The sequence below is a fragment of the Ensifer sp. D2-11 genome (assembly GCF_054161295.1).
In genome coordinates, this window is record NZ_CP096433.1 from 1,776,260 (window position 1) to 2,001,189 (window position 224,930).

A 224,930-nucleotide genomic window follows, 5' to 3' on the forward strand; every position below is an offset into this window, starting at 1 on the left:
AAAAACTCAAACGGACCCTCAGGTGCCGACACCGATTTCGGCAAGACGCGTGAGGCAGGCCTCTTCGACATTGTCGAGTTCGCTAAGTGTGTCTTCGATGTCCTTGCGCTTCTGCCGCAAGTCCTCGCGCTTCTCCTCGACGCGTTTGATCAAGAGCTGCAACTGGCCCATTTCACCCGGCGGATCCTTGTAGACCTGAATGATCTCGCGAATTTCGGCAATGGTGAAGCCAATGCGCCGGCCACGCAGGATCTCCTTTATGAGGTGCCTGTCGGCGGGGCGGAACAGACGCGTGCGGCCACGACGCTCCGGATGAATCAGTCCCTCATCCTCATAGAAGCGCAGTGTCCGGGTCGAGATGCCGAATTCCCGGGTCAGCTCGGTAATGCTATAATATTTGTTCACGCAGCCATTCCATCAAAGACGCGCCCTAACTATTGTTGACTTTGACGTAAAAGTCAAACACGGCGCGCCCGCTTGCGTCGCAACTCAGCTGATACTGAACCACCATGTCGCGATGCCGAGAAAGCTGAAGAAGCCGGTTATGTCGGTGACGGTCGTCACGAAGACGGCGGAGGAGACCGCCGGGTCGGCACCGTATCTTTCGAGCAGAATCGGGATCAGGATGCCGGCGAGTGCGGCGGCCATCATGTTGATCAGCATCGCGGTCGCGATGATGCCGCCGAGGTCGGGATTCTGGAACCAAAGTCCCGCAACAAGACCGATGAACCCACCGAAGATCACGCCGTTCAGGAGTCCGACGCCCGCCTCGCGGCGGATGATTCTCGGCGCGTTGTGAATATCGAGCCCCCGGGTCGCGAGCGCACGCACCGTTACGGTCATGGTTTGCGATCCGGCATTGCCGCCCATTCCTGCGACGATCGGCATCAGGACCGCAAGTGCGACGATCTGCTGGATCGTGGCGTCGAACAGGCCGATGACCGAAGCAGAAACGCAAGCCGTCATCGAGTTGATGAAAAGCCAGGGAACGCGTGAGCGTGCGGCTTCCGCGACCGAGTCCGACAGTTCTTCGTCACCGACGCCGCTCAGGCGCAGGAAATCCTCTTCCGCCTCTTCCTGGATCACGTCGACCACGTCGTCGATCGTCAACACGCCGACGAGCCGGCCGTTTTCATCGACGACGGCGGCCGAGAGAAGGTCGTACTGTTCAAAAAGCTGCGCCGCCTCCTCCTGGTCCATTTCCGCCGGCACGGAATGGCTGGTATCACGCATGATCGCATCGATCTTTACCGAGCGCTTCGCGCGCAGCACCCGGTCCAGATCGACTGCCCCGAGCAGCTTGAAAGTCGGATCGATGACGAAGATCTGCGTGAAGCTTTCGGGAAGGTCGTCGTCCTCGCGCATGTAATCGATCGTCTGGCCGACGGTCCAGAAAGGCGGCACCGCGACGAACTCGGTCTGCATGCGCCGCCCGGCGGTGCTCTCCGGATAGTCGAGCGAGCGGCGTAGGCGGACGCGCTCGGTAAAGGGAAGCTTGGCGAGGATCTCTTCCTGATCCTCCTCGTCGAGATCCTCGAGAATGTAGACCGCGTCATCGGAATCCATCTCGCCGATCGCCTCGGCAATCTGCTCGTTCGGCAGATGTTCGACGATGTCGAGACGGATTCCTTCATCGACCTCGGTCAGCGCAGCCAGGTCGAAGTCCTTGCCGAGCAGCAGAACCAGAGCGATACGCTGCTCCGGCTGGATCGCCTCGATAAGGTCACCGAGTTCCGAGGCATGGAGGCCGGCGACATGCTGGCGAAGATAGATGGTATCGCGATCCGCGATCGCGGCGCCGACATGCATCAGGAAATCGGAGCGTACCGACCCGTCTTCGGCGTAGATGTCCGAGCCGTCGTGGACAGCGATTTCGTCGGAACCGCGGTCGTCGTCGCCGGTGCTGCTCATGGACCCGCCCCTCCAGAGATTACCGCCGTCCGAGCCCGCGCCGGAAACGGCTCCTCTGCCCTGCTAGCGCAAAGCTCCGCCTGCGTCCACAGTCGAGACGAGATCGGCGATCCGCCTCGGAACATTTATCCAAGCTGTTGCAAAAACATATGAAATGATGAAACGAATGTGAGGATCCTAACGGGCGCCGGCCCGACCACTGACCCGAGCAGAGACATTCCTCATGGCCGTCCGACCGATCATACGCTTTCCAAGCCCGCTGCTGACGACGTCAGCCGAACGGATCGGCCGGTTCGATGGCACACTTCGCCAGCTATCAGACGATCTCGTCGACACGATGCGCGCCGCCCCCGGCATAGGCATCACCGCGTCCCACGTCGGCATCCTGCAGCGGCTGACGGCCATCGAAGTCGATCCGCAAATGGGACCGCGCAGCTTCGTCAACCCGGAAATCGTCTGGCAATCGAGCGAGATGGAGCGGCACAGCGAGGGCAGCGTCTCAATGCCGGGTGTCGCCGAAGAAGTGGAGCGGCCGGTGCGCGTGCGCGTCAGCTTCCAAACTCTGGACGGCGAGACACGCGAGGAAGAAGCCGAGGGACTGATGGCGGTCTGCCTGCAGCATGAGATCGACCAGCTCAACGGTATCTTCTGGATTCGGCGGCTTTCCAGGCTAAAGCGCGAACGCGCCGTCAAGCGGTTCGAAAAATTTAACCGAGCCGAAGCTTTTCCCGGCACGCAATGATTGCGGCACCCCTTCGATCTGCCGTAAACCGTTTTCCGGTCGGCCACCGGCTCCAAAATAGCAAGGCGAAGGACAATCGATGAAGAAAATAGCCCTGATGCTTCTCTGCGTGGTTGCGCTTGCAGCCTGCACCGCAACCCCTCGCGACCTGGAGCCGCTTCCCGGAAGCCTCATCTATGGAGAAACTGCCTCCTCTCGGAAGACCCGTGCCGCCCCGGGGACCATGATCCAGAACCGGTTCCTCCATAAGGGCACCATGGTCTTCGAGACCTATGAGGTTCAACCCGACCATACATATAAGCTCGTTCGCCGCAGCGTGGCCGACTCCTGGCCGCCCGGCGACTGATCACGGAACATTGTCGGCCTCCGCTCCGTTCCCTACTGCATGTATCCTCGGATCCTAGCCGGTCCAAGGACAAAAAATGCAGCAATTCAAGGTGCTACACCGACCTTTCGCCTCCTTGAGGCGCGGCGCTGTAGATAGCCAGTGGAGTCAAAGCGATGGCCAAATATCTTGACGAACGCGGCGATCCGGCCTCGGCAACGCACGGAGCGGATCGAGAGAATTTCACCGGTGAGGAAGCCAAGCAGGGACGCACGGGCGTTCCGGTGCTTGGGGTCCTCGTCGGCGGACTGTTCCTAGCCCTCCTCGCCTGGGGCGCCGTCGAAATCTGGGGTGAAAGCACCGACAACGACCGCCTCACGGAAACGGAACAGGTTCAGCCGGCGCCCTCTCCGGAGCAGACAGGCAGCGTCGGCACCGGGCAGCCCGTCCCGACCGACCGGGATCCCACGGCACAGACCGGGACCGGCGGCGAGTCGCAGCAGGTTTCCCCGGAGGGGACCGAGAAATAATTGCCGGGTCGACCTGAAATCATGAGACGCGGGATGCGAGCGGAATACTTGTCCCGCCCCAAAGCGCATATCGGAGGACTGCAATCTCTCCTCTCCTCATCTCTGTGCTTGTCACAGAGATCCAGCAGCGTCGCGTCTGCGGCGCGGGAAGCGTTCTTTCAGCCCAAGGACTTGGTCTGGCTGGATCCCTGTGACAAGCACAGGGATGAGGTGATCAAACAAGCCGCGGCGGTAATCCCGAGTCTCATCAGGCCTTAGCTAGTCCGACAGTTCCTCAGTCGAGCACTCGTAGAGCGTCTCGCCGCTCTCCATGTCGACGCTGGCGAGGCTCACCTCGTAGCCCCACAGACGGCGGACGTGGCGCAGAGTGGCATCGCGGCTGTTCTCCTCTAGGAGCACCCCATTCTTCACATTGTGCTGCAATCGCAGGTGCCGGTCGCCCAGCAAATCGACATCCATGACCTGGATATCCGGCTGGCTGCTTCCGATGTCGTAGCTGCGGGCGAGAGCGCCGCGTATCGTTTCGTAGCCGCGCTCGTTATGGATGGATGCCACTTCGCAGAAATTGTCGTCCGCCTCGTCCGTCAGCAGAAACAGCCGAAACTTGCGAATCAGCGCAGGGCTCAGGAACTGCAGGATGAACGACTCGTCGCGGTGGTTCGCCCAGGCATCGAGAAGCGTCTCGCGCCAAAGGCCGGTGCCGGCGATTTCGGGAAACCAATCGCGATCCTCCGCCGTCGGCGCGACGCAGATGCGCTCGATGTCCTGCATCATGGCAAATCCCAGCGCATAGGGGTTGATCCCCGGAAAGCGGGGATCGTCGAAGCCCGGCTGAAAGACGACATTGGTATGACTCTGGAGAATCTCCAGCATTGCGCCTTCGCTTATTTTACCCTGGTCGAACAGATTGTTCATGATGGTGTAGTGGACGAAGGTGGCGCATCCCTCGTTCATGACCTTCGTCTGCCGCTGCGGATAGAAGTACTGAGCGATCACGCGAACGATTCGCAGTATCTCCCGCTGCCAGGGCTCAAGGATGAGGCTGGTCTTCTCCAGGAAATAGAGCAGGTTCTCTTCCGGGAGGTTCAGTGATTTTTTCCGCTCCGAGAGCTCCCGTTCCAACTGCGTCGGATCGTTGTTCTCCCCCGCGGGCGGAAGCGTTCTCCACAGGTCGCTGAAGGTCTGCTCTTCATATTCCAGCCTCTCGCGCATCCGCTCCTGCTCTTTTTCGGTCGACAGGCGCGGCGGCCGTCGGTAGCGGAAGACGCCCTGCTCCATGAGTGCATGGGCAGAGTCGAGGATCGCCTCGACTGCCGGCGTTCCGTGCCGCTCTTCGCATTTGCTGATGTATTTCTTCGCGAAGTCCATATAGCTGAGGATTGCGCTGGCGTCGGTCCACTGCCGGAAGAGGTAGTTGTTCTTGAAAAAATGATTATGGCCGAAGGCTGCATGTGCGGTCACCAGGGCCTGCATGGCCATGGTGTTCTCCTCCATCAAGTAGGTGATGCAGGGATTGGAGTTGATCACCAGCTCATAGGCGAGGCCGCGCCGGCCCCTGCGATAGAGATGATCCTCGAAAACGAAGCGCTTCCCGAAGGACCAATGCTGGTACATGAGCGGCATGCCCACCGACGAATAGGCATCCAGCATCTGCTCGGAGGAGATGATCTCGAGCTGATTGGGGTATACGTCGAGACCGAGATCTTCGAGCGCGATCTCCTCGATGGCATCGTAGGTGCGCGCCAGTGTCTCGAAATTCCAGTCGGAACTCTGGAACAGAAGGTTTGAGGCGGCGCCTTTTGACATCCCGGTCCCTTTTCACTTGCGCAATTGCATTTCCGGCTGCTTGCCGAAGAGTTTTCGGAAAACGGGGTAGATATCCGCCGGTTTCGCGATGCGGGTCATCTGGAAATTCGGCCATTCGCCGTCGACGGTGCGATAGGCCCGCCAGAGCGAAGTCCCGTTATCGGTAGTGCCGAAAATCTCCGTCTCTCGCTCATCGATAATCTCGACATAGGCGTAATATTGGCAAAGTCCCATCAGTTCGTCGTGAAGAAGGGAAGCGCAGCGTTCGGAGTCGCCTGAAATATTCTCGCCGTCCGACGCCTGCGCGGCATAGATGTTCCATTCGTGGGCAGGATAGCGCTCCCGGATGACGCGCAGCATCTCCTCCAGCGCGGTGGAAACGACCGTGCCGCCGCTCTGCTTGCTGTAGAAGAAGGTATTCTCGTCGACCTCGCCGGCCTCGTCGGTGTGCCGGATGAACACGATGTCGATCCGCTCATAGCGGCGCTTGAGGAAGAGGTGCAGCAGCACGAAAAAACGCTTGGCGAGGTCCTTCTCCCGCTCCCCCATCGAAGCCGAGACATCCATGAGGCAGAACATGACCGCACTCGCATTGGGCAGCGGCTGCGGCTCGAAACGATTGAAGCGAATGTCCACGGGATCGACATAGGGAATCCGCCGGCGCCGGCGCTCGAGCCTGTCGAGCTTCTGGCGCAGCTCCTCTAGGCGCTGCCGGTGCTTGATGCGGCCACGCGGCTCCGTCTCGAGCTCTGCAATCTCGTCGGCTAACGCCTCGATTTCCCGGCGCGACGGCCGCCGCAATGCGATGCGGCGTCCGTAGCTGTTGCGCATGGTGCGGCCGACATTGATGTTCGTCGGCGAGCCGCTTGCGCTGAAACCGGCGCGCCGTCGCTTGAAGGTAACCGATTCCTTCAGATTGAGCTTCACCATGTCGGGGAGCTCGAGGTCCTCGAAGAAGAGATCGAGCACCTCCTCGCGTGAAAGGACGAACTGAAACTCGTCTTCGCTTTGGCCGGTGCCGGCACCGGCATTGCCCGCACCGCCACCTGACCCCCTTTTGGGAATACGGTCTCCCGCCGCGAACTCCCGGTTTCCCGGTAGGACGTGGCGCCGCTCGCCGCTGTTGGAGTCCGGCTGGAAAGCGGGCTCGTTGACGCCACGTGCGGGCATGGACACGTTCTGTTCGGCATCGACATCCGCGATCTTGCCCGACTTGACCCGCTCTTTGATGGTTCGCTTCAGTTCCTCTCGTGCCCGTTTCAGGAAGCGTTGCCTGTTACCGAGACTTTTGTCCTTCGGATTGAGGCGACGGTCGATGAAATTCGGCATTAGCTAACCCCCGCATCCGCAGCCTCAACCCGCCTTGTTTACACGCATGTACCAGTCGACGAGACGCCGCACCTGCCGTTCGGTGTACCCGCGCTCCTTCATGCGCTGTACGAATTCAACATGCTGCTTCTCCGTGGAGCTGTCCTTCTTCGACCCGAAGCTGATGACCGGCAACAGGTCCTCGACCTGGCCGAACATGCGTTTCTCGATGACCTCGCGAAGTTTTTCATAGCTCGTCCAGGACGGGTTCTTGCCATGGTTCTTGGCCCGCGCCCGCAAGGTGAACTTGACGACCTCGTTGCGGAAGTCCTTCGGGTTGGCGATGCCCGCCGGTTTTTCGATCTGAGACAGTTCGCTGTCGAGGATCTTGCGGTTGAGGATCTGGCCGGTGTCGGGATCCTTGAAGTCCTGGTCCTCGAGCCAGGCATCGGCATAGGCGATATAGCGGTCGAACAGGTTCTGGCCGTATTCGCTGTAGGACTCCAGATAGGCCTTCTGGATCTCGTGACCGATGAATTCCGCATAACGGGTGGCGAGTTCCGACTTGATGAAGTCGAGATAGGCTGCCTCCGTTTCCTTCGCAAACTGCTCGCGCTTGATTGCCTGCTCCAGTATGTACATCAGATGTACGGGATCGGCCGCGACCTCCTTGGTGTCGTAATTGAAGGCCTCGGACAGGACCTTGAAGGCGAAGCGGGTGCTGACGCCGGTCATGCCCTCGTCGACGCCGGCAGCGTCCCGATATTCCTGCACCGATCGCGCCTTCGGGTCGACATCCTTGAGGTTCTCGCCGTCATAGACGCGCATCTTGGTGTAGAGAGACGAGTTCTCGTGAGGAACGAGCCGGGTGGAGACGGTGAAGCGGCTCAGTATCTCCAACACCTCGGGTGCGCAGGGATTGCTGACCAGTTCGCTCTCGCGAAGAAGCTTTTCGTAGATCTGCTTCTCCTCGGTGACGCGCAGGCAATAGGGCACCTTGACCACCAGGATGCGGTCCAGGAATGCCTCGTTGTTGCGGTTGTTCTTGAACTGCAGCCATTCCGATTCGTTGGAGTGGGCCAGAATGGTGCCCTGAAACGGGAATGCGCCGAAGTTTTCCGTACCGTTGTAGCTGCCTTCCTGGGTCGCCGTCAAAAGAGGATGCAGGACCTTGATCGGCGCCTTGAACATCTCGACGAATTCGAGCAGCCCCTGCGTCGTGCGATTCAGGCCGCCGCTGTAGGAGTAGGCGTCCGGGTCGGCCTGGCTGTAGTTCTCGAGCTGGCGGATATCGACCTTGCCGACAAGCGAGGAGACGTCCTGATTGTTCTCGTCGCCCGGCTCGGTCTTGGCGATGCCGATCTGACGCAGGCGCGACGGCATCAGCTTGACGACGCTGAACTTGGATATGTCGCCACCGACCTCGTCCAGCCGCTTGGAGGCCCAGGGAGAGATCAGGCCTGTCAGCCTCCTACGGGCGATGCCGTATTTGTCTTCCAGGAGATCGGCCATGCGTTCGGGATGGAACAGGCCGAGCGGCGATTCGAAAACCGGGCTGATCTTGCCGTCGACCATCAGCGTGTAGATCGGTCGCAGTTCCATCAGCTTCTTCAACCTTTCGGCGAGCGAGGACTTACCGCCGCCGACCGGCCCCAGAAGATAAAGGATCTGCTTGCGCTCCTCGAGACCCTGGGCGGCATAGCGGAAGTAGCCGACGATCCGCTCGATCGTGTCTTCCATGCCGAAGAAGTCGGAGAAGGCCGGGTAAATTTTGATCGTTCGGTTTGCGAAGATCCGACCTAAACGCTCGTCAGCGCTGGTATCGACGAGAATCGGGTCTCCAATTGCGTCCACCATTCTTTCCTGAGCGGTGGCGTACATGCTTTTGTCATCGCGACATGCGAGGAGATATTCCTGTAGACTTATCTCTTCTTGCGCTGCACTCGTATAAATCTCCGAAAAGAGATCGAAGACGTCAGATTCACTCCTTTGCATCGTGCTCTCCCGCGGCGGGCCGCTTGGTTGAAACGGGCTCGCTGCCTTTCGGCATCTGCTTCAGGTGAACGGTTTTCCTAGCTTCAAAGTTCCTTCACATAACCGACACTGAAACGGATACCGAAGCAGCAGCCAGCGACGAACATCCGCTTATCAGTTCGGGACCGACCGATCGGCGCCTCGTGAAAGTTGTGAGGCGCACTCCGCAAGACTCGTCGCTCTGTCACCCCATCATGCCGGCGCTTCTCGCGAATCCGTCATGACAAGCGAATCATAACTTGTCCCTGCTCATTCGCCGACTTTTTTTTTGCGATTCCACGAATTTAGCCATCAACAACATCATGCAGGACGGTGATTTCGTGATCGGGCACCGCCATATCGATGCGTTGGCGGGCGCTCCGCATCGGCACGGAGCAGAGACCTGGACGACGCTGCGGCCCGAGGCATGACGCCGAGCCATTATGCGCCGTAGTTCAGAGGATAGTCCTCGCGTCCTACCGCGTCCAGCAACAACGTCGTGAAGGAGGATTAAAAATAAAAAAACCCGCGGAACCATCTGGTTACGGGGGCTTCTTCATCTTAGATGGTGCGGTCGAGAAGACTCGAACTTCCACGGGTTGCCCCACAGCGACCTCAACGCTGCGCGTCTACCAATTCCGCCACGACCGCATCGTGGTAGGTGCCGATTGCGTCGGCGGGGCTGCATGTAGCAAAAGGATTCCGGGTGCACAAGTGCATGACGACAGAAATTTGACGAGAAACAAAACTATTTCGATCGGCTCCCCGCGAACCACTGGAAACGCTGGACTCTTGCCGTCGGCGACCCCATGTACAGGCCGGAAAAATCAGCATTCGCAAGGTTCCCATGCAACGCGAAGACCTTATCCAGAGCATGTTCGCTCCGCCGGATGCACCGCCGGTGCGGTGGCGCATTGCGCCTTCCCTCGTCGATTATCCGGAGGCCGTCGAGACGATGGAACGCGAGGCTGCTGCGATCGCGGACGGCACCGCCGACGAGCTGGTCTGGCTGGTCGAGCACCCGCCGCTTTACACCGCGGGAACCAGCGCCAACGCCGCCGACCTCGTGATGCCGGATCTGCTCCCGGTTTTCGCAACCGGAAGAGGCGGCGAATACACCTATCACGGTCCCGGGCAGCGGGTCGTCTACGTCATGCTCGACTTGAAGCGCAGACGCCAGGACGTCCGCGGATTTGTCGCCGCACTCGAGAGCGTCATCATCGCCACGCTCGATTCCATGAACGTCAAGGGCGAACGCCGTGAAGATCGTGTCGGCGTCTGGGTGCGCCGCCCGGAGAAGCCGCCGCTCATGGACGGTTCGATGGCAGAGGACAAGATAGCGGCCATCGGCATTCGCTTGCGCAAATGGGTGAGCTTTCACGGGTTGTCGTTGAACGTCGATCCGGACCTCGAGCATTTCGGGGGCATCGTGCCTTGCGGAATTCGCGGCTATGGTGTCACCAGCCTCGTCGATCTCGGTCTGCCCGTCATGATGGCCGACGTCGATATCAGGCTGAGGGAAGCCTTCGAAAGGGTCTTCGGCCCGACCCGCACCGAGAACGAATAGCAGGGTTCCACGGCACGTTGCTCGGTCCGGAAATGGCGGCAAAGCCGCTTTTAGCCGTCTTTTTGCCGCTTCACATTGCCCCATCCGCAAGGAAAAGCCTATAAGCTCCCTTCACCTTCGCCCCACCGCGGGCAGTCAGGGTGCCTCGGCACCCGACAACGACAACAGGCGAAAGGAGCTACCATGCTGTTATCAACCGAGAATGCGATTGCACGTCTGCGCGAGACAGGAGACGGCGATACGCTGGGCGGTCGTATCTGGAGAGCCCGTGACGCGACGGGGCTCTCTACGAAGGAGCTGGCCAGCAAGCTCGGTGTCCGCAACGACACCATTTCTTCCTGGGAACGCGATCGCGCCGAGCCACGGGCCAATCGCCTGTTCATGCTGGCCGGCGTGCTTGGCGTGACGCCCGCCTGGCTGATGGCCGGTATCGGACGCGCACCGGATGATAGCACTGGAGATGCTTCGGGGGACGAACTTCGCAAGCAGCTAGATCTCGTAAAGAAGCTGCATGAGCAAACCGCCGAGGCCATTGCGGCGCTCGAGATGGAATTCGAACGCCTCGACCAGGACGTTCGGTGATCGGATAGGATTTTTCCTCTTGCCGGTGGCGGCCGGCGCGATATGACGGTCGCCCCGCCTCGTTGTTCTTAGTTTGATGGAGTAGAGAAATGGACGTACGCGCCGCCGTGGCCTTGGAAGCCGGCAAGCCGCTGGAGGTCATGACCGTGCAGCTCGAAGGCCCGCGGGCCGGCGAGGTGCTGGTCGAGGTGAAGGCGACCGGCATTTGCCATACCGACGATTTCACGCTGTCGGGCGCGGATCCGGAGGGGCTGTTCCCGGCGATCCTCGGTCATGAGGGCGCCGGCATCGTCGTCGATGTCGGCCCCGGCGTCACCTCGGTGAAGAAGGGCGACCACGTCATCCCGCTCTATACGCCGGAATGCCGCTCCTGCCCCTCCTGCCTCAGCCGCAAGACCAATCTGTGCACCGCCATCCGCGCCACCCAGGGGCAAGGGCTGATGCCGGACGGCAGCTCGCGGTTCTCGATCAACGGCGACAAGATCCACCATTATATGGGCTGCTCGACCTTTTCGAACTTCACCGTGCTGCCGGAGATCGCGCTCGCCAAGGTCAATCCGGACGCCCCCTTCGACAAGATCTGCTATATCGGCTGCGGCGTCACCACCGGCATCGGCGCGGTGATCAACACCGCCAAGGTCGAGATCGGCGCCACCGCCATCGTCTTCGGTCTCGGCGGCATCGGCCTCAACGTCATCCAGGGGCTTCGCCTTGCCGGCGCCGACATGATCATCGGCGTCGACCTCAACAACGACAAGAAGCCCTGGGGCGAAAAGTTCGGCATGACCCACTTCGTCAACCCGAAGGAGGTCGGCGACGACATCGTCCCCTATCTCGTCAACCTGACGAAGCGCGGTGCCGACCAGATCGGCGGCGCCGACTACACCTTCGACTGCACCGGCAACACCAAGGTCATGCGCCAGGCGCTCGAAGCCTCGCATCGCGGCTGGGGCAAGTCGGTGATCATCGGCGTCGCCGGCGCCGGCCAGGAGATTTCGACCAGGCCGTTCCAGCTCGTCACCGGCCGCACCTGGATGGGCACCGCGTTTGGCGGCGCGCGCGGCCGCACCGATGTGCCGAAGATCGTCGACTGGTACATGGAGGGCAAGATCGAGATCGATCCGATGATCACCCACACCATGCCGCTCGAGGACATCAACAAGGGTTTCGAGCTCATGCATTCCGGCGAGAGCATTCGCTCTGTCGTCGTCTACTGAGTTCGCAATCTCACTCAGGAAAGCGCCGGAGATCATTGAATCCGGCGCTTTTTCTCCCGCCGGAAACTACTCGATGATCTATGTCGATGCCGATGCATGCCCGGTAAAGCCGGAAATCCTGAAGGTGGCCGAGCGCCATGGTCTCGAGGTGACCTTCGTCGCCAATTCCGGCCTGCGTCCCTCGCGTGATCCGATGGTTCGCAACGTCATCGTGTCGGCCGGTTTCGACGCAGCGGATGATTGGATCGCCGAACGCGCCAAGGACGGCGATATCGTCGTCACTGCCGACGTGCCGCTTGCCGTGCGCTGCGTCGGCGCCGGGGCACTCGTCACCGGTCCGACCGGGCGCGTCTTCGACGAGACCAACATCGGCATGGCATCCGCGATGCGCGATCTCTCGGCCCATCTCAGGGAGACCGGGGAAAGCAAAGGCTACAACGCCGCCCTCACCTCCCGCGACCGCTCCGCCTTTCTCGAAACGCTTGACCGACTCTGCCGACGGGTAAAAAGGTAGAACCGGCGAACGGAGGCGACGAATGGATCGGAAGGCAGGCCTGCGGCACTGGCCGTTCTATCTCGCCCTGACGGGCGGGTTGCTCAGCCTGCCGATCGGTTTTGCATTCTTCCGCGCAGAAGCAATCGAGGTCGCCGCCATCCTCTTTTTCCTTATCTATCTGTCGATCACGGCTTTGCGGCTTCCCAAACTGACTGGCAGCTATCTCGAGGCCAATGCGCGCGACACGGGCGAGCCGGAGCCGATCATCTTTCTCGTGACGCTCGTTGCCGCGGCAACTTCGCTGGTGGCCCTGTTCCTCGCGCTGAACCGCGCCGGGGGCGGCGGCACTGTGGGGCTGTCCATCGCCTTCGCAGCGGTTGCGCTCGGCTGGGCGACGATCCACACCATGGCGGCGCTGCATTATGCTCATCTTTACTGGCTTGCCGGCCGCAATGATCCCGCCAGCATTCCCGCAGCGCGCGGTCTTGCATTCCCGGAGACCGACAGCCCCGGCGGATACGATTTCCTCTATTTCGCCTTCGTCATCGGGATGACGGCGCAGACTTCGGACGTCGCCATCACGACAACGGCGATGCGCCGCGTCAACCTGATGCACGCGATCGTCTCGTTCTTCTTCAACACGGTGCTCGTCGCCGCCGCCGTCAATGCCGCGGTTCAGCTTGCAGGCGCCACCCCATGAAATTCAGGAGCCAAGAATGAAAGTAATCTCGCAAAACACGGCCTTCGGCGGCATGCAGGGCGTCTACGCTCATGATTCCACGGCCTGCAAGGGCGAAATGACCTTCGCCGTCTTCGTCCCGCCGCAGGCGATCACGGAGCCTCGCCCCGTTCTCTGGTATCTCTCCGGCCTCACCTGCACCCACGCCAATGTCATGGAGAAAGGCGAGTACCGGCGTATGGCCTCGGAGCTGGGGCTCATCATCGTCTGCCCGGATACGAGCCCAAGAGGAGCGGATGTTCCCGATGAGCTCACCAACTGGCAGATGGGCAAGGGCGCCGGCTTCTATCTCGATGCAACGGAGAAGCCCTGGGCCGAGCACTATCGGATGTACAGCTATATCACAGAAGAACTCCCGGCCCTCGTCGGCCAGCATTTCCGCGTGGATATGGGCCGCCAGGGTATCTTCGGCCACTCGATGGGCGGGCATGGCGCCATGACGGTCGCTCTCAAGCACCCCGAGCGTTTCAAGAGTTGCTCCGCCTTCGCGCCGATCGTCGCGCCGTCTTCCGCCGACTGGTCGGTCGGTGCCTTCGAGAAGTATCTCGGCCCCGATAAGGCCGCCTGGCGGGAATACGATGCCTGCGCCCTCGTCGAGGACGGCGCCCGCTTCCCGGAATTCCTGATCGACCAGGGCAAGGCGGATAGCTTCCTCGAAAACGGTCTGCGCCCCTGGCTGTTCGAAGAAGCCGTCAAAGGAACGGACATCGGGCTTACGCTCCGGATGCACGAGCGTTACGACCATTCCTATTATTTCATCTCGACCTTCATGGACGACCATCTCAGGTGGCACGCCGAGAGGCTCGGCTGACATGATGCAGCCTTCTCGGATCGGAACGATTTGATGAACCATATCCTCCTCGTCGGTGCCGGCGGCGCCCTCGGCTCCGTCCTGCGCTACCTCGTCGGCCTCTGGATGCTGCAGCGCGCCGGTCCCGCCTTTCCCTGGGGGACGCTGTTCGTGAACGTCACTGGCTCCTTTCTGATCGGTTTTCTGGCGGAGTTCATCATGCACAAGATGGGTGCCTCGCCGGAAATGCGCGTGTTCCTGATCACCGGCGTGTTGGGGGGCTACACGACGTTCTCGGCCTTTTCGCTCGACGCGATCGCCCTTCTGGAACACGGGCAGACGATGAGTGGCCTCGCCTATATCGTGGCGAGCGTCGGTCTTTCGATACTTGCCGTGTTCGCCGGGCTGGCCCTGATGCGCGCAATGGTCTAAAGCCAGCCTTTAAGGAAAAGAAGGCGGATTTCTGCAAGATGGCGGGCATAGAACACAGGCAGGTTGACAGCGACGAAGCGGGAATGCGTCTCGACCGCTGGTTCAAGGTGCATTTCCCCGGACTGGGCTTCGGTCCGCTGCAGAAGCTGCTGCGTTCCGGACAGATCCGCGTGGATGGGGCGCGGGCAAAATCCGACACGCGCATACAACCCGGTCAGACGATCCGCATCCCACCGCTGGGCGTCGATCCGAAGGAAGCGAAATCCGGGCCGATCGGAGGCCGTGACCTGCGCCAATCGCCGGACGGCGAGCTTCTGTCGCGCATGGTGCTGCATGAGGATGCCAAGGTCATCGTGCTCAACAAACCGGCCGGCCTTGCCGTTCAGGGCGGCTCGGGCGTCAACCGGCATATAGACAAGATGCTCGAGGTCTGGACCAGCCAGAAGGGCGAAAAACCGCGCCTCGTCCATCGTCTCGACCGTGATACGTCGGGCGTACTTGTCGTCGCCCGCACGCGCGGGGCTGCGCAGCAGCTGACCGCGGCGTTTCGCGAGCGCGACACCAAGAAGACATACTGGGCCCTGGTCAGGGGCGTGCCGCGCAAGCGGGAAGACAAGATTTCCACCTGGCTCGTAAAGGAGCCCACGCCCGATGGCGACCGCGTGCGGATTGCCAAGCACGGCGAGGATGGCGCCGACCACGCCATCTCCTATTACCGGATCGTCGAGCAAGCCGGTCAGAACCTCGCCTGGCTGGAAATGGAACCCTACACCGGCCGCACGCACCAGCTGCGCGTCCACGCCGCCCATATCGGCCATCCGATCATCGGCGATCCGAAATACTTCGAAGCCGACGTCAACTGGACCTTCCCCGGCGGCATGCAGAACCGGCTGCATCTTCACGCGCGGCACATAGACATTCCGCATCCGAACGGCGGGCGGCTGAAGATCACCGCTCCCCTGCCCCAGCACATGGTGCAGAGCTGGAACCTGCTCGGCTTCGACGAGAACGCCGCCGGCGAGGAAGAGTGATGAAGCTCGTCCTTTTCGATTGCGACGGGACGCTCGTCGACAGCGCGGGACTGATCCATGAGGTAATGGCCCGCACCTTCGAGGCGTTCGATCTGGATCGCCCGACATCGGACGCGACCAAGGCGATCATCGGCCTCACCCTCGATATCGCGATTGCCCGGCTCATGGGGCAGGAACACGTCGACCAGCGGGCGACCGCAATGACGGCGCATTACAAGTCTATATTCGCTTCGGTACGAGGCGAGCCCGGCTGCAGCGAAGCGCTGTTTCCGGGCATTGCGGAGATGATGCAGACTCTGGCCGGACGCGACGAACTGCTGATCGGTGCCGTCACCGGCAAATCGCGGCGAGGTCTGACGCATATCGCGGCGACGCATGGATTCGACAAGATTTTCTTCGTCTCCCGCACTGCGGACGACTGCCCCTCGAAGCCGCATCCCGCCATGGTGATGGAGTGCTGCGCGGAAGCCGGAGTCGATCCCCGCGACACGATCGTGATCGGGGACGCGATCTATGACATGCAGATGGCGAAGGCCGCCGGCGCCGATGCCCTGGGCGTCGCCTGGGGCTACGCCAGTGTGCCGGAGCTGATGGTATCCGGCGCGGATCACATCGCCCGCGAGCCGGCAGACATAATCGAATGGATGGACCGCAACCATGCCTGATATTCGCGACGAACTGAGTGGTACGCTGAGCCACGACGATCCCGTGCGCCGGGCCCAGATCCAGATGCAGAAACCGCTGCCGAAACGCTTCTACAAGCAGGCGAGCGCCGCACCGGCGGATGACGGCGGATACGCCGTGCTTCTCGACGGAAGGTCGGTGCGCACACCGGCCAAACGGGCGTTCACCGTTCCTACCGAAAAGCTCGCGGGGCTGCTGGCAGCCGAGTGGGACGCCCAGACCGAAGTCATCGATCCATCGGCGATGCCGCTCACGCGGATCGTCAACACCGCGATCGACGGGGTTGCGCTCGACGATCGTGCGGTCTTCGACGACATTCTCCATTTTGTCGGCAGCGATCTCCTCTGCTATCGGGCCGATAGCCCGAAGGAACTCGTCGCTCGGCAGAACGAACACTGGAATCCGATAATCGACTGGGCCGCCCGGACGCTCGGCGCCCGGTTCATTCTCGTCGAAGGCGTCATCCATCAGGAACAACCGGCGGAGGCGGTCTCGGCCTTTGCCGAAGGCCTGCGCGGCTTTGCGACACCCCTCGGCCTCGCCTGCCTGCACACCGTCACCAGCCTGACAGGATCCGCGCTGCTCGCCCTTGCCCTCGCCATGGGCAGGCTCTCCGCCGAACAGGCATGGGCTGCCGCTCATGTCGACGAGGATTGGCAGATCGAACAGTGGGGAACAGACGAAGAGGCGTTCAGACGCCGCGAAAACCGCTGGCGGGAAATGCTGGCTGCCGCGGTCGTGCTCGACGCGCTGAAGTGACGATGAGGGTGGCTCGCCCCTCATCCGCCTGCCGGCACCTTCTCTCCGCCAGCGGGGCGAAGGGGACTCGTTGCGCCAACGGCTTGTCCCTTCTCCCCGTCTATAACGGGGAGAAGGTGCCGGCAGGCGGATGAGGGGCAAAATTTCAGCAGTCGAACCCGTCAGCCGACGAGCTTCAGACCGGCGATGCCCGCGACGATGAGGCCGATGCAGCCGAGGCGCATCGCCGTTGCGGGCTCTGCGAACAAAATGATGCCGAGAATGACCGTACCCACGGTGCCGATCCCCGTCCAGACGGCATAGGCCGTGCCGAGCGGCAGCGAACGCACCGCTATTCCGAGCAGAACGACGCTCAGGATCATCGACCCGACCGTCAGCACAGTCGGCGTGAACCGCGTAAATCCATCCGTGTATTTGAGACCGATCGCCCAACCGATTTCGAGAATTCCGGCGAGCAACAGCGTGAACCAGGCCATTTCGAACTCCTTCATGTGGAGCGAGGCCGTCCCCGCGGAAGTTCGGATCCATTCGATCCGTGCAGCCGTCTGCGATGTGATCCTTCTATGCCACGGGCTCATCCGGACAGCAAGGCATCCTCTGGCACGGCAGCCCTGCTGGCGTGACAGAGCTGGATCGGCCCTCACGAATTCCGGTCGCGCCGAAGCTTGTTCCACCACTCCAGCCGCTTGCGGATCTCGCGTTCGAAGCCGCGCTCCGGAGGGTCGTAAAAGGTCTTTCTGCCCATCTTCTCGGGGAAATAATCCTGGCCGGAAAATGCGTCGGGCTCGTCATGATCGTAGCGATAGCCCTCGCCGTAGCCTTCCCCCTTCATGAGCTTCGTCGGAGCGTTGAGAATGTGCTTCGGCGGCAGCAGAGATCCGTTCTCCTTGGCCGCGCGCATCGCCGCCTTGTAGGCGGTATAGACCGCGTTGGACTTCGGCGCCGTGGCGAGATAGACGCAGGCCTCTGCAAGAGCCAGTTCCCCTTCGGGGGACCCGAGATAATCATAGGCATCCTTGGCGGCATTGCAGATCGCCAGTGCCTGCGGATCGGCGAGGCCGATATCCTCGACCGCCATCCGCACGAGCCGTCTACCTATATAGAGCGGATCCTCCCCGGCATCGAACATGCGGCAGAGATAATAGAGCGCCGCGTCCGGATCGGACCCCCGAACGGACTTATGAAGCGCCGAGATCAGGTTGTAATGACCGTCCTGGCCCTTGTCGTATACCGGCGCGCGGCGCTGGACGATCTCCTGAAGCCCGGCGGAATCGAATATCTCGTCCCGGCGCGCCGCCCGCCATACCTCTTCCGCGAGCGTCAGCACCGCGCGGCCGTCCCCGTCCGCCATGCGGATCAGGCTGGCGCGAGCCTCGTCATCCAGCGGCAGCGGTTTGCCCTCGGCCGCCTCCGCCCGCTTCAGGAGTTCCTCGAGGCTGGCTTCGTCATGCGGCTTGAACGTCAAGACGCGGGCCCGCGACAAAAGCGCGGCGTTAAGCTCGAAAGACGGGTTCTCGGTGGTGGCGCCGACCAGGATGACGGTGCCATCCTCCATGACCGGCAGGAAGCTGTCCTGCTGCGCCCGGTTGAACCGGTGGATCTCGTCGACGAAAAGCAGCGTCTGGCGCCCCGACATGCGCCGGGCGCGGGCTGATTCGAACACCTTCTTGAGGTCCGCAACGCCGGAGAAGATTGCCGAAATCTGCTCGAATGCGAGACCTGCCTCGCCTGAAAGCAGGCGGGCAACCGTTGTCTTGCCGGTTCCCGGTGGGCCCCAGAAGATCATCGATCCGAGGGATCCGGAAGCGATCATCCGTGTGAGCACGCCGTCCGGGCCGGTCAGATGCTCCTGGCCCGTCACCTCCGCCAGCGTGCGCGGGCGCAGGCGATCCGCAAGCGGCCTTGCCGAGGCCATTTCCGGAGGCTCATGGGGGGCGAAGAGGTCGCTCATCGGAAGAACTGACGGATGATCTGACCGTTGCGCTCGATCTCGACACGCCAGAAGGAGGCATCCTCGGCGACGACGCTTTCCAGCGTCTTCGAACTGTCGATTGCCGTCCCATTGACCGAACGAACGATGTCCTTCGGTTCCAGGCCGATACGCGCAGCCGGCGAGCCGCGATTGATCTCCGTGATGACCACGCCCTGCAGCGACGTGGGCATGCGCAACTCGTCCGCAAGCCGGGGCGAGAGATTTGCCACGACAGCGCCGGCGAAGGGATTGCGCCCCTCGATCAGCCGTTCGTCTCGTGGCTGCGTTTCCGGCGCCCGCTCAAGCTTGAGGGTGATTTCGCGCGAACCGCCGTTTTCCGAAATCGTCACACGCGCCTCGTGACCGATCCCCACGGTGGTCAGACGATAGCCGAGCGCATCGGGGTGTTCGACCGGTATGCCGTTGACGGCGGTGACCACCTGTCCGGGGCGCATGCCGGCGCTCTCGGCCGGACCGCCTGCGACGACCGCCGTCACCAGCGCCCCGCGCGCCCGCTCAAGCCCAAGCGCCTCGGCCACGTCGGAGGTCACCGGCTCGAAGGTCGCGCCGACGAAGGGACGGATGAACGAGCCGTTGCCTCCTTCAGCGGAGGCAACGAAAACCTTGACCAGGTTGGCGGGGATCGCAAAGCCCACACCGTTGGAACCGCCGCCTCTCGAAAAAATCGCAGTATTGATGCCGATCAACTCGCCCTTCATGTTGATCAGGCCGCCGCCGGAATTGCCCGGATTGATCGCCGCATCCGTCTGGATGAAAAAGCCGAAATCGCCGTTGGAGATCTGGTTGCGGGCGAGCGCCGACACGATGCCGCTCGTCACCGTCTGCCCGACGCCGAAAGGATTGCCCATCGCCAGCACCAGGTCGCCGACCTCCACCGCGTCGGAATCACCGATCGGGACGATGTCGAACGGACCGTCCGACTGGATTTTCAGGACCGCCAGATCGAGGCGATCATCCTTCAGGATGATCTTGCAGGGAAACTCACGCCCGTCGGCCAGCGCCACCTTGATATCGTCGGCCCCCTCGATGACATGGTTGTTGGTCACGACCAGGCCATGGCGGCCGACGATGACGCCCGACCCCAGAGACGACTGCTTCTCGGTGCGATTCGGCATCCGCTGCCCGAAGAATTCCTCGAAGAAAGGGTCCCCGGCAAAGATCGAGCGGCGCTCCACCACGCGCTCGGCATAGACGTTCACGACTGCATTCGCAGTCTGTTTGACGAGTGGCGCGAAAGAGAGCTGCATCTCCGACCGCGACTGCGGCACGGTCCGGGCATCCTGGGCCATCGCAGGTGTCGAAATGGCAACAGCAAGCGCGAGAGCCGCGAGAGCTCGATGGCCGAAGATCATGAAGCATTCTCCCTTTCGTTGCTGCTACGTTCAGATAGGATTTCGCACGGAAAAAGGCAAACCTGCCGCCCGACAATTCAGCGTAACGGAGCCGCAAGGACGGATCGTTTCATCAGGGAATTCATGGGAGTACACACTGCGCTCCGATGCTCGGCCTACTGCATGTCTCCTTAAATCGACCTCGATTTAAGGACGAAGACATGCAGCACTTCAAAGTGCTACAGCGACCTTTGCGCGTCTGATAAGACGCGCGGCGCTGTAGGCCTCCCAAGGACGCAGGCAACGTTCACGAGTCATGCACGAAAACGTGGTCTCGCCAGCCTTTTCCGGTGAACGAAACTCTGCTCATTTGCGTATTAGAAAAAGCCGAATGACACCGAGGAGACCCCATGCCCAGCTATCGCGCGCCGAAGATTGCCGCTGCCGAAATCACACCGGAGCGCTTCTTCCTGGATCGGCGGACTTTCATCGCCGCCGCGGCCGGAAGCCTGGCCCTCAGCGTACCCAAGCCAAGCCGCGCGGCCGCACTCGAGGCGTCCAAGAGCACGTACAGGGCCGATGACCCCGCAACGCCGGAAAAGGACGCCACCACCTACAACAACTTCTATGAATTCGGGACGGGCAAAGGCGATCCGGCTGCCAACTCGGCAAACTTCAAGCCGGCGCCCTGGACGGTGAAGGTCGACGGATTGGTCGGCAAGCCGCGGGAATTCGGCCTGGAGGAACTCCTGGCCTTCCCTCTCGAAGAGAGAATTTACCGGATGCGCTGCGTCGAAGCGTGGTCAATGGTCATTCCCTGGATCGGCTTTCCATTGGCCGCGCTCCTCGACAGGGTCGAGCCGCTCGGAAGCGCGAAATATGTCGCCTTCGAGACCGTGGTCCGGCCCGAGGAAATGCCGGGCCAGTCCGGTTATTTCCAGCCCCTGGAATGGCCCTACCGGGAAGGCTTGAGGCTCGACGAAGCGCGCCACCCGCTGACGATCCTCTCCGTCGGGCTCTATGGCAAGACGCTGCCGAACCAGAACGGCGCACCGATCCGCCTGGTGGTCCCGTGGAAATACGGCTTCAAGGGGATCAAGTCGATCGTGCGCATCTCGCTCACCGAAACGCCGCCGCCGTGCACCTGGAATCTCGCCGGGCCGAGTGAATACGGCTTCTATGCCAATGTGAATCCGGCCGTCGATCACCCCCGCTGGAGCCAGGCGACCGAAAACCGTATCGGTGAAGGCGGCTTCTTCGGCGCCAACCGCCGCGATACGCTCCCTTTCAACGGCTACGCAGAGGACGTCGCGAGCCTCTACGCCGGCATGGACCTCAGCGTGAATTTCTGAGGATGCGGAGCCTTCCTGCCCTGCCGAAGCGATTGCACGGCCCTTCGATCTGGGCGCTCTATATACTCGGCTTCCTACCGGCAGTCTGGGGGTTCTATCTGGGAGCCACCGGTCGGCTGCCCGGAAATGCGGTCAAGGAATTCGAGCACCTGCTCGGCATCTGGGCCCTGCGCTTTCTGATTGCCACGCTGGCGATCACGCCGATTCGCGACCTGTTCGGCGTCAACTGGCTCAGATACCGCCGCGCCCTGGGCCTCCTCGCCTTTTATTATGTGATGATGCATTTCCTCACATATATAGTGCTGGACCAGACGCTCCTTCTCCCGGCGATTGTCGCCGACATCGCCCGTCGTCCCTTCATCACCATCGGCATGGCGGCCCTCGTGCTGCTCATCCCGCTGGCGGTTACATCGAACAACTGGTCGATAAGGCGCCTCGGGCAACGATGGAACAAGCTTCACAGGCTCGTCTACGTGATCGCCGCGGCCGGAGCGCTGCATTTCGCCATGTCGGTCAAGGTCGTCGGCCCCGAGCAAATGCTGTATCTCTTCCTTGTGGCGGTCCTCGTCGCCTGGCGCGCCGTTAGAAAGCGGTTTCTGCGGTGGCGGCGACAGGGCACCGCACCCATGCGGTCGCAAGCCAGAGCGGGATAAAGGCACAACGGGCCAGTGGGGAAGAGCACCGGCCAAGGTCTCGCAAGCCAGGCCACGTCCTTGGGCTCAAAGGGATCTCCCGCCCCGCAGACGCGGCGCTGCTGGATCCCTGTGACGAGCACAGGGATGAGGGGGGCGGAGAGGCACAGTCCACTTCTCATAGCCGGTGTGGAAAGTCCGGAGTTGGCGTGCATATTCGCAAGCGAAAGTTTCCGTTGCGCCCTCGCACTCCCTCTCCCTCATTCCTGTGCCTGTCACAGGAATCCAGCCAGCCCAAGTCTTTGGGCTGAAAGGACTTCAGCGCCGCAGACGCAGCGCTCTTCCCTGCGACAAGCACAAGGGATGAAGACCTACTTCCACTTTCAAATAGAACGAGAAAAAGCGGCCGGGTGAAATTATCACCCGGCCGCTTTCATTCTTTGGTCAGCTCTGACGAAATCAGGCCGCTTCGGCTGCTTCAGCTTCGGCAGAAACGCGGGCGCGGTCCTTCGAACCCTTGGCGTCGACGTCGCGGTCGACGAATTCGATGACGGCGAGCGGGGCATTGTCGCCCTGGCGGAAGCCTGCCTTCATGATGCGCAGATAGCCGCCGTTGCGGGTGGCGTAGCGCGAGGCAATCGCGTCGAACAGCTTCGAGACGACGGCAACGTCGCGGATCTGCGAGATCGCCTGGCGGCGGGCATGCAGATCGCCGCGCTTGCCGAGCGTGACGAGCTTTTCCACGATCGGGCGGATTTCCTTGGCCTTCGGCAGGGTCGTGACGATCTGCTCGTGCTCGATCAGCGAAGCTGCCATGTTGGCAAACATCGCCTTGCGGTGGCTGGCGGTTCTATTCAGCTTGCGGCCGGCTTTACCGTGGCGCATGGCTATTCTCCTTTACTTGCAGGCATCCGCCCGCAGTCTAATAGGTTAGTACTGGTCTTCGTAACGCTTGGCGAGGTCTTCGATGTTCTCCGGCGGCCAGGACGGCACTTCCATGCCGAGGTGCAGGCCCATGGAAGCGAGAACTTCCTTGATCTCGTTGAGCGACTTGCGACCAAAATTCGGCGTACGGAGCATTTCTGCTTCGGTCTTCTGAATGAGGTCGCCGATATAGACGATGTTGTCGTTCTTCAGGCAGTTGGCCGAACGGACGGAAAGCTCCAGTTCGTCGACCTTCTTGAGAAGCGCGGGGTTGAAGGCGAGTTCGGTGACCGCCTCTTCCTCGGTTTCCTTCTGCGGCTCGTCGAAGTTGACGAAGACCGACAGCTGGTCCTGAAGGATGCGGGCCGCGAAAGCGATCGCATCTTCACCGGTGACGGAGCCATCGGTTTCGATGGACATCGTCAGCTTGTCGTAGTCGAGAACCTGGCCTTCACGGGTGTTTTCCACCTTGTAGGAGACCTTCTTGACCGGAGAGTACAGGCTGTCGACCGGAATGAGGCCGATCGGCGCATCTTCCGAGCGGTTGCGGTCAGCCGGTACGTAGCCCTTGCCGTTGTTGACGGTGAACTCCATGCGGATTTCCGCGCCCTCGTCGAGGGTGCAGATCACGTGGTTCGGGTTGAGGATCTCGATGTCGCCAACCGTCTGAATGTCACCGGCGGTCACGACGCCTGGACCCTGCTTGCGCACGACCATGCGCTTTGCGTCGTCGCCATCCATCTTGATGGCGATTTCCTTGATGTTGAGCACGATGTCGGTCACGTCTTCCCGGACGCCCGGGATAGAAGAGAACTCATGCAATACGCCGTCGATCTGAACCGCGGTTACGGCAGCACCGCGCAGCGACGACAATAGGACGCGGCGAAGCGCGTTGCCGAGCGTCAGGCCAAAGCCGCGCTCAAGCGGCTCCGCGACCAACGTTGCCTTGGTGCGGCCGGAGGAGGCGAACTCCACCTTGTTCGGCTTGATCAATTCCTGCCAATTTTTCTGGATCATGTTTTCTGCCTTCCGTTCGTTGCCACCATCCAATCGTGACAACCGAGCCCCGAAGACCGGGAGGACACCGGAAAGTCCTCACCGGAATGTTGAATACAGATGATCAGACGCGGCGCTTCTTGCGCGGACGGCAGCCATTGTGCGGGATCGGGGTCACGTCACGGATCGACGTGATCATGAAACCTGCAGCCTGGAGCGCGCGAAGAGCGGATTCACGGCCGGAACCCGGACCGCAAACTTCCACTTCCAGCGACTTCATGCCGTGTTCCTGGGCCTTCTTGGCGCAATCTTCAGCGGCGATCTGCGCGGCGAACGGGGTCGACTTGCGCGAACCCTTGAAACCCTTCGCACCGGCGGACGACCAGGCAATAGCATTGCCCTGCGCGTCGGTAATGGTGATCATCGTGTTGTTGAACGACGAATTGACGTGTGCAACGCCCGACGTAATGTTCTTGCGCTCGCGACGGCGAACGCGGGTGGCTTCCTTGGCCATAGGATCCCTTTCTTAGATCTCTGCACCGCCGTAATTCCAGCGGCTCCACCGGGAAAAGGATTTGTCGTCCCCTGCCCTGCATCTTACGAATCGCAACAGCCGGCGCACCGGCCTCGCGAGCATTCCGAGGAACCGGTAACGGTCCTCGCGTTGGTCGGACACTTGCCCTTCCCAAACTGCAAAAGGAGGCCGGCGCGTGCGCCAGCCTCCCGTTTTCCCTTTTCGGGAAATTACTTCTTCTTGCCGGCGATCGCCTTTGCCGGACCCTTGCGGGTGCGGGCATTGGTGTGCGTGCGCTGACCGCGCACCGGCAGGCCGCGACGATGGCGAAGACCGCGATAGCAGCCGAGATCCATCAGACGCTTGATGTTCATCGAGGTCTCGCGACGCAGGTCACCTTCGACCTGATAGTCGCGGTCGATCGTTTCACGGATCTGAAGGACCTCAGCGTCCGTCAACTGGTGAACGCGACGTTCGGCCGGAATACCGACCTTCTCGATGATTTCCTGTGCGAATTTCGTGCCGATCCCGTGAATATACGTCAGCGCGATGACGACGCGCTTTGCGGTCGGGATGTTGACGCCAGCGATACGTGCCACGTCTATTCTCCTTGCGTTCCAGTTGCCTACCGGCAATAGGTGCTTCGTTACGCGACCTTAAGAGCCGCACTTTGATTGAGGTTCGAGACACGTCAAAAACGACCGTACCCGGACTTCATTTCGTTGAAGACCGCGCCGATCGCTTCTCTTGTCGCGAGTTGACGCAGTCTTTGGAGGAATCGGCCGGAAAAGTCAACTCCCCGGCGCTCCCATTTTGGCAAAGGCAGCGCCTATGCCAGAATCTTCTCGATCTCGGCGGTAACCGTATGCACATCCGCCATGCCGTCCACGGTCTTCAACCGACCGGTTCGGGCGTAGTGTTCCGAAAGCGGAGCGGTCTTTTCCCGATATTCCTGCAGACGACGCCGGAATGCTTCCGGATTGTCGTCGGAGCGTACGGTGCCGCCGGCCGCGACGGTTTCGGTTACGCGATTCTCCATGCGCCGCACAAGGGCTGCCTCATCGACCTTCAGCTCGATGACCGCATCGAGTTTCAGGCCTTTTTCCTCAAGCATCCGGTCGAGCGCTACGGCCTGCGGGACCGTGCGCGGATAGCCGTCGAGAATGAAGCCCCTTGCGCAATCCGCAGAATCGATGCGGTCGGAGACGATCTCGTTGACGATTTCGTCGGAGACGAGCTGGCCGGCATCCATCACGGCTTTCGCGCGCTTGCCGACCTCGGTCGCCTGAGCTACCGCCGTCCGAAGCATATCCCCCGTGGAAAGCTGCGGAATGCCGTATCTCTCCGTCAGAAGCTTGGCCTGAGTACCCTTGCCAGCGCCCGGCGGTCCCAAAAAAATTAGCCTCATCGTCCCCTCTTTCCTCCGCGCAGCTTCGACTTCTTGATCAGTCCCTCATATTGCTGGGCAATGAGGTGACCCTGGATCTGTGCTACCGTATCGAGGGTCACGCTGACAACAATCAAAAGCGACGTACCACCAAGGTAGAACGGCACGCCTGTCTGCGAGATGAGTATCTCGGGCAGGATGCAGACGAAGACCAGGTAGATCGCGCCGATGACGGTGATGCGCGTCAATACGTAATCGATGTATTCGGCCGTGCGTTCACCGGGGCGGATGCCTGGAACGAACCCGCCATGCTTCTTCAGATTGTCGGCCGTATCCTTCGGATTGAAGACGATGGCCGTATAGAAGAAGGCGAAAAAGGCGATCATCGCACCGTAAAGGATCATATAGAGCGGCTGACCGTGAGCGAGCGCACCGACGATCGCGGTTGCCCAGCCGGGCATGGTCGCGGTGTTGGCAAAGCCGGCAAGCGTGGCCGGCAGCAGGAGAAGCGACGACGCGAAGATCGCCGGGATCACACCCGAGGTGTTGAGCTTCAGCGGCAGGTGCGACGTGTCGCCCTGGAACATGCGGTTGCCGACCTGGCGCTTCGGATACTGTATCAGCAGGCGGCGCTGCGCGCGCTCGACGAAGACGATCAACGCGATCACGCCGACGACCATGACGATGATCGCAAGGATGAGAGGCGTCGACAGAGCACCGGTACGGCCGAGCTCAAGGGTCCCGGCAAGCGCCGAGGGCAGAGCGGCGACGATGCCGGCGAAGATGATCAGCGAAATACCGTTGCCGATGCCGCGGGACGTGATCTGCTCACCGAGCCACATCAGGAACATCGTGCCGCCGAGCAGCGAAATAACGGTGGAAATCCGGAAGAACCAGCCCGGATCGTTGACGAGGCCGCTGCCGCTTTCCAGACCGACAGCGATACCGTAGGCCTGCATCGCACCCAGCAGCACCGTGCCGTAGCGGGTGTACTGGTTGATGACCTTGCGGCCCTGCTCGCCTTCTTTCTTCAGCTGCTCGAGCGCCGGAACGACCGACGTCATGAGCTGCACGATGATCGATGCGGAAATGTAAGGCATGATGCCGAGGGCGAAGATCGCCATGCGCTCGACCGCGCCGCCCGAGAACATGTTGAAGAGGCCGAGGATGCCCCCCGACTGTCCCTGGAATGCCTGCGCGAATGCGTCCGGGTTAAGGCCCGGCAACGGAATGTAGGTGCCAAGTCGATAGACCAGAAGCGCACCGAGAGTGAACCAGAGGCGTTTCTTCAGATCTTCCGCCTTGGCGAAAGTCGAAAAATTCAGGTTCGAGGCGAGCTGTTCCGCTGCAGAAGCCATGCAATTCTCCGCGTACCAAGTCTCGGAAACACGGGAAAACCCGGTCGTTCCGGATGGAATCAGTTTTCGTCGTTGAAAACCAGGCGCGAGGCGATTGTCGCTGCAATCGGATGCCTCACCGTGGTTTCCGTTATGTCCCGTCGCGGCAGGCGATTCGCTGCGCTTGGACGTGAGGCTCACATATGGGAGCAAAACCGCCCGGCGTGAAGCACCCCGGGCGGTTCATCAGTCATATTTATTCAGCGGCTGCGGAGAGCAGCTTGATGGAACCGCCAGCCTTCTCGATCTTCTCGATCGCGGGCTTGGAGGCGCCGGCAACTTCGAGCGAAACCTTCGCCTTCAGTTCGCCGTCGGCGAGAACGCGCACACCATCCTTGACGCGGCGGATAACGCCGGCCGCCTTGAGAGCAGCGGCATCGACGGTCTTGGATGCGTCCAGCTTCTTGGCATCGACTGCGGCCTGAATCCGGCCGAGCGACACGACAACGAACTCCGAAGCGAAGATGTTGTTGAAGCCGCGCTTCGGCAGGCGACGGTAGATGGGCATCTGACCGCCTTCGAAGCCGTTGATCGCGACGCCCGAACGCGCCTTCTGACCCTTTACACCGCGACCGGCCGTCTTGCCGGAACCGGAGCCGATACCGCGGCCCAGGCGCTTGCGGTTCTTGGTCGCGCCTTCGTTGTCCTTGATTTCATTCAGTTTCATATCTCGATCCCCCTCACTTCTCGTCGACGACGCGAACGAGGTGCTGGACGGCCCGGATCATGCCGCGAACGGCCGGAGTGTCTTCCAGCGTGCGTACCCGGTGCATCTTGTTGAGGCCCAGGCCGACGAGCGTCTGACGCTGCACGGCCGGACGGCGAATGGGGCTACCGATCTGCTCGACGGTAACCGTCTTCTTGGCAACTTCCTTCTTAGCCATCTGTCAGCTCCCTTATTCTTCGGAAGCAACGCCGGCGGAAACGCGACGGGACTGGAGCGTGGCGTACTTCATGCCGCGCTGTGCCGCGATATCCTTCGGGTGCATCTGGTTCTTGAGCGCGTCGAAGGTTGCGCGAACCATGTTGTAGGGGTTCGACGAACCGGTCGACTTGGCTACGACGTCGTGAACGCCGAGCGTCTCGAAGACGGCGCGCATCGGGCCACCGGCGATGATACCGGTACCGGGCTTGGCCGAGCGCAGCAGCACCTTGCCGGCGCCATGACGACCGTGCACGTCGTGGTGCAGAGTGCGGCCACCGCGCAGCGGTACGAAGATCAGGTCACGCTTGGCGGCTTCCGTTGCCTTGCGGATGGCTTCCGGCACTTCGCGTGCCTTGCCATGGCCGAAGCCGACGCGGCCCTTCTGGTCGCCCACAACGACGAGAGCGGCGAAACCGAAACGACGACCGCCCTTCACCACCTTGGCGACGCGGTTGATAGCGACGAGCTTATCGACAAACTCGCTGTCGCGCTCTTCGCGGTTCTGGCGATCTTCGCGAGAACCTCTTCTTTCTTGTGCCATTGTCCTCTTCCTTTTTCTTTTCCGGGTGCAATCGGCAGATTGACGAAAGCCGCCTCGCTTCCTTGGAAATCGAAGCGGCCGGGGATTTGCGAAGCCGGGTTACGCCCGGGCATTGCTGCCCGGGCGACGAACCTTAGAAGTTCAGGCCGCCTTCGCGAGCTGCCTCGGCCAGCGCCTTGATGCGGCCGTGGTAGATGAAGGCGCCACGGTCAAAGACAACGTCCTTGATGCCCGCCTTGGAAGCACGTTCTGCCAGGAGCTTGCCGACAGCCGTAGCGGCTTCGGTATCCGCTCCGGTCTTCAGCGAAGACCGCAGATCCGTGTCGAGGGTCGATGCCGAGGCAATCGTCTTGCCGGCAACATCGTCAATGATCTGCGCATAGATGTTCTTCGACGAGCGATGAACCGACAGGCGCGGGCGGCCATTGGCAACCGCCTTGATTTGACGGCGCACGCGGCTGGCGCGACGCACAAGAGTATCTTTCCTGCTAGCCATTTCGCGTGATCCTTACTTCTTCTTGCCTTCTTTGCGGACGATCCGCTCTTCGGCATACTTGACGCCCTTGCCCTTGTAGGGCTCGGGGCCGCGGTATTCGCGGATTTCCGCGGCAACCTGGCCGACCTGCTGCTTGTTGATTCCGGATACGACGATTTCCGTCGGCTTCGGCACAGCGATCGTGATGCCTTCCGGCGTCTGGTAGACGACGTCGTGGCTGAAACCGAGCGCGAGCTGCAGGTTCTTGCCCTGCATGGATGCGCGGTAACCGACGCCGTTGATTTCGAGCTTGCGCTCGTAACCGTCCTTCACGCCCTTGAGGATGTTCTCGATCATCGTGCGGGACATGCCCCACTTTGCGCGAGCATCCTTGCTCTCGTTGAGCGGCTGAACGACAACCGTGTTGTTTTCGAGCTTCACCGAAACTTCGTCATTTGCGACGAAGAACAGTTCGCCCTTCGGGCCCTTTGCCGTTACCTTCTGGCCATCCACGTTAGCCGTGACGCCTGCCGGAACTTGAACGGGCTTCTTACCGATACGAGACATTTTTATACCTGTCTGTTCGCTATGGAGATTCTGCTCGATCTTAGAAGATCGAGCAAAGAACCTCACCACCAACATTCTGTTCGCGTGCCTGGTGATCGGCCATCACGCCCTTCGGAGTCGAAAGGATGGTGATGCCGAGGCCGTTCGCGACCTGCGGAATGGACTTGACCGAGACATAGACCCGGCGGCCCGGCTTGGAGACGCGCGCGATCTCACGGATCACGGAGGCGCCTTCGTAGTACTTCAATTCGATGTTCAGCTCGGCCTTGCCGTTGCCGAATTCGACTTCTGAGTATCCGCGGATGTAGCCTTCAGCCTGAAGGACATCCAGCACGCGTGCGCGAAGCTTGGAAGCCGGCGTCGAAACGCTCGACTTGCGGCGAGCAGCGCCGTTGCGGATACGGGTGAGCATATCGCCCAAAGGATCAGTCATTGCCATGTACCCGTCTCCTTACCAGCTCGACTTGACCACGCCCGGCACCTTGCCGAGATTGCCCAGTTCGCGAAGTGCAATACGCGACATGCGCAGCTTGCGATAATAGGCACGCGGACGACCGGTGACTTCGCAACGATTGCGGATGCGGGTCTTGGACCCATCGCGGGGCAGTTCAGCCAGCTTGAGGGTGGCCTTGAACCGCTCTTCGATCGGCAAAGACTGGTTCATGATGATTGCCTTCAGGACCGCGCGCTTGGCGGCGTGATTGGCAACCAGTTTGCGGCGGCGCTTGTTCTTTTCAACTGCGCTCGTTTTCGCCATAACAGTTATCCTTCTTTACGCTTGCCGTTACGGATTACTGACGGAACGGGAAGTTGAACTCTTTGAGAAGAGCGCGTGCTTCGTCGTCGTTAGTTGCCGTCGTGCAAACGATGATGTCCATGCCCCACATCTGATCAACCTTGTCGTAGTTGATCTCAGGGAACACAATGTGCTCCTTGATGCCCATGGCAAAGTTGCCACGACCATCGAAGGACTTCGGATTGAGGCCGCGGAAGTCTCGAACACGCGGAAGAGCGATGTTGATGAGACGATCCAGGAACTCATACATCCGAACGCCGCGCAGGGTAACCTTGGCACCAATCGGCATGCCTTCGCGAAGCTTGAAGCCCGCGATGGAGTTGCGAGCGCGGGTGATGACCGGCTTCTGGCCGGCAATCGCAGCGAGGTCGGCAGCAGCAACCGTCGGCTTCTTGGAATCGCCGGTCGCTTCGCCAACACCCATGTTGATGACGATCTTGTCGAGGCGCGGGATCTGCATTTCGTTGGCGTAGGAGAACTGCTCCTGCATCGCCTTGCGGATGCGCTCTACATATTCCTTCTTGAGCCGCGACTCATAAGCGGACTTAGCCATCGATCACATCTCCCGAACGCTTGGCCACGCGGACCTTCTTGTCACCATCGATCTTGAAACCGACACGGGTCGGCTTGCCGTCCTTCGGATCGGCGATCGCGATGTTCGAAAGGTGGATCGAGGCTTCCTTTGTGATAATGCCGGCTTCCTGGTTCTGAGTCTGGCGCTGGTGACGCTTCACCACGTTGACGCCGCGCACGAGAGCCCGGTCTTCCTTCGGCATGACCTGAATGACTTCGCCGGTACGGCCCTTGTCCTTACCGGTCAGAACGACGACCTTGTCGCCTTTGCGAATCTTTTGCATCTCTGATCGCTCCCTTAGAGTACTTCCGGAGCCAGCGAGATGATCTTCATGTGGTTCTTGGCGCGGAGTTCGCGCGGAACCGGTCCGAAGATACGGGTGCCGATCGGCTCTTTCTTGTTGTCGATGAGAACGGCTGCGTTGGTGTCGAAACGGATGACGCTGCCATCCGCACGGCGGATGTCTTTCGCGGTGCGAACGACAACAGCCTTCATGACATCACCCTTCTTCACGCGGCCGCGCGGAATGGCTTCCTTGATCGAAACGACGATGATGTCGCCGATCGACGCGTATTTGCGCTTGGAGCCGCCCAGCACCTTGATGCACATGACACGACGTGCGCCGGAATTATCCGCCACGTCGAGGTTTGTTTGCATCTGAATCATGTCAGGTCGCCTTCTTGTTGTTACCAGGCCGGTTGGGTCGAAACCCCCTCGCCCGGCTTATTGTGCTCATCTCAAAGCAAAAGAACGCTCGAACTCGAGCGTTCCTCGGCTTTAATTGCGTGCTTCATACAGATATTTGCCCGAGACGCAAGGGTCCGGCGGACAAAACCTGCAGAAATCAAGACTGGGCGGAAACGACCGTCCAGCGCTTGTCCTTGGAAATCGGCGCGCATTCCTCGATGGAAACGAGGTCGCCGACCTTGAACTGATTGTTCTCGTCGTGAGCCTTGTACTTCTTGGAACGACGAACGGTCTTCTGAAGGATCGGGTGCGCAAAGCGGCGCTCGACCCGGACGACGACGGTCTTGTCGTTCTTGTCGCTGACGACGGTGCCCTGCAGAATGCGTTTCGGCATATTGTTCTGGTCCTTAGGCCTTGGCTTCTGCCGCCTTCTGGCGGGCAATGGTTTTGATGCGTGCGATGTCCTTGCGGACCTCGTTGATACGCGAAGACTTCTCGAGCTGGCCAGTCGCCTTCTGGAAGCGCAGGTTGAACTGCTCCTTCTTCAGCTTGGCAAGCTCTTCCTTGAGTTGGTCGGCGCTCAGAGCGCGAACATCTGCGGCTTTCATGAGCTTCACTCCTTACTCTGCGATACGCTGCACGAAGCGCGTCTTGACAGAGAGCTTGGCAGCGCCGAGGCGAAGTGCCTCGCGGGCGAGCTCCTCGTTGACACCGTCGATCTCGAACATCATGCGGCCGGGCTTGACCTTGCATGCCCAGTATTCGACCGAACCCTTGCCCTTACCCATGCGGACTTCGGTCGGCTTTGCCGTGACCGGAACGTCGGGGAATACCCGGATCCAGACGCGGCCGGCGCGCTTCATATGACGGGTGATCGCACGGCGGGCCGCTTCGATCTCGCGAGCATTGACGCGGTTGGGCTCCTGGGCCTTCAGACCGAATTCGCCGAAGGCGAGGTCAGAGCCGCCCTTCGCGACGCCCTTGATGCGCCCCTTGAACTGCTTGCGATACTTCGTACGCTTTGGCTGCAACATTTTTTTACTTCTCCGATATTGGCTGCCACGCGCGAATGTTACGCGTTCTCGCGGCGACGCTCTCTGCCGCTACCGCCCTGGTTGTCACTCTCGGTCGCGCGGCGCTCGGAAGCCATCGGATCGTGCTCAAGGATTTCGCCCTTGAAGATCCAGACCTTGACACCGCAGATTCCGAAAGCGGTTTCGGCTTCGGCCGTACCGTAGTCGATGTCGGCGCGCAGCGTATGCAGCGGAACGCGGCCTTCACGATACCATTCGGTACGGGCGATTTCCGCACCGCCGAGACGGCCGGCGCAAGTGATCTTGATGCCTTCGGCGCCGAGGCGCATCGCCGATTGAACGGCACGCTTCATCGCACGACGAAACGCTACGCGGCGCTCGAGCTGCTGAGCGATCGACTGCGCAACGAGCGTTGCGTCGACTTCCGGCTTGCGCACTTCGACGATGTTGAGGTGCGTTTCCGAATTGGTCATCTCGGAAAGCTTCTTGCGAAGCTTTTCGATGTCGGCGCCCTTCTTGCCGATGATCAGGCCCGGGCGAGCCGAGTGGATCGTCACGCGGCACTTCTTGTGCGGACGCTCGATCACGACCTTGGCGATACCGGCCGACTTCAGCTCTTCCATCAGATAGGCGCGGATCTTCAGGTCTTCGTGAAGAAGCTGGCCGTATTCCGCGTTATCCGCGAACCAACGGCTATCCCAGGTCCGGTTGATGCCGAGACGGAAACCGATCGGATTAATCTTCTGGCCCATTATGCGGCCTCCCCTTTGGCTTCCACTTCACGAACAACGATCGTCAAGTGCGCGAACGGCTTTTCGACGCGCGATGCACGGCCGCGACCACGGGCGTGGAAGCGCTTCATCACGATCGACTTGCCAACAAAAGCTTCTGCGACGATGAGCGAATCAACGTCGAGATCATGGTTGTTCTCTGCGTTGGCGATCGCAGATTCAAGCGTCTTCTTGACCGTGCCTGCGATGCGCTTGCGCGAGAACTCGAGTTCGGCCAGAGCCCGGTCGACCTTCTTGCCGCGGATCAGCGCGGCAACGAGGTTGAGCTTCTGGGGGCTGACGCGGATCGTGCGCGCAACTGCCTGCGCCTCATTATCCTTCAGCCGGCGTTCGGCTTTTGCCTTGCCCATCGTTACTTCCTCTTCGCTTTCTTGTCCGCGCCATGACCATAATAGGTCCGGGTCGGAGCGAATTCACCGAACTTGTGACCGACCATTTCTTCGGACACCGAGACGGGAACATGCTTGTTGCCGTTGTAGACGCCGAAGGTCAGACCGACGAACTGCGGAAGGATCGTGGAGCGACGGCTCCACATCTTGATCACTTCGTTGCGGCCGCCTTCGCGGACCTTCTCAGCCTTCTTGAGAAGATAACCGTCAACAAACGGACCTTTCCATACTGAACGAGCCACTTGAGACTTCCTCTCTTACTTCTTGCGCTGGTGACGCGAGCGCATAATGAACTTGTCGGTCGACTTGTTGGAGCGCGTGCGCTTGCCCTTTGTGGGCTTGCCCCATGGCGTGACCGGATGGCGACCACCGGAGGTGCGGCCTTCACCGCCGCCGTGCGGATGGTCAACCGGGTTCATGACGACGCCGCGTACGTGCGGACGCTTTCCGCGCCAACGCGAACGGCCGGCCTTACCATCATTGATGTTGCCGTGATCGGGGTTCGATACAGCACCGATCGATGCGAGGCAAGAGCCGTGCACCAGACGCTGCTCGCCCGAGTTCAGGCGCAGGATCGCCATGCCCTGGTCACGGCCGACGAGCTGAGCGTAAGTTCCGGCGGAGCGGGCGATCTGACCGCCCTTGCCCGGCTTCATCTCCACATTGTGGATGATGGAGCCGACCGGAATGAACTGCAGCGGCATCGCATTGCCGGGCTTGACGTCGACGGCCTTTTCCGAGGCAATCACCTTGTCGCCGACAGCCAGGCGCTGCGGCGCCAGGATATAGGCCTGCTCACCGTCCGCGTAGTTGACGAGCGCGATGAACGCCGTGCGGTTCGGGTCATATTCCAGACGCTCGACCGTGCCTTCGACGTCGAACTTGCGACGCTTGAAGTCGACCAGACGGTAGGTCCGCTTGTGACCACCGCCCTGGAAACGAACGGTGATGCGACCCAGGTTGTTGCGACCGCCCTTGGAGGACAGGCCCTCGGTCAGCGTCTTGACCGGCTTGCCCTTGTAGAGGCCAGCCCGGCTGACGATGACCAGTTGACGCTGGCTCGGCGTCGTCGGATTGAAACTTTTCAATGCCATTTTCTTGTTCCCTTTTGGGTTTTTACCCTAATGGGCCTATCCGTTAGAGACCGGTGGAAACGTCGATGGACTGACCGTCGGCGAGCGTTACGATCGCCTTCTTCACGTCCTTCTGCTTTCCGGCGAAGCCGCGGAAGCGCTTCAGCTTGCCCTTGCGGACGAGCGTGTTCACGGCCGTAACCTTCACGCCGAACAGCGCTTCGACGGCAGCCTTGATCTCAGGCTTCGAAGCACCCTTGGCGACATTGAAGACGACCTGGTTCTGTTCGGAGACCAGCGTCGACTTTTCGGTGATCGAGGGAGACACGATCACGTCGTAGTGGCGAAGATCCGTCATTTGAACCGCTCCTCCAGAGCTTCCACAGCAGCCTTGGAAAGCACGAGCTTGCCACGGCGCAGAATGTCGTAAACGTTGATGCCCTGAACCGGCAGAACGTCCACATTCGGGATGTTCTGGGCGGCGAGCTTGAAGTTGCCTTCGATCTCGGCTCCGCCGATGATCAGGGCGTTGGTGAGGCCGAGCGAGGCGAATGCACCGGCGAGCGCCTTCGTCTTTGCTTCGTTGGCTACGAGATCGTCGATGACGATGATGTCCTCGGCCTTCAGCTTGGCCGACAGCGCATGGCGCAGGCCCAGCGCGCGGATCTTCTTCGGAAGATCGTGCGCATGGCTGCGGACCACCGGACCGTGAGCCTTGCCGCCGCCGCGGAACTGCGGAGCACGAGCCGAATGGTGGCGGGCGCGGCCCGTACCCTTCTGCTTGTACATCTTGGCGCCGGTGCGGGAGACTTCCGCACGGCCCTTGGACTTGTGCGTACCCTGCTGGCGCTTTGCGAGCTGCCAGCGAACGACGCGGGCAATGATGTCTTCACGAGGCTCGAGACCGAAAATGGCGTCGGAAAGGGAAACCTTTCCCGCGTCCTTGCCCTCGAGGGTTTTGACGGTGAGATCCATTATTCGGCTCCCTTACTTCGATTCTGCGGCGCGCACTGCGGCAGGGCGCGGTGCGCCTTCCGGAGTACCCGACTTGATGGCGTCACGGACGACGATCCAGGAACCCTTGGAGCCGGGAACTGCACCCTTGACCAGGATCAGACCGCGGTCTTCATCGGTCGATACGACTTCGAGGTTCTGCGTGGTGACGCGCGTCTGGCCCATGTGACCAGCCATGCGCTTGCCCTTCCAGACGCGGCCCGGGTCCTGGTTGGAACCTGTCGAACCATGCGAACGGTGCGATACGGACACGCCGTGCGTTGCACGCAGGCCGCCGAAGTTGTGGCGCTTGATCGCGCCGGCAAAACCCTTACCGATGGTGGTGCCGGTAACGTCCACGAGCTGCCCGGCGACGAAATGGCCCGCCGTAAGCTCGGCGCCAATGTCGATCAGGTTGTCGGCGCTCACGCGGAACTCGACCAGCTTTGCCTTCGGCTCAACGCTGGCAGCGGCAAAATGGCCGCGCATGGCCTTCGGCGTATTCTTGACCTTCGAACGGCCGGCACCCAGCTGAACTGCGGTATAACCGTTCTTCTCTTCGGTGCGGTGGGAAACTACCTGGCAGTTCTCCAGCCGCAATACTGTTACCGGGATATGCTCGCCGGCGTCGTTGTAGACGCGGGTCATTCCCACCTTCTGTGCAATCACACCTGAACGCATCGGTTCACGCCTCTTGTTTAGGGTTCCCGTCCGGTGCTTCACACACCTTCCGGTTTCCTGTTCCTGGAAGCCGTTGGAGAAACTCCACGTACCTTCCTTGTTATTTCGGCTTGCGCCGGGTCTTACAGCTTGATCTCGACGTCTACGCCGGCGGCCAGATCGAGCTTCATCAGCGCGTCCACCGTCTGCGGGGTCGGATCAACGATATCGAGAAGGCGCTTGTGCGTGCGCATCTCGAACTGTTCGCGGCTCTTCTTGTCGACGTGGGGCGACCGGTTGACCGTGAATTTCTCAATCCGGGTCGGAAGCGGCACGGGCCCGCGCACACTCGCACCGGTGCGCTTGGCCGTCGACACGATTTCGCGCGTGGAGGCATCGAGGATCCGGTGATCAAACGCCTTGAGGCGGATGCGGATATTCTGGCCGTTCATTCGACTTGTCCTTGCTCGTGTTTTCCGGTGTGCTCACGAAGCACACACTTGAAGTATTCGTTTCGCTTAGCCGCTTCTTTTCAAAAATCGCAGGGACATGGCGGACCATGTCCCTGCCGAAACGGCTCAAGCCGTTTTCTTGTTACTCGACGATGGAGGCGACGATGCCTGCGCCGACGGTGCGGCCGCCTTCGCGGATAGCGAAGCGCAGCTTTTCTTCCATCGCGATCGGCACGATCAGCTCGACGTCAACCGTGACGTTGTCGCCCGGCATGACCATTTCCGTGCCTTCCGGAAGCGTCACGATGCCGGTCACGTCCGTCGTGCGGAAGTAGAACTGCGGACGGTAGTTGGTGAAGAACGGCGTGTGACGGCCACCCTCTTCCTTCGTCAGGATGTAGGCTTCAGCCTTGAACTTGCGGTGCGGCTTGACCGAACCCGGCTTGCACAGAATCTGACCGCGCTCGACGCCGTTGCGGTCGACACCGCGAAGCAGCGCGCCGATGTTGTCGCCGGCCTGGCCCTGGTCGAGCAGCTTGCGGAACATTTCAACGCCCGTGCAGGTCGTCTTCGTCGTCGGACGGATGCCGACGATCTCGATTTCCTCACCGACCTTGACGATGCCGCGCTCGACGCGACCGGTCACGACCGTACCGCGGCCCGAGATCGAGAACACGTCTTCGATCGGCATCAGGAACGGCTGGTCGATCGGACGCTCAGGCGTCGGGATGTAGGCGTCGACCGCAGCCATCAGCTCGCGGATCGCGTCTTCGCCGATCTTCTTGTCCGAATCTTCAAGCGCGGCCAGAGCCGAACCCTTGACGATCGGAATGTCGTCGCCCGGGAATTCGTAGGACGACAGCAGTTCGCGCACTTCCAGCTCGACGAGCTCGAGCAGTTCCGCGTCGTCGACCTGGTCGACCTTGTTCAGGAACACGACGATCGCCGGAACGCCGACCTGGCGGGCCAGCAGGATGTGTTCGCGCGTCTGCGGCATCGGGCCGTCAGCGGCCGAAACAACCAGGATCGCGCCGTCCATCTGCGCCGCACCGGTGATCATGTTCTTGACGTAGTCGGCGTGGCCGGGGCAGTCGACATGCGCATAGTGACGGTTCGGCGTCTCGTATTCGACGTGCGCCGTCGAAATGGTGATGCCGCGGGCCTTTTCTTCCGGCGCAGCGTCAATCTGGTCATACGCCTTGAACTCGCCGAAATACTTCGTGATCGCTGCCGTCAGCGACGTCTTGCCATGGTCAACGTGGCCAATCGTGCCAATGTTGACGTGCGGCTTATTGCGCTCAAATTTGCTCTTTGCCATTTCCGGCTCTCCGTTTCCTGTCCCCTAGAGGGGAAATCTTTTCATTCTGTTTCAGCGCGAGGCTATTCCGGTCACTTCTGACCGGAATACTTCGCCTGGATTTCCTGCGCGACGTTCGACGGAACCGGCGCGTAGTGATCGAACAGCATCGTGTACTGAGCGCGGCCCTGCGACATCGAGCGCAGGTTGTCCACGTACTTGAACATGTTCGCGAGCGGCACGTGGGCATTGATCACAACGGCGACGCCGCGCGCTTCCTGACCCTGGATCTGGCCACGGCGAGAGTTCAGGTCACCGATAACGTCACCGACGTAATCTTCCGGCGTCACGACCTCGACCTTCATGATCGGCTCGAGGAGCTGAGCTCCAGCCTTCTTCGCGGCTTCACGGAAGCATGCACGGGAAGCGATTTCGAAGGCCAGGACCGACGAGTCGACGTCGTGGAATGCACCGTCGATCAGCGTCGCCTTGACGCCGAGCATCGGGAAGCCCGCGAGCGGACCCGAGGACAGGACGCTTTCGATACCCTTCTGAACGCCGGGGATATATTCCTTCGGAACAGCACCACCGACAATCTTCGATTCGAATGCGAAGTCTTCGCCTTCCGGGTTCGGTTCGAAGACGATCTTGACGCGCGCGAACTGGCCGGTACCACCGGACTGCTTCTTGTGCGTGTAATCTTCCTCGTGCTTGCGCGTAATGGTCTCGCGGTAGGCAACCTGCGGAGCACCGACCGAAGCTTCGACCTTGAACTCGCGACGCATGCGGTCGACGATGATGTCCAGGTGAAGTTCGCCCATGCCGGCGATGATCGTCTGGCCGGACTCCTCGTCGGTCTTGACGCGGAAGGACGGATCCTCGGCAGCCAGGCGGTTGAGCGCGAGGCCCATCTTTTCCTGGTCGCCCTTGGTCTTCGGCTCGATCGCGATCTGGATGACCGGCTCCGGGAATTCCATGCGCTCGAGGATAACCGGCTTCAGCGGATCGCAAAGCGTATCGCCAGTGGTGGTTTCCTTGAGGCCGGCCAGAGCAACGATGTCGCCAGCGAAGGCTTCTTCGATGTCTTCACGCGAGTTGGAGTGCATCTGCAGCATGCGGCCGACGCGCTCGCGCTTTTCCTTGACCGTGTTCATCACCGACGTGCCCTTTTCGAGCTTGCCGGAATAGATGCGTGCGAAGGTCAGCGAACCGACGAAGGGGTCGTTCATGATCTTGAACGCGAGCATCGAAAGCGGCTCGTTGTCGTCGGCCTTACGGGTGATCTCGCCTTCGGTCTTGACGTCGATGCCCTTGATCGCCGGAATGTCGATCGGCGACGGCAGGTAATCGACGACGGCGTCGAGCAGAGGCTGAACGCCCTTGTTCTTGAAGGCGGTGCCGCAGAACATGGGGTGGAACTTGACGTCGATCGTACCGCGGCGGACCAGTTCCCGGATCTTGTCGTTATCCGGGTAGCTACCTTCCAGGTAGGCTTCCATTGCCGCTTCGTCGATCTCGACAACCGTCTCGATCAGCTTCTCGCGGTATTCTTCCGCCTTTTCCTTCATGTCGGCCGGGATTTCGACGACATCCCACTGGGCGCCGAGCGATTCGTCGCGCCATACGAGAGCATTCATCTCGATCAGGTCGATAACACCCTTGAAGTCGCTTTCAGCGCCGATCGGCAGCTGCATGACGACGGCCGTCGCGCCGAGGCGCGTCTTGATCATCTCGACCGAGCGGTAGAAGTCCGCACCGGTCTTGTCCATCTTGTTGCAGAAGATCATGCGCGGAACATGATACTTCTCGGCCTGGCGCCAGACGGTTTCCGTCTGCGGCTCGACACCGGCATTGGCGTCGAGAAGCGCGATCGCACCGTCGAGAACGCGCAGCGAACGCTCGACTTCGATGGTGAAGTCGACGTGGCCGGGAGTGTCGATGATGTTGAAGCGGCGCGTCTTGCCGTCGCGGCCCTTCCAGAAGGTCGTCGTCGCAGCAGACGTGATCGTGATGCCGCGCTCCTGCTCCTGCTCCATCCAGTCCATGGTCGCGGCGCCGTCATGGACTTCGCCGATCTTGTGGGACTTGCCGGTGTAGTAGAGGATACGCTCGGTCGTCGTCGTCTTGCCGGCGTCGATGTGCGCCATGATACCGAAGTTTCGGTAGTCTTCGATTTTATATTCGCGAGCCATGAGAGACTGCCTTTCGGAACCTGTTCTGATTACCAGCGGTAGTGCGAGAACGCACGGTTGGCATCAGCCATCTTGTGGGTGTCTTCGCGCTTCTTCACTGCGCTGCCGCGGTTGTTCGCTGCGTCCATGAGTTCGCCACACAGGCGATCGACCATGGTCGTTTCATTGCGCTTACGGGCAGCTGCGATCAGCCAGCGGATAGCGAGAGCCTGACGGCGCTCCGGACGAACGTCGACCGGAACCTGGTAGGTAGCACCACCGACGCGGCGCGAACGCACTTCGACATGCGGAGCGATGTTGTCGAGCGCGGAGTGGAACACGGCGACCGGCTCCTGCTTCAGCTTCGACTGGACCGCATCGAACGCACCGTAGACGATGCTTTCCGCAACGGACTTCTTGCCGTGCAGCATGATTGCGTTCATGAACTTCGTGACGACCAGATCACCGAACTTCGGATCCGGGTTGATCTCACGCTTTTCTGCTCTGTGACGTCGGGACATACTTCTCGTCTCTCAACTTTAAATCTTGTGACCAGCGAAATGGCGCCGGTTGCGATGTTATTTCGGACGCTTCGCGCCGTACTTGGAGCGGCGCTGCTTACGGTTCTTCACACCCTGCGTATCGAGAACGCCGCGGATGATGTGGTAACGAACACCCGGAAGGTCCTTCACGCGGCCGCCGCGGATCATGACCACGGAGTGCTCCTGAAGGTTGTGGCCTTCACCCGGAATGTAGCCGATCACTTCGAAGCCGTTCGTCAGGCGGATCTTGGCGACCTTACGCAGAGCCGAGTTCGGCTTCTTCGGGGTCGTCGTGTAGACGCGGGTGCAAACGCCGCGCTTCTGCGGGTTCTCCTGCAGTGCAGGAACCTTGTTGCGCTTTACCTGTGCCTGACGTGGCTTGCGGATCAGCTGGTTTACGGTAGGCATCTAACCATCCCTTACAAAAACTTGTCTCGTTACCCTTTCGGGCGGATCGCTTGCCGTCGCCGGCAACAACGAACGCCTATGAAATGCGCAAAACGAGGGCCGATCCGCTTTTCCGCAGATGGCCCCACAAAAAGCAGAGGACGCACTATCTCGCGCGTCTTGCGTGCAGCATTATGTCGTCAGCGTACGTTTTGAACCTTGTTTGAGGCGAACTCCAGAACGCGTCGTTCCGAACCAGCCAGCCTCACATGGGCTCTGATGCGGCGGGGTGTACTGATTTCGGGGCGATCCGTCAAGGGCAATTAGGAAATAATCTGGGCGTTGCAGCCCTGATATGCCCGAGAAACAAGGCTTTGCGCGCTCGCTATGCCCACGGGCTGGCGCGACGTCGGTTCGTGCCGCCGCATATTCCTTCGCACTTAAGGAATCAGCAACCTCTTTCTGTCGTTTTCCACGACCGCGAGTCGCGCCGCGCCGATGACCGAAAATGTTCAAGCGATCTGGCTGATTCTGGAACGGGTTTCGATCTGGCGCAATATGCAGTAGAGCAGGATGAAGGCAAAGTGTATCCGGTTTCCCCGCATCCCGCGTCTCAACGCTTGAGAATCGATCGCGACGGTTTCGGCCTCTTTCGACCTAAAATGAACGCGATCGCCCGTTACTATTCTTCAAAGAGGATGTTTCCATGTCTGTCACACCGGATAACGACAACGCACCCGACGAACCGCTGATCTTCATCGTTATCGGCAAAGCCTACGAGACCGACGGCGATGCCGAGGGCGTCGACATCCATGTGATGCTGCGGGCGCCGGATGACGATACGGCTGTGCGCGAAGCGCTGAATGCACTGGCCGAGGAGGGCTTCCTTGAAGCCGATCTCGACCAGATCGGCACCTTGGACGGCATACCGGACGAGGAGCCGCACGCTTCCGCCTATCAGGGCGCACTCGAGGGCGAAGTCGCCATCATTCGCTTCGGTTGAGCGATCCGGCGGCATCTGGTGCCGCCTTGGATCACGATGTTTTTAGGTCGGGTCGACCTAAAAACATGAACGTGATCGATTCCAAGAAGTTGAGACCCGGGATGCGGGCGGAAAACCGCACACACTTTTCCTCATCCCGCTCTACTGCATCTTTCCTTTAATCGTATCCGATCTAAGGACAAAAACATGCAGCAGATAAAAGTGTTACAGCGACCTTTGCGCGTCTGATAAGACGCGCGGCGCTGTAGCGCATCGACGCCAAACACATCGACCTGAAAAAGCCGCCCGGATCGCTCCAGGCGGCTTTACTGTTTCACCAGGGAGGGCAGATACCCTCCCCTTTCCGCTTATTCCGCCGCGGCGGGATCGTTCGCCATGTCGGCGAGCATCGGCGTGGCGCTTTCCGCACCGGTGCCCTTGCGTCGCTCTTCAAGGATCAACTCGTCGCGGGCCGTAGCGATGCGGCGGATCTGTGTCATCGTGCCGCCCGTACCGGCCGGGATGAGACGACCGACAATGACGTTCTCCTTCAGGCCCTGCAGATTGTCCGTCTTGCCTGCGACCGCAGCTTCGGTGAGGACCTTGGTGGTCTCCTGGAACGAAGCGGCCGAGATGAAGGACGGGGTCTGCAGCGATGCCTTGGTGATGCCGAGCAGCACCGGCTCGCCAAAGGCGGGCTTCTTGCCTTCGGCAAGCAGAGAGTCGTTGACGTCCTCGAGCTCGATGCGATCGACGTTGTCGCCGACGATATAGGTCGAGTCACCGGCGTCGGTGATTTCGACCTTCTGGAGCATCTGCCGGACGATCACCTCGATGTGCTTGTCGTTGATGACAACGCCCTGCAGTCGGTAGACTTCCTGGATCTCGTTCACGAGATAGGAAGCAAGTGCTTCCACGCCCTTGATCGCCAGGATGTCATGCGGCGCCGGATTGCCGTCGAGGATGTAGTCGCCCTTCTCGATGTAGTCGCCATCCTGAAGATGGAAGGGCTTGCCCTTCGGGATCAGGTATTCGACCGGCTCGACACCGTCTTCCGCCGGCTCGATCATCACGCGACGCTTGTTCTTGTAATCGCGGCCGAAACGGATCGTGCCATCGATCTCAGCGATGATGGCGTGATCCTTCGGACGACGCGCCTCGAACAGTTCGGCAACGCGCGGCAGACCACCGGTGATGTCCTTGGTCTTGGCGCTTTCGAGCGGCGAACGGGCAAGAACGTCGCCCTGGCTGACCTTCTGTCCCGGCTCGACGGAAAGGATCGCGTCGACCGAGAGCATGAAGCGGGCTTCGCCGCCGCGGGCAAGCTTGGCGATGTTGCCGTTCTTGTCCTTGATGACGATCGCCGGCTTCAGGTCGGTACCGCGTGGCGTCGAACGCCAGTCGATGACCTGGCGCTTGGTGATGCCGGTCGACTCGTCGGTCGATTCCAGAACCGAGATGCCGTCGACCACGTCTTCGAAGTGAACGGTACCTTCCACTTCCGTCATCATCGGACGGGTGTAGGGGTCCCACTCGGCGAAACGCTGGCCGCGCTTCACCTTGTCGCCATCGTCGACGAAGATCTTCGAACCGTAGGCAACGCGCTGCGAGGAGCGCTCGACACCGCGTTCGTCGAGGATCTGGATCGCCATGTTGCGGCCCATGGCGACGAGTACGCCATCGGAATTGCGCAGCATGTTGCGGTTCTTGATCTGAACCGTGCCCTCATAAGAGGCTTCCAGGAACGACTGGTCGACCACCGTTGCCGTACCACCAAGGTGGAACGTACGCATGGTCAGCTGCGTGCCCGGCTCGCCGATCGACTGAGCCGCGATGACGCCGACGGCTTCGCCCATGTTGACAGGCGTACCGCGAGCGAGGTCACGGCCGTAGCAAACGCCGCAGACGCCGGTCTGGATCTCGCAGGTCAGAGCCGAGCGAATCCGGACGGACTGGATACCGGCCTTCTCGATCGCGACGACGTCCGGCTCGAGAATCATCTTGCCGGCATCGACGATACGCTCTCCGGTGACCGGGTTGTCGATGTTGTCGAGCGCCGTACGGCCGAGGATACGCTGGCCGATCGAGGCCACGACCTGACCGGCATCGACGATCGCAGTCATGGTGAGGCCCTTGTCAGTGCCGCAATCCGTATGCGTGACGATGCAGTCCTGCGCCACATCGACGAGACGACGGGTCAGGTAACCGGAGTTCGCAGTCTTCAAGGCGGTGTCGGCGAGACCCTTACGGGCACCGTGCGTCGAGTTGAAGTACTCGTTCACGGTTAGGCCTTCCTTGAAGTTCGAGATGATCGGCGTTTCGATGATCTCGCCCGAAGGCTTTGCCATGAGGCCGCGCATGCCGCCAAGCTGACGCATCTGGTTCGGCGAACCGCGGGCGCCCGAGTGCGACATCATGTAGATCGAGTTCATCGGCTTCTGGCGGCCGCTGTCGTCGAACTCGACGGCCTTGATGCGCGCCATCATCTCTTCGGCGACCTTCTCGGTCGCCTTGCCCCAGGCGTCGACGACCTTGTTGTACTTTTCGCCCTGGGTGATGAGGCCGTCATTGTACTGCTGCTCGTATTCCTTCACGAGCGCTTCGGTGTCGCCGACGATCTTCACCTTCGTGTCCGGAATCACCATGTCGTCCTTGCCGAACGAAATGCCGGCGCGGCAGGCATGCGAGAAGCCGAGCTGCATGATCCGGTCGCAGAAGATGACCGTGTCCTTCTGACCGCAATGGCGATAGACCGTGTCGATCATCTTGGAGATGTTCTTCTTGGTCATTTCCTGGTTGCAGGTTTCGAAGGGGACGTTCGGGTTCTTCGGCAGGAGTTCGCCGATGATCATGCGGCCAGGCGTCGTTTCATAGATCTTCGAAACCGGGTTGCCCTCGGCATCGACGGTCTTGTAACGGCCACGGATCTTGGCGTGCAGGGTGACGGCCTTGGTCTCCAGCGCATGGTGCAATTCGCCCATGTCGGAGAAGGCCATGCCTTCGCCCGGCTCGTTCTGGTTCATGATCGAGAGATAGTACAGGCCGAGAACCATGTCCTGCGACGGCACGATGATCGGGGCACCGTTTGCCGGATGCAGGATGTTGTTCGTCGACATCATCAGCACGCGTGCTTCGAGCTGCGCTTCGAGCGACAGCGGCACGTGAACGGCCATCTGGTCGCCGTCGAAGTCGGCGTTGAAGGCCGTGCAGACGAGCGGGTGCAGCTGGATCGCCTTGCCTTCGACCAGGATCGGCTCGAAGGCCTGGATTCCCAGGCGGTGCAGGGTCGGCGCGCGGTTCAGAAGAACCGGGTGCTCGCGGATGACCTCGTCGAGGATATCCCAGACTTCCGGCTTTTCCTTCTCGACCAGCTTCTTCGCCTGCTTGACGGTCGAGGAGTAACCCTTGGCGTCGAGGCGGGCGTAGATGAACGGCTTGAAGAGCTCGAGCGCCATCTTCTTCGGCAGGCCGCACTGGTGCAGCTTGAGTTCCGGACCGGTCACGATGACCGAACGGCCGGAATAGTCGACGCGCTTGCCGAGCAGGTTCTGACGGAAGCGGCCCTGCTTGCCCTTGAGCATGTCGGAGAGCGACTTCAGCGGACGCTTGTTCGCACCCGTGATGACGCGGCCGCGGCGGCCGTTGTCGAACAGCGCGTCCACGGATTCCTGCAGCATCCGCTTTTCGTTGCGGATGATGATGCCGGGCGCACGCAGTTCGATCAGCCGCTTCAGGCGGTTGTTGCGGTTGATGACGCGGCGATAGAGATCGTTGAGGTCCGACGTTGCGAAACGGCCGCCGTCAAGCGGCACGAGCGGACGCAGGTCCGGCGGGATCACCGGAACGACCTTCATGATCATCCATTCCGGACGATTGCCGGATTCCATGAAGTTCTCGACGATCTTCAGCCGCTTCATCAGCTTCTTCTGCTTCAGATCGGACGTCGTCTCGGCCATCTCCGAACGCAGATCGCCCGCGATCTTCTCGAGATTCATCGATGCGAGCATCTCGTAGATCGCTTCGGCGCCGATCATCGCGGTGAACTGGTCCTCACCGAACTCGTCGACCGCGATCATGTATTCTTCTTCGCTCAGGAGCTGGTTTTCCTTGAGCGACGTCAGACCCGGCTCGGTGACGATGTAGTTCTCGAAGTAGAGGACGCGCTCGATATCCTTGAGCGTCATGTCGAGCAGCGTTGCGATGCGGCTCGGCAGCGACTTCAGGAACCAGATGTGAGCAACGGGCGCGGCGAGCTCGATATGGCCCATGCGCTCGCGGCGAACGCGCGAAAGCGTGACTTCGACGCCGCACTTTTCGCAGATGATGCCCTTGTACTTCATGCGCTTGTACTTGCCGCACAGGCACTCGTAGTCCTTGATCGGACCAAAGATGCGGGCGCAGAAAAGACCGTCGCGTTCCGGCTTGAAGGTACGGTAGTTAATCGTCTCCGGCTTCTTGATCTCACCGTAAGACCAGGAAAGAATCTTCTCCGGGGACGCTATCGAAATCCGGATGGAATCGAAGGTCTGCGCAGGCACCTGCGGATTGAAAAGATTCATGACCTCTTGGTTCATGCCTGTCTCCTTTGCGGGCATTTAAGCCCTGAGCTTGGCGAGAGTGCCGGCAAATCCCGGGCGCCGGCCCCTGCCCCATAAACAGCTAAAACCGCATCGGGTGCGGCCCTGTTCCTGCCGCGGACAATCAGGTGCCCGACGGCGGAAACGGTGCGCGCCGCTTAGCGGCACGCACCTGATGACTCTTATTCGGCCGCGTCCGGCAGCTGCGCCGTGCTACCGACGTCGTCGACCTTGGAGTTCTCCAGCTCGACCGAAAGGCCCAACGAGCGCATTTCCTTGACGAGAACGTTGAAGCTCTCCGGAATACCCGCTTCGAAGGTATCGTCGCCGCGGACGATCGCCTCGTAGACCTTGGTGCGGCCGGCCACGTCGTCCGACTTGACCGTCAGCATTTCCTGCAGCGTATAGGCGGCACCGTAGGCTTCCAGAGCCCAGACCTCCATTTCGCCGAAGCGCTGACCGCCGAACTGCGCCTTGCCGCCCAGCGGCTGCTGGGTAACGAGCGAGTAAGGACCGATCGAACGGGCGTGGATCTTGTCGTCGACCAGGTGGTTGAGCTTCAGCATGTAGATGTAGCCCACGGTCACCTGACGGTCGAAAGTCTCGCCGGTACGGCCGTCATAGAGCGTCGACTGACCGGTTACCTTCAGGCCAGCCTGCTCCAGCATCTCGTTGACGTCCGCTTCGACGGCACCGTCGAAGACCGGTGTCGCGATCGAAACGCCGCGGCGGGTCTGCTCGGCAAGCCGGACGATCGATTCATCGTCGTACTGCTTGATCGGCTCGCCCTTCGGGCCAGATCCGATGACGCTGTCGATGGTATCGCGCAGCGGCTGGATATCAGCGCCCGCCTTGTATGCATCGAGCATCGCTCCGATCTTCTTGCCCATGCCGGCACAAGCCCAACCGAGATGGGTCTCGAGGATCTGACCGACATTCATGCGCGACGGCACGCCGAGCGGGTTCAGAACCACGTCGACATGCGTGCCGTCTTCCAGGAACGGCATGTCTTCGATCGGCACGATCCGCGACACGACACCCTTGTTGCCGTGACGGCCGGCCATCTTGTCGCCCGGCTGGATCTTGCGCTTCACGGCGACGAAGACCTTGACCATCTTCATGACGCCCGGAGGCATCTCATCGCCGCGCTGAACCTTTTCGACCTTGTCCATGAAGCGCTGTTCAAGGCGCGACTTGGATTCGTCGTACTGTGCGCGAAGCGCTTCGATCTCGCCCTGCGCCTTCTCGTCCTCGATAGCGAACATCCACCACTGCGAGCGGGGATATTCACTGATGACGACGTTGGAGAGCTCGGTGCCCTTCTTGAAGCCCTTCGGACCGGCAACGGCGACGTGGCCGCGAAGCATGTCGACCAGACGCGCATAGACGTTGCGGTCGAGGATCGCCTGTTCGTCGTCGCGGTCCTTCGCGAGACGCTCGATTTCCTCGCGCTCGATCGCCATCGCGCGCTCGTCCTTCTCGACGCCATGGCGGTTGAAGACGCGCACTTCGACGACCGTGCCGAAGGTGCCCGGGGGCATGCGCATCGACGTGTCGCGAACGTCCGACGCCTTCTCGCCGAAGATGGCGCGCAGAAGCTTTTCTTCCGGCGTCATCGGGCTCTCGCCCTTCGGCGTGATCTTGCCGACGAGGATGTCGCCCGGCTGAACTTCGGCGCCGATGTACACGATACCGGCTTCGTCCAGGTTTTTCAGCGCTTCTTCCGAAACGTTCGGAATGTCGCGGGTGATTTCTTCCGGACCAAGCTTGGTGTCGCGCGCCATCACTTCGAATTCCTCGATGTGGATCGAGGTGAAGACGTCGTCACGCACGATCCGCTCGGAGAGCAGGATCGAGTCTTCGTAGTTGTAGCCGTTCCAGGGCATGAACGCGACGAGGGCGTTGCGGCCGAGCGCCAGATCGCCGAGGTCGGTCGACGGACCGTCCGCGATGATATCGCCCTTGTTGATCACGTCACCGACGGTGACCAGCGGGCGCTGGTTGACGCAGGTGTTCTGGTTGGAGCGCTGGAACTTCTGCAGCCGGTAGATATCGACGCCCGACTTGGACGGATCCAGGTCTTCGGTGGCGCGGATAACGATACGGGTCGCGTCCACCTGGTCGACGATACCGCCGCGGCGGGCAGCGATCGCAGCACCGGAGTCACGCGCGACGACCGGCTCCATGCCGGTGCCGACGAAGGGCGCTTCCGCACGCAGCAGCGGCACGGCCTGACGCTGCATGTTCGAGCCCATCAGCGCGCGGTTGGCGTCATCGTTCTCGAGGAACGGAATGAGCGCGGCCGCGACCGAGACGAGCTGCTTCGGCGAAACGTCCATCAGGTTGATGTTGTCGCGCGGCGCCAGCATGACTTCGCCGGCGTGGCGGCAAACGACGAATTCTTCAGAGAAGGAGCCGTCGTCATCCAGCACCGAGTTTGCCTGTGCAACGTGATACTTCGCTTCTTCCATCGCCGACAGATAGACGACGTCGTTCGTCACCTTGCCGTCGACGATCTTGCGGTACGGGCTCTCGATGAAGCCGTACTTGTTGACGCGGGCGAAGGTCGCAAGCGAGTTGATCAGACCGATGTTGGGGCCTTCCGGCGTTTCGATCGGGCAGATACGGCCGTAATGCGTCGGATGCACGTCGCGCACTTCGAAGCCGGCACGTTCGCGGGTCAGACCGCCCGGACCCAGTGCCGAAAGGCGGCGCTTGTGGGTGATTTCCGAAAGCGGGTTCACCTGGTCCATGAACTGCGAGAGCTGCGAGGAACCGAAGAATTCGCGAACGGCTGCGGCAGCCGGCTTCGCGTTGATCAGGTCCTGCGGCATCACGGTGTCGATCTCGATCGAGGACATGCGCTCCTTGATCGCACGTTCCATACGCAGGAGACCCAGACGGTACTGGTTCTCCATCAACTCGCCGACCGAGCGGACGCGGCGGTTGCCGAGGTTGTCGATGTCGTCGATCTCGCCCTTGCCGTCACGCAGTTCCACGAGCATCTTGACCACGGCCAGGATGTCTTCCTTGCGCAGCGTGCGAACCGTGTCCGGAACGTCCAGATCGAGGCGCATGTTCATCTTCACGCGGCCGACGGCCGAGAGATCGTAGCGCTCGGCATCGAAGAAGAGCGCATTGAACATGGCTTCGGCCGAATCCATGGTCGGCGGCTCACCCGGACGCATGACGCGGTAGATATCGAACAGCGCGTCCTGACGGTTCTCGTTCTTGTCGGCCGAAAGCGTGTTGCGGATATAGGCGCCGATATTGATGTGATCGATGTCGAGCACCGGGATCTCATCGAAGCCGGCGGAAAGGATGACCGGAAGCGTCTTCTCGTCGATCTCGTCACCGGCCTCGAGATAGATCTCGCCGGTCTCGAAGTTGACGACGTCCTCGGCGAGATAGTTGCCGTAGAGATCGTCGTCGGTCGCCTTGAGCGCCTTCAGGCCCTTTTCCTGCAACTGCCGGAGCAGGCGCGGCGTCAGCTTCTTGCCGCTCTCGACAACGACCTCGCCGGTGTCGGCGTCGATCATGTCTGCCAGTGTCTTCTGGCCCTTCAGCGCATCCGGCTGGAACGGCACGCGCCAGCCCTCGCCGTCGCGCTGGTAGAGCGACTTCGTGTAGAAGGTGTCGAGGATTTCTTCGCCGTCCATTCCGAGCGCCATCAGAAGCGACGTCACCGGAATCTTGCGGCGCCGGTCGATACGCGCATGGACGATGTCCTTCGCGTCGAACTCGATGTCGAGCCACGAACCGCGATAGGGGATTACGCGCGCGGCGAAGAGCAGCTTGCCGGACGAGTGGCTCTTGCCCTTGTCATGGTCGAAGAAGACACCCGGCGACCGGTGCATCTGCGAGACGATGACGCGCTCCGTGCCGTTGACGATGAAGGTACCGTTGTCCGTCATGAGCGGCATGTCGCCCATGTAGACGTTCTGTTCCTTGATATCCTTGATGGACTTGGCGCCGGTGTCCTCGTCGATATCGAACACGATCAGCCGCAGCGTCACCTTGAGCGGCGCCGCATAGGTCAGGTCGCGCTGACGGCACTCCTCGACGTCGAACTTCGGTGCCTCGAATTCGTAGGAAACGAACTCGAGCATCGAAGCGCCGGAGAAATCCTTGATCGGAAATACCGATTTGAAAACGGCTTGAAGCCCCTCATCCGGCCGTCCGCCTTGGGGCTCGTCCACCATGAGGAACTGGTCGTAAGACGCCTTCTGAACCTCGATGAGGTTCGGCATCTCCGCGACTTCGGGAATTTTACCAAAAAACTTGCGTACGCGCCTACGACCGTTAAACGAAAGGGTCTGAGCCATCGTCGCTCCTTGTCAATCTTGCATCCGGGCCTGCAACGGACGGGAACCGATGGCCAGTCGACCCCGTCAATCAATGGGTAGTTCAATCTCGTCCAGCATTCGAAAGACGCCAGCGCGGAATGCTGTGCTGTCCTTCGATCGGGACCATCCTCTTGAAGAACCCATTACCCAAAAGCCGTTTTCGACAGGCTTTTGGGTAATATGTTCTAAAAACGGTCAAAGAGAGGCGGCCACGAGGGCCACCTCCCTTTCGCATTTCGTCGAATTACTTGACGTCGACCTTCGCGCCAGCGTCTTCGAGCTTCTTCTTGAGGTCAGCAGCTTCAGCCTTGGAAACGGCTTCCTTGACGGCCTTCGGAGCGCCTTCGACGAGGTCCTTGGCTTCCTTGAGGCCGAGACCGGTGATGGCGCGGACTTCCTTGATGACGTTGATCTTGTTCGCGCCGGCATCCGTCAGGATGACGTCGAACTCGGTCTTTTCTTCTTCGACCGGAGCAGCAGCGCCAGCAGCACCACCGGCAGCAGCAACGGCTACCGGAGCAGCGGCGGAAACGCCCCACTTTTCTTCGAGAAGCTTGGAAAGCTCAGCAGCTTCCAGGACGGTCAGCGAGGAGAGGTCTTCAACGATCTTTGCGAGATCAGCCATTTTACTTTTCCTTTTGTTCGGTTCGAACTGGTTTTAAATACAACAGCGAAATTCCGCCTCAGGCGGCTTCGTCCTTCTTGGCATAGGCCGAGAACACGCGGGCAAGCTGGCTTGCCGGTGCTGCGACAACCGTCGCGACGCGGGTTGCCGGGGCGTTGATGAGGCCCAGCAGCTTCGCGCGCAGCTCGTCGAGCGAAGGCAGGGTCGCAAGCGACTTGACACCTTCGGCGTTGAGCGTGGTTGCCCCCATGGCGCCGCCCAGAACAACGAGCTTGTCGTTGGTCTTTGCGAAATCCATGACGACCTTCGGAGCCGTTACGGGGTCTTCGCTGAAAGCGATCAGCGTCTGCCCCTTGAAGAGATCGGTCATCCCTTCAGACTCCGTGCCCTGAAGAGCGATCTTGGCCAGGCGGTTTTTCGCGACTCTGACGGTGCCGCCAGCAGCGCGCATCTTCGAACGGAAGTCGTTCATCTGCGCAACTGTGACACCAGCATAGTGGGCCACGACAACCGAACCGGAAGCCTTGAAGACTTCGTTCAGCTCCGTGACGAATTCGCGTTTTTCCGCTCTTTCCACTGTCTGTCTCCAGTTGGCAGGGTTGCTCATCGCAGCCCTGCCGGGTTTGCCTTTGTCACCCGGGATCATTCTCGATCCCAAGCAACGCTTGAGGATCCTGTCCCTTGGCGTTCCCGGGGAGCCGGGTCTGACACAAGGCAAGCGAGGTTCGAACCGAATTCCGACGCGTCCGCGTCTTCGTGAAATTCAGATCTTACCCGTCTCATGCGGGCCAGGTGATTAAGGTAAAACCACCCGCAATCTCGGACAGGAGTTCCGGGCGGTAGGCCCGGAATTTCCGGCCCCGAAAGGCCGGAAATCTGGTTACGGGCCGAAGCCCGTCAAACTATCTATCAGGCAGCGCTGATCGTTGCCGGGTCGACCTTGAGGCCGGGGCCCATCGTCGAAGAAACAGCTACGCGCTTGACGTAATTGCCCTTGGCGCCGGTCGGCTTTGCCTTGATCACGGCATCTGCGAAGGCCCGGATGTTCTCTTCGAGCGCCTTGGCATCGAAGGAAGCCTTGCCGATGCCGGCGTGAACGATACCTGCCTTCTCCACGCGGAACTCGACCGCGCCGCCCTTCGAAGCCTTCACGGCTCCGGTGACGTCCATGGTGACGGTGCCGACCTTCGGGTTCGGCATCATGCCACGGGGGCCGAGAACCTTACCGAGACGGCCGACGAGCGGCATCATGTCGGGGGTCGCAATGCAGCGATCGAAGTCGATCTTGCCGCCCTGGACGATTTCGACGAGCTCTTCCGCACCGACGACGTCGGCGCCGGCAGCCTTGGCTTCGTCAGCCTTCGCGCCACGGGCGAAAACGGCGACGCGAACCGACCGGCCGGTGCCGTTCGGCAGATTGACCACGCCGCGGACCATCTGGTCGGCATGGCGCGGATCGACGCCGAGATTCATCGCGACTTCGATCGTTTCGTCGAACTTGGCCGTCGCACGCTCCTTGACCAGCGTCACGGCTTCGGTGAGGCCATAGAGCTTCGTCGGATCGACGCCCTCGCGGGACTTCTGTACACGCTTTGCAATCTTCGCCATGGTCTTAGCCCGTCACTTCCAGGCCCATGGAGCGGGCCGAGCCCTCAACCATCGCCATTGCGCCATCGATATCGGCCGCGTTGAGGTCCTTCATCTTGGCCTCTGCGATCGTGCGGATCTGAGCCTTGGAGATCGAGCCGGCCTTGGCCTTGCCCGGGGTCTTGGAGCCCGCCTGGACCTTCGCTTCGCGCTTCAGGAAGTAGCTGACCGGCGGCTGCTTCATGACGAATGTGAAGGACTTGTCCTGGTAATAGGTGATGACGACCGGGATCGGCATACCCTTTTCCATTTCCTGCGTGGCGGCGTTGAACGCCTTGCAGAATTCCATGATGTTAATGCCACGCTGACCAAGCGCAGGACCGATCGGCGGCGACGGATTCGCCGAGCCGGCCTTTACCTGCAGCTTGAGCTGGCCTGCAACTTTCTTAGCCATTTCTCTCTGCCTTTCACTGCTCCTTTGCGGCGAGGCCGAAAAGGGAGCTCATCAGCCGGTTGCCCGGCCATTTGCCGATCGATCGATCGGCGGCTGCGGTTGCGTGGTGCGGATGAACCGACCCGGCTTAAGGTCGGAAACCTCCCACGCGATGCGGATCGCTCCGCCGAACAGGCCGATGAATCGACCTGCCCATTCCTATTGGCTTACGCTCTATCAGACCTTTTCGACCTGGCCGTATTCCAGCTCGACAGGCGTCGCGCGGCCAAAGATCGACACCTCGACCTTCAAGCGCGACCGCTCTTCATCGACATCCTGAACGGTGCCGTTGAACGATGCGAAGGGGCCGTCGGAAACGCGGACCTGCTCGCCGATCTCGAACGAGACCGAAGGCTTCGGGCGCTCGACGCCGTCCTGCACCTGACCGAGAATGCGATCGGCCTCATGATCAGGAATCGGCACCGGCTTGCTGTCCGTACCAAGGAAACCCGTCACTTTCGGCGTGTTCTTGATAAGGTGATAGGCCTCGTCGGTCAGATCGGCGCGAACGAGAACATAACCCGGAAAGAACTTCCGCTCCGCATCGACTTTTCGTCCGCGACGGACCTCGACCACCTTCTCGGTCGGCACGAGAATCTTCTCGAACAGATGTGTGAGGCCCTTCTGCTTGGCCTTCTCCTCGATCGATTCGGCGACCTTCTTTTCAAAATTCGAATAGGCGTGAACAATATACCAGCGCGCAGCCATGCTACTCTCCACCCAATCAAGCGCCAACGTTGAGGATCAGGCTCATCACCCAACCCAGCAACTGGTCCGCACCAAAGAAAAAGGCGGCGGCAAAAGAGACCATGACGAAAACCATCAGCGTCGAGATCGTCGTCTCGCGCCGTGAAGGCCAAGTCACTTTCGACGTTTCAGCGCGCACCTGCTGCAGAAACGCAAATGGATTTGTTTTGGATGCCATATAATGCTCACGCCATTACGGCGCGTAAAGCCGACGTGTCAGCCCCACGCACCGCGTGTCTGTTTGGACCCTACATAAAGACCGATTGCGAAAACCACAAGAGCCAATCAGCCTTTTTTGTGAATATACAAAGACGGCCGTGCCGCCTTCCCACGCATCCCAACACGGCAGGATCGGGAGAATGGCAGGGGCAGAGGGGCTCGAACCCCCGACCTGCGGTTTTGGAGACCGCCGCTCTACCAACTGAGCTATACCCCTACGGTGCCGCGACGCAACCCGAACCGGCTGCGTCCCAAGTCAGCGGCTTAATATTCAGTTTGCCGGACGCTTTCAAGCGCATTCGCAGCAAAAGCCAAAAAAGAATCGACAAAATTTCAGCGGACGCTCGATCGGCGGCTGCGACGCAGAGTGTGTGCGGTTTTCCGCTGCATCCCGCGTCTCAACGTACGCCATTATCCATCTCGCAGCAGCCGTCATAAACTCAAGACGAATCTCAACATACCCTAGTCGTTCAGCCGCACATATTTACGCCAGTCATGCTCTTCCTTGAAACCAAGGACCTCGCGGATCTTGCGATTGGAAAGCAGCCCTTCGAATTCGCCGATCTCGCGCGTGAAGGGAACATTCGGATAGAACTGCCTGGCCAATTCGCGCGAAGGCGTGTTGGCCGAGACCGTGTCGTTCGCGGCGTTGAATATCGCGAAGCCCAGGCCATCCTTCTCAACGCAGAGCTTCACGATCTGGCCGAGGTCGCGGGCATCGATATAGCTCCAGGCGATCCTTTTGCGGATCTCCGGATGGGCGAAATAATGCGGGAAGTCTGCATATTCATGCGGCTCGATCACGTTACCGATGCGCAAGGCGTAAATATCGAACCCGGAGCGCTCCGCGAAGGCCCTCGCCGTCTTCTCGTTCACCACCTTGGAGAGCCCGTAGGAATCCATCGGATCGACGTCGTAATCCTCTTCGAGAGGAAAATGATGGAAGTCACGGTGCCCCTCCGCAAAGCAGACGCCATAGGTCGTCTCGCTGGAAGCGACGATGATCTTTCGGATGCCGAGCTTCACCGCCGCCTCGATGACGTTGTAGGTCCCCATCACGTTGACCCGGAAGGTTTCGTTGTCGGGCTTGATGAGGATGCGCGGAATGGCCGCGAAATGCACGACGGCATCGAAGGGCTGCGTGCCGCGGTCGAGATCGGGGAAGTCCCGGTGCATCGACAGCGCATTGAACATCTGGCCGCTGTCGGTGATGTCGGCGATCAGATTGGTGACGCCGGGGCTGTCGAGCGGCACGAGATCGACATTGTGCACGTCATAGCCGGCCTCGACGAGATAGGGCACGGCGTGCCGCCCGGCCTTCCCCGAGCCGCCGGTAAACAGAATTCGCTTTTTCATGATATATCCCCACGCAGAAGAAGACGTGCTGCAGCGACTGTACTGTATGCGCCGCTCCGTAGGTTAGGTACTTTGCGCCTTTGCGCAAGATCGATCGTGCGTGCCACCGGGTGTTCCTGCCGGATTCACCACTTCAGACTATAGCGGACATCGACCACGCTCCGCGGCGCCAGCAACGGATCGGCGACCGCCGCGCCGAGGCGCAGATTTCCGAAATTCTGTTCCACCCCAATCCGGCTCACACCACTGATGCCGTCACGCGAAACCTGGCTCTGCACGGTGAGCGACGTTCGGCTTGCGGGAGACACGAGCTTGGCGGATTGCGTCAGCCTCGGTTCGCTGCACCGGTTCTCATAGGCGTTGCATTGGAGAGCGATGCTCCTGTGGACCTCCGCATCGAGCGTGGGCGTGACGATCCAGCTGCGCGCGGTACCGGCGCCGAAGTTGCCGGTCCCTCGCAAGGCATTGTAATCCACGCTGACCTGAGAGGAACGCGTGACCGCCCCTCGCCCGCTCCCGCGCGAAACCGTTCCCCAGAGGCGGACCGGCGCGCCGGGCGGATTGATCTTGCCCGAGCGTGTCGCGTCCATCGAGACTTCGGCGCCGGCGGACGTGTTCCACCGCCCCGTCCGGCGAACGCCGAACCGGAATTTGTAGGCGTTGGCGCCGGTCTTGGAAGGCGACCAGATAAGCGGGCGGTCATCGGCGGCCGAGGCGAATTGCGGGGACTTCCCGACGCAGATCAAAACGATGCCAGCCGCGGCAAGCCGCGTGGAAATACGTCTTCTCATTGGATTCCGATCCTGCTGCATATGTCCTTTGACCGGAACCGATCGAAGGACAAGACATGCACCAATTTCAACGCGCTACGGTGAAACCTTTGCGCGTTTGGCAAAGACGCGCGGCGCTGTAGGCCGCAACCGTTGCCATTCGCAAGTCGTCAGGACCGGAAGGTAACACGGACCGGCGGCAAGGTCCCGTGATAATCGGACGTCGCGTGTGGGACTATGCAAACACTGTTGCAGACATCACACGCGAAAGAGATCGCCCCACCGCTTCAAAAAGCGTTGATTTGGTAATCCGCCATAAAAAAACCCCGCGGTTGCCCGCGGGGGTTGGAAGTCCGATCCGAACCGGAATTACTCGACGATGGAGGCGACGATGCCTGCGCCGACGGTGCGGCCGCCTTCGCGGATAGCGAAGCGCAGCTTTTCTTCCATCGCGATCGGCACGATCAGCTCGACGTCAACCGTGACGTTGTCGCCCGGCATGACCATTTCCGTGCCTTCCGGAAGCGTCACGATGCCGGTCACGTCCGTCGTGCGGAAGTAGAACTGCGGACGGTAGTTGGTGAAGAACGGCGTGTGACGGCCACCCTCTTCCTTCGTCAGGATGTAGGCTTCAGCCTTGAACTTGCGGTGCGGCTTGACCGAACCCGGCTTGCACAGAATCTGACCGCGCTCGACGCCGTTGCGGTCGACACCGCGAAGCAGCGCGCCGATGTTGTCGCCGGCCTGGCCCTGGTCGAGCAGCTTGCGGAACATTTCAACGCCCGTGCAGGTCGTCTTCGTCGTCGGACGGATGCCGACGATCTCGATTTCCTCACCGACCTTGACGATGCCGCGCTCGACGCGACCGGTCACGACCGTACCGCGGCCCGAGATCGAGAACACGTCTTCGATCGGCATCAGGAACGGCTGGTCGATCGGACGCTCAGGCGTCGGGATGTAGGCGTCGACCGCAGCCATCAGCTCGCGGATCGCGTCTTCGCCGATCTTCTTGTCCGAATCTTCAAGCGCGGCCAGAGCCGAACCCTTGACGATCGGAATGTCGTCGCCCGGGAATTCGTAGGACGACAGCAGTTCGCGCACTTCCAGCTCGACGAGCTCGAGCAGTTCCGCGTCGTCGACCTGGTCGACCTTGTTCAGGAACACGACGATCGCCGGAACGCCGACCTGGCGGGCCAGCAGGATGTGTTCGCGCGTCTGCGGCATCGGGCCGTCAGCGGCCGAAACAACCAGGATCGCGCCGTCCATCTGCGCCGCACCGGTGATCATGTTCTTGACGTAGTCGGCGTGGCCGGGGCAGTCGACATGCGCATAGTGACGGTTCGGCGTCTCGTATTCGACGTGCGCCGTCGAAATGGTGATGCCGCGGGCCTTTTCTTCCGGCGCAGCGTCAATCTGGTCATACGCCTTGAACTCGCCGAAATACTTCGTGATCGCTGCCGTCAGCGACGTCTTGCCATGGTCAACGTGGCCAATCGTGCCAATGTTGACGTGCGGCTTATTGCGCTCAAATTTGCTCTTTGCCATGGGTACGCTTCCTGTGGTCAAATCGGATGGATCAGCCGGCGGGGCCGGTTTGTCGAGCCGTTTAAGGGTTTCGTCGGATTTGCGCAAGACTTAATTGCGTGCGCCGGAACGGCAAGGTCTCGCCTCCTTAGAAAGGCAGCGGCAAGCGGCGGCAGAAGCACCCAAAGCGCAACGCCTCAGGCCGGAAAACAGAACGTAAACAGGCGCATGCGGCACAAACCTAAAGTGCAGCGGAATTTTTGTTATGCTTTGAAAAAGAAGCTGGAGCGGGTAGCGGGAATCGAACCCGCGTATTCAGCTTGGAAGGCTGCTGCTCTACCATTGAGCTATACCCGCGGGCCTTCGATCCTGAAGCAGAATGGTGGAGGGAGTTGGATTTGAACCAACGTAGGCTGAGCCAACGGATTTACAGTCCGTCCCCTTTAACCACTCGGGCATCCCTCCATTTTTCTGTCGGGATCAATCGACCAAGCATTTGAGATCGCGTAAGAACCGGCGCCGTTTGTCGCCGCCCCTCGATCTGCGCCGGGTATATGACCGCCTGCATTCGTCCTGTCAACACGGCGAAATGCAAATTTTCAGAATTTCTCCACAGCCGGCCGCAGCGGCGATTTTCCGAAATCAGTTTCAACCCGGGGCGAAGCTCACTATAAGACCGGCATGAGCAAGGACAAGACCGGCGACAAGAGCGCCAGAGACACCCATTATGCAAATCTCCGCCGTGCGCACCGGGACGCAAGGCGCGAACGCGGGGAGATTCCAACCCCGCGTCAGGACAAGCGCGCAAAGCTGTCCGCCGACTGGAAGCCGCCGGCACTCGCCCCGGACCAGGTGCTCCTCTACGGCCTGCACACGGTCCGCGCAGCCCTCGACAATCCGGAACGCCGCATCATCCGCCTCTCGGTCACGCAGAACGCCGCCGCACGCCTGGATCTCGGAGATCTCACGGCGCTCCCCTTCCCGACCGAGACTGTAACGCCGCAGGAACTCGACCGGATACTCGGGCCCGATGCCATTCACCAGGGCGTGATGCTGGAGACGCAGCCTCTGCCGCACCGCAAGCTCGAGGCTCTTCGCGACTGCCCCTTGATTCTCGTTCTCGATCAGGTGACCGACCCCCACAATGTCGGAGCGATCATGCGCTCGGCGGTCGCCTTCGACGCAGGCGCACTCATTACGACGATGCGCCACAGTCCGACCGAATCGGGTGTTTTGGCGAAATCGGCCTCGGGTGCGCTGGAACTCATTCCTTATATCCAGATCACCAATCTCGCCGACACCCTCGAAGAGCTCCACGAACTCGGCTTCATGACGATCGGCCTCGATTCCGAGGGGCCGCAGCCGCTCGAAGGCACATTCGCCGGCGACAAGATCGCGCTCGTGCTCGGATCGGAGGGCAAGGGCCTGCGCCAGAAGACGCGGCAGACGGTCAAGGCGCTCGCCCGGCTCGACATGCCCGGCGCGATCAAGTCGCTGAACGTGTCGAATGCCGCCGCCATCGCGATGTACGCGGCGAGACATCATCTTAAGGGATAGGAGCCGACGGGACGATCGTCACGGCGAGCCCCGCCGTCGGGCAGCCGTCCTGCAATCTTTTCCATGTCGTGACGTTGAGGTTCATTTCGCAGCGCGCGAGATAGGAGATATCGCCGATGCGGATGCAGGCAGTCTGCCCGAGTTCGTATTTCGCTCCGTCGCGGTGTCGGCAGGTGCAACGCCCGCCCGGCGCAGACGCGGAAACACTTCCGGCCACCAGGGCGACGGCCGCGAGCGACAACGCCAGAAACCGCAGGGCGCGCACGCATTTCATGCCCGACAGAATAGCGCAGTTTCGACCCGATCAGAAACGGAGAATGCCGGCTGATCGCTCGGCCGGCATCCTCCGCAACGAACCGGCGCCACAGCGCCGGCCGAATGGTTAGCTCGCGAGCTTCAGAACGTTGCCCTCGGCAATCGTCTTTTCGGCTTCGGCGATGGCGAACTGCTTCTGGTCGGGGCCGAGATTCAGGCCCTCTGCGCGGATGAACTCGATGTCCGTTATGCCGAAGAAACCGAAGACCGACCGCAGATAGGTTTCCTGGTGGTCCATGGCGGAAGCCGGGGCGACCGAATAATGACCGCCACGGGTGGAGGCGACGATCAGCTTCTTGCCCTTGGCGAGGCCTTCCGGTCCTGCTTCGGTGTAGCGGAAGGTTTTGCCGGCAACGGCCAAGCGGTCGATCCACGCCTTGAGCTGGCTCGGGATCGAGAAGTTGTACATCGGCGCACCGACGACGACCGTGTCCGCAGCCAGGAATTCCTCGAGCATCTGGCGGCCGATGCGAACATCAGCGGCCAAAAGGGCGTCGACACCTTCGAGATCTGCAGGCGCCATGATCTGTGCGCCGGTCAGGTGCGGAACGCGTTCGGATGCGAGATCCCGATAGGTGATCTCCGCATCGGGCCGGTCGGCCTTGAGCTGCGAGACGATTGCCGATGTCAGGCGGCGGGAGACGGAGTGTTCGCCGAGAATGCCGGAGTCGATGTGAAGGATTTTCATGGGAAGCACCTTTGCTTACGTTGCGGTGCATCACATATGATCTGCAAACAATCCTTCGATAAGTCAGCGAATATTTGACATTCCGTTTCCCCAGGGAAACAATTCGGCATATATCGCGAACAGGTGGCCGCCTGGGCTCCAATCGTCGCCCTCCAATGGACGACGAGCTGCACCGATCGTCGATACCGCCTTTGATGGGAGGCACTCATGCAGGATCTCAACGATATCGCGCTCTTCGCCGCAGTCGTCAAACACAACGGCTTCAGCGCCGCCGCGCGCGACCTGAACGTGCCGAAATCCAAGCTCAGCAAACATGTCGCACGCCTGGAGGAGCAATTGGGCGTGCGCCTGCTCGAGCGCTCGACGCGCAAGCTTCGGATGACCGAGGTCGGCCGCATCTTCTACGAGCACGCCCAGGGGTTGCTCGACGGCGTGGCCGCAGCCGAAGCCGAGATCGCCGCAGTGCGCGCCGAGCCGACGGGCGTCGTCCGGCTCGCCTGTCCTATCGGCTTCACACCGATGCTCGCCGACATCCTGCCCGCCTTCCACCGCCGATATCCGGGCGTCCGCCTGCTGATCACCGCCTCCAACCGGCGGATCGATCTCATCGAGGAAAGGATCGACGTGGCCTTGCGCGCGCGCGACCAGCTCGACACCGACAGCCAGCTGATCGTCCGCAAATTCGGCGAGGTGCGCCAACGCCTCGCCGCCAGCCCGACGCTTCTCGCGCGCCTCGGCGAGATCACGACCGACAATCTTTCGCAAATGCCGACGCTGTCGATGAACGAGCAGCACCCCAATGATGTCTGGCGGCTCGTACACGCAACCGGGGGAGCGATCGAGATCGCTCACCGGCCCGTCGTCGGCTGCAGCGATTTTCTCATCCTCGAGCGCGCGGCCATCGAAGGCATGGGCATAGCGCTGCTGCCCGACCATATTTGCGAGCGCGCCTTCCGAACCGGCGCCCTGGTTCCGGTCCTGCCGGAGTGGACCTCCGGCAACGTCATGGTCCACCTCGTCTTCCCCTCGCGCCACGGCCTGCTGCCCGCGACCCGCGCCCTCATCGACTTTCTGGCGGAAAATCTGATCAAGGCGCTGGAGCGCTGCCGCGAGGTCGATCCGAGGCCAGCGGCATCGTTCGAGATTTGATGCGACGGGTCAGGCGGCTACAGCCACTTCGGGCCGATGGAATTCTGCCGGAGCCCCAGGGTTCAATCGGATGAAGCTTGTACGGGCGTGTTTATTTTTGGGATTATGGTGCCCCCAGAGAGACTCGAACTCCCGACCTACTGATTACAAATCAGCCGCTCTACCAACTGAGCTATAAGGGCATATTAGCGCTGGGAGTTACCATATTCTCCCCCGGTGTAAAGCAAAAATGCAGCTTCTCCCAATTTTTCGGATGCGTTCGCGCCGAGGCCGTGCCAGAAAAAGCGACCGTGGCGTCTACAGCGCCGCCCGCCTAAATTGATGTGAAAACAAGCGGAAGCGCCCCTGCCCCCGCGATGACAGACGGACTGAGTTCATGGCCCGCAAGTTCAACTCCCTTGCCTTCATCGCATCGCCGGCGGAGGAAGCGCAGAAGGCGGCCGAGGATCTCCGGGCCGTCTATGGGGATCATGATCCGGACAAGGCCGACGTGATCGTTGCGCTGGGCGGCGACGGCTTCATGCTGCACACGCTGCACAGGACGATGAATACCGGCAAGCTCGTCTACGGGATGAACCGCGGCTCGGTCGGGTTCCTGATGAACCGCTACAGCACCGAGAACCTGCATCAGCGCATCGCCAATGCCGACGAGAACGCATTTCATCCGCTCGAGATGCGCACAACGGACGTCAACGGCGATAAGTTCGCCGCGCTTGCCATCAACGAGGTTTACCTTTTTCGCCAGTCCTACCAGGCCGCGAAGCTGAAGGTCATGGTGGACGGAAAGACGCGGCTCGACGAATTGACCTGCGACGGGCTGCTTCTGGCAACGCCTGCGGGCTCCACCGCCTATAATCTGTCTGCGCACGGGCCGATCCTGCCGTTGGAAGCGCCGCTTCTGGCGCTGACGCCCGTCAGCCCCTTCCGGCCGCGGCGCTGGCGCGGGGCGCTGTTGCCGAATCACGTAACAGTGGACATCGAAATCCTCGAGGCCGACAAGCGACCGGTCAACGCCGTGGCCGATCACCAGGAAGTCAAGTCCGTCGTGCATGTCCGCATCGCCGAATCGGAGAAGCTCACTGCGCGGATCCTTTCGGATCCGGACCATTCCTGGTCCGATCGAATCCTGGCCGAGCAGTTCTCCAATTGAAATCACACGTTGCACGAGCGATATGGTATGATCACGGGCGGTAGCGTGCCTCGCGGTCCCGGCGTTCGGTTGCGAAGGATATCCACATGCACAAGGCCCTGCTGATAACGCTCTGCCTGACCCTGCCCCGCAGGCGGGCTATGCGCCCAGGAAAGCGACCTCCTGCCCCCGAATGTCATCTTCGTGACGAGCACGGGCTTTTGGGAGGAGAGCGGCGGCGCGCTGCAGCCGGACGAAAACAGCGACGGCGACAAGAGTGCGAAGTCTGCTGCGCCCGGGGGACGGCGCGGCTATTATAAACTGATTGCCATTCGACAGGAGGACGGCACCGCGCAGGTCCATCTGCAACAGATCGCCTCAACTCCGACCGGCCCCGAGGTGGTTTCCTCCGCGGAACTCGAGGAATTCACGGCGCTGAAACCCTATGTCACCGATATTCGCCCCGAAACCTCGACGGGGATCACGCCGCAGCCGGGCATGTTCGCGACGGTTTATCTGAAGACCGACGCTGGCGCGACCGAGCCCGAGTCCTGGACGGTCCTCATCGATGAGCTCGGCGACATCAAAGTCGAGCGGGCGACGAATTGAGGGTTAGATGTGAGCACCGAACTTCGCCCCTCATCCGCCTGCCGGCACCTTCTCCCCGCAAGCGGGGCGAAGGGACAAGCCGCAAAATCCCAGCCCCCTCTCCATCGTAGAAGGAGCATAGGACGGGCGTAGAACGAGCACAGGGAGGAACCCGCATGTCCCTTCTCCCCGTCAGAACGCTACGGCATGCACATATCTCTTGCGCGCCGGTGCGGCGGATACTGCTCATGAAAGGGATCCCTCGCGAACCCAACCGCCTCAACCCCGCTCGGTCGGGATTGCCCCTCAACCGAGGGGCGGCTTTCAGCGTAGGCCGCACGCCGCGCATGCCCCCTCAACACCGGAGCACTGGCAATCAGCTCAGGTCGTCGACGGCCGCATCCGCGCCGCCGCTGACGCGATGCGCAAGGGCTGCCTCCATGAATTCATTCAGTTCACCGTCGAGCACGTCGCCCGGGCTGCTGCTTTCGACTCCCGTCCTCAAATCCTTCACCAGCTGGTAGGGCTGCAGGACGTAGGAGCGGATCTGGTGACCCCAGCCGATATCGGTCTTCGATGCCGCCTCGGCGTTGGCCGCCTCCTCGCGCTTCTTCAGTTCGGCCTCGTAGAGCCGCGCGCGAAGCATGTCCCATGCCTTGGCGCGGTTCTTGTGCTGCGAGCGTTCCTGCTGGCACTGCACCACGATGCCGCTCGGCATATGCGTGATGCGCACGGCCGAATCGGTCGTATTGACGTGCTGACCGCCGGCGCCCGAGGAGCGGTAGGTATCGATCCGGCAATCGCTTTCGTTGATGTCGATCTGGATCGATTCGTCCACGACGGGATAGACCCAGATGGACGAAAAGGACGTATGACGGCGAGCGTTGCTGTCATACGGAGAAATGCGGACGAGGCGATGCACGCCCGATTCCGTCTTCAGCCAGCCATAGGCATTGTGCCCCTTGACGAGGAGCGTGGCCGATTTGATGCCCGCTTCTTCCCCGTCCTGGATTTCCATGAGCTCGACCTTGTAGCCCTGGCGTTCGGCCCATCGGGTATACATGCGAAGCAGCATGTTCGCCCAGTCCTGGCTTTCCGTGCCGCCGGCGCCCGAATGGACTTCGAGATATGTGTCGTTCTGGTCGGCCTCGCCCGAAAGCATGGCCTCGACCTGCTTTTTCGCCGCCTCGCCGCGCAGTTGGCGAAGCGCTTCCTCGGCCTCCGCGACGATCGCCGAATCGCCCTCCTCTTCACCGAGTTCGATGAGCTCGATGTTGTCGTTGAGCTGCTGCTCGAAGCGGCGCAGGCCATTGATGCCGTCATCGAGCTGCTGGCGCTCCCGCATCAGCTTCTGCGCCTCGGCCGCGTCGTTCCAGAGCGACGGGTCTTCCGCCTTGTTGTTCAACCAGTCCAGTCGTCTTACCGCCTGGTCCCAGTCAAAGATGCCTCCTCAGCAGGCTTATGGCCTGCTTGATTTCGTCGACGATGTTCTCGATTTCGCTGCGCATGATCCTGCTTCTTCAGGTGATTTTTCGAACGTGACGGTCAAATAGCGATGCCCGCCGCCGATGTAAAGGCGACGGGCATTGCGTGCAATGGAAAGGGGTCAGAACAGTCCGTTGGAGCCGGAGGTTACCGCCTGGTTGGCCTGCGGAGAGGTTCTCAATATCTCTTCCGGCGGCGCATATTCGTCGAGGTCGCCGATGACCGAGAAGGTGTCCGCAGGGCCGGTTCCCGGCTTGAAGGCTTCGATGATCGTGTCCGGCTCGCCCTCGACGGCCGCCATGCCGGTCTTGCGGTTGACGGGAATGAGGCTCATGCCTTCCGGCACCACGAACTTGCCGGGACGAGTACCCTCCACGGCCTTCTGCATGAAGGCGTTGAAGATCGGCGCCGACAGGCCGCCGCCGGTCGCCCCGCGCCCGAGCGGTGCCGGATCGTCGAAGCCGAGATAGAGCCCCGCGACGAGGTCGGGAGTGTAACCCACGAACCAGGCGTCCTTCTCGTCATTGGTCGTGCCGGTCTTGCCGGCGACAGGGCGATCGAGCTTGATCTTGCCTGCCGCGGTCCCCCGCGCGACGACGCCTTCCATCATGGAGGTGATCTGATAGGAGGTCATCGGATCGAGGACCCGCTCACGATTGTCGATCAGCACCGGCTCTTCCTGCGCTTCCCAATCGTCGGCATTGCAATTCTCGCAGGCCCGGTCCTCGTGGCGGAAGATGGTCTTGCCGTAACGGTCCTGGATCCGGTCGATCAGCGACGGCTTGATCTGCTTGCCGCCATTGGCGATGACGGCATAGGCGGAAACGAGACGCAGCACCGTCGTTTCGCCGGAACCGAGCGACATCGCAAGAAGCGGTGCCATCTTGTCGTAGATCCCGAAACGTTCGGCATATTCGGCGACGATGTTCATGCCCAGGTCGTTGGCAAGCCGGACCGTCATCAGGTTGCGCGATTTTTCGATGCCGAGGCGGAGCGTCGACGGTCCGGCAGAGCCGCCGCCGTAGTTTTCGGGGCGCCAGACCTGACCGCCCGCGACGATCTCGATGGGCGCATCCAGAATGACCGATGCCGGCGTATAGCCGTTGTCGAGGGCGGCCGCGTAGACGAAGGGCTTGAAGGCGGAACCGGGCTGACGCATCGCCTGCGTCGCGCGGTTGAACTCGGACTGTCCGTAGGAGAACCCGCCGACCATCGCCAGCACGCGGCCGGTATGCGGGTCCATCGCGACCAATCCGCCCTGAACCTTCGGCGGCTGGCGCAGCCGATATTCGCCGGCCTCCTCCAACGGCTCGACATAGACGACGTCGCCCGGGCCGAAGACCTCTTCCGGCGACTTGGCGCTCTTGCGCTTGCCGCCGGCGGAGCGGTGGGCCCACTGCATGTTCTTGGCGGCAATGCGCCCGGTCACCCGTTCAGGAACGATCTTGCCCGAGACTTCCTTGTCCGGCTGGATGCCGATTTCGGCGCCTTCGCTGTCTACCGAGAGCACGACCGCCAGTTTCCATTCCGGCACGTCGCTGAGCATGGGGATCTTGCTCAGCGGCTCGCCCCAGTCGCCGCCGATCTCGATCGTTTTCACCGGTCCGTGGAAGCCCCGCCGCTCGTCGTAGCTCAAAAGCCCGTCCTGAAGCGCCTTGCGCGCCGCAATCTGCAGCCGCGGATCCAGCGAGGTACGCACGGAAAGCCCGCCCTCGTAAAGGGCCTTGTCGCCGTATTTCTGGATGATCTGGCGGCGCACTTCCTCGGCGAAGAAGTCGGAGGCGAAGAGGTGCGCGCCGCCGCGGCGCGGCTTGACGCCGAGCGGTTGCTGCTTTGCCTCCTCGCCGTCAGCCTTGGTGACGTAACCATTTTCGACCATCCGATCGATCACCCAGTTGCGGCGCTCGATCGCAGCCTCGACCTTGCGGAACGGGTGATAATTGGCCGGCCCCTTGGGCAGGGCCGCAAGATAGGCGGTCTCGGCAATCGTCAGTTCCGTCACCGACTTGTCGAAATAGGTCAGCGCCGCGCCGGCGATTCCGTAGGAATTCAGCCCGAAGAAAATCTCGTTGAGATAGAGCTCGAGAATGCGGTCCTTGCTGTAGGCCTGTTCGATGCGGAAGGAGAGGATCGCTTCCTTGATCTTGCGATCGAGCGTCTGGTCGGAGCTCAGAAGGAAGTTCTTGGCGACCTGCTGGGTGATCGTCGAGGCGCCGACGGGGCGCCGACCGGAGCCGAAATTCTGCAGGTTGACGGCGATGGCGCGCGCGAGGCCCGTCACGTCGATGCCCGGATGTTGGTAGAAGTTCTTGTCTTCCGCCGAGATGAATGCGGCCTTTACGCGATCGGGTATTGCCTGAATGGGCAGATATAGCCGGCGCTCGCGCGCATATTCGGCCATCAGCGCGCCGTTACCCGCATGGAAGCGTGTCGTCACCGGCGGAGCATAATTGGCCAGAACCTCGTAATCGGGGAGGTCCTTCGTGATGGCGCCGAGATAGATCGCGACGGCCGCGGCTGTGCCAAGCAGCAGAAACGCACCAATGCCGAAAAAATATCCAATCAGTCTGATCATCAGTCAGGTACCGGTATCTAATTATCGTCCCATTGCGAGGTCGCCGAATGCCCGAACGCTCGTTTTCCGCGAAGGAAGCCGACCTCGCCAAACTCTTCCAAAGAAATCGTCTGGCATTTGCAGTTATACGCGTTTGGGCTCCCTCATATGGCCAGGAACCTGAAGCATCAACACCGTTTCCCAACAAATCGGGACGCCCTCCCCCTAAGGGGCCCGGATTGTGAGTAAAATAGGGCTGTTATCGGATTATACGGTGCGCATCTGCTGAAAAGCATATCGCTGTTACCGGGTCGACACAAATCACATCCCCACTCAGTGGCGTCGGGCAGGCGCGAAATCAAGGATCCCGGAACGCCCTGCGCATTCAACCGCCGTTTGCAACCGCGGAGTTCCGGTAGCGCTGCACGGCGTCCGCAAGCAGCGTGGATACCTTCTTCCTCCATTCCGCATCGAGCAGTTGCTTCTCATCTTCCTTGTTCGACAGGAAACCGAGCTCGAGCAGCACCGAGGGCACGTCCGGCGCCTGCAGGACGCGGAACCCCGCATGACGGTGGGGATTGTTGATCAGCTTGATCTGCCCTTCGAACGAGGAAATGACGCTTCGGGCGAGATTGACCGAGAAAGCCTGCGTTTCGCGGCGGGTGAGATCGATGAGGATATCCGCGACTTCGGCCGGCTCGCTTTCGAGCGGAATCCCGGCAATCTCGTCGGAGAGATTCTCGCGTGCGGCAAGATCGGCCGCGAGGTGGTCGGACGCCTTGTCGGAGATCGTGTAGACCGTGGCGCCCCGAATTTCCTTTTGCCGCAACGTGTCGGCGTGAACCGAAATGAACAGGTTGGAGCCTCGCTGGCGTGCGATCTGCACGCGTTGAGGCAGGGAGAGAAATTCGTCGCGCTCCCGCGTCAGAAACGCCTCGATGCCGGGTTCGTGATTGAGCCGTTCCACCAGCTCCTTCGCGAAGGCAAGGGTCACATGTTTCTCTTCGGTTTTCGTGACGCCGCCGATCGCACCGGTATCGATTCCGCCATGCCCGGCATCTATCGCAACCACGAAAACGCCGGCCTTCGGGGGCGGCGCGGCGGCCGGCCGGTCGGTCTTGGCGGAGGGCACCGTGCCCGTCCACTGCTGCTCGGCCAGGAGCTTGTCGAAGCGGTCCTGGCCGATCCTCTCAGCATCGAGCACGAGGCGAAAGCCCTTCCCGTCCTCCACCGGCTTCACTTCCGCATGGGTCACCTCCGTCGGCCCGTTGGCGGAGAGCACGAGCCGCGAGGCCCCTGCCCCCATTCCGCCATAGCGGATGGCGTCGAACAACCCGCGAGGCTGCAGGCTCTCCGGCTTCAGTCCGAACGACGTTTCCGGCAGGTCGACGATGACGCGAACGGGATTGGCGACGTAGTGGATGGAGAAGGCCGGCTCGCGATCGAACTCGATGACCAGGCGCGTGCGGGCATCGTCGCCGGCAATCCGCGCGGCATAGGCGAGGAGAGGCACCGGCTCGCCGGCGCGCACGACCGCCACGGGTGACAAGAGAAGCAAAACGGCACCAAAGGCAGCGACGAACATGCGCATGCCGCGATGACGCCCGATCGCCTCCATTGAACACAGCCTAGTCGCCGAACGCTTCACCTGAAACCCCGCATCCATCCAATCAATATACCGGCGAAGGTCTCCCCGGCTGCCCTTATCCGCCCCTCAACCAATGAACCCTCAGGGTTAACCAAAGCTTGACACGGGGGCCGCGGCACCGCCCCTCAGCCGGCGCAGTCTTCTCCTGAAGGTCCGGTTACACCCGCGCAAGCGAATCGATCAATATTGTGGCGGCAAAGGCTTTTCCCTTGCCAATGTGACATGGAAAACATAAAAGCGTCACAAGGAGAAAGTGTTGACGGGATAGAATCGTCGGCCGGGCAGCCGGAGCTTTTAGACGAGCTTGGCGCCAGGGAGTGATCGAGCCGGAACAACCGGTTGCAACCGTATCAAGCTTCCGCGGCCGCAGGAATTCATCCGCCGTCGCCGCATTTCCTCCTCCGTATACTGGTTCGCAAATTTCCGGCGGTGGCCGGAGTTCTTGATGGTGAATTTCACCGGATGCCCGCAAGCGGGCGCATTCATCGGGCCTCTTCCAGAGGTCCAGGACATTGGCATTCTTGTTTGGTCTTTGATGTGACTCAGCAGTATCGGTCAGAAGTAGAGCGGCCCCGGGACCTTAGCGTTCCGGCTGCCGTCTGGCTGCTGCACCATCGCTTGCGCCAAACAGGACCTTTTATATCCGGCGCAGCCTCCGACGTCTTCGACAGCCTTCTTGAAAAAGGCACTCTGTCTGTCGTCCCGCCGCGCCGAGGAGCACAGCTTAGATGGCAGAGAAAATGCTTATCGATGCGTCTCACTCAGAGGAGACGCGCGTCGTTGTCGTACGCGGAAACCGCATAGAAGAATTCGATTTCGAATCGGAACATAAGAAGCAGATCCGCGGCAATATCTACCTGGCGAAGGTAACCAGAGTGGAGCCGTCGCTCCAGGCGGCCTTCGTCGATTACGGCGGCAATCGCCACGGGTTTCTGGCCTTCGCCGAAATCCATCCCGACTACTACCAGATTCCCCTCGCCGATCGTCAGGCCCTGTTGAAGGCGGAAGCCGAAGAGGCTCGCCGCGACGATGACGAGCCGAACGAGACCGTGGCGGAACAGAAATTCGCGCCGGCTGGCGATACGGTTGCCGAAGTCGTGGCACAGGCCGAAGCCGCCGAGGCAGCCGGAGAAGCCGCTGAGGCCGCTGCGGAGAAGCCCAAGGCCAAGGCCAAGCCGAAGCGTACCCGCCGCGCGAAGCCGAAGGCCGGCGAAGAGGCCGTGGCGCCTGAAAGCGGCCCGTCGGAAGACGGCGAAGGCGACAAGAACGAAATGGCCGCGGTGGTCGATACCGACTCGATCTCCGAGGATATCGACGCGCGCCGTCAGCGTGACGACGACGATGACGACGACAATCACGACGGCGAAAAGGAAATCATCGAATCCGTCGGCGCCGAAGATGCCATGGAAGAGGTGGCGGATCGTCATATCCGCAAGCCGCGCAAGCAGTACCGCATCCAGGAAGTGATCAAGCGCCGGCAGATCCTGCTGGTGCAGGTCGCAAAGGAAGAGCGCGGCAACAAGGGTGCGGCACTCACGACCTATCTTTCGCTCGCCGGCCGCTACTCCGTTCTCATGCCGAACACGGCGCGCGGCGGCGGTATTTCGCGCAAGATCACCAACCTGCAGGACCGCAAGCGTCTGAAGGAGATCGCCCGCGGTCTCGACGTGCCGCAGGGGATGGGTGTGATCCTGCGCACCGCCGGAGCCAATCGCACGAAAGTCGAGATCAAGCGCGACTTCGAATATCTCATGCGCCTGTGGGAGAACGTCCGCACGCTGACGCTGAACTCGACTGCCCCCTGCCTCGTCTACGAGGAGGGCAGCCTTATCAAGCGATCGATCCGCGACCTCTACAACAAGGACATCAGCGAGATCGTCGTTTCGGGCGAGGAAGGCTACAAGGAAGCCAAGGGCTTCATGAAGATGCTGATGCCGAGCCACGCAAAGGTCGTGCAGCCCTATCGCGACGTGCATCCGATCTTCTCCCGCTCCGGCATCGAAGCACAGCTCGATCGCATGCTGCAGCCGCAGGTGACGCTGAAGTCGGGCGGCTACATCATCATCAACCAGACCGAAGCTCTGGTTTCCATCGATGTGAACTCCGGTCGTTCGACGCGCGAGCACTCGATCGAGGATACGGCTCTCCAGACGAATCTCGAGGCAGCCGAGGAAGTAGCGCGGCAATTGCGCCTTCGCGACCTTGCCGGCCTGATCGTCATCGACTTCATCGACATGGAAGAGAAGCGGAACAACCGCTCCGTCGAGAAGAAGCTAAAGGATTGCCTGAAGAACGATCGTGCCCGTATCCAGGTCGGCCGCATCTCGCATTTCGGCCTGCTCGAAATGTCTCGCCAGCGCATCCGCGCCTCGGTGCTGGAAAGCACAATGCAGACCTGCCCGCACTGCAACGGCACGGGCCACATTCGCTCGCAATCCTCCGTTGCCCTGCATGTCCTGCGCGGCATCGAGGAACATCTGCTCAAGAACACCACGCACGACATCAGCGTGCGGACGACACCCGATATCGCGCTCTACCTGCTCAATCAGAAGCGCAGTTCGATCACGGACTACGAGCAGCGCTTCGGTGTCTCCATCTTCATCGAAGCGGACGCCCATGTCGGTGCGCAGCACTTCGCGATCGATCGCGGTGAACCGGTCGAAAATCCGGTGAGGATCGACCAGATCCTGCAGTTCGAGCCGGAGCCGGAAGACGAAGAAGAGGTCCTCATCGAGGAGGAATCCGACGAAGAGGAAGTGGAAGAGATTGCTGCCGAGCGTCAGGACCCGAAAAAGGGGCAGACCGACGAACAAGGCGGCCGCAAGCGCAAGCGTCGTCGCCGCCGGCGCGGCAAGGGTGCGGGTCAGGGGGCGGACGAAGCCTTCGCTGACGCCGCCGACGCGGCTGAGGACGAGACCGGCGACGAAGCCGCCGTGGACGATGCCGAGGATGAAGGCGAAGCTACGGATGCCCTGAATGGCGATAGCGAGCAGAAGCGCAAGCGTCGCCGCCGCGGCAAGCGTGGCGGCCGCCGCAGTCGTCAGGACGAACTGGCCGAAGCCGAGGGCGAGACCGGCATGGCTGCAGACGCCGGCGAAGGAGCCGGCGACGACGCAGAGGCGGAAGTCGCCCCAGCCGCGGCAGCCGAGGAGACGTCACCGGATATCGCGGCAGCCGCTGCCGTCGAGGCAGCAGCGGAGGAGCCGAAACCGGCAAAACCCCGGCGCAGCCGCAAGAAAGCAGTCAAGGCCGAGGAGCCGGCCGAGAGTGTCGATGAAGTAGCCGAGAAGACCGTCGAGGCCCAACCCGAAGCAACCGAAGCCGCCCCCGAGGCCGTGGAGGAAGCTGTTGCCGATCTGGAAGGCGCAAAGCCCGCGCGCGCAAACCGGGATCTGTCGGCGATCGCTACCGAGCCGGTCGTGACGTCCAGCAAGGGCGAGGGCGAAGAGGAGCCGACAAAACCCAAAAAGGGCGGCTGGTGGCAGCGCCGCGGCTTCTTCTAAGAAGAATAGGAAAAAGCCCGGAGCGATCCGGGCTTTTTCATGGCTGGGGCCGCGTGGCGGCTCAGTTGTGACCTGCCTCTTTGAAAACTCCGCACTTTCGGGACGGAAAGCGGCACACGCTTTTCCTTATCCCGCTCTATACTTTCCCGCAGGGAGGACGAGGCCATGCGCAAGTTCACAGTCATCGTTACGGAAGAGTTCGAAGCCGACACTGCCGAGGAGGCCGCCTTGCTCATGTATCAGCAACTGACCAACGGGCCGGCACCTCTGCATTATTCGGTCACGGATGAAACGAAGATTGCAACCAGCCTGACACTGGACCGGAAAAAGGCAGATGAATTTGCCAGTGTCGATCACACTGCAGACCCCGGCAATTGGTAAGCCACGCGTAACCGGCCGATGTGCGGATACCCATGTCTGGAGCAGAGCACTTCCACGCAAAGCATGACAGCTCTCCGTCCGGAGGTGCTTGGTCCAACGACCGAAAGCGTTTCGCCGTCCAGTGAAACGTGAAGCGCTCTAAAGGCCTGTTGAGATCCGGGATACCCGGGGCGGCTTGTTTGATTACCTCATCCCTGTGCTCGTCACAGGGATGAGGTGAGGAGAGATTGCAGTCCTCCGATAGGTTTCACAGGCCGGTTAGAGCCAGGCCATGCGCGCCGACAAAACAGCCCAGAGCTCCAACGCCATCACCCATCTCGCAGCAGCCGTCATAAACTCCGGATGAATCTCAACAGGCCTTAGAGCGGGATGATGAAAAGTGTGTGCGGTTTTCCGCCCGCATCCCGCTCTAACCTATTGGAATCGATCACGTTCATGTTTTTAGGTCGACCCGACCTAAAAACATCGTGATCTAGGCCAGCCAGCGCGCGATGCGGTTCATCGCCTCCTCCATCTCGGTAGCCGCGCCCGCATAGGAAAAGCGCATGGTGCGATGCCCTTCGAGGGGATCGAAGTCGAAGCCGGGCGTTGCCGCAACGTCGATCTCGGCCAGCATCCGACGGGCGAAGGCCATGCTGTCATTGGTGAAGCGGCTGACATCCGCATAGGCGTAAAATGCGCCGTCCATCGGCGAGGCGATCGAAAAGCCGATCTGCGGCAGCCGTTCGAGCAGCAATGCGCGGTTCGCGGCATAGGCGCGCTTGTAGCCGTCGAGCTCCTCATGCGCGCCGAGAGCCGCCTCTGCGGCAATCTGTGATAGCTCCGGCGGCGAAATATAGAGGCTCTGCGCGATGCGCTCGAAGGCACGCACCCGCGCCTCGGGCAGAACCATCCAGCCGATGCGCCATCCGGTCATACAATAATATTTGGAGAAGGAGTTGATCACGACGGCGTCGTCGGCGACTTCAAGCGCCGTCGTCTCCTCCCCGGCGAAAGTAAGGCCGTGATAGATCTCATCGGAAATGAAGGCGATCGAGTGGTCCCGGCAATAGTCGGCGAGCGCCTTCAGCTGCGCCTTGCCGGTCACCGTTCCCGTCGGGTTCGCGGGGCTTGCGAGAAGCACACCCTTCAGCGGTTTTCCGGCACGTGCCGCGGCGCGCTCGAGGCTGTCCGGGGTCAAAGTGAAGCCGGCCTCGGCATTGGCTTCGATCTCGACCACTTCGAGGCCGAGCGCGGCCATGATGTTGCGATAGGCGGGATAGCCCGGCCGGGCGATGGCCACGCGATCGCCCGGATCGAACAGGGCGAGAAAAGCGAGATTGAACCCGGCCGACGATCCGGTCGTCACCGCAATCCGCTGCGGATCGAGCGTGATGCCGTGCCGGCTGTGATAATGAGCGGCAATCGCCCTCTTCAGGGAGAGTGTGCCAAGAGCGTCCGTATAGCCGAGCCGACCGTGATCGAGCGCCCGCTTTGCAGCATCGAGTGCCGCTTTCGGCGCCGGATGCGCGGGCTGACCGACCGCCATGGATATTACCGGGTGGCCGCAATCGCGCCGCCGCGTGGCTTCGGCCAGCACGTCCATGGCGTGGAACGGCTCGACTGCGCTGCGTTTCGACATCTGTGCCAAATGACTGGTCCTCACGAGTTTCCCTATGCCCTTTGCCCCATCGCTTACGGCTTCACAAGTCCGCGAACGCCGCAATTCGGCCCATTTTGCCGTTTCGTTTGCCCGCGCCAGGTCCTATGGTTCAACCAATCGGCGCAAGCCGGGACTTGTCGTCGTCTTCAAACTGGCGCATTGACGCAAGCGTGCGGACTCTACGACCGACATAGAACAGCAGACCACGAGGAAAGAATGACGCTCAAGATGAAGATGATTGCCGCAGCATCCCTGATCGCGCTTGCTGCCGGCGTCGCCCTGCCCGGGCCGGCGGCGGCGCTCGATGCCAAGCAGAAGGAGGAATTCGGCGCCTTCATCAAGGAGTACCTGCTCGCTAATCCGGAGATCATGCTGGAAGTGCAGGAAGCGCTCACCTCCAAGCAGCGGGCCAAGCAGCAGGAAACCGCCCAGGCGGCAATCGCCGACAACAAGAAGGCGATCTTCAACTCTGACTACGACATAGCCCTCGGCAATCCGGATGGCGATGTGACGATCGTCGAATTCTTCGATTACAACTGCGGCTATTGCAAACGGGCCATGTCCGACATGGACGACATCCTCGCCAAGGACAAGAATGTCCGATTCGTTCTCAAGGAGCTCCCAATTCTCGGACCGGATTCGCTCGCGGCCCACAAGGTCAGCGCCGCCTTCCGCGTGATCGCACCGGAGAAATACGGCGATTTCCATCGCGCCCTGCTCGGGGCAGAGGAACGGGCGACGGAGGAAACCGCGATCGCCGTTGCGGCCAAGCTCGGGGTGACGGAAGCGCAGTTGCGCGAAAAGATGGATGACGGGCCGTATGATGCCTCGGTGCGCGAAGCCTATACGCTCGCCAACGAGCTCGGCATCACGGGAACGCCTTCCTATGTCGTCGGCAACGAGGCGGTCTTCGGCGCTGTCGGGGCGCCTGAGATCGAACAGAAAGTCGCCAACATGCGTGCGTGCGGCAAGACGGTCTGCTGACGGCCGGCCGGCACGCCGGCGGCTTTCGCCCTATCGGAACAGCACGACTTGTGGACAAATCCCGCGGGAACCCAGGGGGCTTTTCCTCGGGGAACCATCAGTCTATAGGTAACCCTCCATCACCGGACCGGAATCCCTTATGCCTTCGACTATCTTTGTGCTGAACGGCCCAAACCTGAACGCGCTCGGCAAACGCGAACCGGGTATCTATGGCGGCAAGACGCTTGCCGACATCGAAGCCATGTGCAAGGAGGAGGCCAAACTCCTGGGCTTCGACGTCGACTTCCGGCAGTCAAACCATGAGGGCACCTTGGTCGACTGGTTGCACGAGGCTGGCGAAAAGGCAGTCGGCATCGCCATCAATCCCGCCGCCTACGGACACACCTCCATCGCCATGCACGATGCCATTCGGGCGATCACCGTCCCCGTGGTGGAGCTGCATCTTTCCAATATTCATGCGCGCGAAGAATTCCGGCACAAGTCGATGATCGCGCCGGCCGTCAAAGGCGTTATCTGCGGTTTCGGCGCACAGAGTTACATTCTGGCGCTGCATGCGCTAAAGAACCTGACGGAAAAATCCAAATAAGAAGAACACGAGGCTCATATCCCATGGCTGAAAAGAAACCGGGTATCGATCAGGCGCTGATCCGTGATCTCGCCAATATCCTCAACGATACCGACCTGACCGAGATCGAAGTGGAACAGGACGATCTGCGCATCCGCGTTTCGCGGAACGGCACGCCTGTTGCCATGTCCATGCCGGCGATGCCCGCCTACCAGGTGCCGCCCGCCATCGCCGCCGGCCAGCCGGCTGGTGCGCCCCAGGGTGCCGCCGAAGGCGGTCACAATGCCAAGAACGCAGTGACGGCCCCCATGGTCGGCACCGCCTATCTCGCCCCGGCTCCGGGTTCCCGCCCCTTCATCGAAGTCGGTGCGGTGGTAAAGGAAGGTCAGACGATCCTGATCATCGAGGCAATGAAGACGATGAACCAGATTCCCGCCCCCCGCTCCGGCAAGGTGACGGAAATTCTCGTGCAGGACGCCGCTCCGGTCGAATATGGCGAACCCCTGATCGTGATCGAGTAGGGCACGGTGGCGATGATCTCGAAAATCCTCATTGCTAATCGCGGCGAAATTGCTCTGCGCGTTCTGCGCGCCTGCAAGGAGCTCGGCATCGCGACCGTAGCCGTGCACTCGACGGCGGACAGCGACGCCATGCATGTCCGGCTCGCCGACGAGAGCGTCTGCATCGGCCCGCCGCCTTCGCGCGAGAGCTATCTGAACATCCATCAGATCGTTGCCGCCTGTGAGATCACCGGTGCGGATGCGGTGCATCCGGGTTACGGCTTCCTCTCGGAGAACGCCAAGTTCGCCGATATCCTCGATGCGCACGGCATCACTTTCATCGGACCGACTGCCGAGCACATCCGCCTCATGGGCGACAAGATCACCGCCAAGAAGACGGCGGAAGAACTCGGCATTCCGGTCGTTCCGGGCTCCGATGGCGAAGTGAGGCCGGAGAATGCCCTGGAGATCGCCCGCCAGATCGGATTCCCCGTGCTGATCAAGGCGACGGCGGGTGGCGGTGGCCGCGGCATGAAGGTCGCCCGCACCGAGGAGGAACTCGAAAATGCGGTTGCGACGGCACGTTCCGAAGCCGCGGCCGCATTCGGCAACGACGCGGTCTACATGGAGAAGTTTCTCGGCAAGCCGCGCCATATCGAAATACAGGTCGTCGGGGACGGCGAAGGCAATGCGATCCATCTCGGTGAACGCGACTGCTCGCTGCAGCGCCGCCATCAGAAGGTATGGGAAGAAGCCAACTCCCCGGCCCTGAACGTCGAACAGCGCATGAAGATCGGTCAGGTCTGCGCCGACGCGATGAAGAAGTTGAAGTATCGCGGCGCCGGCACGATCGAATTCCTCTACGAGAACGGCGAGTTCTACTTCATCGAGATGAACACGCGCCTGCAGGTCGAACACCCGATTACCGAAGCGATCACCGGGATCGACCTCGTGCACGAGCAGATTCGCGTGGCGTCCGGAGCCGGCCTCTCCGCCAAGCAGGAGGATATCGTCTTCTCCGGTCACGCCATCGAATGCCGCATCAACGCCGAAGATCCGCGCACCTTCGTCCCTTCCCCGGGCACGATCACGCATTTCCACGCCCCGGGCGGCCTCGGTGTGCGCGTCGACAGCGGCGCCTATCAGGGTTACCGCATACCCCCCTACTATGACAGCCTGATCGGTAAGCTGATCGTCCACGGCCGGACGCGCGTCGAGTGCATGATGCGGCTGCGCCGCGTGCTTGACGAATTTGTCATCGACGGCATCAAGACGACTCTTCCCCTTTTTCAGGACCTGATCAACAATCAGGATATCGCAAACGGCGATTATGATATCCATTGGCTGGAGCACCATCTGGCCACAACATCCGCATAGGATACGACATTGAAGGAGACGCGCAGCAAACAACCGGATATCACGCCGGACATGTTGTTGCGCGCCTACTCGATCGGCCTCTTCCCCATGGCCGACTCGGCCGACGATCCGGAACTTTTCTGGGTCGAGCCCGAGATTCGCGGCATCATTCCGCTGGACCGGTTTCACGTCTCGCGCAGCCTCGCCAAAGCGATCCGCAGGCGCCCCTTCGACATTCGCTTCGATACGGCCTTCGCTGAAGTCATGGAGGGGTGCGCGCAGCCCGCACCGGACAGGCCGACGACGTGGATCAACGACACGATCCGCTCCCTCTATGCGGCCCTGCACAATATGGGCCATGCGCACAGCGTCGAGGCCTGGGAGGGAGATGCGCTCGTCGGCGGCCTCTACGGCGTTTCACTCGGCGCAGCCTTTTTCGGCGAGAGCATGTTCTCGCGCCGCACCGGCGCATCCAAGATCTGCCTCGTCCATCTGGTCGAGCGATTGAGGTCGAAGGGGTTTCAGCTCCTCGACACGCAGTTCACGACCGAACACCTGAAGTCCTTCGGCGCAGTCGACGTGCCGAAGGCTCAGTACGAAGTTCTGCTCGCGAAAGCGATCGCCTCGCCAAATCTCGAATTTTGAGGATTATGCCTTCTCAAGGGAAGGCTTACGCTTTGCGTCGCTCCAGTGACAGGCAAAGGGCGAAGGATCGCAGGAGGCGCCCTGTCAAGTGCTCTATTGCTTTGCCGCAGTGTCGGGCGGCGGAACTTCGGAGGTGGACTTGCAGGACTGCAGCCAAACGTCATAGACGGGGTGCTCGACGGCGTTGAGCCCCGGGCTGTCGGCAAACATCCAGCCGGTAAAGATGCGGCGGATCTTCCGGTCGAGCGTGATTTCGTCCACCTCCACAAAGGTGGTCGTCTTCGGCGCTTCCGTTTCGTCGCGGCTGTGGCAAACGCGCGGAGTTACCTGCAGCGCACCGAATTGCACCGTTTCGCCGATATAGACGTCAAAGCTGGTGATGCGGCCGGTGATCTTGTCGATGCCGGAGAAGACCGCCACGGCGTTGGAAAGGCGTGCCGCCTGCGCGGTTTCGACGGCAGACGTCACCGGAGCGGCAAGGAGAAGGGCAATGGCCGCAAACCGCCCTCCCCGGCCAATCAAATCCCGCAGACAGAAACCCGCCATTACCGCCAATCCCCCGCACATTGCTGTTAGTCCCGGATGGACTTCAGGCGCTAAACCCGAAATGTGGCTGCGCCGTGATCGTCCCGCAAGTCGCGGGACGATGCCCGAGAAGCCCGGCTCAGGAGCGCGGCGTCCAGGCGTCGTAGTCGCCGGTCACACGCGGGCGCTTGCCGGCACCGGCAATCGACCCCTTCGGCCGGTAGGCATTGGGCGTACCGGTCGGGTTGGCGCGGTGCGGCTTCTGCCATTCGCGGACCGCATATTTCTCGTCGGCGGGGGAGACGTCGGTGCGATGATGCATCCAGCCATGCCAGCCCGGCGGGATCGCAGACGCCTCGGCGGGACCGTTGTAGATCACCCAACGCCGCGTCCGTCCCTCGGAGTCCGTGCCGCCCTGATAGTAGACGTTGCCGAATTCGTCTTCCCCGACGCGCTGGCCATGGCGCCAGGTGTGAAACCGGGTACCGATCGTCTGTCCATTCCACCAGGTGAAAATCTGCAGCAGGAGCTTCATATGCATCGTCCTTTACCGGCCGGTGGGAGCCGGCCGGATATCAAAATCTCGCCCCCGCTTATGCCGCGCCGCTTTCGCGTTGTCCAGTGATTCCGCTCCCGGCTCGGGTCTTTCACCCGCATCTCGAGGCCGAAGCGCCTGTGTTCGCATCGATGCGGCGTGGAAGGTCAGGAAAGGCGCTTTTCCAGGATGAGCGCCGGTATGCCGGACTGCTCGTCGCCGCAACTGGATGTTTTTGCGACTTCCACAAATCCGTGCGCGCGATAAAAGGCGAGCGCGTGCAGGTTCTGCGACTCCACCTCCACCCGCATGCGTTCCGCATCCGGGAAGCAGGTCTCGAGCTCCGCGAACATGTCGCGGCCGACGCCATGGCGTTGATGCTTCGGCAGCACATAGAGCTGGTGCAGCACGGCTGTCTTTTCCAGCGACTCGGACATGGCGGCATAACCCATGCCGGCAAGCTCGCTGCCGTTGTCGGCGACGACAAACTCGGAATGCTTGCGCTGCAGGCGCGCGCGAAGGGCCTCGATCGAATGCCACTTCGCCGTCAGTTCATTGACCTTTTCGGCACCGTAGAACGTATCGTAGGTCGCGTGCCACGTCTCGGCGAGCAGAGCGCGAACCTTCTCGAGGTCACGCTCGCTCGCGGTTCGGACGAAGAACATCGTCACTCCTCGATGCCGAGTTTGGATTTTACCAGGGCCTGCACCGCCTGCGGATTGGCCTTGCCGCCGGTCGCCTTCATCACCTGCCCGACGAACCAGCCGGCGAGCGACGGCTTCGCCTTGGCCTTTTCCACCTGGTCGGGATTGGCGGCGATGATCTCGTCGACCGCCTTCTCGATCGCACCGGTGTCGGTGACCTGCTTCATACCGCGGCTCTCGACGATTTCGGCCGGGTCGCCTCCCTCGTTCCAAAGGATTTCGAAGAGGTCCTTTGCGAGCTTGCCGGAAATGGTGCCATCCTTGATGAGATCGATGATGCCGCCGAGCTGCGCCGGCGAGACCGGCGTTTCCTCGATGGTCTTGCCGGCCTTGTTCAGCGCGCCGAGAAGATCGTTGATCACCCAGTTCGCCGCCGCCTTGCCGTCACGGCCTTCGGCCACGGCTTCGAAGTAATCGGCAATCGCCTTTTCCGAGACGAGAACGGACGCATCGTAAACGGACAGGCCGAGATCGCGAACGAAGCGTTCCTTCTTGTCGTCCGGCAATTCGGGAAGGTCGGCCTTGAGCGCTTCCACGAAGGCATCGTCAAACTCGAGCGGCAGGAGATCCGGATCGGGGAAGTAGCGGTAGTCGTGCGCCTCTTCCTTCGAACGCATGGAGCGGGTCTCGCCCTTATTGGCATCGAAGAGCCGGGTCTCCTGGTCGATCGCGCCGCCGTCTTCAAGGATGGCGATCTGGCGACGGGCCTCGTACTCGATCGACTGGCCGACGAAGCGGATCGAGTTGACGTTCTTGATTTCGCAGCGCGTGCCGAAAGCTTCGCCCGGACGGCGAACCGAGACGTTGACGTCCGCGCGCATCGAGCCCTCGTCCATATTGCCGTCGCAGGTGCCGAGATAACGCAGGATCGAGCGAAGCTTGGTGAGATAGGCTTTCGCCTCGTCCGACGAACGCAGGTCCGGCTTCGAGACGATCTCCATCAGCGCGACGCCCGACCGGTTGAGGTCGACGTAGGACATGGCGGGATGCTGGTCGTGCATCGACTTGCCGGCATCCTGCTCCAGGTGCAGGCGCTCGATGCCGATCTCGACGTCTTCGAACTGCCCCTGGCGGTCCGGACCGACGGAAATGATGATCTTGCCCTCGCCGACGATCGGGTCCTTGTATTGCGAGATCTGGTAGCCCTGCGGCAGGTCCGGATAGAAATAGTTCTTCCGGTCGAAGATCGAGCGATTGTTGATCTTTGCCTTCAAGCCCAGGCCGGTGCGCACGGCCTGCTTGACGCATTCCTCGTTGATGACCGGAAGCATGCCCGGCATTGCGGCATCGACGAGCGAAACATTGGCATTCGGCTCCGATCCGAACTCCGTCGACGCACTGGAGAACAGCTTCGAATTGCTCAGCACCTGCGCATGGACCTCCATGCCGATGATGACCTCCCAGTCGCCGGTGGCGCCTGGAATGAAGCGTTTCGGATCAGGAGTGCGGACGTCGACGATGCTCATGTCATGCTCTTCTTTGAAGCCTGAATTCGTGGTTTCTCGGTAGAGCAATTGATCCCACGGTGCAAGCTTTCAAGGCGCGGCCGCACACATGGGGCACTGGACAATGCCGGCTCTGGCAGCCGGTCTTTGCAACCTTGACGATTGCGGGGCGATCTCCTAGAAAGCGCGAGATCCGACAGGAGTCTTTATGTTCCATCAGTCTGAGTCCCGGTAAGGGCCCTGCCCGCTTCCACTGAAAAGCGTGCATGGGCCGGAAACGTAAACCCCGCTCTTCTCACGAAGAACGGAACGTTTTCCTGCGTTCTGATGAACGCTATTCCGGAATACTCTAACGATGGACATTTCGCGCGCCGAACAGCGCATTCTTCACCATTTGGCCCAGGGCGGCCGCATTGAAATCACCCGCGAAGGCAAGGCGATCGCGGAAATTCGCTGCTTTACGAGAGACGGCTGGGTCTATCCCGGCGTCGATCTCGAGCTTTTCCGTAAGCTGAAACGGAAGAGAGCGATCAAGTCATCCGCCGGTAAGCCGTATCGCATTACCGAACGCGGACTGCATCTGGTCAGATCGGAGCTCAACAACCGCTGAGCGCCGGCGATCCGCATCGCATCGATACCGGAGATATCGTCTCCGGTGTTCGATGCGGTCGGTATTGCAGCGATTTCCGGCACCTTGCGGTCTCTTTACGCCGTCACCACCATTTGGACGGCGTGAAGCGGCCGGCTGCCTGTTCGATGACATGGGCCGTCTTGAACAGCGTTTCTTCCTCGAAGGGTTTGCCGATGAGCTGCAGACCGAGCGGCAGCCCCTTGCGGTCGAGCCCGCCCGGCACCGCAATGCCCGGAAGGCCGGCCATGTTCACCGTCACGGTGAAGATGTCGTTCAGGTACATCTTCACCGGATCGGATGCGAGGTCCTCGTCGGCAATGCCGAAGGCGGAGGACGGCGTGGCCGGCGTCAGGATCGCATCGACGCCCGCCTGAAATGCGAGCTCGAAGTCGCGCTTGATCAAAGTCCGGACCTTCTGCGCGCGCAGGTAATAGGCATCGTAATAGCCGGCGGAAAGCACATAGGTGCCGATCATGATGCGACGCTTGACCTCCTGGCCGAAGCCGGCGGCGCGCGTCTTTTCATACATGTCGATGATGTCCTTGCCGTCGACACGCAGGCCGTAGCGAACGCCGTCGTAACGCGCGAGGTTGGACGACGCTTCGGCCGGAGCGACGATGTAGTAAGCGGGCAGCGCGTATTTCGTATGCGGCAGCGAGATATCGACGATTTCGGCGCCGGCGTCCCTAAGCCAGGCGATACCCTGCTGCCAGAGCGCCTCGATATCCTCCGGCATGCCGTCGACGCGGTATTCCTTGGGAATGCCGATCCGCATGCCCTTGATCGACTGGCCGATCGCGGCTTCGTAGTCCGGCACCGGCAGATCGACGGACGTCGTGTCCTTCGGATCGATGCTCGCCATCGACTTCAACAGGATCGCGGCATCGCGCACGTCGCGGGCGATAGGGCCCGCCTGGTCGAGCGACGAGGCGAAGGCGACGACGCCCCAGCGCGAGCAGCGGCCATAGGTCGGCTTGATGCCGACGGTGCCGGTGAACGCCGCCGGCTGGCGGATCGAGCCGCCGGTATCGGTCGCGGTGGCGCCGGCGCAAAGACGCGCCGCGACCGCGGCCGCCGATCCGCCGGAAGAGCCGCCCGGAACCAGGTCCAGATTCGAGCCCTTAGCGCGCCACGGGTTCTTGACCGGTCCGTAATAGGAGGTCTCGTTAGACGAGCCCATGGCGAACTCGTCCATGTTAAGCTTGCCGAGCATGACGGCGCCGTCGTTCCAGAGGTTCTGGGTCACGGTCGACTCGTAGCGCGGCTCGAATCCGTCGAGTATGTGGCTGCATGCCTGCGTGTGGATGCCCTCCGTGCCGAAGAGATCCTTGATACCGAGCGGGATGCCCTCGAGCGCGCCGGCCTTGCCGGCTGCGATGCGGGCGTCCGAGGCCTTCGCCATCTCGCGCGCCTTTTCCGGCGTAACGGCGACATAGGCGTTGATCGTCTCGTTGGCTGCCTCGATCGCGCCAAGATAGGCGTCGGTCAATTCGACCGCGGTGATTTCCTTGGCGGAAAGCTTCGCGCGGGCTTCGGCGATCGTGAGGCTCGTAAGGTCGGTCATGGTGCAATCGGACTTTCGCATTCGGAACGGCGGGACGGGCGGCGGGTGGTTACTCGACCACCTTCGGAACGAGGAAGAAGTTGCGATCCGAATTCGGCGCATTGGCGACAATGTCGTCCGCCTTGTCACCATCCGCGACGATGTCGTCGCGCTTCTTCATCTTCATCGGCATCACCGACGTCATCGGCTCGACTCCGTCGACATCCACTTCGGAGAGCTGCTCGACGAAGCCCAGGATACCGTTGAGTTCGCCGGTCATCCGCTCGGCTTCCTCATCGCTGACGGCGATGCGGGCAAGGCGCGCGACGCGCTTCACGGTGGCAAGGTCTACGGACATGATCGTCTCCGGTATCGCAAAGTTTCCCCCGCTATAAAGGCGAGTTGCACAACGTGCAACTCGCGAATGGCGCCGACCGGCTTCGGGCGGGGCTGCGCCCTTCTTTATAGGGTTACCGCGCCACCGACCTCGGGGGTGGCGACCAATGTCGAGGCGCCGTCCATGCCGGCAATGAAGGTCTCCGGCGTCTGGTCGATGATCGGGAAGGAGCCATAGTGGCAAGGGATCGCCGTGTTGAACTTGAAGTAACGCTGGCACGCGAGCGCGGCCACGGCACCGCCCATGGTGAAACGGTCGCCGATCGGCACGATGCCGATTTCCGGCTCGTGCAGTTCCTGCACGAGCGCCATGTCGGAGAAGATGTCCGTGTCGCCCATGTGATAGAGCGTCGGCTCGTCGTCGAAATGAAGAACGAGGCCATTGGCATTGCCGAGCGAATGCGAAACGCCGTCGTCGGTGATCTGCGCCGATGAATGCAGCGCGTTGACGAATGTGGCGGTGAAGCTCCCGAGCTGGATGGTTCCGCCCGTATTGCCCGGCTCCAGCTTCGAAATGCCCTGCCGGCCGAGCCACATGCAGAGGTCGAAATTGGCAAGGACCGTCGCGCCGGTTTCCCTGGCTATGGCAACGGTGTCGCCGACATGGTCGCCGTGGCCGTGGGTCAGCAGAATGTGGGTCAGTCCCGCCGTTGCGGCCTTGCGCTCCTCGTCCCGAAAGGCCGGATTGCCGGTGAAGAACGGATCTATCAGGATTTTGGCTTTCGCCGTTTCGATATGGAAGGCGGAATGTCCCAGCCATTTGATGTTCATGATGTTCTCCTCAGATCGCGCGCGGCACCCCAGGCGAGTCGGGCGATAAAATTGATCGATTTATGTCTAGGACAAGCATATGGATCAGACCAGCGCACTGGAAAGATCGAATCGGTAAATCCCATGGCAATTCTCACGATGGAGGAACTCGCGGAGCGGCTGCCGCCCTATCAGTCGGTGGCAGGCCTGGACCTCGGGACGAAAACGATCGGCATTTCGGTTTCCGATCTGGGGCGGCGCTTTGCGACGCCGCGCGAGGTGATCCGCCGCGTCAAGTTCGGCGCCGACGCGCAGGCGCTCCTGTCTTTTGCGGAGAAGGAAAAAATCGCCGCCTTCATCATCGGCTTGCCGGTGAATATGGACGGATCGGAAGGGCCGCGCTGCCAGGCGACGCGGGCCTTCGTGCGCAATATGGGAGAAAAGACCGATATCCCCTTCGTCCTCTGGGACGAACGCCTGTCCACGGTGGCAGCCGAGCGGGTACTGATCGAAATGGACGTATCGCGGAAAAAGCGGGCCGAACGCATCGATTCGGCCGCCGCTTCCTTCATCCTTCAGGGAGCGCTGGATAGATTGGCATCGCTGGCGAGAGGCGCTTCCGGCGATCGGGACGCGCCGTAACGGCGCCGATACCAGGCCGCGATCTGCCTCCGCTTCCTGAGCGCGACAAGGCCGAACACGATCAGGCTGTCGACGATCATGGCCCGGGCGACGAGCGGCGGAATGGTTTCCGGCGGGATTCCCAGGATACTCCCGTAAACCCGGAAGACGAGCTCATGCGCCTCTCGTGTCAGCATGAAGACGCCGAAGCTCATGTCATAGTAGGAGAGCCCGTACCAGCCCGTAAGCAGCATCACGGGACCGCCCCAGAAGATCAGCAACCACTTCATGAAGCGCCCCTCTCCGGCTGGTGACCGCTAAGAAGCGGAAAGATTGCACGATCAAGCAGGACGAACGTGGTCAGGACGGCCGCGAGGCTCGCTATGTCGAGCGCCAAGCCGGCGAAAAAGATCACCATGATGATCAGCAAGGCAGCTCTCACCGGCCGCTCCGTTCCATCCTTAAAAAATCACACCGCCAGTATCTCCGCCTCGGAGGCAGAAGCGCAACGTAAACCATTTGTTAAGGTTAATATTCACAGTGAAAGCCGGCTTGCGGCCGCCTGTCCAGCGCTCTACAGCGAGTTCTGCGCACCTCATAGGGCGCGCGGCGCTGCGTGCGTGAACCTCCGTCTGCCTGGAGCCCTGATGACCATCGTCTTCGAAAGCATTCTGCCGGTCTTCCTGCTCGTGATCCTTGGTGTCGCGCTCCGGCGCTCGACGCTTGTCGACCAGGGGCTATGGATCGGGCTCGAGCAGTTCGGCTATTATTTTCTCTTTCCCGCTCTGCTCTTCTCGACGCTGGCGAAGGCGGACCTGGCCGGCCTCGAGGCTGATGCGACGGCCGTCGCTACGGTCGGCAGCGTCACATTGATGTCGGCCGCCCTCCTCTCGGCCTGGCCTCTGCTGCGCCGAGGCGGCATTTCCGGCCCCACCTTTACATCGGTGTTCCAGACGGCCACGCGATGGAATGCCTTCATTGCACTGGCGGTCGCTGAAAAACTATTCGGCACGGCTGGACTCAGCCTGACGGCTCTCGTCATGGCACTGCTCATCATCCCGATCAATTTCTACAATATCGCCGTTCTGACCTGGTTCGGCGGCGGCAGCCGTGGCATCGGTTTTTTCTTTTTGAAGATCATCACCAATCCGCTGATCATCTCGTCGGCGCTCGGGATATTGTTCAACTTGACGGGCATCGAACTGTATGAGCCCGTGATGACGGCGGTCGACATGCTGGCGAGCGCTTCGCTCGGGCTTGGGCTGATCCTGGTCGGGGCCGGCCTCAAGATCGCCGACGCCTTGAACCCGAGCATCCCGGTCCTGTTCGCGGTCGTGCTCAAGCTGATCGTCATGCCGGTGTTCATGGTGGGCAGCAGCGCGCTTCTCGGCATCCGGGGGGATGCCCTGCTCGTCATCGCCGTGGGTGCGGCCGTCCCGACCGCCATGAACGGCTATCTTCTGGCCAAGCAGATGGGGGGTGACGCGGAGCTTTACGCGTCCGTCGCCACGATCCAGACGGCGGCCTCGTTCCTGACGATACCGCTCGTGCTCTTCGTTACGGGCTATGTTGCGGCCGGGTAGAGCAAATCGAGGACATAGGCCGAATCGAAGCGCGAATCGAGCATGCCGTAAGTCGAGCGCCAGCCGGCGGCCAGGCGCGATTCCAGGAACGCATCGGCGATGCGCCCGGCCCCGAGCCTGTAGAGTTCGGCAGCAGCCGCCGCCAGCGCCAGTTGCTCGACCAGCATGCGTGCCGCGCCCTCGTCGCGCTCGCAGAGCGACATGGCGGCACGCAGAACCTCGATCGTCTTGCGCCCGGCGGGGCCGAGATCGCGGCCGATCGTTGCGAAGAGCTGTTCGAACAGTTCCTTCCGGCGCCCGAGCACCCGCAGGACGTCGAGCGCCATAACGTTGCCGGAGCCTTCCCAGATCGCATTGACCGGGGCTTCGCGGTAGTGGCGCGCAAGCGCCCGCTCCTCGACATAGCCGTTGCCGCCCATGCACTCCATCGCCTCATAGATCAGCGCGGGGGCGATCTTGCAGCACCAGTATTTCGCGACCGGCGTCATGATACGGGCGTAGGCGGCATCCTCCGCGCTGCTATGGGCATTATCGAAGGCTTCGGCCAGGCGGAACGACAGTGCGCTTGCGGCCGCGACATCCAGGGCCATATCGGCGAGCACCCTGGTCATCATCGGCTGGCTGACAAGCGCCTTGCCGAAGACCTTGCGGCCGCGGGTATGATGCACGGCTTCGGCGAGCGATGCGCGCATCATCCCGGCCGAGGCCAGCGCGCAGTCGAGCCGGGTCAGCGTCACCATGTCCAGGATCGTGCGGATACCGGCATCCGGCGTACCGAGCAGGAAACCGAAAGTGTCGGAAAACTCGACCTCGGAGGAAGCATTGGAACGGTTGCCCAGCTTGTCCTTCAGGCGCTGGAAACGCAGACCGTTGGCCCCGCCGTCCTCCAGCAGCCGCGGGACCAGGAAGCAGCCGAGCCCCTCCCGGGTCTGTGCCAGCATGACGAAAGCGTCGCTCATCGGCGCGGACATGAACCATTTGTGTCCGGTGAGGCGATAAATGCCCTCCCCCACCCGTTCGGCCGTGGAGGTATTGGCGCGCACGTCGGTGCCGCCCTGCTTCTCGGTCATGCCCATGCCGATGGTGACCGCGGATTTCTGCATCCACGGCCGATTGGACGAATCATATTTGCGCGAGAGGATCTTCGGCGCCCATTCCTTCTGGACGGCGGGGGAAGCGGTAATCGCCGCGACCGAGGCACTGGTCATCGTCAGCGGGCAGAGATGGCCGCATTCGAGCTGCGCGGTCAGATAGAAGCGGATCGCCCTTACCTTGTGCGAGCGGCCGCGCTCATCGGGCAGGTTCTCCCAGGCAGAAGAATGCAGACCGGTCGTCATGGAGCGGCGCATCAGCGCATGCCAGGCGGGATGGAACTCGACGACGTCGAGGCGCTCGCCGCGCGGCCCGTGCGTCTTCAGCTTCGGCACGCCTTCATTGGCCATCCGGGCCAGTTCCTGTGCCTCGGGCGAAGTCACATAGCGCCCAAGCCCATCGAACTCGTCGCGCAGCGTCTTCGGCATGCTGGACGTGATGTCGACCACCAGCGGGTCGGAGCGAAAGGCGTTGACACCGGACCAGGGCTTGGGCTGGTTCAGTTCTGCAAGTTTTTGTTCTGTCCGGTTCATCTGATTCATGGGCCGGTTTTAGAGCCTTTCCTGTCCAAATGGAAACAATTCTGTTGGCCCAAGTTTTCTTCGGAACGGGCGGCGCGCCGCTTGCCGCGCCGGGGTCCACGTTCTATAGAGCGACCGAATTCCAGAAATGCAAGGGCGGCTCATGATCACCTTCCCGCATCGCCACCTGCTCGGCATCAAGGGGCTGACGGAACAGGATATCACGCTCCTGCTCGATCGCGCCGACGAGGCCGTCAAGATCTCTCGACAGAGGGAAAAGAAGACCTCCTCGCTGCGCGGGCTCACGCAGATCAATCTGTTCTTTGAAGCCTCGACCCGTACCCAGTCCTCATTCGAGCTCGCCGGAAAGCGGCTCGGCGCCGACGTCATGAACATGTCCGTCGGCAATTCCTCGGTGAAGAAAGGCGAGACGCTGATCGATACGGCGATGACGCTGAACGCCATGCACCCGGACGTGCTGGTCGTTCGCCACTCGTCGGCGGGGGCTGCCTCGCTGCTTGCCCAGAAGGTCTCCTGCTCGGTCGTCAACGCCGGCGACGGCCAGCACGAGCACCCGACGCAGGCGCTGCTCGACGCGCTGACGATCCGGCGCGCCAAGGGCAAGCTCTCGCGGATCATCGTGGCGATCTGCGGCGACGTTCTCCACTCGCGCGTCGCCCGCTCCAATATCCTGCTTTTGAACCAGATGGGCGCCCGTGTGCGGGTCGTCGCGCCGGCGACGCTGCTTCCCGCCGGCATCGCCGAGATGGGCGCCGAGGTCTACCACTCCATGGCCGAGGGCCTCAAGGATGCGGACGTGGTGATGATGCTGAGACTCCAGCGCGAGCGCATGGCCGGCTCCTTCGTGCCTTCGGTGCGCGAGTACTTCCATTACTACGGCCTGGATGCCGAGAAGCTCAAGGTCGCGAAGGACGACGCGCTCGTCATGCATCCGGGGCCGATGAACCGCGGCGTCGAGATCGCCTCGGAGATCGCCGACGGGCCGCAAAGCGTGATCGAACAGCAGGTCGAGATGGGCGTCGCCGTGCGCATGGCGGTGATGGAAACATTGCTTCTCTCCCAGAACCAGGGGCCGCGCCTATGACCAGACCACTCGTTCTGCAGAACCTCCGCATCGTCGATCCCTCGCGGAAACTGGACGAAATCGGCACCATCATCGTCGGGGACGACGGCCGTATCCTCGCGGCCGGGAAGGATGCGCAGAACCAGGGCGTACCTGCGGACGCCTTCGTCAAGGACTGCGCCGGCCTCACCGCCGTCCCGGGATTGGTCGATGCGCGCGTCTTCGTCGGCGAACCGGGCAGCGAACATCGCGAGACCATCGAGTCGGCCTCGCGTGCAGCGGCAACCGGCGGCGTCACTTCTTTCATCGCCATGCCGGACACCGATCCGGTGATCGACGATATCGCGCTTGTCGAATTCGTGCAGAAGACCGCGCGCGACAAGGCGCTCGTCAACGTCCATCCGGCGGCGGCCCTGACCAAGGGACTGCTCGGCCAAGAGATGACCGAGATCGGGCTGCTTCGCGATGCGGGCGCCGTCTGCTTCACCAACGGGCGACAGCCGGTGCACGATACGCTCGTGCTTCGCCGCGCGATGACCTACGCGCGCGAGTTCGGTGCCGTCGTCGCGCTCGGGACGCGCGACAAGTATCTCGGCGCCAACGGCGTCATGAATGAAGGGCTGCTTGCGAGTTGGCTCGGCCTTCCCGGCGTGCCGCGCGAAGCCGAGATCATTCCGCTCGAACGCGACCTGCGCATCGCCGGCCTGACGCGTGCGGCCTATCACGCGGCTGAAATTTCCGTTCCCGAATCGGCCGAGACCATTCGCATCGCCCGCGAGCGCGGCACCAACGTCACCTGCGGCATCTCGATCAACCACTTGACCCTGAACGAGAACGACATCGGCGAGTACAGGACTTTCTTCAAACTCTCGCCGCCCTTGCGCACCGAGGGCGATCGCGTCGCGATGGTCGAGGCGCTGGCCGACGGAACGATCGATATCATTGTCTCGTCTCATGATCCGCAGGACGTCGACACCAAGCGCCTGCCCTTCGCGGATGCCGCGGACGGGGCGATCGGCCTCGAAACACTGGCGGCAGCGGCGCTGCGGCTCTATCACAGCGGCGAAGTGCCGCTGATGCGGCTGATCGATGCTCTGTCCACCCGCCCGTCCGCGATCTTCGGCCTGGATGCCGGCACGCTGAAGCCCGGCGCCCGAGCCGACATCGCCGTCATCGACCTTGACGAGCCTTGGGTTCTCCACAAGGAGACGCTCGTCTCACGCTCCAAGAACACGCCTTTCGAAAATGCACGCTTTACCGGACGGGTCGTCCAAACCTATGTTGCTGGCGAACTCGTGCATTCGGCATAACCGGCGCGGGTCAGCGGAAGGGGGGACCGGTGGACATGTTTTCCTGGCAGTTGGGGCTGCCTTCGACTCTCGCATGCCTTGTTTTCGGTTATCTGCTGGGCTCGATCCCGTTCGGCCTCATTCTGACGCGGATGGCCGGCCTCGGTGACGTACGCAAGATCGGCTCCGGCAATATCGGCGCGACGAATGTGCTCAGAACCGGCAACAGGAAGCTTGCCGCCGCCACGCTGCTGCTCGATGCCCTGAAGGGCACGGCTGCCGCAGCGATCGCATCCTACTGGGGTGTCGAAGCGGGCATTGCCGCCGGTTTTGCCGCCTTTCTCGGGCACCTTTTTCCCGTCTGGCTTTCCTTCAGGGGCGGCAAGGGCGTTGCGACCTATATCGGCGTACTGCTCGGCCTCGTGCCGGTAATGGTGCTCCTTTTCGCAGCCATCTGGCTGGCGATGGCAAAGATCACCCGCTACTCCTCTCTTTCGGCACTCGTCGCGACCGCCGCCGTCCCCATCGCGCTCTATGCAGCCGGCAACGGCAAGGTGGCCGGGCTCTTTGCGGTCATGACGGCCATCGCCTGGATCAAGCACCGCGCCAACATCCAGCGCCTCCTGAGCGGCACCGAAAGCCGGATCGGAGAAAAGGGCTGATGCCGCCGGCCGGCGCTCGACGGACCGGGACCGCGCTCAGCGAACGGCAGAAGATCGCATGGTTGCGGCTCATCCGAAGCGACAATGTCGGCCCCGCAACCTTCCGCGATCTGATCAGCCATTTCGGCAACGCAGAGGCGGCGCTCGAGGCGCTGCCGGAACTTTCGCGTCGTGGCGGGGCGGACCGGTCCTTCCGCGTCGCCACGGTGGACGACGCCGAGCGCGAACTCGAGGCCGCACACCGGTTCGGTGCCGTGTTCGTGGGCATCGGCGAACCCGATTATCCGGACGCGCTCAGACAGATCGACGGCGCCCCGCCGCTTCTCGCGACGAAGGGCAATTTGAACGCGACGGCCCGTCCCTCGCTTGGGATCGTCGGCTCACGCAATGCCTCGGTCAGCGGCGCGAAGTTCGCGGCGATGATCGCCCGCGACGCCGGAGCTGCCGGCTATGTCATCACATCAGGGCTCGCCCGCGGCATCGACACCGCCGCGCACCGCGCCAGTCTGCGGACAGGCACGATCGCCGTGCTCGCCGGTGGCCTCGACCGCCCCTACCCGCCGGAGAATCTCGGCCTCCTGCAGGAAATCGTCTCCGGCGAGGGGCTGGCGGTCAGCGAGATGCCCTTTGGCTGGGAACCGCGCGCCCGGGATTTCCCGAGACGAAACCGGCTCGTCGCGGGCATCAGCCTCGGTGTTGCGATCGTCGAAGCCGCGAACCGTTCAGGGTCACTGATCACTGCGCGCTATGCCGCCGATTTCGGCCGGCTGGTCTTTGCCGTTCCCGGGTCGCCTCTCGATCCGCGCTGTCATGGCACGAACGATCTCCTGAAACAGGGGGCGACCGTCACGACCTCTTCGGCGGACGTGATCGAGGCGCTGGCGCCTCTCAGCCGCGACGACCTTTTCTCGCGGCTGGAAGCCAACGAGCCAAGCGCCGAGGAGCCGCGGCCGATGCCGCAGCCGCCGGACGACACAGATCGCTCGCGCGTCGTCGAGGCTCTCGGGCCGACGCCGGTCGAGATCGACGATCTCATCCGACATACCGGCCTTGCCGCACCGCAGATCCATATGGTGCTCGTCGAACTGGATCTTGCCGGCCAGCTCTGCCGTCACGGAGGCAATCTCGTATCCCTCGCGACGGCCGAATGACGGCCAGGACCTGTCGCTCCGCCGCGTCGAAGACAACGGCAAGAATGACGACCACTGGTTGAGCCGATTCGAATGTTGCCGCTTGGTTGCGGTCGAGCGTGATATAGCTATTTTCGATCAAACCCCTTGACCGCGCCCGAATCCCTGTCCATGTCGTGGCGTCGGATTGGCGCGCAGGGTCGCCAAACAAGTTGTTTCAGAGAATGTCGATGAATGTTGTAGTGGTGGAATCGCCTTCCAAGGCCAAGACGATCAACAAGTACCTGGGCCCAGGCTACAAGGTGCTTGCCTCGTTCGGCCACGTGCGTGACCTGCCTGCCAAGGACGGATCGGTTCGCCCCGACGAAGACTTCGAGATGTCCTGGGAGGTCGACGGCGCTTCCGCCAAGCGGATGAAGGACATCGCCGATGCGGTAAAATCGTCCGACGGTCTCATTCTCGCGACCGACCCCGACCGCGAGGGCGAGGCGATCTCCTGGCATGTGCTCGACCTTCTCAGGAAGAAGAAGGTCATCGGCGACAAGCCGGTCAAGCGCGTCGTCTTCAATGCGATCACCAAGAAGGCCGTGCTCGATGCGATGGCCGAACCCCGCGACATCGATGCCTCGCTGGTCGACGCATATCTCGCACGCCGCGCTCTCGACTACCTCGTCGGCTTCAATCTTTCGCCCGTGCTCTGGCGCAAGCTGCCGGGCGCACGCTCGGCGGGCCGCGTGCAATCGGTGGCGCTGCGCCTCGTCTGCGACCGCGAGGCGGAGATCGAGCGCTTCGTCACCGAAGAATACTGGAACATCTCGGCGCTTCTGAAGACACCGCGCGGCGACGAATTCGAAGCGCGCCTCGTTTCGGCCGACGGCAAGCGGCTGCCGCCGAAGGCGATCGGCAATGGCGAGGAAGCCAACCGGTTGAAGTCCCTGCTCGACGGCGCGAGCTACGTCGTCGAGAGCGTCGAGGCCAAGCCGGTCAAACGCAATCCCTCCCCGCCCTTCACCACTTCGACGCTGCAGCAGGCCGCCTCCTCGAAGCTCGGCTTCTCGGCATCGCGCACCATGCAGGTGGCGCAGAAGCTCTATGAAGGCGTCGATATCGGCGGAGAAACCGTAGGTCTCATCACCTATATGCGAACGGACGGCGTGCAGATGGCGCCGGAAGCGATCGAGGCCGCGCGCCAGGCCATCGGCAGCCAGTTCGGAGAGCGTTATCTTCCGGAAAAGCCGCGCTTCTATTCCACCAAGGCAAAGAATGCCCAGGAAGCGCACGAGGCCATTCGCCCGACCGATTTCGACCGCACGCCCGACCAGGTCCGGCGCTTCCTCGACGGCGACATGCTGAGACTGTACGATCTTGTCTGGAAGCGCGGTATCGCGAGCCAGATGGCGTCTGCGGAGATCGAGCGCACCACCGCCGAGATCGTCGCCGACAATGCCGGCAAGAAGGCGGGTCTCAGGGCAACCGGCTCGGTCATCCGCTTCGACGGCTTCATCGCTGCCTATACCGACATGAAGGAAGACGGCGAGCAGGCGGATGACGGCGACGAGGACGGCCGCCTTCCGGAAATCAACGCACGCGAAAATCTTGCCAAGCAGAAGATCAACGCCAGCCAGCACTTCACCGAGCCGCCGCCGCGCTATTCGGAAGCGACGCTCATCAAGAAGATGGAAGAGCTCGGTATCGGCCGCCCGTCAACCTATGCGGCGACCGTCACGACCCTCATCGACCGTGACTATGTGGAGATCGACAAGCGCAAGCTGGTGCCGCAGGCGAAAGGCCGTCTGGTCACGGCGTTCCTCGAAAGCTTCTTCACCCGCTATGTCGAATATGATTTCACCGCGTCGCTCGAGGAGAAACTCGACCAGATTTCGGCAGGCGAACTCAATTGGAAGGACGTGCTGCGCGACTTCTGGAAGGACTTCTTCTCCCAGATCGAGGACACCAAGGAACTGCGCGTCACAAACGTGCTCGATGCGCTCAACGAGGAACTGGCTCCGCTCGTCTTCCCGAAGCGGGAAGATGGCGGCGACCCGCGCATTTGTCAGGTCTGCGGCACCGGCAAACTGTCCCTGAAACTCGGAAAGTACGGTGCTTTCGTCGGATGCTCCAACTACCCGGAGTGCAACTACACGCGCCAACTCTCCTCCGACAGCAACGGTGACGCCGAAGCAGCCGCAACGAACGAGCCGCAAAGCCTCGGCAAGGATCCGCATACCGGCGAGGAAATCACGCTGCGCAACGGCCGCTTCGGCCCCTATGTCCAGCGCGGCGACGGCAAGGAGGCGAAACGCGCCAGCCTGCCGAAGGGTTGGACGCCGGCGGCGATCGATCACGAGAAGGCCCTCGCCCTGCTCTCCCTGCCGCGCGACATCGGGCCGCATCCGGAAAGCGGAAAGATGATCTCCACCGGCATCGGCCGCTATGGCCCCTTCGTGCTTCACAACGGCACCTATGCCAATCTGGAATCGGTCGAAGACGTCTTCTCTATCGGTCTGAACCGCGCGATTTCCGTCCTTGCCGACAAGCAGTCAAAGGGCGCCGGCGGCGGTCGGACCGCCGCGGCGGCCCTCAAGGAGCTCGGGGAACATCCGGACGGCGGCGCGATTACTGTTCGCGACGGACGCTTCGGGCCCTACGTCAACTGGGGCAAGGTGAATGCCACGCTGCCGAGGGGTAAGGACCCGCAATCGGTCACGGTCGAGGAAGCGCTTGCGCTCATCGCCGAGCGCGAAGCGAAAGGCGGCGTGACCAAGGGCAAGGCGGCAAAGGGAAAATCGGCCGGCGGAAAATCGGCCGGAACGAAGTCTTCCAAGGCTGCATCGGCCGGAACTGCGAAAGCGGAGAAGCCGAAATCAGCAGCGAAGACGAAAACGAAAGCGGCCGCGAAGGCCAAGAAGGACTGACCTTGACCAGGATTCCGCGCGACCCGACCGAAACGCCCGCAAAGGGCGCAGGCAAGAAGAACGGCCGCGCGGCCAGGACGGCACCCGCCGGAGAAAAGGAGACGATCGTTCATGGCGTCGTTCCTTCCCGCGAGGTGCTGATGCGCTTCATCGCCGAGAACCCGCAACACGCCTCGAAGCGCGAGATCGCCAAGGCGTTCGGCCTGAAGGGCGAGGCACGGGTAGAACTCAAGGGACTGCTGCGATCGCTCGAGGAGGACGGACTCGTCGAGAAGAAGCGCAAGTCGCTCGTTCGCCCCGGCGGGCTCCCGCCCGTCACCGTTCTTGACATTACCATTCGCGACGTCGATGGCGACCTGATCGGCCGGCCGGCCGAGTGGCTCGACGACGACGGCGTCGCGCCCGCAGTCCTGATCAAGCAATCAAGCGTCGCCAGGGCCAAGGGCAAGACGCCGGTAGGCGGTCTCGGCGACCGGGTGCTCGCGAAGATTTTCCCGGCCAAGGAACGCGGCGGCCCTGCCTATACCGCGCGTATCATCAAGGTGCTCGACAAGCGCAAGGACGCGGTCCTCGGCGTCTTCCGCGCCACGCCCGGCGGCGGCGGCCGGCTGATGCCGATCGACAAGCGCGGCGAGGAGCTCCTCATCGATCCGGAGTTCATCGGCGACGCCAAGGAAGGCGATCTCGTCGAAGCGCATCTTTCGCGGATCGGCCGCTACGGCCTGCCGCGGGCGCAGGTGCAGAACGTCATCGGCTCGGTCGCGTCCGAAAAGGCGATCTCGATGATCGCCATCCATGCCCATGGTATCCCGCACGTCTTTCCGGAGAGGGTGCTGCAGGAGGCGGAAGCCGCGCGTCCTGCAACCATGGCGCATCGCGAGGACTGGCGCACCCTGCCGCTCATCACCATAGACCCGGCGGACGCCAAGGATCACGACGACGCCGTCTACGCGGAGCCGGATTCGTCGCCGGACAATCCGGGCGGCGTCATCGTCACCGTCGCGATCGCCGACGTCTCCTGGTACGTCAGGGCACGCTCGGCACTCGATCTTGAGGCGTTGAAACGCGGCAATTCCGTCTATTTTCCCGACCGGGTCGTACCGATGCTGCCCGAGCGCATATCCAACGACCTCTGCTCCCTGAAGGAAGGCGTCGACCGCCCGGCGCTTGCGGTCCGGATGCGCTTTTCCAAGGAAGGCCGCAAGGCCGGGCATACGTTTCACCGCATCATGATGCGAAGCGCCGCCAAGCTCTCGTACCAACAGGCGCAGACCGCGATCGACGGTGCTCCCGACGACAAGACCGGCCCCATACTGGATACGATCCTCAAGCCGCTCTGGGAAGCCTATCGTACCCTCACCCGCGGAAGGGAGCGCCGTCAGCCGCTCGAACTCGACGTGCCGGAGCGCAAGATCATCCTGAAGCCGGACGGCACGGTCGATCGGGTCTTCGTGCCGGAACGCCTCGATGCGCACAAGCTCATCGAAGAGATGATGATCCAGGCGAATGTCGCCGCTGCCGAGACGCTGGAACAGAAACGTCAGGTTCTGATCTATCGTGTCCACGACCAACCCTCGCTCGCCAAGCAGGAGAGCCTTCGCGAATTCCTGGCGACGCTCGACATCGCGCTCGCCAAAGGCGGCAACATGCGGGCGAACCATTTCAACGGCATTCTCGCCAAGGCCGACGGAAAGCCTTACGAGACGATCGTGAACCAGATGGTGCTTCGTTCGCAAAGCCAGGCGATCTACAGCCCGGAAAATATCGGTCATTTCGGCCTGAACCTGTTGCGCTACGCCCACTTCACCTCGCCGATCCGGCGCTATGCGGATCTGATCGTGCACCGCGCGCTCGTTTCCGCGCTCGGGCTCGGCGAAGGCGGCATAATGCCCGAGGAAGAAGCAGCGCTCGACGATATCGCCGCCGAAATCTCGACCTTCGAGCGGCGCGCCATGGCGGCTGAACGCGATACGATCGATCGGCTGATCGCCCACCATCTGAACGGCCGCGTCGGCGAAGAGTTCGACGGACGGGTTTCCGGCGTCACCAAGGCGGGACTTTTTGTCACCCTCCCCGCCTATGGCGCCGACGGCTTCATCCCTATATCTACGCTCGGGCGCGACTATTTCATCTATGATGAGGCGCATCAGGCCCTTTCCGGCGAGAAATCCGGACTGGGTTACCGTCTCGGGGACCCGGTTCAGGTCAAGCTTGTAGAAGCGGTGCCGTTGGCCGGTGCACTCCGTTTCGAAATGCTGAGCGAGGGACGAAAGATGCCGACGGCAATGCGCTCCTTCCACAAGGCCGGCCGCCGCGACCGGACGGGTGCGCGCAAACGCCCGGGAACGCGACCGCCCCGCGGCAGGCACTGACAGCCGGACGCGCGACGTCCGGCACGAGGATTGGACATGAAGGCAACGGCGACGGACATGCTTCAGCTCGGCGGAGCGGAGGGCGACAAAAGGCCTGTCGGCCGCTCGATCAAGCGTGGCCTTTTCGGGACCTGTCCGGCCTGCGGCCGCGGCCGGTTGTTCCGCGCCTTCCTCAAATCGGTGGACGCCTGCGACGCCTGCGGCGAACGCATGGATCACCACCGCGCCGACGACTTCCCGCCCTATATCGTCGTCACGATCGTCGGCCATGTCGTGCTCGGCGGTTATATGATGACCGATCTCGTGCTGCCGCTTACGACATGGCAGCATCTCGCGGTCTGGGCGCCGGTTACGCTTGCCAGTTCGCTCGCCCTGATGCAGCCGGTCAAGGGCGCGGTCATCGGCCTGCAATGGGCGTTGAGAATGCACGGCTTCGGCGGTCACGACGATCTGCCTGAAGACGTCCTCCCGCCGCGAGATCCTTCGGCATGACCCCGGAGCCGCTTGGCGGCCGCGCTTTCGCACTCGAGGCCGAAGCGGCGAGTTCTCCGACGGTCAGGACGCGCGACGCGGCCTCCATCATGCTTCTCGACAGATCCGGCAAGGACATTCGCGTGTTGATGGGCAAACGCCACAGCGCCCACGTCTTCATGCCGGACCTTTACGTCTTTCCGGGTGGCCGCCGCGATCCCGGCGACCATCGCCTGAGATTTGACGGCGATCTTCATCCGGCGGTTCTGCGATCTCTCAGGGCAGGCGACGGGCGGGCGATCACCGAGGCTCGCGCACGGGCGCTAGCACTTGCGGCCGCGAGGGAACTTTACGAAGAAGCCGGGGTAAGCCTCGGCCGGACGCGCGAGCGCCAAGGCGCGGTGCTTCCGTTTCTTCCCGATCTTTCGAACTTGCGCTATATGGCGCGGGCCATTACTCCTCCGGGACTGCCGAGGCGATTTGACACGCGGTTCTTTGCCGTTTTCGCGGACGAGGCCGAGATCGATCCCTCACTGGTGGCGGAAAGCCGGGAGCTTCAGGATTTGCAGTGGATCGATGTCGACGACTTTTCCGCGCTTCGCGTGCCGGAGATCACCGCAATCATCCTCTCGGATCTGAGAAACGATCTCATGTCGGATCCTTCGCTTCCGCCTGAAAGAACCGTTCCATTTTATTTTACGCGCCATGGGCGCTTTCACCGCACGCTTCTCTGAGGGCCCTATCGCATGTCGAAGCCGCCGCCCGGTACGTCAGGACCGGTTGACGAAATCCACTGGCCTTCATTGATCGCCGCGCTCGCGTCGATCACTGCCGTCGGCATCGCGATCGGCCTGGGGCTCCCGCTGCTCAGCGTCATCATGGAAAAGCGCGGCATCGCGCCCACGCTGAACGGGCTGAATGCGGCAATGGCCGGCCTCGCATCGATGGCCGCCGCCCCGTTCACGATGAAATTCGCCCATCGTCACGGCGTCGCTCCGACCATGCTGCTGGCAATAATGTTTGCGGCCGCGAGCTCGCTCGGTTTCTACTATCTCACGAATTTCTGGCTCTGGTTTCCCCTGCGCATCGTCTTTCACGGCGCAATCACCGTCCTCTTCATCCTTTCGGAGTTCTGGATCAACGCCACCGCGCCTCCCAACAGGCGCGGCTTCGTGCTCGGGATCTACGGCACGGTACTCTCGCTCGGCTTCGCGAGCGGTCCCCTGCTCTTCTCCATCCTGGGCAGCGAAGGCTTCCTGCCCTTCGCCGTCGGCGCGGGCGTCATCCTGCTTTCCGCGATTCCCATCTTCCTCGCGCGCAATGAAAGCCCGGTTCTGGACGAAAAGCCGAAACGCCATTTCATGCGTTATGTCTTCCTGGTGCCGACCGCGACGGCCGCCGTCTTTATCTTCGGCGCAGTGGAATATGGCGGGCTTTCCCTGTTTCCAATCTTCGGGACCCGCGCGGGTTTCAGCGAATCGCAGGCAGCGCTGCTGCTGACGGTCATGGGCGTCGGCAATTTCATCTTCCAGATCCCCCTCGGCATGCTTTCCGACCGCGTGAAGGACCGCCGTACGATCCTGTCGGCGCTGACCCTGATCGGGCTCGTAGGCGCCCTGTTCCTGCCTATGCTGGTTGAAAACTGGTTCCTGATGGCGCTTGTTCTTCTGTTCTGGGGCGGATGCGTCTCCGGTCTCTATACGGTCGGCCTCAGCCACCTCGGTTCCCGTCTTCAGGGAGCGGATCTTGCGGCCGCCAACGCCGCCTTCGTGTTCTCCTACGCCGTCGGCACGGTAGCGGGTCCGCAGGTGATCGGGGCGGCCATGGACGTGACCGGCAATGACGGCTTTGCCTGGGCAATCGCCGGCTTCTTCGGGCTTTATGTCGTACTTTCCCTGGTCCGCATCGTTTTGAAACCAAAACGGCCTTGACTTTTCGGTCGTGATTTGTAGTTTCGCGGCAACTTGACCGTGGCCCGCAATCGGTTGTCCACGGCTTTCAATTTTTCATAAAGGCAGGACGACCATGGCGAAAGCTACCACCATCAAGATCAAGCTGCTGTCGACGGCCGACACCGGTTACTTCTACGTCACCACCAAGAACAGCCGCACGATGACGGACAAGATGACGAAGACGAAATACGATCCGGTCGCGAAGAAGCACGTCGAATTCAAGGAAGCCAAGATCAAGTAAGATCGCCGCTTTCTTCGATCGAGGAGCGCCGCCCGCAGGGCCGGCGCTTTTTCTTTGCGCTTTTCCGTTCTTTGCGCTTTTCCGGCGCTTGAACCCGAAACGGACGGACAAGACGAAAACGCCGCCTCTTTCGAAGCGGCGTTTCGAATGGGGGTCGACTGGTCCGGTTGCAGCACGAGGAATCCGCAAATCCGAGGCCAGCCGACCGACCCCACGACCCAGGAGATGCGGCGGACCTGAGCATCATGGGGTAACCGAATGCTGTGGAAGTTTCCTTCCTCGCTTATCAGCATTGCCTGAAACTAAAAAAAAATCAATGCATTCTTAATCGCCGAAGAGGGGTTGCTCGGCGTTTGGTTAATTCTGTTTCAGAATCGGACAGTGTCGCCTGCGGATGTGCTTACCCCGGCACGAGCCACTTGAAGAAGAACGCAACCTGGAAGAACCCGGGCGCGAGGCCCTGAAAAGCTCAGCATGTGCGGCGGATCACGCAGCGGCAGCGACAACCCGGTTCCGTCCGCCGTTCTTCGCCTGATAGAGCGCCATGTCGGCCCGCTTCAGCAAAGCCTCGGCCGTATCGCCATGCGGCCTCAGGGTTGCAATGCCGAGCGACGCCGTTACGTTCAGGACCGTCGCGGCCTGCGGAATGTCGAAGCCACGGCTCTCGACCGCCAGTCGAAGCCTCTCCGCAACGATTGCAGCCATTTCGGGCGTCGTATCCGGCATGACGATCACGAACTCCTCCCCGCCGAAACGGCAGGCAAGATCCGCGCCGCGCACCGTGGCGCGAACACGGTTGGCAAATTCGCGCAGTACATCGTCACCGGCATCATGGCCGTGAGTGTCGTTCACACGCTTGAAGCGATCGATATCCGTGATGCAGATCGACAGCGGACGCCCCCTTGTGGTCGCGCGATCGATCAGCAGCTTCAGGTGGTTTTCCAGATAACGCCTGTTGTGGAGGCCGGTGAGATCATCGGTCACGGCCAATTCGATCGTCTGCTGGACACTTGCGCGCAGGCGATCGTTGCAATGCTTGCGCCGGATCTGCGTGAGGGAGCGGGCGACAAGTTCGTTCGGATCGACGGGTCGCATGATGTAGTCCGTCACGCCCAGTTCGAGTGCGCGGACGATTCTCTCATCGTTTCCTTGCTCGGTTACCAGCAGGATCGGAATGAAGCGGGTCCGCTCGAGCGAGCGCAATTGCGAACACAGACGCAAGGGATCGTAATCGTCGAAATTCGCGTTGACGATGATCAGGTCGAAACTGCTTTCGGCGGCCTCGAACAGAGCGGCCTGCGGGTCCGATATGACGGCGACATCGGCGATCGGCTTCAGGGCACGGGTGAGCCGTTCCTGTGAAGAAGCGCGGCCATCGACCAGTAGCACGCTGCCGGGCTCGTCCGGCCGATCGACACGGGCCAGTTCCTGCAGCCCGATCGTTTGCGCCGTCTGGGCTCTGAGACGCAGCTCGTCGCTGACGTTCTTCAGGCGTACGAGGCTTTTCACGCGCGACATGAGCTGCAGATCGTTCACGGGCTTGGTCAGGAAGTCGTCGGCGCCGGCCTTCAGCCCGCGCACACGATCGGACGGCTGATCGAGCGCCGTTATCATCACGACCGGAATATGCGCGGTCCGGCTGTTCGCCTTCAGTCTTTCGCAGACCTCGAAACCGTCCATCCCCGGCATCATGATATCGAGCAGGACGAGATCCACCGGCGTCTTTTCGCATGTCGCCAATGCGGCGTGCCCGTCCCCGGCCGTAAGCACGTCGAAATATTCGGCCACGAGCCGCGCTTCCAGGAGCTTCACATTGGCTGGTACGTCATCAACGACGAGGATGCGCGCAGTCATATCGATCTTTCCGGCAGTCAGGCATCGCCCAGGTATGTTTTGATCGTCTCAATGAATTTTGGAACGGAAATCGGCTTGGAGACATAGGCCTCGCATCCCCCTTGGCGGATGCGTTCCTCGTCGCCCTTCATGGCAAAAGCGGTTACGGCAATGACCGGAATCACGTGAAGCTCATCATCTTCCTTGAGCCATTTCGTGACCTCGAGGCCGGAGACCTCCGGCAATTGGATGTCCATCAGAATCAGGTCGGGACGATGCTTGCGCGCGAGTTCCAGGGCTTCCATGCCGTTGCGCGTCTGGATCGTCGCGTAGCCCGAAGCCTCAATCAGGTCGCGGAAGAGCTTCATATTCAGCTCGTTATCCTCAACAATCATTACCTGTTTGGGCATGTCGATCCCTTGCTGTCTGCCGCCGCCTTGCAAGTCTCCGGGAGAGATTTAAGTTGCAACAACGGCGACTCGACCCATTTCGTCGATCGCCAGGCTAGCGCGATTTGGTTGAAAAATAGGTAATTGCGGCCGCCAAACGAGAAGAGAGCGCATATCATGAAGAACGCTGACGATACGGCGATCGCCATCCTCACCTGGCTCGCGAACGAGCCTGAGCTGATGTCGCGCTTTCTGGCGCTTACCGGCACCGATCCCGCCTCCCTGCGCAGCGCCATCGGCGAGCCGGGCTTCATGGGCGGACTCGTTGCGTTCCTGATGGAGCACGAACCGACGCTGATGGCCTTCTGCAACGAAACGCAAACCTCGCCGGAAGAGGTCGTCCGGGCGCACCATGTCCTCTCCGGCCCACGTGACTTCGAGGACTGAATGGTGCCGATACGCGATGTGCGCGGCGCGGTACACCGCCCGACGCCGAATGCGCCCTGACGACCAAACAGTGCCCCGAAGTCCGGCCGGCGATCGGCCGGCACCATCTCAAACTTAACAGCGATATCCAAAACAGCCTCCAGCCGCCGCCTTGAGACTCAGCAGCGTAGAGCGTAAAGTCGCCGCGTTCAACATTTGTTCCGGATATGATCGACAGCGCCGCCCCACCCTCCGGCTTCTGCCGTGATTGCCTCAAGGAGCAAGCCGCCCATTCACGGCGGTGTCTCGCCTGCGGCAGTCCGCGGCTCCTCCGGCACTCCGAACTCTACCGGTTGACCCTCGCGCATATCGACTGCGATGCCTTCTATGCCTCGGTCGAGAAGCGCGACAATCCGGAGCTCGCCGACAAGCCCGTGATCATCGGCGGCGGTAAGCGTGGCGTCGTCTCCACGGCCTGTTACATTGCCCGCATCCATGGCGTGCGCTCCGCCATGCCTATGTTCAAAGCCCTCGAAGCCTGCCCGCAGGCCGTGGTGATCAAGCCCGACATGGAGAAATATGTGCGCGTCGGGCGCGAGGTCAGAGCGATGATGCAGGAGCTGACGCCTCTCGTGCAGCCGCTGTCGATAGACGAGGCCTTTCTCGATCTGAGCGGCACCGAGCGGCTTCACCACGATCCGCCCGCCCGAACGCTTGCCCGCTTCGCCAAGCGTGTAGAGCAGGAAATCGGCATCACCGTTTCCGTCGGGCTTTCCTACTGCAAATTCCTGGCCAAGGTCGCCTCGGACCTTCAGAAGCCCCGCGGCTTTTCGGTCATCGGCCAGGCCGAAGCCGTCGACTTCCTGAAAGCCAAGCCCGTTACCCTCATCTGGGGCGTCGGCAAGGCCTTCGCCGCCACGCTCGAAAGGGACGGAATCCGCGCGATCGGGCAGCTCCAGACGATGGAAGAGGCGGACCTCATGCGCCGCTACGGCACGATGGGCCGGCGGCTCTACCGGCTTTCGCGCGGCCTGGACGAAAGGTCCGTGGAGATCGACGGAGAAGCGAAGAGCGTCTCCTCCGAGACGACCTTCAACGACGACCTGGCGCGCCAGGAGGACCTCGTAGCGCATCTGAGGGGCCTCAGCGAACAAGTGGCATTCCGATTGCGAAAATCCGCGCTGGCAGGGCAGACGGTGGTGCTGAAGCTCAAGACCGCGGACTTCAAGACCCGAACGCGCAACCGCCGGTTGGAAAGCCCCACCCGCCTGGCCGACCGCATCTTCCGCACCGGCCTGCAGCTGCTCGAGAAGGAGGTAGACGGGACGAAATACCGGCTGATCGGCATCGGTGTCAGTGATCTGGTCGATCCCGATCTCGCCGATCCGCCGGATCTTGTCGATCCGCAGGCCTCCCGGCGTGCCGCCGCCGAGGACGCGATCAACAGGCTGCGCGATAAGTTCGGAAAGACAAGCGTCGAGACCGGCTACACATTCGGCAAGGGGCGGCGCTGACAATAGCCGTCACGGTTGTACGACCGGACGGCTCCCGCATCGTATGGGGCAATTCCTTAAAGATTGAACGGTAGCCTGCTTCCACGGCTCCGCCTTGCGGTGCCGCCACTGTCTGAACGAGGGTAGGTGTTGCGTTTCGCTCTCCGGATGGGATTCGCGGTTTTCGTCATGGCGTCGCCGCCCGCGCTTGCGGCCGGCGCCAAGACGCCGTTGCAGGTCGTCGTATCGAGGGATCAGCAGTCCCTCGTCGTCTATGACGGCGACACTGTGGTCGCCACGTCGAAAGTGTCCACAGGAAAGGCCGGGCACGCAACGCCGACGGGCATTTTCTCGATCCTGGAGAAGCGCCGACGTCACGAGTCGAACATCTATTCGAATGCGCCGATGCCGTTCATGCAGCGGCTTACCTGGTCCGGCATTGCGCTGCACGGCTCAAACCATGTACCGGATTATCCGGCTTCGCACGGTTGCGTGCGGCTGCCGAGCAAATTCGCGGCGAGCCTGTTCAAGATGACGGGCTACGGCATGCATGTGGTCATATCGGATCGGCAGATCGCCCCTGTCGAGGTCGCGAGCGAAATGCTTTTCCAGCCAAGCGAGTCGCGACCGCAGGGACCTGCCCTGTCGGACGTCCCCCTGCGGCCGGCGATCGGGGAGTTCAACCAGAGCGCAGTTGAAGTCGCCATGACCGACAAACGCCCCTCGCCCGTCGCATCCGACGAGGAGAAGGTCCCGATACGCATTCTGATTACCCGGCGCGGTACGCAAGAGAGCGTGCGCGACCTCCAGACGCTCCTCAATACGCTCGGCTACGATGCAGGCCTGCCGGATGGCTTCAGCGGTCCGGCGACGGCCGCCGCAATCGAAGCGTTCCAGAGGGCCGAAGCTCTGCCCGTCGAAGGCAAGGTAACGCCGGAGCTGATCGAAGCCGTCTTTCGCAAGGCGGGCCGCAGCGCACCGCTGAATGGCGTATTGCGGGTGCGCCGGCAATTCCAGCCGCTTTTCGAGACCGAGGTCGCCATCGCAGAACCGGAAACGGCGCTCGGAACACATTTACTGCAGTTCCAGGATCTCGACACGAACACCGGACAGGGCAAGTGGTTCGGCATGTCGCTCGAGAACAAGCTGCCGAAAACGACCAAGAAGCGACTTGGCATCACAGCGGAAGGCGAGCCCGGCACGCTGGAGCGAACGCTGAGCCGCATCACCGTACCCAAAGACGTTCGCGAGCGCCTCGCCGGCCTCCTTGCAAACGGCTCGTCCCTCTCGATCACCGATACCGAATCGGGGCTAGAGACCGGCAAGGGAACGGATTTCATCACCGTGACGAGGGAGCGGCGCGGGTGAGGAATGGGGTGATTTCCGCACCCTGGTTTGCCCCTCATCCCCCTGCCGGGACCTTCTCCCCGCAAGCGGGGCGAAGGGACAAGCGGCAAGCGCCCGCTTTTCGACGGAGTGATTTAAGGGCTGTTGAGATTCGGGATACCCGCCGCGGCTTATTTGATCTCCTCATTCCTGTGCTCGTCACAGGAATCCAGCCAGACCAAGTCCTTGGGCTGGAAGAACTCTTCCCCGCGCCGCAGACGCGACGCTGCTGCATCTCTGTGACAAGCACAGAGAACAGACCTTAAACCAGCTCGACGTCCACCACCCCGGGAGCGGAGCGAAGGGCGGCGGCGATCTCGGGTGAGATCCGGTATTTCTCGTTGAGCTCGACTTCGATCTCCCGCTGTCCGTTGTCCTTGATGACGATAAAGGAAACCAGGCCGTCCCCCCTGGCGTTCAGATGCGAGGCGATGGAGCGCAGCGGTCCGCAGTCGCGCACATAGACGCGCAAGGCCTTCTGCATCTGCAGCGATTCCTCCTCGAGCGAACGCAGGGTTCGGATACGAAGGCCGATCCCTTCCGGCCGCTCCTCCGCATCGACCGTCATCACCAGCGATTTGCCGGGCTCCAGAAGATCGCGATACTGGTTCAGCATTTCGGAGAAGAGCACGGCCTCGAACTGGCCTGACGCGTCCGAGAAGGCGACGATCCCCATCTTGTTGCCGGTGCGCGTCTTGCGTTCCTGCTTCGACGTCACCGTACCGGCGAGGCGGCCCGCCGCCGCTCCCTTTTTCACGGCTGCCGAGAAATCCGTAAATGTCTGCACGCGCATCTTCGCGAGCAGATTATTGTAGGTGTCGAGCGGATGGGCGGAGAGATAGAAGCCCAAGACCTGGAACTCGCGATGCAGCTTCTCCGAGGCGAGCCACGGCGTATAGGGCGGGAGCGCTATCTTCTCGGGCCCCGTCGCGGCCCCCGCGCCGAACATGTCGCTCTGGCCGCTCACCTTGTTTTCCTGGGCGCGCTGCGCGAAACCGAGGATGCGATCGAGCCCGCCGATGAGCTCCGCCCGGTCGTAGCCGAAGCAGTCGAAAGCACCGGCGGCGATCAGACTTTCGAAAACACGTCGGTTCAAGAGCTTCGGATCGATCCTCAGGCAGAAGTCTTCGAGACTTGCGAAGGGTCGATCGCCACGCACGGCGACGATGTGGTCGACGGCAGACTCGCCGACGCCCTTTAGGGCGGCGAGCGAGTAATAGATGCGGTTGTCGCCGGTTTCGAAGTGGCGGTGGGAGGTCTGCACGGACGGCGCGACCACCTGAATGCCGAGGCGCATCGCGTCCTGACGGAAATCGTTGATCTTGTCCGTGTTCGACATGTCGAGCGTCATCGACGCTGCGAGGAACTCGACCGGATAATGCGCCTTCATGTAGGCGGTCTGGTAGGAGACGATGGCGTAGGCGGCGGCATGCGACTTGTTGAAGCCGTAATTGGCGAACTTGGCGAGAAGGTCGAAGATCAGGTCGGCCTGCGGCTTCGAGACGCCATTCTTGACGGCGCCATCGACGAAGCGGGCGCGTTGCTTGTCCATCTCCGCCTTGATCTTCTTGCCCATGGCGCGGCGCAGGAGGTCGGCCTCGCCGAGCGAATAGCCCGAGAGCACCTGAGCGATCTGCATCACCTGCTCCTGGTATACGATGACGCCCTGCGTCTCCTTGAGCAGGTAATCGATCTTCGGATGGATCGATTCGATCTCCTCCTCGCCGTGCTTGCGGGCGTTGTAGACCGGGATGTTCTCCATCGGACCCGGGCGATAGAGCGCCACAAGCGCGATGATGTCCTCGATGCAGTCCGGGCGCATGCCGATCAGCGCCTTGCGCATGCCGGCGCTTTCCACCTGGAACACGCCGACCGTCTCGCCGCGCGAAAGGGTCTCGTAGGTCTTCGGATCGTCGAGCGGAATGCTTGCAAGGTCGATATGGATGCCGCGCTTGCCGACGAAGTCGACGGCGGTCTTCAGAACGGTCAGCGTCTTCAGGCCAAGGAAGTCGAACTTCACGAGACCCGCCTGCTCGACCCATTTCATGTTGAACTGGGTGACCGGCATGTCGGAGCGCGGATCGCGGTACATCGGCACGAGCTGCGAGAGCGGCCTGTCGCCGATGACGATGCCGGCCGCGTGCGTCGAGGCGTGGCGGTAAAGCCCCTCGATCTTCTGGGCAATGTCGAGGAGACGGGCAACGACCGGCTCCTTCTCCGCCTCTTCCTGCAGGCGCGGTTCCTCCTCGATCGCCTTGGAAAGCGGCGTCGGGTTGGCGGGATTGTTCGGCACCAGCTTGCAGATCTTGTCGACCTGGCCATAGGGCATTTCCAGCACGCGGCCGACGTCGCGCAGTGCTGCACGCGCCTGCAGCGATCCGAAGGTGATGATCTGCGCCACCTGCTCGCGGCCGTATTTCTGCTGCACGTAGCGGATGACCTCCTCGCGCCGGTCCTGGCAGAAATCGATATCGAAGTCGGGCATCGACACGCGCTCGGGATTGAGGAAGCGCTCAAAAAGCAGCGAGAAGCGCATCGGATCGACATCGGTGATCGTCAGGGCATAGGCGACCAGCGAGCCGGCACCCGAGCCGCGGCCCGGCCCGACCGGAATGTCATGCTGCTTGGCCCATTTGATGAAGTCCGCAACGATGAGGAAGTAGCCCGGAAACTTCATCCGCTGGATGACGCCGAGTTCGAAGGCCAGCCGCTCCCGATAGTCCTCTTCCTTGTAGCCGGGCGCCATGCCGAGCTTGGCAAGGCGTTCCTCCAGCCCCTCCTCCGCCTGCCGGCGCAGTTCCGCTACCTCCGCGCGTTCAGCCTCCTCCGGATCATCCGAAGCGCCGGTAAAGCGCGGCAGGATCGGTCCGCGGGTCTTCAACATGAAGGAGCACCGCCGCGCCACCTCGATCGTGTTCTCCAAGGCCTCGGGCAGATCCGCAAAGAGCGCCGCCATCTCCTTGCGGCTCTTCAAATAATGGTCCGGGGTCAGACGGAAGCGGCTGTCGTCGGACACCATCGCATTGTGGGCGACGGCCATCAGCGCATCGTGGGCATCATAGTCGGACGGCGACGGGAAAAACGCCTCGTTGGTGGCGACGAGCGGAACGTCGAGCCGATAGGCGAGATCGATCATGCGGTTCTCGTGACGCCGGTCGTAATTCCCGTGCCGCTGCAGTTCGACATAGAGGCGATCGCCGAAAAGCTCGATCAAGGCTTGCAGGCGTGCCTCGGCCAGAGCCGGCGAACCCGACTTCAGCGCCATGTCGACCGGGCCGGCTCCCGCACCGGTGAGCGCGATCAGGCCGGTCGTGCCGCCAGCCGCAAGCCAGGAGCGGCTTATTCGCGTTTGCTGGTGACCCTCGCCTTCGAGATAGGCGCGGCTCACGAGCTCGACGAGGCGGGCGTAACCGTCCTCGGTCGCCGCGATCAGCACGATCGCGGGAAGTTTGACGAACTGATGGGCGTGTCCGCGCCGCTCGCCTTCCGCCTCGTCTTCCATATCGATCGAGAGCTGGCAGCCGATGATCGGCTGCAATCCGTCGTCGGCCGCCTTCTGCGAGAATTCGAGTGCCGCGAAGAGATTATTGGTGTCGGCGATGCCGATCGCCGGCTGATCGTCGGCGACCGCCTTGCCGATGATCTTCTTCAGCGGCAAGGCGCCTTCCAGCAACGAATAGGCGGAATGCACCCGCAGGTGAACGAACTGCGGATCGGCCGCAGCCCCTGTGCCGTGCCCGATACCCTGCCCGATACCCTGGTTGCCTGTCATCGCCGCACTCCGATTCTTGTCCGGCGTCGAGGATATCCTGTTTCCCGTCCCAACTGTCCAGTCTCAAGGACGGGCCGCCGGGGTTTTTGCCCGGCGTATGGTGTTTACTGCGCGTTCGACAGGACGCGGAGCACGCTGGATAAATCCCGGTCACAGGCCGAGAGCGATTACCGAGATGCTCACGATGAAAAGGCTCATCGAGGCGAAGGCAGCAAGATCACGTACGAAATCAGCCATAACTTGTCTCCTTTCCGCTAGTGTTCCCTTTTTGTTCTATTTCTGTTCGATAGTCAAGGAAGTCTGCATGGAAGACCCCGCTATTCAGTGGCTATGGTTAATGTGCACCGACGGCCCCCATTCGCGCATGCGTTCCGAGGAGCGACACGCCTCGAACGGAACATGCAAGGAGCGCCAAGCGGTGACCGCGCCTCGAGCGAGGTCGGAGCTGAATACGCGCGGCGGCGGCCGGACTATTTCAGTTCGACCACCTTGCCGTCCTCGATCGTCACGCGGCGATCCATGAGCGAAGCGAGTTCGTGATTGTGGGTGGCGATCAGCGCCGCGAGCCCGGACTGGCGCGCCAGGGCTTCCAGCGCCTCGAATACATAGCCGGCCGTCTCGGGGTCGAGGTTGCCGGTCGGCTCGTCCGCCAAAAGGATGAGCGGCGCATTGGCGACCGCCCTGGCGATGGCGACGCGCTGCTGCTCGCCGCCGGAAAGCTCGGTCGGGCGGTGGCTGCCGCGATGGCCGATGCGCATATAGTCCAGAAGGGCCGATGCCCGCTCCGCCGCCTCGGCCTTGGGCAATCCGGCGATCAGTTGCGGCATCATGATGTTCTCCAGCGCCGAGAATTCCGGCAGGAGATGGTGGAACTGATAGACGAAGCCGATCTCGTTGCGGCGGATTGCCGTTCGCCGGTCGTCGCTGAGGCCGTTGCATGAGGTGCCGTTCACGAGCACCTCGCCCTCATCCGGGTGTTCGAGCAGCCCGGCGATATGAAGCAATGTCGACTTTCCGGTACCGGACGGTGCCACGAGGGCGACTGTCTCGCCGCTTCGCAACGTCAGGTCGGCTCCCTTGAGGATCGGCAGAAACGTGTCGCCCTCGCCATAATGCCGCTCGATGCCGGAGAGCTGCAGTGCCACGCGCGCATTCATTTAAGCTGTTGTCCTTGTTATTCGTACCGCAGGGCCTGCACCGGATCGAGGCGCGAGGCGCGCCAGGCCGGGAAGATCGTGGCAAGGAAGGAAAGCGCAAGCGCCATGACGACGACGGTGACGGTCTCGTCGGCATTCATGTCGGCCGGAAGCTGGCTGAGGAAATAGAGCTCCGGATCGAAGAGCGTGGCGCCGGACACCCAGGAGAAGAACTGGCGGATCGACTCGATGTTGAGGCAGACGACCACCCCGAGGGCGACGCCGGCGATGGTTCCCGTAACGCCGATTGCGGCGCCGGTCATGAAGAAGATGCGCATCACCGAACCGGAGGTCGCGCCCATCGTCCTGAGGATCGCGATATCGCTGCCCTTGTCCTTCACCAGCATGATCAGCCCGGAGATGATGTTCAGCGCCGCGACCAGCACGATCAGCGTCAGGATCATGAACATTACGTTCCGTTCCACCTCGAGCGCGGAAAAGAATGTCCTGTTGCGTTCGCGCCAGTCGGTAATGAATATCTGCCGGCCGGCGGCGTCCTCCACCGGCTTGCGAAGCTCGTCGACCGCGTCCGGATGCTCGGCGAATATCTCGATCGACTGAACGAGGCCTTCGGCGTTGAAATAGAGCTGCGCTTCCTCGAGCGGCATGAAGATGATGGTCGCGTCGTATTCCGACATGCCCATCTCGAAGATGGCCGAGACGGTATAGGCCTTGACCCTCGGATTCATGCCCATCGGCGTCACGTCGCCGTTCGGCGAGGTGAGCGTGATCGTCCCGCCGACCCGGATGCCCAGTTGCTCGGCCATGCGCGAGCCGATGGCGACCCCGCTGCCCGACGCGAAGCCGACGAGGTCGCCGGACTGAATATGCTCGGAGATCGACTTCAGCTTGGTGAGGTCGTCGGCGCGTATCCCGCGAACGAGCGCACCCGTCGACGCATCGCCCAGGCCTTGCGCGAGAACCTGGCCCTCGACGATCGGAATGGCCATGGTCACGCCCGGAACGGCGGAGAATCTGGTGGCAAGATCGGCATAATTGGTGAGCGGGCCGTCCAGGGGCTGGACGATCATATGGCCGTTCATGCCGAGAATGCGTGAAATGAGCTCGGTTCGGAAGCCGTTCATCACCGCCATGACGATGATCAGCGTTCCCACCCCAAGCATGATCCCGATGAAGGAGAAGCCGGCGATGACCGAGATGAACGCTTCCTTCCGCCGCGAACGCAGGTAGCGCCAGGCGACCATACGCTCGAAGGCGGAGAAGGGACGGCTGGAAGATATGCTGGATGGAGCGGCAGCTTGCACTTGCTCATCCGTCGCCGCGGTCATCATCGATCCCTTCGTCTCTGTTATCTCGCCGCGACCAGTTTGTTGATCGCCGCTTCGACGGTCATCGTCTCCCGCGCGCCGGTCTTGCGGTCCTTCACTTCGACTTCGCCGTTCGCGATCGAACGCGGTCCGACGATCACCTGCACCGGCACGCCGATGAGGTCGGCGGTCGCGAACTTCCCGCCGGCGCGCTCGTCGGTGTCGTCAAGAAGAACATCGAATCCAGCCTTGCCGAGATCGGAGTAGACCCTGCCGCAAGCCGCATCGCAAGCGTCATCGCCCGTTTTCATGTTGATGACGACGACGTCGAACGGGGCGATGCCCTTCGGCCAGATGATGCCGTTGTCGTCATGCGAAGCTTCGATGATCGCCGGCACCAGGCGGGTCGGACCGATGCCGTAGGAGCCCATATGCACGGTGTGTTCCTTGCCGTCCGGCCCGAGCACCTTCGCACCCATCGCCTCGGAATATTTGGTGCCGAAATAGAAGATGTGACCCACCTCGATACCGCGCGCGGACAGGCGCTCGCCTTCGGCGATGGCGCCGAAGGCGGCCTCGTCATGCATTTCCGAGGTCGCCGCATAACGCGACGTCCATTTGTCGAAGATCGTCTTCAGGCCGGCGACGTCGTCGAAATTCGTATCCTCGCCCGGAATGTCGAAGCCGAGAAAGTCCTTGTGGCAGAACACCTCGGACTCGCCGGTGTCGGCAAGGATGATGAACTCATGGCTCAGGTTTCCGCCAATGGGACCCGTGTCGGCACGCATCGGTATGGCGCGCAGCCCCATCCGGTCGAAGGTGCGCAGATAGGCGGCGAACATCTTGTTATAGGCGTGCTCCGCCCCTGCCCGGTCGAGATCGAACGAATAGGCGTCCTTCATCAGAAACTCGCGCGAGCGCATGGTGCCGAAGCGCGGGCGGATTTCGTCGCGGAACTTCAGCTGGATATGATAGAGGTTCAGCGGCAGATTGCGGTAGGACTTGACGTAGGAGCGGAAGATGTCGGTGATCATCTCCTCGTTCGTCGGCCCGTAGAGCATCGGCCGGTCCTGCCGGTCCTTGATGCGCAGCATCTCCTTGCCATAGGCGTCATAGCGCCCGCTCTCCTGCCAGAGCTCCGCCGATTGCAGCGTCGGCATCAGCAGTTCGATGGCGCCGGAACGGTTCTGCTCCTCGCGAATGATCGCATTGACCTTGTCCAGCACGCGCTTGCCGAGCGGCAGCCATGTGTAGATGCCGGCGGACTGCTGGCGGACCATGCCCGTCCTCAGCATCAGTCGATGGGAAACGATTTCCGCTTCCTTCGGATTTTCCTTCAAGATGGGCATGAAAAAGCGGGACAGGCGCATGACAGGTTCCAGAACTGGTGAATTCGCACTATCGACGGATTCAGGCAAAATGACGTTGTGCTTCGGCCGCCCCTTCGCCTGAGATCAGGGTAGGCAGCTGTTGCCATTCTAACAGGGCTCTTGATTTTCCCGGCGACGCATCGACGGGAACCTTCGAGTTCAGCGTTCATAGCCGCTTCGCGCACGGAAGGGAACCCTGCCGTAGGGGGTGGCGGGACGCTGCATCGACACATATCCCGGATAAGAAACACCAGGCCCGCCCTGCGGCAAAAGAGCACGCTAGTAACAGGACGAAGACAGTTGGTGTCAACGGAAAAATTTTACCCGACTGTAGCAAAAATGCAAAAAAAGCAGATGACAGCGCCCAAGGTTTGAGCTAATTTCGGCTCACAAAACAGGCAGGAAGACCAAATTCTTGCCGAAATTCGCGGTCAAGTCTTGGGAGGATAAGATCTTAGGCGCGCTTGTTCGCTGCCGCCGGAAACGGATTAAAGATCACGCGACACTTAAAAACAAGGCTTTGGCCTTGTTTTTTTTTGGTTTTTTCAACTCACAGATTACGGCGAAGCAGCTGAACAGTGTCTTTTTGTTGGCTGTCAAGGGCTGGGCCCGCCCGGTCGGCGCCCCGGAACCCCTCGAACGAAATGCCTCGGCAGCCCCGCCACCCCTCTTTCGCCGTCATGCTTGGGCTTGACGCAGACTTGACCCCAGAATCCACACTCAAGCCCCCACCAAAGTTCAAAATACAGCACTCTAAGGCCTGTTGAGATCGGGATTCCGCCGCGGCTTGTTTGATCTCCTCATCCCTGTGCTTGTCACAGGGATCCAGCCAGACCAAGTCCTTGGGCTGAAAGAACATTCCCCGCGCCGCAGACGCGGCGCTGCTGGATCTCTGTGACAAGCACAGAGATGAGGAAGAGGAGAAATTGCAGTCCTCCGAGGTTCCCACAGCGCGCCGCGCGTCTTATCAGTCTAGCCCACGAGATCAGCCGGAGCATGCCGCGGATTAGGGCCGAGGCCGCGGTGGCGGCGCCCGCTCTCAATCTGAGGCTTTGCCCGGTGTCATGCTGCTTGCTCGCGATGCCGGTTCCGTCGCCACCGCAATCGCTCAGTAGAATTTCGGCGCGAAGCGCGGAATGGCGTCGATGTCGTAGCCGAGCTTCACGGAAAGGACGTACCAGCCGAGATGGATGACCGCGGCGATCACCGTCGTGAGCAGCACGACCCTCAAGGCGCGGAAGCGTGCAGGAGCACTCTCGACGGTTCCGGGGACGACATCGTTCTCCTCGGCCTGCGTGCGCACCCCCAGCGGCAGCACGACGAAGAGCGTGATCCACCAGATGATGAAATAGATTGCGAAGGTCGAAAAGACGGACATCGAAAATCTCTGGAGCACTTCCACGAAAAGCGGGTAGCGGATTTCCGTGCGGAAGTGCACAGCTTCAGGAGTTGGAGCGTTCGCCTGCCTTATAACGCCGAGCGGCCGATGCCGCAAACCTCTTCCCCGCGCCCGACTGTCACACCTCTTCGAGCTCGATCAAGGTGCCCTGAAAGTCCTTGGGGTGAAGAAACAGGACCGGCTTGCCATGCGCGCCGATCTTCGGATTGCCGTCGCCGAGGATACGGGCACCTGCCTGCCTCAGCCGGTCGCGCGCGGCGATGATGTCTTCCACCTCATAGCAGATGTGGTGCATGCCGCCGGCCGGGTTTTTCTCGAGGAAGGCGGAGATCGGCGATCCCTCGCCGAGCGGCTCGAGCAATTCGACCTTGGTGTTGGGCAGCGTCACGAAGACGACGGTCACGCCGTGTTCAGGCAGGGCCTGCGGTTCCGTGACCGATGCACCGAGGGTGGAGCGATAGCTTTCGACTGCGGCCGAAAGGTCCGGGACCGCAATCGCCACATGGTTCACTTTTCCCAGCATCGAACACTCCACTCCTTGCCCTGCAGCTGACGCCCACGGCGGGCGTCGCGCACGGAAGTCAGACCTTCGTGATAAAAACCGTCACGACCGGCTTCTTGCCCCAGACCTGGTTCGTGGTGCTGCGCACGGCGCGGCGAACGGCTTCCTGCAGCATCGCGAGGTCCTTCCGCTTTGCCCGCGGGATGCTTTCCACGGCGCCGAGCACCGCATCATAGAGCGTGTCCTCCATCGCCTCGCCTTCGTCGTCGAATTCCGGAAGGCCGATCGGCACGACGTCCGGGTCACCCAGAAAGTCGTAGCGGCTGTCGAGTACGACACTGACGGAGACGTGGCCGGCAAAGGACAGCTTGCGGCGTTCACCGATCCCCATCTCTTCGAAATCGCCGATGAGGGTGCCGTCCTTGTAGATGCGGCCGTGCGGCGCCTCGTCGATGACTTCCGCGGGGCCCGGCGCAAGCCGTAGCATTTCGCCATTGCGCAGCCGCGGCACGCTCGGGATGCCCGATTGCAGCCCGAGCTCCGCATGTGCCGTCAGATGCGCCGCCTCGCCATGCACCGGCACGAGGATCTGCGGCTTCACCCATTGGTACATCTGCTGGAGCTCGGTGCGCCGCGGATGGCCGGAAACATGCACCAGCGCCTCGCTATCCGTGATGATGTGGATGCCTTGCTCGATAAGCCCGTTCTTGATGTCGTTGATCGCTTTTTCGTTGCCGGGGATGGTGCGCGAAGAAAATACGATCGTGTCGCCGGACGAAAACGCCACGTTGCGCATCTCGTCGCGAGCGATCTTGGCAAGGGCCGCGCGCGGCTCGCCCTGGCTGCCCGTCAGGATGACGACGACCTTGTCGCGCGGAATGTAACCGAACTCGTCCTCTGCGAGGAACGGCTTCACGCCTTCCATGAGCCCGACATCGCGCGCAACGTCGACGACGCGCTTCATCGAACTGCCGAGTAGAAGCACCTCCCGCCCCGCAGCCTCTGCCGCTTCCGCAACAGAGCGGATGCGCCCGACATTGGAGGAGAAGGTGGTGATCCCGACGCGGCCCTCGGCATCGGCAATGATCTTGGCGAGACTTTCGGAGACTTGCCGTTCGGACGGCGACACGCCTTCGCGCAAGGCATTGGTCGAATCGCAGACGAGCGCGAGGACGCCTTCCTCCCCGATATGGCGGAACCGCGACTCGTCGGTCAGGGGCCCCAGCGAAGGCTCGAGATCGATCTTCCAGTCGCCCGTGTGCACGACGGTGCCGAGTTGCGTGCGGATGACGAGCGCCATCGGCTCGGGGATCGAATGATTGACCCCCACGGCTTCGACGCTGAAAGGCCCGACATTGATGCGGTCGCCCTGCTTGAAGATCGTGATCGGGATCTCACTGCGGGACTTTTCGAATGCGCGCTTGGCCTCCAGCATGCCCGCGGTAAAGGGCGAGGCGTAGACGGGAACGTTCAGGCCCGGCCACAGATCGTTCAGAGCCCCGTAATGGTCCTCATGCGCATGCGTGATGATGATCGCCTTCAGGTTGCGGCGCTGTTCGGCCAGAAAGGCGATATCGGGCAGAACCAGATCTACGCCGGGCAATTCCGGGCCGGGGAAGGTCACGCCGCAATCGACCATGATCCATTGGCGGTGACCTGGCCTTCCATAGCCGTAAAGGCCGAGATTCATGCCTATTTCGCCGACGCCGCCGAGCGGCAAGAACACCAGTTCTTCATCTTGCGCCATGTCGTGATGCGCCTTTGCTTTTTTTAATCATCCAAAAAATACGTCGCCCGCCGCAATGGTTTGCGGCGGGCCGGAACCCGTGTCGAGTAGAAGCCGGCCGTCCCGATCGATACCTGCAAAGCGGCCGGAAAGCGAGCGGTCCGGCAGGTTGACCGTGATCGCCTCGCCGATGCCCTTGGCCGCGGCGCGCCACTGATCGATGATTGCGGCGACGCCGGCGCCACGGTCCCAAATGGCGAGCGTCTCGGCCATGGTTACGAAAAGATGCGCGAACAGCTCCTCGGGAGAGATTGTCGCGCCCTCGCGCCGAAGCGATGTGACGGGGTAAAGTGCATCTTCAGGCATGACGGCGACATTGATGCCGCAGCCGATCACCAGGGCCCGCCGCCCGTCGGCCAGAACCTCGCCTTCGAGAAGAATGCCGCAGGTCTTCCGCCCGTCGATAAGAATGTCGTTCGGCCACTTGATCGCGGCCTCGGCTCCGCCCGGCGGCATCACCCGGCGGATGGCCCGATGAACCGCAACCGCTGCCGCAAGCGGCAGCGCATGCAGCCTGTCCACCGGCGCCGGATCGATGAGCAGCAGGGATGCGTAGAGGTTCCCCGGCTCCGAGAACCAGGCGCGGCCACGCCTGCCCCTGCCTCCGGTCTGGCGCACCGCGGTGATCCAGAGATTGCCCGGATCACCCTCGCGCGCCCGCAGAAGGCACTCGCTGTTGGTCGAGACCGTTTCGGCGAGCGCGACGTGCCGGAAATCTTCAGGCGAACTCCGGCCGCCGCTTCGTCCGCCGGTCAAAAGAATGTCCGCGCCGCGGCTTCGGCGGCGGTTCCGAGCGGACCGCCGATGAGCACGTAGCCGAGCACGAAGAGGCCGGACAGGCCGAACACCAGCCTAAGCTCGCCCGCCGTCCGGGCAAACTCGCCTCTCGGCTCCTCGAACCACATCACCTTGATGACCCGCAGATAGTAGTAGGCGCCGACGACGGAAGCGAGCACGCCGATGATTGCCAAGCCATAGAGCTGCGCCTCGATTGCCGCGACGAAGACGAAGTACTTGGCGAAGAAACCTGCCAGCGGCGGGATGCCGGCGAGCGAGAACATGAGGATCGTCAGCACCGTCGCCATGAAGGGGTTGGTCTGCGAAAGACCGGCAAGATCGTCGATGCCTTCGACATGCTCGCCTTCCCTGCGGCGCATGGCGAGGATGCAGGCGAATGTGCCCAGCGTCATGACCATGTAGATCAGCATGTAGAGGATCACGCCGCGCACGCCGGCCATGGAGCCGGCCGCGAGGCCGACGAGCGCATAGCCCATGTGACCGATCGAGGAATAGGCCATCAGCCGCTTGATGTTGCGCTGGCCGATCGCGGCGAAGGAGCCGAGCAGCATCGATGCGATCGAGATGAAGACGACGATCTGCTGCCAATCGGCGACCACCGGCTCGAAGGCATTGATGACGATGCGAACGAGGATCGAAATGGCCGCGACCTTCGGTCCGGCGGCGAAGAATGCCGTCACCGGCGTCGGGGCGCCTTCATAGACGTCCGGCGTCCACATATGGAAGGGAACGGCGGAGATCTTGAAGGCGAGGCCTGCAAGAATGAACACCAGACCGAAGACGAGGCCCAGCGACCGGCCCTCGGCCGTGAGCGCCGCCGCGATCTCGTCGAAGCCGGTATGCCCGGTGAAGCCGTAGACGAGCGACATGCCGTAAAGCATCATCCCCGAAGACAACGCACCGAGAACGAAATATTTCAGGCCCGCTTCCGTCGAGCGGACGCTGTCGCGGTTGATTGCCGCCACGACGTAAAGGGCGAGCGACTGCAGTTCCAACGACAGGTAGAGCGAGATGAGATCGTTGGCCGAGATCATCAGCAGCATGCCGAGGGTGGCCAGAACCAGAAGCACGGGGAACTCGAACCGGTCGATCTGAGCCGAACGCGCGTGGCCGACGGTCATCACCATCACGGTGATCGAGCCGATCAGGGCCAGCACCTTCATGAATTTGGCGAAAGGATCCGACAGGAAGGCGCCGCCATAGGCCTCCCCCTCGCCCGTCTTCAGCACGAGCCAGAGCCCGGCGATGATGAGCACCGCGACCGCAAGGCCGGTTACCGTCGGTGTGGCTCGTTCGCCCGAGAAGACGCCGATCATCAGGAGTGCCATCGCGCCGACCGCAAGGATCAGCTCGGGCATCGAAAGTTGCAGGCTGGCGATAAGGGTTTCAGCAGTCATGTCACATCACGTCCCTTGATCATTGCACCGAAAGCGCAACGTCTTGCGCTGCCTGCAGGGCGGCGGCGTAGTTGTTGACGAGCAAGTCCACGGAGGCCGCGGTCGCGTCGAAGACCGGTGCCGGATAGACACCGAAGAAGATGGTCAGGATCACCAGCGGATAGAGAATGAGCTTCTCGCGCGCCGACAGATCGAGCAACGCCTTCAAGCTTTCCTTTTCCAGCGCACCGAAAATGACCCGGCGGTAGAGCCAGAGAGCGTAGGCGGCCGACAGAATGACGCCGGTCGTCGCGAACAGAGCGACCCAGGTGTTGGCGCGGAAGGCGCCCACCAGCGTCAGCACTTCGCCGACGAAACCCGACGTTCCCGGAAGGCCCACATTGGCCATGGTGAAGACCATGAAGGCGACGGCATATTTCGGCATGTTGTTGACGAGGCCGCCATAGGCCGCGATCTCGCGCGTATGCAGCCGGTCATAGACGACGCCGACGCAAAGGAAGAGCGCGCCCGAGACGATGCCGTGCGACAGCATCTGGAAGATCGCACCCTGGACGCCCTGAACATTCGCCGCGAAGGTTCCCATCGTCACATAGCCCATATGCGCAACCGAGGAATAGGCGATGAGCTTCTTGATGTCGGTCTGCATCATCGCCACCAGCGAGGTGTAGATGATCGCAATGATCGACAGCGTGAAGACGAACGGCGCGAAGAAGTCGGACGCCAGCGGGAACATCGGCAGGGAGAAGCGCAGGAAGCCGTAGCCGCCGAGCTTCAGGAGGATGCCGGCCAGGATGACCGAGCCTGCCGTCGGCGCCTGCACGTGCGCATCGGGAAGCCAGGTGTGCACCGGCCACATGGGCATCTTCACCGCGAAGGAAGCGAAGAAGGCAAGCCAGAGCCAGGTCTGCATTTCACGCGGGAACTGATAGGCCAGCAATTGCGTGATGTCGGTGGTGCCCGCCTGCCAGTACATCGCCATCATGGCGAGCAGCATCAGAACGGAACCGAGCAGCGTGTAGAGGAAGAACTTGTAGCTCGCGTAGACGCGCTCCTTGCCGCCCCAGACGCCGATGATGATGAACATCGGGATGAGGCCCGCCTCGAAGAAGACGTAGAAAAGGATGATGTCGAGAGACGCGAAGACACCGAGCATCAGCGTTTCCAGGATCAGAAACGCGATCATGTACTCCTTCAGGCGCTTCTCGATCGTGACCCAGCTTGCCAGCACGCAGAACGGCATCAGGAATGCCGTCAGCGGGACGAAGAGTATGGAAATGCCGTCGACGCCCAGATGGTAGGAAATGCCGGTGCCGAGCCACTCCCGCTTCTCTACCATCTGGAAGCCCGGGTTCGACGGGTCGAACTGGTACCAGATGTAGAGCGACACGAGGAACGTGAAGACCGTCGTCAGCAGCGAGACGTTCAGGATGTTGCGGCGGCCGTAGGCGCTGTCTTCCCTTGTGAGCAGGAGAAGCAGAACGCCGACGAGCGGCATGAAGGTGACCGCGGAAAGTACGGGCCAATCGGTCATCAGAAGGAACTCCCGAGCATCATCCAGGTAACGAGCGCTGCAATACCGATCAGCATGGCGAACGCGTAGTGGTAAAGGTATCCGGTCTGCAGGCGGACCACCCGGTCGGTCACGTCGAGAACGCGCGCAGCGATCCCGTTCGGGCCGTACCCGTCGATCACCCGTCCGTCACCCTCCTTCCAGAGGAAGGTACCGAGGCGCTTGGCGCTGCGGACGAACAGGAAATCGTAGAGTTCGTCGAAATACCACTTGTTGAGCAGGAACTGGTAAAGCCCGCGATGCTGCTCGGCGAGATATTTCGGCGTCTCCGGCGAGCGGATGTACATGTACCAGGCCGTGAAGAGACCGAGCGCCATGGCCGCGAACGGGCTCCATTTCACCCACAGCGGAACGTGGTGATACTCCTCGAGAAGTTCGTTTTCGGCCGACGTGAACAGAGCGCCCTGCCAGAATTCGGCGTAGTGGTGGCCGAAGAAATAGTCGTGGAACAGGAAGCCCGCGACAAGGGCGCCGGCGGCCAGGATGTAGAGGGGCACCAGCATGACCTGCGGCGACTCGTGGACGTGATGCATGACGTCGGAGGAAGCGCGCGGCTTGCCGTGGAACGTCATGAAGGTCAGGCGCCAGGAGTAGAAACTGGTGAAGAGCGCTGCGATGACCAGCAGCACGAAGGCCAGACCGGAAACGACGCTATGCGACGCGAAGGCGGATTCGATGATCGCATCCTTCGAGAAGAAGCCCGCCGTGCCGATGACCGTACCGGGAATGCCGACGCCGGTGAGCGCGATCGTACCGATGAACATCATCCAGTAGGTGACCGGAATATGCGTGCGCAATCCGCCCATGTAACGCATGTCCTGCTCGCCGTCGACGGCGTGGATGACCGAGCCCGCGCCCAGGAACAGGAGCGCCTTGAAGAAAGCGTGCGTGAAGAGGTGGAAGATCGCCGCGCCATAGGCGCCGACGCCGAGCGCGACGAACATGTAGCCGAGCTGCGAGCAGGTCGAATAGGCGATGACGCGCTTGATGTCGTTCTGGACGAGACCGACCGTCGCCGCAAAGAATGCGGTGATCGCACCGATGAGCGTGACGACCGTCAGGGCGTCCGGCGACAGCTCGAAGAGCGGCGACATGCGGGCGACGAGGAAGACGCCCGCGGTAACCATGGTTGCGGCATGGATAAGGGCCGAAACCGGGGTCGGGCCTTCCATGGCGTCCGGCAGCCAGGTGTGCAGCAGGAACTGCGCCGACTTGCCCATCGCGCCCATGAAGAGCAGCAGGCAGGTGGCCGTCAGGGCATGCCCCTTGTCGAGCTGCATTCCGAAGAGATTGATGACCGCATCCCCCGCCGCAGCACCCTCGGCCGGCAGATAGTTCTGCGCGGCGGCGAAAATGGTCTCGAAATTGATCGAGCCGAAGAGGACGAAGACGCAGAAGATGCCGAGCGAGAAGCCGAAGTCGCCGACGCGGTTGACGATGAAGGCCTTCATCGCCGCCGCATTGGCGGACGGCTTCTTGTACCAGAAGCCGATCAGCAGGTATGACGCGAGACCCACGCCTTCCCAGCCGAAGAACATCTGCAGCAGATTGTCCGACGTGATGAGCATCAGCATCGCGAAGGTGAAGAGCGACAGATAGGCGAAGAAGCGCGGCCGGTTCGGATCGTGGTGCATGTATCCGATCGAATAGATGTGCACCAGGGTGGAAACCGTGTTGACGACGACGAACATGACGGCCGTCAGCGTGTCGACGCGGAAAGCCCATTCGACATCGAAGCTTCCGGACTGGATCCAGCGCAGCACCGAAACCTTGATCATCTCCTCCTCGCCGAGAGCGACGTGGAAGAAGACGAACCAGGAGAGCGCGGCGGTGACGAGCATCAGGCCGCTGGTCACATATTCGGATGCCTTGGCGCCGATCTGCGTGCCGAGAAGGCCGGCGATCAGGAAGCCGATCAGAGGCAGGAAAACGATAGCCTTGACGATGGTATCCATAGCCCTGTCAGCCCTTCATCATGTTGACGTCTTCGACGGCGATCGAGCCGCGGTTGCGGTAGAAGACGACGAGAATTGCAAGTCCGATCGCGGCTTCGGCCGCCGCAACGGTCAGGATGAACAGCGCGAACACCTGGCCGGTGATGTCGTTCAGGAAGGCCGAGAAGGCCACCATGTTGATGTTGACGGCCAGCAGGATGAGCTCCACCGACATGAGGATGATGATGACGTTCTTCCGGTTGAGGAAGATGCCGAAGACGCCGAGCGTGAACAGAATGGCGCTGACGGTCAGATAGTGGGAAATTCCGATTTCCATAAGTGTAGTCCCTCGACCTCGCGTCCCGATTAGATGCCCTGCCCCGGCTTGACCGTAACCACCTCGACGGCGGTTTCGGGGGTGCGGGCAACCTGTTGCGGAATGCTCTGACGCTTGATGTTCTGACGGTGACGCAGGGTCAGCACGATGGCGCCTATCATGGCGACGAGCAGCACGAGCCCCGCGATCTGGAAGAAATAGACGTAATGGGTATAGAGGACATCGCCGAGCGCGGCGGTGTTGGTGCGCTCGCTGGGTGCCGGTATCGGCATTGCGATGCCCTTGGCGATCTCAGGTGAGAAGGCCGAGCCGCCGACAACGACGATCAGTTCGGCGGCAAGGATCAGCCCGATCAGCGCGCCGATCGGCGCATATTCGAGCACGCCGGCGCGAAGCTCGGTAAAGTCGATATCGAGCATCATGACCACGAAGAGGAAGAGAACCGCGACGGCCCCGACATAGACCACCAGCAGGATCATCGCCAGGAACTCGGCACCGGTCAGCAGGAAGAGCCCGGCCGCGTTGAAGAAGGTCAGGATCAGGAACAGAACCGAATAGACCGGATTCCTGGCCGCGATGACCATGAATGCCGACGCCACGGCGATGAAGGCAAAGAGATAGAAAAAAAGAGCCTGCAGACCCATGATCGGTGCCTTTTTCGTCTTGCTGGCGTGAAGGCCCCCAGGCCCGCACTCCATGAGGCAAAGCCGGACCACATGTCCGGCCGATGCCCAAACCCGTTTTGCATGCACCGTCTTCGATCAAGCGGCGCGATGCTGCGTTGCGCGAATGGCCTCAGCGGTAGGGCGAGTCCATCGCAATGTTGCGCGCGATTTCCCGCTCCCACCGGTCACCGTTGGCGAGCAGCTTCTCCTTGTCGTAGTAGAGCTCTTCGCGCGTCTCGGTGGAGAACTCGAAGTTCGGCCCCTCGACGATCGCATCGACCGGGCAGGCTTCCTGGCAGAAGCCGCAATAGATGCACTTCACCATATCGATGTCGTAACGCACCGTGCGGCGCGTGCCGTCGTTGCGGCGCGGCCCGGCCTCGATGGTGATGGCCTGCGCAGGACAGATCGCCTCGCACAGCTTGCAGGCGATGCAACGCTCTTCGCCGTTGGGATAACGGCGCAGCGCGTGCTCGCCGCGGAAGCGCGGACTGACGGGCCCCTTCTCGAAGGGATAGTTCAAGGTCGCCTTCGGACGGAAGAAATAGCGCATCGACAGAAGGAATGCGCCGACGAATTCCTTGAGGAACAGCGAGCTGACGGCGTTCGAAAGACCGGCCATCATTAACCTCCAAACTTGCCGGTCTGGGAGAAACCGGCGGTATGCAGCGAAGCTTGAGCGGCCATCATGCCCAGCCCGTCAGCTTCAGAACGAATGCGACGATGACGACCATCGCCAGCGAAAGCGGCAGGAAGACCTTCCAGCCGAGGCGCATCAGCTGGTCGTAGCGGTAGCGCGGGACGAAGGCTTTCACCATGGCGAACATGAAGAACACCAGCGACGCCTTCAGCACGAACCAGATGATGCCCGGGACCCAGTTCAGGAGCCAGATATCGACCGGAGGCAGCCAGCCGCCGAGGAACAGGATCGTCGTCAGCGCGCACATCAGGCAGATCGCCGCGTATTCACCGAGCATGAACATCATGTACGGGGTCGAGCCGTATTCGACCATGAAGCCGGCGACGAGTTCCGATTCGGCTTCCGGAAGATCGAAGGGCGGACGGTTCGTCTCGGCGAGCGCCGAGATGAAGAAGATGATGAACATCGGGAAGAGCGACAGCCAGTGCCAGTCGAGGAACGAGGCAGGCAGGCCGAGCATGGTGCCGAGACCGTCGTTCTGCGCGTTTACGATGTCCGTCAGGTTGAGCGAGCCGACGCAGAGCAGCACAGTGACGATGACGAAGCCGATCGAGACCTCGTAGGACACCATCTGCGCCGCGGAGCGCAATGCGCCGAGGAAAGGATATTTCGAGTTGGACGCCCAGCCGCCCATGATGATGCCATAAACCTCGAGAGAAGATATGGCGAAGACGAAGAGGATGCCGACATTGATGTTCGCGATCACCCAGTTCGCATTGAGCGGAATGACCGCCCAGGCGGCGAGCGCCAGCGTCACGGAAACGAGCGGCGCGAGCAGAAAGATCGTCTTGTTGGCGCCGGCCGGGATGACCGGCTCCTTGAAGACGAATTTCAAAAGGTCGGCGAAGGACTGGAACAGCCCAAAGGGGCCGACGACGTTAGGGCCGCGGCGAAGCTGCACGGCCGCCCAGATCTTCCGGTCGGCGAGCAGGACATAGGCGATGAAAAGCAGCAGCGCGACCAGAAGCAGGAGCGACTGGCCGATCATGATGGCCGTGGGCCAGACATAGGTCGAAAAGAAAGCGTCCATGATGCTCTATTCCCTCGCGCTCATTCCGCGGCAGCTTTGAAATTGTTGCGCGCCAAGGCCGAGCATTCGGCCATGACGGCGGATGCGCGCGCTATCGGGTTCGTCAAATAGAAGTCTTTGACCGGAGACGCAAACACGGATTTCGCCATCGCACCGGCTTTTTGCGCAAGTGCGGCAATTTCGTCGCTGCTGCCGGCGGCGATCTCGTCGACTGCGGCGAAATGCGGATGGGCCGCATAGAGCTTCGCGCGCAATTCGCCGAGCGAATCGAAAGGCAGCTTCCTGCCGAGCACGTCGGAAAGCGCACGGATGATCGCCCAGTCCTCGCGGGCTTCACCCGGCGCGAAAGCGGCCCGGTTGCCCATCTGGACGCGTCCCTCGGTATTGACCCAGGTGCCGGACTTTTCCGTGTAGGTCGCGGCGGGAAGAATGACATCCGCCGCATGCGCGCCGTTGTCGCCGTGCGAGCCGATATAAACGGTGAAGCCGGCCTTCCTGGCCGAGAGATCGATTTCGTCGGCACCCAGCAGGAAAAGGACATCCATGGCGCCGACCATTTCGCCCGCCGACTTGCCGCCCTGACCGGGAACGAAGCCGAGATCGAGACCGCCGACGCGGGCGGCCGCGCTGTGAAGCACGGCAAATCCGTTCCACTCGGCGTTCACCGCGCCAACGGCAACGGCGAGCTTCGCCGCATTGGCGAGAACGGCCGCACCGCCCTCCCCTGCCAGGGCCCCCTGGCCGACGATGATCAGCGGACGCGCGGCCTTTTCCAACGTCGCGAAGAACGTCCCCTTGCCGGAAACGAGTTCGGCGAGCGTGTCGGTACCCGCACCCAGATATTCGTATTCGTAACGCAGCTCACCCGCCTCGCCGATCACACCGATGGGGAAGTTGGCCATGCGGTAGCGCTTGCGGATGCGGGCATTGAGGACCGACGCTTCGAAGCGCGGATTCGAGCCGATGATAAGCAGCGCATCGGCGCTTTCGATACCCTGGATCGTCGGGTTGAAGATGTAGCTCGAACGGCCGAACGACGGATCGAGCGCTGCGCCGTCCTGCCGGCAGTCGAGGTTCCCGGAGCCGAGCGAGGAGACGAGCTCCTTCAGCGCATACATTTCCTCGACCGAGGCGAGATCGCCGGCGATCGCGCCGATCCTGTCGCCGGACGTGCCGGCAACGGCGGTCTTGATCGCCTGGAAGGCTTCGCCCCAGCTTGCCGGCTGCAGGCGTCCATCCTTCTTGACATAAGGGCGGTCCAGGCGCTGCGTCTTCAGCCCGTCCCATATGAAGCGCGTCTTGTCGGAGATCCACTCTTCGTTGATCTCCTCGTTGACGCGCGGCATGATCCGCATGACTTCGCGGCCGCGCGTATCGACGCGGATGGCCGAGCCGACCGCGTCCATGACATCGATCGATTCGGTCTTGCCGAGCTCCCACGGGCGCGCGGTGAAGGAGAAGGGCTTGGAGGTCAGCGCGCCGACCGGGCACAGGTCGACGACGTTGCCCTGCAGTTCTGAGGTCATCGCCTGTTCGAGATAGGTGGTGATCTCGGCATCCTCGCCGCGGCCGATCAGGCCGAGTTCGGCGATGCCGGCGACTTCCGTCGTGAACCGGACACAGCGCGTGCAGTGAATGCAGCGGTTCATCACCGTCTTGACGAGCGGACCGATATATTTGTCCTCGACCGCGCGCTTGTTTTCCTGATAGCGCGAGCTGTCGATGCCGAAGGCCATCGCCTGGTCCTGCAGGTCGCACTCGCCGCCCTGGTCGCAGATCGGGCAGTCGAGCGGGTGGTTGATGAGCAGGAACTCCATGACGCCTTCGCGCGCCTTCTTGACCATCGGCGTGGTCGTGAAGACTTCCGGCACCTCGCCGTTCGGACCGGGACGAAGGTCGCGCACGCCCATGGCGCAGGAAGCCGCCGGCTTCGGGGGTCCGCCCTTGACCTCTATCAGACACATGCGGCAGTTGCCGGCAACCGAAAGCCGCTCATGGAAACAGAAGCGCGGGACCTCGGCGCCGGCCTCCTCGCATGCCTGAAGCAGCGTGAAATGATCCGGGACCTCGATCTCTTTTCCGTCGACTTTCAGCTTTGCCATCTTCGTACTCAATCCTGTCTTCAGTCCGTCTGCTCTTCTACAGCGCCGCGCGTCTTGTCAGGCGCGCAAGGGTCGCTGCGGCACTTTGGTTTGCTGCATGTTTCCTTTAACCGGCTGCGATTAAAGGAAATATGCAGTAGGCGACGGACAATTCCTTCACGGTCTCGCCGCTTGCCGTGACGACCGCACGGGTCGTCACGTTATTTCTCTCGCGCTCCCGTCAGCGCCTTTGCCTGCCCGATCCAATCGTCGCGGACCACGCGGCCGGCAAGGCCGAGTTCGCTATCCAGTCGCTCCACGTCGGCCCTGCTCAGGGCGGCGATGTCGGCGAAGCGGAAAATGCCTCTGCCGTTCAGCACCTGCTCGAGCTTGGGGCCGATGCCGGAGATACGCTTCAGGTCGTCGTTTGCGAGGCTTTCCGCCGGTGCCGCAGCCTGCTTGACGGGCCTGCGCGATTTGCGCGTCTCGCCCGCGGAGACCGGAGCTTTCCGCGCCTGCGCCGCCTTTTGCGGTCTTGCGACCGGAGCAGGCTTGGAGACCTCCGCCTGATCGGGCGCGGCAACGCTTTTCTGCAGCGTGCTGGCCGCCCCCTGCATCGCGCCGAACATCATGCCGGCGATGTGACTGGACAGACCGAAGCCGAGAGCCGTCGCCGCTGCAACGGCCGCCGCCGGATGCGCCATCAACGGATGCAATCCGACGCTCGGCAAGCCGGCGTTCGACAGGTTCTTCATCCATTCGCCCATGCCGAACGGATCGGCCGGGTCGGCGCCCTGAGGCCATGCGAATGGACCGGCCGCGCTCGCGGCTGTCCTCTCCTGTCCGTCCTTGCGTGCCCCAGCCATGGTTTCTTACTCCGCCGCCTCCAGCACGGCGCCATGCGAGGTCGCATTGCGCGTGTATTCGTCGATCCGCTTCTCCATTTCCGGACGGAAATGCTTGATAAGGCCCTGGATCGGCCATGCCGCCGCATCGCCGAGCGCGCAGATCGTGTGGCCCTCGACCTGCTTCGTCACGTCGAAGAGCATGTCGATCTCGCGCTTCTGGGCGCGGCCTTGCACCATGCGCTCCATGACGCGCATCATCCAGCCGGTGCCTTCGCGGCAGGGCGTGCACTGGCCGCAGCTCTCGTGCTTGTAGAAGGCCGACAGCCGCCAGATCGCCTTGATGATGTCGGTCGACTTGTCCATGACGATGACGGCAGCCGTGCCGAGGCCCGAGCCGAGCTCGCGCAGGCCGTCATAATCCATGATCGCGTCCTTCATCTGCGCGCCGGGCACGCAGGGGACCGAAGAGCCGCCGGGGATGACCGCCAGCAGATTGTCCCAGCCGCCGCGAATGCCGCCGCAGTGCTTCTCGATCAGCTCATGGAACGGGATCGACATCGCGTCCTCGACCGTGCATGGGCGATTGACGTGGCCGGAAACCGAATAGAGCTTGGTGCCGTGGTTGTTGGGGCGGCCGAAGCTCGTGTACCAGCCGGCGCCGCGGCGCAGGATGGTCGGCGTCACCGCAATCGACTCGACATTGTTGACCGTCGTCGGGCAGCCATAAAGGCCCATATTCGCCGGGAAAGGCGGCTTCAGGCGCGGCTGGCCTTTCTTGCCTTCGAGGCTTTCGAGCAGCGCCGTCTCCTCGCCGCAAATATAGGCGCCGGCACCGTGATGCACGTAAATGTCGATGTCGTAGCCGAGCTTGTTGTTCTTGCCGAGCAGGCCGTATTCATAGCATTCGTCGATCGCCGCCTGCAGCGCTTCGCGCTCGCGGATGAACTCGCCGCGGACGTAGATATAGGCGGCATGCGCACCCATGGCGAAGCTCGCAATCACGCAGCCTTCGATCAGCGTGTGCGGATCGTGGCGCATGATGTCGCGGTCCTTGCAGGTCCCGGGTTCGGACTCGTCGGCATTGACGACGAGATAATGCGGGCGCCCATCGCTTTCCTTCGGCATGAAGGACCATTTGAGACCGGTCGGGAAGCCGGCGCCGCCGCGGCCGCGGAGGCCGGAGGCCTTCACCTCGTTGATGATCCAGTCGCGGCCCTTTTCGAGGAACTGCTTCGTGCCGTCCCAATGGCCGCGCGCCATCGCGCCCCTCAGCGACTTGTCCTTGAGGCCGTAGATGTTGGTAAAGATGCGATCTTCATCTCTAAGCATGGGGTATCACCTCTTCACCGCGGCTTCTTCGCGGGCTTCGACTTATCGACCGTTTCGCCCTCGATCTTGACGTTCTTCGCCGCCGCCTTCCTGGCGGTGGCCGGCGTCTTCAAGGTCGGGTTGGTGACGTCCGTCGCGGTCGACGGCTTTGCCGCATTCGACGGAGGCACGCTCACCGCCTGTTCGTCCTTCGCCTTGCTCGCGCGGACCGATTTCTTCTCTTCGACCGGCTCCGGCGCCTGCAACGTCGTCAGGCCGCCGATCGGCGCGGAATAGACGCGGTCGATCTGCGGGCCCGGAACGACTTCCGACCCTTTGCCGGCCTCGAAGCGGTCGATGATCTCCTCGAGCCGCTCCGGCGTCAGATCCTCGAACGTGTCCTTGAAGATCATGACCATCGGCGCGTTGACGCAGGCGCCCTGACATTCGACCTCTTCCCAGGAAAGCGTGCCGCCCTCATTGAGGGTGAACGGTTCGCTGGCGATCTTCTTCTTGCAGATCTTGATCAGGTCTTCGGCGCCGCGCAGCATGCAGGGCGTGGTGCCGCAGACCTGGACATGGGCACGCGTTCCGACCGGCTGCAGCTGGAATTGCGTATAGAAGGTAGCGACTTCGAGGACGCGGATATAGGCCATGCCGAGCATGTCGGCGACCGACTCGATCGCCGCCCTCGTCACCCAGCCATCCTGCTCCTGAGCGCGCATCAGCAGGGGAATGACCGCCGACTGCTCGCGGCCTTCGGGATATTTCTTGATCGTTGCCTCGGCCCAGGCAGCATTTTCCTTGCTGAACGCGAAGGCCGCTGGCTGGACTGTGTCTTCGGCTAGTCGACGAACGGACATTCTAGTGGACACCTTATCAGTTAATCGAACCGCACCGCGATTTCGTCAGCGAGACAAATTCGCAGGCATAGGCTGACTGGTCTTTCTGCAAAAACACGATGTAGCGCGCGCCGTTGTTGACGGCTGCCTTGATCTCGTAGCCCCTCGACAGGAGCGCCGACATGCTGCCGCCCCTGAGCGCAGCGGACGACTCGCTGCCGACGTCTTCCTGGGCCGAAGCCCCGGAGGCGAGCGCAAGAAGTCCGACAGCGACGAGCGGCACCAGACGCATCAGCGATCCACCTCGCCGAAAACGATATCGAGGGAGCCCAGCACGGCCGAAACATCGGCAAGCTGGTGTCCGCGACAGAGGAAGTCCATCGCCTGAAGATGCGCGTAACCCGGAGCGCGGATCTTGCAGCGATACGGCTTGTTGGTGCCGTCGGAGACCAGATAGACGCCGAACTCGCCCTTGGGCGCCTCGACCGCGGCGTAGACCTCGCCGGCGGGCACGTGATAGCCCTCGGTATAGAGCTTGAAGTGATGGATCAGCGCCTCCATCGACCGCTTCATCTCGCCGCGCTTCGGCGGCACGATCTTGCCGTCGAGCGAGGAGACCGGCCCGATCTTGGCATCGCCGAGCAGGCGATCGACGCACTGGCGCATGATACGCGCCGACTGGCGCATTTCGATCATGCGGATGAGATAGCGGTCGAAGCAGTCGCCGTTCTTGCCGATCGGAATGTCGAACTCCAGGTCGGAATAGCATTCATAGGGCTGCGAACGGCGCAGGTCCCAGGCCGCACCCGAGCCGCGCACCATCACGCCCGAGAAGCCCCAGGCCCAGGCGTCTTCGAGGCTGACGACGCCGATATCGACGTTGCGCTGCTTGAAGATGCGGTTGCCGGTCAGAAGCTCGTCGATATCGTCGACGGTCTTCAGGAACGGGTCGATCCAGTTGCCGATGTCTTCGACCAGTTGGTGCGGCAGGTCCTGATGTACGCCGCCCGGACGGAAATAGGCCGCGTGCATGCGCGCGCCGCAGGCCCGCTCGTAAAAGACCATCAGCTTCTCGCGCTCCTCGAAGCCCCAGAGCGGCGGCGTGAGCGCGCCGACGTCCATGGCCTGAGTCGTCACGTTGAGGAGATGCGACAGGATACGGCCGATCTCGGAATAGAGAACGCGGATCAGCTGACCGCGGATCGGCACTTGCGTACCGGTCAATCTCTCGACCGCAAGCGCGAAGGCGTGCTCCTGGTTCATCGGCGCGACATAGTCGAGCCGGTCGAAATAGGGTATCGCCTGCAGATAGGTCTTGGCCTCGATCAGCTTCTCCGTGCCGCGATGCAGGAGGCCGATATGCGGATCGACGCGCTCGACGATCTCGCCGTCAAGCTCCAGCACCAGACGCAGAACGCCGTGCGCCGCCGGATGCTGCGGGCCGAAGTTGATGTTGAAGTTGCGGACGTTATGTTCGGTCATACCGATTGCTCCAGGCCGGATGGCGTCCTTCGCGGACTGCCGCGGGCCGACTTAATTCAGCGTGGTCTCGCCTTTTCGTCGCCGGGCAGCACGTATTCCGTGCCTTCCCAGGGCGAAAGAAAGTCGAAATTGCGGAATTCCTGCTTCAGCTCGACGGGTTCGTAGACGACGCGCTTGGCTTCGTTGTCGTAACGCACCTCGACGAAACCGGTCAGCGGGAAGTCCTTGCGCAGCGGATAGCCTTCGAAGCCGTAGTCCGTCAGGATGCGCCTCAGATCCGGGTGACCGGTGAAGAGGATGCCATACATGTCGTAGGCTTCGCGCTCGAACCAGTCGGCGCCGGGGAAAACTGACGTCGCCGACGGGACGGGCTCGTTCTCGCCGGTCGCAACCTTCACGCGGACGCGCTGGTTCTGGCGCGGCGAGAGAAGATGATAGACGACATCGAAGCGGTCCGGGCGCTGCGGATAATCGACCCCGCAGACATCGATGAAGCTGACGAAACCACACTGGACGTCGTCGCGCAGGAAAGTCAGGAGCGCGATGAGGTTCTCGGCTTTCGCCGTCACCGTCAGTTCGCCGTATTTGACCTCCGCATCGGCGATCAGCGCGCCACGCGCCTCGCGGAGATAGGAGGCAAGCTCGTTCAGGGCTTCACTCATCTTAAGTTCCCCTGCCCTTAGCGCTCGATCGTGCCGGTCCGGCGGATCTTCTTCTGCAGCAGAAGCACGCCGTAAAGCAGCGCTTCTGCCGTGGGAGGACAGCCAGGCACATAGATGTCGACGGGCACGACGCGGTCGCAGCCGCGCACAACCGAATAGGAATAGTGGTAGTAGCCGCCGCCATTGGCGCAGGAGCCCATCGAGATCACGTAACGCGGCTCGGGCATCTGGTCGTAGACCTTGCGCAGCGCGGGCGCCATCTTGTTGGTGAGCGTGCCGGCGACGATCATGACGTCGGACTGACGCGGCGAGGCGCGCGGCGCAAAACCGAAGCGTTCGGCATCGTAACGCGGCATCGACATCTGCATCATTTCGACCGCGCAGCAGGCGAGACCGAAAGTCATCCACATCAGCGAACCGGTTCGGGCCCAGTTGATCAGCTCGTCGGTCGAGGTGACGAGAAAGCCCTTGTCGGCGAGCTCGTTGTTGATCTCGCCGAAGAAAGCGTCATTGCTGCCGATCGGCTTGCCGGTCGCGGGATCGAGGATCCCCTTGGGCTGCGGCGCAACGAGCGTGGTGCCGGATGCTAATTCCATTCCAGCGCTCCCTTCTTCCATTCATAGATAAAGCCGACCGTCAGGACCAGAAGGAAGACCATCATCGACCAGAAGCCGAACCAGCCCATCTCCTTGAACGAAACCGCCCATGGGAAGAGGAAGGCGACTTCGAGATCGAAGATGATGAAAAGGATCGACACGAGATAGAAGCGGACGTCGAACTTCATGCGGGCGTCGTCGAACGCATTGAAGCCGCACTCGTAAGCCGACAGTTTTTCCGAATCAGGCGCCTTGAAGGCGACGGCGAAAGGAGCGACCAGAAGTGCGAGGCCGATCACCAGCGCGATCCCAATGAAAATCGCGATCGGTACGTAGGAACCGAGAAGTTCTGTCATTTTATCCGTCCCTGCCTGCGGAGGGCGCCATGAAAGCGCTTCAACGAAGAATGCCGCAGGCCGAAAAGCATGTTGCAACGCCAGAGTGGTTAGCGCAGCCGGCGCCCGGGCGCAAGCCTCGAAGGGGCATTTAAACCGGTTCGCGGCGCATAGCGGACATGCGCCCACCGCGGGATGCGGGGCAATGCGCGCAATCGCGGGAAACCGCCTCCCGGCGCCAGGAATTCCGCGGCGAGACACTTTGCCGCAATGCAAAAAAAGGAAGTACCGAAAAAGGGAGACGGCCACTCGAGAAGAGAATGGCGCGAGTGACGGGGCTCGAACCCGCGACCTCCGGCGTGACAGGCCGGCACTCTAACCGACTGAGCTACACCCGCGCATTATGGCCATCGCTGGCCATTATCTCATCATCGGCACTTTTTGAGAATGCCGCAGTCTTTCAAGAGTGGCGCGAGTGACGGGGCTCGAACCCGCGACCTCCGGCGTGACAGGCCGGCACTCTAACCGACTGAGCTACACCCGCATCTCTTGACGTTCCAGACGCGCTCGCGCGCCCCTGCCCGAAGCGGCCTTGCCGTTCGATGAGCGGCTAACTAAGCGGTTCGCTTTGGGGTGTCAAGCGCGATTGAAAACAAATCCGTGACGGAACGTTTTTTGGTCCACAGCATGTCTTTTCGGAAGGATTTGGCCGCCTGTGGAAGCACACTCCAAAGGTGAGCACCCGTTCACCCCCTCGGGGGCTCGCCCTCCTTATATATATGCGGGCCCAGCGGAGCGACCAACAATGCGCCGCCTGCCTCGATAACTGCCTCTCGTCGCCGCCCTATTTGTCCACAGGCTTCATAACGGGCGCCCCGGCCCGCGATAAAAAATTCGAAAAAATCGCTCGAACGCTCTTGCGGTTTTCGCCGGTTACGCATAGATCACGCCCACCGACGCGGCGGACACTTGTCCGGCAACGCGAGAGGGCGATTAGCTCAGTTGGTAGAGCGCCTCGTTTACACCGAGGATGTCGGGAGTTCGAGTCTCTCATCGCCCACCATTTTTCCATATGACAGGCAATGTTTGCGCAGACGGCTCCCGCGAGTCGTCTCTTTTTGAAGCCGCAGCGATGCCGGACGCCGCGCTGTCTGCGTAGCGCACGCCCTCCGACCGTCATTCCTGTGCCTGCCACAGGAAGCCAGCAAGGCCAATTCCTTGGGCGAACAGGCTTTTCCGCGCCGCAGACGCGGCGCTGCTGGATCCCTGTGACGAGCACAGGGATGAGGAGGAGAGAGTGCCGTCCCTCAGAGCACCTCCCGTAGGCCGTACGGAAGGTCAGGAGACTGCGCGCGTATCCCCAGGCGAACGTTGATGTAGCCCCGCAACCCCCACTCCCTCATTCCTGTGCTTGTCACAGGAATCCAGCCAGCCCAAGTCCTTGGGCTGAAAAACTCGCAGGCGATGGGCGAGCGGTGACCTGCCGGGAGGCAACGGATAGGGCTGGTTTCGTCGCCCCTCATCCGGCCTGCCGGCCACCTTCTCCCCGCAAGCGGGGCGAAGGGGACTCGCGGCGTGGCTCTGCCCTCAGCCGCTCACGGGGGAGCGGCGGGCCCGAGGCTTGCCCCTTCTCCCCGTCATACGGGGAGAAGGTCGCGGCAGCGGGATGAGGGGCTGCCACGAATCGAAAACACCCGGCGCAGCAGCTCCGTTATCCCTCCCGCCATAAGCGTGGATAAGCTCGGGGACCTTCGACATCGTTACGTAGGACCGAATAATCCGCTACCCGCCCCTCATCCGGCCTGCCGGCCACCTTCTCCCCGCAAGCGGGGCGAAGGGGACTCGCGGCGTGGCTCTGCCCTCAGCCGCTTACGGGGGAGCGGCGGGCCCGAGGCTTGCCCCTTCTCCCCGTCATACGGGGAGAAGGTCGCGGCAGCGGGATGAGGGGCTGCCACGAATCGAAAACACCCGGCGCAGCAGCTCCGTTGCCCCTCCCGTCATAAGCGTGGATAAGCCCGGGGGCCTTCGACATCGTCACGCACGACCCCTACCCGCCCCGATACTGCTCCTCCGTCACATGCTCGAGCCAGTCCACCACCTTGCCGTCGAGCGCTTCCTGAATCGCGATATGCGTCATGCCGGTATCGGACGCGGCGCCATGCCAGTGCTTTTCTCCCGGCGGGAACCAGACGACGTCGCCGGCGCGGATCTCGCGCAGTTCCCCGCCCCAGCTCTGCGCCAGGCCACGGCCTGCGGTGACGATCAGGGTCTGGCCGAGCGGGTGCGTGTGCCAGGCGGTGCGTGCGCCGGGCTCGAAGGTCACGGTCGCGCCGCGTACCCGTGCGGGTGACGGCGCCTCGAAGGCTGGGTCCACGCGCACGGAGCCGGTGAAATATTCGTCCGGGCCGCGCGCCGAGGGTCTCGATCCGCATTCGAAGATTTCCATTGGAGCCTCCTTTGAGGGACTTCGCCGGGCCAGCCGACGGGTGTTGCAGGGCCAAGGCGCATGCAGCTTACCTCCTTCCGGCAAGCGGCTACAACCGGTGGATCGTCACGCCCGGGCAGGCGCTCCGCGCAATGTCGCAAAGATGCTCGTGGTGGGTCAGATAGATCACCTGCCCGACATCGGCCATTTCCGCCATCAGCTCGAAGGCGCGGCCGGCGCGGCCGTCGTCGAAGGTTTCCATGATGTCGTCGGCAATGAAGGGCAGCGTCTCCCGCGTCGCCGCGACCTCGTGGTAGCCGGCGATCCTGAGCGCGAGATAGAGCTGGAAGCGCGTGCCCTTGGAAAGATCGCGGGCGAGCTTCGATCCGCCGGCGGCGGTATTGGCGATGAGGAATTCCTGGCCCTTGTCGGCTTGCGTCGAGAGACCGGAATATTCGCCACCGCTGATATGCATGAAGGTTCGCGAGGCGCGCTGCATCATGGCGCTGCGGTGGCGCTCGCGAAACAGCCTGAGCGCCTGTTCGGCGGCGATCACGCCCGCGCGCAGCCGGAGATAGCCGATCGCCTTGCTCTCGATGTCGAGAAGCAGCGTGCGGCGCCGCTGTTCGAGCTCCGCCACCCGGTCGCCGCCCTCGACGGCGGCAAGCGCCCTCTCCCGGGTCCTGACATCGGCGTGCAGCTCGCTGACATCCCGGTCGGCCGCGTCGATCGCCTCCTCGAGCCGCGCGAGTTCCAGGCCGAGCTCCCGGTCGTCGAGTTCGGCGAGAAGCGCTTCGGCCTCGGCGGCGGTCGCGACGCCGAGCCGCGCGGCCAGATCGCTTTCCATTTCCCAGCATCTCTGCCGCAGCCGCTGCTCTTCGCGGGCGGCTTCCAGGCAGGCGGCCGCTTCGTCGAGAGTCCCGCAGTCGAAGAAGTCGAGGACCCTCTGCCTGTTGGCGGCGTGGAGCCGCTCCTCGGCGCGCAGCGAGTCGAGGCTCTCCTCCATGCGCTCGATATTGCCCTGAAGCGCCAGGCGGCGCTCCTCCTTCTGAAGTGCGGCGCCAACGCGATCGCGCACCGCGGAAAAGAGCGTGAGAACATCGCCGGCCTGTGCTTCGCCCAGTACCGCGGCCAGGCCCACGACGCTTTCAGTGAAGGCCGCCTGATCCCTGCGCATGCCCGCCACGCGATGGTCGAGCTCCGCCTTCTTCTGCATCAGCTTGTCGAGGTCCTGAAGCACGGCGAGCACGGGGCCGATTTCCTGCGGCTGCGGCCGCTCCACCTGCCGGGAAAGCCATGTGCCGGCGAGCGCCTCATCCCATTCCCCGCACCAGGACGCCATCGCAGCCTCCGCGGCCGCAAAGACGGCCCGCCGCTTTTCGAGCGCCTCCGAGGCACGTTGGAACTGCGCCACGGCATTCCGGTAGGCCGCGGATGCGGCCTCGACGCGGGAGGAGACAAGTTCCGCCACCGCGAGCAAGGCGTCGAGCCGCTCCGGCAGCGAATCGGTGATCCCGAGCCGCGCCAGCTCCGCCCGAAGGCTGCAGACCGCCGCCTTCTCTTCGGCGACCGCCCGGTCGCGCTCCTTCAGCGCGGTGCGCAGTTCGCCGCGCAATTCGAGCGCGGATGCGCGGGCCGCAAGCCAGGCCTCCAATTGCGGCAGCCCCGTTATGCAAGGCAAGCCACAGGCGCGTGCGGCGGTGCCGATCTCGGCGCTCAGCCTCTGCCGCTGCTCCTCCGCGGCTTTCCTTTGCGCGTCCAGCGACTGTAGGCGGGCGCGCCGCTCGGTGACGGCAAGCGTCAGGCTGCGTATCTCGGCCACGCGCTCCGCCTGGGCAAGCCGAAGCGCCGTGATTGCATCATGCTCGTTCAGTGCGGTCTCGAATGCGATCGCCGTCTGCTCGCCGAGATCGGCACGATGTCTCTGCCAGGCAGTATCGCGGCGCCGCCTCAGTTCGCAAACGGCCGCGTCATCCACGACGCCGCCATTGGCCGCAATGGCGGCAAGGCGCGCCTCGTCTCCGGCCTGGCGCTCGCTTTCATCGGCGATCCTGTCGGCGAGGCGCAAGCGCCGCTCCGCCTCGGCGTGGTCCTCGGCCCGCCACGCTTCCACGACGGCCGGTGCCGGAGCGGGAAGCGCGGCCAGATCGTCGATCGTACCGGCGAAGGGCCGCAATTCATCCAGTCTGTCGCAAATCGCCGCCTCGAGCCGGTCGATCTCTCTTGCCGACGACTGCTGGCGCAACAGGCAATCGCTCTGCCGGAGGAGATGCACGCGTTCGGCGAGGAACGCCGGGTCGGCCGCCCCCTCCTTCAGCCGGGCGACTTCGCGCTCGGCGTCGCCGTGGTTCCCTTCGGCGGTTTCCGTCTCCTCCCGCGCCGATGCCAGCCTCTCCGAAAGGCTTGCATGCCGGCGCACCAGATCCTGCAGGCGGACGGCGCGCGCCGCCGGCAGCAGGAGCGAGGCGAGATCGGGATTGCCCGCCTCGCCGAGGCGGACGAGGCAGGCATCGATCTCGGCGGCCGTCTTCGCAAGTTCCTCCAGACGCGCCGGCATGTCGCGGTCGGCCGTCAGATAGCGGGCTTCGAGGGCGGTTTCACGCAGAGCCCCGAACCGTTCCGCGATCGCGAGCGCCTGCTCGTCCCGAGGCAGCCCGGCAAGCTCTTCGCGCCGCCGGGTGAGTTCCTCGTGCACCTGCCGGAGCGCCGCGGAGATTTCCGCATCGCGCCGGCGAAGAACCGGCAACTCCTCCTGCCACTCCGCCGGCGGCACCGGCAACGAGTCCCGCCCGGCAAGCTCCTGCCTTGCGCCGCGAAGCCGCGCGAGAAGCGGCAGGGCGTCGCGCTGACCGCGCATCCTGTCCCGGTCGGCGCGCAACTCGTTGCGCAGCCTCGCCGCCGCCTCGTGGCGTGCGCGCATGCTCGCCAGGGCCTTGCGGAGTGCTGCATATTCGCGTGCATTCACGTCGATCTCGTTCCGCTCCGCCTTCAGCGCATCGAGCTCAGCCTTCAGTTCGGCAAGCTGGTGCTTGCGCGCCTGCGGGCGGAAGAAGGAATCCGCTTCGGCTCGAAGCCCGGCAAGCACGGCGGTGCTGTCCGGCAGACCGGAACTCGCGGAAAACAGAAGGGACCCGAGTTCGCCCTCGCTCTTCAGTATGGCTTCCCCGCCCTCTTCGATGCTGTCGTCGTCGAGCGAGAACATCGTGCTGTAGGTTGCCCGGTCGATGGAGCCGAGGGCTGTGGAAAACAGGCCGTCGGGCAGCGGCTGCTCGTCCGGGCCGATCAGGCTGTTGGCATTGCGCTTGATGCGGTAGGCGTGATGCAGGCGGTTACCGGCCGCGACGATGCCGCCGATCCGCATCGTCTGATAGGGATGCAGGAAGCCGTAGGGGCTCGAACGTTCTATGCCGAAGATGAGATCGAGGAAGCCGGAGAAGAGGGTCGACTTGCCAGCTTCGTTCGGGCCGTAGATAAGGTGAAAATCCGGCTCGCCCAGCTTCGCCTCGCCGAAATCGAGATGCCGCTCCGTGAATTTGCCGTAGCGGACGAGCTCCAGTCGCTGAAGCCGCATCAGTCGGTGCCTCCGGCGCCGGCACGGCCGTGAAGATGCGCCAGCACATCCGCACTCCCCGCAAGCGCTGCCTCCAGCGCCAGCCGCTCCAGCGCCTCTTCGTCGCCCGCCAGCACTTGCCTGAGTTCAGGCGGCAATTGCTGCAGGAGCTCCTTGGCAACGCCGCTCAGTTCGGCGCGAAAGCCGAAGGAGGGCAGAACGTCGTTTTCGACGAGTGCCGCCAGTTCGCCGACCGGATCGGCCGCATTTTGCTCCGCATTGCCGGTTGCCTGGCAGCTCATTTCCGTGTTCTCGATCCAGCATCCGCCGATCCCGGCCGCGATGTTGACGATCTCCGCCTCCAGGAGATCCGCGTCGCGCCTGAGGCGCCAGGCAAGCGGCGTCGCGCCCGTCAGCGTCAAGCGCAGGATCAGATTGTCCGCCGCCACGTTCTTTCGAAGGAGGATCAATTCACTGGTCACCGCATCCAGCATGTCGCGCCAGTCCGCAATCCCGCTCACGTCGATCTCGTGTCGCTCGAACGCGGCGGTGCCGGTCGGCCGTTCATCCAGCGCAACCAGCCCTTCATCGTCGATCGTCACGACCGTGACGCCCTTCGTCCCCGCTTCGTTGATGTCTCGGCCCTGCGGCATGCCGGGCATGACGATGAAGGGCTTCTCGCAGTGCACCTGCCGCTGGTGGACATGGCCGAGGGCCCAATAATCGAAACCGTGCCGCTGAAGCTCGGCGACGCTGCAGGGCGCGTAGGGGTCGTGGGCCACCGATCCGGAGAGGCTGGTATGCAGCATGCCGATATTGATGCCGCCGGCGACCGGCGGATGAAACTGGGGCAGCAGGCTTTCCGGAGCGTGGGGGTCGGCAAAGCTCACGCCGTGGACGTGCACCGTGCGGCCGTTCGCAAGCGTCTTGACATGAACCGTCCTGCTCTTGCCGGCAAATACATGCACCGAAGGCGGCAGGGTGAGCTCGCGCGTCACCTGCGACTGGGAATCGTGATTGCCGCGAATGATGAACGTCCGGATGCCGGCCTCGTCGAGGCGCCGAAGCTCGCCCGCCAGGAAGAGCGCCGTGTTCATTGAAGTCTGGCTGCCGTCATAGAGATCGCCGGCGATCAAAAGCGCATCGACGCTTTCGGCAATGCAGAGATCGACGATGCGGACGAGCGCATTGCGCGTCGCGCTTCGAACGAGCCCGGCAAGCTCCGCATTCCGGAGTGCCAGGCTGCGCAAGGGCGAATCGAGATGGAGGTCTGCGGTGTGAACAAATCGGAAGGGCATGGCCGGGCGGACCATGGCCCGGCGCCGCCGCTTTCGTCAATGGCCGCAGGACCGGGTATCCACGGAATGCTTGAATGCGAGCAGCATCGCAACGCCAACTGCCGGCAACTCTTCGCTTCACAAACAAAGGCATCGCGAGCAGGAAGCGTTTCTTACAGCCGGCGGTCATTCCCAAGTTTTAGGTGGTTTTGGTCGACAAATGCGGCAATTGTGACTATCAATAATGTCACTGCCATTTCACATGGCCCCTCATAATAACTCATAAGGTCATGAAGAAGACATTCGAGGTTTCCGACAAGCTGTTCGAGCTCTACCATCGCGTTCATCGGCTGGTGAACGAGTCCATGACGGAAGAAGGCGTATCGCTTGCCAGGAGCAAGTTCCTGTTCTTCCTGAGCAAGCTCGGACCCTGTCGGTCTACCGACATAGCCTGTGCGCTGAATTTCGCTCCGCGAACGGTTACCGAGGCGATCGACGGACTGGAACGCGACCGTCTGGTCATGAGAAAGCCCGACCCCGAGGATCGCCGCGCGAAGATCGTCTCGATAACAGAGACCGGCCGGGCCGTACTTCAGGCTGCAGAACATCCGCGCAAGCAGCTCATCGAAGAGATCTTTTCGGCGCTCGACGACGAGCAACTCGACCAACTCTATGACATCGTCAGCAAACTCGTCGAGAAAACCGACGATATCCGCAAGCGCAAGGAAGAAGCGGAAGCCGCCGAGATTGCCGTCGCGCGCTAGATCACGATGTTTTTAGGTCGGATCGACCTAAAAACATGAACGTGATCGACTCCAAAAGGTTGGAGCGGGATGCGGGCGGAAAACCGCGCACACTTTTCCTCATCCCGCTCTGAGCTTCCTTTCGAATGTCAAACGGAAGAGGCCGGGACGTCATGTCCCGGCCTCTTCCTTTTTCTCGGGGATGGGACGCTTACATGGCGTCCATCGCGCCTATGGAGAAGAACAGCGTTTCGCCGGAGGAATCGTCGACGCCGTCATTGTCGGTGACGACATAGCCGTTGCCGGCCGCGTCGACTGCAAAGCCTTCGACCTTGTCGACGACATAGCCGTTGAGCGACTGCAGGTCCGGAATGAGGTCGCGCACCTCTTCCTTGTTCACGACAGGCAGTTCCCCGCCGAGCGCCGCGGGTTTCAAATCCGCAAGCGCAACGCGGTAGAGCTTCTTGAGCTTGGCGGCTTCGCCGATCAGATTGTCACGCTCGACGATATAGGCGTAGTCTCCATGAACGGAGATTTCCGACAGGCCGACCCAGCCTTCCTCCGACTTTTCAAGCGGATAGCGCACGGCGCCCCATTCTTTGCTCGACGGCTTGTAGGAGACGAGCTTGACGAAGCCCTTCTCGTCATCCTTCCATTCGCGCTGCACAGCCATCCAGAGAACCTGATCATCCCCTTCGCCCACGACTGCGACGCCTTCGAAGCCGTAGCGGATCTCGTTGGCGCGCAATTCCTCCGGCAGCGCGATCTCCTGCTTGATCTCGCCCTTCTTGTTCACGTGCAGCAGCGCGTGGCTGTAGAGCTTGTCGGAATTGCCTTCCGAAGCGAGCCAGAAGCCGCCTTCGCCATCATTGGCGATGCCTTCGATGTCGAGCTTCTGGGCGGGAGCGCCGTCACGGGTGATCGGCAGGGCTTCCGTGATCAGCGCGGGCTTCTGCGTAGCGTCGATCGTGAAGATGGTCGGCTGCGACGAGAAGACGGAATCGTTGACCGCATGCAGGAAGCCGGGCTTGTCGGCAGCGGCAAGACCGGAAAGCGCCCCGAAGCCGATGGGCAGCCCGTCCTTCTCCACGGAACGGATCTGCGGATAGGCAGCCTCCCCCTCGCCGCGCTCGTAGATCATGACATGCGACCGCGCCCCGCCGTCTTCTACGAGATCGACCTCGTTGGCGGTCGCAAACAGGTTGCGCCCGGGAATGGCGACAGCGCCCTCGGGCGAAACGCCGGAGGGCAGAAGCTGCACGAGCTCCGGTTCGCCGCCCGTATCCTTGTAGACGCCGACGATCGAGGCACGCTCGGACAGAACGAAGAAAAGCTTGTCTTCGCCGAATTGCGCCAGTTCCAGGCCTTCCGGCTCGACGCCCTTCGCCGAGGAACGCTTTTCCGGATAGTGGCCGATCGACGCGATAGCGCGTTCGAAGCCTGCTCCCGATTCGTAGAGGACCTTCCCGGTCGTGTCGAAGATCGTGAAGCCGCGGCTCCCGCCCTCATAGTCGCCCTCATTGGCGACGACCAGACGATCGTCGTCGAGCCACTTGATCGCATCGGGCTCGCGCTTGCGGCCCGCCTGCTCGCCGGTGAAGGCGATGGAGCCGTCACGCTTGGTGTCGATAGCTTCGAGATCGACCGTGCCCGCAGGGAAATGCGTCTTCACGGTCGCGGACTTGCCGTCGATGACGACGATGTGGTTGTTCTCCTGGAGGGTGAGTGCAATCTCGTCCCTGCCGTTGAAGGCAACGAACTCCGGCTCGGGATCGTCGCCGGCGACCTCGGCGAGACCGGTCAGCGTCACATGCTTGATCGTCGCGCAATCGGCCGCCCCGTCCTTCAGCGACAGGATCACGAGATCGCCTGCAGGCATCTGAGGGATCTGCCCGTCATTGACGTCCTCGTCGCGCTCGTTCTCGATCGCGATTGCGGCAAGCGTCCGATCCTTGTTCACGGCCACCGAGTCCGGCTGGCCACCGAGATCGCAGGTGGCGTCCACCTTCCTCCCGGCAATGTCGACCACGGCGAGCACGCCGGACGGCTTGGTAAAGCTTTCGCTCGTGTTGACGGCAACGAGCGCTTTGGCGCCGGCTACCGCGACCGAAGTCGGCTCCCCGCTGAAAGAGACGATACCGCCTGCCTCAGGCGCCTTGGCATCGGTGATGTCGATGAACCCGATGCGCTTGCCGGGACTGTCGGAATAGATCAGCGTATTGCCGTCTTCGCTTGCGGTGATGATTTCGGCCGATGTCGGCGCGTTCCGCTCGGCTCCCTCGGGCAAATTCGTGGCCACCGCAAAGGACACGATGCGGTTGAATACCTGTTCGGCCTGAACGACCGACGCCGTCGATGCGGCAAGCGCCGCGGCCAATGCCGTGGTGATGGAAAATGCTTTCATCTGTCCCTCCTTGTCGCGACACGCCTTTGCGCTTCCGCGTGCGTCCGAAAACGTCGGACGGGAGGCTTTTGCAACTGTCCTGTAACAGCTGGATGACAGCGAGGCTTGGAATGAAAAGAGGCCCGGATGACCGGGCCTCAATCAACCTGCCGAATGCCGCCTGGGCGGTATCGCGACAGATGGAACATGAACCAGTAGCGGACGGAGGCACCCGCCGCTCAATCGGTAAATTAGTTGACGGCGTCCTTGAGGCCCTTGCCGGCCGTGAACTTCGGCACGTTGCGTGCCGGGATGTCAACTTCCGCACCCGTCGACGGGTTGCGGCCCTTGCTGGCTTCGCGGCGCGATACGGAGAAATTGCCGAAGCCGACGAGGCGGATGTCGCCGCCGTTCTTCAGTTCGCCCTGAATGGTCTCAAAAACTGCATCAACGGCAGAAGACGCATCTGCCTTCGAGAGTCCGGCCTTGTCGGCTACGGCAGCCACGAGCTCATTTTTGTTCATGTTTCCACCCCTTTCATGCTGGTTCGAAACGACTGTCTTCTTAAGGCGGGGCTGCGAGAGCAATGCCCACGTCTTGCCATTCCCAATTGCGCCTAATCCCTTGGAATGCAAGGGTTGCAGCGTGCTTTTACAACAAAAAAGACCGGCAGAACGCCGGTCTTCCTTGTTTTTCTGGCCGAAGGGCGCAAGCGGGACACACTTACCACCCTATCTGCACTGCCTCAGTGGGCAATCGAAGTGCCCGCTTCGTCCTGCGAATCAACGGACGGCAGGGCGGCCGGCTGGCTTGCCGGATCCCATTCGATGGGCTCCGGAAGCCGCAGCAACGCGTGTGCGATCACCTCGCCCATCCGCGAAACGGGGATGATTTCGAGGCTGTTCTTGACGTTGTCAGGGATGTCGGCGAGGTCCTTGGCGTTCTCCTCGGGGATCAGCACCTTCTTGATGCCGCCGCGCAGAGCCGCCAGCAACTTCTCCTTCAAACCACCGATCGGCAGGACGCGTCCACGCAGGGTGATTTCACCCGTCATCGCCACGTCCTTGGAGATCGGGATACCGGTCATCACCGACACGATCGCCGTCGCCATGGCCACACCGGCGGACGGACCGTCCTTCGGAGTTGCGCCCTCGGGCACGTGGACGTGAATGTCGCGCTTGTCGAACAGCGGCGGCTCGATGCCGAAATCGATCGCGCGCGAGCGGACATAGGATGCCGCTGCCGAAATGGATTCCTTCATCACGTCACGCAGGTTGCCGGTAACCGTCATGCGGCCCTTGCCGGGCATCATCACGCCCTCGATCGTCAGCAGTTCGCCGCCGACCTCGGTCCAGGCGAGACCGGTGACCACCCCGACCTGATCGTCGCGCTCGGCTTCGCCATGGCGGAAGCGCGGCACACCGAGATAGTCGTGGATGTTCTCGGCCGTCACTTCGACCTTCTTGGTCTTGCCCTTGAGGATCTCCGTCACCGCCTTGCGCGCCAGCTTCATCAGCTCGCGCTCGAAGTTGCGCACGCCCGCTTCTCGCGTGTAGTTCTGGATAACCGCCATAAGGGCGCCATCGGTCACGGAGAATTCGTTCGGCTGGAGCGCATGATCGCGGATCGCCTTCGGCAGCAGGTGCCGCTTGGCAATCTCCCGCTTTTCATCTTCGGTATAGCCGGCAATGCGGATGACTTCCATGCGGTCCATCAGCGGCGGCGGAATGTTGAGCGTGTTCGCCGTGGTGATGAACATCACGTTGGAGAGGTCGTATTCCACCTCCAGGTAGTGATCCATGAACGTCGAGTTCTGTTCCGGATCGAGCACCTCCAGAAGCGCCGAAGACGGATCGCCACGGAAGTCCTGGCCCATCTTGTCGATCTCGTCGAGCAGGAAGAGCGGATTGGACTTCTTCGCCTTCTTCATCGACTGGACGACCTTACCCGGCATGGAGCCGATATAGGTCCGCCGATGGCCGCGAATTTCGGCCTCGTCGCGAACGCCGCCCAGTGCCATGCGGATATATTCGCGGCCGGTCGCCTTGGCGATCGACTTGGCGAGCGACGTCTTGCCGACGCCGGGAGGACCGACGAGGCACAGGATCGGCCCCTTGATCTTGGACGAACGGGCCTGCACCGCCAGGTACTCGACGATACGTTCCTTTACCTTGTCCAGACCGAAGTGATCGGTATCCAGCACCTTTTCGGCGTGGTTGAGATCGGTCTTGATCTTCGACTTCTTGCCCCAGGGCAGGCCCAGCAGCCAGTCGAGATAGTTGCGGACCACAGTCGCTTCCGCCGACATCGGGCTCATCTGGCGCAGCTTCTTCAGCTCCGCATCCGCCTTTTCGCGGGCTTCCTTGGAGAGCTTCGTCTTGGAGATGCGCTCTTCGAGTTCGGCCATCTCGTCGCGGCCGTCCTCGCTGTCGCCGAGCTCCTTCTGAATCGCCTTCATCTGCTCATTGAGGTAGTACTCGCGCTGCGTCTTCTCCATCTGGCGCTTGACGCGCGAACGGATGCGCTTTTCGACCTGAAGAACCGAAATCTCGCCTTCCATGAAGCCGAGCGCCTTTTCGAGGCGCATCTTCACGCTCGTCGTCTCCAGCATTTCCTGCTTTTCGACGATCTTGATCGACAGGTGGGATGCGACGGTGTCAGCGAGCTTCGAGTAGTCTTCGATCTGGCTCGCGACGCCGACGACTTCCGGCGAAATCTTCTTGTTGAGCTTCACATAGCTCTCGAATTCGGAAACGACCGAACGGCTCAGCGCCTCGATCTCGACCGGATCCTCGTCCGGTTCGGGCAGTGCATGGGCCATGGCCTCGTAAAAATCGTCACGCGGCGTATAGCGCTCGATCTCGGCACGCGACCGTCCTTCGACCAGAACCTTCACGGTGCCGTCGGGGAGCTTCAGAAGCTGCAGCACGTTTGCAATCGTGCCGACTTTGTAAATGGCGGAGGGTTCCGGATCGTCATCCGTAGCGTTGATCTGGGTCACGAGCATGATCTGCTTGTCGGTACCCATGACCTCTTCGAGTGCACGGATCGACTTTTCCCGGCCGACGAAGAGCGGCACGATCATGTGGGGGAAGACCACGATGTCACGCAGCGGCAGAACCGGATAGGTCGCGCTTTCAGTCGCCGGAGACGTTTTGTTCGTCATATCATTTCCTTTCCGTCCCGATGTTCGGGCCCGTTTCCGGGAGCCTCTACGGCACTCCCGGCTGTCACATTTCGTACATGAAAGTGGAGTGCAAGAGAGGCCTTTTCAAGGTACGGCGCAATCCCCGCCTTCATGGATAATCCCCGACCTTTAAGCTCGGATGCTGTTGCAGACCTTGCGACCTGCCCGGATATCGCGGTCCGCAAATACGCATCCATTGAATCGGCACATCATCGCGTTGTTGCGGCACTTTAGCAACAATCGATTGGTGCGATCACCATGATTTTGAACTGAAACATTCGAGCGAACGGGCCGGAACGGCGCCTGCAGAGCCGTCCTCCAAAACGCCGGTTCCCCACCCCTTCGCCGCCACGATCGCAACGGCGCACCATGAAAAAGCCCGCACGCGGCGGGCTCTTCAAACAATCGTGAGCGGCGTTGCGCGCCCGAGAAGACGCGCGGCACTGTGGCCTCAAGCCGAAACGTTGGTCTTCTCCTCGGAACGCTCCGAGTAGATGTAGAGCGGCCTCGCCGTCCCCTTGACGACCTCGTCCGAAATGACGACTTCGCGAACGCCTTCCAGCGTCGGCAGTTCGAACATGGTGTCGAGCAGGATCTTCTCCATGATCGAACGCAGGCCGCGTGCGCCGGTCTTGCGGACGATGGCACGGCGGGCGATCTCACGCAGCGCGTCCTCGTGGAAGTTCAGTTCGACGTCTTCCATCTCGAAAAGCCGTTGATACTGCTTGACCAGAGCGTTCTTCGGCTCGGACAGGATCTGGATCAGCGCATCCTCGTCGAGATCCTCGAGCGTCGCCAGAACCGGCAAGCGCCCGATGAACTCCGGGATGAGGCCGAACTTGACCAGATCTTCCGGTTCTAGCTCGCGCAGCACCTCGCCGACGCGCCGGTCTTCCGGAGCGCGCACGGTCGCGCCGAAGCCGATCGACGTCTTCTCGCCGCGGGCGGAGATGATCTTGTCGAGGCCCGCAAAAGCGCCGCCGCAGATGAAGAGGATATTCGTCGTATCCACCTGCAGGAATTCCTGCTGCGGATGCTTGCGGCCGCCCTGGGGCGGTACCGAGGCGACGGTACCTTCCATGATCTTCAGAAGCGCCTGCTGCACGCCCTCGCCCGAAACGTCGCGAGTGATCGACGGGTTGTCGGACTTACGGGAAATCTTGTCGACCTCGTCGATGTAGACGATGCCGCGCTGGGCGCGCTCGACGTTGTAATCGGCCGCCTGCAGGAGCTTGAGGATGATGTTCTCGACGTCCTCACCGACATAGCCGGCCTCCGTCAGCGTCGTCGCGTCGGCCATCGTGAAGGGAACGTCGATGATGCGGGCGAGCGTCTGCGCCAGATAGGTCTTGCCGCAGCCGGTCGGCCCGACCAGCATGATGTTCGACTTCGCCAGCTCCACGTCGCTGCTCTTTGCCGCATGTGCAAGGCGCTTGTAGTGGTTATGCACGGCGACCGACAGGATGCGCTTGGCCTGCTGCTGACCGATGACGTATTCGTCGAGGACCTTGATGATCTCCTGCGGCGTCGGAACGCCGTCGCGGGACTTGACCATCGAGGTCTTGTTCTCTTCGCGGATGATGTCCATGCAGAGTTCGACGCATTCATCGCAGATGAACACGGTCGGTCCGGCAATCAGCTTGCGGACTTCATGCTGGCTCTTGCCGCAAAACGAACAATAGAGGGTATTCTTCGAGTCACCGCCGTTGCTACCGCTGACCTTGCTCATTTCCACTTCCTTCCAGCACGCCGGACACCTTCGGAAAGATATCACGGACACTCAGTTCGCCTTGCACGTCGGCTCCAGGCGCCGCCCAAGGCTCTTGGGAGTACTCACCGTCCCGGGCGGAGGCCCGATCACCGGTTGCAACGACTCTCCCCATCAAATCCGAATGCTATGCCCCTTGTTCCAACATAGCATTAAGGATTCATATTAACGGCTTTGCCCCTCGGATAAAGCCCCTTCGCCATTACAAATGTGTCACAATTACATCTGTGGCGACACAAAAGCCCGTGTTCGAACCTATTCCATGCCCTCGACCGCATCGCGCGACGTGATCACCTTGTCGATCAAACCCCAGTCGAGCGCTTCGTCCGCACTCATGAAATGATCGCGGTCGAGCGTCTGCTCGACTTCTTCGTAGGTGCGGCCGCAATGCTTGACGTAAACCTCGTTCAGCCGGCGCTTCATCTTGAGAATGTCGCGTGCATGCCGTTCGATGTCGGACGCCTGGCCCTGGAACCCGCCGGAGGGCTGGTGGACCATGATGCGCGAGTTGGGCGTTGCGAAGCGCATGTCCTTGTGACCGGCGGCAAGCAGCAGCGAGCCCATCGAAGCCGCCTGGCCGATGCAGAGCGTCGAGACCGCCGGCTTGATGAACTGCATGGTGTCGTAGATCGCCATGCCCGCGGTCACGACACCGCCCGGAGAGTTGATGTAGAGAGCGACTTCCTTCTTCGGGTTTTCCGCCTCGAGGAACAGCAGCTGTGCGCAGACCAGCGTCGCCATGTGGTCTTCGACCGGTCCCGTCAGGAAGATGATGCGCTCCTTGAGCAGTCGCGAATAGATGTCGTAGGATCGCTCGCCGCGATTGGTCTGCTCAACAACCATCGGCACCAGCGCCATGGCCGTATCAACTGGATTTCTCATATCGAACCTTCATCAATCGGGACCGCATCCCTTCGCGGACCGGAATCATCGGATAAGCCTCAGACCTTACATAGAGTGTCAATGCCCTTCACTTCAAGACGCGAACATTCGATAAACTGAATAGTCGCAGGCCCGGGGTCCAGAGCTTTTCATCGGCGTGGCGGATTGGCGGTAGAACAATTTTCCAATTCTTGATGCCGTCGCGCATGCCCCCGGCCACCTTCCTCACAGGCATTCGCAATAGCGCGGTAAACGACCGGTAAATTCCGTCGCCTCTCAAAGCTGTGACTCCAACGGCAGAAAGCGGATCACGCCGGCGATCAGCCGCCGGAGAATGCCTGCGTCCGGCTCGCGCCGCAGCAGCCGCAGGGAGCCGTTCGTCCGATCCCGCCATGCGGGCCGGCCGTCCTTCAGCATCAGGCGATAGCTCCGTTCCGGCGCCGTTTCCTCGTCGAATATCGATTGGAGCTCGGCGGCGAGCGCCTCGTCGGAAAAGACGATGCCCATCTCGGTGTTGAGCGACGCGGAACGCGGATCGAAATTCATGGAGCCGACGTAGCCGCAGAGGCCATCGACGACGAAGGCCTTGGTGTGGAGGCTCGCGTTTCGCGCTCCGAACAGCGACATACGGTGACGATCGAAGAAATCGCCGCGCTCCTTGAGCTCGTAGAGCTCGACACCGCCGTCAAGCAGCCCTTTGCGATACTTCACGTAGCCGCCATGCACTGCCGCGACATCGGTTGCAGCGAGCGAATTCGTCAGCACCGCCACCCTCGCGCCCTTTCCCGCGAGGAGCGCCAGCACGCGCGTCCCCGCTGCGCCGGGGATGAAGTAGGGCGAGATGATCCGCAGATCACGGCTGGCGCCCTTGATCAGCGGGAACAGTTCGCGCAGCAGCCAGTTCTGCCGCTTCTGCATCAGCGCCTTTTCCGGCGGGTCGAACGCCATGCGCACATCCGCGCTGCGATGGAGGGTCCGGCTTCCCCAGTATGAGCCGGGACCCGCAGCCGCCGCGTCTGCGACCCTTTCCAGATAGAAGCGCGCGGCCGCCGTGCGCGCCAGCCCGTCCAGCGCCTCTCTCAGCGCCGGAAGGTACTGCTTGCGCGGCGTCCTGAGGGCTGCGATCGGCAGCACCGACGTGCTGTTCCAGTAGAGATCGAACATGGCCGTCGCCTGGTCGACGACCGGACCCGCCATCCAGACGTCGAGGTCACGGAAGTTCGACAGTTCGGCCGCGTCGAAATAGGCATCACCGATGTTGCGCCCACCGGATATCGCCAGCCGGCCATCGGCAACCCACAGCTTGTTGTGCATCCGGCGCGTCGCACTGAAGGCCCGTATCGCCATTTCGAACCCGCGGCGGAAGCGGTCCGTTCGTGCCCGGCTTGGGTTGAAGAGGCGCACGTCGACATTCGGATGGGCGTCGAGCGAAATGCAGAGACGATCATGGATTCCTGCATTGATATCGTCGAGCAGCAGGCGGACGCGAACGCCGCGGTCGGCCGCCCGGATGATCTCGCGCGTCAGCAGAAACCCCGTCAGGTCGTCCTTCCAGTAGTAATATTGCAGGTCGAGGCTGCGCCCCGCCCGGCGCGCCGAAAGCGCCCGCGCAACGAAGGCTTCGATGTTATCGGAAATGAGCGCGACCACGCTCTCGCCGGGGTGGGCGGCACCCAGCAGTGGGCCCAATTGCCGATCGATGCCCGTCTCGTCTCCGCCGATGGGGAGCGCGAATGAGGGTTCGGTCCGCGGCCTGCGGCCAAACCAGCCGTAGACATAGAGGACCGCGACCAGGAAGAGCCCGCAGAGCGCTACGAGAAAAAGTGCAACCCACGACCACATCAGATGCTGCCCTGCCGCATGTTTCACCGGAGCCGGATCAAGGGTGAAACATGCAGAAACCAAAGTACGACGGCGACCATTGCGCCTTCTATGAGGCGTGCGACACCGCTATCCCTGCCCCGCATCGGCCAATCGGGCCTCCTCATCCTCGGGGCCGTCCTTCTGGACAACCTTGAGATCGATCGAGGCCTTGACGGGCAGATGGTCCGAAGCCACGCGCGCCAGCGGCGTGTCGTGCACGGCCACCGAGGTCACCAGATGATGCGGATTGCCGAGAACCCGGTCGAGCGGCAGCAGCGGAAAGCGCGAGGGAAAACTGGCAACGGCTGAATGCGACGGGTCGAATATCGGACTGAGGAAGCTGAGCGAGGAGCGTTTGCCCATGCGCCACTCGTTGAGGTCGCCGATCAGCAGCGTCGGCCGGCCGGCACCGTCCGCCGTCGCCTTCAAAAGCGTTTCCGCCTGGCGCGCCCGGGAATGACGCAGCAGGCCCAGGTGAGCGGCGATCACCCGCAACGGTCCCGCTTTCAGGTCGAGATCGACGACGAGGGCACCGCGCGGCTCGACGCCCGGCAATTTCAGCTGCCGCACGTCGGAAACCGCACCCTCACGGATAAGCAGGACGTTGCCATGCCATCCGTGGCCTTTCTCGCTAAAAGGCGAAATCGGAACGGAGACAAGATGCGCCTCACGGCGCAAGTGCTCGAGATCCAGGAGCCCCGCGCGCTCGCCGAATCTCTGGTCGGCCTCCTGAAGCGCGACGATATCCGCACCGATCTCGGCGATAACCTGCGCAATTCGCGGCGGGTCGAAGCGCCCGTCGGTGCCCACGCATTTGTGGATATTATAGGAGGCGATCACGATGTCGCCGCGGTTAACGGCGGCATCACGGTTGACGACCGTGGGCCGCCGCTTTCGTATCGCCGCCATAATGCCCGCGGATAGATTGCCTTGCGCCTTTGCCATGCCGCTCCCTGCTTGCTGCCGCATCATGCTCAAATAGGTCGGGCGGTGCTACCGAAAAAGTATCTATCGCCGATGTTGTTCCTTCCGGTGCCGAGGCACTTGCAGTCAGCCCTCATGGCGCAATAGAGATGCGGATCGCCATCCGATTGCAGCATTCGAAGAGTCGATATCATGTCCATCGCCCCCGGTATCACCATCGACGGCCCCGCCCGGCGCGTCTCCCTTGACGTCCGCAACCCCCGTTTCTTCCGCAATCCGCTGCCGGCCTACGCGGCGCTCCATGCGCAATGTCCGGCCTTTTTCTGGGAAGAGCCGCAGCAGTGGTTCTTTGCGGGATACGAGCAGGTGAACAGCCTGTTGCGCGACCGTCGCTTCGGCCGACAGATCCTGCATGTCGCGACCCGGGAAGAACTCGGCATGCCGGAGCCGAAACCGCATCTGAAAGATTTCGATGCACTCGAGGCGCACTCGCTGCTCGAACTGGAGCCTCCGGCCCATACGCGGCTGCGCACGCTCGTCAACCGCGCCTTCGTCTCCCGTCAGATCGAACAGCTCAGGCCGGAAATCGAGGCGCTCTCGCATGCGGTGATCGACGGCTTCGAGAAGGATGGCGAGACCGAGCTGTTGAAGACCTATGCCGAGACGATCCCGGTAACCATCATCGCGCGGATGCTCGGCATTCCGGTCGAAGCGGCGCCGCGTCTGCTCGACTGGTCGCACCGCATGGTGAAGATGTACGTGTTCAATCCCAGCCTGGAAACGGAGTTCGACGCCAACAATGCATCGGCGGAGTTCGCCGGCTACCTGAAAGGGATCATAGCCGGGAAGCGGACAAACCCGGCCGACGACCTGCTCACGCATATGATCACCTCGGAGAAAGACGGCGAGCGCCTGTCGGACGCGGAGCTGATTTCGACCACGGTCCTCCTTCTGAATGCGGGCCACGAGGCGACGGTTCATCAGATCGGCAATGCCGTGCGCACGATCCTGCAGTCCGGCCTCTCGCCCGCCGGACTTTTCTCGGACGAGAAGGCGACGGAGCGCACGGTGGAGGAGTGTCTGCGCTTCGCCGCGCCCTTGCACATCTTCCAGCGCTACGCCCTCATGGATATCGAGCTGGAGAACGGCATCGCCCTCAGGAAAGGGGACAAGATCGGCCTCATGCTGGGGGCGGCGAACGTCGATCCGCGCAAATTCTCCTCTCCCGATACGTTCAGGCCGGACCGCAACGAAGGCGCCAATCTTTCATTCGGCGCCGGCCTGCACTTCTGCATCGGCGCACCGCTGGCACGGCTGGAGTTGCAGATTTCGCTGCCGATCCTGTTCCGACGGCTTCCCGGGATGCGGCTCAAGAACGAGCCGCCGGTCAAGGACGCCTTCCACTTTCATGGTCTGGAGCGGCTCGATCTCGTCTGGTGAGCGGCGGCTCGAAATCGCTAACTTCCCCCAACCTCATTCCTGTGCTTGTCACAGGAATCCAGCCACCCCAAGTCCTTGGGCTGAAAGAACTCTTCCCGCGCCGCAGACGCGGCGCTGCTGGATCCCTGTGACAGGCACAGGGATGAGGGCGAAAGGAGGGACGGATGCAGTCCGTCGATACGTCGGTACTATCCACAGGCCGCGCCGCAGTTGAAATATGCCCGCACACCCGCAAGCGGACACTGCCGTAACGCATACCTTCTCCCAACCTCATTCCTGTGCCCGTCACAGAAATCCAGCCAGACCAAGTCCTTGGGCTGAAAGACTCTTCCCCCGCCGCAGACGCGGCGCTGCTGGATCCCTGTGACAGGCACAGGGATGAGGGTGGAAGTGGGGACGGATGCCGTCCGTCGATACGGAGATACTATCCTCAGGCCGAGCCGCAGGTGAAATATGCCCGCACACCCACAAGCGGACACTGCCCGTAACGCATACCTTCCCCCAACCTCATTCCTGTGCCGTCACAGGAATCCAGCCGCCCAAGTCCTTGGGCTGAAAGACTCTTCCCGCGCCGCAGACGCGGCGCTGCTGGATCCCTGTGACAGGCACAGGGATGAGGGTGGAAGTGGGGACGGATGCCGTCCGTCGATACGGAGATACTATCCTCAGGCCGAGCCGCAGGTGAAATATGCCCGCACACCCGCAAGCCGACACTGCCGTAACGCATACCTTCCCCCAACCTCATTCCTGTGCTTGTCACAGGAATCCAGCAAGCCCAAGTCCTTGGGCTTAAAGAACTGTTCGGCGCCGCAGACGCGGCGCTGCTGGATCCCTGTGACAAGCACAGGGATGAGGGTAGAAGTGGGGACGGATGCCGTCCGTCGATACGATTCACATGCCGCGCCGCAAGTGAGATGCCGCCACCCACAAGCGGGCACCGGCGTAAAGCACACCCTCCCCAACTTCCTCATCGCCATGCCGCCACAGGCATCCAGGCGGCCGGCGTCAGACGCGGATCACGTAGTCCTTGCGAGTCGTTTCAACGACTTCCCAGGTTCCCTTGAAGCCGGGTCTCAGCACCAGGCTGTCGCCGGCTCTGAGATGAAGGGGTTTCCCGCCCTCTTCGGTCACGATCGAATGACCGGAGAGGATGTGGAAATATTCCCACTCGTCATAGGCGATGCGCCACTTGCCGGGCGTGGCCTCCCATATGCCCGCATAGAGCCCGCCGGCCTCCTCGAAATTCCAGGTGCGAAATTCCGGATTTCCAGAAATCAGCCTGTCGGGCGCCGGCGCCCCGATCTCAGCCTCGACGGAAGACGGATCGAAATTCAGCATATGGCTCATGGGAAGCCTCCACGCCTCTCAGGCCTTGCCCAGCGCCTGTTCGAGATCGGCAATGATGTCGGCCACATCCTCGATGCCGACCGACAACCGGATGACGTCGGGTCCGGCGCCTGCGGCGACCTGCTGCTCCGGCGTGAGCTGCCGGTGCGTGGTCGATGCGGGGTGGATGACGAGCGAACGCGTGTCGCCGATATTGGCAAGATGGGAGAACATTTCCAGTGCCTCGACAAAGCGCTTTCCCGCCTCGTATCCGCCCGCGAGCCCGAAGGTGAAGACGGCTCCCGCCCCCTTCGGCGAGTAGCGCTTCTGCAGGGCGTGATTCGGATCGTCTTCGAGCCCGGAATAGCGGACCCAGGAGACCTTTTCATGTCCCTTCAGCCATTTGGCGACCTCCAGCGCGTTGTCGCAATGGCGCTGCATCCTCAGCGGCAGCGTCTCGACGCCGGTCTGGATCAGGAAGGCGTTGAAGGGCGAAATGGCCGGACCGAAGTCCCTCAGACCCAGTACCCGTGCGGCGATGGCGAAAGCGAAGTTGCCGAAGGCCTGGTGCAGGACGACGCCGCCATATTCGGGCCTCGGCTCCGACAGCAGCGGATACTTGCCGGATTTCGACCAGTCGAACGTACCGCCGTCGACGATGATGCCGCCCATCGAATTGCCGTGACCGCCGATGAACTTGGTGAGCGAATGGACGACGATATCGGCGCCGTGTTCGAGCGGCCGCATCAGATAGGGCGTCGCCATCGTATTGTCGACGATGAGCGGCAGTCCGTGTCGCCGCGCAACGTCAGCGATCGCGGCTATGTCGACGAAGGTGCCGCCCGGATTGGCGAGGCTTTCGATGAAGATCGCCTTGGTGCGTTCGTCGATCTGCGCATCGAAGCTTTCGGGCTCCGCATCGAAGCTTTCGGGCTCCGCCGAATCGGCCCAGCGGACCTGCCAGTCGAAGGCCTTGAAGGCCTGGCCGAACTGGTTGACCGACCCGCCGTAAAGCTGGCTGGCGGAAACGAAATTGTCACCCGGCCTCATGATCGTATGGAAAACCAGCAGCTGGGCCGCATGCCCCGAGGAAACGGCCAGCCCGGCGGTCCCGCCTTCGAGCGCCGCGATCCGCTCCTCCAGCACCGCCTGCGTCGGGTTCATGATGCGGGTATAGATATTGCCGAATCGCTGGAGGCCGAAGAGTGCGGCCGCATGATCCGTGTCGTTGAAGACGAAGCTGGTCGTCTGATAGATCGGCGTCGCCCGCGCACCGGTCGTCGGATCGGGCTGGGCCCCGGCGTGAATTGCAAGCGTGCTGAATCCGGGTCCGGCTTTCATCGTCGTTCCTCCCTCAATTATCAAGGATCATCCGACCAGTCGCGGATATTCGATTGCCGGGCAACGGTCCATGACGACCTTGATGCCTGCGGCCTCAGCCTTGGCGGCAGCTGCGTCGTCGCGGACGGACAGTTGTCCCCAGATGACCTTGGGCAGGGCCGGCAGCGCCAGGATCTCGTCGACGAGCGCGGGCAAGGCCGAAGCCGCACGGAAGACGTCCACCATGTCGATCGGCTCCCCTATATCCGCGAGGCGCGCTACCACCGGCTGGTCGAGGATCGTACCGCCCGCATGGCCGGGATTGACCGGAATGACGCGGTATCCCTTGCGGAGAAGGAAGGCCATGACGCGATAGCTCGGCCGCTCCGGCTTCGGCGAGGCGCCGACGAGCGCGATGGTCTTCGTCTCGCGCAGGATGTCGGCAAGATAATAGTCCGGGTAGGCGTCGTGGTTCATGCTTGTTGTCCGGGCATGTTCATCATGCGGAGCGATAGTTGGCGTGGAGCGGCCGCGAGTCAACCGAGGCACCTTCCCCCGGCCATGCATTTCAACCGTTTCGTTGCGATCGATCCGTAATTCCGGTTGCATTTCGGCAAATGCGAGCCCACAACCGGCTTTCCCGCCCAATCACCCCGCCGAGGTTCATCTTGCCGCCGGACGTCATTGCGCTCGTACTTCTCGGAGCGCTGCTGCACGCGACCTGGAACGCGCTCGTCAAGGCCGGTACGGAAAAATCGCTCGACGCCGCCATGGTGTCGCTTGGCGGCGCGGTCGTGGCGCTCCCCTTCCTGCCCTTCCTCCCGATGCCCGGTTCCGAGGCCGTGCCTTACATCCTGGTTTCGGCACTTTTCCAGTTCGCCTATTTCCAGCTGGTCGCAGCCGCGTACCGGGCCGGCGACATCGGGCTGGTCTATCCCTTGATGCGCGGCGTCGCTCCTCTGATCGTTGCGGCGACGAGCAGCCTCGTCATCGGCGAGGAACTGACCGGCGGCGCGATGGCCGGCATCATGACGATCTGCGCGGGCGTGCTGACGCTCGCCTTCGAATCCCGCAAGGGCGGCAGGCACGCCATCGTTCTGGCACTGCTCAACGCCTGCGTGATCGCGAGCTATACCTATGTCGACGGAATGGGCGCCCGCATTTCCGGCAATGCCATATCCTACACGCTCTGGATGGCATTGCTGCCGCCGGTCCTGCTCTTCGGCTGGGCCTTTGCCCGACGCGGCGTCAAGCCGGTCGCGCGGCATGTGAGCCGTCACTGGTGGCGCGGGCTTATCGGCGGCGCCGGATCGATCGGCTCCTATGGCCTTGCGCTCTGGGCGATGACGAAAGCCCCGGTCGCCACCGTCGCGGCGCTCCGCGAAACGGCAATCCTCTTTGCCGTGGTCATCTCCTTCGTGTTCCTCAAGGAGCGCGTCAGCGCCTGGCGCATCATCGCCGCCTGCATCATTGCGCTCGGTGCCTTGCTGCTCAGGCTCGCCTGAGGCCTAGGACATAAAGCGCGCCGCGCTGTAGGTCGTTATCATGCATGTCGTATCCAAAACCGCTGCACACTTTTGGGCGGCATGCACTATTCCTCCTTCCATTCCGGCATGCGCTTGCCGAGAAAGGCACCGATACCTTCCTCGGCATCGCGGGCGAGCATGTTCTCGACCATCACGCCGACAGCGAAGTCGTAAGCATCGGCAAGCGGCATTTCCGCCTGGCGATAGAAAGCCTCCTTGCCGATCTTCAGCGCCTGCGGCGACTTCGAGGCAATGATCGACGCATATTTGTCGATGACCTGGCGCAGATATTGCTGCGGTACGATGCGGTTGACGAGACCGAACTCCTTCGCTGTCCCGGCATCGATCGTCTCACCGGTCAAAAGCATCTCCATCGCCTGCTTGCGAAGGGCAGCGCGCGTCAGGGCGACCATCGGCGTAGAACAGAAAAGACCGATATTCACGCCGGGGGTGCAGAAGGTCGACGTGTCGGTGCAGATCGCGAGATCGCAACTGGCGACCAGCTGGCAGCCAGCGGCGGTCGCAAGGCCGTCGACTTCGGCGATGACCGGCTGCGGCAGCCTGGTGATCGTCAGCATGACTTCGGCTGCAAGGCGAATCGTTCGCTCGAAGAACGCCCGGCCTCCGTCGGGGTCGGCCCTGTGGGAGGTCATTTCCTTGAGATCGTGGCCGGCGGAGAAGAGCTTGCCTGTCGCGGCGATCACGACGACCTTGATCTCTTTCGAGACGGACGCCTCCTCGAGCGCCGCCAGCAATGCTTCCATCAGGGCGGTCGAAAGCACGTTTGCCGGGGGATTGTTCAGTGTAAGCCGCAGGACCGGGCCGTTGAACTCGCGCAGCAAGGGTCCGTTCGACTCTTCTTTCCTGAATGAAACGACGTCCGCCATGGTTCTCTCCCATATCGAAGTTCGTGCCGTGGTACGCCGCCGTCGCCGCTCTTTCAAGCCCGCGCGCCGGTCTGACCCATAACTGCGTAAGACCAATTTCCCGCTTGCGCGGCGCTCCAGGACGTCCTGTAACGGGTGCAACCGAGGCACGTAACATGGAGAGGCGCGATGACCCTGCAGCCGGTCATGAACGTCGATGAGCTCAACCGCTTTCTCGACACCGATTTTCCGCAGGTCCACACGGACGGGAAGGTCTTCTCGGTAACCGAGACCGGACCGGGCTTCGCCACGATGCGGCTCGACCCGAACGAGCGCCACATCCGTCCGGGCGGCACGGTCTCGGGCCCGACGCTCTTCGCGCTGGCGGACGTGTCGGCCTATATCGCGCTCATCGCGCATATCGGTCCGGTCGCGCTTGCCGTCACCACCAGCCTCAACATCAACTTCCTGCGCAAGCCGGAACCGGAACCACTCGAATGTACCTGCCGGATTCTCAAGCTCGGCAAACGGCTGGCCGTTCTCGACGCCTCGATAAAGCCGGTGGCAAGCCCCGATTTGGTCGCCCATGCGACGGCGACCTATTCGATTCCGCCCCGCTGAAGTGTGGTATTATGAAACCACACTATTAACTATTTGATTTTGCTTCGTCTTCTTTAATGACGCGCGGAAAGTCGGCCTTGACCTTGTTTGCGAGCTTCCGTATAAGCTGCCCCAGATCGCGGTCCGACTGGGCCGCCTTCTTTTTGCCCTCCTCGAGGTCAAAGCAAGCAACAAGAAACGCCCGGCTTCGTTCCGGGTCCAAACGAAAGAGTTTAGATATGGCAACCTTCGTTCAGAAGCCTGCAGAGGTGGAGAAGAAGTGGATCCTCATCGACGCCGAAGGCCTCGTTGTCGGTCGCCTCGCTTCCCTCATCGCAAACCGCCTGCGCGGCAAGCATAAAGCCACCTACACGCCGCATGTCGACGACGGCGACAACGTCATCGTCATCAATGCAGAGAAGGCCGTCCTCACCGGCAAGAAGTACACCGACAAGAAGTACTACTGGCACACCGGTTACCCCGGCGGCATCAAGGAGCGCACCGCGCGCCAGATCATCGAAGGCCGCTTCCCGGAGCGCGTCATCGAGAAGGCCGTCGAGCGCATGGTTCCGCGCGGCCCGCTCGGCCGTCGCCAGATGAAGAACCTGCGTGTCTACGCCGGCTCGAACCACCCGCACGAAGCACAGCAGCCGGCCGTCCTCGACGTCGCCAAGCTGAACAGCAAGAACACAAGGAGCGCCTGATAATGGCTGACCTTTCCGCTCTCAAGGAAATCGCCACGACCGCGGAACCGGCTGCTCCGGTTCACGTCAAGAAAGTCGACGCCCAGGGCCGCTCCTACGCGACCGGCAAGCGCAAGGACGCCGTCGCCCGCGTTTGGATCAAGGCCGGTTCCGGCAAGATCACCATCAACGGCAAGCCTTTCTCGGACTATTTCGCCCGTCCGGTTCTGCAGATGATCCTGCAGCAGCCGGTCGTCGCGGCTGCCCGTGACGGCCAGTTCGACATCGATGCGACCGTTGCCGGCGGCGGCCTTTCCGGCCAGGCCGGTGCCGTTCGTCACGGCATTTCCAAGGCCCTCACCTACTTCGAACCGGGCCTGCGCCCCGTTCTGAAGCGTGGCGGCTTCCTCACCCGCGACAGCCGCGTGGTCGAGCGCAAGAAGTACGGCCGTGCCAAGGCACGTCGTTCGTTCCAGTTCTCCAAGCGCTAATCGCTGGCAGACTGCACTTTCGAAGGCCGGGCTCGTCCCGGCCTTTTTTCATGCGCCGTGGGCCAAGGGTTCCCGTGCACATGATTTTGACGCCGGGCTCTTGCCTTGCCCCGATCGATTGGCCAACGTCCCGCACATATGACGGGAGAACAGCATGGCCAACAAGTCGATCGACCACGCGATCACTGCGAAATCACTGACGGCGGCGGCCTCCGATCCGACGCATGCCGGCATCCTTTCCTTCATGCGGCGGAAATACACCAAGGAGCTCAAGGGTGTGGAGGCGGTCGTCTGGGGAATCCCGTTCGATGCGGCCACGTCGAATCGCCCCGGCGCACGCTTCGGGCCTCAGGCGATCCGCCGTGCATCGGCGATCTTCGACAACGATCCGCAATATCCGTTCCAGCGCGACCTGTTTGCCGACATGGCGACGATCGATTACGGCGATTGCCTGCTCGACTACGGCAACCATGCGAGGACTCCCCAGACCATCGAGCGCGAGGCGTCGAAAATCCTGAAGTCCGGCGCCTACCTGCTGACGCTCGGCGGCGACCACTTCGTCACCTATCCCATCCTGAGGGCCCATGCAGCCCTGCACGGGCCCCTCGCCCTCGTCCAGTTCGATGCCCATCAGGACACCTGGCCGGACGAGAAAGGCCGCATCGATCATGGCGCCTTCGTCGGCCGCGCGGCACGCGAGGGGCTGATCGACGTGGAACGCTCGATCCAGATCGGCATCCGGACGCATGCACCGGAGGATTGCGGCATTCGGATCGTCTACGGCTACGAGCTCGAGGAGATGCGCGCCGAGGAGATCGCCGATACCATCATCCGCCATGTCGACAATCGCCCCGCCTATCTGACCTTCGATATCGATTGCCTCGACCCGGCCTTTGCGCCCGGCACGGGCACTCCCGTGGCCGGCGGCCCCTCGAGCGCAAAGATACTATCGGTCCTGCGCAAACTCGGAGCGCTTCATATCGCCGGAAGCGACGTGGTCGAGGTGGCGCCCGCCTACGACCACGCGGACCTCACCGCCATTGCTGGCTCGACCATCGCCATGTATATGCTGGGCCTGCGTGCCGAGTGGCTGGCGGAGAGGCGCGGCTGATCGAAGCGGCTGCGTGCGCTCAAGAAATTGATTCAATTCTATGCCAGACTGATTCCGGAAACGCCGCTAACGGACTGCAGGAGCAGGGAAATCATGAAACCGAAGATCTTTATCGATGGCGAACACGGCACGACGGGCCTGCAGATCCGTGTGCGCATGGCCGGGCGTACGGATCTCGAACTCCTGTCCATTCCGGAAGCGGAGCGACGCAATGCGGCGATGCGTGAGGATCTACTGAACAGCGCCGATATCGCCATCCTCTGCCTGCCGGACGACGCCTCGCGGGAGGCCGTTGCCATGGTTGCCGGAAACAATCGCGTGCGCATCATCGACACTTCGACCGCGCATCGCGTCGCTCCCGACTGGGCCTATGGCTTTGCCGAGATGGACAAGGCGCAGCCCCAGCGGATCCGCGACGCGCGCCATGTCGCCAATCCCGGCTGCTACCCGACCGGAGCGATCGCCCTGATCCGCCCTCTGCGCCAGGCGGGTATCCTGCCGGACGGCTATCCCGTCACCGTCAATGCGGTTTCGGGCTATACCGGCGGCGGCAAACAGATGATCGCGCAGATGGAGGACGATCAGAATCCGGACCACATCGGCGCGCCGCATTTCCTTTATGGGCTTACCCTGAAGCACAAGCACGTGCCGGAAATGAAGATGCACGGGCTCCTCGAGCGCGCACCGGTCTTCAGCCCTTCCGTCGGCAAGTTCGCGCAGGGGATGATCGTGCAGGTGCCGCTCTATCTCGAGGACCTGGCTGCCGGTGCAACGCTCGAAACGATCCATCGTGCCCTCGTCGACCATTATGCGGGACAGTCGATCGTCGATGTCGTGCCGCTTGACGAGAGCGCCAAGCTCGCCCGGATCGATGCGACGGAGCTCGCCGGCAGCGACGCCATGAAGCTTTTCGTCCTCGGCACCAAGGGCGGAGCGCATGTCAATCTGGTCGCGCTGCTCGACAATCTCGGCAAGGGCGCCTCGGGCGCCGCCGTCCAGAACATGGACCTGATGCTGTCCGCCTGACACAGCAAATCGAGACGAAAACCCCGGCAGCGTTCCTGCCGGGGTTTTCGTTCGTTCGATCGCAGGCAAATCAGTCGCGCATTTCTATCGCCGTGTCGCTCGGATAGGTGCCGACGAAGCCGCGCCAATGGGCGATCGCGAAGCCGAGCACGACGAGCGCACCCCCCTGATGCAGCACGCCCCAGCCGATCGGTACCTGCAGAAGCAGCGTCGTGATGCCGATTGCCGCCTGCACCGTCACCAGCGCGAACAGGAGCACCGAGCGGCGGGCATGTGTCGTCTCCGGCGCGGCGCGGAGCGACGCGATCATGTGCCAAAGCGCCAATGCGAACAGCAGATAGGCGCCGAGACGGTGTACGAACTGCACCGTCTTCGGATTTTCGAAGAGATTGATCCAGGCGGGCTGCTGCACGAACAGGCCGCCCGGGACGATCGCCCCGTCCATCAGCGGCCAGGTGTTGTAGCTCAGACCCGCATCGAGACCGGCGACGATCGCGCCCAGATAGATCTGGAAGAGGCTCATGATCGCTATGGCCCCGGCCATCCCTTGCGACCTTTTCGTCGGATGCGCGTCGTCGGAATGCGGACACAGCCCCCGGTAAATCCACATGCAGGCGGCGAAGATCAGGCAGGCGATGGTCAGATGCGTGGCGAGCCGGTACTGGCTGACTGCAGTCCGTTCCGCCAGACCGGAGGATACCATCCACCAGCCGATGAAGCCCTGAAAACCGCCGAGCGCCAGGATTCCGAGAAGCGGCAGCCGCAGACGTCGCTCGATCCGCCCTGTGACCCAGAAGAAGAAGAGCGGCAGGGCGAAGATCACGCCGATGCCGCGCGCGAGCAGCCGGTGCGCCCATTCCCACCAGAAGATGGTCTTGAACTCATCGACCGTCATGCCCTTGTTGATCTGCTCATATTGCGGAATGCGCTGGTAGAGACGGAATTCCTCCTCCCATTCCTCCGCGGAGAGCGGCGGTATGACGCCGTGGACGGGTTTCCACTCGGTGATCGACAAGCCGGATTCGGTCAGTCGCGTCGCCCCTCCGACGAGCACCAGCGCAAACAGAGCGAAGAGAACGGCGGCAAGCCAGCCGCGGATCTGCCGGCGGTTGCGCTCGGTTCTGCCGATCTCTTTGAGCAGCGTCTGTTCTGTTGCCAATTCGGCGTGGGCCATGGCACTTCCTCATCTGTCGCCGGAAACGGTACCGTTATGCCGGCGTTGCCGGTCAGGACGGTCTGAAAGCCGTTGATTTGCACCAGAGTGCCGTGCAAAACAAGGCCGAACCCTTTGCGGCATGCCGTCGCGGGCCGCCCGAGTGCCAGCGTTGCCGCCACCGAAAGAACGAAAAATGCCCGTACGCCTCCGAAAACTGATCGGCACCGTCCTGCTCATCATCCTCGTCGTCGTCTACGCACTTGCGGCCGTTACCTTCGCTTCCCTGCTGCTCGGCGCGTCTCCCTGGTGGGTGCATCTGCTTTATTTCTTCTTCACCGGCCTGCTGTGGGTTCTTCCCGCCATGCTGATCATCAAGTGGATGGAAAAACCCGCCGCCGATCATTGAGGTTTCCAGGTATGAGAATCGCGGTAATCTCCGATATTCACGGCAACGATCTCGCGCTCGAGGCCGTGCTTGCCGACATCGATGCACAGGGCATCGACGAGATCGTCAATCTTGGCGATCATCTGAGCGGCCCGCTGAATGCCGCCCGGACGGCGGAGATCCTGATCGGCCGCCGTACCGCTGCGATACGCGGCAATCACGACCGCTATCTTCTCACGCTCGGCCCTGCCCGCATGGGATTGTCCGACCGCTCCGCCCATGACGAACTCGATGAGCACCACCTCCACTGGCTGGCAGCTCTGCCGGCGACCCTTGTCTATCGGGACGCTCTCTTTCTCTGCCATGGCACCCCGGCAAGCGACGAGACCTACTGGATGGAGGCGCTGACGGGCGATGGCATCGTTCACATGGCGCGGCGCGCGGAGATCGAGCGCTTTGCCGACGGTATCGAGCATCCCGTGATCCTCTGCGGCCACACGCATGTTCAACGCGCCCTGCGGCTTTCGGGCGGGCGGCTGCTGGTCAACCCGGGCAGTGTCGGCTGCCCTGCCTATGACGACGACCGGCCGGTCGCGCACAAGGTCGAAACCGGTTCGCCGGATGCCCGCTACGCCATTGTCGAGCGGGCCTCCGGCGACTGGAACGTCACCTTCCGCTGTGTCGGCTACGATCACATGGCGGCGTCGCTCCTCGCGGCCGAACGCGGCCGCGCCGAATGGGCAAGGGCGCTCGCGACCGGATTCCTCGTCTGACTTCTACCGGGCGCCTTCCAGTGCATCGAGATCGGCGCCGGTGATCGCCGCGATGTTGCGCGTCACCTTGTCGATCGGCCAACGCCACCAGGCAATCGCCTGCAATCGCTCGATCGTTGCATCGGGGAAGCGCAATCTCACCACCCGTGCGGGATTGCCCGCGACGACGGCATAGGGAGGCACATCCTTCGTAACGACCGCTTTTGCCGCAACGATCGCGCCATCGCCGATCGTCACGCCCGGCAAAATGGTCGCCTCCATGCCGATCCAGACATCGTTTCCGACGATCGTGTCGCCACGATAACCGGTCCTGTAGGCGTCAGGGTCGAAGCCATCGCGCCAGGCACCGGGGAAGATGCCGAACGGAAAGGTCGAGAAGCCTCCGGTCGCGTGGTTGGCCCCGTTCATAATGAACTGTATGCCGGTCGCCAGCGCACAGAAGCGGCCGATCACCAGCCGATCGCCCACGAAGTCATAGTGATAGAGAACGCACTTCTCTTCGAAGCGCTCGGGACCGTCCGGATCGTCGTAATAGCTGAACTCGCCGGCCTCGATCAGTGGCGAGCGCACGATGTTCCTGAGAAATCCGATGCGCGGGAACTCGGCGACGGGAAAGGCGGCGCCTGGATCAGGCGCGGAATGGATGGGTGGCATTATTCGCTCCAGGGAAATGGTCGTCCTAGCAGACATTCAGGCCGGCTCTGCGGTCCGGCTGCACAAAACCGCTTGAACCCGGACCTTTCTCGGTGGCGCATCTGCCCCTCCATCGAACGGCAGAGAACTTAACGCGCCTGCGCCGGCAATTCCAGCCGCCGCCTGTTCCGGCTTCATATTCCCCTAACCCTGTTGTCTGCCGGGCACGCGAGTGCCTGCCGGATTAATCAGATCTATCGGAATTTCCGCTTCAATGGCTGCATCACGCATGCGGATCGACAATGATGGCAAGTTCCGATTTCACCCTTTCGCCGGAAACCAGCGCCGGGCGGTATCATTCGGCCGGGAGCCTCGCCCATGGAGGCAGCGCTGCCGACCGGATCACCATCTCCGTCCACGCGGACATGGCCGAGCTCGAAGCGGAATGGCGAGCGCTTGACGAAAGCAGCGGCAATTCGCTGCACCAGAGCTTCGACTGGTGCGCGGCATGGACAAAGACGCATGGCAGCGAGGTGCTCATCGTCCGTGGCGCCGCCGGCAGGGAGCCGCTTTTTCTCCTTCCTTTCGAGATCGAACGCAGCCGGCTTCTCCGCGCGGCGCGCCTGATCGGCTCGGAGCACAGCAATCTCAACACCGGCCTGTTCGGCGCCGGCATCGGCAACGTGCCCGCTACGGAGCTCACGGCAGCGCTGACCGGCGGTATCGGTCGCCAGCTCCGCCGTTTCGCGGACGTGATCGTGTTCGACCGGACGCCGCGGATCTGGCGCGGCGCTCCGCACCCCCTCGCCGTTCTGGCCGGCATCGAGAACCCGAACGCCTCGTTCCAATTGCCGCTTCTCGGCACCATGGAGCGCACGCTCGCCCAGATCAATGCCAAGCGGCGGCGCAAAAAGATGCGCATATCCGAAAGGCGCCTCGCCGAGATCGGCGGCTATGACTATGTGATCGCTCGCGAAGCGCAGGAGGCCCATGCCCTGCTCGAGACATTCTTCCGGCAGAAAGCCGCCCGCTTCGAGACACTCGGCCTGCCGGATGCCTTTCGCGAGGCGGAGACGCGCACCTTTTTCCACGCCCTGATCGATGCCAGGGGCCCCGAGCCCGGCAACCTCCTGGAGCTCAATGCCATAAGGCTGAGGGGCGAACACGCCGGCCGCGTTGTCGCGGTCGCCGGTCTCTCGCGCAAGGGCGACCACGTCATCTGCCAGTTCGGTTCGATCGACGAGGAAATCGCCGCGGATGCCAGCCCGGGCGAGTTGCTTTTCTACAGAATGATCGAGCGTCTTTGCGCAGAAGGCGTCGCCCTCTTCGACTTCGGCATCGGCGATCAGCCTTACAAGCGGTCGTGGTGCACGGTCGAGACGCCGTTGCGCGACATCGTTCTGCCCCTGACGTTCCGCGGCCGGCTGGCCGCCGGCGGTTTCAGGGCGATCGCCCGGGCGAAACGGTTGGTCAAGGCCAACGAAACGCTTTATGCCTTCATTCAACGGCAGCGGCAGCGGCGACAGACATCGGCTGCCAACGCGGATGAAGCGTGACGTTATGCAGCGCGGCGGTCGGGAAAATCTGGGCCGTCCTGCCCCTTCCCGGTCATCAGCACGACGTCGCGATATCCGGCTTCCCCGAAACTCATCAGCATTTCGACGATCTCATCGTCGCTGATCGACGGTGCCGACAGGATGATCTCGGTGCCCTCGTGCCGTGCCACCTTGGCCACGGCCTCCGCGTCGGCCGACCCGCATTCGATCAGGACGAGATCGTAGGCATTGGCGAGCGCATCGATGATGATCTGCAGCCGGTCGATGCCGCGCATCGCCGCATGAGGGTCGGCGTCGCCATGGGGTATGATATGTGCTTCGGACAACCTGTCCGAATGAATCGACTCGGAGAAGGCGACTTCGCCCATGAGCAGATTCGTGACCCCGGCAAGGTCCCGCGATTGTGCCATGAGCCGCGTCGGACAGGCCGAACCGGAAAGGTCGATCAGCACGACTTTCTGCTCGTCCTCGGCCAGAAGGCGCGCCAGCATCACGGTCGCCGTCGATCCCTCGTCGCCGCCGGGGGATACCGAGACCGCAATCCGCACACCGTTGGCACGAAGATGTTCGGCGACCGACTCGATCGAAAAGTCGTGCTTCGATGCCGCATTTTCATCGTCGCCGTTATCCTCAGGCGCAGGTTCCACCGCGAAGAGAGCAGGTGCGGGATTTTCTTCGACGGCACCAGGGACTGAAGGCATTTCTGCGGGCTGACCTGCGGCCGGTGCTTCGGGGACCAAGAGCGGCCTCAGCGCGCGGCCGCTGAAAAGTTCGCCAAGCATGATGACGACGCAACTGACCAGGAGGCTCGCAAAGGCAGCGACGATTGTTATCGGCAGCACCTTCGGGAAACTCTGGCTGGTCGGGACCACGGCGCGCGAAATCACACGCGCATCGGCCGGAGTTGCGTTTGCAACGGTACGCGAGGTCGCCTCGCGGTATCGGGCGAGATAGGTTTCGAGCAGTTGGCGCTGCGCCGTTGCCTCGCGCTCGAGCGCGCGCAGCCCGACTTCCTCCTCGCCCGCCTGCGCCGATTGCGCCTTGAGCGTGTTCATTTGCTGAACGAGCTGCTGCTCGCGCAGTTGCCCGACCTTCGCCTCATTTTCGAGGCTCGCAAGAATCTTCCGGGTCTCCGACCGGATCGCCCCTTCGATCCCTTCGAGCTGGGACTTGAGCCCCTTCAACCGCGGATGACCGTCGAGCAGTGCCGTCGACAGGTCTGCGATCTGCGCCTGGGCGTTGGCGCGGTTCTCCTTGAGACGCTGGATCATCGGCGAACCGACGATGTCGGCAAGCGTGTCCGCCGGACGGCCGTCGGCGAGCGCCGTCCGCATACCCTCGGCGCGCGCAGCCGTGTTCGCCCGCTCCGACCGCACCCGTGCAAGCTCCGTCGAAATGTCGGTAAGCTGGCGCGTGGCAAAATTCTGCGTCTCGCCGGCCGCAAGCAGGCCCGACTCGGCGCGGTACAGCGCGACCTTCGCCTCCGCCTCGCGCACCTTCTCGCGCAGGTTGGCGATCTCCGGCTCCAGCCAGCGGCTTGCCTCGGAGTTCGAGTCGAGCTTGGCTCCGCTCTGCAGCGAAAGATAGACATTGGCCATTTCGTTCGGAATGGCGGCTGCGAGCTTCGCGTCCTTCGAGGTGAAGGCGATGGCGATCACACGCGACTTTTCGACCTGATAGACCTGCAGCTTCTCTTCGAACTCCTTCAGCACCCGTTCTTCCGGCGGCAAATCGAGAGGATTCTTCTTCAGGCCCAACATCACCAGGAGATCGGACGCGGCGGAAGGCCGTGCGGAGGGATCGAACTCGTCGAGTTCGTGAAGCTTCATGTTGCGCGCGACCTGCTTGATCAGGTCCGCCGAACGCAGGACCTGCACCTGGCTGAGGATGCCCGACTCGTCGAACATCCGGTCGGAGCCATTCTGCGAAACTTGATTGGCGCCGCTGAACTCGGGCTCGCGCGACTCAATCAGGACGCGCGTCTCGCCCTCGTAATCGGGAGCGACCATCTTGGCAGCCCCGAAAGCGACGGCAGCGGCCCCAACCGTGGCGAGCAGCACCCGCACGCGGCGCTGCCAGATGGCGCGAAAAAGCCCGCCGAGATCGATATCCACATCCTGCTGCCCGCCGATGCCCGACATGCCTGCACTCCAAAGCTTTCTCGTTTGGCGGGAAGGTAAACGAACATGGTAACCCAACGGTTAATTTCCGCTGCAACCAGAGGGCGGCATGCGTCATGGATCGGAAGGACATTCGATGCCGGAAATTCTCGTGGCGGATTTACCGGCCATTAACCCTAACGGATCGATAACATCGGCGAACGGTGATCGTTTTCGGAGCCCCTAACCGCATGTCGACCGCAGCCAACAAGAGAACAAGCGTCTTCGCCGTTGCGATTTTGTCGGCGCTCGTCGGCGGTTGCACGAATTACCAGCCCGCCCCCAAAGGCTTCAGTCAGGCGACGGTGCAGCCCTATCGGCTGGACAGCGGTGACCGCCTGCGCATCAACGTCTTCGAACAGGCAAGCCTCAGCGGCAGCTATACGGTCGATCAGGCCGGCTATGTCGCCTTCCCGCTGATCGGGGCCGTTCCGTCACGCGGGCATACGCTTCCGGAACTGGAGGGGATGATCGCATCGAAGCTGCGCCAGGGCTTCCTCAAGGATCCGGACGTCACGATCGAGGTCGACCGCTACCGTTCCGTCTTCATCATGGGCGAAGTGGGACAGGCCGGCCAATATGCCTACGTACCGGGGATGACGGTACAGAATGCGATCGCCGTCGCAGGCGGCTTCACGCCACGCGCCAACCAGGCGACCGCCGACATCACCCGCAAGATCAACGGCCGCATCATCACCGGACGCGTTCCGATAACCGACCCGGTTCTCGCCGGCGACACCGTCTATATACGCGAACGACTGTTCTGATCGCCATGAGCGAACGCCCCTTGCGCATTCTTCATTGCTTCAGATCCCCGGTCGGCGGCATATTCCGGCACGTGCGCGACCTTGCCGAGGCGCATGCGAATGCCGGGCATCAGGTCGGGATCCTTTGCGACAGCACCACCGGCGGTACCCACGAGGACGCGCTGTTTGAAGAGGTTCGCCCTCACCTGGCACTCGGCATCATCCGCGTACCGATCCATCGTTCGATCGGGGCATCGGACGCCGCGGCGCTATGGCGCGGCTACAAGGAAATCAGAAGTTTGCAACCGGATGTATTGCACGGGCACGGCGCCAAGGGTGGCGTGCTGGCGCGTATCGTCGGTTCAGCCCTGCGGGTCAACAAGTATCGCGTAGCCCGCCTCTATTCGCCCCACGGGGGCAGCCTTCATTTCGAGCGCCGGTCCCTGGCAGGTTCGCTCATTCTCCGCGTCGAGCGCCTGCAGGAACGCCTGACCGACGCCCTTGTCTTCGTCTGCGAATACGAACGCCGCACCTACGGTGCCAGGGTTGGCCTTCCACTGGCACGCAACGAGCTGATCTATAACGGCATAGACGACGCGGAATTCGAACCCGTCGAGACGGGGCCGGGCGCTGTCGATTTCCTCTATATCGGCATGATGCGGGACCTGAAGGGTCCCGATCTTTTTATCGAAGGATTTGCCGCAGCCGAAGAGATCGCCGGCCGCAGACTTTCCGCCTTGATGGTTGGAGATGGCCCGCAGCAGCGGCAATACGAAGAAATGACCCTGCGCATGGGCCTCGCAGATCGCGTCAGGCTGCTGCCGGCAATGAGGGCGCGCGAGGCTTTCGCTCTGGCCCGCAAGGTCGTCATTCCCTCCCGCGCGGAATCCATGCCCTATATCCTTCTGGAAGCGCTCGCCGCCGGAAAGCCCGTAATCGCGACCCGCGTCGGAGGAATCCCGGAGGTTCTCGGGGCCGATAGCGAGGCGCTCGTCCCACCCGGCGATGCGGGGGCGCTCGCCCGTCTCATGGCCGACGCCATCCGGGACGCCGGCTGGGCTGCCCGGACGATGCCCGACGCGGAACGGTTCAAATCCCGCTTCGCCGCATCGGTGATGACCAGACACGTGATGCAGCTTTATCGGGACCTCACCGAGGAATCGCTTGTGCCGCAGGGGCGGCTGCGTACAACGTAAGCGTTTCTTAGTGGCTTTCTGCTATCCGGGCGAAGGACTTCAGCGCCGGAAAGCGACCATGAACCAGTTTGACAGGCCAGAGACCTTCGATCCCGAAGCGCTTCGCAAGAAGGTCTCGGAGATCCGCAAGACCACCACCGAACAAAAGGACGGGACAAGGGGCAATGCGGGGCTCAACCCGCTGGCGAAGCAGATCGCCCTTCAGTTCCGTGCGGACACCTATACACCGGCGATGATCACCGGACTTATCCGGCTTCTCGACTTCTGCGCGCTTTTTGCCATCGGCTACGGCATCAATGCACAATATGTCGCGCCGACGCTGGAGCAGCTGCCGGTCTATCTCCTCATCCTCGCCGGCGGGCCGGCGCTTGCCGTTGCCGCCATGCAGGTCGCCGACGCCTACCAGGTACCGGCACTGCGCGCCTGGCTCAGGATGACGCCGCGCGTCCTCGGCGCCTGGACGGCTGCCTTCGGCGCGATTGCCCTCGGCCTCTTCTTTCTCAAATCGGGCCACCTCTATTCGCGGTTCTGGATCGGCGCATGGTTCCTCGCCGGCGGGTTTTTCCTCGTCGCGGAGCGCGCATTCATCGCCTATTCGATCCGCCACTGGTCGAGAAACGGCACCATGGAACGGCGAGCCGTCATCGTCGGTGGCGGGCAGCCCGCGAAGGACCTGATCCGGGAGATCGAGCATCAGCCGGACAACGACATCCGCATCTGCGGGATCTTCGACGATCGAGACGAGCGCCGGTCCCCGAATGTGATTGCCGGTTATCCGAAACTCGGGACAGTGGACGAACTGGTCGAATTCGCCCGCCTCGCCCGCATCGACATGCTGATCATCTCGCTGCCGCTGACTGCGGAAAAGCGTATCCTCGCACTCCTCAGAAAGCTGTGGGTGCTTCCGGTCGACATTCGGCTTGCGGCGCACGCCAACAATCTCCGTTTCCGCCCACGCAGCTATTCGCATGTCGGGCAGGTCCCGATGCTCGACATCTTCGACAAGCCGATCGCCGACTGGGATTCCGTCGCCAAGCGCTGCTTCGATATCTTCTTCAGTCTCGTGGCGCTCGCTTTGCTCTGGCCCGTCATGCTCGCCGCCGCCGTCGCGGTGAAGGTCACCTCGCCCGGTCCGATCATCTTCAAGCAGCACCGCCACGGCTTCAACAACGAGACCATAGAGGTCTACAAGTTCCGCTCGATGTACACGCATATGAGCGACCCGACCGCACGCAACGCCGCAACCAAGAACGACCCTCGCGTAACCCCCCTCGGACGCTTCCTGCGCAAATCCTCGATCGACGAGTTGCCCCAGTTCTTCAATGTGCTGAAAGGCGAGCTCTCGCTCGTCGGGCCGCGTCCCCACGCCGTGCTCGCGCAGACGAAGGACCGAACCTATTCCGATGTCGTCGAAGGCTATTTTGCCCGCCATCGCGTCAAGCCGGGAGTGACCGGCTGGGCGCAGATCAACGGCTGGCGCGGTGAGATCGACAACGACGAAAAGATCCGGTTCCGAACGGCATTCGACCTCTACTATATCGAGAACTGGTCGCTGCTGCTCGACCTGAAGATTCTCATCCTCACGCCGTTCCGGCTGCTGAACACGGAAAACGCCTATTGACCGCGGTCACCGCATCGCGGCCGGTTATCCTTCGCCCGCAGCTTGCCGCGATTTCGCTCGTCGGCTCCTGCCTGGTGACGATCGGCGTCTTTCTGTCCGGGTTCGTCATCGCCGAGCCCGCGCCCTACGAGGTCTTCATGGCGGGGCTCATCGGTCTCTGGGCGCTTTTCGGCCTCAGGATCTCCCGTGCCACGGCTCCGCTCACGGTCCTTCTCGTCCTGTTCATGATCGGCGGTATCCTGTCGCTGACGGTGATGGCCGACCTTGGGACCGGTCCGATGTATATGGCCGTTACCGGCTTCCTCTGCCTCACGGCGGTGTTTTTTGCGGCCATCATCGAAGAGAGCCACCAGCGCCTGCCGCTCATCCTCAACGCCTGGGTGGCGGCCGCAGTCATCACCGCCCTCCTCGGCATCCTCGGCTATTTCGGCGCGATACCGGGTGCGGCGAACTTCACGCTCTATGATCGCGCAAAGGGAGCGTTTCAGGACCCGAATGTCTTCGGACCGTTCCTCGTAGCCCCCACCCTCTATCTCCTTCACGGGCTGCTGACGCAGCCGATCAGCCGGGCGCCCTTGAAGATCGCCGGCCTGCTCGTACTCACGCTCGGCGTGTTCCTCTCCTTCTCGCGGGCTGCCTGGGCTCTCGACCTGTTCTGCGTCGTCGCTTTCGTCTTCGTCGTGCTGCTCAAGCAGCGCAGCGGTCTCTTCCGCCTCCGGATTCTCGTGCTGACGCTCTCCGGCGCGCTGTTCGTGGTGGCAGCACTCGTGGTCGCCCTGCAGTCGGACCAGGTCGCGTCTCTCTTCTCGAGCCGCACGCAGCTCGTCCAGGAATATGACGGCGGACATCTTGGGCGTTTCGACCGGCACCGGATCGGCTTTCTGATGGCCATGGAAAAGCCGCTCGGCATCGGCCCCATGGTGTTCAGCACCATGTTTCCCGAAGACGAGCACAACGTGCTTCTGAAGAGCCTGACATCCTATGGATGGCTCGGCTTCGTCGCCTATGTCGCGCTCATCCTCTGGACGCTGTCGCTCGGCTTCCGCTTCCTGCTGCTCGAGAGGCCGTGGCAACCATATCTGATGATCGCCTGGACCACGCTGATAGGCCATGTCGGTATCGGCAACGTGATCGACACCGATCACTGGCGCCATTTCTACCTGCTTCTCGGCATCCTTTGGGGGTGCGCCGCGCTCGAATATCGCCATAGAAGGCAGATCCGCTCCGGAACGCCCGCATGACCACGAGTCGCGAGCCGCCCGACACCCCTCTGCGCCTGCTCGAGGTACTGGAACCCGGCGGCGGAGGGTCCGGACGCCACTTTCTCGATCTTTGCCGCGGCATGCATGTGCGCGGCCACCATGTCGAAGCGATCTATTCTCCCGTTCGGGCCGAAGACGGCTTCGTGCGCGAGCTCAAGGCGCTCGGCCTTCCCGCCATTCATGCGGTCGGCATGCGCCGGGCGCCCGGCCCCTCCGACTGGTCCTGCTTACGCGCCATAAATCGCATCATCCGCACTGCCGGGCCGTTCGACGTCATTCACGGCCACAGTTCCAAGGCCGGAGCCCTGACGCGCCTGCGCCTGCCGGGAAGGCACGTGCCGCGCGTCTACACGCCGCATGCCTTCAGGACGATGGACCCGACGCTCGGGCGCGGCGGCCGACTGATTTACGGGGCGATCGAAACACTTCTCGCCCGCTTCTTCACCGACCATCTCGTCACGGTCTCCGGTGACGAATTCGCCCATGCGCTGTCGATCGGCATCTCGGGAAAGGGCATGTCCGTTATCGTCAACGGCGTCGACACCCCCTCGCCCGATATGGCGCAGACGGTGCGCGCCAGCTTCGGCATTCCGGCGGACGCCTTCGTTTTCGGCTTCATCGGCCGGCTCTCGGCGCAAAAGGCGCCCGAGCGTCTCCTCAACGCCTTCGGCAAGGCCGCGTCGGCGGTCAGGAACAGTCACGTCGTCATGGTCGGATCGGGAGAATTGGAGGAAGAGGTCCGCGCCGCGATCGCCGCAAGCGGCTTGCAGAACCGCATCCATCTGACCTCGGCCTTTACGGGACCTCAGGCGGTACCCGCATTCGATCTCCTCGTCATGCCGAGCCGCTACGAGGCAATGTCCTATGTGATGCTCGAAGCGGCAGCCGCCGGCCGGCCGATCATCATTTCCGACGTCGGCGGAGCCGGAACGGCCGTCGATCACGGAGAGAACGGCTACATCGTTCCGAACAGCGAGGACGTCTCACCGCTTGCAAGAGCGATGATAGCGGCGGCCGACCCGGATATGTTTCGGCACCTTGCCGGCGCCGCCGCGGCGCGCCGGGACCGTTTTACACTGAAACGTATGCTCGACGAGACGGAAGAGGTTTACCGACGAATGGCAGCGCAGCGCCGCCGACAGCAGTCAGTAAGATCGAATCAAGAAGACTGGAAACCGACGGAAATGATGAAAGCCGCTCAATCACTGCATGGGGGCTAAGGGATTGATTTTGATCGTCGGACCGGTGGATTCGAACCCGGGACCCTTGACCCAAGGAGAGAGGGCTACTTTCTGGACGCCCTGATACAAAAGGCATTGCGGCATATCCAGAAGATCAGGTCGGGAATTATTTCGGGACTCGGTGAGCGCGGTTTTGCCTCCGGGCGTTCTGAGGCTAGGGCAGGACGAACACCGCCGCCTGGTCATCTCTCGCGGCCTGTTTCCCACCGCAACCGTTCCGTCCGACAGCGTACGGCGGCTCGCGTTTCTCCGAGATGGGGCGTATACTATCTTCATCATCGGCTCATTTCCACGGGCACCGATGGCTGGGAGATCATCGCGCTTTCGCCCCAATGGTGGAGATTGCGCCATGCGCTCCGATATCCATGTCAATCCAATCAGTCCTTATGACCTCGACGTGATAGACTCTGTCTTTCGGGCTGAGTTACGCAAACGAAAGCTGTCCCGCTGCAGCGAAGAAGCAGAACAACTCGCTGCGAAGCTGATCAGTCTCTACCAGGCAGGTCGCCGGGATGCTCATGAACTCGCGGCCGCTGTGGCGGTCGCCGCCAAGGCAACCGACATCTCTGTTGATAGTTCGTCACAGCAGCACAAGTCAGGCACATCCTGCTGAGACGTCGAATATCTCCCCCCCCCCCCGGTCTTCCCGCTCTCGGATGCCTTGGCCGATGGGTGCTGCAGGTCGCCGTCATCGGTCCGGGGCGCGATACCCAACCCCGGCGACCAAGACCGGCTGAGCGAAAATGGCATTCTTTCAGTCCAGGGCAACCGCCGGCGTATCTTCGTTCCAATACCAAGGTTAATACCGATAATATCCATAGATCGGACGAGCGCCGCGCTTGCACTTGATCTCTTCCTTGTACTCGTCATCGTCCCACTTGCGCTCGATCTTGCAGCCGCCACGGCGATATTCCTCTTTGAAGACCCTTCGCTCATAACGAGGCCCGTCGTAGTAGCCGCGCCAGCGGCCGTGGCCGCTTTCGTCTTTCCAGGGGTCAGCAAAGGCCATACCGGCCATGCCCGTGAGCGCGACGCCAACGGAAATTGCCGTGGTTACGATCTTCATAGTCCTGCTCCTACTGACATCGGAAGCTAACGTTCCTGCGATGCCTTGGTTTCCGGGAGAGGGTTTTCCCACCTGACGGTCGAGGACAGATCAGACGTTAGTCCGGCTCGTTGAAAGCAAAGGTCTTAGGCCGGTGACCGAGCGAAACCTTTGATGCATATTGGAGTTGTCACCCCCGAGCGGCCCCCCTCGTCAGCCGCTCGAGTGTGGTACCTCGGAGCTGCATAATTGTCCCTTCAATGCAGCCCTGAGGCCCACCGCCTTACAGCGCACCGTCGTAGTGGCTTGGGGCCGAAACCGAGAGGATTTGGTTGATGCGCGACAGAGACGATTACGGGCTGCCGAAACACTAAGCATTATACTTTTATCGATTTTGACGATTGCCGTTTACCTGATCGCGCAGACGCATTCTTACAAAATGAGAGCCGGGATGTCGCGGTGTACATTCCGACCGCTTCTGGCCAGAACAACGTTTCGGAATAGTCCGGCGCCGCAGGGCGCGGCCGATTACCGCGAGCAGCACGCGCCTGTCGGTCGAAGATGCCGTCGGCGAGACAAGCGACAGAGCCAGACGCAGGATCTCGTATAAAGAAAGCTATATCTCATCACATTAGCAATCGCTGTATTATACAACTGGCCAAGGGAGGAAGCGCAGATGGACAAACCTCGGGACGAACTGTCTCTCAGCGAAGGAGACAGACGCGAGTTTCTAAAGACTTGCGGCCGCTTCGCTGCCGTCACACCGCCTGCCGTGACAATGTTGCTTTCAACGAGCCTCACCTCCGACGCCATCGCAGCCTCGGGCAGCGGCTCGAGCGGCGGCAAGGGCGGTAGGGGCGGGAATAGCACAAAGGGCGGCAAAGGCGGAAATAGTACCAAGGGCGGAAAGGGCGGAAACAGCTTAAAAGGGAAAGCCAAACCGGGTAAGTGAAATGCGCGCGCCGTGGCACACGAGCCTCTCTTCCTCGGCTCGTCTGTCATCGTATGCACAGTGTGCCAGCAATCAAGTGCTCCCTCGAGGAGGATCGGACTCCTAGCGCAGGATACTGGGTCCAGAAAGGGAGGATGGAACGCAGTCGGCTCGAAGTGAGGCACCCCTCGATCCGACAGACGTCGATTTGCTCCAGCGCGTCTTCGATATTGCTCGCGAGCGCCTCGATTAAAACGACGATGCGCTATGCTCACGTCCTCGACGAGGAGGTGGAGGAAACCCTCGAATCGCTCTTCAACTCGAAACGTGCACAAAGGAAGAACAAATGACGTGGAACGTTTTTCGGGACTATTCGCTTCCGAACAGTGAATCTGAGCGCGTTTCGTTCCCATATTTCCGGTAGGGCTACCGAAAGCGCCAATCGTATCGCGTTGAAACCAAAGCGGAAAATGGTCGGAGCGGCGGGATTCGAACCCACGACCCCTTGACCCCCAGTCAAGTGCGCTACCGGGCTGCGCTACGCTCCGACCCGCTTGGTTACAAGCCCGCTCTCATTAGTCGGAACACACGCCCGGCGCAAGGGGGAAAATGGAGCTCGCCCTTCACTGGAGACCGCCGGCTGTAGCGGAAGCGGCGAAACAACAGTTTTGTGATTTGGATCGATGCCCTGCGCTGGATAAACTGCGCCCTGCAAACCACAGGAGAAGCCCGATGAAGAGCATCCTCGTACTTGCAGCCGCCTTCGCCTTATCGGCGACGGCAGCGTCAGCCGATTGCCTGGGCCATTCCAACACCACGGCATCGATTGACAAAGTGGACAAGGAGATCACGACGGCGAGCGTGGCAAAGGCCGAGCAGTCGACCGCTGACGATCTCCTCCTGAAACAGAAGAAAGAACAGCAGTCGACGGAAGAAGCGGCCGAATAAGTTGGTCACAACCGAGTTGGGCCTCGGCAGCGCTTTCGAGGCCCCCTTCCCGTGCCTTCCCTGCTACCGAACCTGGTCGAGAAGACGCTTGCATTCGAGGAGGTCGTAGAGCGCTTCCTGCAGCAGCGCCCTGTCTTCCTTGCCGACCGATGTCTTGCCGATGGTAATCTCGGTATCGTCGCCTCCGTTGCCGAAAGAGAAGAAGCGCCGGCTCGCCGGCGCCTTCGGGCGGCCGACGATCTGGTCCTCCTCCGCGACGCCCGCCTTGGGCGGCGCCGGCTCTTCGTTGCTGGAAGCGGCAAGCGCCTCGACGGTCGCAAGGTCACCGCTCGCGATGGCGGCGACGAACTTGTTGCCGTTGGCTTTCAAGAGCTTCTGCACACCCTTGATCGTATAGCCGTGATCGTAGAGGAGGTGGCGGATGCCCTTGAGCAGGTCGACATCCTCGGGGCGATAGTAGCGGCGCCCGCCGCCGCGCTTCATCGGCTTGATCTGCTGGAACCGGGTCTCCCAGAAACGAAGCACGTGCTGGGGGAGATCGAGTTCGTCCGCAACCTCGCTGATGGTGCGGAAAGCATCCGGGCTTTTTTCCATGTGGTCCCATCTCCATAAGGCGCTCGCCGGTCAAGATCGGCGGCGCGACGCACGGATCGTCGTGCGATGATTACACGAATCACGCCTACTTCAATGGCTTATGGATGGGTTTTCAACCACATTTGTGGTCGCCGACGGCAGTTCAGCCAGCCGGGTTGGACGGCTTCAGTTTGGACTTGCGGCTCAGATGCGCCTTCAGGACCCGCTGCTTCAGGACATTCGAAGCCTTGAAGGTCATCACCCGGCGCGGAGAAATCGGCACTTCCTCGCCGGTTTTCGGGTTCCGGCCGATGCGCTCGTTCTTGTCGCGCACCTGGAACGTTGCGAAAGAAGACAGCTTCACGCTCTCGCCACGCACGATTGCGTTGCAGATCTCGTCGATGACGGTCTCTACGAGTTCGGCGGACTCCGTGCGAGACAGACCCACCTTGCGAAAAACCGATTCAGCCAAGTCTGCCCGCGTTACTGTTTTTCCGCTCATCTTCCCCCACCGATGTCTGGCATGCCGATCAGCGATTGAAGACTATTGCCCTTGTCTTTTCCGGTCAAGCGCCTGCCGTAATTCATTATTTTCTTACCAGCGAAGAAGAACGGAGCCCCAGGTGAAGCCCCCGCCCATCGCTTCGAGCATTACGAGATCACCCTTCTTGATGCGGCCGTCAGAGGCGGCGGCATCGAGGGCAAGCGGAATCGATGCCGCGGAGGTGTTGCCATGCAGGTCGACGGTAACCACAACCTTTTCGAGAGGGATGCCCAGCTTCTTGGCCGAGCCGTCAATAATGCGGCGATTGGCCTGGTGCGGAACCAGCCAATCGATGTCGTCCGCGGTCGTTCCGGTTGCCTCGAAAGCCGCCTCGATCACGTCGGTGATCATGCCGACCGCGTGCTTGAAGACTTCGCGCCCTTCCATCCGGAGATGGCCGACGGTGCCGGTCGTCGACGGCCCGCCGTCTACATAGAGCTTGTCGCGGTGGGCGCCGTCGGAGCGCAATTGCGCCGTCAGAACGCCCCGATCAGCTTTGGTCCCGGCCGCCTCCTGCGCCTCCAGAACGATTGCGCCGGCGCCGTCGCCGAACAGCACACACGTCGTCCGGTCGGTCCAGTCGAGAAGCCGCGAGAAGGTCTCTGCGCCGATGACAAGAGCGCGTTTGGAGAGGCCGCCGCGAATATAGGCGTCGGCCGTCGCCACCGCGTAGACGAAGCCGGAACAGACCGCCTGCATGTCGAATGCCGCACCGTGCCGCATGCCGAGGCGGTTCTGGATGTTGACTGCGGTTGCAGGGAAGGTGTTGTCCGGAGTGGAGGTCGCGACGATGATCAGGTCGACGTCGTCCGGCGTCAGCCCGGCTCTCTCGAGCGCCGCCCGCGCCGCCGCCTCGCCGAGAGAGGCGCTCGTCTCGCCCTCGCCTGCGATATAGCGCTGGCGGATGCCGGTCCGCTGCACGATCCATTCGTCGGACGTGTCGACCCTGGATTCGATTTCCTTATTGGTCATCACTCGCTTCGGCAGTGCTGCCCCGAAGCCGCGCACGACAGAACGGATCATCTACTCAAACCTCATCATTCATGCCCGCGGAACGGCTTCGGACGGCTGGGCGCCATGATACCGTGCCAGGTCGGCCTCGATCTTCGCCTTGAGGCCGTTCTTCACCATATCGTATCCGACGTCGATGGCCGCGGCGAAGCCCTCGGCGTCCGCGCCGCCATGGCTCTTGATAACGATGCCGTTGAGGCCGAGGAACACCCCGCCATTGACCTTTCGCGGATCCATCTTCTCGCGGAGCCGGTCGAAGGCTCCCTTGGCGAAGACGTAGCCGACCCTTGCAAGAAGCGTGCGCGACATCGCGGCGCGCAGATATTCGGCGATCTGACGCGCCGTTCCCTCTGCTGCCTTCAGCGCGATATTGCCGGAAAAGCCCTCGGTGACGACGACATCGACGGTGCCGCGGCCGATATCATCGCCTTCGACGAAGCCGTAATATTCGATTCCCTCGACGTCGGCCTCACGGATGAGGCGCCCGGCCTCCTTAACCTCTTCCTGACCCTTGATCTCCTCCACGCCGACGTTCAGAAGGCCGACGGAAGGACGCTCGACCTCGAAGAGTGCCCGGGCCATTGCGCCGCCCATCAGGGCGAAATCCATGAGTTGCTGCGCGTCCGCGCCGATCGTCGCGCCGACGTCGAGGACGATGCTTTCGCCCTTCAGCGTCGGCCAGATGGCGGCGATCGCCGGCCGCTGAATGCCCTGCATCGTCCTCAGACAGAACACCGACATCGCCATCAGCGCGCCGGTGTTCCCCGCCGAGACGACCACATCCGCTTCGTCGGCGTTGATCGCGTCGATCGCCTTCCACATGCTCGATTTGCCGCGTCCGCGCCGAAGCGCCTGGCTCGGCTTTTCGTCCATGCCGACGGCGATCTCGCAATCATGGAACGTGCTGCTCGCCTTGAGCTTCGGGTGCTTGGCGAGCAGTTCTATGCATCGCGCTTCCTGGCCAAAAAGAACGAACTTTATGTCCGGGTGACGTTCGAGCGCTCTCGCTGCGCCCGGGATGACGACTTCAGGACCATAGTCGCCTCCCATCACGTCAAGTGAAATTCTGACCACGCGTGTCTTATCCTTTTTTCCCGCCACGCAACATATTTCGCCCCTCAAGCATCAAGCGGCGGCGATCCATGTTCCTTCTGATAGTGGGGCCGGCATGCAATGTCTCGGCGCAACGGCCCCTTGGCTGGAGTCGGGCCAAAATACTGCTTTTCGTCGGCGTGACAACCGAATTGTAAGCCGGGGCCTAGCCGTTTCAATCCTTTTTCCAGTCCTTCAGCACCGCGAACGGGTTCGGTCGTTCGTCGTCCGCTGCGGAGCTTTCGATGCGCTCGCCGAAAGCGGCGCCCGGCTTGCGCGGATAGGGATCGATGGCGAGCGCGACGTGCTCGCTGACGACCACGCCGGCATCGATCGTATCGCCTGTGAAGGTATCGGGCAGGTCGGGCCCGTCCGGATCGACGATCATCTCGCCGCCGTCGGTGTCGGCCTGCCGCGCGAGACGTGATCCCTCCGGCACGAGGATCGCCTCCACCGGCTCCCGGATATCCGACTCGACCGGCTCGAGCGTCACCACGCAGGTCTGCACGATGTGCGCACGAACCTCGCCCTTGATCTTCACACCGTCCTTTTTCCAGCGCGCAATCTGCAGGTCGGCGGCAAGGGAAGAGACGCCGTCCACGCGCCAAAGTTTGGCAAGAGCCCGCAGTTCTGCATCGTTCGCCGACACATGCACGGTGACAGGATTTGCCGAAATATGCCCGACCTTCACCGGATAGGAGAATGCCGATTTGCTCTCTTGCTTCATGTTCAGGTCCTTCCTCGCGCCGGCGCCGCGGCAGGGCGCGGTCGGCACGCTGCCATTCGATCGACGAACGATCGCGGCGCTTTTACGTTCCGTCCTGGGGGATGCGCAACTGACCCGTCTCGACGGCCTCTTCGGCAGTATCCGAGAGCACGGACTCGACCGCAAGGAGGTAGGAGGCGAGGCCCCGCATGGACGGCGCGTCCTCCACGTCGGCGTGAAAATTGCGCCTCAATGCGGCCGCCAATGCGCCGGCATCCCGTCCTTCGAGGGCCGCCGCGTACGATTCGAGGCGGCCATAGAACATGCCGGCAAGTTTCTTCATCTTCTTCGGCACGCTCGCATCGCCCACGCCGAGCTCGCGGATGGAATGATCCACATCCTCGAAGAAGGCGTCGACAATCTCCTGCGCGATTTCCTGGCCGGCTCGCGCCGAGCTGCGCGTGCGGCGGAAATAAAGGATCAGAATCGCCGACAACATCTCGAAGCGCCCCATGACGGTGTCGGGCACATCGAGGTCGGTATAGAGAAACGGCTGGCGCGCCGCCGCGGTCAGTGCCGCATATTGGCGCTTCACAATCGCAATATTGCCGCTTTTTTTCTTGAACAGTCCAAAAATCATCACAGAGGCCGGCTGGCTTTCTCGAAATCAGGGGCAAGCGCCCATGATCATGTTGCATGATAGCCGAAGCTGGTTTACCGAAGCGGGCACGAATTGCAATGGCCGATCTGCCAATCGTTACTCCAGGGGAGCAGTCCTTGACGAAGCGGTATTTGACGACAAACCTCAAAGTCCTGGGCCGTGCCGTGCTCGTGGCTTCCCTTTGCACTACCGCCCTTTCCGCCTGCATGTCCGCAAATGTGGGTGAAGTCCTGCATCAGGGCTATGTCGTCGACCAGGAAACGCTGGCACTCGTGCCGGTCGGCTCGAGCCGCGAGCAGGTACTGCTCTCGCTCGGCACGCCTTCCACGACCGCGACATTCGACAATGAGGTGTTCTACTACATCTCCCAGACCCGCAAGCGGCCGGTCGCCTTCATGAAGCCGAAGATCATCGATCAGTCCATCCTCGCCGTCTATTTCGACAAGGAAGGCACCGTCAGCCAGCTCGCGCACTACACGATGAAGGACGGGAAGGTATTCGACATGCTGACGCGCACGACGCCGACCGGCGGCAAGGAATCGAGCTTCCTCGGCCAGCTCCTGTCCGGCCCCGGTGCCGGACAGGCCGCCGCGCGCAACCTATTCAAGGACTTCGGCAAGTAACCGAGCCGCAACGGCGCGAAAAAGGCCCGCGAGACCAGGTCCCGCGGGCCTTCTGCTTTCAAGACGCCTGCGTCAGGCCAGAACGGCGAGCAGGAGAAGGGCCACGATGTTGGTGATCTTGATCGCGGGGTTAACCGCCGGACCGGCCGTATCCTTGTAGGGATCGCCGACGGTGTCACCCGTCACCGAGGCCTTGTGCGCTTCGGATCCCTTCATGTGGCGCGTGCCGTTGCGGTCGACGAAGCCGTCCTCGAAGCTCTTCTTCGCATTGTCCCAGGCACCGCCGCCGGACGTCATCGAGATGGCCACGAAAAGGCCGTTGACGATCACGCCGAGGAGCGAGGCACCGAGCGCCGCGAAGGCGGACGCCTTCGAGCCGGAGATCAGCAGGACGCCGAAATAGACGACGATCGGCGCCAGCACCGGGAGCAGCGACGGGATGATCATTTCGCGGATCGCCGCCTTCGTCAGCATGTCGACGGCCCGGCCATAGTCCGGCCGATCCTTGCCTTCCATGATGCCCGGCTTTTCCTTGAACTGGCGACGAACCTCCTCCACGACGGCGCTCCCGGCACGGCCGACGGCGGTCATCGCGATGCCGCCGAAGAGATAGGGGATGAGACCGCCGAAGATCAGCCCGGCGACGACGTATGGATTGGACAGGTCGAAGGAGATCGTCCCGACGTCGGCGAAATAGGGATGCTTGTCGCCATTGGCGGCGAAATAGGCGAGGTCGTTGGAATAGGCGGCGAAGAGCACCAGGGCACCAAGCCCCGCTGAACCGATCGCGTAACCCTTCGTCACGGCCTTGGTGGTGTTGCCGACGGCGTCCAATGCATCGGTCGACTTGCGCACCTCGGGCGGCAGATGCGACATCTCCGCGATGCCGCCGGCATTGTCGGTCACGGGACCGAAGGCGTCGAGCGCTACGATCATGCCGGCAAGACCGAGCATGGCGGTCACGGCGATGGCCGTCCCGAAGAGGCCGGCGAACTGATAGGTCGCGATGATGCCGCCGACGATGACGATGGCCGGCAAGGCGGTCGATTCGAGGGACACGGCGAGGCCCTGGATCACGTTGGTGCCGTGGCCGGTAACCGATGCCTGCGCGATCGAGTTCACCGGCCGCTTGTTCGTCCCCGTATAATATTCGGTGATCACGACGATCAGCGCGGTGACGATAAGGCCGATAATACCGCAGAGAAACAGGTTCCAGCCGGTGATGTCCATGCCCGCGACGGTTCCGATCGAACCCCATCCGATCGTCAGCGATGTCGCAGCGCCAAGGCCGAGGATCGAAAGAGCGCCCGTAACGATCAGCCCGCGATAGAGCGCGCCCATGATCGAGGCGTTGGCGCCGAGCTTGACGAAGAAAGTGCCGATGATCGAGGTGATGATGCAGGCCGCGCAGATCGCCAGCGGATAGGTCATGACGGTTGCGAGCACCGGGGCTCCGGCGAAGAAGATCGATGCAAGCACCATCGTCGCCACGACGGAGACCGCATAGGTCTCGAAGAGGTCGGCGGCCATGCCGGCGCAGTCGCCGACATTGTCGCCGACGTTGTCGGCGATTGTCGCCGGGTTGCGCGGGTCGTCCTCGGGGATGCCTGCTTCGACCTTGCCGACGAGGTCGCCGCCGACATCGGCGCCTTTCGTGAAGATGCCGCCGCCGAGACGGGCGAAGATCGAAATCAGCGACGCCCCGAAGCCGAGCGCGACAAGCGCATCGATGACCTCGCGCGCGGCAGGCTCATGCCCGAGGCCTGCGGTGAGTATGAGGTAGTAGACCGAGACGCCCAGGAGGGCGAGGCCGGCCACCAGCATGCCGGTGATTGCACCGGATTTGAATGCGATGTCGAGACCGGAGGCGAGACTGACCGAGGCGGCCTGGGCCGTACGGACGTTGGCCCTGACCGAAACATGCATGCCGATGAAGCCCGCGGCACCTGAGAGCACCGCACCGATAAGGAAGCCGATGGCAGCTGCACCCGACAACAGGAGCCATGCGGCGATGAAGACGACGACACCGACGATGGCAATGGTTGTGTACTGACGCGTGAGGTAGGCCTGCGCCCCCTCTCTGATAAAACCTGCGATTTCTTGCATGCGGGCATTCCCCTGGTCGGCGGCAAGCACCGACTTTGTCGCCCAGATGGCATAGACCACCGAAAGCAACCCGCATGCGATAACGCCCAACAATATGGTCATTTCGCACTTTCCTCCGTTACAACCTGCGGTCTCATCCCTGCCGCAGGCCCCTCTCTCCGCGAATCACGCGCCGCCTCCTCAAGCGACGCGTTTTCGCGGCGCGGCCAGAGTGCTGTTGCCGATGTGGATCGTCAAGCCCCTGAAATTGCCCGCGTGCCGGCCTTTTCAGGGTCCGGGAAGCGTTCGGGTAAAACAGGTTTTCAGGCGGTGGCCTGCTTGCCTGCGCGCATGAGCGGGAGAAGGAGAAGAAGGCAAAAACCGGCCACCGGCCAGACAGCCGCGCTCAGCATGTCCCAACCATAGGCGGAAAGCACCTTGCCGGACGCGAAGGAAGAACAAGCGACGGCTGAGAAGAGAACGATATCGTGAAAGCCCTGGACCTTGTCTGCCTCATGCGGCCGGTAACTCTGCGCGACGATCGCCGTGGAGCCGATGAAACCGAAATTCCAGCCGAGGCCGAGCAGTGACAGCGCGCCCCAGAAATTCCAGAGTGCGACACCGAGGTGAGCCACGGCAGCGCAGGCCATCAGCAGGAGGAGACCACAGGCGACGATGCGTTCGGCGCCGAAGCGGCTGATCAGCCAACCCGTGACGAAACTCGGAGCGAACATCGCAAGCACATGCCATTGGATTCCGAGCGTCGCGAGATCGCTCGAAAAACCGCAGCCGACAACCATGGCGACGGGCGCGCCCGTCATCATGAAGGTCATCAGGACATAGCTGGAAATCCCGCAGATCATTCCCGTCATGAAACGCTGGCTGCCCGCAATCTCGCGCAGCGGGCGCGCGGGTGGCTGCTCGTGATGGGCCGATGCCGTTGTGTGGTCGGGCAGCCGCAGCGGCACGAAGAAGAAGAGCGCGCCGATGCAGACCGGTACGAGAGCGACGAAAGCACCCGCAAACCACACGGGCGCGAAGTAATCGCCCGCGAAAATGACGATCTGCGGTCCGAGGATCGCCGAGACGATGCCGCCTCCCAGAATCCAGGAAATCGCCTTGGCCTTGTAGAAGGACGGCGAAGCGTCGGCTGCGGCAAAGCGGAGCTTCTGCGTAAAGCCGTTGGAAGCGCCGAGAACTGCGAGGCCGCAGGCGAAGAACCAGAAACTCTCCCGGAAAAGTGCAGCCGTGGCGAGCACACCGCCGAGCGCAGCGATCGACGCACCGGCGATGAAGGCGAAGCGTCGGCCAACGAGTCGCGACAACACCGCAACGAGCACGACGCCGAGCGCCATGCCGAGATTGTAGGCGGTGAGCGGCGCCGTCGCGAGCGACTTGTCTTCGCCGAGCAACTGGTGGCCGGCAACGCCGCCGACTGCAAAACTGATCGGTCCGACAACGCCGAGCAGTGCCTGGGCGACGGTAAGCAACTGCACGTTTCGGCGTGCCTCGCGGAGGACCGTTCCCATTTCTGCCGGCTCGGCGGCCATCCGCGCTTACTTTCTCTGGTCGCCGCGAACCTGTTTGGCGATCCGGTCGAGGACGGCGTTGACGAGCTTCGGCTCTTCGTCCTGGAAGAAGGCCTTGGCGATCTCGACATATTCGGTCACGATCACCGGAACCGGCACATCCTTTCGCTCAAGGATCTCGAAGGTGCCGGCGCGCAGGATTGCGCGGACGGTGGAATCGAGCCGGGAAAGCGCCCAATCGTCCTGAAGCGCCGAGCCGATCAACGGATCGAGCTTGCGCTGGTCGCGCACGACGCCCGCAACGATCGAGCGGAACCAGGACGCGTCTGCCCGGAGATAGGTGTCACCGTCCAGTTCCTTGCCGAGGCGATGTTCCTCGTATTCGGCGACAATCTCCAGGACGCCGGTCCCGCCGACATCCATCTGATAAAGCGCCTGAACGGCTGCAAGGCGCGCGGCGCCACGCTGGTTGACCTGTTTCAGCGGCTGATCCGAAGGGGTGTTCGTCACTTCTCTGCGCCCAATCTTTGCTTCAGTTCGATCATGGTCAGGGCGGCGCGCGCGGCGAATCCGCCCTTGTCGCCTTCCGTACGGCGGGCCCGTGCCCAGGCCTGCTCGTCGTTCTCGACCGTCAGAATGCCGTTGCCGAGCGCCAGGCTCTCGCTGACGGCGAGATCCATCAGCGCGCGCGCGGACTCGTTGGCGACGATGTCGAAATGGTAGGTCTCGCCGCGGATCACCATGCCGAGCGCAACGAAGCCGTCATATTCCGCCCCGCCTTCGTCGGCACCATCGAGCGCCATGGCGATCGCCGCGGGAATTTCCAGTGCCCCCGGGACCGTCACAATATCATAAGTGGCGCCGGCCGCATCCAGCGCATGTTTCGCTCCATCGAGCATCGCGTCGGCCATATCGTCATAGAAACGCGCTTCCACAATCAGGATGTGGACGGGCTTGATCTTCGCCATGGATCACCTGTCTTGAAAAATTCGGACCGGACTTGGCCGGTGCAGGCGGCGGTCAAACCATGCCCGGCACGGAATGGCAAGTAAATTCCGTTAACCGAAGGGCATTTGCCGTACCGCAATCTTCGATATTGGTGGAGCCGAACAGCAAACCCGCTTGTAACGGCGTCAACTGTCTCTAATCCTTAAGCGCGCCCAGGCCGATTCCGCGAGGTCGAGCCGGGCATGAGACGCGACCAGGAGGACGACTGCGATGACGGACGCGCAAAGGCCCATCGTCAATCCGAAGAACCTGAAGCTCGACCACTGGCGCCGTGGTTCGTTCTTCGAATCCAGCGACGTCTCTTTCGGGGCGCTTCTCGGTCTCAAGGATATCGGCATCGGCTACGGCGAGGTTCCGCCCGGCAAATCCGGGTGTCCGTTCCATAACCACCATGTCGAAGAAGAGCTGTTCATCATCCTCGAGGGGGAAGGAACGTACCGTTTCGGCAGCGAACGCCATGCGGTCGGACCAGGCGACATACTCGGAGCGCCCGCTGGCGGCCAGGAGACCGCGCATCACCTCATCAATACCGGCACGCTGCCGCTCAAATACCTGTCCATTTCCACCATCGCGGCCACCGAAATCTGCGAATATCCGGACTCCGGCAAGTTCCTGGCAAGGACCCGGCGTCCGGGCGAAGGCCAGGCGTCGTTCGACTTCATCGGCCGCGCGCCCTCGGCGGCCGACTATTGGGACGGTGAACCGGGCTTCTGAACTCTACTCTTCCCTGTCAGAATAAGCGGAGCGACAATGCACAGCGTCCCCACGATCGAAACCGAGCGGCTATTCCTGCGCCCCTACCGGCGCGACGACTTTTCTTCCTATTGCGCACTCTTCGGCGACGAGGAAGTGACCCGCTATACCGGCGGCGTGCCTTACACACGCGAACAATCCTGGACGCGATTCCTGCGCCAGGTCGGCATGTGGCACTACTTCGGCTTCGGCTTTTTCGCGATCCAGGACAAGCAAACCGGCGCCTTTATCGGAGAGGCCGGCTTCCACGAAGCGCATCGCCAGATCACGCCCTCGCTGGAGGGAACGATGGAGACAGGCTGGGCGATTTCTCCAAAAAACCACGGCCGCGGCCTGGCGACGGAAGCCGTGACCGCCGCCCTCGCCTGGGCCGACCGTCAGTTTCCCGCGCTGAGAAAGACCTGCATCATCGAACCGGGCAACCAGGCTTCGATCAATGTCGCCCTCAAACACGGTTTCAAGGAATTCTGGCGCACAACCTATAACGGCCGGCCGATGGTCATGTTCGAAAGGCGGTCGAGGGCATCCGAGGCTTAGAGCTGTATGAGGAAAAGTGTGTGCGGTTTTCCGCTCGCATCCCGCGTCTGAACTTCCTGGAACCGATCACCTTCATGTCTTAAGTCGATCCGACCCAAAACATGGTGATCCAGGCGCCGCGCGGAAAAGCGGAAAGATGAACAATTCTTAATTATTTTCAGCCTTTTACGCCACCGAAACGGCCACATTCCGGTCCACTTTCGTGACCGTTGGCACGGCGCGAGATCCTGGTCGGACACAACAAGGCGCAGTACCAACCAGTCGAAACGGTCCAGCTTTCTTCGCTGCGGGCGACATCACCCGTAAACGACCCGTGCTGGCCTGCAGGCTGCGCCTCAGAGAAGCAAACGGCCGTGGCAGGTCACGTGACCGATCGTCGCTGGGGCAGCCGCAAAACCAAAAGGAGCATGACAATGAACAGCATTGCGAAAATCTCCGTCATCGCCACCCTCTCCGCCCTTACCTTCGCCGGAATCTCCCAAGCGGCGAGCGTCGAAATGAACTGGCCGGACCGGATCGACCAGACCGTGCGCACCTTCAAGGGCGACAATTTCCGCGTTGTCGATGTCGATACGTTGAGCCGCCAGAACCAGACCCGTATGCGGGTAGACAAGGCAACACCGGGGCAGCGTGCCGCATTGCAAGCCGCTGTCGAAGCCAACAGACCGCTGCTCGCTTCGCTTAGGGCACGCAATGTCGAACTGGACAACGTCGCCGCGGCGAAGCAGGCGGCCGATGGCGGACTGACGATCTACCTCCGCTGACCTTTCGGCCGGCTACCCGACAATCTCGTCCGCCCCCACTTTCGGGGGCGGACTTGTTTTGACGGGCGATTTCTTTCAGCCAGACGTTATTCCTGCTTGGGAGCCGGGAATTCCGCCAACCGCGCGGCGTAGCGCGCCATCGTGTCCACCTCGAAATTGACGAGATCGCCGGACTTGCGTTCGCCCCAGGTCGTCACTTCGAGCGAATGTCGGATCAGCAATACGTCGAATTCGACGCCATCCACCTTGTTCACGGTGAGCGACGTCCCGTCGAGCGCCACCGAGCCCTTGGGCGCGACGAATTTCGCGAGATGTTCGGGTGCCCTGAGGCGGAAGCGCACGGCTTCCCCCTCCGCTTCGACGGCAAGGATCTCCGCTTTGCCGTCGACATGGCCGGAGACGATGTGACCGCCCAGTTCGTCGCCGATCTTCAGCGAGCGCTCAAGATTGATGCGCGTGCCCTCACGCCAGTCGGCGATCGTCGTCAGCCTCAGCGCTTCCTCCCATGCCTCGACCTCGAACCAGCGTTCGTTGCTGCCGGCTTCCGGAAGTGACGTGACGGTCAGGCAGATGCCGGCATGCGCGACCGAGGCACCCAGATCGATCGTCTGCGGGTCGTAATTCGTGGCGACGCGAAGCTTGATGCCTTCCTCGAGAGGTGTGACCTTCTCGACCGTACCGATGTCGGTGATGATGCCTGTAAACATTCAGCTATCTCTCTCGTAATCCTCGAAAATATCGTCGCCATAGCGCGCCGTGCGGCGAAGCGTGAAGCCCTCCGGCACCGACGTCCTTTGAAATGGGGATGAAATACCACCTTCGCCAATGGCTGCCGGACCGGTGAAAAGCAGGATTCGATCCACCAGATCCGCATCGAGAAAGGAACGCGCCGCTCTGGCCCCACCCTCCACGAGCAGGGAGGAGATGCCCCGGGATGCAAGTGCGGCCAGGAGGTCTGGGATGGTATCGGCGCTCAGCAGCTCGGCCCCCGCAGCTTCGAGGGCTCCTCGACGGGCGTCGTAATCGGTCCCTGCCTCCGCGAGCGGAGAGAGGACTGGTTCTCGGGTCGAACCCGAGGAGAGGGGCAAACTGCTCTGCCCCTCATCCGCCCTTCGGGCACCTGCTCCCTGCTCGTGGGAAGAAGGATAGCCCGCGTCTCCCGTTACGACGATCAGCGGAACGTCGCGCGCAGTGCGGACCAATTTCGACTCGAGCGGCAGATCGAGGCGGCGGTCGAGCACGATCCGGACCGGAGAGCGCTCCTCCAGCCCTGGCATCCGCACCGTAAGTTCCGGATCGTCGGCAATGGCCGTACCGATACCGACGAGGATCGCGTCCGTCTCGGCACGCAACACCTGCACCTGGGCGCGAGAGACGGCACCGGAAATCCTCACCTGCCCCTCGCCTCTCCGTCCGATCATGCCGTCCGCGGAAACCGCAAGTTTCAGAGTCACATGCGGGCGTTTCTTGCGCTGACGCATGAGGTAGGCCTCGAGCACACGCCCGCCCTCTTCATGGAGCGTGCCTATGTCGACGTCAATGCCGGCGCCGCGAAGCATCACCACGCCGCGGCCGGCAACGCGTTCATCGGGATCGAGGATGGAAACGACGACACGGCCGACCCCCGAGGCGATCAGCGCATCCGCGCAGGGCGGGGTCTTGCCATGATGCGAGCAGGGTTCGAGGGCGACATAGGCGGTCGCTCCCCTCGCCTTTTCGCCCGCCTCCGCAAGCGCCTGCGTTTCCGCGTGCGGTCGCCCGCCCGGAGCGGTCACGGCTCGGCCGACGATCGTGCCCTTGTTGACGATGATGCAGCCGACCGAGGGATTGGTGGAAGTCAGGCCGAGATTGCGCCTTGCAAGCCGCAGCGCCGCCGCCATGAAACGTTCGTCTTCACGTGCCGGCTCGCCCATACCGCTTGTTCTCCGGGTTATTCGCCCGGATCGCGGGCAATCTTGGCGCTTATCTCGGCGATCACCTTTTCGAAATCCTCCGCATGGGAGAAATCGCGATAGACCGACGCGTAGCGCACGAAGGCAACGTCGTCGAGGCTCTTCAACGCCTCGAGCACCTGAAGGCCGATTTCCTCCGAGGGAATTTCGGTTTCGCCCGAGCTTTCGAGCCGGCGGACGATGCCCGACACCGCCCGTTCGATCCGGTCGCGATCCACCGGGCGCTTGCGAAGCGCGATCTCGAAGGAGCGCAGCAGCTTATCCCGGTCGAAAGGAACCTTCCGACCGGTCTTCTTGATGATCATCAGCTCACGCAGCTGCACCCGCTCGAAGGTCGTGAAGCGGCCGCCGCAATCCGGGCAGATGCGGCGGCGGCGAATGGCGTTCCCGTCCTCCGCCGGACGGGAATCCTTCACCTGACTGTCTTCGGAACCGCAATAGGGGCAGCGCATGCAGCCGTCCGATCACATATAGCCGTACATCGGGAAGCGGTCGGTGAGCTTGATCACCTTCTCGCGCACGCCAGCCTCGACTGCGGCATTGCCCTCGTCGGAATTGGCGGCCTTGAGACCGTCGAGCACCTCGACGATCAGATCGCCGATCTCCTTGAACTCCGCCTCCTTGAAGCCGCGCGTCGTACCGGCCGGTGCACCGAGGCGCACGCCGGAGGTGACGAAGGGCTTTTCGGGGTCGAAGGGAATGCCGTTCTTGTTGCAGGTGACGTAGGCACGGCCGAGAGCAGCTTCGGCACGCTTGCCGGTCGCATTCTTCTTGCGTAGGTCGACCAGCATCAGGTGGTTGTCGGTGCCGCCCGAGACGATGTCCAGGCCGTTGGCCTTCAAGGTTTCGGCAAGGGTGCGGGCGTTCTTGACGACCTGGGCAGCATAATCCTTGAAGGAGGGCTGCAGCGCCTCGCCAAGCGCGACGGCCTTGGCGGCAATCACGTGCATCAGCGGCCCACCCTGGAGACCGGGGAATACGGCGGAGTTGATCTTCTTGGCGATTTCCTCGTCATTGGTGAGGATCATGCCGCCGCGGGGCCCGCGCAGGGACTTGTGCGTGGTCGTCGTCGCGACGTGGCAGTGCGGGAACGGCGACGGATGCTGGCCACCGGCCACGAGACCGGCGATGTGCGCCATGTCGACCATCAGCCACGCGCCCACCTCGTCGGCGATCTCGCGGAAGCGCTTCCAGTCCCAGATGCGGGAATAGGCCGTTCCGCCGGCGATGATCAGTTTCGGCTTCTGCTCGCGCGCCTTCCTGGCGACTTCGTCCATGTCGAGAAGGTGATCGTCTTCGCGCACGCCGTAGGAAACGACGTTGAACCATTTGCCCGACATGTTCACCGGGGACCCATGGGTCAGGTGGCCGCCGGAATTGAGGTCGAGGCCCATGAAGGTGTCGCCCGGCTGCAGCAGCGCCAGGAAGACCGCCTGGTTCATCTGGGAGCCCGAATTCGGTTGCACGTTCGCGAAGTTGACGCCGAAGAGCTTCTTGGCGCGCTCGATCGCGAGTTCCTCGGCGATATCGACATATTGGCAGCCGCCGTAATAGCGCTTGCCCGGGTAACCCTCGGCGTATTTGTTGGTCATGATCGAGCCCTGCGCCTCGAGCACGGCCCGTGAAACGATGTTCTCGGAGGCGATCAGCTCGATCTCATGGCGCTGGCGACCCAGCTCCTTCTCGATCGCACCGAAGATTTCCGGATCGCTGTCGGCGAGAGAGCGGGTGAAGAAAGCGTCGTTGGTCTGTGAAAGCATCGGCTCGAGGCTCCTCTGAAGGGTGGCTGTTCTTTAGCTTCCTCGCACGCGGAGAGCAATATCCGCTATGCGGATTGCGTCATTTCCGCCATCCGCCGCGCCGGGTTCGCAGAGCCGCCTCCAATTGAAAAAGCCGCGCGTTCGATGAACGCGCGGCCTCTGATGAGGAATGCGGCACTTTTGCCTATTGCGGCAGGGCGTCTGCGTCGATGGGACCGGCTGACTGCTCGATCCCCGTCGTCGTTTGCAGCGCGAGTTCGGCCGCACCGTCGCGCTGGTAGATGTCGTCGCGGAACTGGACGACCCGGTCTTTTGCCGACCAGGCGGTGATATAGGTGAAGTAGACCGGGACCTCTTCGGCAAGCTTGATCGGCGTGTTGACGCCGGACTTGATCGTCGCCTCGATCTGCTGACGCGCCCAGCCTGGCGTTTCCTTGAGCAGCCAGGTGGAGAGGTCGCGCACGTTCTGAACGCGCACGCAGCCGGACGATTCGAAGCGCATCAGCTTGTTGAACAGGCCCTGCTGCGGTGTGTCGTGCATGTAGACGGCATGCTCGTTGTGGAAGTTGATCTTCGTCGAGGACATCGCGTTGATCTTGCCGGGATCCTGGCGGAACATCAGATTTGGCGCCTTCTCGGCCTGCCAGTCGATCGTTTCCGGCGACACTTCGTTGCCGTTGCCGTCGAGAAGGCGGATCGCGTTGCGCGCGAGATAGGTCGGATCCTTGCGCATCAGCGGCATGATGTCCTTCTGGATGATCGAGCGCGGCGCCGTCCAGTAGGGGTTGAGGATGACCTCGTAAATCTTTGAATTGAGGATCGGCGACTGGCGGTCGATCTTGCCGACGATGGCCGTATGGCGCAGCGCGACGCGGCCGTTCTCCACTGCTTCGATATAGGCCGCAGGAATGTTGACCATGACGTAGCGCCGGCCGAGGTCGCCCGACATCGACTGAAGCCGCACCAGGTTTGTTTCGAGCTGGGCGAGCCGGGTCGAGGCGTCGACGTTCATGGCCTTCAGGGAATACTCGCCGATCACGCCGTCCGCCGGAAGGCCATGGCGCGCCTGGAAGCGCTTGACGGCGCCGTCGACATAGGAGTCGAAGGAAGAGGAAATGCCAGCGGACTGCGGCAGATCGCCGGAGATCATCAGCCGCTGACGCAACTGCTGGACGGAAGGATCGGTAACGCCGATTTCGAGCCTTTGGGTGCTCGCAGGCGTGACCATCGGCCAGCCTCCGGCGGATGCGATCTGCTGATAATCGAAGATCGCCTGCTGCAAATGTGCGATCGTTTCAGGGCCGAAAACCGGCGTGTTGGAGAGAACCGCCGTAGCCGTACGCGAAGCCTTTGCGTCGAACTGGTCGTCCCAGGAGCCGCGACGCGGCGAATTGATGATTTCGTTCAGCGCATCCTGAGCGCCGGCAGCACCCGCCCATGCGGCGGCACCGAAGGTTGCGGCCGAGCGCAGAAATGCGCGGCGCGAGAAAGCATCAATTCCGTTCTTTTTCGACATAGTCCCACCGTCTCAATGCGCCAGAAGCGCGCTGCCCGAGCCCTAAAGCGCATAACGCGATGCGCTTTACGTCTTTGCATTCATGCAAGTCGCGTCCCAAAACCGATGTGCGCTTTTGGGCGACATGCATTAGCACGGCCATGGTTAACAAAGGTAAACCCCCGTGCCACCCGGCCCTCAAATCGCTTCACGTTCCCGCGAACAAGAGCCGCCCCGGCAGGCGAGCCGCGCAACCGACCTCCGCCACATGGACGTAATCGCGCACCTACCGCACCCAAGCGTCGCTGTCACAGCAATATGGCCAATTCGTGTCTCCGCGCCGCCGGCGGGGCGCAGCGCTGCAACTACATGGCGCGAAAAGCAGCAAAGGTCGGACACGCAGGGATTGCGCCCGACCCTTGAGACTGAAGGTAAGCGCCCGATTAGAGGCGATAGAGGATTTGATCGTTCCAGAAGCGGTCGAGACGCTGCAGGAGCTTGTTCATCTGGGTGAACTCGTCGCTGCCGATCCCGCCGACCTTCTGGATCGAACCGATGTGGCGCTCATAGAGCTTGGCGACGGTTTCGGCGATCTCCTGCCCCTCTTCCGTAAGGCTGATGCGGACCGAACGGCGGTCGACACGGGAGCGCTGGTGGTTGATCAGGCCGAGATCGACGAGTTTCTTGACGTTGTAGGAAACGTTCGAGCCCAGATAGTAACCGCGGGAGCGAAGTTCGCCGGCAGTCAGTTCGGAGTTTCCGATATTGAAGAGCAGGAGCGCCTGGACGGCATTGACGTCGCTGCGGCCCTGACGATCGAACTCGTCCTTGATGACGTCGAGCAGGCGGCGATGCAGGCGCTCGACGAGGTGGAGGGATTCCATGTAGAGACCACGGATGGTTTCTTCCTGCGGGTCTCTGGGCGCAACAACCTGCGGCTTCATCTTGGTGTTCATTTTCGTGCCTCACTGTTTCGTTTGGCGGTGTCTCTTTGTCTTCCCGCCTTGAGTGAGACCCTATCGAATACGTATAAAATTCTACTTAAACCGCAGCCTTAACATGAACTTACCGCGGACCGAGCCTGTCTCAGGGTGAATCAACCCTTACCTTCCGCACCTGGCGCAGTCGCTGATAGAGCAGCGCGGCCCGGAAGAGCACGAAGGTGACGGCGACGGATCCGTGGAGCACGATCAGCAACGGACGGTGGCCGAGGATGCCGGGATAGAACTTGTCCATCGCGATCTCCGTCGCGGCGGCAACCACCCAGACGACCGGCCCCCAGGAGACCAGAAGCCAGAGCCCGATGGCAGCGACCGGATAGACGACTGCCAGGGCCGTGGCGGCCGCGCGCCACTCCGGCGACAGAAGATCGAAACGGCCGGCGCCGTTATGGGAAAAGCCGATCAGCATGGCCCAATAGCTCAATGCGAACCAGAAGCAGGACGCGCCGACCAGGCGCAGGAACCAGGCGAAGAGCACCTCGGTCAGCGACGGTTTCGGCACATGAACAGAATCATGAAGCATGACCGGCAAGATAGGCCGAGCGCCGGCGAACCACCAGCGCGAAGGACGGGAATGCGCCGCGATGCACTCGACGGGCGGAAGAAATGCCGCAGGCGGGCGGCGGGCAATGCGGGTTTTCAACCCCTGAAGGCGCATGATAAACCGCCTTCACGCACGATCAGGAAAGAGGGACGCGGCGCGATGAACGACAGGACAAATCTTGTGGACAGGATCACCGGACACCGCCGCATGCGCCGCAATCGCAAGGCGGATTGGACGCGCCGGCTGGTCCGGGAGAACCGCCTGACGGTGGACGACCTGATCTGGCCGATCTTCGTCGTGCCCGGCAGCGGCATCGTCGAGCCGATCGCTGCGATGCCCGGCGTCAACCGCATGAGCGTCGACAAGGCGGTCGAGGCCGCGAAGGAGGCGGCCGGCCTCGGCATCCCGGCCATCGCCACCTTCCCCAATATCGACATGGCGCTTCGCGACGAGACCGGATCCGACAGCCTCAACGCCGACAATCTGATCAATCAGGCGACGCGGGCGATCAAGAAGGCCGTACCCGACATCGGGATCATCACCGATGTCGCGCTCGACCCGTTCACCAGCCACGGGCACGACGGCATCCTGCGGGGCGGCGAGATCGTCAACGACGAGACGGTGGAGGCGATCGCCAGGGCGGCGGTCATTCAGGCCGACGCCGGCTCCGACATCATCGCGCCCTCCGACATGATGGACGGGCGGATCGGCGCGATCCGCGAGGCGCTCGACGCGGCCGGCCACCAGAATGTCGGCATCATGTCCTATGCGACGAAATTCGCCTCCGCCTTCTATGGCCCTTATCGAGAGGCGATCGGCACCGGCGGCCTGCTCAAGGGCGACAAGAAGACCTATTACATCGATCCGTCGAACGGTACGGAGGCGATCCGCGATGCGGCACTCGATGTGGAGGAAGGCGCGGACATGCTGATGGTGAAGCCCGGCCTGCCCTATCTCGATATCTGTTGGCGGATGAAGGAAGCCTTCGGCCTGCCGGTCTTCGCGTATCAGGTTTCCGGCGAATACGCGCAGATCAAGGCAGCCGCCGCCAATGGCTGGATCGATGGCGAGCGGGTGATGCTGGAGACGCTGCTCGCCTTCAAGCGGGCGGGTTGCGACGGGATCCTCAGCTACTTCGCCGTCGACGTGGCTCGAATTCTCGCGAAACGCTGACGCCGGCGGCAGAACGGCCAGTGCATTGTTTTACCGCATTCGCTCCCCATATCTTGGGTGGATAGCAATTTGAGGCACGCGCATGAGCATGCATAATGAAGAACTGAGGCTTCCGAGCGAGGACTGGCGCGCCTATCAGGGCGTACTGTCACGCAGGATATTCGCCTTCATCATCGATTACCTGATCGTCGCGCTGCTGTGGATACCGGCGGCCGTCGTGGTCTTCTTCCTCGGCATCCTGACGCTCGGCCTCGGCTTTCTCCTCTACCCGGTCCTCTTCGCTTTGGTGGCGATGCTCTATTTCGGACTGACGGTCGGCGGCCGCGAGCAGGCGTCACCCGGCATGAGGATCATGGGCGTGGCGATCGCCCGGACGGATGGTCGGCCAATGGATTTCCTGACGGCAATCGTCCATCTGGCGATATTCTGGATCGCCAATGCGCTGTTGACGCCGCTCATCCTGCTGATCGGCCTCTTCACCGACCGCGGCCGTCTGCTGCACGACCTGCTGATCGGCACCGTGGCCGTTCGGCGCGACATGTACTGACGGGACCGTTACGCCGAACGAGTGTGTTGACGTTTTCCATTCTTCGGCCATGCTATTACGATGAGCAACCGCACGAAGAGTGATCCCCCCGCTCGATGAACACGCAGACCGCACCGTCTCCTCAGTTCTACCTGACCGCACCGGCAGCCTGTCCCTATCTGCCGAACCAGATGGAACGGAAGGTATTCACCCATATGGTGGGAGAGCGGGCGCCGGAGCTTAACGACCTGCTGACGCAGGGCGGCTTCCGCCGCTCGCAGAACATCGCCTACCGCCCCGCCTGCGAGACCTGCCGGGCTTGCATTTCCGTGCGCATACTCACCAACGAATTCGCACCCACGCGATCCATGCGCCGCGTGCTTGCGGCCAATGGCGACATCGTCTCCGCGGAATATCCGGCCGAGCCATCGAGCGAGCAGTACAATCTCTTCCGGCGCTATCTCGACTGTCGCCATCAGAAAGGCGGCATGTCCGATATGTCGGTGCTCGACTATGCGATGATGGTCGAGGATACCCATGTGCACACGAAGATCATCGAGTACCGGTTGCGGGTAGAAGGCGACGGCATCAACGACAAGGCGCGAGGCCCCCTGATCGCCACGGCCCTGACGGACCGGATGAGCGACGGCCTCTCCATGGTCTATTCCTTCTTTGATCCGGCTCTCTCCGAGCGATCCCTCGGCACCTACATGATTCTGGATCATATCCGCCGGGCGAAGGAACGCGGTCTGCCGCATGTCTATCTCGGCTATTGGGTCAAGGGATCGCGCAAAATGGGGTATAAGACAAAGTTTTTGCCGCAAGAGCACCTTATGGCCCGCGGCTGGGAGCGCTATTCTGGCGAGCACGATTCCACCAAACCCGCCACGGATTGAAAATTGACCCCATCCACTGACGCCGCCCGGCACCGGCGCGGCCTTGCCATCACCGGCCTCGGCGGCCTTGCGCTCTCCTTCGACATTCCGCTGATCCGGTCGGCAGATGGCGAGGTCTGGTCGATCCTTGCCGTGCGCAGCCTCTCGACCTTCCTTGCCGCACTCGCCACATGGGCGGTGATCAACCGCCTGCTCGGCCGCCGCGTCGCCCTGATCCCGGGAAGGGCCGGCCTGATCGCCGGGATCTTTTACGGCATCAACTCCTTCACTTTCCTGCTCGCCGTCTTCAATACGTCGACCGCGAACGTGGTCTTCATCCTGGCGTTCACTTCGATGTTCGCAGCGATCCTCTCCTGGATATTCCTTGGGGAGCGCCCCTCCAACGCCACCTTCCTGACGATGGCGGTCATGCTCGTCGGCGTCGGTGTGATCGTCAGCGACGGGCTCGAAAGCGGGCATGTCTTCGGCGACGCGATGGCGGCATCCTCGGCCTTCCTGCTCGCAAGCGCGATCACGATCAGCCGCGCCAGCGGCCGCGACATGTCGCTCGTGCCGCTGACGACGGCGATTTTCCCGGCGATCGCCGCCTTCATGCTTTTGCCGTCCGGCGGCCTCACGATCGCCGAACCCGCCTACATCCTCTTCAACGGACTGGTGATGATCCCGCTTGCCTTCTTCTGTCTGGCGACGGGGCCGCGCTACCTTTCCGCTCCGGAAGTCGGCATGTTCTACCTGCTGGAGACCATTCTGGCGCCGATCTGGGTATGGATCGTCTTTGCCGAAACGCCGACGAGCCGAACGCTCCTCGGCGGCACGATCCTCATTCTCGCTTTGCTCGGCCATTCGTTTTGGCAGATGCGGGTGAAGGCGGCGCGGGCGCGCATCGCCTGCGTGGAAGTTGCGGGATAAGAGTGCCCCTCATCCGCCTGCCGGCACCTTCTCCCCGCAAGCGGGGAGAAGGGACAAGCGGCACTCTCGAACACTTGTTTCACCGGTGAAGGGATGCGGAGCACCGCCACGAGTCCCCTTCGCCCCGCTTGCGGGGAGAAGGTGGCCGGCAGGCCGGATGAGGGGCACTTTGCACCGCGCGAGGATGCGAGCGACGACTCCACGTCGCTGTTCGGGCCACTATCGCTGTTCGGGCGTCCCGTCATCCCTGGAGGATTCCTGCATCTGCGACTGCATCGCCCAGAGCTCGCGATTGGTGTCGATCCACTCCGCGGCAATCTCGAGCGGCGCGGGATCGGCCTTGACGAGTTCCTTCCCGGCGTTCCACCGCCGGGCAACCAGCCCCGCTGTCTCCAGAACGGCCAGATGCCCCGCAAGGACATCCTGCCCGATGCCGATGGCCGCAGCGATACCCGCCGCGGGCGTTTCGCCGGCAAACAGGACTTCGAATATGCGGCGGCGCATCGGATCGGCCAGCGCCAGCAACGTATCGTCAAGAGCCGAGGTCATCGCGTTCATCTCGCCGCCGCATGGTCGCTCGAATCGGAGCCGATCTAAGGAACATGCAGGAGATCAAGGAATTACAGCGACTTTCAGGATAGCGAGGACACCGGCCCGCGCTATCCACCAACATTGATCCACGAACGCTCCGCGCTTGCAAGCCCGGTGTTACCGATCTAGCCGCTGAACTTGCCGCTCCGTGGGAAGCCCTTCGGGACGACCCTCCCGGCGCCGGCGCGATCACCCATCCACTCGATCAGTTCGTCCCTGGTCTTGGTGAAGACACGGCCGGCGCTGTCTTCCCAGGTAAGCCCTTCGGCGATTGCGAAAGAGCGGATATCGGAAACGCCGCCATCCTTGTAGCGCTGGAGACGCACGCCCTTGCCGCGCGCCATTTCGGGAACCTGGACCAGCGGGAAGACGAGCATCTTGCGGTTCTCGCCGACGACGGCGAGATGATCGCCCTTGACCGGAACGACGAGCTTGGCCTCGTCGGGCATGGTGACGTTCATCACCTGCTTGCCCTTGCGCGTGTTGGCGACGATATCGCTCTCGGTGACGACGAAGCCATTGCCGGCCGTGGACGAGACGATGAGCTTGCGTGCCGGATCGTGCACGAAGGCCGTCAGCACGTCCTGGTCGTTCTCCATATCGACCATGATGCGCAAGGGTTCTCCGTGACCGCGGCCGCCGGGCAGCTTGTCGCCGCCAAGCGTGTAGGCCTTCCCGCCCGTCGTGAAGATGAGAATCTTGTCCGTGGTCTGGGCGGGAAACGAAACCTTCAGTCCATCGCCGTCCTTGAACTGGAGCGAAGACGTATCGGCGATGTGCCCCTTCAACGCCCGGATCCAGCCTTTCTCCGAGATGACGACCGTGATCGGCTCTTTTTCGATCATCGCCTGCTGAATGGCTTCGACATCCGCGTCGGGCGCGTCGGAGAAGGTGCTGCGGCGCTTGCCGAGCTCGGTCGCCTTGGCGAATTTCTTCTTGACCTCGCCGATTTCCCAGGCGACCGCCTGCCACTGCTTGTCACCAGAGGCGAGCAACGCCTCGATTTCCGCCTTCTCCTTCGACAGCGAATCGAATTCGGTGCGGATCTCGAATTCTTCGAGCTTGCGCAGCGAGCGCAGCCGCATGTTGAGGATCGCTTCGGCCTGGACATCGGTGAGCCCGAAGCGCTCGATCATCACGGCCTTCGGCTCATCCTCCTCGCGGATGATGCGGATGACCTCGTCGATGTTGAGATAGGCGATGAGATAGCCGCCGAGAATCTCGAGCCGCCGATCTATTGCGGCGAGCCGGTGGCGCGAGCGCCGCTGCAGGACCTCCCGGCGGTGCGCCAGCCATTCGCTGAGCACCTCGTTGAGCGCCATGACCCGCGGTACGCGGCCCATCGACAGCACGTTCATGTTCAGCGGAATGCGGCTCTCGAGTTCGGTAAGCTTGAAGAGCGATTCCATCAGGATATTGGCGTCGACCGAGCGGCTCTTCGGCACCAGCACGACGCGGACGTCCTCGGCCGATTCGTCTCTGATATCCTCGAGAAGCGGCAGTTTGCGCGCGATGAGCAGCTCGGCGATCTTTTCTATCAGGCGCGACTTCTGAACCTGATAGGGAATTTCGGTGACGACGATCTGGAAGCCGCCGCGTCCCAGATCCTCTACCGCCCAGCGTGCCCGGACGCGAAAACCGCCTCGGCCGGTCCGATAGGACTCGGCCATGCTGGCGCGGCTCTCGACGATCACGCCCCCGGTCGGGAAATCCGGCCCTTCGATGCCGCCGCGCTGCGGATTGGCCGGATCGAACAGCAGATCCTCCACCGTCGCATCCGGATGCTTGATGAGATGGAGCGCCGCGTCGCAGAGTTCATGCGCATTGTGCGGCGGGATGGAGGTCGCCATGCCGACGGCGATACCGGACGCGCCATTGGCGAGCAGATTCGGGAAGGCACCGGGAAGCACGGTCGGCTCCTGGTCCTCCTCGTTGTAGGTCGGACGGAAATCGACCGCGTCCTGGTCGATCCCCTCCAGGAGGAGGGCTGCGACCTCGGTCATCTTCGCTTCGGTGTAACGGTAGGCGGCAGCGTTATCGCCGTCGATATTGCCGAAGTTGCCCTGGCCGTCGACGACCGGATAGCGCTGGGAGAAGTCCTGCGCGAGGCGCACCAGCGCGTCATAGACCGACTGGTCGCCATGCGGGTGGAACTTGCCGATGACGTCGCCGACGATACGGGCGCATTTCTTGAACGAGGAATTGGGCCTGAGGCCCATCTCGCTCATGGCATGAATGATCCGGCGATGGACCGGCTTCAGGCCGTCGCGGACATCCGGCAACGCGCGATGCATGATGGTCGACAGCGCATAGGCGAGATAGCGCTCTTCCAGCGCCGCCTTCAGGTCAACCGGCTGAATGTTGTCATCCCCGCCAGACGGCGGCAAAAGGCTTTGTCCCATATGTCCTTGCTACCTCAACAGGCGCGGAACGGCAAGAATTCCGGGCTATGCCACTGTGGAGAACGTCACCGGCGGGTGATCCCTGCCCCGCCCCCGCGCGAGTTTGCACTTGGCGGCAGAACTGCGCTTGCGTATCGTCCGGGCATGATCGACGCAATCAGAACGATTTCACAAGGAACTCCGATGATACATACGCGCAAAGTCCGCCTGATGCTGGCCAGCGCCGCCCTCCTTACCCTCGCCGGACCGGCCATGGCTCTGGACGGCGCGGACATGATGCAAAAGCTCAATGCAGCGACGTCGCCCAACGGCACTTCGGTGACCTACGATAAGGCGGAGGCCGACGGCGACGTGGTGACGGTCACCGGCATGAAGCTGCAGGTGGTGGCGAAGCCCGGCACGTCCATCGACATAGGCGAAGTGACGTTCGAAGGCGTCGAGGAAAAAGGCGGCGGCTACTATGCCGAGACCGTCTCCTTCCCGGATATCGCTGTCAGCGACAAGGATGCAAGCTTCTCGGTCAAGGACATCTCGATCGGCGGCCTGTCCATTCCGGGCAATGCGAGCGGTACCACGATCGATGACATCCTGCTTTATGAAACGGCCGGCACCGGCCCCATGACCGTAAACGTCAAAGGCAAGGACGTCTTCACCGCCGAGAGTACGGAAACCAATCTTACGCGGCAGGAAAACGATGCGGGTTTCGACTTCGACGCGACGCTTGCCGGAATCAAGGCGGATCTGTCGCAGATCGAGGATGCCAAGGCAAAGGAGGCGGTCGAGAAGCTTGGGCTGACGACGCTCGACGGCGGAGTCACGATGAAGGGCAGCTGGGAATTGCAAACCGGCAACCTTGCTCTCGACGAATACGCGCTGGACTTCAAGAATGTCGGCCGGCTGAATATCGCGATGGACTTATCCGGCTATACGCTGCAATTCATGAAGTCGTTGCAGGAGGCAGCCAAAGCGGCTGAGGCCAACCCGAACAGGAAGGAAGCCGACCAGGCGATGGCGCTGGCGATGCTCGGCCTCATGCAGCAGCTTACCTTCAACAGCGCCTCGATCCGCTTCGACGATGCATCGATCACGAAAAAGGCGCTCGACTACGCCGGCAGCCAGCAGGGCGTCACCGGCGAACAGCTGGCGCAATCGCTGAAGGGGCTCGTGCCGATCATGATGGCGCAGCTCAATCTCCCGGAACTGCAGAACCAGGTCTCCAGCGCCGTCAACGCCTTTCTCGACAATCCGAAGAGCCTGACGATCAGCGCTGAGCCGGAAAAACCCGTGCCGTTCCCGATGATCATGGGTGCTGCGATGGGGGCTCCCAACACCGTCCCGTCCGTGCTGGGCGTCAAGGTGACGGCGAACGACTGATTGCGCTTATGGCGCGGCCACATGCTGAACCCCCGGCGGCCTTGTCGCCGGGGGTTTTTTTCATCCGCCCGATCGATGATATGATGCGATGCTTGATGCTCGCACGCGATCGCCTATCTATTTTTGCGTGCCGACAGTTTGCGCATTCCCGACCGACCAAGCGGAAGGAGGACGCCATGGGACTGAAGCATTCGGATATCACCGCCATCCTCGGCCCTGTCGACGAAACGCTGATGGCTGAACTTCTCGCGACGGGCGCGACCGCGAGTGAACTTGCCGAAGCAATAGCATGGGTCAACAACGACGAGGCGCTGATCGGCGAAGGCCGCCATCTTCCGGCCGGCCGCGTTGCGGCGCTGATCGATATCCTGACGCCCGAGGACGACGAGGAGTGAATGCAATCGGCAGCGACGGGGGGAGCACGGCATGGCCTGCTCCCCCGTCAACCCGCGGCGCTGCAGGAGGAGCGTGCCGGCGACGCGAAAGAAGCACGAATACATTCGGGAATTCCGTGTGGAGGGAGGCATAAATGGCTGCCAAGGAAGTCAAATTCACCAGTGATGCCCGCGATCGGATGCTGCGCGGAGTGGACATCATGGCCAACGCGGTCCGCGTGACTTTGGGACCGAAGGGGCGGAACGTCGTCATCGACAAGTCCTTCGGTGCACCGCGGATCACCAAGGACGGGGTTTCGGTCGCCAAGGAAATCGAGCTCGAGGACAAGTTCGAGAATATGGGCGCGCAGATGCTGCGCGAAGTGGCGTCGCGCACCAGCGACATTGCCGGCGACGGCACCACCACTGCCACTGTACTCGCGCAGGCTATCGTCAGGGAGGGCGCCAAGGCCGTCGCATCGGGAATGAACCCGATGGATCTGAAGCGCGGCATCGATCTTGCCGTCGAGGCGATCGTCAAGGAACTCAGGAACAATGCCCGCAAGGTCTCCAAAAATGCCGAAATCGCCCAGGTCGCGACGATTTCGGCCAATGGCGATGCCGAAATCGGCCGTTACCTGGCCGAAGCGATGGAAAAGGTCGGCAATGAGGGCGTGATCACCGTCGAGGAGGCCAAGACCGCCGAGATCGAACTCGAAGTCGTCGAGGGAATGGAGTTCGATCGGGGATATCTGTCCCCCTATTTCATCACCAATCAGGAAAAGATGAGGGTGGAGCTGGAAGACTCCTACATCCTGCTTCACGAGAAGAAGCTCTCCAACCTGCAGGCGATGATCCCGATTCTCGAATCGGTCATCCAGTCCGGCAAGCCGCTCCTGATCATTGCCGAAGATGTCGAGGGAGAGGCGCTCGCCACCCTTGTCGTCAACAAGCTTCGCGGCGGCCTGAAGATCGCTGCGGTCAAGGCCCCGGGCTTCGGCGACCGTCGCAAGTCCATGCTGGAAGATATCGCGATCCTGACCGGCGGCACCGTCATTTCCGAGGAACTCGGGATCAAACTCGAAAACGCTACAATGGATACCCTTGGACGTGCGAAACGCATCATGGTGGACAAGGAGACGACGACGATCGTCGACGGCGCCGGGTCGAAGGAGGATATCGGCGGCCGCGTCGCACAGATCAAGGCACAGATCGAGGACACGACCTCGGACTATGATCGAGAGAAGTTGCAGGAGCGGCTCGCCAAGCTCGCGGGCGGCGTCGCGGTCATCCGCGTCGGCGGCTCGACCGAGGTCGAAGTCAAGGAGAAGAAGGACCGTGTCGACGATGCGCTGCATGCAACGCGCGCGGCGGTCGAGGAAGGCATTCTGCCCGGCGGCGGCGTGGCGCTGCTGCGGGTCGCGAGCGCGCTCAACGGTCTTGCCACCGCCAATGACGACCAGCGCGTGGGCATCGAGATCGTCCGCCGCGCAATCGAGGCACCCGTGCGTCAAATCGCCGAGAATGCCGGCGCCGAGGGATCGATCATCGTCGGGAAGCTGCGCGAGAAACAGGATTTCGCCTTTGGCTGGAACGCCCAGACCGGAGAATTCGGCGATCTCTTCCAAATGGGCGTCATCGATCCCGCGAAGGTCGTGCGCGCCGCGCTTCAGGACGCTGCCTCCATCGCCGGTCTTCTCGTGACGACGGAAGCGATGATCGCCGAGAAACCGAAGAAGGACGGGCAGCCGCAGATGCCGCCTGGCGGCGGAATGGACTTCTGAGAAGCGCGCTCGAGCGACGCACGCCCGATGAAGGCCGCCCCTCATCCCGCTGCCGCGACCTTCTCCCCGTACGACGGGGAGAAGGGACAAGCGGCGAGCCCCCGCGAGTCTCATTCGCCCCGCATAGCGACGCGCGGTTCGCCGCACACGGCTCTTCATCCCGCTGCGCGACCTTCTCTCCGTTCACGGGAGAAGAGACAAGCGGCGCGCCCCGCGAGTCTCCTTCGCCCCGCTTGCGGGGAGAAGGTGCCGGCAGGCGGATGAGGGGCGGAGTTCCGTTCGACGTGCGGGCTCAAGCCGGTTCTGTTTCGATACCGCCTTCCGCCAGATCCTTGAAGCCGCCGATGTTGTAGACGGCCGAGTATCCCATATCCTGCAGGGTCTTGCCCGCAAGAGCGGAACGGCCGCCGGAGGCACAATGCAGAAGGATGGTCTTGTCCTTCTGAAAGACTGGATTGTGATATTGGCTTTCCGGGTCTGCCCGAAACTCCAGCATGCCCCGCGAGACGTTTACCGCCCCCTTGATCCTGCCGGTTTGCTGGACTTCTGTCGGATCACGGACGTCCACGATCAACACATCACCGGAGCGCATCTTCTCGGCGGCCTCGGCGGGAGACAATTTCGGGACTGAGCCGTTTGCTTCCGCCAGCAGATCCTTGACGCTCTTGACCATTGTTCCCTCCAACCGATGAGTTGCACGGAAAGGAAACGCCTCGAAACACCCGCTGTCAAGGCGAGCGTCACGTACCGCATTCGGGGACACTCTCCTCCTGCGCTTCGAACAAGGAACCGGACCAAAGAAAAACCCGGCGAGATCGTCGCCGGGTTCGTTCGGTCTCGAAGAAGATCAATCCTTCTTCTGCGGGATCGGTCGGATCGAGAGTTCCCTGAGTTGCGCAGGCGTCGCCTGAGAAGGCGCGCCCATCAGCAGATCCTGGGCCTGCTGGTTCATGGGGAACAGCGAAATCTCGCGCAGGTTCTTGGCGCCGACCAGCAGCATGACGATGCGATCGATGCCGAAGGCCATTCCCCCATGCGGCGGGGCACCGTACTGGAACGCACGGTAGAGACCGCCGAACCGCTCTTCGACGTCGGCCTGGCTCAGGCCGACATTTTCGAAAGCCTTGACCATCAGTTCCGGCGACTGGTTACGGATCGAGCCCGAGGCGATCTCGAAGCCGTTGCAGACCATGTCGTACTGAAACGCCTTGATCGACAGGAGATCGTCGCTCGAAAGTGCCGTCAGACCGCCCTGCGGCATCGAGAAGGGGTTGTGGGCGAAGTCGACACGCTTTTCCTCCTCGTTCCATTCATAGAACGGGAAGTCCACGATCCAGCAAAGCTCATAGCGGTCCCGGTCGACGAGGTTCAGTTCCTCGCCGGCCCTGGTGCGGGCCTCGCCGGCGAACTTGTAGAACTTCGCCGGCTCGCCAGCCACGAAGAAGCAGGCGTCGCCATCTTCGAGGCCGAGCTGCGTGCGGATCGCATCGGTCCGCTCCTCGCCGATATTCTTGGCCAGCGGACCGGCGCCTTCGAGCTTCTCGCCCTCCTTGCGCCAGAAGATGTAGCCGAGGCCCGGCTGCCCCTGGCTCTGGGCCCAGGCATTCATGCGATCGCAGAATGCGCGGGAGCCGCCGGTCTTGGCGGGAATGGCCCAGATCTCCACCTTCGGGTTGGAGGCGATCATGTTGGCGAAGACCTTGAAGCCGGAACCGGCGAAATGCTCCGTGACTTCCTGCATCTCGATGGGGTTGCGCAGATCCGGCTTGTCGGAACCGTATTTGCGGATCGCCGTGTCGTAGGGGATACGCGGGAACTTGTCGGTCACCGGCTTGCCGCCGGCGAAATCCGAGAAGATTGCCCGGATCATCGGCTCCATGGCGTCCCAGACGTCTTCCTGCTCGACGAAGCTCATTTCGAGGTCGAGCTGGTAGAACTCGCCGGGCAGCCGGTCGGCGCGCGGATCCTCGTCGCGGAAACAGGGCGCGATCTGAAAGTAGCGGTCGAAGCCGGCGACCATCAGAAGCTGCTTGTACTGCTGCGGCGCCTGCGGCAGCGCATAGAAGTTGCCCGGGTGGATGCGGCTCGGCACCAGGAAGTCACGCGCACCTTCCGGCGAGGAGGCCGTCAGGATCGGCGTCGTATATTCGGTAAAGCCGATGTCGCCCATCCGCCGGCGCATTGCGGCGATGATCTCGGTGCGCCTGACGATGTTCTTGTGCAGCGTCTCGCGGCGGAGATCGAGGAAGCGGTATTTCAGGCGCACGTCTTCCGGATAGTCCGGCTCGCCGAACACCGGCAGCGGCAGTTCCTTGGCGGCCGAGAGAACCTCGATCTCGCGGGCATAGAGTTCGACCTCGCCGGTGGGCATGTTCTTGTTGACCGTATCGTCGGTGCGCGCCTTGACGGCGCCATCGACGCGAATGACCCATTCGCCGCGCACGGTCTCGGCGGTCTTGAAGGCCGGCGAATCCGGATCGGCGACGACCTGGGTCATGCCGTAATGGTCGCGCAGGTCGATGAAGAGCACGCCGCCGTGATCGCGGACGCGGTGAACCCAGCCGGAAAGGCGAACGGTGGAGCCGACATCCGACTTGCGGAGGGCGGCACAGGTGTGGCTGCGGTAACGGTGCATCGTATAGTCCCGGAATTGCTTAAAGGCCGCGCAGCTCGCAGAACGGCGCAGGGCGGCATGGTCAAAGTCGGGCGGAAAAGCGCATGATGCGCCGGTTTTGTCAAGGCCGCGGCGGCGCCGGCGGCAAGAGCGCTGCCCCGGTCGCACAAGTTGCCCGCTTCGACCACAGCCGCAAGCGGTACGGCGCAAATTTGGACACGAGTGGTCACAAATTGCTACTGTTCCCGCGCGTCAGCCACGGTTAAACAGGGGCAAGGGTCGCGTATCGCGCGAGTCGCGGCCGCAATCGGATGCCTTCTGTTCCATGTCCCAGATTCGCCCGCTCATCCCGCTGCTCGTCACCGCAGGCATTCTGATCGGCGGCAACGGGTTGCAGGGCACGTTCATTTCCTTGAGAGCACTCGAAGAAGGATTCTCGACCTCGCTGATCGGCGTGATCGGCGCCGGCTACAATGTCGGCTTTGCAATCGGCTGCGTCTACGTCACCCGCATTCTGAGGGCGATCGGCCATATCCGCACCTTTTCGGCGATGGCGGCCATCGCTTCCGCCGCTGCGATCGCCATGGTGCTCGTCATCGATCCGTGGTTCTGGTTCCTGATGCGGCTCGTCGCCGGCATCTGCTTCGCGAGCCTCTTCGCCACGGTCGAGAGCTGGTTGAATGCCAGCGTCACCAACGGCAACCGCGCGCGTACCCTTTCGATCTATCGCCTCGTCGATCTCGGCTCGGTGACGGCTGCACAATATGCAATTCCCGGCATCGGGATCGGCGGCTTCGAGCTTTTCGCCATCATCTCAATGGCGCTGACGCTTTCGCTCGTGCCGATCTCCTTTGCCGATCGGTCGAGCCCGGTCGCACCGGAAGCGATACGCTTCGACGTGAAGGCGCTCTGGAACATCTCGCCGCTGGCCACCATCGGCTGCATCGTCGTCGGCCTCACCAATGCCGCGTTCCGCTCGCTCGGCCCTATCTATGCGCAGGAGATCGGCCTTTCGGTGACGGCGATCGCAACCTTCATGAGCGCCGGCATCATCGGCGGCGTCGTGCTTCAATATCCGCTGGGATACTACTCCGACCGGATCGACCGCAGGCTGATCATCCTGATCGCCACCTTCGGCTCCCTTCTCGCGGGGCTCTTCCTCGCCTTCGTCGCCGGGAGCGACGAGTGGTTGAACTTCGCCGGCATCTTCGCCTTCGGCGCATTCGCGATGCCGCTCTTCTCGCTCTGCTCCGCGCATGCCAACGACCATGCGGCCGAAGGCCAGCATGCGCTCGTCTCCGCCGGCATGCTCTTTTTCTGGTCGCTCGGAGCCATCATCGGGCCGCTCCTCGCATCCTTCCTGCTCGAGATCTTCGAACCGCCGGTGCTCTTCATCTACACGGCAGCAATCCTGGCGCTCTTCATGGCCTACACGATCCGGCGCATGACGGCGCGCAAACCCGTTCCAACCGAGGAAAGGTCGATGCGGTTTCGCAGCCTTCTGCGCACGTCGTCCTTCTTCAACAAGCTTGCGGGCGGCCAGACGCGGAAAGAGCCTTGATCCGATAAGACTGCAGCTAGAGCGGGATGAGGAAAAGTGAGTGCGGTTTTCCGCCCGCATCCCGCGTCTCAACTTCTCGGAATCGATCACGATGTTTTAGGTCGACCCGGCCTAAAACATCGTGATCTACGCGCCGCTGCCGAATTGCTGAAAGTGAAAATCAGGTTTAATAACGGACCGGACCGTCTTTCGGGGGCGAAGCGTGCTTGCCGCGCCGCTCCCCTCCCTCCGGAAATAGACACGCAAAGATACCGATGCTCAATCGCCGAATGTTTCTCCAGGGTTCAGCCGCGCTTGGCGGCGCCTTCACGCTCGGCGCCGGTCTCGCCGAGAGGGCGGGCGCAGCCCCCGATCCGCAGATCCTGACGGCGCGGTTCGCCGAGGCGCAGATCGCGGCCGGCGGCGTCACCCCCCGGGTCATGACCTATGATCCGGGCGATCCGGCAAGCACCGCCATGCCGCCCGTTTTGAGGATGCGCAAGGGCGAGCCCTTCGCGGCGAGGCTGGTCAACCGTCTGGACGAGCCGACGACCGTCCACTGGCATGGACTGAGGATCGCCAATGCGATGGACGGCGTGCCGGAAATGACGCAGCCCTATGTCTATCCCGGCGACGGCTTCGACTATCTCTTCACACCGCCGGACGCCGGCACCTTCTGGTACCACCCGCACTGCAATACGCTGATGCAGATGGGGAGCGGCCTGACTGGCGTGATCGTCGTCGAGAACCCGGAGGATCCGAGCTTCGATTCCGAGATCGTTCTCAACCTCAGGGACTGGCGGCTCGGCACGAGCGGCGAGTTCATCGCCCCTTTCAAACCGCGGGATGCGGCGCGCGGCGGGACCTATGGAACGGTGAGAACCGCGAACTGGCAGCGCGAGCCGGTCTACGACGCTCCCGCCGGCGGGCTCGTCCGCGTGAGAATCGCCGCAACCGACGTTACGCGCATCTACACGATCGGGCTCGAAGGCGCAGAGGCCAGGGTGATCGCCCTCGACGGCAACCCGGTCGAAATCCCCTTCGCGCTCGACCGGCTCGACCTCGGCCCCGGCCAGCGCGTCGATCTTGCCCTCCGCATGCCGCAGAGCGAGGGCCAGCACGCACGGCTTGGCAATTTCCGCGGCTCCAGCCCCTGGACGATCGCAGCCTTCCGGGCAGTCGGCACTTCGCTGAAGCGGGAGCTCGGGGATATCGCACCTCTGCCCCCGAACCCCGTTGCCGAAGCCGACATTTCCACGGCCAAGCGTATTCCGATCGACCTGACCGCTACTGCCGAGCACGAGCCGGCCGCTTCGATCTGCGGTTCGCTCGGTTATACGTTCTGGGCGATCAACAAGGTTCCGTGGCCAGGTGACACGCCCGATCCGGTCGCCCCCATCGAGGAACTCAAATTCGGGAAAAGCTATGTGCTGGAGATCGCCAACCGCACGCCGCATGCCCATCCGATCCATCTGCATGGGCTGAGCTTCCGCATCCTCGCCTCTAACAGGCGGAGCGTGCTGCCGCCGCCGACCGACACGATCCTGCTCTTGCCGGACGAACAGGCGCAGCTCGCACTGGTCGCGGACAATCCCGGCGACTGGGTCTTCCATTGCCATATCATCGAACATCAAAAGACCGGGATGTCGGCTTATTTCCGGGTCGCCTGACAATTTCGATTGTGACAGGTGCCGTGAAACGGTACACGGGGAAACTCAAAGCCGCATTTTTGCCACAGTGATTAAAGCCCGATGATTCAAACGACAGCAGATCTTGAGGCCGCCTGCCGAGAGCTGGCCCGTTCAAGCTATATTACGATCGATACGGAGTTCCTGCGCGAAACCACGTTCTGGCCGGTGCTGTGCCTCATTCAGATGGCAAGCCCGGAAATGGCAGTGATCGTCGATCCGATGGCACCCGGGATCGACCTCGCCCCGTTCTTCGCGCTGATGAGCAACCCGGATGTCGTGAAGGTGTTCCACGCCGCCAGGCAGGACATCGAGATCATCCACCATCTCGGAAATCTCATTCCTCATCCGATCTTCGATACGCAGGTGGCCGCGATGGTTTGCGGCTTCGGTGACAGCGTGTCCTATGACCAGCTCGTCAACCGCATCAAGAACGAGCAGATCGACAAGTCGTCCCGCTTCACCGATTGGAGCCGCAGACCGCTCACCGACAAGCAGCTCGACTATGCGCTGGCGGACGTGACGCATCTGAGGGATATCTACCAGTACCTCACCAAGGAACTGGATCGCGAGGGACGCTCCTCATGGCTTGCGGAGGAAATGGCGATCCTCGAAAGCCGGGAGACCTACGATCTCCACCCGGACAATGCCTGGCAGCGGCTGAAGATGCGGGTGAAGAAACCCATCGAGCTCGCCGTCCTGCAGAAGGTGGCGGCGTGGCGCGAACGCGAAGCGCGCGCCCGCAACGTGCCGCGCGGGCGAATTATCAAGGATGATGCGATCTATGAGATTGCGCAGCAGCAGCCGAAGGATGCCGAGGCGCTCGGACGCCTCAGGACCATTCCCAAGGGTTGGGAGCGCTCCAGCGCGGGGACGGCCCTCATCGAGGCAGTCGGCGAAGCCCTTGCGATCCCGAGGGGCGAGCTGCCGCGCCTGCCGCGCCAGAACCACGCACCCGAGGGCGCTGCGGCGGCGAGCGAGCTGCTCAAGGTGCTGCTGAAACTCATCTCCGAAAAGGAGGGAGTCGCGGCCAAGATCATCGCCAACAGCGACGATCTCGACAGGATCGCAGCCGAGGGCGAAGGTGCGGACGTCGCCGCGCTCAAGGGCTGGCGGCGTGAGCTCTTCGGCATGACGGCGCTGAAACTCATCAACGGCGAGGTGGCATTGCGCTTCGTCGACAAAAAAGTCGAGGCGATGGAAATCGGCGGTTGAAAACCGCCGCTCGACGACAACTTTCCGCCCGAATCTGAGCTTAGCCGAGACATTTCGAGGGCTGATCGCCGCCGCCCGGCCCCGCGGGCTTCAACTGCATGTGTCCTTTCAGGACAAAACATGTAGCAACTCAAATTGCTCCGGCGACCTTTGCGTGCCTGATAAGACGCGCGGCGCTGTAAATTCTCGATTTCGAGGCTGTCACATGCGCTGGAGATTTTCCACGCTCGAGATCATCCTGTTGCTGCTCGTCGTCGCCGGCAGCGGCATGGCCTATGCGTGGGTCGTCTACGGCGGCGGCGGCCTGATCGGCGCAACCTATGCACTCTTCATGTGCATGCCGATTCTCGCCTTTGAACGGCACATCATCTTCCGGCGCCTTTACCGGAGAATCCACGGATCGCCGACGCCGGCGTTTCTTCTCTCGTCCCTCGCCGTCTACTTCATATTCGTCAACGTCGGATACGCAGCCGCCGGGCTGCTTTTGCACGTCGCCGGCGTCATGCGTGAAAGCAGGACGGACGCGATGCTGCCATCGCTCAACGTGCTGGTGTACGCACTTGCGACCTCCGGTCCGATCATCTTCGTGCTCAGGGTGCGCGAATTGCTCGGCCGCGACGTTTTCCTGAGTCTCCTGACCGGACGATACCGCAAGCCGGTGCAGGAGGAACGCGTGTTTCTTTTCATCGATCTCGCCGGATCGACATCGCTTGCCGAGCGCTTCGGCGACCTGCGCATGCAGGAATATTTGGGAAAGCTGTTTGCAGCCATGGCTGATCCCGTGCTGCGCTATGGCGGGTCCATCGACGACTATGTCGGCGACGCTGCCGTGATCACCTGGCCTTACGATCGCGCTGTCGCGGATGCAGCCTGCATCCGCTGCGTGTTCGACATTCTGGAGCAGATCGAAGCGGACGCCCATCGCTGGCGAAAAGACTACGGCGAGGTGCCGAGCCTGCGTGCCGCTCTGCATGGCGGCACGATCGTTGCCGCGGAGATCGGCGTCGACAAGCACAAGATCACCTATTTCGGCGACACGGTGAACACGACGGCACGCCTCGAGGGCCTGTGCCGAACGCTCGACCGCCAGGTCTTGATCTCAGCCGATCTGCTGCGGCGCTTGCGCCCGCCCGTCTTCGTGCGCGCCGAGGATCTCGGCGAGCATGAGGTCAAAGGTCGTGGCCAGAAGCTCGCGGTTCTGTCGCTCACGGCCGGTTCGCTCAGCGGCGACGGCGCCACGGAACCAGCCGGGGAGCCCGTTGGCAGTCCGGCCGCCGAGGCTTTCACCTCGCTGTAAGACAAACATCAAACAGTTGTCATCGAAGCCGCCTATCGGGTTCACCTGCACTCCAACCCGAGGTGAACTTATGACGAAATCCATCCTTGCCGCCATGGCGCTGACCCTGCTGGCGTCGAGCGCCGCGCTTGCCGAGGAAAAGGCCTTCCCTGCAAGGCTCGAGGCGCATGCGATCCTTCCCGCAAACACCATCATCGCCGCGCCGGCGGATGCCGCGGACTACCTCAAGACCTCGGGCAAGTTCTCGACCGCCGACCGCAAGCGCGCCGCCGAACTGGGCAGCGTCGCCGGCAAGGATGGCGTTCGCCCGACCGGTTTGTCGCTTCCCTTCAACGGCCAGCCGATGCAGGGCTTCTCCGGCATCAAGGCGATGGAGGACGGCACTTTCTGGAGCCTTTCGGACAACGGCTTCGGCAACAAGCTCAACTCGACCGACGCCATGCTGATGCTCCACCATCTCAAGATCGACTGGGACGCCGGCAGGGTCGAGGCGTTGAAGACCCTGTTCCTGTCCGACCCCGAGCGCAAGGCCCCCTTCCCCATCGTCATGGAAGGCTCGGCCACCCGCTATCTCACGGGCGGCGACTTCGACGTCGAATCGATCCAGCCGGTCGCCGACGGCTTCTGGGTCGGTGAGGAATTCGGCCCCTACATCCTGAAGTTCGACCTTGACGGCAAGCTCACCGACGTCATTGCGACTGTTGTCGGCGGCAAGCCCGTGCTCTCGCCCGACAATCCGGCACTGACGCTGCAGGCAGACCCCTCCAAGAAGGCACCGGACTTCAACCTGAAGCGCTCCGGCGGTTACGAAGGTCTGGCACTTTCGAAGGACGGCTCGAAGCTCTACGGACTGCTCGAAGGGCCGATCTGGGCAGACAGCGAGTCGGTGGAAGAGGCGGAGGGCCGGCCGGCGCTGCGGATCGTCGAGCTCGACGCCGGCAGCAAGGCCTGGACCGGGCGCAGCTGGCTGTATCCGCTGGCCGAAGGCGGTGAAGCGATCGGCGATTTCAACATGCTCGACGAGAAGACTGCGCTGGTGATCGAGCGCGACAACGGCGCCGGCACCGTCGACAAGGCCTGTGCGGACCCCAAGAACCCGCAGCCGGATTGCTTTGCCGTCGGATCGAAGCTGAAGCGTGTCTACAAGATTGCCATGGACGATGAAAACGTCGGCAAGGCCGTGCGCAAGATCGGCTATGTCGACCTGCTGAAAATCGCCGATCCGGACAACCGCAAGCGCCAGGGCGGCGGCGAGGGCTATTACGACATGCCCTTCGTCACCATCGAGAATGTCGACCGCGTGGACGAGACGCATATCATCGTCGGCAACGACAACAACCTGCCTTTCTCCGCCGGGCGTTCCCTCGACAAGGCGGACGACAATGAATTCGTGTTGCTCGAAGTGGGCGAATTCCTGAAGGCCGAATAGAGCGCGGTCCCCTCGGTACGTCCTGTAAGCCGGGCTTGCTTTCCGGCAGCAGACATCGGTGTAACACCCACTCCTCCTACCCTCATTCCTGTGCCTGTCACAGGAATCTAGTCGGCCCAAGTCCTTGGGCCGGAAAGGCTTTTCCGCACCGCAGACGCGGCGCTGCTGGATCTCTGTGACAAGCACAGAGATGAGGGCGGAGGGTGCGGTCCCACTCCGCCCTGACCCTCATTCCTGTGACAAGGCAAGCACAGGGATGTGGGATGAGGTCACAGGGTTGAGGGCGCACGGTTGTGCCGCACGTCCTTGGCGCGTCGAGCGCGAACGTTCGAAAGAGCAATCAGCGCTCGAAGGAGAAGGCGAGCTTCTTGCCGGTAAGCTTGCCGAGCTGCTGGAGCCGGCCGTCGAGGCGTTCGCCCTCGAAGTCGACATAGGCTGCCGGGACGACGAATTCGAGATCGATGTCGGGCTTCGAAGATCGCCGGAGCGTGAGGTGGCGCGCCACACCCGGCATGGAGGCCGAAAAGAGATAGGCGACGCGCAACAGCCCGCCCAGGAGCTTCGCCAGTTCGTGCAGGCGCGGCGTCGTGATGCCGGCGAGCGGGCTCGTGGCGCCGTCGTCGTTGAGCCCTTCGAAGCGATAGTAATTCGCGAGCGCGATATAGGCCCGCCCCGCATGGGTGATGCCCGTGAAGGCCGAGTGCGCAATGATGTTCAGCGCCTGCAGACCGCGATAGTCGGGATGCGCCCGCCAGCTGATATCCGCCAACAAACAGGCGGCCTGACGGTAGCGCCTCTCCTCTTCCGTCTCCTCGACGCCGAAGAACGGCACCAGGCGGCCGGTCCATTCGGCGAGCTCGCGCGCATGCTCGGGCGAGCGGGCGCGAAGGATGGCGAGTTCGTCGGCAGCGGTCAGCAGCGGGTCCTGCCGGCGCTCCTCCTCGGAAAGCAGCGAAAAGAGATAGCCCTCGCGGACGCCGAGCGCGGAAAAGGAGATGCGCTCGGGTTGCATGATGGAGATTGCCTCCTGCATCGTCACCGCCCCGTAGGGCAGCAGGCTCCGGCGGCTCTTGGAAATCGTCGCATAGGCGGAGGGCTTGATATTCTTCGGCTCGATCACTTCGGCAAGGATCGCCAGCGCTTCGTCATAGGAGATTTCGTAACCCTGCATCATGTGCAGCGGGTAATTGTGCATCTCCATGTGCAGCTTGGCGATCGCTCGCCAGGTTCCGCCCACGGCGTAGAACGTGCGTCCGGTCCCCTTCTTCAGGACCTCGGCATTTTTCATGAACTTGCGTACCCAGGTCCGCGCCTTGCTGAGCGAGCCGCTCGAATGTTCGAAGAGGCGAATGCCGCCCAGCGGCAGCGTTATGCCTTTGCCGATCCGCTTGCCGTTTACATCGACAAGCTCGAGCGAGCCGCCGCCGAGATCGCCGACGACGCCATCCGGCTCGTGGTAGCTGCTGACGATGCCCATCGCCGAATAATAGGCTTCCTCCTCACCGCTCAGGATCTTCACCCTTTGCCCGAGGATGGCTTCCGCCCTTTCGATGAAGGCCGCTCCGTTGGTGGCCTCCCGCGCCGCAGCGGTCGCGAGCACATACATCTCGGTCGCGCGCGCTTGGTCGGAGAGCGCACGAAAGCGGTGCAGCGCCCTCAGCGCCCTCGCCACGCTTTCCTCCTCCATTCGGCCGGTCGCATCGATGCCCTTGCCGAGGCCGCACATCACCTTCTCGTTGAAAAGCATCGCCGGCGAACGGCTCAGCCCTTCATAGACGACGAGACGAATGGAGTTGGAGCCGATATCCACAACGGAGACCGGGCGGATACCGGGCAGACGTCCCTGCGCTTCAGATTCGACCATGCAATTCCAGTTTACTTGTGCCAGCCGCTCTTCCAGCCGGCGATCAGCTTCGGTGCACTGGATTTCAGAGCCTCACCCCGGCCCGAAAGGCTCGGATTGGTCATGAAATAATGCTGAGCGTTGAACGGCTCGGCGTCCTTGCCGACTTCCATGCGGCGCGAGGTGCCGTCCGGAAGAATCTCGTAGCTCTGCTGGTTGTCGATGAGATTGCCCAGCATGATCTGCGAAAGAACCTGTTCGTGCACAGTGCGGTTGATGAGAGGAACGAGCGTCTCCACCCGCCTATCCAGATTGCGCGGCATCATATCCGCCGAGCCGATATAGACAAGCGCATTCTCCGATGGAAGTCCATGTCCGTTGCCGAAGCAGAAAATTCTTGAATGCTCCAGGAAGCGGCCGACGATGGATTTGACGCGGATGTTGTCGGAGAGCCCGGGCACCTGCGGCCTGAGACAGCAGATGCCGCGCACGACGAGATCGATCACGACGCCCGCGCAGCTTGCCTTGTAGAGCGCATCGATGATTTCCGGATCCACCAGGGAGTTCATCTTCATCCAGATCGACGCCGGACGCCCGGCTTGCGCATGGACGATCTCCTCCTCGATGTGCTTGAGGATGCGCGGACGCAGCGTATGCGGTGAGACCGCGAGTTTCATGCCCCCTTCCGGCTCGCCGTAGCCGGTGATGAAGTTGAAGATGTTCGCCATGTCGTGGGCGATCACCGGGTTGCAGGTGAAGAACGACAGGTCGGTGTAGATTTTCGCCGTGACCGGGTGGTAGTTGCCGGTACCGAGATGGCAATAGGTCCTGAGCTTGCCCTCCTCCCGGCGCACCACCATCGACATCTTTGCGTGGGTCTTCAATTCGATGAAGCCGAAAACCACCTGCACGCCGGCGCGCTCGAGGTCGCGCGCCCAGCGGATATTTGCCTCCTCGTCGAAGCGCGCCTTCAGCTCGACAAGCGCGGTCACCGACTTGCCGGCCTCGGCGGCATCGATCAGCGCGCGCACGATCGGGCTGTCGTTCGAGGTCCGGTAGAGCGTCTGCTTGATCGCCAGTACGTCCGGATCGCGCGCAGCCTGCAGCAGGAACTGCACGACGACGTCGAAAGATTCGTAGGGGTGGTGGACCACCATGTCCTTTTCGCGGATGGCCGCAAGACAGTCGCCCGCGTGTTCGCGTACGCGTTCCGGGAAGCGCGGGTTGTAGGGCTCGAAGCGCAGATCCTCGCGCGGCGCCTTGGTGATTTCCGAAAGCGTATTCAGCGCCAGCAGGCCAGGCAGTACCGCGACGCGATTTTCGGGAACGCCGAGTTCCTGCACGACGAACTGACGCAGCGAAGCCGGCATTTCGGAATCGGTCTCGATACGGATCACCGACCCGCGACGGCGGCGCTTGAGGGCCGTCTCGAAAAGGCGCACGAGGTCTTCGGCTTCCTCCTCGACTTCGATGTCGCTGTCTCGAATGATGCGGAACGTGCCCGACCCCTTCACCTCGTAGCCGGGGAAAAGCCGGTCGATGAACTGGCTGACGACGTCTTCGAGGGTGATGTAGCGGATGACGTTCTTGACGTCCGGCAGGCGAACGAAGCGATCGAGCGCCACGGGCAGGCGCAGCAGTGCCGTCATCGGGTCGCGCCCGGTCTTGCTGACGAGCTGCAGGCCGATCGAGAAGCCGAGATTGGGAATGAACGGGAACGGATGTGCCGGGTCGATCGAGAGCGGCGTCAGCACGGGGAAGATCGCCTGGTCGAATTCATTCGCGAGCCAGCTGCGATCCTGCGCGGAAAGCGAAGCCGGACGGACGATGAGGATATCTTCCTTGGCGAGATATTGCTGCAGGACGGCAAGCGATGCCTGCTGCTCCATCTGCAGATTGTCGACCTCCGTCAGAATGCTCTCGAGCGTTTCCGCCGGCGTCAGGCCGTCCGGGCTGCGCAGCGAAAGCCCGGAACGGACCTGGCCCTCCAGACCCGCGACGCGGACCATGAAGAATTCATCGAGATTGGCGGCGGAGATCGATAGAAAACGGACGCGCTCCAGAAGGGGATGCGCCGTGTTCAGCGTCTCCTCGAGGACCCGGCGGTTGAACTGAAGCCAGGAGAACTCGCGGTTGACGAAGCGCTCGGGGCTCTTGAGAAGGTCCAGCGCCTCGGCCGGCGCCTCACGCTTCTGCTCGGCAGATGCCTCGTGTTCCGTGATTGCAGACGTTGCGCTGTCCATGCCTGTAAAGCCCCATTACTCCGAACGAACGAGCTAACCCAGTTTGACGACGGAACTGTGACAGTCAATCGGAGAGGCTTGTATTTGCAAGCTCTTCCAGGACTTCCGCCGCCAGGGCGCGGGTCGGCCGCGTTCCGCGCGCAAGCGCCAGATGATCTATCCGCTCGACGATGGTCTGTGCCGCCTCCAGCGAGCGTTCCATCCGCGCGACGACGTAGCCGACCAGGCGCTCGTCGACCAGGAGCTGGCGGTCGGCAAAAAGCTTGGTGAGCACCTGCACGAGCAATTCGTCGTCGGGCTCGCCGATTTCGACCACGGTGGCAGCCTTGAGGCGCGACTTGAGGTCAGGAAGCCCCACCGGCCATGACATCGGCCATAGCCGTGACGTCATCAAAAGCGCCGTGCCGTTCTGGCGCACGCTGTTGATGACATGGAAGAGAGCCGCATCGTCGAAGCCCTGCCGGTCGGCATCCTCGAAGAGGACCGGCTTTTCCGCGGCGATATCGGCGGCGTTCGAGCCGGCAAAGGGATGTATCGGCTCCGCTCTGGCCTTTTCGCGCCAGATGCCCGCAAGGTGCGATTTGCCGGAACCGACCGGCCCGCAGATGATGACCACCGGCGACGGCCAGGCGGGCCAGTGATCGACGATGGAAATGGCCGCGCTCAACCGGTCCGAGACGAGCAGGTCGTCGCGACCGGTTGCGGGCGCATGGCCAAAGACCAAAGGCAATTGTTCGGACAGATGTCTCTTCATGCATTACCCGTGAGCATTCACATTTTGAAGCTACGCACTTCCGCACCGAAAAGCTCTAGCCGTGGCTCTCCGGCTCCTTGTGAACGGCTGTTCTATGCCCGTGATAGAGATCGCTATCAAGGTACCGCTGGATGCCGAAGCGGACAAGCACACCGATCGCGGCCGCCGCGGGCACCGCCACGAGCAGGCCGACGAAGCCGAAGAGCGCGCCGAACGCAAGCAGGGCGAACATCAGCCAGACCGGGTGCAGCCCGACGCTTTTGCCGACCAGTTTCGGCTGCAGAATATTGCCTTCGAGAAACTGGCCGCTGAAGAAAACGGCGAGAACCAAAAGGATCCAGACATAGTCCGGCCAGAACTGAACGAGCGCGACGCCGAGCGCAAGCACGAGGCCGACCAGCGATCCCACATAGGGAATGAAACTGATCATGCCGGCGAAGAGGCCGATCAGGAGGCCGAAATTGAGCCCCACCATCGTCAGCCCGATCCCGTAATAGAGGCCGAGGATCAGGCAGAGCGAGCCCTGGCCGCGGACAAATCCGGCGATGGTCGTATTCATGTCGCGAGCGATCTGCCGCACGACCTCGACGTAATCGCGCGGTATCCAGCTGTCGACCCTGTCGACCATACGGTCCCAGTCGAGCAGCAGATAGAAGGCGACGACAGGGGTGATGACGAACAGGGACAGGATATTGAGAAGTGCCAAGCCGGAGTTCCAGATCTGCTGGAACAGCGTGCCGAGGAAGCTAGCGCCTTGCTCCAAAAGCTTGGCCGAGTTCTGCTTGATGGTCGTCATCTGGCCGGCGAGCCAGTCCGGCAACAGCGTCGACTGGCTGTCGGTCAGGAATTCCTGAAGCCTGGTGATGTAACCCGGCATTTTCTGAATGAATTCGGCAGCCTGCGTGACGACCAGCGGAACGATGATCATCAGCGACAGCGCCAGCACGACGACGAAGGCGACCAGGATGGCGATCGTCGCCATCAGCCGGCTCAGACCGAGCCG

Annotated in this window: 214 protein-coding genes, 9 tRNA genes and 1 pseudogene (1 of these 224 cut by a window edge); 81 read left to right on the forward strand and 143 right to left on the reverse strand. The window is 62.1% G+C overall.

Going from position 1 to position 224,930, the window contains the following annotated elements; translation table 11 throughout:
* Positions 1–18 precede the first annotated feature (18 nt).
* Positions 19–405 carry a MerR family transcriptional regulator gene (locus tag M1D34_RS08580; protein ID WP_003536722.1) on the reverse strand — a complete coding sequence of 129 codons (387 nt, stop codon included), beginning with the start codon at positions 403–405 and terminating at the stop codon, positions 19–21.
* 84 nt (positions 406–489) lie between these two features.
* Positions 490–1,911 carry a magnesium transporter gene (gene mgtE, locus M1D34_RS08585; RefSeq protein WP_010969209.1) on the reverse strand — a complete coding sequence of 474 codons (1,422 nt, stop codon included), beginning with the start codon at positions 1,909–1,911 and terminating at the stop codon, positions 490–492.
* 223 nt (positions 1,912–2,134) lie between these two features.
* On the opposite strand from mgtE, the gene M1D34_RS08590 reads away from it, so the two are divergent.
* The 3 genes from M1D34_RS08590 (at position 2,135) to M1D34_RS08600 (ending at position 3,508) form a co-directional block, all read left to right on the forward strand.
* A complete protein-coding gene (locus M1D34_RS08590; RefSeq protein WP_498781620.1) occupies positions 2,135–2,653 on the forward strand; it encodes a peptide deformylase in 519 nt (172 codons plus the stop codon).
* A gap of 79 nt (positions 2,654–2,732) precedes the next feature.
* On the forward strand, positions 2,733–2,999 hold the full coding sequence (locus M1D34_RS08595) for a hypothetical protein (protein WP_498781622.1): 267 nt from the start codon (positions 2,733–2,735) through the stop codon (positions 2,997–2,999).
* 155 nt (positions 3,000–3,154) lie between these two features.
* Positions 3,155–3,508, forward strand: a complete 354-nt coding sequence (locus tag M1D34_RS08600) for a hypothetical protein (protein WP_010969207.1) — start codon at positions 3,155–3,157, stop codon at positions 3,506–3,508.
* A 258-nt stretch (positions 3,509–3,766) separates the two neighbouring features.
* Here M1D34_RS08600 and M1D34_RS08605 read toward each other — a convergent pair whose 3' ends face one another.
* From M1D34_RS08605 to M1D34_RS08615, 3 genes are read right to left on the reverse strand one after another with little or no spacing between them, the layout of a single operon-like run.
* A complete protein-coding gene (locus M1D34_RS08605; RefSeq protein ID WP_498781624.1) occupies positions 3,767–5,314 on the reverse strand; it encodes a SpoVR family protein in 1,548 nt (515 codons plus the stop codon).
* A gap of 12 nt (positions 5,315–5,326) precedes the next feature.
* Positions 5,327–6,643: a YeaH/YhbH family protein gene (locus M1D34_RS08610; RefSeq protein WP_027990048.1), complete on the reverse strand. Its 1,317-nt coding sequence runs from the start codon at positions 6,641–6,643 to the stop codon at positions 5,327–5,329.
* 24 nt (positions 6,644–6,667) lie between these two features.
* Positions 6,668–8,617, reverse strand: a complete 1,950-nt coding sequence (locus M1D34_RS08615; RefSeq protein WP_003536736.1) for a PrkA family serine protein kinase — start codon at positions 8,615–8,617, stop codon at positions 6,668–6,670.
* A gap of 278 nt (positions 8,618–8,895) precedes the next feature.
* On the opposite strand from M1D34_RS08615, the gene M1D34_RS08620 reads away from it, so the two are divergent.
* Positions 8,896–9,066: a hypothetical protein gene (locus tag M1D34_RS08620; protein ID WP_003536738.1), complete on the forward strand. Its 171-nt coding sequence runs from the start codon at positions 8,896–8,898 to the stop codon at positions 9,064–9,066.
* 135 nt (positions 9,067–9,201) lie between these two features.
* Here the strand turns inward: M1D34_RS08620 and M1D34_RS08625 are convergent.
* Positions 9,202–9,286: transfer RNA gene (locus M1D34_RS08625), tRNA-Leu, on the reverse strand.
* Between the two features lie 196 nt (positions 9,287–9,482).
* On the opposite strand from M1D34_RS08625, the gene lipB reads away from it, so the two are divergent.
* From lipB to M1D34_RS08675, 10 genes are all read left to right on the forward strand, one after another.
* Complete coding sequence (gene lipB, locus M1D34_RS08630; RefSeq protein ID WP_013844301.1) at positions 9,483–10,202, forward strand: lipoyl(octanoyl) transferase LipB; 720 nt, start codon at positions 9,483–9,485, stop codon at positions 10,200–10,202.
* A gap of 183 nt (positions 10,203–10,385) precedes the next feature.
* Positions 10,386–10,784 (forward strand): helix-turn-helix domain-containing protein, encoded by a 399-nt coding sequence (locus M1D34_RS08635; protein ID WP_003536742.1) that lies wholly within the window; start codon positions 10,386–10,388, stop codon positions 10,782–10,784.
* Between the two features lie 89 nt (positions 10,785–10,873).
* The gene (locus M1D34_RS08640; protein WP_015007478.1) at positions 10,874–12,001 is read left to right on the forward strand and encodes an S-(hydroxymethyl)glutathione dehydrogenase/class III alcohol dehydrogenase; all 1,128 of its coding nucleotides are present in this window, start codon (positions 10,874–10,876) and stop codon (positions 11,999–12,001) included.
* Positions 12,002–12,074: 73 nt separating this feature from the next.
* Positions 12,075–12,515 (forward strand): YaiI/YqxD family protein, encoded by a 441-nt coding sequence (locus tag M1D34_RS08645; RefSeq protein ID WP_003537410.1) that lies wholly within the window; start codon positions 12,075–12,077, stop codon positions 12,513–12,515.
* Positions 12,516–12,537: 22 nt separating this feature from the next.
* Positions 12,538–13,197: a DUF1345 domain-containing protein gene (locus M1D34_RS08650; RefSeq protein WP_127542000.1), complete on the forward strand. Its 660-nt coding sequence runs from the start codon at positions 12,538–12,540 to the stop codon at positions 13,195–13,197.
* Positions 13,198–13,213: 16 nt separating this feature from the next.
* Positions 13,214–14,047, forward strand: a complete 834-nt coding sequence (gene fghA, locus M1D34_RS08655; RefSeq protein ID WP_010969204.1) for an S-formylglutathione hydrolase — start codon at positions 13,214–13,216, stop codon at positions 14,045–14,047.
* A 33-nt stretch (positions 14,048–14,080) separates the two neighbouring features.
* Positions 14,081–14,458 carry a fluoride efflux transporter CrcB gene (crcB, locus tag M1D34_RS08660; protein WP_028011641.1) on the forward strand — a complete coding sequence of 126 codons (378 nt, stop codon included), beginning with the start codon at positions 14,081–14,083 and terminating at the stop codon, positions 14,456–14,458.
* 38 nt (positions 14,459–14,496) lie between these two features.
* A complete protein-coding gene (locus tag M1D34_RS08665; RefSeq protein WP_498781630.1) occupies positions 14,497–15,489 on the forward strand; it encodes an RluA family pseudouridine synthase in 993 nt (330 codons plus the stop codon).
* On the forward strand, positions 15,489–16,154 hold the full coding sequence (locus M1D34_RS08670; RefSeq protein ID WP_498781632.1) for an HAD-IA family hydrolase: 666 nt from the start codon (positions 15,489–15,491) through the stop codon (positions 16,152–16,154). The genes M1D34_RS08665 and M1D34_RS08670 overlap by 1 nt, the downstream gene beginning before the upstream one ends.
* Entirely contained in the window at positions 16,147–16,932 is a 786-nt protein-coding gene (locus M1D34_RS08675; RefSeq protein ID WP_498781634.1) for an ATP12 family chaperone protein, read from the forward strand. Before M1D34_RS08670 ends, M1D34_RS08675 begins: the two co-directional genes overlap by 8 nt.
* 161 nt (positions 16,933–17,093) lie before the next feature.
* Here the strand turns inward: M1D34_RS08675 and sugE are convergent, their stop codons facing one another.
* From sugE to M1D34_RS08690, 3 genes are all read right to left on the reverse strand, one after another.
* Positions 17,094–17,408: a quaternary ammonium compound efflux SMR transporter SugE gene (gene sugE / locus M1D34_RS08680; protein ID WP_014529703.1), complete on the reverse strand. Its 315-nt coding sequence runs from the start codon at positions 17,406–17,408 to the stop codon at positions 17,094–17,096.
* A 164-nt stretch (positions 17,409–17,572) separates the two neighbouring features.
* Entirely contained in the window at positions 17,573–18,883 is a 1,311-nt protein-coding gene (locus tag M1D34_RS08685) for a replication-associated recombination protein A (RefSeq protein ID WP_498781636.1), read from the reverse strand.
* Positions 18,880–20,277: a DegQ family serine endoprotease gene (locus tag M1D34_RS08690; RefSeq protein ID WP_498781638.1), complete on the reverse strand. Its 1,398-nt coding sequence runs from the start codon at positions 20,275–20,277 to the stop codon at positions 18,880–18,882. Before M1D34_RS08690 ends, M1D34_RS08685 begins: the two co-directional genes overlap by 4 nt.
* A 389-nt stretch (positions 20,278–20,666) precedes the next feature.
* Here M1D34_RS08690 and msrP point away from each other — a divergent pair, with 389 nt between their 5' ends.
* Both msrP and msrQ read left to right on the forward strand, forming a co-directional pair.
* Positions 20,667–21,608 (forward strand): protein-methionine-sulfoxide reductase catalytic subunit MsrP, encoded by a 942-nt coding sequence (gene msrP, locus M1D34_RS08695; protein WP_013844298.1) that lies wholly within the window; start codon positions 20,667–20,669, stop codon positions 21,606–21,608.
* A gap of 2 nt (positions 21,609–21,610) precedes the next feature.
* Positions 21,611–22,261 carry a protein-methionine-sulfoxide reductase heme-binding subunit MsrQ gene (gene msrQ, locus M1D34_RS08700; RefSeq protein ID WP_498781640.1) on the forward strand — a complete coding sequence of 217 codons (651 nt, stop codon included), beginning with the start codon at positions 21,611–21,613 and terminating at the stop codon, positions 22,259–22,261.
* Between the two features lie 438 nt (positions 22,262–22,699).
* Here the strand turns inward: msrQ and rplQ are convergent, their stop codons facing one another.
* From rplQ to rpsL, 31 genes are all read right to left on the reverse strand, one after another.
* Complete coding sequence (rplQ, locus tag M1D34_RS08705) at positions 22,700–23,125, reverse strand: 50S ribosomal protein L17 (RefSeq protein ID WP_003536492.1); 426 nt, start codon at positions 23,123–23,125, stop codon at positions 22,700–22,702.
* Positions 23,126–23,170: 45 nt separating this feature from the next.
* Positions 23,171–24,181 carry a DNA-directed RNA polymerase subunit alpha gene (locus M1D34_RS08710; RefSeq protein ID WP_003536494.1) on the reverse strand — a complete coding sequence of 337 codons (1,011 nt, stop codon included), beginning with the start codon at positions 24,179–24,181 and terminating at the stop codon, positions 23,171–23,173.
* Positions 24,182–24,284: 103 nt separating this feature from the next.
* Positions 24,285–24,674: a 30S ribosomal protein S11 gene (gene rpsK, locus M1D34_RS08715; protein WP_003536496.1), complete on the reverse strand. Its 390-nt coding sequence runs from the start codon at positions 24,672–24,674 to the stop codon at positions 24,285–24,287.
* Between the two features lie 230 nt (positions 24,675–24,904).
* A complete protein-coding gene (gene rpsM / locus M1D34_RS08720; protein ID WP_003536498.1) occupies positions 24,905–25,273 on the reverse strand; it encodes a 30S ribosomal protein S13 in 369 nt (122 codons plus the stop codon).
* A gap of 230 nt (positions 25,274–25,503) precedes the next feature.
* Positions 25,504–26,082 carry an adenylate kinase gene (locus M1D34_RS08725; RefSeq protein ID WP_003536501.1) on the reverse strand — a complete coding sequence of 193 codons (579 nt, stop codon included), beginning with the start codon at positions 26,080–26,082 and terminating at the stop codon, positions 25,504–25,506.
* Positions 26,079–27,419, reverse strand: a complete 1,341-nt coding sequence (gene secY / locus M1D34_RS08730) for a preprotein translocase subunit SecY (protein WP_003536503.1) — start codon at positions 27,417–27,419, stop codon at positions 26,079–26,081. Before secY ends, M1D34_RS08725 begins: the two co-directional genes overlap by 4 nt.
* A gap of 235 nt (positions 27,420–27,654) precedes the next feature.
* Entirely contained in the window at positions 27,655–28,125 is a 471-nt protein-coding gene (rplO, locus tag M1D34_RS08735) for a 50S ribosomal protein L15 (protein WP_003536505.1), read from the reverse strand.
* A gap of 13 nt (positions 28,126–28,138) precedes the next feature.
* Entirely contained in the window at positions 28,139–28,342 is a 204-nt protein-coding gene (gene rpmD / locus M1D34_RS08740) for a 50S ribosomal protein L30 (protein ID WP_003536508.1), read from the reverse strand.
* Positions 28,343–28,354: 12 nt separating this feature from the next.
* Positions 28,355–28,924, reverse strand: coding sequence for a 30S ribosomal protein S5 (gene rpsE, locus M1D34_RS08745; RefSeq protein WP_003536510.1), 570 nt, complete (start codon positions 28,922–28,924; stop codon positions 28,355–28,357).
* Between the two features lie 133 nt (positions 28,925–29,057).
* Positions 29,058–29,420 carry a 50S ribosomal protein L18 gene (gene rplR / locus M1D34_RS08750; protein WP_003536512.1) on the reverse strand — a complete coding sequence of 121 codons (363 nt, stop codon included), beginning with the start codon at positions 29,418–29,420 and terminating at the stop codon, positions 29,058–29,060.
* Between the two features lie 12 nt (positions 29,421–29,432).
* Entirely contained in the window at positions 29,433–29,966 is a 534-nt protein-coding gene (gene rplF / locus M1D34_RS08755; RefSeq protein WP_003536514.1) for a 50S ribosomal protein L6, read from the reverse strand.
* 40 nt (positions 29,967–30,006) lie between these two features.
* Entirely contained in the window at positions 30,007–30,405 is a 399-nt protein-coding gene (gene rpsH, locus M1D34_RS08760; RefSeq protein ID WP_003536517.1) for a 30S ribosomal protein S8, read from the reverse strand.
* 12 nt (positions 30,406–30,417) lie between these two features.
* On the reverse strand, positions 30,418–30,723 hold the full coding sequence (gene rpsN / locus M1D34_RS08765; RefSeq protein ID WP_003536519.1) for a 30S ribosomal protein S14: 306 nt from the start codon (positions 30,721–30,723) through the stop codon (positions 30,418–30,420).
* Positions 30,724–30,757: 34 nt separating this feature from the next.
* Positions 30,758–31,315, reverse strand: coding sequence for a 50S ribosomal protein L5 (rplE, locus tag M1D34_RS08770; RefSeq protein WP_003536522.1), 558 nt, complete (start codon positions 31,313–31,315; stop codon positions 30,758–30,760).
* Complete coding sequence (gene rplX, locus M1D34_RS08775) at positions 31,308–31,619, reverse strand: 50S ribosomal protein L24 (protein WP_003536524.1); 312 nt, start codon at positions 31,617–31,619, stop codon at positions 31,308–31,310. The genes rplE and rplX overlap by 8 nt, the downstream gene beginning before the upstream one ends.
* A gap of 14 nt (positions 31,620–31,633) precedes the next feature.
* Positions 31,634–32,002 (reverse strand): 50S ribosomal protein L14, encoded by a 369-nt coding sequence (gene rplN / locus M1D34_RS08780; RefSeq protein WP_003536525.1) that lies wholly within the window; start codon positions 32,000–32,002, stop codon positions 31,634–31,636.
* A gap of 178 nt (positions 32,003–32,180) precedes the next feature.
* Positions 32,181–32,417: a 30S ribosomal protein S17 gene (gene rpsQ, locus M1D34_RS08785; protein ID WP_003536527.1), complete on the reverse strand. Its 237-nt coding sequence runs from the start codon at positions 32,415–32,417 to the stop codon at positions 32,181–32,183.
* 13 nt (positions 32,418–32,430) lie between these two features.
* Complete coding sequence (gene rpmC / locus M1D34_RS08790) at positions 32,431–32,631, reverse strand: 50S ribosomal protein L29 (RefSeq protein ID WP_003536529.1); 201 nt, start codon at positions 32,629–32,631, stop codon at positions 32,431–32,433.
* A gap of 12 nt (positions 32,632–32,643) precedes the next feature.
* Positions 32,644–33,057 carry a 50S ribosomal protein L16 gene (gene rplP / locus M1D34_RS08795; RefSeq protein WP_003536531.1) on the reverse strand — a complete coding sequence of 138 codons (414 nt, stop codon included), beginning with the start codon at positions 33,055–33,057 and terminating at the stop codon, positions 32,644–32,646.
* 38 nt (positions 33,058–33,095) lie between these two features.
* Positions 33,096–33,809: a 30S ribosomal protein S3 gene (gene rpsC / locus M1D34_RS08800; protein WP_003536533.1), complete on the reverse strand. Its 714-nt coding sequence runs from the start codon at positions 33,807–33,809 to the stop codon at positions 33,096–33,098.
* Complete coding sequence (gene rplV / locus M1D34_RS08805) at positions 33,809–34,198, reverse strand: 50S ribosomal protein L22 (protein WP_003536535.1); 390 nt, start codon at positions 34,196–34,198, stop codon at positions 33,809–33,811. The genes rpsC and rplV overlap by 1 nt, the downstream gene beginning before the upstream one ends.
* Before the next feature lie 2 nt (positions 34,199–34,200).
* Positions 34,201–34,479 (reverse strand): 30S ribosomal protein S19, encoded by a 279-nt coding sequence (gene rpsS / locus M1D34_RS08810; RefSeq protein ID WP_002964358.1) that lies wholly within the window; start codon positions 34,477–34,479, stop codon positions 34,201–34,203.
* Between the two features lie 15 nt (positions 34,480–34,494).
* Complete coding sequence (gene rplB, locus M1D34_RS08815) at positions 34,495–35,331, reverse strand: 50S ribosomal protein L2 (RefSeq protein WP_003536619.1); 837 nt, start codon at positions 35,329–35,331, stop codon at positions 34,495–34,497.
* 43 nt (positions 35,332–35,374) lie between these two features.
* Positions 35,375–35,668 carry a 50S ribosomal protein L23 gene (locus M1D34_RS08820; RefSeq protein WP_003536621.1) on the reverse strand — a complete coding sequence of 98 codons (294 nt, stop codon included), beginning with the start codon at positions 35,666–35,668 and terminating at the stop codon, positions 35,375–35,377.
* The gene (gene rplD / locus M1D34_RS08825) at positions 35,665–36,285 is read right to left on the reverse strand and encodes a 50S ribosomal protein L4 (RefSeq protein WP_003536623.1); all 621 of its coding nucleotides are present in this window, start codon (positions 36,283–36,285) and stop codon (positions 35,665–35,667) included. Before rplD ends, M1D34_RS08820 begins: the two co-directional genes overlap by 4 nt.
* A gap of 12 nt (positions 36,286–36,297) precedes the next feature.
* Positions 36,298–36,984: a 50S ribosomal protein L3 gene (gene rplC, locus M1D34_RS08830; RefSeq protein WP_010969195.1), complete on the reverse strand. Its 687-nt coding sequence runs from the start codon at positions 36,982–36,984 to the stop codon at positions 36,298–36,300.
* 122 nt (positions 36,985–37,106) lie between these two features.
* Positions 37,107–37,415, reverse strand: a complete 309-nt coding sequence (rpsJ, locus tag M1D34_RS08835) for a 30S ribosomal protein S10 (protein ID WP_003507767.1) — start codon at positions 37,413–37,415, stop codon at positions 37,107–37,109.
* A 142-nt stretch (positions 37,416–37,557) separates the two neighbouring features.
* Positions 37,558–38,733 carry an elongation factor Tu gene (gene tuf / locus M1D34_RS08840; RefSeq protein ID WP_010969189.1) on the reverse strand — a complete coding sequence of 392 codons (1,176 nt, stop codon included), beginning with the start codon at positions 38,731–38,733 and terminating at the stop codon, positions 37,558–37,560.
* A 71-nt stretch (positions 38,734–38,804) separates the two neighbouring features.
* The gene (gene fusA, locus M1D34_RS08845) at positions 38,805–40,904 is read right to left on the reverse strand and encodes an elongation factor G (protein WP_498781668.1); all 2,100 of its coding nucleotides are present in this window, start codon (positions 40,902–40,904) and stop codon (positions 38,805–38,807) included.
* Between the two features lie 29 nt (positions 40,905–40,933).
* The gene (gene rpsG, locus M1D34_RS08850; protein ID WP_003536198.1) at positions 40,934–41,404 is read right to left on the reverse strand and encodes a 30S ribosomal protein S7; all 471 of its coding nucleotides are present in this window, start codon (positions 41,402–41,404) and stop codon (positions 40,934–40,936) included.
* A 57-nt stretch (positions 41,405–41,461) separates the two neighbouring features.
* Positions 41,462–41,833 carry a 30S ribosomal protein S12 gene (gene rpsL / locus M1D34_RS08855; protein ID WP_003507760.1) on the reverse strand — a complete coding sequence of 124 codons (372 nt, stop codon included), beginning with the start codon at positions 41,831–41,833 and terminating at the stop codon, positions 41,462–41,464.
* 685 nt (positions 41,834–42,518) lie between these two features.
* On the opposite strand from rpsL, the gene M1D34_RS08860 reads away from it, so the two are divergent.
* Positions 42,519–42,815: a hypothetical protein gene (locus M1D34_RS08860; RefSeq protein ID WP_010969192.1), complete on the forward strand. Its 297-nt coding sequence runs from the start codon at positions 42,519–42,521 to the stop codon at positions 42,813–42,815.
* 347 nt (positions 42,816–43,162) lie between these two features.
* Here M1D34_RS08860 and rpoC read toward each other — a convergent pair whose 3' ends face one another.
* From rpoC to M1D34_RS08930, 14 genes are all read right to left on the reverse strand, one after another.
* Positions 43,163–47,368 (reverse strand): DNA-directed RNA polymerase subunit beta', encoded by a 4,206-nt coding sequence (gene rpoC / locus M1D34_RS08865; protein ID WP_003536196.1) that lies wholly within the window; start codon positions 47,366–47,368, stop codon positions 43,163–43,165.
* A 185-nt stretch (positions 47,369–47,553) separates the two neighbouring features.
* Entirely contained in the window at positions 47,554–51,696 is a 4,143-nt protein-coding gene (gene rpoB, locus M1D34_RS08870; RefSeq protein ID WP_003536195.1) for a DNA-directed RNA polymerase subunit beta, read from the reverse strand.
* Positions 51,697–51,961: 265 nt separating this feature from the next.
* Positions 51,962–52,342, reverse strand: a complete 381-nt coding sequence (gene rplL / locus M1D34_RS08875) for a 50S ribosomal protein L7/L12 (protein ID WP_003536194.1) — start codon at positions 52,340–52,342, stop codon at positions 51,962–51,964.
* 58 nt (positions 52,343–52,400) lie between these two features.
* Positions 52,401–52,919, reverse strand: coding sequence for a 50S ribosomal protein L10 (gene rplJ, locus M1D34_RS08880; protein WP_003536192.1), 519 nt, complete (start codon positions 52,917–52,919; stop codon positions 52,401–52,403).
* 332 nt (positions 52,920–53,251) lie between these two features.
* Positions 53,252–53,950 (reverse strand): 50S ribosomal protein L1, encoded by a 699-nt coding sequence (gene rplA / locus M1D34_RS08885; RefSeq protein ID WP_003536190.1) that lies wholly within the window; start codon positions 53,948–53,950, stop codon positions 53,252–53,254.
* 4 nt (positions 53,951–53,954) lie between these two features.
* Positions 53,955–54,383 (reverse strand): 50S ribosomal protein L11, encoded by a 429-nt coding sequence (rplK, locus tag M1D34_RS08890; RefSeq protein ID WP_003536188.1) that lies wholly within the window; start codon positions 54,381–54,383, stop codon positions 53,955–53,957.
* 216 nt (positions 54,384–54,599) lie between these two features.
* Positions 54,600–55,130 (reverse strand): transcription termination/antitermination protein NusG, encoded by a 531-nt coding sequence (gene nusG, locus M1D34_RS08895; RefSeq protein ID WP_003536182.1) that lies wholly within the window; start codon positions 55,128–55,130, stop codon positions 54,600–54,602.
* Between the two features lie 16 nt (positions 55,131–55,146).
* The gene (secE, locus tag M1D34_RS08900) at positions 55,147–55,347 is read right to left on the reverse strand and encodes a preprotein translocase subunit SecE (RefSeq protein ID WP_003536180.1); all 201 of its coding nucleotides are present in this window, start codon (positions 55,345–55,347) and stop codon (positions 55,147–55,149) included.
* A gap of 182 nt (positions 55,348–55,529) precedes the next feature.
* A tRNA-Trp gene (locus M1D34_RS08905) sits at positions 55,530–55,605 on the reverse strand.
* A 245-nt stretch (positions 55,606–55,850) separates the two neighbouring features.
* Positions 55,851–56,744 (reverse strand): NAD-dependent epimerase/dehydratase family protein, encoded by an 894-nt coding sequence (locus M1D34_RS08910; protein ID WP_003536178.1) that lies wholly within the window; start codon positions 56,742–56,744, stop codon positions 55,851–55,853.
* A 125-nt stretch (positions 56,745–56,869) separates the two neighbouring features.
* Positions 56,870–57,535, reverse strand: coding sequence for a hypothetical protein (locus M1D34_RS08915; RefSeq protein ID WP_028011733.1), 666 nt, complete (start codon positions 57,533–57,535; stop codon positions 56,870–56,872).
* 348 nt (positions 57,536–57,883) lie between these two features.
* Positions 57,884–59,059, reverse strand: coding sequence for an elongation factor Tu (gene tuf / locus M1D34_RS08920; protein ID WP_010969189.1), 1,176 nt, complete (start codon positions 59,057–59,059; stop codon positions 57,884–57,886).
* 262 nt (positions 59,060–59,321) lie between these two features.
* A tRNA-Gly gene (locus M1D34_RS08925) sits at positions 59,322–59,395 on the reverse strand.
* A gap of 23 nt (positions 59,396–59,418) precedes the next feature.
* Positions 59,419–59,503, reverse strand: a tRNA-Tyr gene (locus M1D34_RS08930).
* A 216-nt stretch (positions 59,504–59,719) separates the two neighbouring features.
* On the opposite strand from M1D34_RS08930, the gene M1D34_RS08935 reads away from it, so the two are divergent.
* On the forward strand, positions 59,720–60,595 hold the full coding sequence (locus M1D34_RS08935) for a TrmH family RNA methyltransferase (RefSeq protein WP_498778743.1): 876 nt from the start codon (positions 59,720–59,722) through the stop codon (positions 60,593–60,595).
* Here the strand turns inward: M1D34_RS08935 and M1D34_RS08940 are convergent.
* Positions 60,585–60,869 (reverse strand): hypothetical protein, encoded by a 285-nt coding sequence (locus tag M1D34_RS08940; protein WP_003533097.1) that lies wholly within the window; start codon positions 60,867–60,869, stop codon positions 60,585–60,587. The two genes, M1D34_RS08935 and M1D34_RS08940, sit on opposite strands and share 11 nt — an antisense overlap.
* Positions 60,870–60,977: 108 nt before the next feature.
* Positions 60,978–61,598, reverse strand: coding sequence for an FMN-dependent NADH-azoreductase (locus M1D34_RS08945; protein ID WP_010969187.1), 621 nt, complete (start codon positions 61,596–61,598; stop codon positions 60,978–60,980).
* Positions 61,599–61,805: 207 nt separating this feature from the next.
* Here M1D34_RS08945 and M1D34_RS08950 point away from each other — a divergent pair, with 207 nt between their 5' ends.
* On the forward strand, positions 61,806–62,747 hold the full coding sequence (locus M1D34_RS08950; RefSeq protein ID WP_010969186.1) for a LysR family transcriptional regulator: 942 nt from the start codon (positions 61,806–61,808) through the stop codon (positions 62,745–62,747).
* A gap of 106 nt (positions 62,748–62,853) precedes the next feature.
* Here M1D34_RS08950 and M1D34_RS08955 read toward each other — a convergent pair.
* Positions 62,854–62,929, reverse strand: a tRNA-Thr gene (locus M1D34_RS08955).
* 194 nt (positions 62,930–63,123) lie between these two features.
* Between M1D34_RS08955 and M1D34_RS08960 the strand changes: the two genes are divergently transcribed.
* The gene (locus tag M1D34_RS08960; RefSeq protein WP_498778745.1) at positions 63,124–63,897 is read left to right on the forward strand and encodes an NAD kinase; all 774 of its coding nucleotides are present in this window, start codon (positions 63,124–63,126) and stop codon (positions 63,895–63,897) included.
* Between the two features lie 86 nt (positions 63,898–63,983).
* Positions 63,984–64,485, forward strand: a pseudogene (locus tag M1D34_RS08965) (hypothetical protein).
* A 355-nt stretch (positions 64,486–64,840) separates the two neighbouring features.
* On the opposite strand, the gene prfB reads toward M1D34_RS08965, so the two are convergent.
* The 3 genes from prfB to M1D34_RS08980 all read right to left on the reverse strand — a co-directional run bounded on the left by prfB (position 64,841) and on the right by M1D34_RS08980 (position 70,121).
* Positions 64,841–65,972 (reverse strand): peptide chain release factor 2 gene (gene prfB / locus M1D34_RS08970; RefSeq protein WP_013844294.1). Its coding sequence is split into 2 segments (ribosomal slippage): positions 64,841–65,902 and positions 65,904–65,972, totalling 1,131 coding nucleotides; the frame shifts between segments, so codons are not numbered across the junction.
* 98 nt (positions 65,973–66,070) lie between these two features.
* Complete coding sequence (locus tag M1D34_RS08975; RefSeq protein WP_498778747.1) at positions 66,071–68,524, reverse strand: penicillin-binding protein 1A; 2,454 nt, start codon at positions 68,522–68,524, stop codon at positions 66,071–66,073.
* 364 nt (positions 68,525–68,888) lie between these two features.
* Positions 68,889–70,121 carry an N-acetylmuramoyl-L-alanine amidase gene (locus M1D34_RS08980; protein WP_003533086.1) on the reverse strand — a complete coding sequence of 411 codons (1,233 nt, stop codon included), beginning with the start codon at positions 70,119–70,121 and terminating at the stop codon, positions 68,889–68,891.
* Between the two features lie 758 nt (positions 70,122–70,879).
* On the opposite strand from M1D34_RS08980, the gene M1D34_RS08985 reads away from it, so the two are divergent.
* Complete coding sequence (locus tag M1D34_RS08985) at positions 70,880–73,654, forward strand: Rne/Rng family ribonuclease (RefSeq protein WP_498778749.1); 2,775 nt, start codon at positions 70,880–70,882, stop codon at positions 73,652–73,654.
* Between the two features lie 165 nt (positions 73,655–73,819).
* Positions 73,820–74,035, forward strand: a complete 216-nt coding sequence (locus M1D34_RS08990; protein WP_153314175.1) for a hypothetical protein — start codon at positions 73,820–73,822, stop codon at positions 74,033–74,035.
* Between the two features lie 472 nt (positions 74,036–74,507).
* On the opposite strand, the gene M1D34_RS08995 is transcribed toward M1D34_RS08990, so the two are convergent.
* Entirely contained in the window at positions 74,508–75,665 is a 1,158-nt protein-coding gene (locus M1D34_RS08995; RefSeq protein WP_498781713.1) for a pyridoxal phosphate-dependent aminotransferase, read from the reverse strand.
* A 228-nt stretch (positions 75,666–75,893) separates the two neighbouring features.
* Between M1D34_RS08995 and M1D34_RS09000 the strand changes: the two genes are divergently transcribed.
* The 5 genes from M1D34_RS09000 to aat all read left to right on the forward strand — a co-directional run bounded on the left by M1D34_RS09000 (position 75,894) and on the right by aat (position 79,727).
* Positions 75,894–76,661, forward strand: coding sequence for a DsbA family protein (locus M1D34_RS09000; protein ID WP_003533078.1), 768 nt, complete (start codon positions 75,894–75,896; stop codon positions 76,659–76,661).
* Positions 76,662–76,800: 139 nt separating this feature from the next.
* Positions 76,801–77,247: a type II 3-dehydroquinate dehydratase gene (gene aroQ / locus M1D34_RS09005; protein WP_003533076.1), complete on the forward strand. Its 447-nt coding sequence runs from the start codon at positions 76,801–76,803 to the stop codon at positions 77,245–77,247.
* A 23-nt stretch (positions 77,248–77,270) separates the two neighbouring features.
* Complete coding sequence (gene accB / locus M1D34_RS09010) at positions 77,271–77,747, forward strand: acetyl-CoA carboxylase biotin carboxyl carrier protein (RefSeq protein ID WP_003533074.1); 477 nt, start codon at positions 77,271–77,273, stop codon at positions 77,745–77,747.
* A 12-nt stretch (positions 77,748–77,759) separates the two neighbouring features.
* Positions 77,760–79,103: an acetyl-CoA carboxylase biotin carboxylase subunit gene (accC, locus tag M1D34_RS09015; RefSeq protein ID WP_003533072.1), complete on the forward strand. Its 1,344-nt coding sequence runs from the start codon at positions 77,760–77,762 to the stop codon at positions 79,101–79,103.
* A 9-nt stretch (positions 79,104–79,112) separates the two neighbouring features.
* On the forward strand, positions 79,113–79,727 hold the full coding sequence (aat, locus tag M1D34_RS09020; protein WP_003533070.1) for a leucyl/phenylalanyl-tRNA--protein transferase: 615 nt from the start codon (positions 79,113–79,115) through the stop codon (positions 79,725–79,727).
* Positions 79,728–79,820: 93 nt separating this feature from the next.
* Here the strand turns inward: aat and M1D34_RS09025 are convergent, their stop codons facing one another.
* From M1D34_RS09025 to gatB, 4 genes are all read right to left on the reverse strand, one after another.
* Entirely contained in the window at positions 79,821–80,273 is a 453-nt protein-coding gene (locus M1D34_RS09025; protein ID WP_003533068.1) for a DUF2155 domain-containing protein, read from the reverse strand.
* 118 nt (positions 80,274–80,391) lie between these two features.
* Complete coding sequence (locus tag M1D34_RS09030; RefSeq protein ID WP_003533066.1) at positions 80,392–80,787, reverse strand: NADH:ubiquinone oxidoreductase subunit NDUFA12; 396 nt, start codon at positions 80,785–80,787, stop codon at positions 80,392–80,394.
* Positions 80,788–80,954: 167 nt separating this feature from the next.
* Positions 80,955–81,452, reverse strand: coding sequence for a GNAT family N-acetyltransferase (locus tag M1D34_RS09035; protein WP_498778750.1), 498 nt, complete (start codon positions 81,450–81,452; stop codon positions 80,955–80,957).
* Positions 81,453–81,454: 2 nt separating this feature from the next.
* Positions 81,455–82,957 carry an Asp-tRNA(Asn)/Glu-tRNA(Gln) amidotransferase subunit GatB gene (gene gatB, locus M1D34_RS09040; RefSeq protein ID WP_028011285.1) on the reverse strand — a complete coding sequence of 501 codons (1,503 nt, stop codon included), beginning with the start codon at positions 82,955–82,957 and terminating at the stop codon, positions 81,455–81,457.
* 334 nt (positions 82,958–83,291) lie between these two features.
* Here gatB and M1D34_RS09045 point away from each other — a divergent pair, with 334 nt between their 5' ends.
* The gene (locus M1D34_RS09045; protein ID WP_003533053.1) at positions 83,292–83,546 is read left to right on the forward strand and encodes a YjhX family toxin; all 255 of its coding nucleotides are present in this window, start codon (positions 83,292–83,294) and stop codon (positions 83,544–83,546) included.
* 103 nt (positions 83,547–83,649) lie between these two features.
* Here M1D34_RS09045 and gatA read toward each other — a convergent pair whose 3' ends face one another.
* The 3 genes from gatA to M1D34_RS09060 all read right to left on the reverse strand — a co-directional run bounded on the left by gatA (position 83,650) and on the right by M1D34_RS09060 (position 86,277).
* Complete coding sequence (gatA, locus tag M1D34_RS09050) at positions 83,650–85,131, reverse strand: Asp-tRNA(Asn)/Glu-tRNA(Gln) amidotransferase subunit GatA (RefSeq protein WP_028011286.1); 1,482 nt, start codon at positions 85,129–85,131, stop codon at positions 83,650–83,652.
* A 49-nt stretch (positions 85,132–85,180) separates the two neighbouring features.
* Positions 85,181–85,468 (reverse strand): Asp-tRNA(Asn)/Glu-tRNA(Gln) amidotransferase subunit GatC, encoded by a 288-nt coding sequence (gatC, locus tag M1D34_RS09055; RefSeq protein ID WP_003533050.1) that lies wholly within the window; start codon positions 85,466–85,468, stop codon positions 85,181–85,183.
* A 104-nt stretch (positions 85,469–85,572) separates the two neighbouring features.
* Complete coding sequence (locus M1D34_RS09060; protein WP_498778754.1) at positions 85,573–86,277, reverse strand: metal-dependent hydrolase; 705 nt, start codon at positions 86,275–86,277, stop codon at positions 85,573–85,575.
* A 123-nt stretch (positions 86,278–86,400) separates the two neighbouring features.
* Between M1D34_RS09060 and ruvX the strand changes: the two genes are divergently transcribed.
* Positions 86,401–86,898 carry a Holliday junction resolvase RuvX gene (gene ruvX / locus M1D34_RS09065; protein ID WP_010969171.1) on the forward strand — a complete coding sequence of 166 codons (498 nt, stop codon included), beginning with the start codon at positions 86,401–86,403 and terminating at the stop codon, positions 86,896–86,898.
* Here ruvX and M1D34_RS09070 read toward each other — a convergent pair.
* Together M1D34_RS09070 and M1D34_RS09075 are read right to left on the reverse strand one after the other, a co-directional pair.
* Positions 86,832–87,167 (reverse strand): DUF6105 family protein, encoded by a 336-nt coding sequence (locus M1D34_RS09070; RefSeq protein ID WP_003533044.1) that lies wholly within the window; start codon positions 87,165–87,167, stop codon positions 86,832–86,834. The genes ruvX and M1D34_RS09070 overlap by 67 nt on opposite strands.
* The gene (locus M1D34_RS09075) at positions 87,164–87,319 is read right to left on the reverse strand and encodes a hypothetical protein (RefSeq protein ID WP_010969169.1); all 156 of its coding nucleotides are present in this window, start codon (positions 87,317–87,319) and stop codon (positions 87,164–87,166) included. The genes M1D34_RS09070 and M1D34_RS09075 overlap by 4 nt, the downstream gene beginning before the upstream one ends.
* Positions 87,320–87,524: 205 nt before the next feature.
* Between M1D34_RS09075 and M1D34_RS09080 the strand changes: the two genes are divergently transcribed.
* Entirely contained in the window at positions 87,525–88,460 is a 936-nt protein-coding gene (locus M1D34_RS09080) for an AEC family transporter (protein WP_010969168.1), read from the forward strand.
* Here M1D34_RS09080 and M1D34_RS09085 read toward each other — a convergent pair.
* Positions 88,442–90,094 carry an acyl-CoA dehydrogenase family protein gene (locus tag M1D34_RS09085; RefSeq protein ID WP_003533037.1) on the reverse strand — a complete coding sequence of 551 codons (1,653 nt, stop codon included), beginning with the start codon at positions 90,092–90,094 and terminating at the stop codon, positions 88,442–88,444. The two genes, M1D34_RS09080 and M1D34_RS09085, sit on opposite strands and share 19 nt — an antisense overlap.
* A gap of 142 nt (positions 90,095–90,236) precedes the next feature.
* Here M1D34_RS09085 and M1D34_RS09090 point away from each other — a divergent pair, with 142 nt between their 5' ends.
* The 10 genes from M1D34_RS09090 (at position 90,237) to rpmG (ending at position 102,189) form a co-directional block, all read left to right on the forward strand.
* Positions 90,237–91,178, forward strand: coding sequence for an aspartate carbamoyltransferase catalytic subunit (locus M1D34_RS09090; RefSeq protein WP_003533035.1), 942 nt, complete (start codon positions 90,237–90,239; stop codon positions 91,176–91,178).
* A complete protein-coding gene (locus M1D34_RS09095) occupies positions 91,175–92,467 on the forward strand; it encodes a dihydroorotase (RefSeq protein WP_153314173.1) in 1,293 nt (430 codons plus the stop codon). Before M1D34_RS09090 ends, M1D34_RS09095 begins: the two co-directional genes overlap by 4 nt.
* A gap of 35 nt (positions 92,468–92,502) precedes the next feature.
* The gene (plsY, locus tag M1D34_RS09100) at positions 92,503–93,108 is read left to right on the forward strand and encodes a glycerol-3-phosphate 1-O-acyltransferase PlsY (protein WP_027989611.1); all 606 of its coding nucleotides are present in this window, start codon (positions 92,503–92,505) and stop codon (positions 93,106–93,108) included.
* Positions 93,108–94,259, forward strand: coding sequence for a DNA-processing protein DprA (dprA, locus tag M1D34_RS09105; protein ID WP_498778757.1), 1,152 nt, complete (start codon positions 93,108–93,110; stop codon positions 94,257–94,259). Before plsY ends, dprA begins: the two co-directional genes overlap by 1 nt.
* A 209-nt stretch (positions 94,260–94,468) precedes the next feature.
* The gene (gene topA / locus M1D34_RS09110) at positions 94,469–97,153 is read left to right on the forward strand and encodes a type I DNA topoisomerase (protein WP_028011292.1); all 2,685 of its coding nucleotides are present in this window, start codon (positions 94,469–94,471) and stop codon (positions 97,151–97,153) included.
* Between the two features lie 2 nt (positions 97,154–97,155).
* Positions 97,156–99,525, forward strand: a complete 2,370-nt coding sequence (gene rnr / locus M1D34_RS09115; RefSeq protein ID WP_003533025.1) for a ribonuclease R — start codon at positions 97,156–97,158, stop codon at positions 99,523–99,525.
* Between the two features lie 36 nt (positions 99,526–99,561).
* Positions 99,562–100,017 (forward strand): DUF983 domain-containing protein, encoded by a 456-nt coding sequence (locus tag M1D34_RS09120; protein WP_498778759.1) that lies wholly within the window; start codon positions 99,562–99,564, stop codon positions 100,015–100,017.
* Positions 100,014–100,730, forward strand: coding sequence for an NUDIX hydrolase (locus M1D34_RS09125; RefSeq protein WP_498778760.1), 717 nt, complete (start codon positions 100,014–100,016; stop codon positions 100,728–100,730). Before M1D34_RS09120 ends, M1D34_RS09125 begins: the two co-directional genes overlap by 4 nt.
* Before the next feature lie 12 nt (positions 100,731–100,742).
* Positions 100,743–101,927, forward strand: a complete 1,185-nt coding sequence (locus M1D34_RS09130; RefSeq protein ID WP_028011295.1) for an MFS transporter — start codon at positions 100,743–100,745, stop codon at positions 101,925–101,927.
* A 94-nt stretch (positions 101,928–102,021) separates the two neighbouring features.
* A complete protein-coding gene (rpmG, locus tag M1D34_RS09135) occupies positions 102,022–102,189 on the forward strand; it encodes a 50S ribosomal protein L33 (RefSeq protein WP_003537640.1) in 168 nt (55 codons plus the stop codon).
* Between the two features lie 486 nt (positions 102,190–102,675).
* Here rpmG and M1D34_RS09140 read toward each other — a convergent pair whose 3' ends face one another.
* Complete coding sequence (locus M1D34_RS09140) at positions 102,676–104,043, reverse strand: PleD family two-component system response regulator (RefSeq protein ID WP_498778763.1); 1,368 nt, start codon at positions 104,041–104,043, stop codon at positions 102,676–102,678.
* 17 nt (positions 104,044–104,060) lie between these two features.
* Positions 104,061–104,432, reverse strand: coding sequence for a response regulator (locus M1D34_RS09145; RefSeq protein WP_003537642.1), 372 nt, complete (start codon positions 104,430–104,432; stop codon positions 104,061–104,063).
* Between the two features lie 156 nt (positions 104,433–104,588).
* Here M1D34_RS09145 and M1D34_RS09150 point away from each other — a divergent pair, with 156 nt between their 5' ends.
* The 3 genes from M1D34_RS09150 (at position 104,589) to M1D34_RS09160 (ending at position 107,698) form a co-directional block, all read left to right on the forward strand.
* Positions 104,589–104,858, forward strand: coding sequence for a DUF3572 domain-containing protein (locus tag M1D34_RS09150; protein ID WP_003537643.1), 270 nt, complete (start codon positions 104,589–104,591; stop codon positions 104,856–104,858).
* Between the two features lie 206 nt (positions 104,859–105,064).
* Positions 105,065–106,351 (forward strand): DNA polymerase IV, encoded by a 1,287-nt coding sequence (locus M1D34_RS09155; protein ID WP_498778765.1) that lies wholly within the window; start codon positions 105,065–105,067, stop codon positions 106,349–106,351.
* A 129-nt stretch (positions 106,352–106,480) separates the two neighbouring features.
* A complete protein-coding gene (locus tag M1D34_RS09160) occupies positions 106,481–107,698 on the forward strand; it encodes a L,D-transpeptidase family protein (protein WP_498778767.1) in 1,218 nt (405 codons plus the stop codon).
* Positions 107,699–107,978: 280 nt separating this feature from the next.
* On the opposite strand, the gene dnaE is transcribed toward M1D34_RS09160, so the two are convergent.
* The 4 genes from dnaE to proS form a co-directional block, all read right to left on the reverse strand.
* Positions 107,979–111,488: a DNA polymerase III subunit alpha gene (dnaE, locus tag M1D34_RS09165; RefSeq protein WP_498778769.1), complete on the reverse strand. Its 3,510-nt coding sequence runs from the start codon at positions 111,486–111,488 to the stop codon at positions 107,979–107,981.
* 470 nt (positions 111,489–111,958) lie between these two features.
* Positions 111,959–112,645: an ABC transporter ATP-binding protein gene (locus M1D34_RS09170; RefSeq protein ID WP_010969157.1), complete on the reverse strand. Its 687-nt coding sequence runs from the start codon at positions 112,643–112,645 to the stop codon at positions 111,959–111,961.
* A gap of 17 nt (positions 112,646–112,662) precedes the next feature.
* Positions 112,663–113,976, reverse strand: coding sequence for a lipoprotein-releasing ABC transporter permease subunit (locus tag M1D34_RS09175; RefSeq protein WP_003531874.1), 1,314 nt, complete (start codon positions 113,974–113,976; stop codon positions 112,663–112,665).
* 17 nt (positions 113,977–113,993) lie between these two features.
* The gene (gene proS / locus M1D34_RS09180; protein WP_028010317.1) at positions 113,994–115,322 is read right to left on the reverse strand and encodes a proline--tRNA ligase; all 1,329 of its coding nucleotides are present in this window, start codon (positions 115,320–115,322) and stop codon (positions 113,994–113,996) included.
* Positions 115,323–115,737: 415 nt separating this feature from the next.
* Between proS and M1D34_RS09185 the strand changes: the two genes are divergently transcribed.
* Positions 115,738–116,016, forward strand: coding sequence for a hypothetical protein (locus M1D34_RS09185; protein ID WP_498778771.1), 279 nt, complete (start codon positions 115,738–115,740; stop codon positions 116,014–116,016).
* A gap of 414 nt (positions 116,017–116,430) precedes the next feature.
* On the opposite strand, the gene M1D34_RS09190 is transcribed toward M1D34_RS09185, so the two are convergent.
* From M1D34_RS09190 to M1D34_RS09295, 22 genes are all read right to left on the reverse strand, one after another.
* Positions 116,431–116,700, reverse strand: a complete 270-nt coding sequence (locus tag M1D34_RS09190) for a DUF1467 family protein (protein WP_013844284.1) — start codon at positions 116,698–116,700, stop codon at positions 116,431–116,433.
* Between the two features lie 139 nt (positions 116,701–116,839).
* Positions 116,840–117,244, reverse strand: a complete 405-nt coding sequence (gene mce / locus M1D34_RS09195; RefSeq protein ID WP_498778774.1) for a methylmalonyl-CoA epimerase — start codon at positions 117,242–117,244, stop codon at positions 116,840–116,842.
* Between the two features lie 58 nt (positions 117,245–117,302).
* Positions 117,303–118,970, reverse strand: coding sequence for a ribonuclease J (locus M1D34_RS09200; protein WP_498778775.1), 1,668 nt, complete (start codon positions 118,968–118,970; stop codon positions 117,303–117,305).
* A gap of 27 nt (positions 118,971–118,997) precedes the next feature.
* Positions 118,998–119,765 carry a biotin--[acetyl-CoA-carboxylase] ligase gene (locus tag M1D34_RS09205; protein ID WP_498778777.1) on the reverse strand — a complete coding sequence of 256 codons (768 nt, stop codon included), beginning with the start codon at positions 119,763–119,765 and terminating at the stop codon, positions 118,998–119,000.
* Positions 119,762–121,204: an NADH-quinone oxidoreductase subunit NuoN gene (gene nuoN, locus M1D34_RS09210; RefSeq protein WP_003531859.1), complete on the reverse strand. Its 1,443-nt coding sequence runs from the start codon at positions 121,202–121,204 to the stop codon at positions 119,762–119,764. The genes M1D34_RS09205 and nuoN overlap by 4 nt, the downstream gene beginning before the upstream one ends.
* A 19-nt stretch (positions 121,205–121,223) precedes the next feature.
* Complete coding sequence (locus M1D34_RS09215) at positions 121,224–122,735, reverse strand: NADH-quinone oxidoreductase subunit M (RefSeq protein WP_498778778.1); 1,512 nt, start codon at positions 122,733–122,735, stop codon at positions 121,224–121,226.
* Positions 122,735–124,729 (reverse strand): NADH-quinone oxidoreductase subunit L, encoded by a 1,995-nt coding sequence (gene nuoL, locus M1D34_RS09220; RefSeq protein WP_003531855.1) that lies wholly within the window; start codon positions 124,727–124,729, stop codon positions 122,735–122,737. Before nuoL ends, M1D34_RS09215 begins: the two co-directional genes overlap by 1 nt.
* 7 nt (positions 124,730–124,736) lie before the next feature.
* Positions 124,737–125,045 carry an NADH-quinone oxidoreductase subunit NuoK gene (gene nuoK / locus M1D34_RS09225; RefSeq protein ID WP_003531854.1) on the reverse strand — a complete coding sequence of 103 codons (309 nt, stop codon included), beginning with the start codon at positions 125,043–125,045 and terminating at the stop codon, positions 124,737–124,739.
* 29 nt (positions 125,046–125,074) lie between these two features.
* Positions 125,075–125,689, reverse strand: a complete 615-nt coding sequence (locus M1D34_RS09230) for an NADH-quinone oxidoreductase subunit J (RefSeq protein ID WP_003531851.1) — start codon at positions 125,687–125,689, stop codon at positions 125,075–125,077.
* Between the two features lie 151 nt (positions 125,690–125,840).
* The gene (nuoI, locus tag M1D34_RS09235) at positions 125,841–126,332 is read right to left on the reverse strand and encodes an NADH-quinone oxidoreductase subunit NuoI (protein ID WP_003531850.1); all 492 of its coding nucleotides are present in this window, start codon (positions 126,330–126,332) and stop codon (positions 125,841–125,843) included.
* 64 nt (positions 126,333–126,396) lie between these two features.
* The gene (gene nuoH, locus M1D34_RS09240) at positions 126,397–127,440 is read right to left on the reverse strand and encodes an NADH-quinone oxidoreductase subunit NuoH (RefSeq protein WP_003531848.1); all 1,044 of its coding nucleotides are present in this window, start codon (positions 127,438–127,440) and stop codon (positions 126,397–126,399) included.
* Between the two features lie 20 nt (positions 127,441–127,460).
* Positions 127,461–129,542 carry an NADH-quinone oxidoreductase subunit NuoG gene (gene nuoG / locus M1D34_RS09245; RefSeq protein ID WP_498778782.1) on the reverse strand — a complete coding sequence of 694 codons (2,082 nt, stop codon included), beginning with the start codon at positions 129,540–129,542 and terminating at the stop codon, positions 127,461–127,463.
* A 200-nt stretch (positions 129,543–129,742) separates the two neighbouring features.
* Positions 129,743–130,387, reverse strand: coding sequence for a helix-hairpin-helix domain-containing protein (locus M1D34_RS09250; protein ID WP_498778784.1), 645 nt, complete (start codon positions 130,385–130,387; stop codon positions 129,743–129,745).
* Positions 130,388–130,393: 6 nt separating this feature from the next.
* Entirely contained in the window at positions 130,394–131,698 is a 1,305-nt protein-coding gene (nuoF, locus tag M1D34_RS09255) for an NADH-quinone oxidoreductase subunit NuoF (protein ID WP_003531839.1), read from the reverse strand.
* A gap of 14 nt (positions 131,699–131,712) precedes the next feature.
* A complete protein-coding gene (gene nuoE / locus M1D34_RS09260; protein WP_010969146.1) occupies positions 131,713–132,540 on the reverse strand; it encodes an NADH-quinone oxidoreductase subunit NuoE in 828 nt (275 codons plus the stop codon).
* Positions 132,541–132,556: 16 nt separating this feature from the next.
* A complete protein-coding gene (locus tag M1D34_RS09265) occupies positions 132,557–132,811 on the reverse strand; it encodes a hypothetical protein (protein WP_003531834.1) in 255 nt (84 codons plus the stop codon).
* Positions 132,811–134,001 carry an NADH-quinone oxidoreductase subunit D gene (locus tag M1D34_RS09270; protein WP_003531832.1) on the reverse strand — a complete coding sequence of 397 codons (1,191 nt, stop codon included), beginning with the start codon at positions 133,999–134,001 and terminating at the stop codon, positions 132,811–132,813. Before M1D34_RS09270 ends, M1D34_RS09265 begins: the two co-directional genes overlap by 1 nt.
* 56 nt (positions 134,002–134,057) lie before the next feature.
* A complete protein-coding gene (locus M1D34_RS09275) occupies positions 134,058–134,663 on the reverse strand; it encodes an NADH-quinone oxidoreductase subunit C (RefSeq protein ID WP_003531830.1) in 606 nt (201 codons plus the stop codon).
* Positions 134,664–134,680: 17 nt separating this feature from the next.
* Complete coding sequence (locus M1D34_RS09280) at positions 134,681–135,259, reverse strand: NuoB/complex I 20 kDa subunit family protein (RefSeq protein ID WP_003531828.1); 579 nt, start codon at positions 135,257–135,259, stop codon at positions 134,681–134,683.
* Positions 135,250–135,615: an NADH-quinone oxidoreductase subunit A gene (locus tag M1D34_RS09285; protein ID WP_003531826.1), complete on the reverse strand. Its 366-nt coding sequence runs from the start codon at positions 135,613–135,615 to the stop codon at positions 135,250–135,252. The genes M1D34_RS09280 and M1D34_RS09285 overlap by 10 nt, the downstream gene beginning before the upstream one ends.
* Before the next feature lie 300 nt (positions 135,616–135,915).
* Positions 135,916–135,992 (reverse strand) — tRNA-Asp (locus M1D34_RS09290).
* A gap of 69 nt (positions 135,993–136,061) precedes the next feature.
* Positions 136,062–136,138, reverse strand: a tRNA-Asp gene (locus tag M1D34_RS09295).
* Between the two features lie 443 nt (positions 136,139–136,581).
* Here M1D34_RS09295 and M1D34_RS09300 point away from each other — a divergent pair.
* Positions 136,582–136,657: transfer RNA gene (locus M1D34_RS09300), tRNA-Val, on the forward strand.
* Between the two features lie 984 nt (positions 136,658–137,641).
* Here the strand turns inward: M1D34_RS09300 and M1D34_RS09305 are convergent.
* The 3 genes from M1D34_RS09305 to M1D34_RS09315 form a co-directional block, all read right to left on the reverse strand.
* Positions 137,642–138,040 carry a (R)-mandelonitrile lyase gene (locus M1D34_RS09305; RefSeq protein ID WP_498778786.1) on the reverse strand — a complete coding sequence of 133 codons (399 nt, stop codon included), beginning with the start codon at positions 138,038–138,040 and terminating at the stop codon, positions 137,642–137,644.
* 88 nt (positions 138,041–138,128) lie between these two features.
* Positions 138,129–141,590: an ATP-binding protein gene (locus M1D34_RS09310; RefSeq protein WP_498778787.1), complete on the reverse strand. Its 3,462-nt coding sequence runs from the start codon at positions 141,588–141,590 to the stop codon at positions 138,129–138,131.
* Positions 141,590–142,882, reverse strand: coding sequence for a metallophosphoesterase family protein (locus tag M1D34_RS09315; protein WP_498778789.1), 1,293 nt, complete (start codon positions 142,880–142,882; stop codon positions 141,590–141,592). The genes M1D34_RS09310 and M1D34_RS09315 overlap by 1 nt, the downstream gene beginning before the upstream one ends.
* A gap of 254 nt (positions 142,883–143,136) precedes the next feature.
* On the opposite strand from M1D34_RS09315, the gene M1D34_RS09320 reads away from it, so the two are divergent.
* Positions 143,137–143,610, forward strand: a complete 474-nt coding sequence (locus M1D34_RS09320) for a MarR family winged helix-turn-helix transcriptional regulator (RefSeq protein WP_003531815.1) — start codon at positions 143,137–143,139, stop codon at positions 143,608–143,610.
* A 190-nt stretch (positions 143,611–143,800) separates the two neighbouring features.
* Here M1D34_RS09320 and M1D34_RS09325 read toward each other — a convergent pair whose 3' ends face one another.
* The 7 genes from M1D34_RS09325 to M1D34_RS09355 all read right to left on the reverse strand — a co-directional run bounded on the left by M1D34_RS09325 (position 143,801) and on the right by M1D34_RS09355 (position 154,617).
* Positions 143,801–145,993, reverse strand: coding sequence for an esterase-like activity of phytase family protein (locus M1D34_RS09325; RefSeq protein ID WP_013844280.1), 2,193 nt, complete (start codon positions 145,991–145,993; stop codon positions 143,801–143,803).
* A gap of 230 nt (positions 145,994–146,223) precedes the next feature.
* The gene (gene hupB, locus M1D34_RS09330) at positions 146,224–146,496 is read right to left on the reverse strand and encodes a DNA-binding protein HupB (protein ID WP_003531811.1); all 273 of its coding nucleotides are present in this window, start codon (positions 146,494–146,496) and stop codon (positions 146,224–146,226) included.
* A gap of 221 nt (positions 146,497–146,717) precedes the next feature.
* A complete protein-coding gene (gene lon, locus M1D34_RS09335) occupies positions 146,718–149,138 on the reverse strand; it encodes an endopeptidase La (protein WP_003531808.1) in 2,421 nt (806 codons plus the stop codon).
* 472 nt (positions 149,139–149,610) lie between these two features.
* Complete coding sequence (gene clpX / locus M1D34_RS09340) at positions 149,611–150,888, reverse strand: ATP-dependent Clp protease ATP-binding subunit ClpX (protein ID WP_003531807.1); 1,278 nt, start codon at positions 150,886–150,888, stop codon at positions 149,611–149,613.
* A 294-nt stretch (positions 150,889–151,182) separates the two neighbouring features.
* On the reverse strand, positions 151,183–151,809 hold the full coding sequence (gene clpP / locus M1D34_RS09345) for an ATP-dependent Clp endopeptidase proteolytic subunit ClpP (protein WP_003531805.1): 627 nt from the start codon (positions 151,807–151,809) through the stop codon (positions 151,183–151,185).
* A gap of 276 nt (positions 151,810–152,085) precedes the next feature.
* A complete protein-coding gene (locus tag M1D34_RS09350; protein ID WP_127515188.1) occupies positions 152,086–153,651 on the reverse strand; it encodes a phospholipase D family protein in 1,566 nt (521 codons plus the stop codon).
* A gap of 108 nt (positions 153,652–153,759) precedes the next feature.
* Entirely contained in the window at positions 153,760–154,617 is an 858-nt protein-coding gene (locus M1D34_RS09355; RefSeq protein ID WP_003531801.1) for an endonuclease/exonuclease/phosphatase family protein, read from the reverse strand.
* Between the two features lie 171 nt (positions 154,618–154,788).
* Here M1D34_RS09355 and M1D34_RS09360 point away from each other — a divergent pair, with 171 nt between their 5' ends.
* Positions 154,789–156,036 carry a cytochrome P450 gene (locus tag M1D34_RS09360; protein WP_003531799.1) on the forward strand — a complete coding sequence of 416 codons (1,248 nt, stop codon included), beginning with the start codon at positions 154,789–154,791 and terminating at the stop codon, positions 156,034–156,036.
* Positions 156,037–157,041: 1,005 nt separating this feature from the next.
* Here M1D34_RS09360 and M1D34_RS09365 read toward each other — a convergent pair.
* The 3 genes from M1D34_RS09365 to M1D34_RS09375 are packed head-to-tail and all read right to left on the reverse strand — an operon-like array spanning position 157,042 to position 159,159.
* Positions 157,042–157,383 (reverse strand): cupin domain-containing protein, encoded by a 342-nt coding sequence (locus M1D34_RS09365; protein ID WP_498778793.1) that lies wholly within the window; start codon positions 157,381–157,383, stop codon positions 157,042–157,044.
* An 18-nt stretch (positions 157,384–157,401) separates the two neighbouring features.
* Positions 157,402–158,703 carry an O-acetylhomoserine aminocarboxypropyltransferase gene (locus M1D34_RS09370; protein WP_498778794.1) on the reverse strand — a complete coding sequence of 434 codons (1,302 nt, stop codon included), beginning with the start codon at positions 158,701–158,703 and terminating at the stop codon, positions 157,402–157,404.
* A gap of 27 nt (positions 158,704–158,730) precedes the next feature.
* A complete protein-coding gene (locus tag M1D34_RS09375) occupies positions 158,731–159,159 on the reverse strand; it encodes a CoA-binding protein (RefSeq protein WP_003529220.1) in 429 nt (142 codons plus the stop codon).
* Positions 159,160–159,350: 191 nt separating this feature from the next.
* Between M1D34_RS09375 and M1D34_RS09380 the strand changes: the two genes are divergently transcribed.
* On the forward strand, positions 159,351–160,187 hold the full coding sequence (locus tag M1D34_RS09380; RefSeq protein ID WP_192923420.1) for an EamA family transporter: 837 nt from the start codon (positions 159,351–159,353) through the stop codon (positions 160,185–160,187).
* Positions 160,188–160,273: 86 nt separating this feature from the next.
* Here M1D34_RS09380 and M1D34_RS09385 read toward each other — a convergent pair whose 3' ends face one another.
* On the reverse strand, positions 160,274–161,095 hold the full coding sequence (locus M1D34_RS09385; protein ID WP_498778796.1) for an enoyl-CoA hydratase: 822 nt from the start codon (positions 161,093–161,095) through the stop codon (positions 160,274–160,276).
* 168 nt (positions 161,096–161,263) lie between these two features.
* Between M1D34_RS09385 and M1D34_RS09390 the strand changes: the two genes are divergently transcribed.
* The 5 genes from M1D34_RS09390 (at position 161,264) to argC (ending at position 164,985) form a co-directional block, all read left to right on the forward strand.
* Positions 161,264–161,695 (forward strand): PaaI family thioesterase, encoded by a 432-nt coding sequence (locus M1D34_RS09390; protein WP_010969131.1) that lies wholly within the window; start codon positions 161,264–161,266, stop codon positions 161,693–161,695.
* A gap of 218 nt (positions 161,696–161,913) precedes the next feature.
* The gene (rplM, locus tag M1D34_RS09395; RefSeq protein ID WP_003529229.1) at positions 161,914–162,378 is read left to right on the forward strand and encodes a 50S ribosomal protein L13; all 465 of its coding nucleotides are present in this window, start codon (positions 161,914–161,916) and stop codon (positions 162,376–162,378) included.
* A gap of 2 nt (positions 162,379–162,380) precedes the next feature.
* The gene (rpsI, locus tag M1D34_RS09400) at positions 162,381–162,848 is read left to right on the forward strand and encodes a 30S ribosomal protein S9 (protein WP_003529231.1); all 468 of its coding nucleotides are present in this window, start codon (positions 162,381–162,383) and stop codon (positions 162,846–162,848) included.
* A 154-nt stretch (positions 162,849–163,002) separates the two neighbouring features.
* The gene (gene speB, locus M1D34_RS09405; RefSeq protein ID WP_127638557.1) at positions 163,003–163,959 is read left to right on the forward strand and encodes an agmatinase; all 957 of its coding nucleotides are present in this window, start codon (positions 163,003–163,005) and stop codon (positions 163,957–163,959) included.
* 93 nt (positions 163,960–164,052) lie between these two features.
* Entirely contained in the window at positions 164,053–164,985 is a 933-nt protein-coding gene (gene argC / locus M1D34_RS09410; protein ID WP_498778798.1) for an N-acetyl-gamma-glutamyl-phosphate reductase, read from the forward strand.
* 70 nt (positions 164,986–165,055) lie between these two features.
* Here the strand turns inward: argC and M1D34_RS09415 are convergent, their stop codons facing one another.
* Positions 165,056–166,159, reverse strand: coding sequence for a COX15/CtaA family protein (locus M1D34_RS09415; RefSeq protein WP_498778800.1), 1,104 nt, complete (start codon positions 166,157–166,159; stop codon positions 165,056–165,058).
* A gap of 175 nt (positions 166,160–166,334) precedes the next feature.
* Between M1D34_RS09415 and M1D34_RS09420 the strand changes: the two genes are divergently transcribed.
* Complete coding sequence (locus M1D34_RS09420) at positions 166,335–166,547, forward strand: DUF2842 domain-containing protein (RefSeq protein ID WP_003529239.1); 213 nt, start codon at positions 166,335–166,337, stop codon at positions 166,545–166,547.
* An 11-nt stretch (positions 166,548–166,558) separates the two neighbouring features.
* Complete coding sequence (locus tag M1D34_RS09425; protein ID WP_153313613.1) at positions 166,559–167,299, forward strand: metallophosphoesterase family protein; 741 nt, start codon at positions 166,559–166,561, stop codon at positions 167,297–167,299.
* Between the two features lie 3 nt (positions 167,300–167,302).
* Here the strand turns inward: M1D34_RS09425 and M1D34_RS09430 are convergent, their stop codons facing one another.
* The gene (locus tag M1D34_RS09430) at positions 167,303–167,953 is read right to left on the reverse strand and encodes a CatB-related O-acetyltransferase (protein ID WP_498778801.1); all 651 of its coding nucleotides are present in this window, start codon (positions 167,951–167,953) and stop codon (positions 167,303–167,305) included.
* Between the two features lie 281 nt (positions 167,954–168,234).
* Here M1D34_RS09430 and M1D34_RS09435 point away from each other — a divergent pair, with 281 nt between their 5' ends.
* The gene (locus M1D34_RS09435; protein WP_498778802.1) at positions 168,235–169,488 is read left to right on the forward strand and encodes a GNAT family N-acetyltransferase; all 1,254 of its coding nucleotides are present in this window, start codon (positions 168,235–168,237) and stop codon (positions 169,486–169,488) included.
* Positions 169,489–169,490: 2 nt separating this feature from the next.
* On the opposite strand, the gene M1D34_RS09440 is transcribed toward M1D34_RS09435, so the two are convergent.
* A complete protein-coding gene (locus M1D34_RS09440) occupies positions 169,491–171,629 on the reverse strand; it encodes a GumC family protein (protein WP_498778804.1) in 2,139 nt (712 codons plus the stop codon).
* Positions 171,630–171,838: 209 nt separating this feature from the next.
* On the opposite strand from M1D34_RS09440, the gene M1D34_RS09445 reads away from it, so the two are divergent.
* From M1D34_RS09445 to M1D34_RS09470, 6 genes are all read left to right on the forward strand, one after another.
* Positions 171,839–172,414, forward strand: coding sequence for a polysaccharide biosynthesis/export family protein (locus tag M1D34_RS09445; protein ID WP_003529250.1), 576 nt, complete (start codon positions 171,839–171,841; stop codon positions 172,412–172,414).
* A 5-nt stretch (positions 172,415–172,419) separates the two neighbouring features.
* A complete protein-coding gene (locus tag M1D34_RS09450; protein WP_498778807.1) occupies positions 172,420–173,589 on the forward strand; it encodes a glycosyltransferase family 4 protein in 1,170 nt (389 codons plus the stop codon).
* Positions 173,590–173,647: 58 nt separating this feature from the next.
* Positions 173,648–175,210 (forward strand): undecaprenyl-phosphate glucose phosphotransferase, encoded by a 1,563-nt coding sequence (locus M1D34_RS09455; protein WP_498778809.1) that lies wholly within the window; start codon positions 173,648–173,650, stop codon positions 175,208–175,210.
* Positions 175,207–176,451, forward strand: coding sequence for an O-antigen ligase family protein (locus tag M1D34_RS09460; protein WP_498778811.1), 1,245 nt, complete (start codon positions 175,207–175,209; stop codon positions 176,449–176,451). Before M1D34_RS09455 ends, M1D34_RS09460 begins: the two co-directional genes overlap by 4 nt.
* Positions 176,448–177,692 (forward strand): glycosyltransferase family 4 protein, encoded by a 1,245-nt coding sequence (locus M1D34_RS09465; protein ID WP_498778812.1) that lies wholly within the window; start codon positions 176,448–176,450, stop codon positions 177,690–177,692. Before M1D34_RS09460 ends, M1D34_RS09465 begins: the two co-directional genes overlap by 4 nt.
* Before the next feature lie 370 nt (positions 177,693–178,062).
* Positions 178,063–178,326, forward strand: coding sequence for a hypothetical protein (locus tag M1D34_RS09470; protein ID WP_003529259.1), 264 nt, complete (start codon positions 178,063–178,065; stop codon positions 178,324–178,326).
* Between the two features lie 186 nt (positions 178,327–178,512).
* Here M1D34_RS09470 and M1D34_RS09475 read toward each other — a convergent pair whose 3' ends face one another.
* On the reverse strand, positions 178,513–178,779 hold the full coding sequence (locus M1D34_RS09475; RefSeq protein WP_127514064.1) for a hypothetical protein: 267 nt from the start codon (positions 178,777–178,779) through the stop codon (positions 178,513–178,515).
* A gap of 655 nt (positions 178,780–179,434) precedes the next feature.
* Here M1D34_RS09475 and M1D34_RS09480 point away from each other — a divergent pair.
* Positions 179,435–179,710, forward strand: coding sequence for a hypothetical protein (locus tag M1D34_RS09480; protein ID WP_498778815.1), 276 nt, complete (start codon positions 179,435–179,437; stop codon positions 179,708–179,710).
* A gap of 450 nt (positions 179,711–180,160) precedes the next feature.
* On the opposite strand, the gene M1D34_RS09485 is transcribed toward M1D34_RS09480, so the two are convergent.
* Positions 180,161–180,237: transfer RNA gene (locus M1D34_RS09485), tRNA-Pro, on the reverse strand.
* Between the two features lie 184 nt (positions 180,238–180,421).
* Here M1D34_RS09485 and M1D34_RS09490 point away from each other — a divergent pair.
* The gene (locus tag M1D34_RS09490; protein WP_010969117.1) at positions 180,422–180,637 is read left to right on the forward strand and encodes a hypothetical protein; all 216 of its coding nucleotides are present in this window, start codon (positions 180,422–180,424) and stop codon (positions 180,635–180,637) included.
* A gap of 63 nt (positions 180,638–180,700) precedes the next feature.
* On the opposite strand, the gene M1D34_RS09495 is transcribed toward M1D34_RS09490, so the two are convergent.
* The 6 genes from M1D34_RS09495 to M1D34_RS09520 all read right to left on the reverse strand — a co-directional run bounded on the left by M1D34_RS09495 (position 180,701) and on the right by M1D34_RS09520 (position 185,203).
* Positions 180,701–181,231 carry a MerR family transcriptional regulator gene (locus M1D34_RS09495; protein ID WP_003529274.1) on the reverse strand — a complete coding sequence of 177 codons (531 nt, stop codon included), beginning with the start codon at positions 181,229–181,231 and terminating at the stop codon, positions 180,701–180,703.
* Between the two features lie 142 nt (positions 181,232–181,373).
* Positions 181,374–181,712: an integration host factor subunit alpha gene (locus tag M1D34_RS09500; protein WP_003529278.1), complete on the reverse strand. Its 339-nt coding sequence runs from the start codon at positions 181,710–181,712 to the stop codon at positions 181,374–181,376.
* A 93-nt stretch (positions 181,713–181,805) separates the two neighbouring features.
* Positions 181,806–182,777 carry a beta-ketoacyl-ACP synthase III gene (locus M1D34_RS09505; RefSeq protein WP_003529280.1) on the reverse strand — a complete coding sequence of 324 codons (972 nt, stop codon included), beginning with the start codon at positions 182,775–182,777 and terminating at the stop codon, positions 181,806–181,808.
* 18 nt (positions 182,778–182,795) lie between these two features.
* Positions 182,796–183,839 carry a phosphate acyltransferase PlsX gene (gene plsX, locus M1D34_RS09510; protein WP_003529283.1) on the reverse strand — a complete coding sequence of 348 codons (1,044 nt, stop codon included), beginning with the start codon at positions 183,837–183,839 and terminating at the stop codon, positions 182,796–182,798.
* A gap of 193 nt (positions 183,840–184,032) precedes the next feature.
* On the reverse strand, positions 184,033–184,584 hold the full coding sequence (locus tag M1D34_RS09515; RefSeq protein WP_003529291.1) for a YceD family protein: 552 nt from the start codon (positions 184,582–184,584) through the stop codon (positions 184,033–184,035).
* Positions 184,585–184,666: 82 nt separating this feature from the next.
* Positions 184,667–185,203 (reverse strand): ubiquinol-cytochrome C chaperone family protein, encoded by a 537-nt coding sequence (locus tag M1D34_RS09520; RefSeq protein ID WP_498778821.1) that lies wholly within the window; start codon positions 185,201–185,203, stop codon positions 184,667–184,669.
* A gap of 137 nt (positions 185,204–185,340) precedes the next feature.
* Between M1D34_RS09520 and M1D34_RS09525 the strand changes: the two genes are divergently transcribed.
* A complete protein-coding gene (locus M1D34_RS09525) occupies positions 185,341–185,847 on the forward strand; it encodes an outer membrane protein assembly factor BamE (protein ID WP_003529293.1) in 507 nt (168 codons plus the stop codon).
* A gap of 72 nt (positions 185,848–185,919) precedes the next feature.
* Here the strand turns inward: M1D34_RS09525 and M1D34_RS09530 are convergent, their stop codons facing one another.
* The 4 genes from M1D34_RS09530 to ribH form a co-directional block, all read right to left on the reverse strand.
* Entirely contained in the window at positions 185,920–188,055 is a 2,136-nt protein-coding gene (locus M1D34_RS09530) for a sodium-translocating pyrophosphatase (RefSeq protein WP_010969115.1), read from the reverse strand.
* Positions 188,056–188,255: 200 nt separating this feature from the next.
* Positions 188,256–189,482, reverse strand: a complete 1,227-nt coding sequence (locus M1D34_RS09535; RefSeq protein WP_498778823.1) for an MFS transporter — start codon at positions 189,480–189,482, stop codon at positions 188,256–188,258.
* 6 nt (positions 189,483–189,488) lie between these two features.
* Complete coding sequence (nusB, locus tag M1D34_RS09540; protein ID WP_003529296.1) at positions 189,489–189,971, reverse strand: transcription antitermination factor NusB; 483 nt, start codon at positions 189,969–189,971, stop codon at positions 189,489–189,491.
* Positions 189,968–190,429, reverse strand: a complete 462-nt coding sequence (ribH, locus tag M1D34_RS09545) for a 6,7-dimethyl-8-ribityllumazine synthase (RefSeq protein WP_003529297.1) — start codon at positions 190,427–190,429, stop codon at positions 189,968–189,970. Before ribH ends, nusB begins: the two co-directional genes overlap by 4 nt.
* Positions 190,430–190,679: 250 nt before the next feature.
* Here ribH and M1D34_RS09550 point away from each other — a divergent pair, with 250 nt between their 5' ends.
* The 3 genes from M1D34_RS09550 to M1D34_RS09560 all read left to right on the forward strand — a co-directional run bounded on the left by M1D34_RS09550 (position 190,680) and on the right by M1D34_RS09560 (position 192,523).
* Positions 190,680–191,183 carry a cupin domain-containing protein gene (locus M1D34_RS09550; RefSeq protein ID WP_003529298.1) on the forward strand — a complete coding sequence of 168 codons (504 nt, stop codon included), beginning with the start codon at positions 190,680–190,682 and terminating at the stop codon, positions 191,181–191,183.
* Between the two features lie 36 nt (positions 191,184–191,219).
* Positions 191,220–191,759: a GNAT family N-acetyltransferase gene (locus M1D34_RS09555; protein WP_003529300.1), complete on the forward strand. Its 540-nt coding sequence runs from the start codon at positions 191,220–191,222 to the stop codon at positions 191,757–191,759.
* 413 nt (positions 191,760–192,172) lie between these two features.
* Positions 192,173–192,523, forward strand: coding sequence for a hypothetical protein (locus tag M1D34_RS09560; protein ID WP_003529302.1), 351 nt, complete (start codon positions 192,173–192,175; stop codon positions 192,521–192,523).
* Positions 192,524–192,609: 86 nt separating this feature from the next.
* Here the strand turns inward: M1D34_RS09560 and M1D34_RS09565 are convergent, their stop codons facing one another.
* From M1D34_RS09565 to M1D34_RS09595, 7 genes are all read right to left on the reverse strand, one after another.
* Positions 192,610–193,230 carry a riboflavin synthase gene (locus tag M1D34_RS09565; protein ID WP_003529304.1) on the reverse strand — a complete coding sequence of 207 codons (621 nt, stop codon included), beginning with the start codon at positions 193,228–193,230 and terminating at the stop codon, positions 192,610–192,612.
* Complete coding sequence (gene ribD, locus M1D34_RS09570) at positions 193,231–194,436, reverse strand: bifunctional diaminohydroxyphosphoribosylaminopyrimidine deaminase/5-amino-6-(5-phosphoribosylamino)uracil reductase RibD (RefSeq protein ID WP_003529307.1); 1,206 nt, start codon at positions 194,434–194,436, stop codon at positions 193,231–193,233.
* 17 nt (positions 194,437–194,453) lie between these two features.
* Positions 194,454–194,927: a transcriptional regulator NrdR gene (gene nrdR / locus M1D34_RS09575; RefSeq protein WP_003529310.1), complete on the reverse strand. Its 474-nt coding sequence runs from the start codon at positions 194,925–194,927 to the stop codon at positions 194,454–194,456.
* A 12-nt stretch (positions 194,928–194,939) separates the two neighbouring features.
* Entirely contained in the window at positions 194,940–196,235 is a 1,296-nt protein-coding gene (gene glyA, locus M1D34_RS09580; RefSeq protein ID WP_498778827.1) for a serine hydroxymethyltransferase, read from the reverse strand.
* 184 nt (positions 196,236–196,419) lie between these two features.
* Positions 196,420–197,751, reverse strand: a complete 1,332-nt coding sequence (locus tag M1D34_RS09585; RefSeq protein ID WP_003529314.1) for a L,D-transpeptidase family protein — start codon at positions 197,749–197,751, stop codon at positions 196,420–196,422.
* A 422-nt stretch (positions 197,752–198,173) separates the two neighbouring features.
* Positions 198,174–198,686 (reverse strand): transcriptional regulator LdtR, encoded by a 513-nt coding sequence (gene ldtR / locus M1D34_RS09590; RefSeq protein ID WP_003529316.1) that lies wholly within the window; start codon positions 198,684–198,686, stop codon positions 198,174–198,176.
* A gap of 130 nt (positions 198,687–198,816) precedes the next feature.
* A complete protein-coding gene (locus tag M1D34_RS09595) occupies positions 198,817–199,254 on the reverse strand; it encodes a DUF6163 family protein (protein WP_010969110.1) in 438 nt (145 codons plus the stop codon).
* Between the two features lie 180 nt (positions 199,255–199,434).
* Here M1D34_RS09595 and hemB point away from each other — a divergent pair, with 180 nt between their 5' ends.
* The 4 genes from hemB (at position 199,435) to M1D34_RS09615 (ending at position 202,779) form a co-directional block, all read left to right on the forward strand.
* Positions 199,435–200,448 carry a porphobilinogen synthase gene (gene hemB / locus M1D34_RS09600; protein ID WP_027989577.1) on the forward strand — a complete coding sequence of 338 codons (1,014 nt, stop codon included), beginning with the start codon at positions 199,435–199,437 and terminating at the stop codon, positions 200,446–200,448.
* A gap of 82 nt (positions 200,449–200,530) precedes the next feature.
* Positions 200,531–200,995: an RDD family protein gene (locus M1D34_RS09605; protein ID WP_003529322.1), complete on the forward strand. Its 465-nt coding sequence runs from the start codon at positions 200,531–200,533 to the stop codon at positions 200,993–200,995.
* 95 nt (positions 200,996–201,090) lie between these two features.
* Positions 201,091–201,870, forward strand: a complete 780-nt coding sequence (locus tag M1D34_RS09610; RefSeq protein WP_003529324.1) for an arginyltransferase — start codon at positions 201,091–201,093, stop codon at positions 201,868–201,870.
* A gap of 3 nt (positions 201,871–201,873) precedes the next feature.
* Positions 201,874–202,779, forward strand: a complete 906-nt coding sequence (locus M1D34_RS09615; RefSeq protein WP_498778829.1) for a DMT family transporter — start codon at positions 201,874–201,876, stop codon at positions 202,777–202,779.
* A gap of 219 nt (positions 202,780–202,998) precedes the next feature.
* On the opposite strand, the gene M1D34_RS09620 is transcribed toward M1D34_RS09615, so the two are convergent.
* Entirely contained in the window at positions 202,999–203,337 is a 339-nt protein-coding gene (locus M1D34_RS09620) for a helix-turn-helix domain-containing protein (RefSeq protein ID WP_013844272.1), read from the reverse strand.
* Positions 203,338–203,495: 158 nt separating this feature from the next.
* Positions 203,496–205,772, reverse strand: a complete 2,277-nt coding sequence (gene parC, locus M1D34_RS09625; protein WP_003529331.1) for a DNA topoisomerase IV subunit A — start codon at positions 205,770–205,772, stop codon at positions 203,496–203,498.
* A 183-nt stretch (positions 205,773–205,955) separates the two neighbouring features.
* Between parC and M1D34_RS09630 the strand changes: the two genes are divergently transcribed.
* The 3 genes from M1D34_RS09630 (at position 205,956) to groL (ending at position 209,304) form a co-directional block, all read left to right on the forward strand.
* Positions 205,956–207,146, forward strand: a complete 1,191-nt coding sequence (locus M1D34_RS09630) for an aq_1923 C-terminal domain (RefSeq protein WP_010969105.1) — start codon at positions 205,956–205,958, stop codon at positions 207,144–207,146.
* 176 nt (positions 207,147–207,322) lie between these two features.
* Positions 207,323–207,541 (forward strand): hypothetical protein, encoded by a 219-nt coding sequence (locus tag M1D34_RS09635; RefSeq protein ID WP_010969104.1) that lies wholly within the window; start codon positions 207,323–207,325, stop codon positions 207,539–207,541.
* 134 nt (positions 207,542–207,675) lie between these two features.
* Positions 207,676–209,304, forward strand: a complete 1,629-nt coding sequence (groL, locus tag M1D34_RS09640) for a chaperonin GroEL (protein WP_498778831.1) — start codon at positions 207,676–207,678, stop codon at positions 209,302–209,304.
* Positions 209,305–209,596: 292 nt separating this feature from the next.
* On the opposite strand, the gene M1D34_RS09645 is transcribed toward groL, so the two are convergent.
* Both M1D34_RS09645 and aspS read right to left on the reverse strand, forming a co-directional pair.
* Positions 209,597–209,977 carry a rhodanese-like domain-containing protein gene (locus M1D34_RS09645; RefSeq protein ID WP_003529341.1) on the reverse strand — a complete coding sequence of 127 codons (381 nt, stop codon included), beginning with the start codon at positions 209,975–209,977 and terminating at the stop codon, positions 209,597–209,599.
* 174 nt (positions 209,978–210,151) lie between these two features.
* Positions 210,152–211,939 (reverse strand): aspartate--tRNA ligase, encoded by a 1,788-nt coding sequence (gene aspS, locus M1D34_RS09650; protein ID WP_010969102.1) that lies wholly within the window; start codon positions 211,937–211,939, stop codon positions 210,152–210,154.
* A 304-nt stretch (positions 211,940–212,243) separates the two neighbouring features.
* On the opposite strand from aspS, the gene M1D34_RS09655 reads away from it, so the two are divergent.
* From M1D34_RS09655 to M1D34_RS09675, 5 genes are all read left to right on the forward strand, one after another.
* On the forward strand, positions 212,244–213,479 hold the full coding sequence (locus M1D34_RS09655) for an MFS transporter (protein ID WP_010969101.1): 1,236 nt from the start codon (positions 212,244–212,246) through the stop codon (positions 213,477–213,479).
* A gap of 254 nt (positions 213,480–213,733) precedes the next feature.
* Positions 213,734–215,128: a multicopper oxidase family protein gene (locus M1D34_RS09660; protein ID WP_498778833.1), complete on the forward strand. Its 1,395-nt coding sequence runs from the start codon at positions 213,734–213,736 to the stop codon at positions 215,126–215,128.
* Between the two features lie 81 nt (positions 215,129–215,209).
* Positions 215,210–216,361 carry a ribonuclease D gene (rnd, locus tag M1D34_RS09665; protein ID WP_010969099.1) on the forward strand — a complete coding sequence of 384 codons (1,152 nt, stop codon included), beginning with the start codon at positions 215,210–215,212 and terminating at the stop codon, positions 216,359–216,361.
* Between the two features lie 205 nt (positions 216,362–216,566).
* Positions 216,567–217,658: an adenylate cyclase Cya2 gene (cya2, locus tag M1D34_RS09670; RefSeq protein ID WP_498778835.1), complete on the forward strand. Its 1,092-nt coding sequence runs from the start codon at positions 216,567–216,569 to the stop codon at positions 217,656–217,658.
* A 70-nt stretch (positions 217,659–217,728) separates the two neighbouring features.
* Positions 217,729–219,087, forward strand: a complete 1,359-nt coding sequence (locus M1D34_RS09675) for an esterase-like activity of phytase family protein (protein WP_028010359.1) — start codon at positions 217,729–217,731, stop codon at positions 219,085–219,087.
* Positions 219,088–219,427: 340 nt separating this feature from the next.
* Here M1D34_RS09675 and ppx read toward each other — a convergent pair whose 3' ends face one another.
* From ppx to M1D34_RS09695, 4 genes are all read right to left on the reverse strand, one after another.
* The gene (gene ppx / locus M1D34_RS09680) at positions 219,428–220,951 is read right to left on the reverse strand and encodes an exopolyphosphatase (RefSeq protein ID WP_498778837.1); all 1,524 of its coding nucleotides are present in this window, start codon (positions 220,949–220,951) and stop codon (positions 219,428–219,430) included.
* Between the two features lie 11 nt (positions 220,952–220,962).
* Positions 220,963–223,173, reverse strand: coding sequence for an RNA degradosome polyphosphate kinase (locus tag M1D34_RS09685; RefSeq protein WP_003529363.1), 2,211 nt, complete (start codon positions 223,171–223,173; stop codon positions 220,963–220,965).
* 64 nt (positions 223,174–223,237) lie between these two features.
* Entirely contained in the window at positions 223,238–223,927 is a 690-nt protein-coding gene (hdaA, locus tag M1D34_RS09690; RefSeq protein WP_010969096.1) for a DnaA regulatory inactivator HdaA, read from the reverse strand.
* Positions 223,928–223,982: 55 nt separating this feature from the next.
* Positions 223,983–224,930 carry the 3' portion of an AI-2E family transporter gene (locus M1D34_RS09695; protein WP_010969095.1) on the reverse strand. 168 nt of this gene lie beyond the right edge of the window, so the window shows 948 of its 1,116 coding nt (coding positions 169–1,116); the start codon falls outside the window, past its right edge — the gene reads right to left on this strand; its stop codon occupies positions 223,983–223,985.

What these genes read in the sequence shown, in the direction of transcription:
- mgtE (WP_010969209.1), bottom strand. Translation starts at nt 1,911, where the DNA reads ATGAGCAGCACCGGCGACGACGACCGCGGTTCCGACGAAATCGCTGTC.
- M1D34_RS08590 (WP_498781620.1), top strand. Translation starts at nt 2,135, where the DNA reads ATGGCCGTCCGACCGATCATACGCTTTCCAAGCCCGCTGCTGACGACG.
- M1D34_RS08595 (WP_498781622.1), top strand. Translation starts at nt 2,733, where the DNA reads ATGAAGAAAATAGCCCTGATGCTTCTCTGCGTGGTTGCGCTTGCAGCC.
- M1D34_RS08600 (WP_010969207.1), top strand. Translation starts at nt 3,155, where the DNA reads ATGGCCAAATATCTTGACGAACGCGGCGATCCGGCCTCGGCAACGCAC.
- M1D34_RS08605 (WP_498781624.1), bottom strand. Translation starts at nt 5,314, where the DNA reads ATGTCAAAAGGCGCCGCCTCAAACCTTCTGTTCCAGAGTTCCGACTGG.
- M1D34_RS08610 (WP_027990048.1), bottom strand. Translation starts at nt 6,643, where the DNA reads ATGCCGAATTTCATCGACCGTCGCCTCAATCCGAAGGACAAAAGTCTC.
- M1D34_RS08615 (WP_003536736.1), bottom strand. Translation starts at nt 8,617, where the DNA reads ATGCAAAGGAGTGAATCTGACGTCTTCGATCTCTTTTCGGAGATTTAT.
- lipB (WP_013844301.1), top strand. Translation starts at nt 9,483, where the DNA reads ATGCAACGCGAAGACCTTATCCAGAGCATGTTCGCTCCGCCGGATGCA.
- M1D34_RS08635 (WP_003536742.1), top strand. Translation starts at nt 10,386, where the DNA reads ATGCTGTTATCAACCGAGAATGCGATTGCACGTCTGCGCGAGACAGGA.
- M1D34_RS08640 (WP_015007478.1), top strand. Translation starts at nt 10,874, where the DNA reads ATGGACGTACGCGCCGCCGTGGCCTTGGAAGCCGGCAAGCCGCTGGAG.
- M1D34_RS08645 (WP_003537410.1), top strand. Translation starts at nt 12,075, where the DNA reads ATGATCTATGTCGATGCCGATGCATGCCCGGTAAAGCCGGAAATCCTG.
- M1D34_RS08650 (WP_127542000.1), top strand. Translation starts at nt 12,538, where the DNA reads ATGGATCGGAAGGCAGGCCTGCGGCACTGGCCGTTCTATCTCGCCCTG.
- fghA (WP_010969204.1), top strand. Translation starts at nt 13,214, where the DNA reads ATGAAAGTAATCTCGCAAAACACGGCCTTCGGCGGCATGCAGGGCGTC.
- crcB (WP_028011641.1), top strand. Translation starts at nt 14,081, where the DNA reads ATGAACCATATCCTCCTCGTCGGTGCCGGCGGCGCCCTCGGCTCCGTC.
- M1D34_RS08665 (WP_498781630.1), top strand. Translation starts at nt 14,497, where the DNA reads ATGGCGGGCATAGAACACAGGCAGGTTGACAGCGACGAAGCGGGAATG.
- M1D34_RS08670 (WP_498781632.1), top strand. Translation starts at nt 15,489, where the DNA reads ATGAAGCTCGTCCTTTTCGATTGCGACGGGACGCTCGTCGACAGCGCG.
- M1D34_RS08675 (WP_498781634.1), top strand. Translation starts at nt 16,147, where the DNA reads ATGCCTGATATTCGCGACGAACTGAGTGGTACGCTGAGCCACGACGAT.
- sugE (WP_014529703.1), bottom strand. Translation starts at nt 17,408, where the DNA reads ATGGCCTGGTTCACGCTGTTGCTCGCCGGAATTCTCGAAATCGGTTGG.
- M1D34_RS08685 (WP_498781636.1), bottom strand. Translation starts at nt 18,883, where the DNA reads ATGAGCGACCTCTTCGCCCCCCATGAGCCTCCGGAAATGGCCTCGGCA.
- M1D34_RS08690 (WP_498781638.1), bottom strand. Translation starts at nt 20,277, where the DNA reads ATGATCTTCGGCCATCGAGCTCTCGCGGCTCTCGCGCTTGCTGTTGCC.
- msrP (WP_013844298.1), top strand. Translation starts at nt 20,667, where the DNA reads ATGCCCAGCTATCGCGCGCCGAAGATTGCCGCTGCCGAAATCACACCG.
- msrQ (WP_498781640.1), top strand. Translation starts at nt 21,611, where the DNA reads ATGCGGAGCCTTCCTGCCCTGCCGAAGCGATTGCACGGCCCTTCGATC.
- rplQ (WP_003536492.1), bottom strand. Translation starts at nt 23,125, where the DNA reads ATGCGCCACGGTAAAGCCGGCCGCAAGCTGAATAGAACCGCCAGCCAC.
- M1D34_RS08710 (WP_003536494.1), bottom strand. Translation starts at nt 24,181, where the DNA reads ATGATCCAGAAAAATTGGCAGGAATTGATCAAGCCGAACAAGGTGGAG.
- rpsK (WP_003536496.1), bottom strand. Translation starts at nt 24,674, where the DNA reads ATGGCCAAGGAAGCCACCCGCGTTCGCCGTCGCGAGCGCAAGAACATT.
- M1D34_RS08725 (WP_003536501.1), bottom strand. Translation starts at nt 26,082, where the DNA reads ATGAGGCTAATTTTTTTGGGACCGCCGGGCGCTGGCAAGGGTACTCAG.
- secY (WP_003536503.1), bottom strand. Translation starts at nt 27,419, where the DNA reads ATGGCTTCTGCAGCGGAACAGCTCGCCTCGAACCTGAATTTTTCGACT.
- rplO (WP_003536505.1), bottom strand. Translation starts at nt 28,125, where the DNA reads ATGAAACTGAATGAAATCAAGGACAACGAAGGCGCGACCAAGAACCGC.
- rpmD (WP_003536508.1), bottom strand. Translation starts at nt 28,342, where the DNA reads ATGGCTAAGAAGGAAGTTGCCAAGAAGACGGTTACCGTCGAGCAGATC.
- rpsE (WP_003536510.1), bottom strand. Translation starts at nt 28,924, where the DNA reads ATGGCACAAGAAAGAAGAGGTTCTCGCGAAGATCGCCAGAACCGCGAA.
- rplR (WP_003536512.1), bottom strand. Translation starts at nt 29,420, where the DNA reads ATGGCTAGCAGGAAAGATACTCTTGTGCGTCGCGCCAGCCGCGTGCGC.
- rplF (WP_003536514.1), bottom strand. Translation starts at nt 29,966, where the DNA reads ATGTCTCGTATCGGTAAGAAGCCCGTTCAAGTTCCGGCAGGCGTCACG.
- rpsH (WP_003536517.1), bottom strand. Translation starts at nt 30,405, where the DNA reads ATGGCAATGACTGATCCTTTGGGCGATATGCTCACCCGTATCCGCAAC.
- rpsN (WP_003536519.1), bottom strand. Translation starts at nt 30,723, where the DNA reads ATGGCGAAAACGAGCGCAGTTGAAAAGAACAAGCGCCGCCGCAAACTG.
- rplE (WP_003536522.1), bottom strand. Translation starts at nt 31,315, where the DNA reads ATGGCTAAGTCCGCTTATGAGTCGCGGCTCAAGAAGGAATATGTAGAG.
- rplX (WP_003536524.1), bottom strand. Translation starts at nt 31,619, where the DNA reads ATGCAAAAGATTCGCAAAGGCGACAAGGTCGTCGTTCTGACCGGTAAG.
- rplN (WP_003536525.1), bottom strand. Translation starts at nt 32,002, where the DNA reads ATGATTCAGATGCAAACAAACCTCGACGTGGCGGATAATTCCGGCGCA.
- rpsQ (WP_003536527.1), bottom strand. Translation starts at nt 32,417, where the DNA reads ATGCCGAAACGCATTCTGCAGGGCACCGTCGTCAGCGACAAGAACGAC.
- rpmC (WP_003536529.1), bottom strand. Translation starts at nt 32,631, where the DNA reads ATGAAAGCCGCAGATGTTCGCGCTCTGAGCGCCGACCAACTCAAGGAA.
- rplP (WP_003536531.1), bottom strand. Translation starts at nt 33,057, where the DNA reads ATGTTGCAGCCAAAGCGTACGAAGTATCGCAAGCAGTTCAAGGGGCGC.
- rpsC (WP_003536533.1), bottom strand. Translation starts at nt 33,809, where the DNA reads ATGGGCCAGAAGATTAATCCGATCGGTTTCCGTCTCGGCATCAACCGG.
- rplV (WP_003536535.1), bottom strand. Translation starts at nt 34,198, where the DNA reads ATGGGCAAGGCAAAAGCCGAACGCCGGCTGAAGGATAATGAGGCGCAG.
- rplB (WP_003536619.1), bottom strand. Translation starts at nt 35,331, where the DNA reads ATGGCATTGAAAAGTTTCAATCCGACGACGCCGAGCCAGCGTCAACTG.
- M1D34_RS08820 (WP_003536621.1), bottom strand. Translation starts at nt 35,668, where the DNA reads ATGACGGATCTTCGCCACTACGACGTGATCGTGTCTCCCTCGATCACC.
- rplD (WP_003536623.1), bottom strand. Translation starts at nt 36,285, where the DNA reads ATGGATCTCACCGTCAAAACCCTCGAGGGCAAGGACGCGGGAAAGGTT.
- rplC (WP_010969195.1), bottom strand. Translation starts at nt 36,984, where the DNA reads ATGCGTTCAGGTGTGATTGCACAGAAGGTGGGAATGACCCGCGTCTAC.
- rpsJ (WP_003507767.1), bottom strand. Translation starts at nt 37,415, where the DNA reads ATGAACGGCCAGAATATCCGCATCCGCCTCAAGGCGTTTGATCACCGG.
- tuf (WP_010969189.1), bottom strand. Translation starts at nt 38,733, where the DNA reads ATGGCAAAGAGCAAATTTGAGCGCAATAAGCCGCACGTCAACATTGGC.
- fusA (WP_498781668.1), bottom strand. Translation starts at nt 40,904, where the DNA reads ATGGCTCGCGAATATAAAATCGAAGACTACCGAAACTTCGGTATCATG.
- rpsG (WP_003536198.1), bottom strand. Translation starts at nt 41,404, where the DNA reads ATGTCCCGACGTCACAGAGCAGAAAAGCGTGAGATCAACCCGGATCCG.
- rpsL (WP_003507760.1), bottom strand. Translation starts at nt 41,833, where the DNA reads ATGCCTACCGTAAACCAGCTGATCCGCAAGCCACGTCAGGCACAGGTA.
- M1D34_RS08860 (WP_010969192.1), top strand. Translation starts at nt 42,519, where the DNA reads ATGTCTGTCACACCGGATAACGACAACGCACCCGACGAACCGCTGATC.
- rpoC (WP_003536196.1), bottom strand. Translation starts at nt 47,368, where the DNA reads ATGAACCAAGAGGTCATGAATCTTTTCAATCCGCAGGTGCCTGCGCAG.
- rpoB (WP_003536195.1), bottom strand. Translation starts at nt 51,696, where the DNA reads ATGGCTCAGACCCTTTCGTTTAACGGTCGTAGGCGCGTACGCAAGTTT.
- rplL (WP_003536194.1), bottom strand. Translation starts at nt 52,342, where the DNA reads ATGGCTGATCTCGCAAAGATCGTTGAAGACCTCTCCTCGCTGACCGTC.
- rplA (WP_003536190.1), bottom strand. Translation starts at nt 53,950, where the DNA reads ATGGCGAAGATTGCAAAGCGTGTACAGAAGTCCCGCGAGGGCGTCGAT.
- rplK (WP_003536188.1), bottom strand. Translation starts at nt 54,383, where the DNA reads ATGGCTAAGAAAGTTGCAGGCCAGCTCAAGCTGCAGGTAAAGGCCGGC.
- nusG (WP_003536182.1), bottom strand. Translation starts at nt 55,130, where the DNA reads ATGGCTGCGCGCTGGTATATTGTTCACGCCTATTCGAATTTTGAAAAG.
- secE (WP_003536180.1), bottom strand. Translation starts at nt 55,347, where the DNA reads ATGGCATCCAAAACAAATCCATTTGCGTTTCTGCAGCAGGTGCGCGCT.
- M1D34_RS08910 (WP_003536178.1), bottom strand. Translation starts at nt 56,744, where the DNA reads ATGAAAAAGCGAATTCTGTTTACCGGCGGCTCGGGGAAGGCCGGGCGG.
- M1D34_RS08915 (WP_028011733.1), bottom strand. Translation starts at nt 57,535, where the DNA reads ATGAGAAGACGTATTTCCACGCGGCTTGCCGCGGCTGGCATCGTTTTG.
- tuf (WP_010969189.1), bottom strand. Translation starts at nt 59,059, where the DNA reads ATGGCAAAGAGCAAATTTGAGCGCAATAAGCCGCACGTCAACATTGGC.
- M1D34_RS08935 (WP_498778743.1), top strand. Translation starts at nt 59,720, where the DNA reads ATGAGCAAGGACAAGACCGGCGACAAGAGCGCCAGAGACACCCATTAT.
- M1D34_RS08940 (WP_003533097.1), bottom strand. Translation starts at nt 60,869, where the DNA reads ATGAAATGCGTGCGCGCCCTGCGGTTTCTGGCGTTGTCGCTCGCGGCC.
- M1D34_RS08945 (WP_010969187.1), bottom strand. Translation starts at nt 61,598, where the DNA reads ATGAAAATCCTTCACATCGACTCCGGCATTCTCGGCGAACACTCCGTC.
- M1D34_RS08950 (WP_010969186.1), top strand. Translation starts at nt 61,806, where the DNA reads ATGCAGGATCTCAACGATATCGCGCTCTTCGCCGCAGTCGTCAAACAC.
- M1D34_RS08960 (WP_498778745.1), top strand. Translation starts at nt 63,124, where the DNA reads ATGGCCCGCAAGTTCAACTCCCTTGCCTTCATCGCATCGCCGGCGGAG.
- M1D34_RS08975 (WP_498778747.1), bottom strand. Translation starts at nt 68,524, where the DNA reads ATGATCAGACTGATTGGATATTTTTTCGGCATTGGTGCGTTTCTGCTG.
- M1D34_RS08980 (WP_003533086.1), bottom strand. Translation starts at nt 70,121, where the DNA reads ATGGAGGCGATCGGGCGTCATCGCGGCATGCGCATGTTCGTCGCTGCC.
- M1D34_RS08985 (WP_498778749.1), top strand. Translation starts at nt 70,880, where the DNA reads ATGGCAGAGAAAATGCTTATCGATGCGTCTCACTCAGAGGAGACGCGC.
- M1D34_RS08990 (WP_153314175.1), top strand. Translation starts at nt 73,820, where the DNA reads ATGCGCAAGTTCACAGTCATCGTTACGGAAGAGTTCGAAGCCGACACT.
- M1D34_RS09000 (WP_003533078.1), top strand. Translation starts at nt 75,894, where the DNA reads ATGACGCTCAAGATGAAGATGATTGCCGCAGCATCCCTGATCGCGCTT.
- aroQ (WP_003533076.1), top strand. Translation starts at nt 76,801, where the DNA reads ATGCCTTCGACTATCTTTGTGCTGAACGGCCCAAACCTGAACGCGCTC.
- accB (WP_003533074.1), top strand. Translation starts at nt 77,271, where the DNA reads ATGGCTGAAAAGAAACCGGGTATCGATCAGGCGCTGATCCGTGATCTC.
- accC (WP_003533072.1), top strand. Translation starts at nt 77,760, where the DNA reads ATGATCTCGAAAATCCTCATTGCTAATCGCGGCGAAATTGCTCTGCGC.
- M1D34_RS09025 (WP_003533068.1), bottom strand. Translation starts at nt 80,273, where the DNA reads ATGGCGGGTTTCTGTCTGCGGGATTTGATTGGCCGGGGAGGGCGGTTT.
- M1D34_RS09030 (WP_003533066.1), bottom strand. Translation starts at nt 80,787, where the DNA reads ATGAAGCTCCTGCTGCAGATTTTCACCTGGTGGAATGGACAGACGATC.
- M1D34_RS09035 (WP_498778750.1), bottom strand. Translation starts at nt 81,452, where the DNA reads ATGTTCTTCGTCCGAACCGCGAGCGAGCGTGACCTCGAGAAGGTTCGC.
- gatB (WP_028011285.1), bottom strand. Translation starts at nt 82,957, where the DNA reads ATGAGCATCGTCGACGTCCGCACTCCTGATCCGAAACGCTTCATTCCA.
- M1D34_RS09045 (WP_003533053.1), top strand. Translation starts at nt 83,292, where the DNA reads ATGGACATTTCGCGCGCCGAACAGCGCATTCTTCACCATTTGGCCCAG.
- gatA (WP_028011286.1), bottom strand. Translation starts at nt 85,131, where the DNA reads ATGACCGACCTTACGAGCCTCACGATCGCCGAAGCCCGCGCGAAGCTT.
- gatC (WP_003533050.1), bottom strand. Translation starts at nt 85,468, where the DNA reads ATGTCCGTAGACCTTGCCACCGTGAAGCGCGTCGCGCGCCTTGCCCGC.
- M1D34_RS09060 (WP_498778754.1), bottom strand. Translation starts at nt 86,277, where the DNA reads ATGAACATCAAATGGCTGGGACATTCCGCCTTCCATATCGAAACGGCG.
- ruvX (WP_010969171.1), top strand. Translation starts at nt 86,401, where the DNA reads ATGGCAATTCTCACGATGGAGGAACTCGCGGAGCGGCTGCCGCCCTAT.
- M1D34_RS09070 (WP_003533044.1), bottom strand. Translation starts at nt 87,167, where the DNA reads ATGAAGTGGTTGCTGATCTTCTGGGGCGGTCCCGTGATGCTGCTTACG.
- M1D34_RS09080 (WP_010969168.1), top strand. Translation starts at nt 87,525, where the DNA reads ATGACCATCGTCTTCGAAAGCATTCTGCCGGTCTTCCTGCTCGTGATC.
- M1D34_RS09085 (WP_003533037.1), bottom strand. Translation starts at nt 90,094, where the DNA reads ATGAATCAGATGAACCGGACAGAACAAAAACTTGCAGAACTGAACCAG.
- M1D34_RS09090 (WP_003533035.1), top strand. Translation starts at nt 90,237, where the DNA reads ATGATCACCTTCCCGCATCGCCACCTGCTCGGCATCAAGGGGCTGACG.
- M1D34_RS09095 (WP_153314173.1), top strand. Translation starts at nt 91,175, where the DNA reads ATGACCAGACCACTCGTTCTGCAGAACCTCCGCATCGTCGATCCCTCG.
- plsY (WP_027989611.1), top strand. Translation starts at nt 92,503, where the DNA reads ATGTTTTCCTGGCAGTTGGGGCTGCCTTCGACTCTCGCATGCCTTGTT.
- dprA (WP_498778757.1), top strand. Translation starts at nt 93,108, where the DNA reads ATGCCGCCGGCCGGCGCTCGACGGACCGGGACCGCGCTCAGCGAACGG.
- topA (WP_028011292.1), top strand. Translation starts at nt 94,469, where the DNA reads ATGAATGTTGTAGTGGTGGAATCGCCTTCCAAGGCCAAGACGATCAAC.
- M1D34_RS09120 (WP_498778759.1), top strand. Translation starts at nt 99,562, where the DNA reads ATGAAGGCAACGGCGACGGACATGCTTCAGCTCGGCGGAGCGGAGGGC.
- M1D34_RS09125 (WP_498778760.1), top strand. Translation starts at nt 100,014, where the DNA reads ATGACCCCGGAGCCGCTTGGCGGCCGCGCTTTCGCACTCGAGGCCGAA.
- M1D34_RS09130 (WP_028011295.1), top strand. Translation starts at nt 100,743, where the DNA reads ATGTCGAAGCCGCCGCCCGGTACGTCAGGACCGGTTGACGAAATCCAC.
- rpmG (WP_003537640.1), top strand. Translation starts at nt 102,022, where the DNA reads ATGGCGAAAGCTACCACCATCAAGATCAAGCTGCTGTCGACGGCCGAC.
- M1D34_RS09140 (WP_498778763.1), bottom strand. Translation starts at nt 104,043, where the DNA reads ATGACTGCGCGCATCCTCGTCGTTGATGACGTACCAGCCAATGTGAAG.
- M1D34_RS09145 (WP_003537642.1), bottom strand. Translation starts at nt 104,432, where the DNA reads ATGCCCAAACAGGTAATGATTGTTGAGGATAACGAGCTGAATATGAAG.
- M1D34_RS09150 (WP_003537643.1), top strand. Translation starts at nt 104,589, where the DNA reads ATGAAGAACGCTGACGATACGGCGATCGCCATCCTCACCTGGCTCGCG.
- M1D34_RS09155 (WP_498778765.1), top strand. Translation starts at nt 105,065, where the DNA reads ATGATCGACAGCGCCGCCCCACCCTCCGGCTTCTGCCGTGATTGCCTC.
- dnaE (WP_498778769.1), bottom strand. Translation starts at nt 111,488, where the DNA reads ATGACAGGCAACCAGGGTATCGGGCAGGGTATCGGGCACGGCACAGGG.
- M1D34_RS09170 (WP_010969157.1), bottom strand. Translation starts at nt 112,645, where the DNA reads ATGAATGCGCGCGTGGCACTGCAGCTCTCCGGCATCGAGCGGCATTAT.
- M1D34_RS09175 (WP_003531874.1), bottom strand. Translation starts at nt 113,976, where the DNA reads ATGATGACCGCGGCGACGGATGAGCAAGTGCAAGCTGCCGCTCCATCC.
- proS (WP_028010317.1), bottom strand. Translation starts at nt 115,322, where the DNA reads ATGCGCCTGTCCCGCTTTTTCATGCCCATCTTGAAGGAAAATCCGAAG.
- M1D34_RS09190 (WP_013844284.1), bottom strand. Translation starts at nt 116,700, where the DNA reads ATGTCCGTCTTTTCGACCTTCGCAATCTATTTCATCATCTGGTGGATC.
- mce (WP_498778774.1), bottom strand. Translation starts at nt 117,244, where the DNA reads ATGCTGGGAAAAGTGAACCATGTGGCGATTGCGGTCCCGGACCTTTCG.
- M1D34_RS09200 (WP_498778775.1), bottom strand. Translation starts at nt 118,970, where the DNA reads ATGGCGCAAGATGAAGAACTGGTGTTCTTGCCGCTCGGCGGCGTCGGC.
- nuoN (WP_003531859.1), bottom strand. Translation starts at nt 121,204, where the DNA reads ATGACTGCTGAAACCCTTATCGCCAGCCTGCAACTTTCGATGCCCGAG.
- M1D34_RS09215 (WP_498778778.1), bottom strand. Translation starts at nt 122,735, where the DNA reads ATGACCGATTGGCCCGTACTTTCCGCGGTCACCTTCATGCCGCTCGTC.
- nuoL (WP_003531855.1), bottom strand. Translation starts at nt 124,729, where the DNA reads ATGGATACCATCGTCAAGGCTATCGTTTTCCTGCCTCTGATCGGCTTC.
- nuoK (WP_003531854.1), bottom strand. Translation starts at nt 125,045, where the DNA reads ATGGAAATCGGAATTTCCCACTATCTGACCGTCAGCGCCATTCTGTTC.
- M1D34_RS09230 (WP_003531851.1), bottom strand. Translation starts at nt 125,689, where the DNA reads ATGGGTCTGCAGGCTCTTTTTTTCTATCTCTTTGCCTTCATCGCCGTG.
- nuoI (WP_003531850.1), bottom strand. Translation starts at nt 126,332, where the DNA reads ATGGCCGGTCTTTCGAACGCCGTCAGCTCGCTGTTCCTCAAGGAATTC.
- nuoH (WP_003531848.1), bottom strand. Translation starts at nt 127,440, where the DNA reads ATGGACGCTTTCTTTTCGACCTATGTCTGGCCCACGGCCATCATGATC.
- nuoG (WP_498778782.1), bottom strand. Translation starts at nt 129,542, where the DNA reads ATGGCAAAGCTGAAAGTCGACGGAAAAGAGATCGAGGTCCCGGATCAT.
- M1D34_RS09250 (WP_498778784.1), bottom strand. Translation starts at nt 130,387, where the DNA reads ATGGCTGGGGCACGCAAGGACGGACAGGAGAGGACAGCCGCGAGCGCG.
- nuoF (WP_003531839.1), bottom strand. Translation starts at nt 131,698, where the DNA reads ATGCTTAGAGATGAAGATCGCATCTTTACCAACATCTACGGCCTCAAG.
- nuoE (WP_010969146.1), bottom strand. Translation starts at nt 132,540, where the DNA reads ATGTCCGTTCGTCGACTAGCCGAAGACACAGTCCAGCCAGCGGCCTTC.
- M1D34_RS09265 (WP_003531834.1), bottom strand. Translation starts at nt 132,811, where the DNA reads ATGCGTCTGGTGCCGCTCGTCGCTGTCGGACTTCTTGCGCTCGCCTCC.
- M1D34_RS09270 (WP_003531832.1), bottom strand. Translation starts at nt 134,001, where the DNA reads ATGACCGAACATAACGTCCGCAACTTCAACATCAACTTCGGCCCGCAG.
- M1D34_RS09275 (WP_003531830.1), bottom strand. Translation starts at nt 134,663, where the DNA reads ATGAGTGAAGCCCTGAACGAGCTTGCCTCCTATCTCCGCGAGGCGCGT.
- M1D34_RS09280 (WP_003531828.1), bottom strand. Translation starts at nt 135,259, where the DNA reads ATGGAATTAGCATCCGGCACCACGCTCGTTGCGCCGCAGCCCAAGGGG.
- M1D34_RS09285 (WP_003531826.1), bottom strand. Translation starts at nt 135,615, where the DNA reads ATGACAGAACTTCTCGGTTCCTACGTACCGATCGCGATTTTCATTGGG.
- M1D34_RS09305 (WP_498778786.1), bottom strand. Translation starts at nt 138,040, where the DNA reads ATGGAAATCTTCGAATGCGGATCGAGACCCTCGGCGCGCGGCCCGGAC.
- M1D34_RS09310 (WP_498778787.1), bottom strand. Translation starts at nt 141,590, where the DNA reads ATGCGGCTTCAGCGACTGGAGCTCGTCCGCTACGGCAAATTCACGGAG.
- M1D34_RS09315 (WP_498778789.1), bottom strand. Translation starts at nt 142,882, where the DNA reads ATGGTCCGCCCGGCCATGCCCTTCCGATTTGTTCACACCGCAGACCTC.
- M1D34_RS09320 (WP_003531815.1), top strand. Translation starts at nt 143,137, where the DNA reads ATGAAGAAGACATTCGAGGTTTCCGACAAGCTGTTCGAGCTCTACCAT.
- M1D34_RS09325 (WP_013844280.1), bottom strand. Translation starts at nt 145,993, where the DNA reads ATGAAAGCATTTTCCATCACCACGGCATTGGCCGCGGCGCTTGCCGCA.
- hupB (WP_003531811.1), bottom strand. Translation starts at nt 146,496, where the DNA reads ATGAACAAAAATGAGCTCGTGGCTGCCGTAGCCGACAAGGCCGGACTC.
- lon (WP_003531808.1), bottom strand. Translation starts at nt 149,138, where the DNA reads ATGACGAACAAAACGTCTCCGGCGACTGAAAGCGCGACCTATCCGGTT.
- clpX (WP_003531807.1), bottom strand. Translation starts at nt 150,888, where the DNA reads ATGAGCAAGGTCAGCGGTAGCAACGGCGGTGACTCGAAGAATACCCTC.
- clpP (WP_003531805.1), bottom strand. Translation starts at nt 151,809, where the DNA reads ATGAGAAATCCAGTTGATACGGCCATGGCGCTGGTGCCGATGGTTGTT.
- M1D34_RS09350 (WP_127515188.1), bottom strand. Translation starts at nt 153,651, where the DNA reads ATGTGGTCGTGGGTTGCACTTTTTCTCGTAGCGCTCTGCGGGCTCTTC.
- M1D34_RS09355 (WP_003531801.1), bottom strand. Translation starts at nt 154,617, where the DNA reads ATGGCAAAGGCGCAAGGCAATCTATCCGCGGGCATTATGGCGGCGATA.
- M1D34_RS09360 (WP_003531799.1), top strand. Translation starts at nt 154,789, where the DNA reads ATGTCCATCGCCCCCGGTATCACCATCGACGGCCCCGCCCGGCGCGTC.
- M1D34_RS09365 (WP_498778793.1), bottom strand. Translation starts at nt 157,383, where the DNA reads ATGAGCCATATGCTGAATTTCGATCCGTCTTCCGTCGAGGCTGAGATC.
- M1D34_RS09370 (WP_498778794.1), bottom strand. Translation starts at nt 158,703, where the DNA reads ATGAAAGCCGGACCCGGATTCAGCACGCTTGCAATTCACGCCGGGGCC.
- M1D34_RS09375 (WP_003529220.1), bottom strand. Translation starts at nt 159,159, where the DNA reads ATGAACCACGACGCCTACCCGGACTATTATCTTGCCGACATCCTGCGC.
- M1D34_RS09385 (WP_498778796.1), bottom strand. Translation starts at nt 161,095, where the DNA reads ATGGCGGACGTCGTTTCATTCAGGAAAGAAGAGTCGAACGGACCCTTG.
- M1D34_RS09390 (WP_010969131.1), top strand. Translation starts at nt 161,264, where the DNA reads ATGACCCTGCAGCCGGTCATGAACGTCGATGAGCTCAACCGCTTTCTC.
- rplM (WP_003529229.1), top strand. Translation starts at nt 161,914, where the DNA reads ATGGCAACCTTCGTTCAGAAGCCTGCAGAGGTGGAGAAGAAGTGGATC.
- rpsI (WP_003529231.1), top strand. Translation starts at nt 162,381, where the DNA reads ATGGCTGACCTTTCCGCTCTCAAGGAAATCGCCACGACCGCGGAACCG.
- speB (WP_127638557.1), top strand. Translation starts at nt 163,003, where the DNA reads ATGGCCAACAAGTCGATCGACCACGCGATCACTGCGAAATCACTGACG.
- argC (WP_498778798.1), top strand. Translation starts at nt 164,053, where the DNA reads ATGAAACCGAAGATCTTTATCGATGGCGAACACGGCACGACGGGCCTG.
- M1D34_RS09415 (WP_498778800.1), bottom strand. Translation starts at nt 166,159, where the DNA reads ATGGCCCACGCCGAATTGGCAACAGAACAGACGCTGCTCAAAGAGATC.
- M1D34_RS09420 (WP_003529239.1), top strand. Translation starts at nt 166,335, where the DNA reads ATGCCCGTACGCCTCCGAAAACTGATCGGCACCGTCCTGCTCATCATC.
- M1D34_RS09425 (WP_153313613.1), top strand. Translation starts at nt 166,559, where the DNA reads ATGAGAATCGCGGTAATCTCCGATATTCACGGCAACGATCTCGCGCTC.
- M1D34_RS09430 (WP_498778801.1), bottom strand. Translation starts at nt 167,953, where the DNA reads ATGCCACCCATCCATTCCGCGCCTGATCCAGGCGCCGCCTTTCCCGTC.
- M1D34_RS09435 (WP_498778802.1), top strand. Translation starts at nt 168,235, where the DNA reads ATGATGGCAAGTTCCGATTTCACCCTTTCGCCGGAAACCAGCGCCGGG.
- M1D34_RS09440 (WP_498778804.1), bottom strand. Translation starts at nt 171,629, where the DNA reads ATGTCGGGCATCGGCGGGCAGCAGGATGTGGATATCGATCTCGGCGGG.
- M1D34_RS09445 (WP_003529250.1), top strand. Translation starts at nt 171,839, where the DNA reads ATGTCGACCGCAGCCAACAAGAGAACAAGCGTCTTCGCCGTTGCGATT.
- M1D34_RS09450 (WP_498778807.1), top strand. Translation starts at nt 172,420, where the DNA reads ATGAGCGAACGCCCCTTGCGCATTCTTCATTGCTTCAGATCCCCGGTC.
- M1D34_RS09455 (WP_498778809.1), top strand. Translation starts at nt 173,648, where the DNA reads ATGAACCAGTTTGACAGGCCAGAGACCTTCGATCCCGAAGCGCTTCGC.
- M1D34_RS09465 (WP_498778812.1), top strand. Translation starts at nt 176,448, where the DNA reads ATGACCACGAGTCGCGAGCCGCCCGACACCCCTCTGCGCCTGCTCGAG.
- M1D34_RS09470 (WP_003529259.1), top strand. Translation starts at nt 178,063, where the DNA reads ATGCGCTCCGATATCCATGTCAATCCAATCAGTCCTTATGACCTCGAC.
- M1D34_RS09475 (WP_127514064.1), bottom strand. Translation starts at nt 178,779, where the DNA reads ATGAAGATCGTAACCACGGCAATTTCCGTTGGCGTCGCGCTCACGGGC.
- M1D34_RS09480 (WP_498778815.1), top strand. Translation starts at nt 179,435, where the DNA reads ATGGACAAACCTCGGGACGAACTGTCTCTCAGCGAAGGAGACAGACGC.
- M1D34_RS09490 (WP_010969117.1), top strand. Translation starts at nt 180,422, where the DNA reads ATGAAGAGCATCCTCGTACTTGCAGCCGCCTTCGCCTTATCGGCGACG.
- M1D34_RS09495 (WP_003529274.1), bottom strand. Translation starts at nt 181,231, where the DNA reads ATGGAAAAAAGCCCGGATGCTTTCCGCACCATCAGCGAGGTTGCGGAC.
- M1D34_RS09500 (WP_003529278.1), bottom strand. Translation starts at nt 181,712, where the DNA reads ATGAGCGGAAAAACAGTAACGCGGGCAGACTTGGCTGAATCGGTTTTT.
- M1D34_RS09505 (WP_003529280.1), bottom strand. Translation starts at nt 182,777, where the DNA reads ATGATCCGTTCTGTCGTGCGCGGCTTCGGGGCAGCACTGCCGAAGCGA.
- M1D34_RS09515 (WP_003529291.1), bottom strand. Translation starts at nt 184,584, where the DNA reads ATGAAGCAAGAGAGCAAATCGGCATTCTCCTATCCGGTGAAGGTCGGG.
- M1D34_RS09520 (WP_498778821.1), bottom strand. Translation starts at nt 185,203, where the DNA reads ATGATTTTTGGACTGTTCAAGAAAAAAAGCGGCAATATTGCGATTGTG.
- M1D34_RS09530 (WP_010969115.1), bottom strand. Translation starts at nt 188,055, where the DNA reads ATGACCATATTGTTGGGCGTTATCGCATGCGGGTTGCTTTCGGTGGTC.
- M1D34_RS09535 (WP_498778823.1), bottom strand. Translation starts at nt 189,482, where the DNA reads ATGGCCGCCGAGCCGGCAGAAATGGGAACGGTCCTCCGCGAGGCACGC.
- ribH (WP_003529297.1), bottom strand. Translation starts at nt 190,429, where the DNA reads ATGGCGAAGATCAAGCCCGTCCACATCCTGATTGTGGAAGCGCGTTTC.
- M1D34_RS09550 (WP_003529298.1), top strand. Translation starts at nt 190,680, where the DNA reads ATGACGGACGCGCAAAGGCCCATCGTCAATCCGAAGAACCTGAAGCTC.
- M1D34_RS09555 (WP_003529300.1), top strand. Translation starts at nt 191,220, where the DNA reads ATGCACAGCGTCCCCACGATCGAAACCGAGCGGCTATTCCTGCGCCCC.
- M1D34_RS09560 (WP_003529302.1), top strand. Translation starts at nt 192,173, where the DNA reads ATGAACAGCATTGCGAAAATCTCCGTCATCGCCACCCTCTCCGCCCTT.
- M1D34_RS09565 (WP_003529304.1), bottom strand. Translation starts at nt 193,230, where the DNA reads ATGTTTACAGGCATCATCACCGACATCGGTACGGTCGAGAAGGTCACA.
- ribD (WP_003529307.1), bottom strand. Translation starts at nt 194,436, where the DNA reads ATGGGCGAGCCGGCACGTGAAGACGAACGTTTCATGGCGGCGGCGCTG.
- nrdR (WP_003529310.1), bottom strand. Translation starts at nt 194,927, where the DNA reads ATGCGCTGCCCCTATTGCGGTTCCGAAGACAGTCAGGTGAAGGATTCC.
- glyA (WP_498778827.1), bottom strand. Translation starts at nt 196,235, where the DNA reads ATGCTTTCACAGACCAACGACGCTTTCTTCACCCGCTCTCTCGCCGAC.
- M1D34_RS09585 (WP_003529314.1), bottom strand. Translation starts at nt 197,751, where the DNA reads ATGTCGAAAAAGAACGGAATTGATGCTTTCTCGCGCCGCGCATTTCTG.
- ldtR (WP_003529316.1), bottom strand. Translation starts at nt 198,686, where the DNA reads ATGAACACCAAGATGAAGCCGCAGGTTGTTGCGCCCAGAGACCCGCAG.
- M1D34_RS09595 (WP_010969110.1), bottom strand. Translation starts at nt 199,254, where the DNA reads ATGCTTCATGATTCTGTTCATGTGCCGAAACCGTCGCTGACCGAGGTG.
- hemB (WP_027989577.1), top strand. Translation starts at nt 199,435, where the DNA reads ATGAACGACAGGACAAATCTTGTGGACAGGATCACCGGACACCGCCGC.
- M1D34_RS09605 (WP_003529322.1), top strand. Translation starts at nt 200,531, where the DNA reads ATGAGCATGCATAATGAAGAACTGAGGCTTCCGAGCGAGGACTGGCGC.
- M1D34_RS09610 (WP_003529324.1), top strand. Translation starts at nt 201,091, where the DNA reads ATGAACACGCAGACCGCACCGTCTCCTCAGTTCTACCTGACCGCACCG.
- M1D34_RS09620 (WP_013844272.1), bottom strand. Translation starts at nt 203,337, where the DNA reads ATGAACGCGATGACCTCGGCTCTTGACGATACGTTGCTGGCGCTGGCC.
- parC (WP_003529331.1), bottom strand. Translation starts at nt 205,772, where the DNA reads ATGGGACAAAGCCTTTTGCCGCCGTCTGGCGGGGATGACAACATTCAG.
- M1D34_RS09630 (WP_010969105.1), top strand. Translation starts at nt 205,956, where the DNA reads ATGATACATACGCGCAAAGTCCGCCTGATGCTGGCCAGCGCCGCCCTC.
- M1D34_RS09635 (WP_010969104.1), top strand. Translation starts at nt 207,323, where the DNA reads ATGGGACTGAAGCATTCGGATATCACCGCCATCCTCGGCCCTGTCGAC.
- groL (WP_498778831.1), top strand. Translation starts at nt 207,676, where the DNA reads ATGGCTGCCAAGGAAGTCAAATTCACCAGTGATGCCCGCGATCGGATG.
- M1D34_RS09645 (WP_003529341.1), bottom strand. Translation starts at nt 209,977, where the DNA reads ATGGTCAAGAGCGTCAAGGATCTGCTGGCGGAAGCAAACGGCTCAGTC.
- aspS (WP_010969102.1), bottom strand. Translation starts at nt 211,939, where the DNA reads ATGCACCGTTACCGCAGCCACACCTGTGCCGCCCTCCGCAAGTCGGAT.
- M1D34_RS09655 (WP_010969101.1), top strand. Translation starts at nt 212,244, where the DNA reads ATGTCCCAGATTCGCCCGCTCATCCCGCTGCTCGTCACCGCAGGCATT.
- M1D34_RS09660 (WP_498778833.1), top strand. Translation starts at nt 213,734, where the DNA reads ATGCTCAATCGCCGAATGTTTCTCCAGGGTTCAGCCGCGCTTGGCGGC.
- rnd (WP_010969099.1), top strand. Translation starts at nt 215,210, where the DNA reads ATGATTCAAACGACAGCAGATCTTGAGGCCGCCTGCCGAGAGCTGGCC.
- cya2 (WP_498778835.1), top strand. Translation starts at nt 216,567, where the DNA reads ATGCGCTGGAGATTTTCCACGCTCGAGATCATCCTGTTGCTGCTCGTC.
- M1D34_RS09675 (WP_028010359.1), top strand. Translation starts at nt 217,729, where the DNA reads ATGACGAAATCCATCCTTGCCGCCATGGCGCTGACCCTGCTGGCGTCG.
- ppx (WP_498778837.1), bottom strand. Translation starts at nt 220,951, where the DNA reads ATGGTCGAATCTGAAGCGCAGGGACGTCTGCCCGGTATCCGCCCGGTC.
- M1D34_RS09685 (WP_003529363.1), bottom strand. Translation starts at nt 223,173, where the DNA reads ATGGACAGCGCAACGTCTGCAATCACGGAACACGAGGCATCTGCCGAG.
- hdaA (WP_010969096.1), bottom strand. Translation starts at nt 223,927, where the DNA reads ATGAAGAGACATCTGTCCGAACAATTGCCTTTGGTCTTTGGCCATGCG.